The organism is Oceanobacillus halotolerans (assembly GCF_010993955.1).
Classification (GTDB): domain Bacteria; phylum Bacillota; class Bacilli; order Bacillales; family Amphibacillaceae; genus Oceanibacillus_A; species Oceanibacillus_A halotolerans.
The window spans coordinates 92,988-323,673 of sequence record NZ_WIXL01000001.1 but is presented as its reverse complement, the minus strand read 5'-3'; the positions used below and the strand labels follow the sequence as shown (position 1 = coordinate 323,673).

Below are 230,686 nucleotides of genomic sequence, written 5' to 3'. Positions count from 1 at the left end.
ATCCAGTACAATTTTCCATTTGGTACTTCATCTTTATTTGGTAAAAATTTTACACGACGTTCTACTTCACTTCTCGCATGCATCGCACCCATATCAACAAATGCTCTATCTTCATTGGGATCTACGATAACGGATGACATGTTCTCTAAACTAATTGCACCCGCTCCATAGCCACCATGGCCATCTGTTGCGTCATCTTTAATAATCGTAAATGAATTGTTCTTCTTTTTATTGGAAGATTGTTCTGCCATCCAATACCCCTCCTGATTGAGAATTTATATTGTCCTACATTGTAGCATACGTGGCTAAGCATTTTCACATGATTGACATACCATCCATTATCTCCATGATTATGCTGATGGTATACCTCGTAACGTTTGGATAAATTCCCAGGCTTCAGCAATCTCTTCCCCACTATAATTTTGTTTCGGCTTCACGGTATGTATTTTTTCCTCGACCGCCTGTTTTGGCAAATTCTCAAAATAGAGCATGGTTGAAACAAGTTCTAAAAAACGAGAGCTTTGTTGATTCAATAAATCAACCCGATCTGTTAAATCAGGCATGTCAGTTGAAAATTGATGTAGAAACGTCTTACCATCCTCTGTTAGTTGATAATGGTATTGATGAAAGCTCTTTTTCTCTTCTTTTTCTTCCTGAATAAATCCCAGATTACAAAGTTCCTCAACACGCAATGTCAGCTCTTCGGAATAAGGACCGTAAAAATGGAATTGATATTTTTCCTCAAATGGTACATTGCATTTTTGTAAAATATAAATCATTTTTTGTAGCTTTTTTCGCCCTGTCACACTTTTAGCTACCGAAAAAAACTGCATTAACTTCGCATGGTTGGTCATCATGTTACTTCTCTCCTCGTTTATACAGAATTGCTTCTATTTTCCGTTTAAGGTGTTGATCTGTAAGCTTGTCCAATCGATCTTTTGGAAAATATAATTTATGATCCGTTCGTTTTTTGCCAGAAATGGCTTCTACAATATCAGAGTTTCGAGAGAGCTCTTTTAACTCTCCAGATGGCATCAGTAGATGAATCGGTAATCGTTCTTCTTCTTCCCCTGGACGATAAAAATCATATGGTAAATCAGAAGAAGAATCTACTACTAAATAATAGTCTGGGTCTATTCCTGCTTCTTGAAAGAGCTGATAGAGATCCATCCATTCATTCATCTCTAGATTAGGGTTAAATTCAATATATTTAAATAAACGACGGTTCATAAACCGCTCACATAAGTCACTCAAAATAGGATCCTTTTCGTCTTGCCACAGTTGAAAGTAGTACGAAACAATACCCTCATCTAATTTCAAATATTCCTCTAATTGCACATCTTCTTTAAAGAAGGAAAGAAAATGAATTGGTTTTAACTCAAATGTATAACCTGATTCATACAAGTATTTCGCCCGATGGAGAATTTTCGATAAGATTACTTCTGCACTTCTTGTCACGGGATGAAAATACACTTGCCAGTACATTTGGTAGCGACTCATGATGTAGTCTTCTACAGCATGCATTCCAGTCGATTTGATGACCACTTGATCTTCTGTTGGTCGCATGACACGTAATATCCGTTCCATATCAAAATGGCCATAACTGACCCCTGTAAAATAGGCATCTCGCTGCAAGTAGTCCATTCGATCAGCATCAATTTGGCTCGAAATTAAGGATACCACTAATTTGTCTGGATACGTTTTCGCAATAACGTCTGCTACTTTTTGAGAAAAACCTTTTTCAACATGTTCTAAGATGCGATTAATCGCCGTATCTCCCAAAATTATTTCCCTAGTAAAATACTCATGATCTAGCTTAAATACTTTTTCAAACGAATGGGAAAAAGGACCATGGCCTAAATCATGTAAAAGCGCCGCACATAGACATAACAAGCGTTCATCTGGGTTCCAATGTTTGCGATTCTGGAAGTTAAAGATGATCCGCCGGACAATTTCATATACACCTAGTGAATGATTAAACCGGCTATGTTCGGCACCGTGGAAAGTTAAATACGATGTCCCCAATTGTTTAATACGTCGCAGTCGCTGGAACTCAGGTGTCGCAATGAGATCCCAAATAACTTGATCTTTTACGTGAATATACCGATGTACTGGGTCTTTAAAGACTTTTTCTTCGTCCAATTGTTTTAATTTATATTCCATCATTTTCCCCTATCCGTTTCTTTTCGACGATTTTAGTTTATTATATAATAGAAAAGCTAAGGAAAAAAGAGATCCACCAAAAGGATTTAAAGGAGATAACCATGAAAAACTGGAAAGAACTCGTCCATCACAACACATTTCGATATATTGACCACACCGAAGAAAAATTTTTCGACAAGGTTGCCTATAATGCACTACTTTCCTTTGCAATTGATGATGCATTAGCATTGTCGGTTAGTGATGGTAATTCCGATCCTGCAGTTCGTCTTTGGGTACACCCTAAGACCGTTGTACTCGGCATACCAGATGCACGATTACCTTATATTGAAGAAGGAGTAACATTTTTAAAAGCACATGGCTATCATGTCGTTGTTCGCAATTCAGGTGGGTTAGCAGTTGCCTTGGATAAAGGAGTATTAAATATTTCGCTAATTTTACCAGATGTGAAACAATTATCGATCCATGAGTCATATGAGGCAATGGTACGCTTTGTTCAATATATGTTACAAGATATAACTATGAACATTGAGGCCTATGAAATTGTCGGATCTTATTGTCCTGGCGATTATGATTTAAGTATTGGTGGAAAAAAATTTGCAGGCATTTCGCAACGTCGGGTAAAAGATGGGATGGCTGTACAAATCTATTTAGATGTAGAAGGAAATGGTTATGAACGTGCTTCTTTTATCCGTGACTTTTATGCGAAAAGCCGCAAACAAGAAGAAACGAAATTTACGTATCCGGATGTGAATCCATCTACTATGGCATCCTTGTCGGAATTACTTGGGGTGAAATTAACAGTCGAGGATATGATAAAGCGGGTTTATCGTACATTAGAGGCATTTAGTGACTCGATTGTTTCACCACCATTTTCTAAAAAGGAATTGGAACTATTTCATACACGCCTACAGCAAATGCAGAAGCGCAATGAACCAATCCGTAAAATAAATTGATTTAAATAGGTTTTTCTAAAAAATTGTTGCTTTATATATATACATTAATGAACAATAGATGTATGATGCGCAGTAACTGTTTAGCATTGCTTCCTTCGTTCTTTATAAAGTGGGTGCTAGACTTTCGCTGTGGAAAACACTCGCTTTCACCATGGGCACAAGGGCAACATCTGTTCAACAATAGTAATGATTAAATTGAGTGCAGCACAACTTAGCGGAGGAAAAACACGAAGACTCCTGCGGGAAGTAGGAGATCGGTGAGACCCCACAGGGCGCTAGCCCGAGGAGGCTCACCACTCCCCCGCGGAAAGCGTAGTGTTTTTCCGTAGCGAAGCTATGTGCATATCCTAACTACTGCACATAATATATATATATTATTATCAACAAACTGTGCGAAGAGTCTTCTTAGGAAAACTTGCATTCGCTCGTCCTTAGCGAATGTGTTAGTTTTTCTTATACTTGGGACGTTAAAATTTTAGCCACGTCGAGCCCACTTCCCAGCTAAAATTTTATGCTTTCCTAACGTGGAAAAAGAAGCTTGCAAACGGAGGATTCATCATAAACCCCTTTGCAAGCTTCTCTGACATTATAGTGATTGTGCTGCTGTAATTAATGCTAATTTATACACATCATCTGTACTGCAACCACGTGATAAGTCATTTACTGGACGATTCAATCCTTGTAAAATGGGGCCAACCGCCTCAAAGTTTCCGAGACGCTGCGCAATTTTGTAGCCTATGTTTCCTGCCTCTAAGCTTGGGAATATAAACACATTTGCATCCCCTTGAATCACTGCATCTGGTGCCTTTTTCTTGGCAACACTTGGTACAAATGCTGCATCAAACTGGAATTCACCATCAATGACAAGTGAGGAATTTTTCGCTTTGGCAATCTTTAATGCTTCTTCTATTTTTTCCGTTTCAACTGATTTGGCAGATCCCTTTGTTGAAAAGCTTAGCATTGCAACACGTGGGTTAACGCCAAACAATTCCCCTGTTTCTGCAGACTCCACAGCGATTTCTGCCAAGTCATTACTATCTGGTGCAATGTTGATGGCACAATCGGCAAATACATATTTCTCTTCATCACGAACCATGATAAAGACCCCGGATGTCTTCTTAATGCCCTCTTTTGTTTTAATAATTTGTAGTGCAGGACGAACTGTGTCTGCAGTAGAATGTGCTGCGCCGCTGACGAGCCCATCTGCTTGATTCATATAGACAAGCATCGTTCCAAAATAATTTTCGTCTAATAAAATCTTACGAGCATCCTCTTCTGTTGCTTTTCCTTTTCGACGCTCGACAAACACCTCCACCATTTGATCAAAAGCTTCATAATTAGTTGGATCAAGAATCATACAGCCATCTACATCGACATTATTTTCTTTAGCCTTCTCTGTAACCTCTTTTTCCTTCCCTATTAAAACTGGTTTTAGAACACCCTCTGATTGCAATTGACTAGCAGCCATTAGAATTCGCTCATCTAACCCTTCTGGAAATACAATTATTTTATTTTCAGTTTTAACCTTTTGTTTTAATTCATCAAATAAGTTATGACTCATGTTGGTACCTCCTCATATATCCATAATTCATCATAATAGATGCATTTTTAGATGAAAAGCAATTCCTCTCCAATCTATCGATCATTTTGACAGAATAATGACAAAACGTGGAACAACTCCGTTTAAAAGCCTTGTCTCATGATTATCGTACCCCAATTATGATATAGTAAAAACGAATAAGGATCTATTTTTGACAGAAAGCGATATATGTAGCGTGAAAATGTGAGAAACTAATGGATAAAGGAGAGATCACAATGGTAGAAGCAGTAGAAACGATGGATGGTTGGTATAGCCTACATGATATGCGTACTATTGATTGGACATCTTGGAAATTAGCAACTAGTGAAGAACGTGAGGCAGCGATCAAAGAGTTTGAACACTTGTTAACGAAGTGGGAAGCTGTTGAGGAAGCAAAAAACGGTAGTCATGCAATGTATAAAGTCGTTGGACAAAAAGCAGACCTACTATTTATGTTCCTTCGACCAACCATGGATGAATTGACCGATTTAGAAACAGAACTAAATAAGTCAAAATTAGCCGAGTTCTTAATTCCAGCACATTCCTATGTATCCGTTGTCGAACTAGGGAAGTATCGACCAGCAAAAGATGGTGTTGATCCAGAAACATTACCAGAAACACAAGCACGCTTAAAACCAATTTTACCGAAATGGGAGCATATTTGTTTCTACCCAATGGACAGACGTCGTCAAGGAGATGAGAACTGGTATACACTCGAAAAGAAAGACCGTGGTAAATTACTTTATGAACATAGCTTAACTGGGCGGAAATATGCTGGAAAGGTAAAACAAATCATTACAGGCTCCATCGGATTAGATGATTGGGAATGGGGCGTTACCTTGTTTGCGCATGACCCATTACAGTTCAAAAAAATTGTCTACGAGATGCGCTTTGATGAAGTAAGTTCTCGTTATGGCGAGTTTGGCTACTTCTATGTTGGAAATCACCTTGCAAAAGAAGATGTTGCTCGTTACTTACATGTATAATACTTTGTAATAAAAGTCCTTCTACTTTGTTAGAAGGACTTTTTGTTGCGATTAAAACCAAAGCGTTTCATACATAATTTTCTTAGGCGAATCATACACATGATGAAAAGACCTAGCATAAAGATATACTGAAATGAGGTGTAACTTTATGGCTGTCATTCCATACAAAGAAAAAGATATTGAAGTCTTAGCAAGATTACTGCGTGCTGAGGCGGAAGGTGACGGAGATCAAGGGATGTTAATGGTCGGCAATGTAGGAGTCAATCGAGTACGTGCAGATTGTTTAGATTTTACTGATATCCGAAGTATCAATGATATGGTGTACCAAAGTCCAGGAGGTTTTGAGGCAACACAGAAAGGCTACTTTTACCAACGTGCAAGAGAACAAGAGAAACGTTTAGCACGTAGAGTCGTTCGAGGAGAACGGTTTGACCCTGCTTCCAATTCCTTATGGTTCTATATGCCACAAGGGTCTTGCCCAGCACAGTGGTTTGGACAGTGGAATACTGGGAGATACAAATCACATTGCTTTTTCTCCCCAACACAAAGCGCTTGTCCAAGTGTGTTCTAGATGACAAGTAAATAAGCTTATTATTGGGGGTTCTACTTCTTTCCTAGTTGGTTAGAAAGCTACAATGGAACTATTTATTAGGAGGTTTTTTTAATGAGCGAAAAGCGTAACAACAACACGAATGGAACGTACACCAATCCGTATCCACAATACCCATACTTCTATTATCCACAAGCATCTCCAGCTTATTATCCAGCAACGAATATGGGACAACAACAAGTGCCTCAAATGCCAGTCCAACAGCAATCCCAACAACAACAGCAACAGCCAACAGCAGGAGCAAATCAAGGTATGCTACCTATTGAACAATCGTACATTGAGAATATTTTACGATTAAACAAAGGAAAAATCGCTACCGTTTACATGACATTTGAAAATAATGACCAATGGAATGCCAAAGTCTTTAAAGGGGTTATCGAGGCTGCTGGTAGGGACCATATCATCCTCAGTGATCCACAAACGCAAAGACGTTATGTATTACTAATGGTTTATCTAGACTATATTACATTTGACGAAGAAATTGAATACTCCTACCCATATAGTGGTGTAGCAACTACTCCACAACAAATGTCAACCTATCCACCAAGATAAAACAACAATATACAAAGGATGACACAAGGCGCTAGTTCCCTAGAGTGTCATCCTTTTTCTCAATGAAAGAACAGGAGTGATAGCTATGAGACACCCATTTGAAAAATACTTCCAAATTGAACTGGCAAGTCTTGCCCTACTAATTGTGAGCGGAATAATCGCACTCCTGCAAGGTATACCATCATTAATGTTAGCTGCTCTTTTGATGTTAGCCGTCAGCTTATTTAGTGAGGCTGCCATTTACTACTATACACATGACAATCAACAAGCAATTAAACAAATAGCAAAAGCAATAATGCTATTTCTAATTACTGCGGGTTTATTTTTTTATTTATAATCTCGTAACTGTATACGCTAGGAGGATCCAACCTATTAAAAACGCTACGCCTCCAAGTGGGGTAATCATTGCAAAGGCTTTAATGCTAGTGGTTGCATATACATAAAGACTACCAGAAAACAAAAGAATGCCGATAAGAAATAGCCAGCCTGCCCAATGGATACTACTTATTTCCAATCGCGCCATTAATAGTCCTGTTACTAGTAATGCCATGGTATGAAACATCTGGTAATTTACTGCTTTTTCCCATGTGTTTAATGCTTTTTCAGATAATCTTCCCTCTAATCCATGTGCTCCAAATGCTCCTAATGCTACCGCTAAAAATCCATTAATGGCACCTATAAGTAAGAATAATTTCATGTTCATTCACCTCTTATTTTCATATGTACATAGAAGAAGGTTTATTTATCCTTCCATTTCTCATCTAAGCTTTTCTAACAAAATGTTGCTTTCTTCCCGTATAAATCATCCTGAATAGTTAATGTAAATTGTGACGTAACTTGATATTATGATAGTGCTATCACTCGCTTCGGAAAAACACTACGCTGATTTGTGCATTCCAATTCGTATCATTTATGTTCCTAATAAAACAGTTGATTGGAGCGTAGGACAGTCGACTCCTGCGGAAAAAACAACAGCTGAAGCTCCCACAGGAAGCGGTTTTTGCTTCCGATGTCTAGCTACAGTGCCTACCCCCTCGAGGTCTTAAGTCAATCCTCATCACGGGCACAAAATGCCACGCCGAGGCTCGGCTTAAGCTTGGCAGATAAGAAAAAATTTCTTACTGCATAAGTGCAACTAAGGCTTTCGCCACTTGGCGAAAATCCAAGTTTTCTAATCGGGGGTAACCAAGGCACTTCCGCTTTTCTATAGAGGAAGCTAAAAGCGTCTGTTCGTGGTAAAGAAGACACTGTGAAAACTTAAAGTTTGAACAGATGTCGCACTTATGCCCGTGGTGAAAGCGACTGTCTGGAGCGGAAATAAACTACAATTCACTAAACTTACGTCGCAATCTATAGAAAATGCGACGTTATGAAAACAACAAAGTAGAAAAGAGCCTTTATCTAAAAGTCAAATATTGAATCTCCATTTGCATCTTCATCATCATCAATAACAGAATGACGAAATGATGTAGGTTGTGGCTTTGTATCCCCAATCATTGCTTTCATTTCCGAATCTGTAATCGTTTCCGATGTGTTGCCTTGTTCATCCGATTTATCCTCTAACATAACATCGCACAGTAAACGTACGTTCGATATATGGTCAGACACTTTTGACGGATTGCTTTCATTTGCTAAGGCTTCTTGTAATTCCGACATCATTTTTTTGATAATCGTTTTATTTGCTACCACCATAGTATGTACACTCCTTCCTTTGGATCTTTTAGTAAGGCTGTTTTCTGTAGGGATGTTGCTATCCACACCCTATAGCTAAAGTTATGTCGCATTTTCTAACAACTCCGATGGGAACAAACCATTTGAAGAAATAATCTTTCTTTATATCATGATAGTATAACAAATAGAAAAAGCCTTTGGTTGTTCCAAGGCTTTTTCTAACGAACGATATTAGCACGCCTGCCAAGAAATCCGATGATTAAGATGACGGTAAGCGCACCTATTATGATAGGAATAATATCATACCCACCTATGGTTGGTCCAATTCCAACTGCACCAAGAATCAAGCCACCAATCCATGCACCAAGAATGCCGGCGATGATTGCACCAATAATTCCACCTGGCACTTTGAAGCCAAGGATTGCTGCACCGACAATCCCAGTAACAATGGCAACAATCCCATAGATAACTATTTCCATCATAGCATTTTCCTCCTTCAGCTTGTCGTTCTAATCATCCACTTTTAATGGATCGATTCAAAAACGTTCTTGATCCGTAATCCCCACTGAGAGAAGTTCGTTTGCTATGTTCATATATTTAACTCTTTCCTATTATTTTCCTCTTTATAACGTTTATATACCCATTGTAGGAAATCTATTTCCTTTGTTCTAAACTTCTCCCAAGCTTCTTTTCGGTATCTTCACATACTTGTAAAAAGCTTACCATAGCGTTATGATTCCCCCCAAATTCCGTCACAATTATACATCTTTGACTATATTGTAACCTTAATTATGTATGTAATCAATATTAAATTGTTAATTTACAAAATATACAGATAATAGATACCCTTCATCAAATTTCGACATGGCTCCAACAAATATTAATTAACGGTTAACGAGTCAATTTTCATCAATGCTAAATGAACTCCAAAGACAGATAAGGTAACGAACGTGCCTATCATCCATATTTTATGTTTAATAATCCCCTTTTTATTACACATTATAATAATAGAAAAGAGTAGATTATCTTATTTCTATACCCAACTTATCCAACTTTCAAACATTGAAATCGATAAAACCTTCCATATTTTGGTCTTCATGGACATTTCGATAAGTTGTTATATATAATGTAAGAAAATAACCTTTAGTGAGGGATTCTTTATGAAAGTCACAGATCATTTGCGGTTTGTCATTCCATCCCTGCTTGGTGTGTTTTTATTTATGACACCCATTTCTACTGGGGATGGATTTACCATTCCAATTGCAATCTTAGCTAATAGGATTCAGGGTCTATTAGGTAATTTCCTATCCCTAATTATGCTTGTCATTATCCTGATTACCGCAATCATGACAGTAGTAGCAAAGTTAGGTGGGAGGAAGTTATTTTCCAGTACCCCTTTTTTTAAAAACTTATTTAATGTAAGCATATTTTGGACCATTACTCGTGTGGTAGCTGCTATTTTTGCGGTTATGGTGTACTTTCAAATTGGCCCAGAAGCTATCATTAGCCCAGATACTGGCCAGTTATTATTAGATGATTTGTTACACGTATTATTTGCCGTGTTTTTGTTTGCTGGATTATTTTTACCGTTACTCATGAATTTCGGTTTACTTGAATTATTTGGAACCATCATGACAAAGGTGATGCGTCCCTTGTTTAGACTTCCAGGACGCTCTTCCATTGATGCCTTAGCCTCTTGGATTGGAGATGGAACAATCGGTGTCCTCATGACAAGTAAACAGTATGAAGGTGGGTATTATACAAAACGAGAAGCAGCTGTTATTGGAACAACCTTTTCTGTTGTATCCATTACCTTTACGTTAGTTGTCATTTCGGAGATGGGTCTTGAACAAATGTTCCTCCCATTTTATGTAACCATACTTGTGGCTGGCTTTATAGCCGCATTAATTATGCCACGCATACCACCACTCTCTCGTAAACAAAATTCTTATATAACAGAAACAGCTGATGGGATTGATGAAACGTTACCAGAAGGCTATAACTATTTTACATTTGGCTACAAAAAGGCAATTGAACGGAGCCAAAAAGAAACAAGTGTCACTAAATTTGTGAAAGAAGGCGGCCAAAATGTTTTAGACATGTGGATGGGAGTGGCACCGGTTGTCATGGCGTTTGGCTTAGTTGCTCTAATAATTGCTGAATATACTCCTTTGTTCCAATGGTTAGGCATGCCGTTTGTACCATTGCTAGAACTCATGCAGGTTCCATATGCAACAGAAGCATCAGAAACCATACTAATTGGTTTTGCTGATATGTTTCTACCTACCATTATTGGTTCAGGTATTGAAGCAGAAATTACTCGTTTCATTATTGGTGCCTTATCAGTAACCCAATTAATTTACATGTCTGAAGTTGGTGGATTGTTATTAGGATCCAAAGTTCCTGTATCCTTCTTCGACTTGGTTATTATTTTCCTATTACGGACATTGATAACATTGCCTATCATTGTTGTTATGGCACATATTTTATTTTAACGCTTTCCTAACGTGTAATTAAAACCAGATGGATAAAAATCCATCTGGTTTTGTTTATTCAACAGCAAGCAGGGAGTCATGAATAATATTTGTCATTTCATCTATTTCTTGTTCATTGATGACAAATGGTGGAGCAAAAGCAAGTGTATCTTGACCATTATATAATACGGCACGACCAATTAGTCCTCGTTTTTCCGCTTCCTTCACTACTTTTGGTGCAAGTGGTTCATCACCTATTGTTTGTAATCCAATTGCACCTAATAAGCCTAGTCCTCTTACCTCAGCAACAGATTCATGTTCATTTTGTAACCACTTAAAGCCATCTAGCATTTTTTCGCCCATTTGTCGTACATGTTCCACTAGGTTCTCCTGTTCAATGATCTCGAGATTTTTTAATGCAACGGCACAGCTTACTGGATGGCCACTATACGTGTATCCATGCATATACATTTCATCCGATAATTCGATTAATTCGTTATGCAATCTCTCGGAGAGTACCATTCCCCCAAGTGGTGCATATCCACTTGTAATCCCTTTAGCAATACACATGATGTCTGGTGTTACACCAAAATGCTCTATCCCAAACATCTTACCAGTACGGCCAAAGCCTGTTATGACTTCATCCGTAATGAAGATGATATCATTCTCATCACATATCCGACGAATTTCTTTAAAGTAATTTTCTGGAGGTAGATTTACCCCACCAGAACCTTGAACAGGCTCTGCAATAAAGGCTGCAATCGTATCAGCACCTTCTTGTTCAATAAACGCCTCCAATGCTTCTGGTGTACTGTCTACATGATAAAAATCTGGTGCAATGGTGTTTGTGAAGTTATGGAATGGCTTTAAACCAGTGGCACTTGTCGATCCTAATGCAACACCATGATAAGCCTTTTTGCGGGAAACTATCTTCGTTTTTTCAGGCTTCCCTTTTAATTTCCAATAGTGTCTAACCGTTTTAAATGCCGTATCATTTGCTTCTGACCCACCCGAAGTGAAGAAGGTTGTTTTCAAATCACCTGGTGTTAATTCGGCTACTTTTTTCGCCAGACGGATAACAGGTTCATGACTCCATGTAGCGAATGTGGAGGCAAAGCCAAGCTTACCCATTTGTTTCTTCGCTACCTCACCTAATTCTTCCCGCCCATGGCCGATATTAACATTCCAAAGGGATGATAAACTATCGATTAATTTTCGTCCTTTAATATCGGTTAAATAAATCCCGTTCCCTTCCGCAAAGATATGTGCAGGTCCATTTTCTTGATGCTGCTTAATGGATGATGTCGGGTGTAAAAAGTGCTCCTTATCTAATTCTACCAGTTCCTCATACAATTTATACTGATCCTTCATTAATGCTGTTTCCATTAATCTCTCCTCCTCTTTCCTAATCATTGTTAACCTATAAAAGGTTATCCTTTTTTAGAAAAAAAGAATAAATTCAGGGGTGTCTAGCTCCAGGCGCCAGCGGCTAGTGTGACTTCCTTCACCTCCGTACGACGACGACCAGGACGGGTCTAGTATCGGCGCCCTTCACAGGATGTGAGGAGTATTTAGCCGATAAAGTCAACATCGACTTCAAGAATGAAGGAAGGCCGACTAAAGGCGGACTTTGCGTCCAACGTCGGCATACCCCTATGAAGGGGCATGTTTCCTTTATCTCCTTCGAGGGAATGTTCGATTAAGACCTTCGCTTTGCGCGACAACATCGAACCACCTGGCATGGCCAGGCGCAGTCCATACGCCGCTAATCAGTCGCCTTATGCTTTTCTTAAATTGAGTTGAATTACTTTAGGTTCTGTCATGTCTTCGATGGCGAACTTGACTCCTTCACGACCTAAACCAGACCCTTTTACACCACCAAATGGCATTCCATCGATCCGATAGTCGCTACTGTCATTAATCATTAATCCGCCTATTTCTAACCTCCTCGCTGCATTAAATGCAGCATCCACGTTTTTTGTGAAAATTCCTGCTTGTAAACCAAATTCGACATCATTTGCCTTTTCGATTGCTTCATCTAAATTTTCGACAGGTTCTAGCAATACGACAGGACCAAATATTTCCTCATGCGAAATAATGCAGTTTTCTGGTACATTCGATAAAATGGTTGGCAAGTAGTAGGCACCTTCTCGTCTTCCACCCGTTAAAACGTTAGCCCCTTTTTGTCTGGCTTCTTCGACGCATGCTTCAACCCGTTTTGCTTCTTTTTCATTGATTAGTGGTCCCATATCTGTTGTTACAAGCTGCTTATCTCCAACAGAGTAATCTTTGGCTTTTCCTATAATTCTTTCTTGAAACATTTGATATACCGGTTTTTCAACATAAATACGCTGAACTCCAATACAATTTTGACCTGCTGCGGAAAATGCACCAGATACACATGCACGAGCTGCCTCTTCTATATCAGCATCCTTTAATACGATAACAGGGGAATTGGATCCAAGCTCCATACTCATTTTCTTCAATCCAGCTTGATGTGCAATTTGTTTTCCTGTTTCCAACCCACCTGTAAACGTAACCATATTAATCGCAGGATGGGTGACCATTGTATTCCCGATGTCACTTCCACTTCCTGTAACAACTGTTAACACGTTATCTGGCAATCCAGCTTTCATAAATGCCTCTGCTAATAAAAGTGCACTGATCGGTGTTAATGATGATGGCTTAATAATAATGGCATTCCCAGATGCAACCGCTGGGCCGACTTTATGGGCAACAAGGTTCAACGGATCGTTAAATGGCGTTATTGCTCCAATAACGCCGATTGGAAACCGATAATAATACCCTATACGATTTTCATGACCTGGCATTTGATCAAAGGGAATTGTTTCACCATTAATCCGTCTAGCCTCCTCTGCCGATAATCGAAGTGTTTCGATACAGCGTGCAACTTCCCCTCTAGCTTCATTAATCGTCTTACTGCCTTCTCGTGCAATGGTGGTTACAAATGTTTCCTGATGCCAATCCACATAATTTGCTGTTTCATTTAGAATTCTCATCCGTTCATGAACAGGCATTGCAGCTGCTTTTTCCGCTCCTTCTTTTGCTTTCTCGATGGCAAATAGCATATCCTCTCTTGATGCTTTTGGAACGGTACTGATAACCGAGTTATCCTGTGGATCTCGGACTACAATTTCTTCATCACGATTGACCCACTTTCCACCAAGTAACATTTTCTTCCCCAATACTTTTGTTGGCATTGTTTCACACACCTTTCCTTTAGACGATGTTTAAATGTTGCTTCTACCACTTTTAAAAAATCGCTTATCCGCTTTTTCGTTGGGCTGTATACTATTGGCAACTGCATCTCCCCTAACCAATTTGTTAAGAAATAACTGGTTGGTCATAGCCAAGATCGCCTTTAACAATTAATTCTCTTGGAAAATCTGTTAGCACCTCACAGCCATTTTCTGTAACACGGAAGGATTCACTAATCTCAATACCGTAATGATCAAACCATAAACCTGGAATAATATGAAAGGTCATATTCGGTTGTAAAATCGTTTTATCCCCTTTTCGAATACTTGCTGTATGATCACCCCAATCAGGTGGATAACTTAATCCCATCGAATAGCCAAGCCTTGCTTCTTTTTCGATTCCATATTTCCCAGTCACCTTACTCCAAGCTGCTTCTATCTCTTCACAAGCGACACCTGGTTTCACCATTTCTAAGGCTTCATTTAATCCTTCCACCACTATTTTGGAAATATCACTTACTTCTTCATTCGGTTTGCCTAGTGAAACCGTTCTCGCCAGCGGTGCATGGTAACGTTTATAACAACCAGCTAATTCAATAATCACCATATCGCCATCTTTAAATGGCTGATCAGTCCATGTTAAGTGTGGTGCAGATGTGCGTTCGCCTGTTGGTAATAACGGTACAATGGCTGGATAATCTCCACCATACTCTGGGGTACCTGTGATCAACTCATAATAAATAGCTGCTACCGCATCACACTGTCTTGCTCCGACATGGATGGCATTTGTAGCCGTATGCATTGCTTTTTCCACAATCGTTGCTGCCTTTTTTATATTTTTAATCTCCGCATCCGACTTAATGATGCGAACATAGTTGACTAATAGACTAGCATCCTTCAGTGTGGCATCTGGAAGTCTTGCTTTTAATTTTTCATATGCTAATGCGGAGAAGTAATAGGATTCCTTTTCCACGCCAATATGGCTGTTCCCATGGCCAATTTGTGTTAAAAAATCCCCAATAAATTCCATAGGGTGTTTTGTGTCAGAATGAATATAATCATCTGGATATGGAATGATATTTGTTTGATCTAACCAGGTTGTTGCTCGTGCGCCGTTTGCATCCTGATACCTGCCAATCCATATAGGCTGATCTTCATCAATAATGACAATGAGCATTTGATCGACATAAAATGACCAGCCATCATATCCAGACAAATAATTCATATTAGACGGATTGGTAATGAGAAGCACTTCAATACCTTTTGCCTCCATCTTTTGCTTTGTTTTGACAATCCGCTCTTGATATTCTTGATACTCGTAATCACTAAACAACATGGCCACTTCCTCCTTTTCGTTCGTTCATCCCCCTTATCCATTGGCTTCCCTTTTTGTTGTAATGTTATTATAATATTTTGTTTTTTAAAAAAACAATCGCCATTCTGTATGAACTTTTGGGAAAGGTGTTTATACACATTGTATGAAAGCGTTGTCATGTTGTGTGAAATTGAACTTATATTGTTTAACTTTTACGGATGAATCATCATTCCGTTATTTGCCGAAAAACCCATTTTTTTAGCTAGGTTTGTAGTCCTCGTTCCGTTATTTGGGCTTTTTCCCTCATAATTCAACAATTTAACGCTATTAGCGGAACGAGGATTCCACTTGATCATAAAAATAGCGATTTTCTTATCAATAGCGGAAAGAGGAACCACCTTCTTTTGTATGTAAAGATTGATGGCAAATTAATTCCCATCGAAAATGAATTACTGCCCAAAGCGGAGATCAAAACACATCGAAATTTCCACCAACTACGAATTAAAATGTATTCGTAACAACCTGTAGGAAATAGCCTCTGTAAGAGTGTTTAGTGTGGATTGAACGTATTTTAACGCAGTTCATTGTATATGAAAAGGCAAACAAAAAAATGCTGAGATTAACTCCCAGCACATCCTGTCACTAAATTATTCTGTTTTAATAGCACCTGTTAGCCATACTTTTATACTAAAGTTTAGTAGGAATATATCATCTGGATTGACTAATGATAGATTCGTAAGGGATTCTATTTTCCGTAAGCGGTAAAGAAGTGACTGTCGGTGCAAGTTAAGAATTCGTGCTGCACGACTGACATTACTATTTTGATTCACATAAACCATAAACGTATTAATTAAATCTGCTTCACGTTCTTGATCATAAGTGATGAGTGGTTCTAGTGTTGATAAAATAATATCCTGTATATCTGAGTGATTTGCCATATGCAATAATAGGCGATTGAGACGTGTATCATCAAAATCAACTCGCTGACCAATTCCTTTTTGATTCCGTCCCATATCTAGGGCTGATTTTGCTTTCTTATAGCTTTCATGAAATTGCATGATGCCATCTTGGTGTTGACCAATCCCCCATGAAAAAATAACACCAGGTATTAACGCATTCAAGCGTTTTTCTACTAAGTCTAAAAAGTAATGGACAGACGCTTCATCTCCTGTTTCCAAGTAAATAATTAATAAATCATCATCCAACGTAAAGGCAACTTGCTGATCAACAACCTTTCCAGCATAGCGAATTTCCTCTTCCATGTAATACACCAGGCTCTTTAAACCATATTGTGTATGATCATAGCGGTCTTTTGTGAGTTCATCCATATTTTCCGAATACCCTACAATACAACAATATGGTAATGTTAAGTCATAGCCCATTAATTTAGCACGATTATGAATCTGATCGGTTAAATAGCCAGGCGTTTTTGCCAAATTCCAAATAAACTCATTACGCAGGCGTGTTTCCGTCTTGACAATCGCATCCTGGCGAGATATCCAAAGTGCTGCAGCTGCCGATAAATATTCCAATATGTGCAACACATTTCCCGTAATCTCTTCTCCTTCAGGCAGCAGAATAATAAAGCCTCCTCGATTTATCCCACCTGCTGATATTTTCTTTTTAACCATATGTTGTTTGCCATATTGTGCTTTTTCGATATGGCGATCTACGGGCTCTTCGATTGAGATGGACTCATCCTGCTTCACATTCCTCCAAAGCTCTAGTAGATCTTCTGTTTTTTTACCACCTGCGATGATATTTTCTGTCTGATCGGTAAAAACGATACCCCATCCAAGATGTCGCTCCACATATTTTGCTATACCTGACAGGTCTTCTCCTTGAACGACTAGATCGATTAGCTGTTTCTGAATAGTTCGTGACTGCTCGGAAACGGTCTCCTTCCATTCATTAATTTTATCCATTGTTTCCCGTTGAATATCAGCAAATCGAATCTCCCATGGTAATTCAATGAGAATAAAATCGTGTGCTTCAGTAAATTCAAGCACACGTTTCGGAAGGTCAAAAATATAACGTCCTGTTGCAATAGCTAATGCAGAGGCACCTGATGCATACACATCTCGGACAAAAGCTAATAATTGATCCGGATTGTTTTCATATCCCATTCCCATGGTTAAAATAAATTCATCTTTACGTACAAAATTTTCAACAGAACCCTCTATCGCAGAAACCCATTCCACTCGATAACGGGTTAGGGAGTTCTTTGCGGTTTTTACCTTTGCCGTTTGAAGAATTGGAAGTCGTAATACCTCCTGTACAGTAATGGCCAATGGTTACCCACTCCTTACTACCTTGCATGGTAGACTTTAATCCTTTCGTTATTCTTGGAGTATTGTTGTAATAACATTGGTATTGACATACAATCGTGGCGATTTTCTTAGGGCCGCAATCCCTGTTGCAGCAACACCTTCTGCGACCACACGATGCTGATCAATGATATACATGATTCCTTGTGCAATTTCTTATATTTGTAATGTATCCCATAAAAGAGGGGAGGAAATTAATGGTGTCGTTTTAAAGATGGAGCGAATGCGTTTCTACCTTCCCACAATTCGTTCCATGTACCCTGCTTTTATATACAAAATATTATCTGAATTATACCCCTTTTCTGTGAAAATTCAATAGCAATCTAATAAAGAGAAACTTCAATCAGTGGGGGTCTTACTGCCCGTTACATACGGGATAAACTTGCAACTAACTGTGGCCCCTTTTGATGTGGAAAAAGCCCCCTCACACTTAGGGGCTATTAGTCATCTATATTCGGTTAAACTGCCATTTATACGATTTTTTTTAATTTTGGTGTTTAGAGTGCTTATTTCCATAAGCACCTCGAATGATAGATAGGTTTGCTTCTACGAAAGGCTGCCAGGTTTGGATAATGAGTTTACTAGATAAGATCCACACAATCCCTAATGATAAGACTCCCAATCCAATAACATCCACGACATGATTTACTTCAAACAAACCATTTTCACGGAAGAATTGAATGAAAAAACCATGCAGCAAATATACATAAAGTGTTCGAGATCCAACACTTGTAAAACGTGTGCGTTCAATAGGTACCCACGCCATCACACTAATTGCCATTACAGTAGACGTGAGGTAGACCAAGAAACGTGCTATCCCGCCATATTCTGTTGCACCTAGCTCTCCATATGACTTAGAAGCTAATAGCCAGCCTGAATTAAACTCTGGAGCGATATAAATAGCAACGGCAATCACCAATAAGACGAGTGCAGATCCTACTTTAACAACTTTTTGTTTTAACCAAAATACATGTTCTTTCGTTAACCAATATCCCAACAAGAAAAACGGGAAAAAGACAATCGTTCGGGATAAACTAAAGGTGTGGCCAATTTCACCAATATAGCCAACAGCCAAACCTAATAGAATAGTAGAAATAACACCAATAGTTGGTGGGATTTTTTTAAAGAAAATCAGTAAAATATGCCAGCTAAACAAACTAAATAAAAACCATAGTGACCAATGTGGATAAAAAACTCCAGTTTGCCAAGCCTCTTTTCCAATTATAAAATAAAAAATCGAATATAAAACTTGGAAAATGATATATGGCACTAGAAGTTTTTTTGCTAGGCGCGTTATATATTTCAGGTTGCCTGATCCTTTTGCAAAAAAACCTGCTAGAAAAATAAATGCAGGCATATGAAACGTATAAATCCATAAATAAAGTGTATTCATCTCGTGCGATTCAGCTACAAATGGCTGTATAAGATGACCAAAAACAACTAGATAGATGAGAATGGCTTTTGCATTATCAAAGTAGGCATTCCTCTCCATGTATCTCCCCATCCTTTTACACATCATTTTCATAAGGGTGATTTTAAAAAAAGTGCCGTCCCCATATTCCCATTTTGATTGGCTAAATTTCATCTAACAGTTGATGTAAATTGCGACGTAACATAGTAGTCTTGATTTCCGCTTCGGACAGTCGCTTTCACCATGGGCATAAGTGCGACATCTGTTCAAACTTATTCGTGTTCACAGTGTCTTCTTTACCGCAGGCACGGCCTCAGCCTCCTCTTTAGAAAAGCTAAAAGCACCTTGGTTACCCCCGATTAGAAAACTTGGCTTGTCGCCAAGTGGCGAAAGCCTTAGTTGCACTTATGCAGTAAAAAAGTTTTTCTTATCTGCCAAGCTTAAGCCGAGCCTCGGCGTGGCGCTTTTTGCGCGTAATGGGGATTGACTTAAGACCTCGAGGGGGTAGGCGCTGACCGATGAAAACGCCACGTCCTTATGTCTATCGGCACTAGGACGTCCTGTCCGTCGTAGCTAGACATCGGAAGAAGACCACTTCCTGCTCAGGTCTAGACACATGTTGTTCCTGCAGGAGTCGACTGTCCTACACTCCAATCAACTAGTATATTAGCAATAGCAATGATTAGAAAGATGTCAGCCACATTAGTGAAGGAAATACACGGAGACTCCTGCGGGAAGTAGGAGATCGGTGAGACCCCACAGGGCGTTAGCCCGAGGAGGCTCACCACTCCCCCGCTAAAAAGCGAAGTGTATTTCCGGAACGGATAAACACTCTATACATCGCCTTAACTTACGTCGCAATCTATAGAAACTAGAAATGGTATATAAACAGTATGCGAAACGATGTTTTTGTAAAAATAGCATATTCCTTCCATACCCATTTATCAATTAAAAAACTCCATATTTAGAGTCATTTCACAGAATTGTTATATTGGTGTCAAGGATGCGTAAAATTGAGATTGGATTGTAATTTTTCGGTTTATTTCGAAGTGGGATTATATGGTTATTTTTGCTACAAAGCCAACGAAAAAAGCCTCCATTATAGGAGACCTTTTACGTATTTGCCGCTTTTTTCTTCTGTGCTGTTTTTGTTTTTCGTTTTGGTTGTTTTGGCTTCGGCTTTTCCTTTTTAGCGCGATCAAGTGATGCTTGTAATGCATCCATTAAATTCGTAACATTATCTGGGGTTTCTGACTTCTCTTTTGTGGGTGTTACATGATCTTCCCCATCTTTTTTCTCTTCAATTAAATCAAGTAGTGCTGTTCGATATTCATCTTTATATTTTTCTGGATCAAATTCAGTGGTTAATTGCTCAATTAACATTTTGGCTGTATCTAATTCCTTTTCAGCTGTTTCCACTTCTTCTGGAACATTTGGTACGTCTTGAACATTACGTACCTCATCTGGAAAATGAATAGTCTCAACAACTAATGTATTTTCGTAGATCCGAATAACAGCTAATTGCTCTTTTGACCTTATCATCATTTTGGCAATGCCAATTTTTCCTGTTTCCTTTAGTGCAGAGCGTAACAAGGCATAGGCCTTTCCACCGCCATCATTTGGGGATAAATAATAACTTTTCTCAAAGTAAATTGGGTCAATTTCTTCTAGGTTCACAAAATCAACAATTTCGACTGCTCGATCCGCTTGTTCTTTTTTCAATTCTTCTAAATCCTCATCATCTAACACAACATATTTATTTTTAGCGTATTCATAGGCTTTGACAATTTCATCATTTTCTACTTCACGATCACAATGAGGGCAAACTTTTTGGTATTTAATTGGGGACTGACATTCCTTATGTAGCTGCCTTAATTGAATGTCTTTATTTTCTGTGGCAGCATGCATCTTAACAGGAATATTCACCAAACCGAAGCTAATCGTCCCTTTCCACATCGTATGCATAAACAAATCCCTCCTTCTTCCATAGTTTGTGAAGTTCTAGTTTTGTTATCCACATGTTTTTGCGAATTTTAGCCACGTTAAGATGGAGGGGGTATGAATGTGGATATCATGAAACCAATCGCTACAGCAGAAATACCAAAGAAACCGGATGAATGGATGTATGAGGTTAAATATGATGGATTTCGTGGTGTTTTATATTGGGATAAAGCATCCATTCGTTTAATTAGTAAAAACGGACATGACTTAACAGCGAATTTTCCTGAAATCGTTACTTTTTGTCAGGAGATAGAGCATTCCGTAGAACCACACTTACCACTTGTTCTGGACGGGGAAATTGCTATCCTCAATAATCCTTATCAGGCTAATTTTGCTGTTCTCCAGCAACGTGGTCGTTTGAAAAATACCGACTCAATTAACAAAGCGGCAGAAAAGCGACCAGCCCATTTTTGTGTGTTTGATCTCTTACAGCAAAACGGAAACTCCTTACAGGCTACTCCATACATGGAACGAAAGGCGATGTTAGAAACCCTTTTAGTGCAAACTCTTCCAGAAACAGGGCGTTTACGATATGTACCTACTTTTTCAGACGCACAACATTTGTGGGGTAAAGTCTTCATCTATAAAGGAGAAGGCATGATTGCGAAACGAAAAAACAGTACATACCATGCTGGTAAAAAGCATCATGATTGGATGAAACTTAAAAATTGGCGTACGATACAAGGATTTATCACGTTTTATGATCCTAAAAATAACTATTTTACCATTAATGTGTTTGAGAATGAGACCATTAAACCAATTGGAAAATGCAAACACGGACTTTCTGATGAGGAGATGGGGACATTATCACAGCTTTTTCGTACCAAAGGGGAAAAACGAGAAAACGGTTTTTATTTGCCGCCAGCTATTTGTGCCTCTATTCATACCTTGGATTTATATAAAGGAGAATTACGAGAGCCTGAATTTGCACAATTAGTGCTAAAACAGGACCCCCAAACTTGTACAAAGCAACAATTGCAACTCGATATGGCAATGTTACCATCCACAGTAGAAGCTACGAATACAGATAAGGTATTTTGGCCAGAAAAGGGGCTAACCAAAGGAGACTTACTCACCTACATTAGAGAAATTGCTCCATATATGCTCCCATTTCTTGAAAACCGTGCCTTAACGGTTATCCGTTGTCCAGACGGCGTAACACGTGAACACTTTTTCCAAAAACACCTACCTGATTATGCACCTAACTTTATTAATCGGTTTGAGCGCAATGGAGAAACCTTTATCGTGTGTGACCGATTAGATACCCTCGTTTGGTTTGCCAATCATGGGGCAATTGAATATCATGTTCCATTTCAACAAATCAACTCCAGTATGCCAAATGAGATAGTATTTGATCTTGATCCACCTAGCCGCAATGAATTTTCACTGGCAATCAAAGCGGCAACCTTAATAAAACAGCTTCTTGATGATTTGGGTCTTACGTCATTTGTGAAACTATCTGGGAATAAAGGGTTACAAATTTATATTCCACTACCAAAAGAAAGCATGACATATGACGATACAGCCGTGTTCACACAAGCTATTGCTTGGACAGTTGAAAACGCGCACCCAACTTTATTTACAACAGAACGGTTTAAAGATAAGCGAAATGGCAGGCTCTATATTGATTATGTACAACATGGAAAAGACAAAACCATCATTGCACCATACTCCCCCCGTAAGACAAATGACGCAACCGTTGCTGCTCCATTGTTTTGGGAGGAAGTGAATAATAAATTAAGACCAGAACAATTTACCATCAAAAATGTGGTAGATCGTGTGCAAACAGATGGTTGTCCATTTAAAAAATACCGAGAAGCAGCCAACACCCAACCAATCAATGCGATATTACAGCTCATTAAAAAATAGCCGTCCTTAAACAGAACGGCTATTTCGTTTACTATAAAGACATTTTCTTCTCAATAGCTGTTTCATCGTTAAATGTTTTTAGATTTAAATTGTTTAATATTCGTGAGGTTAATGTTCCAGATAGCATCGATCCATTCACATTAAGTGCTGTGCGTCCCATATCAATAAAGGCCTCGATGGAGATTAACAAACCAGCTAATGCAACTGGCATATTCATCGATGATAAGACAATTAATGCTGCAAATGTCGCACCACCACCAACACCTGCTACACCAAAGGAGCTAACACCTATAATAATTAATAGTTGTGCAATAAAACCAGGTGAGAGTGGATCAATGCCTACTGTTGGTGCAATCATCACTGCTAGCATTGCGGGGTAGATACCTGCACAGCCGTTTTGCCCCATCGTCGCACCGAATGATGCAGACATATTGGCTATTCCTTGGTTAACTCCAAGTGAATTTTGCTGTGCTTGAATATTTAACGGGATTGTACCTGCACTAGATCGAGAAGTAAAAGCAAAACTTAAAACTGGTAAGACTTTACGTAAAAATAGGACTGGATTTAAGCCAAATACGCCGACCAATAATAAATGCACAATAAACATGAGGATTAACGCGATATACGATGCGACAACAAACTTACCTAGTTCTAGGATTCCTACAAAATCAGTACTTGCAACCGTATTTGCCATTAAGGCCAAGATACCAAATGGTGTTAGACGTAGGATTAAGGTTACAATACGCATGACCACGCCATAAAAGGCATTAACTATTTTCGTAAATGTTTCCGCTTGAGCTGGATTTTTCCGCCGTAATCCTAAGACGGCAACCCCAACAATAATGGAAAAAATGACCACAGCAATAACAGATGTTGCACGTTGTCCAGTCATGTCTAGGAAAATATTAGATGGAATAAAGTTTAATATCTTCTGTGGAGTTGATTCATTTTCCACGTCATCTAACCTTGACTCCAACATAGATCCACGTTCTTCTTCCGCTTGGCCTGCTTCAATTTCTTCTGCACTTAAATCAAATAGGGTTGCGGTTCCAATTCCAATGAAGGCAGCTACCATTGTGGTTGAAATTAAAATACCGATGATCCATGCAGACATTTTCCCTAGATCTTTTGTTTTTTCTAAATTAATGATGGATTGTATGATGGATACTAAAACGAGCGGGATTACAATCATCATAAGAAGATTAATATAGCCATTCCCAACAATACTATACCAATCCGTTGTTTGTGTCAGTACTTCAGAACCACTACCATAAATTCCTTGTAGCACAGCACCAAGCACTACCCCTAATCCTAAACCAGCAAACACGCGCTTAGAAAAGGATATGTGCTGTCGTTGCATGTAGATTAATAGACCTATAAGTGCGAGTAATATGGCAACATTTATCACAACAAGAAATAAGTCCATACTTGCTCCCTCCTATTGGTTTTACATAGTATATGCAAAAACATTCCATTTGCTTACTACATATTGTATAAAACCAATGGGAATAGTATGACTTGGAGTTAGTTTTTAACATGTGTGAGATTTCTATAGGTGTGGAATTTATGGATGAATTTTTCCAGTTTGAAGTGAACACAGCTAGTCCTGCTTACAAAGGGAATCCTCTTTCCGCTAATTGCACTAAATCATTAGATTACATAGGGGGAAATCACCAATAACAGAATGAGGATTACAGATCAGGCTCTAAACATGAGTTTTTCGGCAAATAACGGAATGACGGGATTCATCTCGTAGAAGAAAGTGGTTCTTTGCTCCGCTAGCCAAATAGGTAGATTTTTTATTTAGGTTCTTTTACTTAGGTACATTTTTTCTTGTTTTAGGAAAGTGTTGGTTCTAGTTCCATCTCTACATTTCCCTGAATGGCCCTGGAAATCATACAACTTGTTTCTGCTTTCTCCACTAAACGCCGCAATTTCTTTCGTTCTGAGTCAGTTGAAGTTTCTGCTAAAGCAACAACTGGCCGATGTATTATTTTTTTATACGTAAATACCCCATTTGTTACATCCACTATTCCTTCTGATGTTAGGGACATTTCTTTTAATGGAAGATTAGCTCGTTCAATCATCGCAGCTAGCGTGATCATATAACAGGTAGCTGCAGCACCTAATAACATCTCATCTGGATTAGTTCCTGCACCTGGTCCATCCATCTCTGGTGGTATGGACACTTTCGTTTTTAAATTTCCTGCATTTATGAACCCTTCACTGTTCCTGCCACCTGGCCAATCTGCTTTCAAGTGAAAATGATGTTCTGCCATTTTTATCACCTCTTCGTTATTGTAACGAAGTCCTGCTGGAAATGAAACTTTTGACGATATTATTCCGTATATAATCGTAACACGCATTAGAAAAACTCGCATTCGCTCGTCTTTTAGCGAAGGTGTTCGTTTTTCTTATACTTGGGACATTAAAATTTTAGCTACGTCGAGTCCACTTCTTGGCTAAAATTTTATACTTTCCTAACGTAAAATAAAGGAGATTATTCATGCATAACGAAAAAATAGCAACATACACCAAAACCTATCAGGTGCTGAAAGACGGGCTGAAGTGGAAGGTGATGGAAAAACAAGTCTTAATGAGCATCGCATCCATTTATACGATGCATCAAAAACAATTGGATGTTGGAAAATTAATTGCTATTGCTGATAAACTTAAACAGAAAGCCAGTTTATTTTCAGCCATGCGTTCACACTCTCGTTTTACTACTGCTGCATTTTTGGATGTTCATTTCGATCAGCCAGAGGAAGCAGTTGATTCCCTATTTGATATCTATCACGCTTTTAAACAAGTGAAATTCAAAAGTGGTACCTATACCTATATTGCTGCATCTATCGTCCTTACGAATAAACAAGTTAAGGACCCATCCAACATTATTGAAAAAGCCAAAACCATTTATGATGGCATGAAACAGGAACATGGCTTTTTAACATCCACAAATGATTATCCTCTTGCAGTATTGCTTGCATATGAGGACCGAGACGATTTAATGGAACATATTGAACGATTTTATGAGCGTCTAAGCCAAGATCAGTTTAAAAAAGGAAATGAATTACAATTTTTAAGTCACATTCTTTCTTTAAGCCAGGATGAATCACATGATACCTTAGTCAATCGTTCTATATCAATGTATGAGGAATTTAAGAAGGCTGGAATTAAACCAAAATCCATGTACTATCCAGTTTTTGGCATGCTTAGCCTATTGCCGCCTGATACTGTTGATATGCAAAAAATTCACAGCATGTATCAGGAACTGAATAAGCAAAAGGACTTGAAATGGCAAAAGGATATGAATGTGATGATGGCTGTTTGTTTATATGTTCAGGATCAAATGGACCATACTGGTTTGGCAGAGGCAAGTATATATACTACATTAGAAACGATGATGCAGGCTCAACAGGCTGTCATGATCGCGACCGTCGCAGGTGCAACTGCTGCAGCCTCATCCAGTAGCGGCAGCAACTAACAAAAGCTAGAAGCGCCCGGTTAGCGACGTACGGAGGTGAGGGAAGTCTCGCTACAGCTTTAGCGCTGGAGCTGGATGTGGCCTTTCTTATAAAAGACAATAATGAAAGCCAATTTTTCTTACCTTTTAAAAAAAAAAGAACGTGGCATACACGTTCTTTTTTAGTTAGAATCCAACTGTTCTTTTAATACCATTGCTTGATTATGTGTACGATCCTTTGCCGCATATAGAAGCGTTACCGTACTGTTTTCCAGCATAATCTTTTTTAACTGCTGAAATGCTTTATATTGCGGACCTGTCTGCAATTCTTCAAGATATGCCTTTTTAAACCAATCGAATCGTTCTGACTGATGATTAAATTCCTTTCTCAAAGCAGAGGATGGAGCGATATCCTTTAACCACTCATCTATATTGGCTTGTTGCTTAGAGACCCCTCTTGGCCAAAGTCGATCCACTAATATTCGAACCCCATCATCACTTGACACATCATCATATATCCGTTTTGTTTTAATACGCATATTCATCCCCCATTAATGTCCTTGGAGTTCTTGACGTTTGCGTCCTGACATAAACCAGCCGACTGCTGCTATACCAACTAAAATGGCATAGAATATAACTTTCCATAAGGTGGAGTGTGGAAAATCATGTGGAATCCATGCAATGTCTTCATGTGCAAATACAATTAAAGCAAGTTTCACACCTACCCAACCAACAATAACAAATGCAGCTATCTCTAAGCCTGGTCGCTTATGTAATAGTTCCACAAATACATTTGCGGCAAAGCGCATGATAATTAATCCAATCATTCCTCCTGCTAAAACAACCATAAATTGTCCAGCATCCAAACTTCCAATTTCCCCTAGTCCTGTCGGTGGAAGTGCTACAGCCAAAGCTACAGCCGCCAAGATCGAATCAACTGCAAAGGCTAAATCGGCAAACTCTACTTTCACGACCGTCATCCAAAAGCCACTTCCCGCTTTTTCTTTTGTTTTTTCTTCCTCCTGATGTCCATTCCTAAATTTATCGGACAGGTGTTTAATCGAGATAAACAGTAAATAGGCTGCACCTAATGCTTGAACCTGCCATACATCTACTAAAAAGGCAATAATAAACAAAGAACCAAAACGAAGGATAAACGCCCCAGCTAATCCATAGAATAATGCTTTTTTTCGTTCCTTCGGTGGTAAATGTTTAACCATGATAGCTAATACAAGTGCATTATCTGCAGCTAAAAGTCCTTCAAGCCCGATTAAGACGACTAATACCCATAAATACTCAATCAACAATTGTGCTTCCATATAACGCCTCTCCTTCATTTAAACTAAAACAGTATAATGACTGTTTTTAGTGTTACCCTTTTATAAAAAAACCTGCATTGCTCGTCTCGACTGTTCTCCGCTCCAATCAACTATTATTTTAAGAACAGAAATGATAAGAATAAAGATAGCACAAAACCAGCGGAGGAAAACACGAAGACTCCTGCGGAAAAACGAGCCTAAGAGACCCAGCGGGCGAGGGTACGAGTGAGGAGGCTCGTGGAGAGTCCGCGAAAGCGAAGTGTATTTCCATAGCGGTAATAAAAGCTAAAATTTACGTCGCAATTCACATCAATCATTCATCAAAACATTTTTTTATTGAATAGCTAAAAAAGAAATGAAAAAAGGCCTACCAATTGGTAAGACCCCATAAAAAAGACCCTTACCACAATTGGCAAAGGTCTCGCTAACAACATTCGTTTAGTTGCCAATCCAGCCGGAGATAGGTATATCTCGAAATGACGACTTAGATTGTACAGCTACTCCCCTTTAGAATAGTTTTTATCTTACTGTATTTACACTCAAATTTCCACTATTTTGCATTATTAGCATTACATATATTGTTTTAACACATGACCCATTGCTGTTTCAAGTTTTTTCAGCCGCTCCTTACTATCAACAGAAGTGTCGCCACAGACACCATAATAGCACTTAATCTTTGGCTCTGTACCTGATGGTCGCAAACATACCCAACTATCATCTTCTAGAATATATTTCACCACATTTTCTTGTGGTAATTCCATTTTTTCTACCGTGTTTTGTTGGATAAATATACGTTCACTAGCGGCATAATCCTCCACTTTTTCCACTTGAATACCCGCTATTGCTGATAACGGATTGCGACGTACCCCATCCATAATTTCCTTAATTTTTTCCGTTCCTTCTTTTCCTTTTAACGTGAAGGAACGTAATCCCTCTAAATAAAATCCATATTTTTCATACAAATCATGAAGTGCATCTAATAAGGTTTTCCCTTGTTTTTTCCAATAGTAGGCCATTTCCACTGCCATCACAGCTGCCTGAATGGCATCTTTATCCCGTGAAAAACTACTTATTAAATAACCATAGCTTTCTTCATAGCCAAAAATAAACGTTTCTCCTGTTTCATCAAATTGATGTATCTTTTCACCAATATACTTAAATCCCGTTAATGTATTAATGGTCTTAATTCCATAGTTATCCGCAACAGCTCGTCCTAATTCAGAGGTAACAATTGTTTTTAGCATCCGTCCGTTTGTTAACAAGGCTTTGTCACTAGTGGAAAGGATATAGTCTAATAATAGGGCACCTAATTGATTTCCAGTTAATACACGGTACTCCCCATTTTCTTCTGGAACGGCAACCCCTAGTCGATCTGCGTCAGGATCTGTCCCAATTAAAATTTCTGCATTATTCTGTTTACCCTTTTCAATCGCCATGGTAAACGCTTGATGTTCTTCTGGATTAGGAGACTCAACAGTTGAAAACTCAGGATCAGGTTTTGCTTGTTCTTCTACCACATCTACCTTTGTAAAATGCAACTGATTTAACCCTTCCATCACTAAATGATGTGCTGTTCCATGTAAGGGGGTAAACACAATTTGCATATCTTTCTCCTGTTGCAGTTCCTCACTCTCCAATTTCGTAATGTCTTTCAATCGATCTAAGTATGCATTATCAATTGCACTACCAATCCAGTTTAACAACTCTTTTTGTTCTAATTCATCTTGCTCCATATAAGGAACACGCAACTCATCATCCATTTCCTGAATAGCTGTAATGATGGCTTTTGCTTCTTTTGGAGTGATTTGACCACCGTCTTCGTTATATACTTTAAATCCATTATATTCTGGTGGGTTATGACTTGCTGTAATCATCACACCTGCAACCGTTCCTAAATAACGAACCGCAAAAGATAAGACTGGTGTAGGTCGCAATGCATCAAACACATATGTCTTAATTCCAAATGTGCCAAGTACCTTCGCTGTTTCTACTGCAAATTCTTTCGACATATAGCGCGAGTCATATGAAACGACTACCCCACGATCTCTTACATTTACACAATTTACTTTCAAATAATTTGCTAAGCCATAGACAGCTTTTCGGACGGTATAGATATTCATCCGATTTAAACCAGGACCTAACACGCCACGCATTCCACCAGTACCAAATGTTAATTCCTTATAAAATGCATCTTCCAATTCAGCTGGCTTCTCTTCCATTTTTTCTAGTTGTATTTTTAAGGATGAATCCAATTGTTTATAGGACTTCCATTTTTCATATATTTCTTGCCAATTCACCATACCGTAATCCCCCTAAATACCTAACCTATTACGAGCTTCAAACCTTTTAGATTGGTTAAATTCTAGCATACTTTTATATAATATTCTATTTAACTAGCATCTTACAGGTTTATAAAAGAGAAAAATCGGAAATAATTAGGAAAATAAACAAACTTTCCTTCCTATTCATATTCTTTATCGTTACAATAGGAATATACATAATCACTTGCTGGAACGAATCAAGTATCCGCCATCATGAAATGAGACAAAATGATTGAATCGGAGTTGTTATTTTACGAAAAACATCCGAATTTGCGAAAAGTGTCTAACAAACATATAGAGCATATCCCAAAAAAGAAGGTGTGTTTTTAAAGTGTATCAAAAGCGTTGGTTCCAAACATTAACCCTATTTATTTTAATTTTTCTATTAATCTTGCTAATATCTGTCACGGATTTTGTATTCACCCCCATTTTAAAATATATAGGTGCTGTCGCAGTACCTATTATTGGAGCAGGCATCCTTTTTTATTTAACAAAGCCAGTCATGCACTTTTTAGAACGATTCAAGATTAATCGGGTTGTTGCCATATTACTCGTTTTTTTACTGTTAATCTTGATTGCATTTTTCGTTATATTGTATTTGTCACCTATCCTTCAACGGCAATTTTCTAATCTGATGGCAAATGTACCAAGTATGATCCGTGGAGTCGAAAATTTTATTAATTATTGGCAAGCCAATCAAATCGTCATTCCAGAAGAAGTTAATAATGCTATTAGTGATTTTACAAATAACTTACAAACCTATCTTGAAAACTTTATAAGCCATCTATTTGGATTTATTGGTCAGCTTATTAGTATTATTGCATCCATTGTTTTAATCCCGTTCTTCTTATTCTTTATGTTAAAGGACGGCGAAAAGCTTGTACCATATATTACGCAAATTTTTGAAAAGAAAAAAGCTGATAATATACGTACCCTGCTACAAAAAATTGATGAAGTACTCACAGCGTTTATCCAAGGACAATTAATCGTCAGTTTTTGTGTTGGTGTTTTACTATTGATTGGTTATGCTATCATTGATTTAAACTATGCTTTAACTCTCGCATTATTTGGGCTCGTCATGAATGTGGTTCCCTTTATCGGACCCTTTATCGCAGTTGCACCAGCCATCATTGTGGGCGCATTTCAAGATCCAATGATGATCATATGGGTATCCTTAATTATGATTGCAGCACAACAAGTTGAAAGTAACTTTATCTCACCGAATGTGATGGGTAAGGTATTGGATATCCATCCGTTAACGATAATTACTGTCATTCTAGCAGGAGGCAGTATTGCAGGCTTTCTAGGAATCTTGTTTGCTGTTCCTTTCTATGCTGTTATTAAAACGATTATTGGACACTTTTATCAGACCTATATTGCATCAAAAGAACAGAAAAATGATGCATTAATCTGATCAAATTAAGGAGGAGAAACATGACAAAGCGTGAACTAGAAGCAAAACTAGACGAATTAAAATCAGATTATGTTCGAATTCAAAGTGATCTCGATAAATTAGAATATGTCGGTGGCCGTGTTAAATCGGCAGAGGGACAATTAATTCGCTTAGAAGGTGAAATAGCGGAAATCTACAAAAAATTAGAAGCACTAGAAGAAGGAGAAGCGTAAGCCATAATTGGCTTACGCTTTATTATTAGCTAATTCCGTTTGGCTACTTTGTTTTTTGTCTACACTTTTTCCTTGTGGTGCCAAACTCACAATTCTATCACCCGCTTCTGGTGCTACACGCATTTCCTCTGAAAAATACACTACTTTTCCAGATGATTTTACGATATACAATAAAACCGTTTCCTCATTTAAATCTTGTTTATATTGCTCATACTTATATTGTGCGGTGATTTGTGTATGTCGGAACACGTAGCCACGGTCGAGTTTATCTAATAAATCACCAATGGATATATCTTTACTAAAGATGACGCGGCCACCTACTTTATCGACAAGGTCATGCAGACGGTTTGGACTAACTTTAAAGACATTTGTTCGCCCATACTCTGGCAAGAATGTCGTACATACAAGTGCATTATACGAATTACGCTCTGTTGCAGCAATTAAATATTTGTATGGGATTGTATCTAAGTTATACTCTGTTTGCTCCGAAAGCATTTCTCCATGATAAAATGGGACCCCTGCATTCCGAGCATGCTTTAATCGATCCCATGAAGAATCCACAACGATAACAGGAATATTTTCTTTCATTAACGATTTTGCTAATTCAACTGTGAATCGATTACTTCCAACGATAGCAGACCCTGGTTTTCCCTCCATCGATAAATGTAGTTTCTTTGATAACCAACCAATCGAAAAACCATGTGCTACAACTGTAAAGAAAACCAGACCAAATGTTAAGGTTGTCAAAATGGATGCATCTTCATAACCAGCATCAGTTAGCACAGAAGCAAAATAACTTGCAACCGTTAGAGCAACAATTCCTCTAGGCGCAATCCACCCAACTAATAGTTTTTCATTAAACGACAAACCTGTGCCCATCGTTGAAAGGAAAATAGACAATGGCCGAACAATAAACATCATAAGTAATACATAGCCAATTATGTTCGGATTGAAAATGTGTAATAAGGTTTCGACTTGTAATGAAGCGGTTAGCATAATAAAAATAGATGAAATTAAAAGAATCGAGATGTTTTCTTTAAAGTGGCGCATATCTGCAACAGAACTAATACCCATATTCGCTAAGGTAATCCCCATTGCGGTTACCGATAACAACCCTGTCTCATGCATAATTTCATCGGCAAAGGTAAAGCAAAAAATAACAACTACAAATACAGCTGGTGATTTTAAAAATTCTGGTATATGACCTGTTTCAAACATCCAGCCAATCCCACGACCACAAAGCCACCCTAAAATTCCCGCAAAAATAGATGCAACAAAGAAGATAACAAGTGCTGTCCCATCTGGATCAGTTGCAGTTAAAAAAGAAATAACTTCAAATGCAAATACTGCTAATAGTGCTCCAATCGGATCAACAATAATTCCTTCCCACTTTAAGATCTTTGCTGGTCGTGGTTTTAATTTTGCTTGTCTTAATAAAGGCATAATTACGGTTGGACCTGTAACAATAAAAAGTCCACCTATAACAAAGGCAACTGCCCAGGAAAGACCAGCAATATAGTGTGCGGTTAAAGAACCTAGAATCCACGCAATAAAGGCACCTATCGTGGAAATCCGGAAAACAGGTTTCCCTAGTCCTCTCAATTCTTTGAAGCTTAAACTTAAACTACCTTCAAATAAAATAATTGCCACTGCTACCGAAATAATCGGATTATATAAATTCCCAAAGTCTTCTTGAGGATTAATAAAACCAAATATTGGTCCGACTAACAAACCAGTAATCGACATAATCACGATGGCAGGCATACGATAATGCCATGCCAACCATTGTGATCCAATCCCTAAAAGACCAATTACCATAATTTCAAATAATAACGATGGGACCATCCCAAACCTCCTTAATCAAATGTGGCTTACCTCGTAACTATATTCCACATCTTTTTAAACATAAAGACATTTTAAATGGGGATAACGATAATGTAAACTGTTTAATGTTATGTTTTTGTTTTACCATTTATAGAAAAGTTTTGATAGAATGCCTAGTTAACGCCCAACCAATTACTGGGTGCCTTTTTCTAAAAAGTCTAATAGTGCTGAAAATCACATCTGAATGATATTGACAGTATGTACATTCCTTGGTAATATTAGTTTGCTTTCGTTGAAAAAATATATGTAAACAATTTGGAAATAATTTTCTGATAATAATGAAAAGTATCGTTTTTTATACTGTTATATTTTTATTGAGAAGACCAGATTTACTTATTTAATTAGCGGGATTAAAATTCAGAACATTCACGATAATAAACCTTATAGCTGGAAGGAGCTATCATCATGAATAAAGACACTATTACAGTTGGGTTTATGCTTTTTGCTTTGTTTTTTGGTGCAGGTAACCTCATTTATCCACCTACATTAGGAATTGAAGCTGGATCTGCTTATTGGGGAGCGATTATTGGATTTATCCTAACGGGAGTCGGGCTACCAATTATTGCTGTTACGGCAATTGCGTTTGTTAATAATGATGCAAGGGAACTATCAAACCGAGTGCATCCTTTATTCGGACTTCTTTTTACTTCTATTATTTACCTTGCAATAGGACCCGTATTTGCCATCCCTCGTGCTGCAACCGTTGCCTTTGAAATGGGAGTTGAACCATTTTCTGCCAATCATTCAACACTTATCTTGTTTGGCTTTACAACTATTTTCTTCCTTATTGTCTATTTCGTCAGTTTAAATCCGTCAAAAATGGTTGATCGTATTGGTCAATATTTAACACCAATCCTGTTAATTGCCATTACCGCATTATGTGTTGGTGGATTCCTACTATTAGACCAACCACCTACAGCACCTACTGAAAAATATACAGCAGCGCCTTTTTTCACTGGTTTTGTTGAAGGATATTTAACAATGGATGCCATCGCAGCGCTGGCCTTTGGAATTATTGTCGTCAATGCTTTTAAGGAGCGAGGAATAAAAGATCGAAAGTCCCTTGTACAGTCTACATTAAAAGCAGGCATTATAACAGGAATTAGTTTAACCCTTGTATATGGAGCAATCGGTTGGATAGGAACAAAAATGGCAGCACAAGGGTCCTTTACCAATGGAGGAGATATCCTATCTAGTGCAGCAACACTTATTTTTGGACAATTTGGTACCCTATTACTAGGAACAATTGTAGCATTAGCATGTTTAACGACATCAATCGGTTTAGTCGTAGCTTGTGGCCAATTTTTCAGTAACATTACACCACTAGCCTATAAACATATTGTACTAATCGTAACCATTATAAGTTATGTGATTGCTAATCAAGGATTAAATACCATTATCTCGTATTCAGTTCCTGTTTTAGTATTTATTTATCCAATCGCGATTGTCTTGATTTTACTAACCCTAACCCAAAAACTATTTAATGGATCTGCGTTCGTGTATCGAGGTGCTATTTTATTAACTGCTATTATTAGCTTATATGACGGACTTGTAGCCTTTGGTATACAGATGCCTGTCATTACATCCTGGATGGGAAATCTTCCATTTTTCTCTATAGGGCTCGGGTGGCTCGTTCCAGCTATCATTGGTGGGGGAATTGGTTGGATTATATCAATTGGGTTCGGTAGGCGTGTCGTAAAGGTCGAATAGGTGGAAATGACAGAGGAGGTAGCGCTAAATATTCGGCGCTAACCTCCTTTCTCTATAACCTTTTATACTTAATTTCCTCAGATATACTCATAAAATCCACCTTCTATGTCTAATAACTCATTCTAGAAAGTAGTACTAAGGCAAGTTTATATGAAAATGTTGACGTAAAAAACCAATGAATATGAAATGAATTATTTAAAAAATATTTCCTACCTCCTAATCTAGTTCTTATGTTAGGATTAGATAGAAAGGAAGGAAGGAACATCATGCTGCAAAAAGAAGAAACTATCCTAAAAACCTACTTCGGCTATGACTCATTTCGCCCTGGTCAACAGGAAACCATAGCACATATCCTACAATTAAATAACACACTTGCTGTTATGCCTACTGGTGGAGGTAAATCATTATGTTACCAAATTCCAGGTTTATCCAGAAGTGGTACAGCAATAATTATATCCCCACTCATTTCACTCATGAAAGACCAAGTGGATGCACTTCAATCATTAGGAATTCCCGCTACCTATATTAATAGCTCCCTAACAAGTGCAACACAACAAAAACGACTGAATGGAATTCGTACAAACCAGTATAAATTTGTTTATGTAGCACCAGAACGTTTTGAGTCATCGTATTTTGTCCAGATCTTAAAAGAGATCGATATTGCCTTAGTTGCATTTGATGAAGCACATTGTATTTCCCAGTGGGGACATGATTTTCGTCCAAGCTATCGATCTATTGTAGATAAACTAGCAACCATCCCTAACATCCCAGTTTTTGCTGCGTTAACCGCTACCGCAACCAAGGAAGTCATACAGGACATTCAACGCTTACTGCATATTCAACCAGAATCCGTTATTAATACCGGATTTGAACGGGAAAATCTATCCTTTCACATTATAAAAGGACGAGATCGTACCACTTACATACGTTCGTTCATCGATGAGCATCCTGAAGAATCTGGTATTATTTATACAGCCACCCGAAAACAGACGGATGCACTATATGAATCTTTATCCAAGCATGGGATTAAGGTAGGAAAATATCATGCTGGTCTTTCAGAAGAGGAAAGGAAACAAGCACAAACAGCCTTTTTGCATGATGAAATAACCATTATGATTGCCACGAATGCGTTTGGCATGGGAATTGATAAATCTAATGTCCGCTATGTCATTCATTATGCGATGCCTATGAATATTGAATCATACTATCAAGAAGCTGGCCGTGCAGGTCGGGATGGGGAGCCTAGTGATTGTATTCTATTATTTTCACCACAAGATATACGCCTGCAGAAATTTTTAATAGAACAGTCCCTGATGGATGACCAAGCGAAACAAAATGAATACCGTAAACTACAGGCTATGATTAATTATTGTCATACACACAGCTGCCTTAATACCTTTATCCTAGATTATTTCCATGATGCGTCAACGGAGACATGTGGACGGTGCAGTAATTGTCAAAAGCGACAGGAAAAAACAGATATAACGGAAGAAGCACAGATGATATTATCCTGTGTGAAACGGATGGGAGAACGATTTGGTGTATCCATGACGGCTAAAGTTTTAAAGGGATCAAAAGATAAGAAAATACAAAACTTTAACTTACAATCCCTATCAACCTATGGCATTATGTCTCGTTATACTGAAAAAGAGCTAGCTGAGAGGATTCAATTTCTCATCGCCGAATCTATACTAGCAACAGAAGAAGGAAGGTACCCTACATTAAAATTAAATCGACATTCTGTTGATGTCTTAAAAGGGAAGCGTTCCGTAGAAATGTTTACAGCACCTATACCAATGGCTAGTGAGGCTGATTATCCAGAAGATCTATTTATCGCACTACGTTCCTTAAGAAAAACGTTAGCAGCTGAGCAAAATGTTCCACCATATATTTTATTTTCAGATGCTACCCTTAAGGAATTAAGTCGTTATTTTCCAACGACAAAAGAGGAAATGTTGCAGATAAAAGGGGTAGGAGAGAAAAAATTTGACCAATATGGTGAAGTGTTTTTAGCTGTCATTCAAGAGTGGCAAGCTGATCATCCAGATGTAAAACCGAAAATTCGCATTATGGATACGCCTGCACCAAAGCCAAAGAAAAAAGAAGATGATCGTCCAAGCCATACCGTAAGTTATCAGCTATTTCAAAATGGTAAGTCAATAAAGGATATTGCATTTATTCGGGATATTACAACACAAACTGTTGAAAATCATCTTTTTAAAGCATACAAAGAGGGCCGGCCAATTGCATGGAACATCTTTTTTACCGAAGAAGTTGAAGAACTTATTTTAACCGAACGGGAAAAACTGACAGAACCAACATTAAAAGAATTAAAGAAAGCTTTATCAGATGACTATGACTATACGACTATTAAAGCAGTATTAGTCAAAAATAAGTATATGTAGAACTTGTCCTTCAAAAAGCGGTTTTAACCAGTGTTGTCCTGCTAATTTTTTGTACTTACATTTTTAACTGATATTCCTAATACCTCATATCTTTCAGAATAGAAAAAAGTAGTAGGGGTAATATAAAGTGAAACTTCAATCAGTGGGGGTTTCCTTTCCTCCCCACTGATTGTTAGTTGAACGAATCGGACATTTACGGGCAGTTTGATCCCCCACTTATCTTTCTTGGATCTCCTAAGAATTCTTGAAGTGGGGGTCTTACTGCCCCGTTACATGCGGGATAAAAATCCCTACTACTTTTTATTAAAGGTGTTTTGTGTACTGTCTCGACTTCACCTTAATCTTTTACTTAATATCAAATGCCCATGTACCTTTACGAAACACCGCTTCTGTGGAACCATCTTCTTTGACCCCATCAATATCTAATTGATCTGATCCTATCATGAAATCGACATGTGTTAAACTATCATTTACACCATGTTTGTCCAATTCTTCATCACTCATGTTCGACCCACCTTCTACATTGGTAGGGTAAGCCTTCCCAAGCGCGATATGGCATGATGCATTTTCATCGAATAACGTATTATAGAAAATTAAACCAGATTTAGATACTGGGGACTCATCTGGTACAAGTGCAACTTCTCCAAGACGGCGTGCACCTTCGTCTGTATCCAGTAAGTGCTTTAATGTGTCTTCTCCTTGTTCTGCTTTGAAGTCAACTACTTTTCCATCCTTAAAGGTGAGGCTGAAATTATCGATTAAGCTACCACCATAGTTCAATGGTTTTGTACTAGATACGGTTCCATTAACACCATATTTATGTGGCATGGAGAATACTTCTTCTGTTGGCATATTTGGATTAAATGTGACACCACCCTCCGTTTGAGCTGATCCACCTTTCCAAATATGGCCTTTTGGTAATTCCATTTCTAGGTCCGTTCCAGGTGCTTTAAAAATAAGTTTTTGGTAATTTTTCTTGTTGAGTAATTCACGTGCGGTAATTAATGTTTCGTTATGGCTATCCCATGCTGCAATTGGATCTTCCTTGTCAACACGAACAATTTTCACAATTGCATCCCATAAGCTTTCGATTGCATCTTCTCTTGATTTATCTGGAAAAATCTTCTGTGCCCAATCTCCTGTAGGAATGCTAATAATGCTCCATGCAATTTTATCGTTCATCGTATACTTCTTAAAGTTCTTTAATGCCTGGGCAGCAGCTTTGTTAGCATCTGCTACCCGTTGTGGGTCAATATCCTTCAACAGGTCTGGGTTAGTGGATCGGATATTTAGGACAGCTGCTCCATCTTCTGCAAAAGATTCTTGTAGTTGAACCTTCCAATCTGGATAATTCTTGATGACCTCATCTGGTGCGTTTTGGTATTTTAGTAATGTTAACTCATCATCCACCCAATTAATATGTACATCTTTTGCACCCATTTCATATGCCTTTCGAACAACAACTTTCGTAAAATCTACCCCTTCAAGAGGCGCATTAATCATTAATGCTTGGTTTTGCTGTATATTCACACCAGTACGTAAAGCTAATTCTGCATACTTTTCCATTATTCGTTTATCTGCCATTTTAAATCCTCCTCTAAAGTGTTTATGTATTACCATTTTTATACTTTTCCCACAAAAAGCATATACTGATCATATTATTTCATAAATTTGTTAAATAGCCAACTATTACTACCTGCTAACCATTTATACCATGTTGCTGTGGGAATATTAAATTTACGAAGGCTTCAAATTGTGATATGATAGTAGTACTTACATTTCGTAACCCATGCTTCTCAGAGAGGGGGTATCCTCATGGAGGAATTATGTCCACGTTTTGAAAAAGCTATGCAATTAATAAGTAAACGCTGGGTTGGTCTCATTTTATTTGATTTGTTAAAAGGGACGAAGCGTTTCTCTGAAATGGAAGCTGAATTGCCGATTAGTGGTAGATTACTCTCTGACCGATTAAAGATGTTAGAAAAAGAGGGGATTGTTGAACGAAATATCTACTCCGAATTCCCAGTACGGATTGAATATTCATTATCTGAAAAAGGAAAAGCATTAGAACCCGTCATTCAGGCCATTGAACATTGGGCCAATGGCTGGGTAACGATAGAGGAAGAAACAAACAAACAAGTAAACCAATCGTAATAATGGTGCCTCCCATAAATGGAAAGCACCATTTTTTTTGGACTCAGGTAGGATGTCTTCAAAGGTTCGGTCTTTGTATACCCTGGTTCAGTATTTATGCGTGTGGGTTTGAGTCCTTTCATACGAAGGTTCAGTTTTTGAATGCTGATGTTCAGTATTTGCACCCCGAGGTTCAGTATTCATACGCGGGGGTTCAGTTTTCCCAAACAAAGGTTCAGTATTTGCAACCAAGGTGCTTCCTTACGCATCTATCTTGAGTCTTCGTACCCAGGGATTCAGTTCTTAATAATCTTATTCATTCCACGGAAAAGCTGTGCCGAATGTGGCCGCCAATTCTTTTGACTCACTGCGTCGTTTGTTACGCCGTTTTGCGCGGTTTTCTGCACCCTTATTTAACTTCTTCTCTTGTTCACTTTCAGGATACACACTTGGAATGGCAGTCGGTTGACCGTTTTCATCAACCGCTACAAAGGTTAAAAAGGCTGTTGTACATACTTGTCGCTCACCAGTAATTAAGTCTTCTGTAACCGCCTTGACAAACACTTCCATTGACGTTTTATGTGTCCAAGTTACAAAAGCTTCTAAACAGATGGAATCCCCTTCTTTGACAGGTGCTAAGAAATCCACCGAATCAGTAGAAGCTGTCACAACAGGCTTTCTAGCATGTCGTACTGCAGCAATTGCTGCTACATCATCGATATGTGCCATTAACTTTCCACCAAATAGCGTCCCATGTGTATTCGTATCTGGTGGCAAGACATGGGATGTTTTTACCGTTAAGGATGCTGCACATGGCTTTTGGTCCATTGAGATTCCTCCTATAAAAATGATATAGCTAGTTTGCCCTTAAAGTCTATATTTACTATAGGATCGGTGAAATTAGCCGCGAGATAGACTCTTTAAAGCGAATTCCTAATGAGCGTTTCGCATATAGCTTTTTCGTCATTTGGGTGGCAAGCTCTATATCGTTTTCAAAAGCCTCCACTAATCTTTGCGTAAGTTTCCTGTCGTATAAAAATGCATTAACCTCAAAGTTTAAGCGAAAACTTCGTACATCAATATTTGCCGTCCCTACAGATGAAATTTTACCGTCCACCACTAACGTTTTTGCATGTAAAAATCCATTTTGATAAATATAAACGGAAGCACCAGCATTCAATAAATCCCCGATATAAGATAAGGTTGCCCAATAGACAAATGGATGGTCTGGTTTATTGGGGATCATCAATTTTATGTTTACACCAGATAATGCCGCGATTCTTAGTGCATCTTTTAAACTTTCATCTGGTATAAAATATGGCGTTTGAATGTATATATACTTCTTTGCCATTAAAATCATCTTGATATAGCCATACTTGATTTGTTCCCAATCAGAATCAGGTCCACTCGATACAATTTGCACCCCCGTCTGCCCTTTAGGTTCTGCTTGATAATATCGATTTTCATATAAAATATCATTCCGAGATGCTTGGTTCCAATCTAAAATAAATCTTGTTTGCATTGTGCTTACCGCATCGCCATACACACGTAAATGGGTATCACGCCAATACCCAAACTTTTTATTCTTACCTAGGTATTCATCCCCTATATTAAAACCACCTATATATCCAACTTCGCCATCGATAATCGCTAGTTTACGGTGGTTACGATAATTTATTTTAAAATTGATATTAGGAATTTTCGGCGGAAAAAATGCCTCTAATTCAACCCCAGCACGTTGCAACCGTTTCACATATTTTCGACTTAACGATCTAGAGCCCATGTCATCATACAAAACACGTATGTCGACACCCTCATTTGCCTTTTTAATCAGCACATCCGCAATCCGTTTTCCTAAATGGTCATGGCGAATAATATAGTATAATAAATGAATATGATCGGTTGCCTGTTCTAAATCATAGATTAAATCAGCAAACTTTTCTGTTCCATCCGTGTAGATTTTTACTTCGTTATCCTGTGTTAAAATAGCATCATTGTTACGTAAATGTAATAAATATAAATCCTTATAAGCGACCAGGCTTTCATCCTTATAAACAAAGCGGCCTTCCTCAATCGCCTTTTCCTGGCTCATAACAGCATTTTTTACCCCTAGTTTGCTTTTGGTATCCCATGTGAATATACGTTGGTTGCTCAATTTTCTTCCGAAGATTAAATATAACAAAAAGCCTGCAATTGGAATGAAAAATAATACCATAAGCCAAGCCCATGTTGAACTAGCATCTTTTCGTTCTAAAAAAATGATGGTAAATGCCAAAAATATATTAAATAACAGAATAGAACCTAACAAGTAAGGCATAAATTCCAACGTCATCTTCCTTCCTATATCCGTAACCAAAGAAGTTGCATTATACATAATATAGCACAAATTTCCATTTATCGTTAATTTTTCCCATTAGTTGCAAGAAAACCAACAGCCTGTTGTTCATGATACAACACCTATATTATCCAAAGGCAAAAGTATTGACCCGTTCTAACTAGAAAGTGTTATTTAAATGGTATAAATGGAAGCAACAACTTTTTATGAAAGGATTTTTTCATATATTATGCTGCTATTAAACTAAATTGTGTATTAAGATGTATACTTGAAAAATCAACAATCTTTTGGAAAACAGCCAAAAATAAAAAGAACCTATACTTATTAGGATATAGGTTCTTAGTCAAACTATGCTTAGTACTTATAAACTATTTAATGCTTCATTTAAATCAAACCAGATATCCTCCCACTGTTCTAATCCGACTGACAAACGAATTAATTGATCTGTAATCCCCATTTTTAAACGGGAAGGTTCTGGTACAACAGAGTGTGTCATCGTAGCTGGATGCTGAATTAATGTCTCTGCATCCCCTAAACTAACCGCAATTTTAAGAAAGGATAGATGGTTTAGCATTCGTTGTGCATCCTCTTTCGTTCCTCCGATTTCAAAGGAGATGACCCCTCCGCCTTGTTTCATTTGCTTCATCATTATCGGGTGATCAGGATTTTTCTCATCACCTGGATAATATACAGTAGATACCTTTGGATGCTCACGCAACTTTTCAACTATTTTTTCAGCGTTATCACAATGGCGATCAAGTCGTATTGGCAATGTCTTTAGCCCTCTTAGCAGTAGCCATGCATCAAACGGAGAAATAATTCCTCCAATATCTTTTTGGGTAGTCATCGCAACATCATCTAAGAATTCTTTCTTACCTACCACAAGTCCAGCAATAACATCACCATGGCCTCCTATATATTTTGTAGCACTATGAACAACGACATCACAACCTAACTCAAGTGGCCGCTGTAAATAAGGTGAAGAAAACGTGTTATCGACGACAACAGGTATATTAAACTCTTTGGCAACTCTTGCAACCATCTGTAGATCAATGACCTTCATTGTTGGATTAATTGGTGTCTCCACATAGATACAAGCTGTCTCAGGCTTGATCATCGAACGAAGTGCTTCTTTAGATTCCATCGTTGAAAAATCATGATCAATGTTATATTTTTCTTTCATCATCGTTAACAGCCCGAATGTACAGCCATAGAGCCCACTTGAACAAACAATATGATCATTCGCCTTGGTTAAGGCAACTAAAACAGCAGAAACAGCAGCCATTCCAGATCCAAAGGCAAGACCTCTTTCCCCATTTTCCAGTGCAGCAATACGCTCTTCTAAGGCTGTTACTGTTGGATTACCCAACCGTGAGTAAATATAACCCTCCTCTTCTCCCCCGAAACGACGTTCCCCTTGTTCTGCTGAACCAAATGTAAACGTTGATGTTTGAAATAATGGTGTAGTAAGACTCCCTAACATATCTTTCGCATCGTAACCCTCATGAATAACAGCTGTTTCAAAATGTTTTGGAGTTCGTGACATCCTAAGCTCCCCCTTCTTTATTTTACCAACCTCTCTACTACTATCATATTCGAAATAGAGATATTATGAAAGCGCTTTCTATGAAAATTCACATTTCCCTATTGCTTTTTTACAAAATTATTCTTAAGATTAACTTATTTAGGTAAATAATTATCGAATGAAAGCGGCTATCCTTCTATATTTTAATTGGATGGGTTTCGCTTTCTTTATTTCATCACTTTACTTTATAGAAAAGAAGGGGATAACATGGGGGATACACAACAAAAAGCAGGTATTTTATATGCACTTGGTGCCTATTTACTTTGGGGGTTTCTACCTGCTTATTGGAAGTTAGTGGACTATGTCCCAGCTGGAGAAATTCTGGCACATCGAATTATATGGTCGTTTGTCTTTATGATCGGGGTAGTTGTAGCTTTACGTAAATGGCCTGGCTTTATCCAAGAATGTAAAGTCATTGCCAAAGATAAAAAGAAACTGATCGGAATTACAGTCGCATCTTTTGTCATTAGTTTGAACTGGCTTTCATACATATGGGCGGTAAATAGTGATCATGTCATCCAAGCAAGCTTAGGTTATTATATAAACCCATTAGTTAGCATTCTATTAGGCATGATTGTATTAAAAGAGAAGCTTTCCAAAAGACAGCTTATTTCGTTTGTATTAGCTGGTATTGGTGTTATCAACTTAACCGTTAGCTATGGTGTGTTTCCATGGGTATCGTTAGCGTTAGCTTTTACATTTGCCATTTATGGGCTATTGAAAAAAATGGTTGATGTTAGTGCGATGTTTGGGTTAACCATCGAAACAATGATTATCACACCAATCGCGCTCCTTTATGTCGTGGCATTACCGACAACTACCATAACAACTGGTTCGTTTTTCTCAACAACTGGAATTATCTTATTTGGTGCAGGTGTCGTTACAGCAATACCACTGTTACTGTTTGCAAGTGGTGCCAAGAAAATCCCACTTTCCATGGTCGGGTTTTTACAATATATCGCACCAACCATTATGCTAGTCCTTGGTATTTTTGCATATGGAGAGACCTTTTCTCAAGCACATCTAATTTCCTTTATGCTTATTTGGATCGCATTACTTATTTATATGAGTTCTTCTTATCACAACCCAAAACGGCGGCAAGTAAAAGCTAGTTAATTATTTTAAAATGCACTTTTCGTATACTTTGCTGTTTTCAATGTCGTATATTCTATATTATACGCAGTAAGTTAAGGCGATGTTTAGAGCGTTTACCCGTTCCGGAAATACACTTCGCTTTCCTCGGGGAACGCTTCAGCCTCCTCAACCCAAAAGCGTAAGCGCCTTGATCACACCTGACAAGCTTAAGACGAGCCTCGGCGTGGCGTTTTTTGCCCGTGATGAGGATTGACTTAAGACCTCGAGGGTGTAGGCGCTGTAGCTAGACATCGCAAGCAAAAAGGGCTCGCTGTGGGGTCTTCAGACTGTTCCTTTTCCCGTAGGAGTCTCGCATTTTCCGCTGCTTGGAAGTACCCAACAGAAGTAAGAAGAGTAAGAAGATATGATGAGAAACATATAATTATATTGGATATTTGGCTGGCCACAGCTGCGTAACAACGGATTACCATTAATAATCATATAGGACAAAATCACATCACTAGCGTAGGAAAAACACTGAGACTCCTGCGGGAAGTAGGAGATCGGTGAGACCCCACAGGGCGCTAGCCCGAGGAGGCTCACCACTCCCCCGCGGAAAGCGAAGTGTTTTTCCGAAGCGAAGCAATATGCATATTCTCGTTATTACGCATCATTTATCTTTTATGCAGGATGTTTCCTATCTAAGAGCAACCATATTTTAAAATCTATTGTTGACGAAGAAAGCCAAAACCATTATAATGTTAGTTAAATTCCGAAAAATCGGAAGCTAAAAATCTTATAGATCTCTTATCAAGAGTGGCGGAGGGAATAGGCCCTACGAAGCCCAGCAACCTAAGAGGCAATTCATATTGCTTCAAAAGGTGCTAAATCCTACAGGTCATTGATCTGGAAGATAAGAGGAGGACCACGTATATCATACACCCTCTTCTTAGGAAGAGGGTGTTTCTTATTTCTCCTCTTCCTCCAGACAGCATTTATAATCTAAGGAGGAATTTTTTTATGACATCATTTCACCAACCAAGCGAAGAAACCATTTTACTTCATGGAGGTCAAGAACCTGATCCAACAACTGGTTCACGAGCTGTTCCAATCTACCAAACCACTTCTTATGTATTCCAAGATACGGACCATGCGCAAAAACTATTCGGATTAGCAGAGCCTGGTAATATTTACACTCGAATTGGAAATCCAACTGTTGATGCGTTTGAGCAACGTGTTAGACAACTAGAGGATGGTGTTGCTGCAGTTGCAACTGCTTCTGGTATGGCAGCAATTACCCTATCCATTTTAAACATAGCAGGTGCAGGGGATGAAATTATTGCAGATAGTAACCTCTATGGGGGTACATATAATTTATTTGCAACCACCTTGCCACGTTATGGCATTGATGTAAAATTTGTTGATGGAACGAATCCAGCCAATATAGAAGCAGCTATTACAGATAAGACAAAAGCAGTTTTTGGTGAAATTATTACTAACCCTAGTTTAAATGTATTTGATGTAGAAGCTGTTGCTACAATTGCTCATCAATACAACATCCCACTCATTATTGATAATACCTTTGCAACTCCTTATGGAACTAAACCGTTAACATGGGGAGCTGATATTGTTGTTCATTCCGCTACAAAATGGATTGGTGGTCATGGAACAACGATTGGCGGCATTGTTGTAGATGGTGGACGGTTTAATTGGAACAATGATAAGTTCCCTGGCTTTATTAAACCTGACGAAAGTTATAATGGCCTTCGTTATGTAGATGTAGGACCTGCAGCGTTTGCAACAAAGCTACGTGTGCAACTACTACGTGACATTGGTGCAGCATTAAGTCCACATAGTGCCTTTTTGTTCCTTCAAGGTCTGGAAACGCTACATTTACGGATCGAACGGCACAATCAAAATGCAGCTAAAGTAGCAACATATTTAGCGAATCATCCAGCAGTTGAATGGGTTAATTACCCTGGGTTAGAAGACCACCCATCTTATGAGCTGGCAAACAAATACCTAGATCATGGCTATGGATCTATCATAACGTTTGGAATTAAAGGAGGCCGTGATGCAGGACGCAAGGTCATTGACCATGTTACCCTTTGGTCTCATGTTGCAAATGTTGGGGATGCGAAATCACTCATTATCCACCCAGCATCAACCACCCACCAGCAACTTAGTCCAGAAGATTTAGTCAAAAGCGGTGTATCTGAAGAATTAATTCGCTTATCCATTGGAATCGAAAATGTTGACGACATTATTCGTGATTTAGACCAAGCCATTGCAAAAGCGACTGACACAAAACCTACACTTGAAACAACAGATGAGGATGTCTTACACAGCTTGTTTGCTTCTCCTTTTGCTAGAGAGAATGGTGCTGTACGAAAAAAAGCAATAGCTGTTGTAATTGGAGATGAACCAAGTGATTTATTCCTTACTAGAATAAAACAATTGGAGCAATTTGGTTTTCAAGTTGTGCTAATTGGAAATGGTAAAGTATCAGATTCCATCGAAACGTATGATACATTAACAGTAGTTCCGTATCAAATAGATGCTGTATGGGTAAATGAACAGGTGTTACCACCAAAAACGATTGAAGAATTAATTAATAAAGAAGGAAAGGTCCTTATTATCGAAAATGAACAACCAGAAGATCAAACGTTGGAATATGCAAAAGCTGCTGGGATAAAGGTCATTACGGACAGAAATCCATATGAAGAAGCAGTTCGGCTTCGGTATAATAAAGAACAATCAATCCATGTATAATTAACCTAAAGGAGCGGATCCCATGAAACAGCCAATCACCATAACACAATCTACAGTTGAAGATATTTCAGTTGGTCCGCTCCAACTAACATCAGGGGAAACACTTCATCACGTGACCCTACGCTATGAACGGGTCGGACCCAGACAAGGACCCACTATTTTAGTATGTCATGCTTTAACAGGCAATCATTATACAGTAGGTAATGAATCAACTCCTGGTTGGTGGAGTGGATTGATTGGTCAGGGAAAACACATTGATACGACACAGTTCCAGGTACTAACCTTTAATGTATTAGGTGGTAGTGATGGATCAACAGGACCGTTATCCATTAACCCAAACACCAAAGAGTCCTATCGCATGAATTTTCCAGAAATCACTGTACAAGATATGGTTCATGCACAATTTAAGGCATTACAAAAGTTAGAGATAAAAGAACTTGCAGCCATTATTGGTGGCTCTCTTGGTGGCATGCAAGTCATGGAATGGGGTCTATTATACCCAAACATGACAGATAAACTAATTATTCTTGCAGCAACACCTTATTTTTCTGATTATGGCATTGCCTTTAATCATATTGCGGCTGAGGCTATTCGAAAGGATCCACAATGGAATGGTGGAAATTATGATAAGCATAAACCACTAAATGGACTGGAAATTGCACGAATGGTTGGCATGGTAACCTACCGAAGTCCACAGCTGTTTGCACAACGATTTGATCGGAATCATACAAACAATCAATATGATGTCATGTCTTATCTGAATTATCAAGGGGATAAACTAGCCAACCGTTTTGACCCCAACAGTTATTTGATCTTACTAAATGCTATGAACCATCATGATATTGGAAAAAACCGTGGTGGTTGGGAACATGCAGCTAAAAAAATAAGCCAATCGATCCTGTTACTGAGTTATGATAAGGATCTTGTTTATGAACCTCATGTGATACAACAATTTGCAAGCAATTTACCAAATACTTCTTATCACCATATTGCTACCGATTTTGGCCATGATGGATTTTTAACGGAGTTTTCCAAGTGGGGAGGTCTCGTGAAACAATTTCTTTAAGCAGCCACCCTATTAAAAAGTAGAAGTTTTAGAAAAACTCGCATTCGCTCGTCTTTTAGCGAAGGTGTTCGTTTTTCTTATACTTGGGACATTAAAATTTTAGCTACGTCGAGTCCACTTCTTGGCTAAAATTTTATACTTTCCTAACGTGTTAACCAATCATTATTGTGGAAAAACAATATGAGGAAAAGCTTGTTTTATTCGCCTTTTTTTAAGGCGAATTTTTAATTTTAAAAACATGTCCTTATGTAGTATGTCACACAGGGAAATGGTAAAATAAAGATACAGCTATACACGCTATGTTGTTTAACATCGTATATAGAAATACAGCTTAGGTGTGATGAACATGAAGAAATTAGTAACGTTCCTATCCATTTTTCTTGTTATTGGTGCAGGAGCTGTTTTTTTCATTATATGGGACCAACAATCCAATACTCCTACTATCCCAGCCACACAAATAGAGGAAACAACTGAAAATCAGGAACAAGATTCAGACGAAAATTCTGAAGAGGCCATTACCGAAGAAGAAGTTGAAAATGGTGAAAATATGACAAACCAGTTTGTCGATATCATATCAGAAGCAGTACAAAAGACGATTCGGTTCTTTTCTAAGGAAACACATATTGTCGCAATTGGGGATTCCCTAACTCAAGGAGTGGGAGATGAAACAAAGCAAGGTGGTTATGTCGGTATTTTAGATGAGTCGATCAATGAATCAGAACAACACGTGACATTTGAAAATTACGGAAAACGGGGGAATCGTTCAGACCAATTACTTAAGCGTTTAGATGAAGCGGAAATTACATCTTCTCTATCAGAAGCAGATATCATTTTGATTACGATCGGTGCAAATGATATTATGCAAGTATTTAAAGAAAATATTACAAACCTACAGTTAGATGACTTTATGAACGAACGGACAAAATATGAAGAGCGGCTAAATCAAATAGTTGCTAAGCTACATGATGTGAATGATCATGCACTTATTTATTTTATAGGATTTTATAACCCATTTAACTCCTATTTTCAAGATATTGAAGAACTAAGTTTAATTGTTGACGAGTGGAATCGAACCACAGAGATGGTATCGAACAACCATGATAATATTACGTTCATCCCAACAGTTGATTTATTCGAAGGTACCAGTGAGGACTTATTAGCAGAGGATAATTTCCATCCTAATTATAACGGCTATCAACGAATTGCAAAACGTGTGTTGGATTATGTGACGGATTAGAAAGGTGAGTTTCATGCCGAAGCAAGAACAAAAAAATAAATGGAAATTGCGCTTCTACCTATTAGTAGGTATAAATGCCGCAATCCTAGTAACCATATTACTATTGATTTTTTGGCCAGTTTCCGATACGACTGTTCCATCGAATGAATCCCAGGAAGAACTAGAAAGCTCAGAATTCACAGTCCGAACAACAAAGGAAAACTTAAATGAGTTAATCAATGCATATGTTGGTAAACTCCTCCAAAATACAAGCCATGAGTATGAAATCTCCTTAGAAGAGGATGTTCATTTAGTTGGAGAATTACCAGTATTTTCCACCACTGTCCCATTATCTGTTCACCTGGAGCCATTGGTACAGGAAAATGGGGATGTTGTCTTAAAGCAAAATTCAATTTCAGTTGGGCTACTAGAATTACCAAACCAAAAAATAATGGAATATATGCAGAAATACTTGCCAATGCCAGGTTGGGTAACCATTAATCCAAAAGAAGAGGAAATTTACATCGCGGTTACGGAAATGGATATTCGAAGTAATTTTCAAGTGGAAGTAGAGCATATTGATTTACCAGCAAATAACATTGCCATTAAATTGAAAGTTCCATATAAAACATTGGGAATTGATCTGCAAAAATATGAACAACAGGACTAGAAAAGTGTTTAAGGTACTAATCACAAGTTGATTAGTACCCTTTTTAAAATTGTATTTTCTTACTTTTCAATATATAAATGGAATGTTAAACTCTACTAAAAATGAATAAATAAAAGTAAGGTTTTTGTGAGCTAAAATGTTTAAATAACTCTAAGGAATGGCCATATGAAGAAAAGAATTAATTTTGTATCACAATCCTTAGCTGCTGGATTTTTTACTTTAGTCATTATAATTGATTTCTTCCCTAATTTAGGTATAAACATGTTGTTTGGTATAGCTGGTTTTATTATTTTTGTTCTATTAGCTGCTATTACTCACCAAAAGGGTGAGCCATTATATAGATCAAGTAAACAAGAATTTATATTTACTGTCCTTTCAGGAATATACCTCTTCTCTTTATTAATAATTTTAAACCTACTTGGAGGTAACTCACAGAGCGCTATTAGTTTAACTCACCCCATCCTCTTAGTATTATATTTTTCAGCACTTCTTTTTTCTTACATTAGATATAAAAAGAAGAATTAAAACAAACAAGTTACGATAATAATGATTATTACTAATCTAAAGATTGTTGCTTTTTTGAGTATAAATCTTAATGCGTTGATAGGTGATGGTTCGTATATTTCTGGAGCGGGTAAAAACGACATTTTAAGTTCCGCCGCATTTTATATCAGATACGACGCTTAAAAAAATACGAAAGTGCCAATCTAGAAATGGAGCCGGCAATTTCTATTCTTCCTCATATACTTCTTGCATTTGCTTAATTTTCGTTTTCACTTGGTCTACTAAGTAATCAGGTGATAAGACCTTTGCTTTATTTCCCCAAGTCAAAATCCAATTAATTAAACCGTCTGATAGTTTTGCTTTTGTTGTCAAAATGAAGTGATGATCTCCAACTTTTCGAATATCAGCACCTTGGCCAAACCGGTCTAGAACAACATTTACTAACTCCTGGTGGAAACGTATTTTAATCCAGATTTCTTTCCCAGCAAACATATGAAAACTTTGATTGACATATTCCTGCAGATTAAACTCTCGTGGTTCATACATCTCTTCAATAATTGCAATATTACGGATTCGGTCCAGCCGATAATGGCGTATTTCATCTGTATCCTGAAATCGACCGATTAAATAATAGTAATCATTCTGCCAAATCAGTGCATATGGTTCTACATGATAAGTTGCACCATCACGATGAAATTCAAATTCTTTATTAACGTTGTACTTCCCATATTGATAAGTTAATACTTTTCTTTCTGAAATTGCATGGTGTACTCGATCAATATTCAGCTTAACTAATTCATAGTCAATGTTACTAGATTGCCCGACAACAATTGGCTCTGGCAATGTTTTCGCAATATGCCGACTTGTTAGTTGTTTTATTTTTTTAATTAATTTTTTCTTTTCATTTATGGTGATAAATCTCGCTGACAATACAGCATCAATTAACAAACGCAATTGATATGTTTCAAATAGCCTAGACTGATGACTATAGAGGATTTTTCCGTACTTTCCTTTATTCTGAACAATCTCAAAGTCCATCTCATCTAAAGTTGCTAAGTCACGCTTGATTGTTCGGGTGTCAAATTTGGAATCTGTCAGTTGGTTGAGTTTGTTCATTAAAGTTGCTAGGTCTAATTCATGAAATTCATCTGTTTCATTAAATAACATTTCTCTTAATTTTAATAAACGATAATTACTAGATCTCTCCATTGTGACCCCCCGACTTTTTATTTGCTTTTTCAAGTATAAACCTTAATGAATACCTAATGGGCTTATATGCTAGCGAATCACAAACTGTTTAACTTTTTTTGGTATCGCGAGGACAAATGAGGGTTTTCGCGGAACGCTCAGCTCTTTTAGATAATGATCGTCTTTTTCAACGCTTAATGAGGCAATATATTCATGTAAGTTTCCCTGATAGAAGAACTGCATCCCTTCATGATTCCATATATCAGCTGGTGTTAGAAAACATGCTGGTTTTTGAAATTGAAACGAATCAATATCTCGTAAAATTGTCCCAATAAATTGAGAACAAAACATGGCATGATCCCGATTCCATTCAATTTGCAGTAATATCCCAAACAACCCAATAAAATTGTATTTATAATCATTTTTCATTGCTTCAAATTGATTAATTTTTGTGCGTATCTTCTTATATTCCACTTCTGTTACACGATAGGAATAGATAGCACATGTTGTTTGTTTGAAAAATTCGCTTCGAATATCTTCCTTTACAAATCCCCCACTAAAAGGGTTTCGTGGGTTTTTCCTTCCAAAACTATAGACCTCTGTTAACGCTTTATCAAACGCAATCGACACATGATTTAATTTTTCTTTTGTCCAAAAGTGAATTCCTTTGGATAAGTAAGTTCCTGTATCTGTAAAGAGAAAATAAATCTCTTTCATGGTTTTCCCCCTAAAATCACTTTTTAGTGATTGCATATTACTCCCTACTGAAAAAAGGGTTATATATCAAAACCTTACCGAAAATTAGACGATAACACAAGATGAATTATAAATATTTACAAAAATTAATATACCTGTACTGGTAATAATAGATTATTCTCCCTACCTTAACATTGACGAAATGTACTAAATCCCTTAAGCTTAGCTTTGTATACTTTTATTTATTGGAGGATTTCTAACGCATGTTAAATGTTTCAGATGTAAGTTTACGTTATGGTGATAAAAAATTATTTGAAGATGTTAATATAAAATTCACTCCTGGCAATTGTTATGGATTAATTGGTGCCAATGGCGCAGGAAAATCGACGTTCTTAAAGATTTTATCTGGTGAGGTGGAACCGCAAACTGGACATGTATCTCTATCTCCAGGTGAGCGCTTAGCTGTCCTAAAACAGGATCACTTTGCTTATGAAGAATACGATGTAATCGAAACCGTTTTAATGGGGCATGAACGATTATATGAAGTAAAACAAGAAAAAGATGCCATTTATATGAAACCTGACTTTTCAGAAGAAGATGGCATGCGTGCCGCTGAATTAGAAGGTGAGTTCGCCGAAATGAATGGATGGGAAGCTGAATCAGATGCTGCTGTTTTATTAAAAGGACTTGGTATCGAAGAAGAGCTTCATTCAATGAAAATGGCTGATTTATCAGGAGATCAAAAGGTTAAAGTATTGTTAGCACAAGCTCTATTTGGAAATCCTGATATTCTACTTTTAGACGAGCCAACAAACGGACTCGATATTCAAGCAATTCAATGGTTAGAAGAATTTCTCATTAACTTTGAAAATACCGTCATTGTTGTATCCCATGACCGCCACTTTTTAAATAAAGTGTGCACACACATTGCGGATGTAGACTATGGGAAAATTGAATTGTATATCGGGAACTATGACTTTTGGTATGAATCTAGTCAGCTAGCAACGAAAATGGCTCAAGAGCAAAATAAGAAAAAGGAAGAAAAGATTAAAGAACTACAAGCATTTATTGCACGCTTCAGTGCGAATGCTTCTAAATCAAAACAAGCTACATCTCGGAAAAAATTGCTGGATAGCATCACACTCGATGATATTAAACCATCTTCACGTAAATATCCTTATATTGCTTTTACACCTGAGCGAGAAATTGGAAATGACTTATTGCGTGTCGAAGGATTAACCAAAACAATTGGGGATACTAAAGTATTGGATAATGTAAGCTTTACCATGAATAAAGATGACAAGATTGCATTAGTTGGAAAAAATGATATCGCCAAAACAACGCTATTCAAAATTTTGATGGGTGAAATGGAACCAGACGCGGGAACATTTAAGTGGGGAGTCACTACTTCTCAATCGTACTTCCCGAAAGATAATAGCGCCTATTTCGAAAATAATGATTTGCCATTAGTAGATTGGTTGCGTCAATATTCCCCAGAAGACGAAACAGAAACCTTCTTACGTGGCTTTTTAGGAAGAATGTTATTCTCTGGTGAAGAAGCGTTGAAAAAAGCAAGTGTCTTATCTGGTGGGGAAAAGGTACGCTGTATGCTATCTAAAATGATGTTAAGCAATGCGAATGTATTGCTGTTTGATGAGCCGACAAACCACTTAGACTTAGAATCGATTACAGCATTAAACAATGGGCTTATTAAATTTAAAGGGTCCATTCTCTTTACTTCACATGACCATGAGTTTGTCAATAGTATTGCAAACCGTCTAATTGAAATCACACCAAACGGTATCATTGATAAAGAAATGACTTATGATGAGTATGTACAAGACCAAAGTCTACAACAGAAAATCAAAGAAATGTATGCAAGCTAATTGTTAAATTATGTACTTCTAGCATTGGGCTGTTGGGAAACCAGCAGTCTTTTTCAACTCTAGTCTTTTTCCACATACGTTTTGTTTTTTATGTCGTATAATCTATATTATGCGACGAAAAGTTGCGCATTGATTTCCGCTCTGGACAGTCGCTTTCACCATGGGCACAAGTGCGACATCTGTTAAAACTTATGCGTTTTCACAGTGTCTTCTTCGCCGCAGGCACGGCCTCAGCCTCCTCTATAGAAAAGCGTAAGCGCCTTGGTCACACCCGACAAGCTTAAGCCAAGCCTCGTGTGGCGGTTTTTGCCACAAAGAGGATTGACTTAAGACCTCGAGGGTGTAGGCGCTGTAGCTAGACATCGGAAGAAGACCGCTTCCTCCGGGGTCTTCGGACACGTGCTTTTCCTGCAGGAGTCGACTGTCCTACGCTCCAATCAACTATTGTATTAGCATTAATGATGATATTAATAAGAAATAGAACACGAGCTAGCGAAGGAAAAACACGAAGACTCCTGCGGGAAGTAGGAGATCGGTGAGACCCCACAGGGCGATAGCCCGAGGAGGCTCACCACTCCCCCGCGGAAAGCGTAGTGTTTTTCCGAAGCGGAGCAATGTGCAGTATTCTAGTTATTGCGTGTATTCCATCTTATATGGCATGATACTATTAAAATATAATTCAAAATACTACTCTTCAATCACTAAAACTATGCTTCTAAAAGCTACTTATCCTTATAGTAGTTAGGGTTCTACAGCAAACAGAAAAAGCCTTGAGTACTCAAGGCTTTTGAATAGATTACTTAATTCATTTCGCTGCTATTTTTTCTAGCATATCCTTTGTCATTTTATCAATATCATATTCCGCTTTAAAACCCCATTCTTCTGCTGCACATGTAGAGTCAATCCCATTTGGCCAGCTGTCTGCGATCTTCTGACGAGCAGGGTCCACATCATAGGACAGTTTAAATTCTGGAATATGTTTTTGTATTGCCTTTTCAAAATCTTCTGGTGCGGCCGAGATAGCTGAAATATTAAATGCGTTGTGGTGTTTCAATTTACTCCCATCTGCTTCCATCAAGGTAATAATAGCACGAATCGCATCTGGCATATACATCATATCCATATAAGTGCCTTTACCAATATAAGATGTGTATGCTTTGCTTTTCACCGCTTCATAGTAAATTTCTACAGCATAATCCGTTGTTCCGCCACCAGGAGGTGTTACATAGGAGATTAATCCTGGGAAACGAACACCTCTAGTATCCAGCCCAAAGCGATGGAAGTAGTAATCACACAATAGTTCTCCAGCTACTTTATTGACCCCATACATGGTAGTTGGTCGCTGGATTGTATCCTGTGGCGTATTATCTTTTGGCGTATCAGGGCCAAATGCACCAATGGAACTAGGTGTGAAAAATTGCAGGTTCAGTTCACGGGAAACTTCTAGTGCATTAACTAAACCACCCATGTTTAAATCCCAAGCTTTTTTAGGTGCTTTTTCGGCCGTAGCAGACAACAGTGCGGCTAAATGCATCATTGTATCTACATTATATTTTTTGGCAATGGCAAACATGGCATCTGCATCCGTAACATCTAACACCTCAAACGGGCCTTTTTCTTTTTCTGCTTCTGTTGATCGTATATCTGTTGCAATAACATTATCGGTACCATAAGTTTCTCGTAATGCCGTGACAAGCTCAGAACCTATTTGTCCTAAGGCACCTGTAACTAATATTTTTTTCATAGTAATCCCCCGTAACGATTTGTTAAATTAGATGAGCCCCATTTCTTTTCCTACTTTTTCATAAATAGCAATGGCATCATCTAACATTTCCTTTGTATGTGCAGCTGTAGGCATATTACGTACACGTCCTGTCCCTCTTGGTACAGTTGGGAACACAATTGCCTTAGCATAAACGCCTTCTTCATTTAATCGTTTACTAAACTGCTGTGCATCCTTTTCATCACCAATAATACATGGTGTAATTGGTGTTTCACTATCTCCTATATCAAAACCAAGATTTTTTAGTCCTTCTTTTAAGTAATTGCCATTTTCCCAAAGCTTGTCGTGTAATTCGGTACTTTCCATTAACAAATCAATCGCTTTTGTACTTGCTGCTGCATCTGCTGGAGATACTGCTGTGGAAAATAGGAATGGACGCGAACGCACTTTTAACCAATCAATTAAATTAGCCTTACCAGCTACATATCCACCAATCACTCCAATTGCTTTGGATAAGGTACCCATTTGGAAATCGATTTTATCCTGTAAGCCGAAATGCTTCACTGTTCCAGCACCTTTTCCTAATACACCAGACCCATGTGCATCATCTACATAGGTAATGAGGTCAAACTCTTCTGCAATTTCCACAATCTCAGGAAGTTTTGCAACATCTCCATCCATGGAGAACACACCATCTGTAATGACCATAATTTTATTGTAGTTTCCTGACTCCACTGCTTCTTTTGCCTTTTGACGTAAATCATCCATATTGGAGTGTTCAAATGGGATAATTTTTGCTTTTGATAGACGGCAACCGTCAATAATAGAAGCATGGTTTAAAGCATCGGAAAGAATTGCGTCATTTTTATCCATTACTGCAGATATCGCAGCCATATTACAATTAAATCCTGATTGATAAGAAATAACTGCTTCCGTTCCTTTGAATTGGGCAAGTTTTTTCTCTAATTCAATGTGTAAATCTAGTGTCCCATTGATAGTACGAACGGCTCCAGCTCCAACTCCATGTGTTTCGACTGCTTCTTTTGCTACCTTTTTCAATCGATCATCCGTTGCAAGACCTAAGTAATTGTTAGAAGAAAGATTAATTAACTTTTTACCGTCAATATTTATGACTGGACCATTCGCACCTTGTACTGGGTCAATCTCATTATAAAGTCCACGTTCCTTTAAGTCGGCAATATTTTCGTCTAGAAATCCTTGTAAAACCTTACTTGACATCCTTTATTCCTCCTTGTTATGTAAGCGTTTTATACACATTTGTCCACTTGATATGAACACTTTGTTTTACTTTCATGCTTGTTGCTTATAGTTTAACATAACACTCATAAAATGTTTACTTGAAAAGAACATAGAATTGTTAATTCTTTATCAATCTTATTGTTTATCAAAATACGATAATCATACAGTAAAAAATATAATTACGTTTGCAACATTTACCTATAAAAAAGGATGGCAGATTGAAAGAAATTTTATTATACTAGACTAGTGAACAGGAGATACACCTCTCCTAAACCATAGTTTTAAATGGGGGAACAATCATGAAAAAACTATTAATGGCTCTGTTTTTAGCTATGATTATTGGTTTTAGTGTAATCGGTATTACACAACTTGGACCAGAATCAAATGAAATAGTAGACCATAATGAAGATGAACATACCATCGATATACAATAATAATGATATTTACAAAATAAGTATGTTTTCCGTCGGAGTATATATTGTAACGTAAAATACCGCATTGGGAATACACTACGCTTTCCGCGGGCTTGCGATGAGCATCCTCGTTCACAAACAACACTCACTTTGGGGTCTCATCATCTTCGTGTATTTCTTACGCTAGTTTTGCGCTATTCCACCTCTTATCATTGTTACTGCTTATTTGGTCATTGGTTGTAGTGTAGGACAGTCGACTACTAAGGAAAAAACACGCAGTTAGATTTGAGCAGGAAGCGCAGTTTGCTTACGAGGAAGCTAAAAGCGTCTGTCCGAAGCGGAAATCACTACACTATGTTACGTAACAATTTAAGTAAATTTTGGTAAATTTACCTAAATTGATAAATAATTTTCGTTATTGGTGTGGAAAATAACCTAAAATAAAAAGGGTATCGAAAATGGCATAATCTCATTTCCGATACCCTTTTTGATTGCTGACGCTTCACGCTTATTCCACAATCGTTACGTCAACTGTACGAACACCCCATTCAAAGGCTTCTTTTTTAGTTGATACATGAAGGTCAATTTTATTTCCTTTAATAGCTCCGCCGACATCTGCTGCTGTAGCATAACCATACCCTTCAACATACACTTCAGATCCAAGTGGAATAACATTCGGATCTACTGCAATCACTTTTGCATTTGGGTTATTATTTAAATTTACACCAGTGGCTGTAATACCAGAGCATCCATCACAATCCGCTGTATAAGCAGTTGCCGACACGGTTATCGTTTTACCAGATGGATCTTCATTATTTGCTTTTGTGGATGTGGTATTCCTTCCATTCGTTGACGGCTCCTGATTAGATGCTCTTACTGCTTCTTTGACATCTTGATCAGTATCTTTGATCGTTAAAGCTTGTCCAATCACAATTAAGTCCGATTTTAAGTCATTCCATTCTTTTAGCTCCTCAACAGAAACATTAAAATCTTTTCCTATTTCAGATAACGTATCACCTTTTTGAACAATATATTCATAATATAATGCTAGTTTTTGCTTCGGGTGTATCACAGTTGATTTTAATTTATTGATTTCGACTAAGTCATCTACAGTAGTATTGTAATCTTGTGCAATATTCCAGAGGTTATCTCCTTTTTCCACCTCATATTTTTCTGCTGATGCACTTGTTACCGTTGCGCCAACAATCATTAAGCCAGTAGCAACCATCGCTACTATTTTCTTCATAGGTAGTCCCTCCTTAATTTTTACCATTGCATATCGTACCATAGGTAAATAGGCAATGCGTTTACAAGACATTTAAGAGTCTATTACAAGGGTTACCAGAAATAATAGATTTTATTACAAATATAATAGATTCATATCAAAAAATTTTTTTGCGTCTAATTTATGTCAAATAACGCGTTGGTGTCATATAGTAGAAATTTGTTTGAAAAAAATAAATGGTAGGTGATTTCTGTGAGAAAAAAGAAGATAAGTAAGCGGCGAGGTTCTCAATAAAAAAATTTTGCATTAATAAAGTTATTTGTGGATTGAGTTTATTTCTCATTACACAATCTTTCTAACAAAAGCGTAAGCGCCTTTATCATCCCCGATTGGAAAACTAGGCTTTTCGCCAAGTTCTTATGGCGAAAGCATTTTGTTGCACTTTCCCAATTAAGCTTCTATTATGGAGCACACAAAAATACACACGTTATTTTCAAATGTACAATAACGTGTGCTTAGAAATACATTATTCACCCATAGTCACCATTCCGTGGATAGAGAAATCCAATTAATGCTTTCATACTATTTTAACAAACTACTCACAAAGTCACTGATTGCATTTACTAAGTTACTAAAGAAGTTTTCTACACTATTCCAGAAACCTTCATCATTCACAAGCTCCTCTATTTTACCCGACACTTTAGAAGCAATATCACTTAATTGATTTTTCACTTTATCAAAATCAATATTTAAATTCCGCATCTTTTCGAATAAATCAGTTAAGCGTTGCATGTCTTCTTCACTTAGTGATATTTCAAGTTTATCGAGTTGTTCTTTTACGATCTGTTCTACTTCTTCTTTTGTAGCAGGATTCTGTTCAGCAATGGTTTGTTTTATGTCTGTAATTAGTTCACTTACTTTTTCTTGATTTAGCCCTTCCTTTTCGGCTAGATCAGTCGCAACTCCCAATTCTTCATTGGCTAATTCCATCCGCGCTTTATCAAGTTCTTCTCCTTCAACATCATATGCTTTATAAATACCTGTTAATGCAGAATGTCCACTAACCGCTACAGGTGAGGCAACATCAACCGTTGCATTTTCAACACCTGCTGTTAATAATGCGTTGGCATACATTTCATTAGTTACTTCAGTAATATTATCTGGGGTAACAATATTGATCGTTAGGCCTTCCCCTTCTTCTTCACGAACAATTTTGGCAGAAGAGAACATTCGTGAATTTGGGTCACCATTAATATAATTGGCAATATCTTCACCTGTCACGGAATATTCCTCTACTGTATCTGGGTCCCCTACATTTAACAATTCACGAGTTTCAGTCTTTTGTGCATCAGTCAGAGTATCCCCATATACAATAATTGGTACACCAAGTTTTTCATTAATACTCTCTGTTTCTTTTTCTCCACTATCGGCATATACGGGTAAAACGGCGCTCATTATTAAGGTTGTCATCATCAAAACCAAACCGATAAGTTTCATATAGTTTTTCATCATTAATGGCTCTCCTTTACTTTTATACTTAACATTACTTTATGCTTGTACCATTCCAAATGATGTTTGTGTTTCCATTATTATAACGTTAAATGTCTTTTATGGATAGATTTTTCTTTAATAAGGCTAGTCTTTAAACAATTGGTGTTTTTTAATTGATAGATGTCCCATATAAAAACCTATACCCATCCCGGATAGATCTTACGGTGATGATAATAACGGAATGACGGTTCATCTGTAAAACGTAGGTGGTTCCTCTTTCCGCTATTGGTAAGTAAAGCGCAATTTTTCAGGTCACGGGGAATCCTCGTTCCGCTATTGGCGGTAAATCATTGGATTATGAGGGGAAAAACTGCTTATAACGGAACGACGATTACATAACAGGCTTCAAACATGGTTTTTTTAGTAAATAACGGAATGAGCATTCATTTCATAAGAGAGGGCGGTTCCTCGTTCCGCTATTGAGGCGAAAAACGCATTTTTTCAGCTCAAAGAGAATCCTCGTTCCGCTAATAGCACAAACCATTGCATTATGAGGGAAAAAATGCTTATATCGGAACGACGATTACATAACAGGCTTCAAACATGGTTTTTTTAGTAAATAACGGAATGAGGATTCATCACTAGGGAGGTCCTCTTCCCGCTACTAATAAGAAATCTTCTCTAAAAACAAGGAACTTGCAATCAGGGTTGTTCTTTTTTTAAAATTTAACTTGATTTAAGCATTAAACTTTAGTATCTTCTTATTATGTAATATATTTAGAGTACCGAAATAAATTTTAAGAAAGAAGGTCTTAGTCATTAACGAGCATGATCCAAGTGTGAAACGAAATGTCACAATAATGTGGTTTGCCAACTTTTTCACAGCTGGAAGTATCACAATGGTACTCCCATTTTTATCCTTGTATATTGAAACACTCGGAGACTTCTCTGATTCCTATGTACAAAGTTGGTCTGGATGGATTTTTGGTATAACCTTTGTAACTGCTTTGCTTTTTTCTCCTATTTGGGGACGAATTGGGGATAAGTATGGTAGGAAGAAGATCTTGATTATGTCTGCCATTGGCCTAGGCCTATCTATTTTCTTAATGGGATTTGCTTCTTCTGTATGGGAGCTTTTTTTATTACGTCTGTTTATGGGGATCTTCACAGGCTTTATCCCAATGTCTCAGGCACTTATTTCTACCCAAACCCCAAAAGCTGTTGCTGGAAGAGTTTTAGGAACACTCCAAACAGGTAGTATTACGGGTACGTTAATGGGACCTATGCTTGGTGGAAGTCTTGCAGATGCATTTGGATTCGCATCAACATTTCAATGGGTTTCACTTACGGTATTTTTATCAGCATTTATCGTTCTATTTGGTGTAAAAGAAATGAAAGTGAAAATATCTGATGATCAAGACCATCGTTCTTATTCCAGCAAAGAAGTCATTTTACACATTGTAAAGCATCCTGTATTACTGATTGTCATGATTATTTCGACCCTTATTCAAGTTGCTCATTTTAGCGTACAACCAATACTATCATTATATGTGGCTGAATTACATGGCCCAGTCAATATTGCATTTTTCTCTGGGATGGCCTTTTCAGCAGCAGGCCTAGGTAACTTACTGATGACTCGCCGTTGGGGAAAATTAGGTGACAAGATTGGGTATATCAAAGTCCTTATTGTTTTATTATTTATAGCAGGAATCGTTTACTTCCCTGGTGGTTTTGTAACAAGTGTTTGGCAGTTAATGATTCTCCGCTTTTTACTTGGTGTATCAATTGGGGGAATTATTCCAGTCCGAATTGCTTATATACGACAAGAGGCACCATTATCCATGCAAGGAGAAGTGCTTGGCTATAACACAAGTCTTCGCTTTTTAGGGAATATTATTGGTCCCGCACTTGGCGGTATGATTGCAGGAGGCTTTGGAATCTCTTCTGTCTTCTTTGTAACAAGTGCCATTCTTCTCTTAAGTGGAGTAATCTTACTTGGTGCATGGTATAAACATGAATATAGTGGAAGAACCGCACGTACGTTAACACATTCTAGAAGCTCATAATCCATAACAGTAACCATTTTTGGTTACTGTTATATTTTGGCTAAATTCCGCTTCCATTGATTGATTTTTTTTGCTAAATATGCTAAAACTAACAGGGCCAAGAAAATACATTAGGAAAGAAAGTGATACACATTGGGTATCGTCATTGTAGAGGTTTGTGACGGAAATGCGATCACTACATTAGATATAGAAACAATTATTGAAAAGGAATTTCCAGAAGTGGCTGTATTAATGAATGATTGCTTGTCGTTTTGTGGTCTATGTCGTGTAAAGCCATATGCAATCGTCAATAATAAACGTGTGTTTGGCCATACACCAGAAGAATGCTTAGCTAAAATTAGGGAAGCAATAAAAGAAGAATTAGCTGTATATCACTAACAGCTAATTTTTCTTTTTTTGCCATTTTTTATTCCCCAGGAAATTTTTTGTCGTAAATTGTTTATAAGCTTGCCTTAAAAATATCAATCGAGTCTTGCTTCGTTAATGTTTTAAAGTTACCATACTCTGGACGAGCAACTACTGTTTTTTCTGCCATCTCTTCCACAGATGACTCGTCAATATCATAATCTGCTAACCGAGAAGGTGCACCAAGCTCATTCCAAAATGTACGTAAACGATCAATTCCTTCTTCAGCAATGGCAACATCAGATTTCCCATCTGTTTCTACATGAAATACACGTACAGCGAACTGCTTAAATCGTTCAACGTTTTCTTTATCCAGGACATGTCTCATCCAATGTGGGAATAAAATGGCTAATCCCCCACCATGTGGAATATCATGAACAGCGGATACAGCATGTTCTAAATTATGAGAGCCCCAGTCACCGCGGAATCCCATACTTAACATATCATTTAGCGCAAGTGTTCCACTTAGCATGATCGTTTCCCGATATTCGTAGTTTTCTGGGTCATCTAATAATTTTGGTGCTGTCTCCATGATTGTCTTTAGTAGTGATTCACAAAAACGATCTTGGATTGGTGTGTTAGACGTTTGATGAAAATAATGCTCTAGCACATGGGACATCATATCCACAATACCATATACCGTTTGATCCTTAGGTACAGAAAAAGTATGGGTTGGATCCAAGATAGAAAATTTAGGATACGTATACGGTGAACCCCATCCATGTTTTTCATTTGTTTCCCAGTTTGTAATAACACTACCACGATTCATTTCAGATCCTGTCGCAGCATGAGTCAGTATGGTTCCAAATGGTAAGGAGTCTGTTGGTTGCACCTTTTTCGTGACCACATCCCACATATCTGCTTCTAATGTGGCACCAGTGGCAACCGCCTTCGTACAGTCAATCGTACTTCCACCACCAACAGCTAGGACAAAGTCAATACCATTTTGTTTACATATTTCAACACCTTTTCGAACAGTGGAGATTTTTGGATTTGGCTCAACACCAGGCAATTCATAGATTTCAGCATCTATTTCCTTTAGTTTTCCGACAACGTTATCATAGATCCCATTTCGCTTAATACTTCCGCCACCATAAACGATTAAAACTTTTGTTCCGTATTGTTTCACTTCCTCTGGCAGTGCATCTAATTGGCCTTTTCCAAAAATTAGCTTCGTTGGATTCTGATATGTAAAGTTATCCATCGACTCATCCCCTCCATTATTTCGTATAGACTACGGCATCCATTTCTACTAATACATCTTTTGGCAAACGGCTTACTTCTACTGTTGCACGAGCTGGATATGGCTCTGTTAAATATCCTCCATAAATGTCATTTATAGTAGCGAAGTCATCCATTGAAGCAATATAAATGGTGAATTTCACAACTTGAGAAAAATCAGCACCTGCTTCTGTCAAAATAGCTTCTAAATTATGTAATACTTGTTTGGTCTGATTTTCAATTCCCTCAACTACTTCACTTGTTTCAGGATTAATGCCAATTTGACCAGAAATATAAATGAAATCTCCTGCTTGGATTGCTTGTGAGTATGGCCCAATAGCAGCAGGTGCCTTTTCTGTATGAATCGCTTTTACCATTTTCATCCTTCCCTTCCAATTTTCTTTTACCTTATCATAACACTTCATGAATCAATTGGACAAAAATTTAGTTATTCACTCGACTAGCAATTACATCTTTATATGCCATGACATCTCGAACATAATAGATATCTCCATAACAAGCATTATACTGCTTTGCTTCTTCGCGTAAGCATGTATAAATCGACTTATTTGGAGCATTTTGATACATTTGTTGTGAAAAATCAATTGCAATATCCTGTGAGTAAGAACCTGTTTCTTTCTTTACATAATCAATAAAGCCTTTCCCAAAGTTATAAGCTTGAACCGCTAACTCAATATCACCATCAGCCTCTTGTAAGTTTTGAGAAAAGTATTTCACCCCTTGTCTGATAGAAAGCTCTGGATCCTGAATACAGTGTCGCTCCCCACAATAACTCTCTGAAGCCTGCATTGGATCCTTTCCTCTACCGCTTGACTCTTGCATCATCATAGCTAATATCACATCCACATATTCACTTACACCATATTGTTTAGCATACTTTTCTACTGTCTGTTGATGATTCTCCACTTCTTCACTTAATAATATCGGTTCTGATCGTTCATTCGACTGATGCATTGCCAAAAATGACACGACCACAAATACTATACTTAACATAATTGGAATCAATAGAGCTTGTTTCATTGCTTTTTTGGTTTTTCGTTTCATCTTTGGCATAATTCCCCCAAATAATAGATTACTAATCTGCTATTAGGATTACCCTTTTTCTTGATCTGCAAACAGTTCTTTCTCTCGCCATTTTCCAAAACGATAATATAAATAAGCGAAAAGACTACTTAATAGAAAGCTCATTCCCATTCCAACTGCTATCCCTACATCCCCTAGCCAATTAGAGAAAATAGCTGCTAATGGATAGCGAAGCACCCATAGAGAAAGAATGTTTAATGCTAAGACTTGATACATTGCACCAGAAGCTCGCACAATACCATTTAAAATAAAGTTAATTCCTAAAAATGGATAACATAACGCGACAATTTGTAAATAAATGGTTCCAAATGCTACGGCTTCACTGTCTTGAATAAATAGACGTATTCCGTATTCAGCAAAAATTACAGCAATAATGCCGATCGTGAGCATTATTGAAAAATTATACAATACGCCATATTTAGCAATCTCTTTTACCCTTGACCAATTACGGATACCAATATTTTGGCCTGCCATGCTACTAACAGATGTACCTAGTGCATGTGCGGGTAACATTAATAAACTATCTAATCGCTGTGCAGCACCAAACCCCGCAACAACATCCTCCCCAAATGTGGTAACGACACTCATAATGGCTGCTACCCCAGCAGAAATAACTGCCATCTGTAATCCAGAGGGAATTCCTAAATTTAAAATCACCCCAACTACCTTTTTAGAAGGTAAAGTTGGTAGCGTAAATGGTGCTAATCGATGGCGTAACACATGAACAAGTCCGTAGACAAAGGCACTACCCTGTGCCGCAATGGTTGCCAATGCAGCTCCAGCTATCCCTAAGTTAAACCCTGCAATAAATAAAGGTGCAAACACAATATTTAAGATAACAGCCATTGTAACAAAAATAAGTGGTGTTTTACTATCTCCAAGTGCACGTAATACAGTACTGATAAAGTTATAACCAAATAAAAATAGAATTCCGAGGAAATTTAATTGAAGATAGGTTGTTGCTTCTTCTAAAATTCCATCTGGTGTTCCTAATAACCGCAAAAAGAAGCTTGCAAACACATAACCAATGATCATTAACACAATAGATATACCTGTTAGTATGACAACAAATGCGTTTAAATATCGTTTTAAGCCATCCTCATTTTGTTTTCCTTTTTGTTGGGATAATATAGCTAGTGCAGCATTATTTAACCCAAGTACAAAGGACAAGACGGTAAAAATGATCGTACTGGATATCGCAACAGCACCTAATGCATCTGCTCCTAATAAGTTCCCTACCCATAAACTATCCGCAAACTGATAAGACGTTTGCAGAAGATTGGTTAACATAATTGGTCCAGAAAAGACTATTAACTGTTTTAGTATGTTTCCTTCTGTGAAATCTCGTTGTTTCTTCACAGCCATTTCACCTTTCTTATTGTACATAGTCATATTTATTTTATCATGAATCACCTAAAAGAAAAGATAAGAAGATGTTTAGCACATGATTGTTGTCTAAAAAGATGGTTGCATTAAATATAAAACGTCATACACATAAGATGGATTATACGCAATAAAAAAGTGCTGTTGATTTCCGCTCCAGACAGTCGCTTTCCGCAGGCACGGCCTCAGCCTCCTCGGAAGAAAACCACTTCCTCCGGGGTCTTCGGACACGTGCTATTCCTGCAGGAGTCGACTGTCCTACGCTCCAATCAACTAGTGTATTAACAATAATAGGAAATGTTGATCATATCAGTGGAGGAAAAACACGTAGACTCCTGCAGGAAAAGAGGCCTAGGTGAGACCCCGCAGTGCGTAGCACGAGGAGGCTCAACAGCCGCCTGCGGAAAGCGAAGTGTATTTCCGGAACGGGTAAACACCCTAAACATCGCCTTAACTTTACTGCGCATAATATACATGATGTGCAGTAAGAGACATGAAAAAACAACATTGTATACGAAAAGCGCCTAGCACATTTCTCCCAAACAAAATAGGCTTCCAAATTTGGAAGCCTATTTTTTCTAAATGCTAATAAATGTATACTTTAACATAATGGATTATTCTTCAATATACACATCTTTTAATTGTAAAATTTGTGTCGGTAGTACAGAGAAGTTTTTCACTTCATCACGTACACCCATTAGATAATCTTGGTGATGTATATAAAGCATTGGTGCGATATCCACAAGCATTTCTTGTGCTTCACTATAAAGTGCTTGACGTGCTTCTGGGTCCTCTTCGCGACGTGCTTCATCTAAAATGGCATCTAATTCCTCATTTTCAGTAAATGTTCGGTTACCTGGTTGACCAACATTAGCAGAATGGAACAATGGATGCATTGCATAGTCTGCATCACCTGTTGCCGTCGACCATCCTAGTACAAACATGTCATGTTCCCCTTCAGCTGTTTGTTCTAGATAAGCACCCCACTCTACAACTTCTACTTCAACTTCAATTCCAATTTCACTCAATTGCTGCTGTACATTTGTCGCAGCATCGATACGTTCACGGTTATCATTTGTCCATAGTGTTGTAGAGAAGCCATCTTCATAACCAGCTTCAGCTAATAATTCTTGTGCTTGTTCTGGGTCATACTCTAAACCAGATACACTGTCATCAAATCCAAATACATCTGGTGGAATTGGACCAATTGCTGGTGTACCAATACCATCATAAATACCTTCTATAATTTGATTTTTATCGATAGCCATCGAAATCGCTTGACGGACTTGCTTATTATCAAATGGTTCTTTTGCCATGTTAAATCCAATATAGGATAAACTTACACTACCTTGTGTATGAACATGTGTATTTTCACCATTTTCAATTTGTGGAATGTCGTTTGGACTTAACGGATTAGATATATGAGAATCTCCTGTTTCTAACTCAGCTACGCGTGTTAAATCCTCTGAAACAACTTTAAATGTGACAGAGTCAAGTTTAGCTGATCCATCCCAATAATCTTCATTTTTTACTAAACGGATGTATTCGCCTGGTTCCCATTCATCAAATACGAAATATCCAGTACCAACAGGGTTTTCATTGACAACACTACCAGGATCTTCTCCTTCTTCCATTGCAGCATAGTCCTCTTCAATTACATCTAACGAAACCATTGCCCCACCACTATGTGCTAAGTGTGCAGGAAGTGGAGAGAATGGATATTCTGTTTCAAAGCGAACCGTATAGTCATCCACTACTTCTATATTAGTAACTGCTTCATATAAAAACGCACGCGGTGATGCCACTTCTGGATCTAAAATACGTTCAATATTCGCTTTTACAACCTCAGCGTTAAACTCAGATCCATCATGGAATGTTACACCTTCTTGTAATTTAAACTCCCAAACTGTGTCTTCAACCAATTCCCAGCTTTCTGCTAGACTTGGTTGTACTTCCATATTTTCATCTTGCTTTGTTAATGACTCATAAATATTTGCTTGGACATCACTAGAAGGAACGTCATTCGAACCAGCAGGATCTAAGGAAACTGCATCAGAAAGATTTGCAACAACTAAATCGCCACCTTCTCCACTACTTTCCTCTTCACTTGCTGCTTCATCCCCATTATCTGTTGTTTCCTCACTATCAGCATCATCGTCATTACTTCCTCCATCATCTGTTGGCTCACTTGCACAGGCCACTAATACCAAGCTTAGTAACAACATAAATGCGAATAGAATTAGAGATTTTCTAGATAGTTTCACTAACCTTACCCCCTATAGTTTTTATTCAGATCAGAATAGATCTATGTATCGTTATAAATATATCTTAATCTAAAGTAAAAATCAAGACAATTATTAATCTTTTATTAATAATGAATAGGGTTATTAACAGAATGCTTTATCAATTTAATACGCTACTATTTTAATACATTATATCGATATAAGAAAAACTCGCATTCGCTCGTCCTTTAGCGAATGTGTTAGTTTTTCTTATACTTGGAACATTAAAATTTTAGCAACGTCGAATCCACTTCTTAGTTTAAACTTTATCCTAACGTGTAAAAAAAGCTTGTAGAGAAACCATTTCCTCTACAAGCTTTACATGGATATTATTATATGGCTTTATTTGTTCAAGGATAGTGGCCGTATCCTTTCAACTACAATTTCACCATTAGATAGCGTTTGTTTCACAGTCTGATCATCCTTATTAATCCATTTAATTGCTCCCAAATCAAACATACGGTGTGCCTTTTTACACATTTCTAATACATCACCATATACCGTTTCGTCTGCAGCTTCCGAGATCAAATCTGCACTGACCCATTCTGGGAATCGATTAATCGAATTACGACTAGTTTCATCTGGTTCTGCTGCCCATTTATAAAAAATAAAATCATTCGTTAGTTCAATCGGGAACATATCTGGCATATAAGTATTTCCATATTTTTGATACCGTTTTAACCAATATTGATTCATCTCTTGAATTTCCGTGCCTACTACTGATGATTGAATTTCGTGTGTGATTTTGTCCAAAATTGCTGCATGTTGTGGAAATTCAGCTTCATCTAACTTTCGAGCAATACCATAGATAAATGCATTTGGAATCCAAAAGGACATAGGGAAGCTTGGCGGATTATGATACCCCGCAAACGGTTGTGTCCACTCATGACTCGGAATCCCATGATCATCAATAACAATATCTGGAGCCCAGCGATTCATAATTTTCGGGACTACATTCGCCTCACCAAACGGACTATCCTGATACCGAACATGCCCAAATTCTAGTCCAACTGCATTATAACGAGCAGCATGGTGTTTCCACTCAGGATTATCCTTAATCATTCGCTGATGTAATGCCGTTCCATCTGGATTTGCTCGTGGAATAATAGCAAAGTTCAAATGATCTAAAATATGTGGATGCATTTCTGTAATTTCATCCATTAATTCAGTAACTGCTGGCATACTAGATACTTCATTCGCATGGTGACCAGTTTCGATTAGTATGGTCGGTTTTTGTGTTGACATTTTTATCGCTGAATAATAGTCCTCTTTTGTATCCTTGAAAAATTCATAAACATAAATTGGATGTCCACGGTACGAATAATCACATAACCAAGTATACATATCAGCATATTGTGGTTTTGGTACATCATGTGGGATTTCTTCCCGTTCTTCCGTTTCAGTAATTATTTCTGTTCTTTGACCATCATCACTTCGATAGGTCACTTCTATAGGTTTTGACTGATCTTGTTGAAAGACTAATTGCTCTGTATATAAATTTGGCTGTATTTCATCTTTCCAATTGTATACTGTAATGGAGGCATTTGGACGCGCTTGCGATTTTACTTTCATAAATGGGTATACCCCACCTGGTGCTGTAAATCCTTTTCCTACTTTTTGCTCTCCTTTAACCTTAAAGAAGTCTAGTGTGTTAAAATAAAGGTCTTCATGCAAAGCTTCTAATGAAGAAATGCGCTCCTGGGCAACAGGGATTTTCATTTCTTCTTCACTCATTTCGACATTTATTTCAATACGGTCGAATAATGGTTTTTTAAATCCACTTTCTTTATCTACCACATCAACTGATTGCCAAAGTTTTGGTAATATGTCATTTATATAATACTGATAAAAACGCTCTCGATCTGTTACGATGGATGCTTCATGAAGTACAGCATCATCCGTCTTCATAGAAACATAGCTTGTTGTCGGATAGCTATATTTCTCACCGTCTATATAAGGAACCTTTGATACTGGTATGGACAACGCATTACGGTGAATTTCGTTGTTATCTGTATCTTTCACAACTATTTCATAAGTCGAACCAAGATCTTTACTCAATTCAAACGTGATATCTTCTACATTAAGTTGTAACTCATTGGCCATTATTTCGTCTACAGGATATATTTCTTGAATCCAGCGAACTGGTAATTCTAACCCATCTTCCTTCTCTTCCTGTAAACAATGAATCGTAATTGAACCAATCGTTTTATCTAACTGTTTAATAGAAGGAATAATTTCTTCCGTTAACCAAAAGTAACCTGGTTTAAATGCTGATCGAACCATAATAGTCGCATTCGTGTATAGTTGCTTCACTTTCTGTTGGATTATTTTACGAATTTTTTCTGATTCAGAAATATAGATGGTAATGTTAACTGGATCTGTTGAAGGAATGTCTTGCTTCCATTCCTCTAAGTGTTGATACAATTCCGTTACTTCCCCATCATCATCCCACTTCACATTAAAAAGTATCTCTTCTGGACGATCCTGTGGTTTTTGAAGCCCTCTATCCCATGAAGCAAAATGGCCACCAAAGGACCAATGTTTTTCAGAAAAGAAATAGGAAATAGCATTTGTTAACGATTCCGCTTCACCCTCAAAGGTAATTTCATTTTGATTTAATTGAATCGTAGCCTTTTCGAATTCTGTCGGTTGGAAACGAAATTGCAGCCCATTATTCAAGTTTTTCCCTGTCATTGGAAAAGCTAAAGCGGTTGATTCCATCCCTATTCGTGCTGCACCATAATAAATCGCATCCCATGCCTCATTTTTTAGTCCATCCTCAGGGTGAAAGGTTACCGCGTGCTTATTGGTTGGACTTGGCTCTTTGTCATGGAGGAACCCTAAATCACTCCACACATCTGTTAAACTATGTAACGTGTATTCCTTTTCTACTATAGCATTTCCTTTAAATCCAATATCTACTGAACGAACAATTTTATTTCTACCATATATAAAGAATTTATTTTGCTCCAACGCAATCTTTTCAACTACTTCTTCCTGAATGAAATCTTCATACCAATCACTGGCTAAGAAACGTAATAATACAGATAAATTTCCTTCATTTTCATAGTAGAACAATAGATCCTTATCTTGCCATTCAATTGCTGTTTCATTGCTTTTGTTAAAATGAATACCAAACTGATAACGCTTATTATTTTCTAGGAAATCAAATGATAAACTAGTTGTTTCAAATCCTAATCTTGCACAAAAATCAATTAATCCTTCTGGACGCATATCTTCTTCCAGATGTATTGATACATTTACCCGATCTGCTACACCATCCTTATTTTGATCTTCTACTAATCCGCCAATTTTCCAAAGCTGTCGTAAATCTCTCATTAATCTCACCTTCTATTTTTTATGTATGAATGAAAAAAACAGTCCCCTTATAAATAAGAGGACGTTTTTTAAAAACCATCATTTTATTCTTCAAGATAAACGTCTTTTAATTCTAGATATTGTGTAGGAAGTTGTACTAAGCCTTGTACTTTGTTACTTACACCCAATAATAGTTCATTATGATGGATAAAAATCCATGGGGAATGTTCTACAATTTTTTCTTGTACCTTCGTATATACTTCTTTACGTGCTTCTGGATCTGTTGTTTGACGCGCTTCTTCTAAGAGTGCATCTAATTCATCATTTTGTGTAAAGGTACGGTTACCTGGATCACCGACATTATCGGAATGGAATAATGGATAGGTGGTATAATCTGCATCACCTGTACCAGCTACCCAGCCAAGCACAAACATATCATGTTCACCATTAGCAGTTTGCTCTAAATATGCACCCCACTCTAGTACCTCTACTTCTACATCAATACCAATTTCTGATAGCTGCTGTTGAACATTTGTAGCAGTATCAATACGCGCACGATTATCATTTGTCCAAATAGTAGTAGAAAAGCCATCTTCATATCCAGCTTCAGCAAGCAACTCTTTCGCTTTCTCCACATCATATCCTAAACCAGAAATGTTTTCATCAAATCCAAATACATCTGGAGGAATAGGGCCAATTGCTGGAATTCCATAACCATCATAAATACCTTCTATAATCTGCTCTTTATCAATTGCCATTGAAATAGCTTGGCGAACACGAACATCATCGAATGGCTCTTTATTTTCGTTAAACCCTATATACGATGTAGTTACACTGCCTTGTTGATTAACACGTAAATTTTCATTTGCTTCAATTTGTGCAACATCAGACGGACTTAGTGGATTCGAGATATGTGAATCGCCAGTTTCTAATTCTGCCACACGTGTTAAATCCTCGGCTATTACCTTAAATGTTACAGAATCTAGTTTTGCTGAGCCATTCCAATAATCTTCATTTTTCACTAGACGGATATATTCTCCTGGTTGCCACTCATCAAATACAAAATAACCAGTTCCAATTGGATTTTCATTAATAACACTACCTGGTTCTTCCCCTTCTTCCATGGCAGCATAATCAGCTTCTATCTGCTCTAATGATACCATACCACTAACTGGGTGGGCAAGGTGTGCAGGTAAGGCAGCAAATGGATATTCAGTTGTAAAACGAATTGTATAATCATCTACTACTTCAATGTCTGTTACCATTTCTAATAGTGATGCTTGAGATGAAGCAACATCTGGATCAAGTATACGTTCAATGTTTGCTTTAACTACTTCAGCATTAAATTCTGATCCATCATGGAATGTAACACCTTCTTGTAGGTTGAATTCCCATACAGTATCTTCTACTGCTTCCCATTCTTTCGCAAGACCTGGAATTGTTTCCATATTCTCATTTTGTTTCACTAATGTTTCAAATATATTTCGTTGTACATCATAAGATGGGATGTCATTGGAACCGTTTGGATCTAATGCTACGGCATCTGATAGGTTCGCAATTACTAGATCCCCACCCTCTTCTGTATTTCCATCATCTGCTCCCTCATTGGAAGCGCCTTCATTATTTTCTTCACTTTCTTCGCTTTCTTCACCACCATCACTATCTGATGGTTCACTTGCACATGCTACCAAAATAAAACTTAGCAACAACATAAATACTAGTAGTAAAAGAGACTTTCTTGATAGTTTCACTAATGTTACCCCCTATTATTTTAGTTAGATCAAATAGATCTATGTTGGTATTCTAAATATACCTCAAACTATTTGAAAAATCAAGATAATTACTAAAATTGTTTTTAGTATTTTAATGGTGAAATATCTCACTTTTAATAATGACTATTCATTATGAGTGAATATTAGGCTGTTAAGGGGATAATATTTAGCTAGTGATAGATTAAAAGGCTCTTTTCACATCGTTTATTGCAGATAATGTATATAATACGCAATAAAATAGTGAGGTTGATTTCCGCTCCAGACAGTCGCTTTCACCAGGGGCATAAGTGCGACATCGTTCAAACTTTACGTTTTCACAGTGTCTTCTTTACCGCAGGCACGGCCTTAGCCTCCTTGGAAGAAGATCACTTCCTGCTCACGTCTGGACACGTGCTTTTCCTGCAGGAGTCGACTGTCCTACGCTCCAATCAAGCCTTGTATTAGTAATGCATTGATAAGAAGTGAAATAGTGCATAACTAGCGGAGGAAATACACGAAGACTCCTGCAGGAAAAGAGGCATAGGTGAGACCCCGCAGTGCGTAGCACGAGGAGGCTCAACAGCCGCCTGCGGAAAGCGAAGTGTATTTCCGTAGCGGTATTCATAGCTAAACTATTGCGCATAATACATCTACTATTCATGAAGGAAATAACAACAATATTTTTAGAGAACAAAAGCTAGAAGCGCCTTGTTCACCCCCGATTAGAAAACTAGGCTTTTCGACAAGTTTTTATGGCGTAAAAGCCTTAGTTGCACTTATGCAGTAAGATATTTATTTCTTATCTGCCAAGCATAAGCCAAGCCTCGACGTGGCGCTTTTTGCGCGTAATGTGGATTGGCTTATGACCTCGAGGGGGTAGGCGCTGGCCGATGAAAAATCGTGCGTCCTTATGTCTATCGGTACTAGGACGTCAATCGCTCGAAGCTGGACGTGGCTGTTACTGTATATGAACAAAATAAAGCCAACTTTTTATACATTCTTTTTTTAAAAAAACTCGCATTCGCTTGTCCTTAGCGAATGTGTTCGTTTTTCTTATACTTGGGACATTAAAATTTTAGCCACGTCGAATCCACTTCTTAGCTAAAAATTTATATTTTCCTAAGGAAAAACAACAAAAAAACAGCCCTCATTTTATTATGAGGACTGTTTTTCTATTTCTTTATTCTTCAATATAAACGTCTTTTAATTGTAGATATTGTGTTGGAAGTTGTTCTAAACCTTGAACTTTTTCACTAACACCCATTAAATATTCTTGGTGGTGAAGGAAAAGCATTGGTGAAACCTCTACAATTCTTTCTTGTACTTGACTATATACTTCACTACGTTCTTCAGGATCTGTTGTTTGACGCGCTTCTTCTAATAATGCATCTAGCTCATCATCTTCAGTAAATGTACGGTTACCTGGGTCCCCGACATTATCGGAATGGAATAATGGATAGGTTGCATAGTCTGCATCACCTGTACCAGTTACCCATCCAAGCACAAACATATCATGTTCCCCTTGAGCAGTTTGCTCTAAGTAAGCACCCCACTCTAATACTTCTACTTCTATATCAATGCCAATTTCTGATAACTGTTGTTGCACGTTTGTTGCAGCATCAATACGTTGGCGGTTATCGTTTGTCCAAATGGTAGTGGAGAAGCCATCTTCATATCCAGCCTCAGCTAGTAGTTCTTTTGCTTGTTCCACATCATAGTCTAAACCAGATACATTTTCATCATATCCGAATACATCTGGTGGGATTGGACCAATTGCTGGAATACCATAACCATCGTAAATACCATTAATAATTTGTTCTTTATCAATTGCCATTGAAACTGCTTGTCTTACAAGTTCATTATCAAATGGTTCTTTCGCCATATTAAATCCAATATAAGAAGTACTTACACTACCTTGTGTGTGAACACGTAGGCCATCTGTTGCTTCAATTTGTGCAACATCAGAAGGACTTAATGGGTTTGAAATATGTGAATCACCGGTTTCTAGTTCAGCTACACGTGTTAAATCTTCTGATACAACTTTAAAAGTTACGGTATCTAGTTTTGCACTACCATCCCAGTAATCTTCATTTTTTACTAAACGAATATATTCCCCTGGTTGCCATTCATCAAATACGAAGTAACCAGTACCAATTGGGTTTTCATTAATAACACTACCTGGATCTTCTCCTTCTTCCATTGCAGCGTAGTCAGCTTCGATTTGCTCTAATGAAACCATTCCACTTACTGGGTGTGCAAGGTGGGCAGGTAATGCAGCAAATGGATATTCAGTTGTAAAGCGAACTGTGTAATCATCAACTACTTCAATATCTGTCACCATTTCGAATAATGATGCTTGTGGTGATGCAACATCTGGATCAAGTACACGCTCGATATTTGCTTTTACTACCTCAGCAGTGAACTCTGTACCATCATGGAATGTTACGCCTTCTTGTAACGTAAATTCCCATACATTATCTTCTACTGCTTCCCAATCTTGTGCTAGACCAGGTTGTGTTTCCATATTAGTATCTTGTTTTACTAACGTTTCAATGATATTACGTTGTACATCATAAGATGGGATATCATTGGAACCGTTTGGATCTAAAGATACTGCATCAGATGTGGTGGCAATTACTAAGTCTCCGCCTTCTCCATCTGTTGTTTCACTTGACCCCTCGCTATCAGAGTCGCCTTCACTACTATCGTTGTCAGGTTCACTAGCACATGCTACGAGAACGACACTCAATAATAAAACGAAAGCTAATAAGAGAAAATTTTTTGAAAATTTCATAGATGTTACCTCCTATAGTTTTATTTAATTATAGACTACTAAACCAATTTGGTAAAGGTCCACAATCACTATACAACAGTGCAATTTCAAATTCAAGACAATTATAAATCTTTTTTTCATTGTCAAAACGAAGAAAAATGATATAATCGTAAAAGTAGTTACAAAAATCTACGAAAAATGATAAAATCTTATAAACTATTAGAAAGGGTGTAAACAACTATGGGTGAACCAAACGTAGACAATAACACTGTCACTCAAGAACAAAAGCCTCTAAATCCTCGGGTTGAAAGTTGGAAGAACTTTTTTAAGAAGCTTCGAAAGAATAAAGCTGCAATGGTTGGCGGAATTTTCATACTATTCTTTATCGTTGTAGCAATTGCTGGTCCTTTCCTTACCACTTATGAGCCAGATAAAGGAGAGATTGTCAATAAGCTAGCTCCTCCATCTGCAGATCATTGGTTTGGAACAGATCACCATGGACGAGATATTTTCACTCGTATCATTCACGGGATGCATCTTACCCTATATATTGGGTTCTTCTCCGTTATCTTAGGGGCAACTGTTGGTGTTCTACTTGGCATTATTGCTGGTTATTACGGTGGACGTACTGATACCATTATCATGCGATTAATGGATGTTTTACTAGCGTTCCCTGGTATCCTATTAGCACTAGCTATTGTAAGTGTGTTAGGTGCTAGCTTAAATAATGTTATTATAGCTGTCGCAATATTCTCAGTACCAGTATTTGCTAGGATTGTACGAGGGTCCACACTCTCTGTTAAAAAGTTAGAATATGTGGACGCAATTCGAGCACTTGGTGCATCAGATACTAGAATCATATTTAAGCATATTTTACCAAACGTAACCTCGCCTATTATTGTTCAAGCAACATTAAATATCGCTACTGCTGTTTTATCTGCTAGTGGTCTCTCCTTCTTAGGACTAGGTGCTCAACCACCAATGCCTGAATGGGGTGCTATGTTAAGTGATGGCCGTAACTACTTATATAATGCACCACACGTAGCATTCTTCCCAGGTATAGCAATTGTTGCAGTCGTTTTAGCGTTTAATATTCTTGGTGATGGATTAAGGGATGCACTTGATCCGAAAATGAAAAACTAGAAAGGGGTGCAGTTAAATGTTTAAATTTATCGTTAGACGAGTTTTACAGACAATTCCTGTATTAATCGGTGTTTCCATATTAGTATTTAGCTTAATGCACCTTGTTCCAGGTAATCCAGCACAGATCATGGCTGGTGAAAGTGCTCCTAAAGAACAAGTTGAAAACATCGAAGAACGATTAGGACTAAATGATCCGTTGCCTGTTCAGTATTGGAACTATATATCAAATGCTGTTCAAGGTGATTTAGGAAGTTCCATTCGTAGTGGACGTGACGTAACAACTGAAATCAGTGGAAGATTTTGGGTTACCGTTGAGCTTGCAGTTTATAGTACAATATTAAGTGTATTTATGGGATTAATTGCTGGTATAGTCTCAGCAACTAAACAATATACCTTTACAGATGTAATCATCATGATCATTGCACTATTTGGTTTAAGTATGCCGAACTTCTGGTTAGGATTAATGCTTATTCAGTGGTTTGCAATCGGTACAGACTTACCAAGTTGGGTGCCATTTTTCGATGACACCGCATGGTTCAAACCATCTGGTTGGGGTAGTTTTGAACAAATCGTATTACCTGTCATCACATTAGGAACTGCAGGTGCAGCAATTGTTGCACGTATGACACGTTCTAGTATGTTAGAAGTAGTTGGTCAAGACTATATTCGTACAGCTCGTGCTAAAGGTGTTAAAGAGCGTGTTGTTATTTATCGACATGCATTGAAAAATGCTTTAATTCCAGTTGTAACCGTTGTTGGTTTGCAATTTGGTACACTATTAGGTGGTACTGTATTAACCGAGACTGTATTTGCAATAAACGGGATGGGTAAATTAATTATCGACTCCATCCAAGCTCGTGATTTTCCAATTGTACAAGGTACGATTTTAGTGGTAGCATTATTATTCGTACTTGTTAACTTACTTGTAGATATCACTTATCGATTCTTAAATAAACGAATAGATTTAGATTAATAGACTTTTTTACCTATGAAAGGTGTGAAACCCATGTCAACCAAGACTAATTCTAATGAAAATATATTAGAAGTAAATGAGTTAAAAACTTCTTTCTTCACGGATGAAATGGAAGTTAAAGCGGTTGATGGCGTAACATTTGCCATCCCAAAAGGGAAGACAGTTGGGCTCGTAGGTGAGTCTGGATCTGGAAAGAGTATTTCTTCCCTTTCAACCCTTCGCTTGATTGAACGCCCTGGGAAAATTGTTGGCGGTGAAATTAAATTCAAGGGAGAAAATCTTCTTGAAAAAAGTGAAGCCCAAATGCGTAAAATCCGTGGTAATGAAATTTCGATGATTTTCCAGGAGCCAATGACTTCACTAAACCCTACCTATACGGTCGGTCAACAAATTAGTGAAGCTTATAAAATTCATGAAAATTTAGGGAAAAAGCAAGCGATTGAGCGTTCAATTGAAATGCTTAAATTAGTGGGTATCCCTTCACCAGAAAAACGTGTAAACCAATATCCACACGAACTATCTGGTGGAATGAGACAACGTGTCATGATTGCAATGGCACTTGCTTGTAACCCTGAATTATTAATTGCAGATGAACCAACAACAGCACTTGATGTAACCATTCAAGCGCAAATCTTAGAATTAATTAAAGACTTACAAGAACGTTTAAATATGTCAGTGCTATTAATTACTCACGACCTTGGTGTAGTAGCAGAAACTTGTGATTATGTCGCCGTTATGTATTGCGGTAAAATCGTTGAATTTGCTGATGTAAATACGATATTCTCAAATCCAAAACACCCTTATACAGTAGGCCTATTGGATTCATTACCACCACATGATCGCGATATTAAAGATGATTTACCTGTTATTAGAGGCTCAGTACCAAGTCCTGCAGAAATGCCTGAAGGATGTCGTTTTGCTCCTCGTTGTCCTTTTGCCAGTGAGGTTTGTAAAACACTTCCTACATTAGAAACGGATGAAAATGGTAACCAAATCCGTTGTTGGATTTATTCCGATAAATGGGATGGCGACCCGGAGGTGAAAGTACATGCAAAAAACACAGAAAGAACTTCTTAAAGTAGATAATTTAAAACAATATTTCCCAATTAAAGGTGGATTCTTCGGTCGGACCGTCAATCATGTTAAGGCAGTAGATGATGTATCCTTCACAGTTCATGAAGGGGAAACATTAAGTATTGTAGGGGAATCAGGCTGTGGTAAATCTACCACAGGACGTGCTATCCTTCGCCTAGATGAACCAACCTCTGGGGAAATTGAATTTGATGGTAAAAATTTATTAGAATTCAGTAAAAAAGAAATGCGTCAAAATCGTAAAAATATGCAAGTTATATTCCAAGATCCATATGCTTCCATTAACCCACGTCAAACAGTAAGACAAATATTGAATGAAGCAATGGAAATCCAAAATATAGGCACGAAAGAAGAACGTAATGACCGTATTATTGAATTGATGGAAACAGTTGGTCTAGGTGCTCACCAAGCAGACCGTTTCCCACATGAATTTAGTGGTGGACAACGTCAACGTATCGGGATTGCACGTGCACTTAGTGTAAATCCTCAGTTAATCGTTTGTGATGAGGCTGTATCAGCACTGGACGTTTCAATTCAGGCACAGGTTATTAACCTATTGAAAAAACTTCAACGTGATTTCGACTTAACATACCTATTCATTTCCCATGATTTAGGTGTTGTTCGTCACATTTCTGATCGCGTTATCGTAATGTATCTAGGAAAAATTGTCGAAATAGCTGATAAAAAGTCATTATTCACTAATGCACAACATCCATATACAAAATCATTACTATCCGCTATTCCTAGTACAAATACAGAGGGTAAAAAAGAGCGTATTATCCTAAAAGGAGATGTACCTTCTCCAATTGATCCACCAACTGGATGTCGCTTCCATACTCGTTGTCCTTTTGCAACAGAGAAATGTGCAAAAGAAGTACCAACTCTTCGAAGCGAAGATTATATGGAAGAAGGACATATGGCAGCATGTCACTATATTGAAGAAATCAAATCTGGTGAGCATCAGCCAACACGTTAATAGGGTGATTACACAAAACCTCCTAGCCATCCAGCTAGGAGGTTTTCTTATGTTCCTCTATTATCCAAAAGTAGTACCGATTTTCTGTTGATGATACTTTTGCTTACGCCATTGTATAAAGACGATAGATCCGAAGATCGTAATTCCAACCATATCTGTCCAGATAGCATGATTTAATAAAACAACTGCTGCTGCGACTGATAGTATGCGTTCAATCCATCCAAATTTCGTAAACAAGTAGCTTTGAATAAATGTCGCCCATGCAATAATCCCAATAAATGCTGTTACAATGCTCCATACAATCATCATCCATGTTGCGGTCTCATCTTGTAAAATGAGCATTGGATTCATCACAAATGCAAATGGTAGCAGTAATGCACCCATATCAAATTTAAACCCTTGTACCCCGGTTTTTACGGGGTCCGCTTTCGCAATTCCTGAAGTGGCATAAGCTGGTAGGTTAATTGGTGGTGTATCATCTGCTAAAATACCGTAATAAAATACAAATAAATGTGCAGCTAAAACTGGTACACCGATTTGAATTAATGCTGGTGCCATAACTGCTGCCAAGACAATATATGTTGCCGTAGTCGGTAGTCCCATCCCCATAATGATACAAGCAAACATTGTAAATAATAAAACTAACATTAATTGATTATTTGCAAGGTCTAATATTAAGCTTGATAAGATCGGTCCTAGGCCAGTCATTGTCACAACACCTGTTAAAATTCCAGCAGCAGCACAGGCAGCCACAACACTCAATGAGTTTTTAGCACCAACTTCCAGTGCGGTCAAAAACTCTTTGAATCCAAATTTGACTGGCTGCTCATTTTTGACCTTTTTTTCTAATGCATACCAAATCAAAGCAAAAATGAGACTACCTGCTGAAACAAGGGTTACATATTGGTTTAAACCAAATAATAAATGGCCTACGTATGCAGTTCCAATAAAAAGCAAGGAAACTAAAAAACCTGCACCGAAATGCTTTTGCATCCGATACGAAAATAGTGCTATCGTCAAAGCACCTACAATCGCCATAAAAGATGCAAGGATTGGCGTTAGACGCATAATTAATAATGCGATAAGTGCTAAAACTGGAAGTAATAAATATCCTCTACCAGCTATAATCTTCCATGGCGCAATAAGGTCTTTACGTGGAATTCCTTTTAAATTATATTTGCTAGCTTCTAAATGAACCATAAATAATATTGCCGTATAACTTAACAGAGCTGGTATTGCTGCAGCAGCCGCAATTTCTAAATAGGGAATACCCGTAAAATCAGCCATAATAAAGGCCGCAGCACCCATTACAGGAGGCAGCAATTGTCCACTAGAAGAAGCAGCCACTTCCACTCCTCCAGCTACTTTTGGTCTAAAACCTGTTTTTTTCATTAATGGAATGGTAAATGTCCCTGTTGTCACAGCATTGGCAACCGAACTACCAGAAATCGAGCCCATTAATCCAGACGAAACAACCGCAGCTTTTGCTGGTCCACCTTTGAACGAACCAACCACAGAAACAGCAAGGTCAATAAACATTCGACCAGCACCTGTTACCTCTAAAAATGCACCAAAAAGAATGAAAATAAATACGTATTGAGCAGATACCGTAATGGGTGTACCAAAAATACCCTCATTGGATAGATACATAAATTCAGCGATTTCATTTATCGTAAAACCGAAATGATTAATCGTATCAGGTAAAATAGCTCTAGCACCGAGAAAGTCTGGTAAGTATTGATCACCTAACCATGCATAGGCCATAAAGGCAAATGCTAATATCACAAGTGGCTTTCCTACCACTCGTCTTGTTGCTTCTAGTACCAGTAAAACAGCCATAATGGACATGGTTGTATCAAGTGTTGTTGGGTTTCCTACTTTTCCTAAAATCTCATCGGATATCATGACAATATAAATTCCTATTGAAGCACCGAGTCCAGCTAACATAAAATCATACCAAGGGATCTTCGTTTGACCGAGGCTCTTTTTATACGGAAATAGTAAGAACACTAATGTTAATGCAAATCCTAAATGAATGGCATTTTGTTGCATGCGAGGTAACATATCTATCCCTGCTGTATATAAATGAAACAAAGACATACTTACAGCAATGATTAGTGTTAACATTGCCATCCAACCAAATAAGGTACGATCACTACCCTCCAACTCATCTACTTTTTTGTTTAATTTCTGCATATCATATGGTTGATCAATATTTGTATTAGCCATACAGAGCCCCCTTTCCCTTCAACACCGTTACAGTTTCGATAACCAATAGGTTAGTTGTGCTTTTTCTTGAATTTGAACTGTAAATGTTTTCCCTACAAATGGATATCGTGAAACATTCCATGATTTTTCACCAATGGTTAAAACTTGATCAGTAATCGCTACTGGATGAAAGCGTATTTCATCGTGTACTTGCTGGATATTATCAATCACATAAAAGCCATCTTCCATGCGATCTGTCGCTCCTGGTGGCGGTTCTGTTTCAATTCCTGCACCAAAACTACAGTTCCAGCTTTCCATTAGAACCATTTTATATTGATCTGAAATCTCGAATTTCTCGATAATTGGGCATTTTGCAACCGAATGGATATATTGGGAAGAAAAAGTCATATCGGCATTCACTCGCTCTGCTATCAAAATGTTCCCATTATCATCAAGGGCGTATAAAACATGTACCTTTGATAAAAGCAAGAAAATGCCGATTATAACTAGTAACGTAGTCCCCACTATCCATCCAATGCTGCGTTTTGTCAGCCACTTCAGGATAGAAGGATAACCATTCATTATTCTACAGAAATACCTTCTTCTTCATAATATTTAGCCGCACCAGGGTGAAGATCAATGGACATACCATCTAATGCAGAATCCAATGTAATATCGGTTCCACGATCATGTGCAGCTTCTAACTCATCTTTATTTTCAAACATTGCTTTTGTCATATTGTAAACCGTATCTTCTGATAATCCACTGTCTACGACCATAATCGCCATCACGGCAACAGTTGTAATATCTTCCGTTTGTCCATAATCCCCATACGTATCAGCAGGAATGTTCCGTTCTGTATAATAGGAATACTCAGATGTTAGTGTAGAAATGACATCATCTGGAAGTGATAAAACATGCACATCTTTACTTGCACCTAGTTCTTGAATAGCACTTGTTGGTGCACCTGCCGTAATAAATGCTGCATCAATCGTTCCATTTTGCAATCCCTGTGCAGCATCACCAAACCCTAGAAATTCAGCCGTAATATCATCATACGTAATACCTGCTGCTTCTAATACTTGGCTAGCATTTGCTTCTGCTCCACTACCTTGATCACCAACAGCTACATTTTTTCCTTCTAAATCATCAAGTGATGTAATACCACTATCGGCAGTTGTCACAAGCTGAATGTCCTCTGGATAAAGAGATGCAAATCCTGCCATATTATCGACCGTATTTCCTTCAAAGTCTTCTAATGTTTCACCATTTACGGCATAGTAAGCGATATCATTTTGAATTAATGCTAATTGATATTTACCATCTGCCATTTCTTGCGCATTAGATACTGAAGCACCTGTTGAAACAGCATTTGCATTATCCACTCCATCAACACCACTAAATATTTGCTGTGCCATTGCTACTCCAAGTGGATAATACGTACCACTTGTTCCACCTGTACCAATTGTAATACGTTCACCACCTGATGATCCTTCACCATCTGATCCTCCACCGCCATCATCACTATCCTCTTGCGCACTTCCACACCCTGCAAGAGCTAATAATACGACAACTAATAATAACCCTACTAACTTTAGATTTTTCACAAATCTTCCCCCTTTTATCTTATAATTAGCTAAAATTCTGGCTACTTAATTGTTATGACAAGGCCTTAGTAAATATGATTTTTTATTTATAAGTAAGGATCTACATGCATAATTTAAGATTGCTGCTTTTTCAAGCATTAACCTTAATGCATAGTTGATGTATTATACGCAGTAGTTTTATCTATAATTACCGCTACGGAAATACACTTCGCTTTCCGCAGGCGGCTGTTGAGCCTCCTTGTGCTACTCGTCTTTAGGGGTCTCACCTATGCCTCTTTTCCTGCAGGAGTCTTCGTGTATTTCCTCCGCTAGCTCGTGTTCTATTTCTTATTAATATCATCATAAATGCTAATACAATAGTTGATTGGAGCTTAGGACAGTCGACTCCTGCAGGAAAAGCACGTGTCCGAAGCCCCCGGAGGAAGCGGTCTTCTTCCGATGTCTAGCTACAGCGCCTACACCCTCGAGGTCTTAAGTCAATCCTCTTTGTGGCAAAACCGCCACACGAGGCTTGGCTTAAGCTTGTCGGGTGTGACCAAGGCGCTTACGCTTTTCTATAGAGGAGGCTGAGGCCGTGCCTGCGGTAAAGAAGACACTGTGAAAACGTAAAGTTTGAACAGATGTCGCACTTATGCCCCTGGTGAAAGCGACTGTCCGTAGCGGAAATCAAGCGCAACTTTACTGCGCACAATATAGATTATGCGGCATAAAAAGCAGTAAAAAAGTGAGAATAGAACGTTTAGAAAACACCTATCAATAAAGACACTATGATTCGCATCGTATGATTTAATAGTTTAATAGTTTAATACATTAATTAGTTAAGCAACAATTTTTATCCTTGACAATATTAAGAAAATTCCGTATGATGTATTTATATAATAGAGGTCATAGTGGATATATATAGCGTCGTTGTTATATAGGGGAAATGGCTACTAAATTGGAAATGGAGGGGGAACATGAAGATAAAAGTCGCTACTTTTGGAAGAGAAGATATCATTGAAAGAATACAACGCTATGCAGAAGATATGAGAGATATCGAAATCGTACCATTTGTATACAAGAAGAAAGCTGAAACGACAATGCTAGTTGAAAAAGCAATCATGTGTGATATTTATTTATTTACTACTCCACTTGCCTACCTTTATGCAAAAGAAAAGATAGAGAAAAAACGATTACCAGCCATACAAATTTCCTTTGACGAGTATATGCTATTATCATCCTTTTATCGTATTAATAATGAACAAAATCAAAATTTAAATCGTTTCTCCATTGACATCCAAAACCGAAACCATGTACGAGAAGTCTTAAAAGAACTTAACTTAACACACCGTGATATTTATACATATGGATATGGTGATAATTCTTCTACCCAAATTTTACAGATTGTCAATTATCACAAAAATCTGTGGGAGACTGGGAAGGTTGATTATGTCCTTACCTCTATTGAAGAAGTGGAACACTCCCTAGCAAAAGCTGGTATCCCAGCCTATACAATGGAAATCCCAAAGATTAATATAGATCATGCACTTCAAGAAGCTAAATCCATTACAAAATTAAACCAAAGTAAAAGTGCACAAATTGTTGTTGGCTATGTTCGTGTGAAACAATTTCATGATCTTGTATCCGAAAAAGGCAAAATCGTTGCGCAAGAAACCTTATTAACGTTACACCGTGTTTTATTAAGGTTTGGAAAACTAACGTATTCATCTGTGTTAACTAGCGATAATCAATTTGTTGTATTTGGTACGAAAGGAATACTAGATCATATTACCAATCATTATCGTGATTTCCCACTAATTCAAGAGCTCGAACGTGCGTTACATACACCAGTTGAAATTGGATTTGGCTTAGGATTAACTGCAAAACAAGCGGAAGACAATGCAAAGTGCGCACTTGAGGTTTGTGCTAACGATGCAGATAGTAATTGCTATATTGTTAATGAACGTCAGGATACTATTGGACCTCTGGGTGTTGCGAAACCTTTCAAGACCTCAGAACTCTATCATGCACTGATTCACCAAGCAAAATTAAATAATGAGCTGTCCTATAATTTCATCGACTTTATTACCACCCGAAATAATGAACCGTTCTCATCAAATGATATTGCTTCTTTTTATAGTGTGACCAAACGTAGTGCAGAACGGACCGTAAATAAGCTATTATCAGGTAATGTCATTAAAGCGGTGGGAGAAGAAAAACCGTATTTGAAAGGAAGACCACGAAAACTATTTCAATTAGACCTATAATCATACTTTAAGCCAGACACTTACCAGGTCTGGCTTTTGTATTAAATCCAGCTTATATATTTAGTAATTGGCGAACATCCTCTTCACTTAAACTAGATAACATCGCTTCACCTGGCTGAATCACTTGATCTATAAGCTCTCGTTTTTTTTGCTGTAAATCATATATCTTTTGCTCAATGGTTCCTTCTGTCACAAGACGAATCACTTGCACGACATTCTTTTGCCCAAATCGGTGAGCACGTCCTGCCGCTTGATCCTCTACTGCTGGGTTCCACCATAAATCATACAATATTACCGTATCAGCACCAGTTAAGTTTAAACCTGTTCCACCAGCTTTTAGGGAAATAAGAAAGACATTTTTCTCTCCTTGATTAAAACGGTCACTCATCTCCACACGATCTTGTGACTTTGTTTGACCATGTAAATAGAAATAGTCAATTCCTAACTTTTCCAACTTCTGGATGATGATTTCATGCATACTGGTAAACTGCGAAAAGATCAACATCCGTTTTCCATTAGCTAATGCAGAGTTGATGGTATCCATTAACTGTTCTAGTTTACCAGACTGTCCTTCATAGTTTTCCATAAACATGGACGGGTGACAGCATATTTGACGAAGACGTGTTAATCCAGCCAGTATCTTCATACGGTTCTGCTGGAATCCACTCTCCTGTATTGATTGTGCAGCTTCTTGTTGTAATTGACGATGATACCCTACATATAATTCTTTTTGCTCCTTTGTTAACTCTGATATTTGAACCGACTCTATTTTGTCAGGAAGTTCTTTTAATACATCTTGCTTCAGACGACGTAAAATAAATGGTCTAGTCATCATCGCAACCTTTTCATAGGACAATTGTTTAAAGGCCCTTTGATTTGGCATTAACCCTGGTAGGATTACTTGGAAAATAGCCCACAATTCATCTATCGCATTCTCAATTGGTGTTCCACTTAGTGCAAAGCGGCGACTTGCTTGAATTTGTCGTATTGCTTGCGATGTTTTCGTGGCATAGTTTTTAATATATTGCGCTTCATCAAGAATAACAATTTCAAACAAAAGTTCACGGTAATAGGCAATATCTTGACGTAGTGTCGCATAAGATGTAATCCAAACATCAATATGCTGTGATTGGGAGATTTTTTCCCGTCGTTCCACTGGATTTCCCGTCATAACCGCTACACGTAAGTCTGGTGCAAACTTTTCAAATTCATTCTTCCAATTATAGACAACAGAAGAAGGAACAACGATTAAATGGGGATTTTGACTAGGTTCTGATAGAATATAGGCAATGCTTTGCAATGTTTTCCCTAAACCCATATCATCTGCTAGTATTCCTCCTAAATGGTATTCACTAAGCGATTTAAACCATTGATACCCTGTTAACTGATAGTCACGTAAGGTCGCATGAAGGTTTTCAGGAATTTCGTATACTTGTTCTTCTGGTGCCTCTAATTGGTGGAGTAACCTCCGAAATGCAGGATCATACTGTTTTTTTGTTCCGATTAATTCATCTACTTGTGTTCCTCGATATACAGGCATTTGAACCGATCCATCCTGTAATTGATCTTTTGTAATATCCATTTCATCAAAAAAGCTCTGCATCGAAGAAAATCCTTCACCTTCTAAAGAGAGTAATGCACCATCTTGTAAACGATAATATTTCTTTCTTTCAATAACCGCCTCTAAAATTTGGTTAATTTCTGCATCCTTAACACCAGAGATATCAAATCCAATATCTAGTAAATTGGATCCTGTCTCTAACTGGACACTTGTCTTCGGATTCGGTTCCTGCTCCACAATCATATGTCGAATCTCACTTGTTAGAAATACTTCAAGGTGTTTATCTAAAACAGGTAAGATTTCATATAAAAAGGTATAGAGTTCCTCTTCACTCGCCTCGATATATAATTCTTTTCCGTTATAATGAAAATTTGCCTGCTCAATAAGCTGCATAATCTGTTGTTCTTTTTCCACATCACGAATGATAATCTGATCACGCTGTTGTTGATCATGAAACGGATTAATCACTTCATCCCCATAATGGTAGGTTAAGTTCCCAACAATCCAATCCTCTTTCATATCTAAATAGAGTTTTGCTTGAAGCGGAACTTGAACCATCTCATTTTTGATCGTATCTGCAATATCTACTTCCCCAACTTTTTGAAGAGACGGCAATACCTCTGATAAAAATTGATCTGCTTGATCTTTTGATACAGGAAGCTGTGTGTCATAGTAAGCAAATCCACTAAGCTGGTTCACAATAGGGAGTTGGTCCTTGGATGGAAAATAAAAGGTTCCATCATAAAAAAGCATGTTATATTCTTTGAAAATTGTTCCAGTGGAAACATCATGCATCGTTAACATGAATTCTCCCTGTTCATTTTTTGTAAATTCAAAGTGATATGGTAGCTCATCCCGTACAAGTTGAATGGATGAAAATGATTTTTTTTCATCTTCTACTGTAAAATCCCGCTCCATCAGATCTTCTAATAAAGAGGGCAGTGCTAATGGAGGAATCAGGATATATCGCTTATCATGACTCATTCGCCCGATAGAATACAGACTTTCTTTATTGTATATTTGTTCATTTCTTAAAATGGCATACAGGGTTTCAAAGATTTCTAAATCTTGTTGTTGGAAATAATGGGTTTCTGGATTATAGGTAAATGTTTTCGTAAACTCATGTTCTTTTTCTTCCAATACATCCTTTAAAAATGCAAAAGCATCCTTTACCACAAAACAGCGCTGTGGTCCAACTTTTAAAGAAACGACGATTTTTTCGTCATAGGTCCATTTCATATAATATTCCACATGTAATGGTATCTTTTCTAGTAACCATTCCGTTTTATGTTGAGATGATGGAACGGTACGGAGCGCATCCATAAACCGATTAGTTACTCCATAATCTGCATATCGTGAAATGGTAGGTTTAGGCTGCTTTTTATTTTTGTACTGAATACTAATTAATGTCGCAACTATATGTTTACAGGAATCATACGTATCAAATGCAGGGCAGTCACAAAATGTATCAATTGAACCTTTTTCATAGTCTTGCATATTGATTTCCACAAAATAGTCTTGTGAACCATGCACGGTTGCGGTCCAAATTTGATTGTTAATATCATATAATAGGTCACTAACTAAACCATGTTGATAATATTCTAACCCCCGCCTATACACAATAGGTGGAAATAATCGTTTTATGTTCACATCACGTAAGTTTTTCAACAATTCTAGTACCTACCTTCTCCAATCTCGTTATCTCTATTGTAAACGAGAAATGCCTGTTTTTAAACTATACTCACTTCTACTAGGATTGGAAAACAATGGGGCGTTTAAACATACTATAGTAGACCTATCCAGCTATGAGACATGTGCTTTACGTGTTTTTAAATAAAGATAAATATAAATCAGAATGGAAGACATAACAGAACCTGCTGCTGTTGTATAAATAATCCCATACCCAAACACATAAGCAAGTTGACCAAATACAATAGCACCAATTCCAACCCCTAAATCAAAGAAAGAAAAAAACGTTGCATTAGCCATTCCTTTTCGATTTTCTGGTGCTTTTTGAACAGACCACGCTTGTAATGCTGGCTGAACACTACCAAACCCTAATCCATATAATGCTGCTGCAACTAACATAACGGCTGTATTTGGTAACCAGGATAATAGTAGCATTGCAAATAGAATAAGGGTTGCTCCTGGTGGAAACACGAAAATATGGCCTTTTTTATCATATAGTTTACCCGCAAATGTTCGAGATAGCATTAAAAAGATGGCATACACTAAAAAATAAAGTTCAATTCCAGTAATATCTTTTTCTGCTGCGTATAATGGTAGAAAAGAAGCGATTCCACCAAATGTTACCGTAATAAAAAATAATAGAATCGATGGTTGTATCGCTGTTTTCTCAAAAATATCAAATTTCACAGTTGCTGTCTGGTGTGCTAACGCTTCTACTTTTTTATAACGGATTTTGGATGACAATAATAATGCCATTAACCCAAGGGATGCACAAATTAAAAATAAGCCTGTAAACGACATATAACCTAAAAATGAGAGACCGAGGGAGGGGCCAAATGCGAGTGCCAAATTACCAGACAAACCAAAGTAGCCCATCCCCTCCCCACGCCGTTTAGGAGGAATTAAATCCGTTGCAATGGTACCTGTTGCTGTTGTCGAAAACCCCCACCCAACTCCCTGTACCATCCGCATGATAAATAAAAGAACAATACTCGCAACAAACGCATAGGACCCAACGGAAAGCACAAATACAGTCAGTCCAATCATATAAACAAACCGACGTCCTTTTGTTTCCAATGAATGACCTGCATATGGACGGAATAATAATGCTGAAAAAGTAAAAATCCCAACAACCACTCCAATTAACTGATCACTCCCACCTAACTCTTTCACAAATAATGGGATCGTTGGTAGCGTCATTTGAAATCCTAAAAAGATAAAAAAATTAGCCAGACAAATGAGCACAAAATCACGTGTCCAAATTTTATCTGGAGTAGCTGCAATTGCTTCTCTATTCGCTTGTGTATCCATCTTTACTTCGTCTCCCTCTTATTTCGTTAATCGAAATATATTATACAAGAGAATGAGGGGATTTGGAAATAGGTTTTTCGTCCATTTTCAAAAAGTCGGAAAAATACTTGATGTATCGTTTCTTTTCGATATAATAGTTTTAATATAATAAGAAAGGAAGTGGAAGATGACTCCTTATAAACGTCGGACAAAATCAACTGAACTGTTAATCTTAAGTTTACTTTACTCTAGGTTAATGTTGTCGACTAAGGACAAGCATTACTTTATAAACCTGCAGAAAGGATACGAAGGAGAAGTGGAATTTGATGCATGGACAAAACAGCTTCAATGTGATTGTTTAATCTTAAATGATTTGCTAATTCACTCAAATAATACTGTTTTTCAAGTGGACTCGCTCATCATTTCATCAGAAGTGATTTACCTCTTTGAAGTGAAAAATTATGAAGGTGATTATTATTACGAAGGAGAGAACTTTTACAAGAAACCCATGCATGAAATCCTTAATCCACTGCATCAGCTAGGAAGGTGCGAATCCCTGCTTCGTCAATTACTACGTAAACATGGATTTTCCATCCCCATTAAATCCTACGTTATCTTTATCAATCCCGAATTCACCTTATACCAGGCCCCTCTTGATAAACCAATTATTTATCCAACACAGATTCCGCAGTTTATGAAAAAACTTAATTCTATTTCTACTAAATTAACTGATAGACACAAACAATTAGCGAAACGTTTAGTTAAATTGCACATGAATGAATCTCCATATAATAAACTGCCATCCTATGATTATACCCAAATGACAAAAGGGATTATGTGCCTTGAATGCCAATCATTTGCTATTTCAATTGTAGGGAGGAAATGTGTATGTAATGACTGCGGAAACAAAGAAACCGCTGCTACTGCTGTTATGCGAGCAGTCAAGGAATTCCAGCTTTTATTTCCAGAAAAGAAAATTACATCAAGCATCATTCACGAATGGTGTAAGGTGGTGCCATTCCAAAAAATGATTAGAAACATATTAAATCAACATTTTGTGAAAGTAAGTGACAAGCGATGGACCTACTATAAATGATTGGAAGAATCCCTCGGAGCATCATTGGCAGTTTCGAGGGATTCTTCCTGCTCTCTCGGGTCTTTAGTCACTTTCTATCGGACTTTTTTCATGGATTTCCTACTCATTCAGGTCTTTAGACGCTCTCTATTGGACTTTTTTCATGGATCTCCAGCTCATTCGGGTCTTTAGACGATCGCTATCGGACTTTTTCATGGATCTCCAGCTCATTCGGGTCTTTAGACGATCGCTATCGGACTTTTTCGTGGATCTCCGGCTCATTCGGGTCTTTAGACGATCGTTATCGGACTTTTTTCATGGATCTCCAACTTATTCGGGTCTTTAGACGATCGCTATCGGACTTTTTTCGTGGATCTCCGGCTCATTCGGGACGTTAGACGATCGCTATCGGACTTTTTCGTGGATCTCCGGCTCATTCGGGACGTTAGACAGATTCTCCCTATTTGACTTTTGCTTCCACTTTCCTGCTCATTCGAAATGTTAGACCCGTGCTATCGAGGTGTGCAGCATAGAAAAGCCTAAACCACACTGTAATTTAGGCTTCTAATCGACAATTACTGTTAGGTATTAAATTAGTCAGGGGCTTCCATACTAATAACACCGCATGCGATTCTTTCTCCAGCATCACCCGATGGTTGGGATTTGTAATCATCTGGATCTGAGTGGATCATTAATGCAGTTCCACCATTATCTAATAGTGAAATTTCATCGTCTTCGATTAAAGTGACGCTCTCTGCCAAAATATCTACTTCAACAGATCCATCCTCTTCAACTTCAATATTTGGTAAATCGCCAGCATGTGGTCCTTCGCGATCATCAAATCCATGATTACGATCGGTAGGATTAAAGTGACCTCCTGCAGACTCAAAATTTGGTGCTTCACAAGATCCATTTTCATGAATATGGAAGCCATGCTCTCCTGGCGGTAAATTCGACCCAATCAGCTGAATATTAACACCAATAGTACCTTGTTCCAATCTTGCCGTCCCCACTTTTTCTCCATCTTGATCTTGCAAATCGACTAGTACTACTTTATTCATCTCATCTGGAACTCCATCATCATTCACTATTTCTTTACTTTGCACTTGTCGGTTTGGTTCCTCTACTTTGTCTTGAGCACAAGCACTGAGGAATAAAGGAACCATAATGATGAGAATACTATATGTAATCTGTTTCATGTTGCTCTCCTTTCTTGCAGGTAGTCTTATCATTCATTTTTGCAAGTAAAAGGATTTTTAAACCTATTTTCCCCTATGTCTAAATCATCAGGTAATTTTGTCAATATAAAGATCATTATTTGTTATACTAAATAGAGAAACTACTTAGGAGGTCTTATAGATGGGATTATTTGATGGAATGATGGGAAATGCTTCAGAGGCTGATCCAAAAGAAGTACAAGAGGAATTATCAGAACTACTAGGATCATCAGAACAAGTAGAACATGCATATAAGCTTATTCGCGATTTATTTGTTTTCACTAATAAGCGTTTGATTCTAGTTGACAAACAAGGGATGACAGGGAAAAAGATGGAATATCACTCCATTCCTTACAAAAGTATTACCCATTTCTCAGTTGAAACAGCTGGAACGTTTGATTTAGAAGCAGAATTAAAAATATGGGTATCTGGAAGCCAAACACCAATTGAAAAAACATTTAACAAACAACTAAACATTTATAAAGTACAAGCAGTATTAGCAGAATATGTAGGCTAAGGTAACAACCAAAAGCTGAGCACCATTATGCGCGCTCAGCTTTCTCATTTTTCACTATGCAGTAACAACTTCTTTTTTATTTGTTTTTTGACGAGTTGTATGGCTTTTTAAGAATGGGATAACCCAACGATCTAAACCATAACGTCCAGCATTAAAGCCAGCTACGATTAAGAAAAATGTAATGACAACCATTTGTGCGTTCGTGCTAACTGTTCCACTGAATAAGAAGGCAAAGTTCATGGTAATACCCATTAATGCTGCAAAGTTTGTAAATAAACCAAGGATGAGTGCTGCACCTACTAATACTTCACCCCACATAACGAGGAAGCTAAACAATCCTGCATTCGGTAATGCAACTGCTTCAAGAAACGTTGCCCACCAACCTTGTACAGCTGGGTGATCCCCGCCTGCACTGGCAATAGCGCCTTGCAAGAATCCACTTGCATCAAATCCCCCAGTCGTTATTTTTCCAAAACCTGATGTAAACCATTGATAACCAATATATATACGAAGGAATGCTAATACTCCAGCAACTACCTTATTGTTACGGATGAAATCTAAAAACATGGTAACCAGCTCCTTTATGATTTATAAATATAATTTCCTATTGCTCAATATTTCACAATATATTGTGTGTATATCCCTTAATTACAGTTACATCATATCATGGATTCATGAGTTACGGGTGGAATTGTTCATCATTTCACAAATTAGACAAAAATGTTTGACTTAATTATGAACAGAAGTGAAACGTCCTATCAATATAATCGTATGATAGACTATATATTAGTAGGATTTAGGAGGTGTAATTGTGACATTCTCCATTATAAATATCATTATCCAATTGCTTTTACCAAGTGTGTTTCTTATTGAATTGTACAAAACGAAATTTGATAATAAACTACACTGGGTGTTCCAGCTTTTATCTACCACAATGATTATTACATGGCTCTTTATCGCGGGTGCTTGGGATTGGTTTGGATATTACATACGCTACATATTTCCAATTGTACTCATCATCGTTGTCTATTTATCTTGGAGGAAAATAAAGAAACTACCATTTCGAACTCACCTATCAAAAAAAGAGAAGTTAAACGTAGGGATCAATGGGATTCTTGCGTTTATATTTGGCCTATATACTATAGTATCATTATCTGGTTTCACAACAGAGGATGAGCCTATTGAACTGCAGTTCCCATTACAAGATGGAGCCTACTACATCGGTCAAGGTGGCAATCATGAGCAAATCAATCATCACCAACAAGTCGAAGCCCAACAATATGCACTAGATATCATGAAACTAAATGCTTTTCAAACGAGAGCAAAAGGCATCTATCCAAAGGACCTAGAAAAGTATGAGATATATGGAGAACCTTTGTATAGTCCTTGTAGTGGAGAAGTCATGGAAACGAGAGGCCATCTAGAAGACCTAACACCACCAGAGAGAGATCAGGAGCGACTAGAAGGAAATTATGTCGCTGTAGCATGTGATGGAGATGAAGAGATAAAGGTCTATCTTGCACATATGCAGGAAAATAGTGTCCTTGTAGAGAATGGGGATATGATAGAGGAAGGACAGCAAATAGGCTCTGTTGGAAATTCCGGAAATACAACGGAACCACATTTACATATTCATGCCGAAAAAGATGGAGTAGGAGTTCCGATCCAATTTAACGGGGAATTCCTCACTAGAAATAGCATTGTAAAAAAAGATTAATAGGAGGAAGAATATGGAAACAATGTTAACTGTTAAAGACTTAGGAAAATCATTTAAAGATACACAAGTTCTCCACAACATCTCCTTTGAAGTAAGAAAAGGAGAAATCATGGCAATCTTAGGACCAAATGGTGCTGGTAAATCGACTACCATTCGTAATATTATGGGAATCATGTATCCAGATACAGGATCTATTTCCTTTCATGGTCACGACGATATTCCTCGTCACCGGATCGGTTATTTACCAGAGGAGCGTGGGTTGTACAAGAATGTAAAAGTAATGGATATCTTGCTGTATTTAGCAGAGTTAAAAGATTATCCGTTACAAAAAGCAAAAGAACGTGCGCTTAACTATTTAAAGAAATTTGACCTTGAAGGTAAAGAAAATGTATCTGTTGAAGAGTTGTCTAAAGGAATGGGGCAAAAGGTGCAATTTATCGCATCTATTATTCATGAACCAGAACTGCTCATATTAGATGAACCGTTCTCAGGACTTGATCCTGTAAGCCAAGAACTCTTTAAAGATGAAATTCGTAACCTAGCTGAAAAAGGGACTGCCATTCTACTATCCTCTCATCAGATGAATTTAGTAGAGGAAATGGCAGATCGTTTATTTATGATCCACCGTGGCCAAAAGGTTATTTATGGATCGATGGACGATGTTAAAAGAGAATATGCCAATTTCAAATGTACCATTCATGGAAAAAATGATCATACTGATTTCGAACATTTAGCAAATGTAGAACGCGTTGAACAAGATGGGAATACATCCATACTTTACCTTGACAAAGAGGTTCAACCTACTTCATGGCTTAAGGGGCTACCAGATGGACTCGACATTCAAGAATTACGGATTGATCGAATTACGCTCCATGAAATATTTATTGCCATTGCAACAGGGAAAAATTTAATGCAGGAAAGAGGGGAAGCCAATGCGTAACACGATGAAAGTAGCAAAATGGGAAATCAAACGGAACTTGAAGAATAAAACCTTTTTAATCGGCTTGTTCTTAACGCCTGCAATTATCATTGGCTTTATGGTTTTAGGTACTCTATTTGGAGATTCAGAGGAAGAGGAAACAGCAGTAACCACTATTTACATACAAGACCAATTAGACATCTTTCCGGTTATAGAAGAGACTGTCTCCCAAAGTGGATTAAATTGGGACTTGCAAATGACAGAAATAGAAGAATCAGAAGTACAGAACGCAATCGAGAACAGTGAAAATACAGCTTATCTATTTATAGACGAACGTGCTATAGATGAAGGAATAGTACCTGTTTATACAAGTGAAGAAATAGATCCATTTTTCACCAACCAACTGCAACTATTAGAAACACCACTTCAAACAATACAAATGCAACAGCTTGATTTATCAGAAGAAGAGATAGCTACCCTCTCACGCGGGGTTATGTTTCAAGAGGCAAGCAATGAAACGGATGAATCCTCTACTGAGACGACAACATCTGGATTTAATGAAGGCTTAATGGAGCGAATTATACCAGGTGCTTTTGCCGGATTTATTATGCTTTCCATCGTTTTCACAGGAATGGCGATCTTTCAAAGTGCTTCACAGGAAAAGAAAGATAAAATTGCCGAAATCATTTTATCATCCTTAACCCCAGCCGATTTGATGCAAGGGAAAATTGTTGGATACTTTGTGTTAGGTATCATTCAAGCTGTTGTGTCGATTGCGCTTGTTTTACCAGTTCTGTTATGGAGAATTGATATACCAATTGTGGATTATTTATTTGTTCCTGAGTTAGTGATTCTAATTGCTATTGCTATTCTCGGATTTTTACTATTTGCTTCTATCTTTGTTGGGATTGGTGCAACAATGACAGATATGACAACAGCCGGGAACTTCCAAGGGATGGTGATGATGCTGCCATTTTTACCATTTATCTTTATTGGACCAGTTACAAGTGATCCAAGTGGTTTAATGGCGCAAATTGGTACTTATATTCCGTTTACCACTCCAGGTGTTCTGCTGCTACGTTTATCGATGCTAGAAGAATGGCCATGGATCGAAATTATCATTGCAGTTGCTATTTTAATTGTAAGTGTTTGGATCTTTATGAAACTAGCAGGGAAAATATTTAAAGTCGGTATTTTAATGTACGGGAAGAATGCTACTCCTGGCGAGATTTGGAAGTGGCTTCGGGCTTAAAGCGAAATGAAACGCTTGATCACTAACGGGGTTACTCTTGAAGTGTAAAACGCTAAAGTGAATCTTCAATCAGTGAGGGTGATATTTATCCCCACTACATGAATACAAAGCATAAAAAACTCCTCCTTTATAATATGCAAAAAATTTAGCATATTATGAAGGGGAGTACAGAGGTCACACTGGAGCAATTTGAACAAAAGGGGCTTGTGGAGGGTGATGCCTTACAGAAGTAAGGAAGATGCTGAGTCTGTTAGCATAAACTTAACGAACTGGCTGCGCACGCTTTGTTTTCCCGAAGAACAAAAGAACATGCAAATTCAAACGATACGAACGAGGATTATTAAAGTCGCCAGTAAATTAGTAAAGTCAGGACGCTCCCTTTACTTAAAATTATCTTCCAGCTTCGTATATCAATCATTTTTCTAGAAAGTGCTTCAGCGAATTCAAACACTTAAGCTAGAGTGAATCACGTTTTCATTCCAAATTTTTAAAAGCCCATTATTTAAGACCAAGGGAGTAGTATGCCGAAAAACAGCTATTTTCTAGTGCTTGCAGTTTTGACTCGTCATAATTATAGAAATCAACGCCTTATCTTTGCAAAAGAAGTGAAAAAACTTGGCTTTGATTTCAACTCATGCTTTCACTTGGAAGTGTGAATAATTCAGGTTCAGTAATATAAATAGCCGAATTTCATTTTCTGCTTTTTGAATCCACTTAAAAAGGAAGTATATTATTAACATTCCGATATATCATCTTTTCTCCCAAAGTTAATTATTCACTTAAATACAGAACTATTTTCTCAGACTGCCTAGTTTTACCATCCAGCCAAGTAATTTTAAAAGAAATTTTATTATTAGGAGTTATTAAACCTAAAAAATATCTATTTATATACTCGCTTTCTAATATATTATCATCAGGCAATTTCTCGAAGGTTTCTGATACACTACCCCCTGAAGCCCCTAATGTTCTTACTGGAGAGTGCACAGTAATGGAATTAATGTCTACTGGATTATTACCAATAAACTCAAAGAATGTCGTTGCCTTTTCATTCTCTGTGTCTTCCAATGAAAGTTCTTCTAATATTAATTCCCCTTGCCAATGATCACTTTCTCCTTTTAAATTATAGGTTTTCAATTCATGATCACTACAACCGATAAGTGTTACAAAGGAAAATATTATAAGCAAATGTTGAAGCTTCATAAATACCTCCTTAATGTACTATAGCATTAAAGCCAATATTGGTTATTGACCTAACAACATCATCAAGAGTTTAGGTACCTAGCACGTTTAACTACGATACGTTTGATATGAAACGCTCATTAACCATGAAAGGATGCCCCTATGACAACGCAGTGGCTGAAGCAACCTTTAAAATTATTAAAACAGGGGTTGTAAAGGGCTGTCACTTTGATAGTTTAGAAGAATTAAAATTAGAAATATAAGATTATGTAAATTGGTTTAATTACTTCAGAATTCGTGGAACACTTGGGTATCTAAGTCCGATTGAGTATAAATTTTCACAACTTAAAAAATTGTCTAGTTTAGTGTTGACATACCAAATATCCTATATGTAAAATAAATTAATTTTACACACCATAATATAATTAAACATACTAATAGTCGAAAACAAATATACATCTTGCTCCTAACAAAAGTTGGGAACAAGATGTTTTAAGTTGTTAATAGGTTTCTTTAGCTATGTCAACAATTTCTTGTTCACTTAAAATGGAAACGATAGAGGTATAAATGTCATCCTTCTTATATTTAATAATTGACAATTCTTGTTCACTATAATTATTAAAAGAAGCGTATTCATAATGGAATTTCTCATCTTTTTTAGAAACGAAATCTTCTTCCTCTACGTTATTTACTTGAATAGGATCTTCCTGTTGAGTAACAATTACTAGATTACCATTTTCTATATCACTAAAATGACTTACCATTGTTGAGCCAGCAGTCATAGGTTCAGCAGCTTCTTGGTAGTCATTACTTAAAACAGCTAAGATTTCTTTTTTATTAGCTAAAACATTATTTGAAACTTCATTAACTGGACTATCATTAATAGTTGTAAGGCTTCTAGCACCAACGTGCCATGTTTGCCAAACTTCAGTCCCACAGGCATAAGAGCTTCCTGAACCAGAAATTGTCATAATACCTACTGATGCAGCTCTATTTAATGAACCTAAAGGGATAGTCCTATTCCAATTAGTAGTATAAGTTTGCCCAGCTTGTAGACGCACACCGTTATAAGTATAATCATTTACTACAGTTCCAGAAGATTCCATGTTATAGGAAAGTGATGCACCACCAGTGACGAAACCCTGACTAACTGAAGTGACATTAACACTATGAGAATTTAATCTAAAGTTATTTGAATTATATATGCCAAATGAAAATGGATATCTTATGTCATAAACACCATTACAATTTTCACACAACACCTGTCACGGAATTATATCTTACCACACTACCTCCTGAACCAGAATTACCTAATAATGTGTCCCAAGATTGTCCGTTCCCTGTTGCTTGTGTAAAATTTGTAGGGAATAGAGAAAATGCAAGAACTGAACACAAACTAGCTACAATAATTTTCTTGAAAATTTTTCGCAAGTTACTGAACTCCTTCCATTATTAGTTTCAGATTAATTATACAATATAATTTTTGAATTTTCAATATTTTCATTAATTTCAATAACACAAACCCGAATTATTCATAGAAATCCTTAGATAATTGACTAGCCCCTATGCAACAAGGAGTCCAGCTAAATTAACCATTCATCAAATAAATGAAAAAAGAACCCATTTCTGTTACAGTTAAAGTACCAACAAATAACCAACAGAAATGGTTCTTATAATGGCTACCTCACCGCAAATAACACTAGATTTCAATCGCCAGATTAAATTGGCTAATAATGAAGGTTTTCTTTCCTCTGATACAGGTAAATTTTTATTTAGAGAATTCAACGAAAAAAATTGGCTTCTCTCAAACACTGGCACAAGTTAGAGCTAAATGACGACAGGCGTTATTGCTCTAAATGTTGAGCCAGTGGATTAAGTGACAGTTTATTGGAGCGTATTGTCCCGGGTGCATTTGCTGGCTTCATCATGCTGTCGATCGTCTTTACCGGGATGGCGATTTTCCAAAGTGCTTCTCAGGAAAAGAAAGATAAGATTGCCGAAATCATTCTATCTTCGTTAACACCTGCTGATTTAATGCAAGGTAAAATTTTTGGATACTTTGTGCTAGGAATTATTCAATCAATCGTCTCCATCGCACTTGTACTGCCGGTATTATTATGGCGCATTGACTTTCCAATTATCGAATACTTACTCGTTCCGGAACTCATCCTGTTAATTGCCATTGCCATTTTAGGGTATTTGTTGTTTGCTTCCATTTTCGTCGGAATTGGTGCAACGATGACAGATATGACAACAGCCGGGAACTTCCAAGGCTTAGTCATGATGCTGCCATTTTTACCATTTATCTTTATCGGTCCTGTTGTCAGTGATCCAAGTGGTTTGATGGCTCAGATCGGTACCTATATTCCATTCACCTCACCAGGGGTTTTACTGCTTCGACTAGCTCTTTTAGAAGAATGGCCTTGGATCGAGATTATCATTGCCATTGCTATTTTAGTCGTCAGTGTGTGGATCTTTATGAAACTAGCAGGGAAAATCTTTCAAGTTGGTATATTAATGTACGGGAAGAATGCTACTCCTGGGGAAATTTGGATGTGGCTTCGAGCTTAAGAAAAAGTGGAGCATGTGCTGTGCTCCACTTTTTTATTGGCTTTTTCTAAGAGATTATTGCTTTTTTAAGTATAAATCTTAATACATGGTTGATAGATTGTTTCCGTAGCGGTTTTTATAGATAAAACTACTGCGCATTATATAAAAGATGCGACGTTAAAAAAACAACAAAGAATGCGAATAAGTAGTCCAGTTTTTGTGGAGAAAATGTTAAATAATATAGGAAGTTACATTGTAAATAGTAACTTAAATAACAATAAAAATAACATACAAAAACGCATGGGTAGTTATATACATCCATGCGTTTAAAATTTGCCTGTCTTCTATTTCATGTGTTTCTCCATGTTAACTGAACTACTTAGAATGCAAAAGAGCCTTTTTATTTATCACCAACTCCGTATCACCGAAAGAATTCCTCTAATGATAATTCGAATGAAAGCGATAATTAACTCTGGGACAGTAAATATAATGTCTAAAACCCAATCCCATTTCCCTTCTTTTTGCTTCTTTCGTTTTCTGCTCAATACCATTCTCCTCCCGGTCTTATCTGTTGACTCTTATTACGATATGCTACACAATTTTGTTTCATTTTACATGATTATTGGTTTTCATTAATATGCTACAGTGAGGAACAGTTTAAAAAGTATTATTTCACATCTGAATGACTGCCCCGTTTATGGTAAACTTTACCTAACACCACATATAAGGAGGAGAAATATGAACATAGCCGTTTTTCATGGATCTACTCGTGACAATGGAAATACAGAATACTTAACATACCAAGCGGTCCCAAAGGAGAAAGGTACCCATATCTATTTGAAGGAACATGACATTAAGCCAATTGTGGATGAACGACATGCACCAGATGGATTTAAAGAGGTTGTTGATGATCATACAAAACTAATTGATAAAATGCTTGAACATGATGTGTATGTGTTCTCCACACCAATTTACTGGTATAGCATGTCTGGTGTAATGAAAACGTTTATTGATCGTTGGTCGCAAGTTATGAAGGATCCGAATTATGCACATTTTAGGGGCGCTTTAAAGGATAAAAAAGTTTATGTTATTGCAGTAGGCGGGGATAAACCACATATTAAGGGGCTTCCGCTCATTCAGCAATTTGAATATATTTGTCAGTTCTTTGGAATGTCATTTGAAGGTTATGTGATTGGAAAGGCATCAAGGCCAGGGGACATTAAACAAAATGAAAAAGCATTGACAGAAGCAGGTTTGTTATTGAAGGGGTTGTAGGAAGTTTACCAGAATACACGGAACAAAAGCGCAAGCACCTTGAGCACCCCCGATTAGAAAACTTGGCTTATCGCCAAGTGGGAAAGCCTTAGTTGCACTTATGCAGTAAGAACGTTTTGTTTCTTATCTGCCAAGCATAAGCCAAGCTCGACGTGGCGCTTTTTGCGCGTAATGTGGATTGACTTATGACCTCGAGGGGGGTAGGCGCTGGCCGATGAAAACTCGGACGTCCTTATTTCTATCGGCACTAGGACGTCAATTGCTCGAAGCTGGACGTGGCCTTTCCTATATAAGACAGTAATGAGGCCAACTTTTTATACTTTCTTACCTTGTTAGAAAAACTCGCATTCGCTCGTCCTTTAGCGAATGTGTTCGTTTTTCTTATACTTGGGACATTAAGATTTTAGCAACGTCGAGTCTTCTTCTTAGCTAAAATGTTATACTTTCCTAACGTGTAAAAAACGGGCTTGGGGAAGTTCTCCAAGCTCTATAACTACTATTCCACTAACGCCTATTCGCTAGTTTTAAACGGATAATATCGTTGTAGCCAATCTAATCAACTTCAGTCATTCATATCAGGAAGTACTTCTGCCAAAACATCTAACCCTTTAAATCCTTAATATTCTCCGTAATAATATGTGGAGGCTTTATGGAACGGGCATGTGCAGCTATATAAGCATCTGTAAAATCAATTCCTTTGCTGGAATAATTATATAATGTTTCTTCTATCACGTTCTTTTCCTCTGCAACAACTCCTGGTATGTTAATAAAGGAAATCAGTGCTTTTTTAATTGTTTCTTTCTTTGCTCGAAACTGTTTTCCCATTAATACAAAAACACATTCACTTATAACAAGAGGAGAAATTTTAAAGCAATTATATTTTTTGGAAATTCTGTATTAAAATAGGATGCATAAACATTGGGAAGATGTTCTATATAATGAATATGAAAGAAGAAGATAAAGACATGGCGGGATCAAAATGGGATTTGTTTAAACAGATTGAAGAAATACCACATGAAAAATACCCTTTAAATAAAAAATTACTTAAACAGACTAATAGAAAATTAAACCATAAGAAAGTTGTATACTGGGTTTGCACTTTTGAGAATATCATTAAAAATGTTATATACTGAGTTTCTTTTGAGATCTTATAAGGTTGCTCTTTGTGAAGGAAAATAAAAGGCAGTCACCTCATTTCCTATGGATGACTGCCTTTTAAACTCCTAAAATAACAATCTAGTAGTACAACTATTTTTCGAAAAATAGAACCTTTTTATCAAGTATATAACTTTATTTTCATACTACGCCAACCTCCTGCAATTACAAAAATAGTTGGCAATCGTTTCTTTTCTTACAAATCATCAAACCCATTTAAATCACTTGTTTTTGTATATTGTCTGGATTTCTGCTCGAAAAAGTCTGTTTTTGTACCGTCCACATTATCGACATAGGCACGGATCCATTTCATCGGATTTCCCGTGTGGTCTGGGTAAATTTCGTTTAATCCCATCATCCGCAACATTTTGTTCGCTCTATATTTAATATATCCAGCCATTTCATCTAAATCGATCCCTTGAACGTCTGCTAACACATAAGTCGACCATTCGATTTCAAGATCAACAGATTTTTCAAAGTGTGTATAAACCCATTCAACAAAATCACTTGTATTGTATGACGGATTTTCTGCTAAAGTTGCCCGAAACAATTCTGCGATAAACCGGCCATGTTCTAGTTCATCACGGTTGATATAACTAATCATCGTGGATGTCCCTACCATCTTATTATTTCGTGCCAAGTGATAGAAAAATGCAAATCCTGAGTAAAAAAACATCCCTTCCAATAATGCAGTATACACCATCGTTTTTAAAATATTTTCCATCGATGGCTCGTTCACAAAAGCATTGTATTGCTCAATCAAGTTTTCATTTCTTTTTAACAGTACTGGATCCTTTCGTCCTAATTGAAAGGACTCGTTTTGTTCATCAAGTGAAACGACAGATGATAAAACATAGGAATAACTTTCATTATGTACTGCTTCCTGCTGTGCAATAACTGCCATAATCGATTGAACCGAAGCATCTGTTGCGTATAATGATAAAAGTAATGCTGTTCTCGTTTGTGGTGCATCCAATGTAGACAATAATCCAATTATTTTTAAATACGCATCCTTCTCTGGCTCGGTGAGAGAAGAAAATTGCCGTACATCACTCGACATATTTACTTCATCTGCTTGCCAATAATTTCCGATCAGCCGCTTATATATTTTATACCAGTGTGGATATGCAATATCGTTCCAATTTAAGATGCCACTTGACTTCCCACCGAACAAACCTGTTGATTTATTAGGATGTACTGGTTCCAACGTTTTTGCCTTCTCAAGTATACGTGTTGACATCATGTAACACCCTTTCCACCCAATTTTCTACTAATTGTTCCTGACTTCCACGTGGGGACTGTTCAATTTTTAACCCGTCCCACCTACTACCGTAAAATGTAACCAGTTTATCGACAGCCTTACAAAAAAGTGCATCCCCACCGAATTGTGTCTCTCCTGTTCCAAAAATGGCGATATTTGATGGCTTATAACCTACCTCCCAAACGAAATCCTTCACCTCATCTGGTGTTTTTCCTTTATCCCATGTAAATGTTCCAAGAAAAATAAACTGATATTTTTCGGCTTTAATCGGCTGTTCAATCCCAATTCGGTGCATCTCAACAGCTATGCCATTGGACTCCACCTGCTGTTGAATAAGCTCTGCTACTTCCTTTGTATTGCCACTATATGATAAGTAGGCTATTAAAACCGTCAACTTTCACACCACTCACATTCTTCAATATCACTCGCAGTTGATCGAACATAGTAGGTCGTTTTTAGTCCTTGGTGCCATGCTTGGAGGTGTAAATCAAGTAATACTGATGCTTTAATTGTGTTTGGTACGTAAAAGTTAAAGGAAATGCTTTGGTCGATATGTTTTTGTCGTGCAGCATTTTGTTTCACAGACCACCTTTGATCAACGATATATGCCGATCTGCGGTACACATCATATGTTTCATGATTTAAATCTGGTGCTGTTGTTGGTATTTTAAAATCCTTTTTTTCTTCATTATAAAAGGTTTTAAAGATTGGATCGATACTAGCAGTGGAACCTGCAATCATAGATGTTGATGAATTTGGTGCAACCGCCATTAAATACCCATTTCGCACACCATACTTCATGACATCGTTTTTCAATGTAAGCCATTTTTCATCTGTATATCCTTTATCCGTAAAATAAGTTCCTGTATGCCACTTGCTTCCTGTAAAACATGGATAGCTTCCTTTTTCCTTACTCAATTCCATGCTGTTCTTGATCGTTAAATAGGCAATTTTTTCATATAACTCATCGGCATAGCGAACCGCTTCATCCGATTCCCACTTTATTTTTTTCAATGCAAGTAGGTGGTGCCAACCAAATGTACCTAATCCAATTGCTCGGTATTTCTGATTGGTTAGCTTTGTTTGTTTAATCGGTAATGTGTTAATATCAATCACATTATCAAGCATACGTACTTGTATTTTAATGAGACGGTCAAGCACCTCGTCAGGCACTGCCTTTCCAAGATTAATAGAGCTTAAGTTACATACTACGTAATCACCAGCTTTATATTTCTTAACAATTGTATTATCTTGTTCCACATATTCTTCTATAAATTTGGTTGGTGATTGGTTTTGCGTTATTTCCGTACACAAATTGCTACAATAAATCATTCCATTATGCTCGTTGTTATTCTGTCTGTTCACTTCATCACGATAAAACATAAATGGTGTACCTGATTCCAGCTGTGCCTTCATAACCCGCTTCATAATTTCAATTGCTGGCACTCGCTTTTTCGTTAATTTGTCGGATTGAATACATTCTTCATAACGCTTACGCCAAGATCCATTCCCTTTTTCCTCATCATAAAATTCCTCGAGCGAGTATCCCATTACTTCTTGAACTTCATGTGGGTCAAATAAATACCAGTCGCCCCGCTTGTCTACTTGCTCCATAAAATAATCTGGTAAACATACCCCTGTGAAAATATCATGTGCACGCAGGCGGTCATCGCCATTATTTAATTTCAAATCAAGGAATGCTTCGATATCTTTATGCCAAACATCCAAGTAAATGGCGATTGCACCTTTTCTCGTACCTAATTGATCGACATTCACTGCTGTGTTATTTAGTTGCTTAATCCAAGGCACTACTCCACTAGACATCCCCTTGTAACCTTTGATGGAACTACCTCTACTTCTGATTTTCCCCATGTAAACCCCAATGCCACCACCATTTTTGGAAAGGTTCGCAATGTCTGTGTTACTGTCATAAATCGATTGTAAACTATCATCAACGGTATCAATAAAGCAGCTGGATAATTGTCCATGTGATTTTCCAGCGTTTGTTAGTGTTGGAGTTGCAACTGTCATATAAAGATTGCTCAAGGCCCAATAAGCTTCGATAACGAGTTCATTTCGTTTTATTAAAGGCTCATCTTGCATGAGGTACATCGCAATAACCATCCATCGCTCCTGTGGAAGTTCATATGTATTTTTTTCGAAGTCTGTCGCCAAATACCTTGTAGCTAAACTATATAGCCCTAAATAAGTAAAGAGCAAATCCCGATTTGGTTCAATTTGTTGCTCGAAATAATCAATTTCACCTTTCGAATACTTAGCGAGTAAACTTGATGCATAAACCCCTTTCTCGGTTAAGGTTCGAATAAGATGATAGAAACTACCGTACTGAATACTAGATTTATAGTTTCTGTTTTTTGCTGCTTTATTATATAGATCTTGTAAATAAATACGACTAGCGACATATGTCCAGTTAGGATCTGATTCATCAATATTTTCCAACGCGAGTTTAGATAACCTTTCATAAACATTATTCTGGTCTGTTATTCCTTTAAGTGCTTTTTGCTTGACTGCTTCTGTATCGATGTTTAGACCTTTAGATGCTTTATCGATTATGGAAAAAATCGCTTGCTTATCCACTAGATCTAGTGTAGTCATTGACATCGTTAGTCCCTCCTCTTTCTGTAATACAAAAACCGCTCACCCCACGGATGAACGGTAGAAAAGTCCTAGAATATCCCTACCGTCTCACCTTCCCTTACCCCGGAGAAATGAAACTGCAAATATTGGCAGGTCTCCTGACTTGTGCTTCTACCTACTTGAGTCCTTCCCATATCGACACCGTTAAGTTTTCGATACAGTGGATATCTCGTTCGTCCACACTTACAGTTGCGGGGACAGTTCCAGACTTTCACTGGATTCCCTTTTAAGACATATAGCATGTCACCAAACTTGCGAAACCACATATAGTATGCTGTTATTGTTTTCAATCAATATATTGCATGTAAAATGCTATCATACTAATTACAGGAATGCAATCTATTATATAAAACATACAATTGATATCCATCTATCAGGAACAAAAGCATCTATTGTCACTTTTGCCTTGGTTTTTAGCTCATTCCTGACATTAGAGGACTTCTAATGTCAGTTTGCCAGGGTTTTACATATCACTCCCGTCATTAGACCGTCCTCCTGTCACTTGCCAAAGTTTCCAAAGTCATTCCCATCATTAGAGGCGTCCTAATGTCATTTCGCCATGGTTTTCCTGCTCATTCTGGTCATTAGAAACATCCAAGTAACCCCCTTTCACATAAAAACCCCCACCTTATTGGAGCCGTTCTGGTGGAGGCTGCTGATGTTCATTATTTTCTACTTCTTTGAACATATTATCTTGATTCATTGTTGGCACTGGCTGATTATTTAATGCACTATATTGTTGCTGTTGCGGCTGATTTTGACTCATTTGTACATTGACAAGCTGGTTGATTGTTTCCTGCAGGTCATTGCGTAATAATTGAAGATCTTTTTTTGTAACAGTTTGCGCTTCTTCTTTTAAAATATAGCCTACTTGACCATTTGGTTCTAGAGTAGCATACTTCACATCATCTATTCGCTGTACATTTTGTTGTCGTAATGTCATTTCCAGCTGATCAACGGTTAACCGGAGTTTCTTTAAATTTTTCTCATTGATCGTACCATTTTCGATTAGTACCTTTGATTTGCCAGTAATCAACTTTTCAAAAGGATCTCCCTTAACTTGAACAAACTCCAAAAATATTAATGTCAGTACAAGAACTGCTCCAGCACCTAATGTTCGCCATATGTTATCACCAGCAACTGGCTGGATGAGCAAGGATCCAATCGCGATCATAATGACCGTTTGTGCTAAAGTCATTTGTGCGATTGACTTCCTGCCAGCAAATCGCAATAAAAATGTACCACCTATTACGACTACGACTGCTTTCCAAATCCAAGTCAAATCCATTAGTTATCAAGCCTTTCTTATGTCCTATCAATAGTTTAAAGGCATATCGTCAAATTATACAATTAACCTACAAAAATAGGCGTGCTTTGTAACCTTTTTGTGGGTTTTCTTACTTGTTTGCATTGACTCGATTCACTTTCCTCCTAATTTTCTACTCGCTTCTTCACCGAGCATCGCATCTATTCCGTTCAAATAACAAACAAGCTTAGAACAAAAGCTAGAAGCGCCTTGATCACCCCCGATGAGAAAACTTAGCTTGTCGCAAAGTGGCGAAAGCCTTAGTTGCACTTATGCAGTAAGAAAGTTTTTCTTATCTGCCAAGCATAAGCCAAGCCTCGTCGTGGCGTTTTTGCGCGTAATGTGGATTGTCTTATGACTTCGAGGGGTAGGCACTGGAGCTGGACGTGGCCTTTCCTATATAAGACAGTAATGAGGCCAACTTTTTATACTTTCTTACCTTTTTAGAAAAACTCGCATTCGCTCGCCCTTTAGCGAATGTGTTTAGTTTTTCTTATACTTAGGACATTAAAATTTTAGCCACGTCGACTCGTAGCTAAAATTTTATACTTTCCTAACGTGCCAAAAGTCTTTCCCACTTTTTTAGGAAAGGCCTCACTCCACTTACATGACATCCCGGTTCCAGTGTCGGTGCTCCCCAATGGCTTGGGTGAACTGTTCGACAAATGTTTTATCATTCTCTTGTACAAATACACCTACTGCACCTGTCATATTTAATTCATCTAGTAGCATCTTGCCATCAGCTGTGGCTCCGATTGGTTTATAGTGATTAAAGGCATCTGTTGTAAATTGGCTTGCATTTTTATGGAAAACTTTGCTTCCCACATTGCCGCCCACTACGTAAATGGCATCATATAAAACAGAGTCTGTTGTGGTAAACGTATCATCTACCATGATGGAGGTTCCGTCTGCTCCAGTAACAGTTCCGAGTTTTTCACTAATAATCATAGGATGGATGCCATAGGCTTTCAGTGCATCTAATGTAGCTTGAGTAGTAGCACCATCAAATCCATTGTTGACGAGAACACCTACTTTACGAGTGGCTGGCACTTTAAACGTATTCATCTGACTAAGTGCAGGAGAAGCCTTTGTTACAGGGGATCCCCCCTTGGCTGGCGGGTTTGCTCCAACATCTTTTGCGATCGATGTGGCGAGTTCCACATCCACATTGGCAAACATATCCACTACCTGCTGTTGCACAGATTTATTCTTCACCTTACCAACTTCAAATGCAAAAGCTTGTTTAATATGCATCTTCTCCGGACCCGTCATACTATTCCAAAATAGTTTTGCTTGGGAAAAATGATCCTTAAAGCTTTGGCTGCGTGCGCGAACCTTTTTGCCATCCACTTTCTCCTGGTAATGGGTATAGCCACCATCTTCCTTCATGGCTGGTGTAGGGGTGTTTGCTCCAATGGAATTATTATGATAGCTTACCTTTCCTTCATTAATCGTTTGTCGGTGATAACCACCCCGCTGATTATTATGGAATGGACAAACCGGACGATTAATTGGAATTTCGTGGAAGTTCGGACCACCAAGTCGAATTAATTGTGTATCGGTATAGGAAAACAAACGTCCTTGCAGCAGTGGGTCATTTGTAAAATCAATGCCTGGCACCACATGACCTGGGTGAAAGGCAACCTGCTCTGTTTCCGAGAAAAAGTTATCAATATTTTTATTTAACGTCATTTTTCCAACAATTTGAACAGGAACATCTTCTTCTGGCCAAATCTTCGTTGGATCCAATATGTCAAAGTCAAACGCAAATTCATCCTTTTCCGGAATGACTTGCACACCAAGTTCATATTCCGGATAATCCCCTTTTTCGATTGACTCATACAGATCACGACGATTATAGTCTGGGTCATTTCCAGCGATTTTTTGTGCTTCATCCCAAACAAGTGAATGTACGCCAAGCTTTGGAATCCAATGAAATTTAACAAAGTGGGAGTCCCCTGCATCATTCACAAATCGGAATGTATTAATCCCAAACCCTTGCATCATCCGATAGCTTCTCGGTACTGCACGGTCTGACATTAGCCACATCACGTTATGGGCAGATTCCTGATTATTGGCAACAAAATCCCAAAATGTATCATGTGCACCAGTTGCCTGTGGAATTCCGTTATGTGGTTCTGGTTTGAGAGCATGCACAACATCTGGAAATTTTATCGCATCCTGTATAAAAAAGACCGGCATATTGTTCGCAACTAAATCGTAATTGCCTTCTTCGGTATAAAATTTCGTTGAAAAGCCGCGGACATCTCGTACAGTATCTGCTGAACCACGCGATCCGACTACCGTCGAGAAGCGAACAAAGACAGGTGTTTTTTTACCTGGCTCCTGTAGGAATTTTGCCTTCGTATATTTTTTCATGGATTCATATACTTCAAATTCACCATGTGCTGCCGAACCACGCGCATGGACGACCCGTTCTGGTATCCGCTCATGGTCAAAGTGTGTCATTTTTTCGCGAAAATGAAAGTCCTCCATTAATGTTGGTCCTCGTTCTCCTGCCTTTAGCGAAAATTCATCCTCTGACACTCTGAGACCTTGATTGGTCGTCATTTTTTTACCAGAATCGTCTACTCGATATTGATCCAGCTGTTCCTGCTTTTGATTACGCTGATCTTCACTCATGACAACGTACGCCTCCCTTTTTACATGTACTAGTTTAGTTTGTCCAAAAGCTCCCAAAACATGAGATTGATTCCCAAAAGAGAGGAGGCAAAAAATCCTTGAAGCGAATCCAACGATTAGAAAAACTCGCATTCGCTCGTCCTTTAGCGAATGTGATAGTTTTTCTTATACTTGGGACATTAAAAATTTGGCAACGTCGAATCCACTTCTTAGCTAAAATTTTATACTTTCCTAACGTGTAAAAAAGACTGCCGAATTCTTCTCGACAGTCTTTGCAGTTAAAATCCTTGTAGGCTAGTAGATAATCTAATATTAACCTGTTTTTTTCTTAATTTGCTTACTACGCAGTTGACCACATGCTGCATCGATATCTGCTCCATTTTCCCAACGTACGCCACAGTTAATTCCATTTTCCTTCAACGTTTCAAAGAACTGTTGAATAGTTGCCGTATCACTACGTTGATATTGATTATGCTCATCTACAGAGTTATAAGGAATTAAATTAACATAGGTTAAATGGCGTTTGTCCTTCAATAATTTGACAAGTTGTAATGCCTCTTCTTTGTGGTCATTGACATCTTTCAACATAATATACTCATAGGTGATTCGTCTATTTACCTTTTCTAAATAGTAGTCAACTGACTTCATCAGTTTTTCGATTGGAAATGCTTTATTGATTTTCATGATCGATGTTCGTAACTCATTATTTGGTGCGTGTAAGGAAATTGCTAAATTCACTTGTAGTCCTGTATCAGCGAACTCATAGATTTTATGAGCCAAGCCACTTGTTGACACGGTTATATGTCTTGCACCAATATTTAAACCAGCATCATGATTTACAACTTCGATAAAGTCAACTAGGTTATTAAAGTTGTCAAATGGCTCTCCAATTCCCATGACAACTATATGGCTGACACGTTCGTCTTTTCCTTGTTGATCTAGATGTTTTTGTACGTTCATGATTTGCTCAACAATCTCTCCGCTATCTAAATCACGGCTTTTTTTCAATAATCCACTTGCACAAAACGTACAGCCGATATTACAGCCCACTTGTGTTGTAACACAAACAGATAAACCATAATTAAAACGCATTAGTACCGTTTCAATTAGATTTCCATCAGCTAATCTAAATAAAAATTTAATCGTACCATCTTTAGATTCTTGTTTGATTTCTTCTTGTAGCGTATCTAAGACAAAGTTTTCATCTAATAGCTCAATCGTCTCTTTATTAAGGTTTTTCATATCTGAAAAATGATTAATTCGCTTTTTATACAACCAATTCCATACCTGATCAGCACGGAAGCGTTTTTGACCATGATCCATCAACCATTCCGTTAATTGCTCATATGTTAGTCCATAAATGGATTGTTTATGCATTTTGTACCCTCATTTCAAAAAACATTCGTAGTTTTCCACGTTCTATCTTACTGCATGTGCTACAGTTAATCAAATGGTTTGTCATGGTGAGAATGGGTAATATTGTCATGACTATTTTCATAAACGTATTTTTCTAAAAGGCACTTTTCGCATTCTTTGTTATTTTTAACGTCATATCTTTTATAGAATGCGACGTAAGTTAAGGCGATGTATAGAGTGTTTATCCGTTCTGGAAATACACTTCGCTTTCGGCGGGTGGCTGTTGAGCCTCCTCGAGCTTTCGCTCTGCTGGTTCTCATCTAGGCCATTTTTCCCGCAGGAGTCTCCGCGTATTTCCTCCACTGATATGATCAATATTATCTATTCAGTATTGTGGTTATACGATAGTTGATTGGAGTGTAGGACAGTCGACTCCTGCAGGAACAGCACGTGTCTAGACCTGAGCAGGAAGTGGTCTTCTTCCGAGGAGGCTGAGGCCGTGCCTGCGGTAAAGTAGACACTATGAAAACGTAAAGTTTGAACAGATGTCGCACTTATGCCTGTGGTGAAAGCGACTGTCCGAAGCGGAAATCAACGACGCAATTTACGTAGCAATTTACATCAACTATGCATTAAGACTATTGTTTGGTAAAGCAACAGTCTAAACAGCCTTCTAAAATGTTCTAAAATTGCTATCTAACGTATTAACTTACAGGAAATTCAGTACCATCCATATACTTTTTTACTCGTTCTATACTCGGTAGTGAGGTCATCGCACCTTTTGATGAAGCTGATAAGACACTTGCAAATGATGCAAATCTTGTAATATGACTAGCCTCTCCAATTGTTAGGGATGTAATAACCTTTGGAATTTCATGGAGTTGATAGAGCACTGCTGCAACAAATGCATCATTCGCACTTGTAGAGTCAATTGCCTTCACATGGATTGGCGCAATAGTTGTATACTCATTTTCTATAGCAACCAAATACCCTCCCTTTTCTAAGTCAACCACTATAAATGGAATTTGGTATTCCTTTTGTAAAAAGTCAATACCAGAAGTTACGGCAGATGCACCAGACAACTGAAAGACTTCTTCTTTTGTAACCACTAATACATCAACATCAAACAAAACCGAGCTTACAGTTTCACATGCCTTTTCATGACTATCCCATAATGCCGTACATAAATTTGGTGCAAATGAAAGAAGCATATTTTGTTGTTTTGCTTGATTAATGGCGGAATATGTTGTTTGTCTGCAAGAGGGTTGTATCATGGAACGAGAACTGAAGTGAAAGATTTTATGCGTTGTAAAGAGAGGAGCTGTTTTTTCATCTGTTACGACAAATTGATCAGCATAGAGATGATGGTTAAGCGAAATAGATTGCTGTGTTCCTTTATCATTCTGGATAAACATAATTCCAGTTGGTGCATCTGTTGTCCATTGCATGTACGTTGTATCAACATTATAAGAAGTTAATGTTTGATCTAAATATTTACCAAATGTATCATTTCCTACTTTCCCTATAAATGTGGAGGGGAGACCTAATTTAGCTACACCTGCTGCAACATTAGCTACAGCACCACCTGGACTTTGCTGCCACCTATTCTCCCCTTCACCAAGTGGTAAGAAGTTAATCAGTGCTTCACCTAATGAAATTACGCCTTGTTTCGCCATCAGATTCCTCCTATTCTCTTAGAAAAACTCGCATTCGCTAGTCCTTTAGCGAATGTGTTAGTTTTTCTAATACTTGTGACATTAAAATTTTAGCAACATCGAGCCCACTTCTTAGCCAAAATTTTATACCCCTAACGTGTAAAAATAGCTTACAAGTTACGTGTCTTCTATTATACTATGCAATTGCCCGATAAACTTTTCTTATTAACCACTAAACTCCCCCTAGAAAGGGAGTACACTTTTTAAGGGGAGTTGCTTATCCCTCATGTAACTGGCAAGCCGACATAAAACTAGCACGTCCTTCCAGGTCGAACCCCACTGATTGAAGTTTGACTTTATAATAGCGTTTCAGTTATTAAATAGTGATTACATGCTTTGGCTCGCCTCTTCCTTCATTTATCCCTAGACATTAAACTTTGACCATCACTTCTTCATACATTGTCTCGGCTGATTGCTTCCTATATTGTGAGTGAATCAACCGATTGGGTCGCAAGTGCAATTAAGACATTCGCCATTAAAAGATTTGCGGATGCCAAGTTATCTTGTATTTTATGAGATTCAAAAAACATTTCGATAGGATGTTATTTCTATCCAAGCTTTTTTTATATGTTAATTCAAATGCTAAAATAGGTGGAAAATACACTGCAAAATTTTATGCTATTCGTTATACGATTTATCGTTTCCTCCACGGTAAGTAACTACATACTCTTATCGACCTTTCCCTTTTTCAATTCGTTCTTGGAATATATCTTTAATTGTTCTATTAGATTTTGCTGTTCTTCTTCATCTGTTAGCAAATCAATTCCATAATGGTTTAGCCTATCTTTCCATACGATAATGCCATGATAGTTTAGTTCCTCATCATTAAGTGTAAAACGAATCGATATTTCAATTGTTTTTTGGTCTGTATCAGGTATCGTCAACTGAGAATGGATTTTTAATCCACTTGGACTAATATCAATGATTTCTGCATTACCCTCCGCTGTGGTGACAAGATCATCATCGATTTTTGTAATTTTAAAAAAGGCTGGTAATGGCCTGCCAAATGTATAACGAAATGCTTCTTCTCGTTTTGATCGCATATACTTATCCCCCTAAAGCACTGATTACCTTTTTTTATCACCTAAATGTTATGAACGATCCTCTAGCATTTTCTTAAGTTCCTTTAACTCTTGTTGTACCTCGTCTAATTTAATATCTGTTGGTGATGGTGTTTCTTCTCTTGAAGCTTCTTCCACATTATTCACCACAACCCCGACAAATAGGTTAATAATGACAAATGCACCAATCACAATAAACGTTACAAAATACCACCATGAAGATGGATCTGCTACTAGGATTGGTCGCATGACACCACTAGCCCATGATTCCAATGTAATCACTTGGAAAAGGGTCAGTAACGAACTATGTAATGTTCCAAAGTATTCAGGTGCAATGTCCTGATACAACATCGTACCAATGACCGCATAAATATAGAAAAATATTCCTAGAAGCAACATTATAGTTCCCATAGATGGAATGGTAAGTAGTAATGCATTGACCATTTTCCGTAATGATGGAATGATGGATACCGCACGGAGCACACGAAGTACTCGTAAAATACGTAACACTGTCACATAATACGATCCTACTAAGAGGTGACCACTCGCGACAATAATAAAGTCAAATACATTCCATGGTTCTCGGAAAAAGGCTCCGATCGACTTACTCCCAATCAACCGAATAACTATTTCAATCGTAAAAGTCCAAAGTAGGAAACGATCAATGCGATACATCCATGTAGCATATTTTTCTAGGATGGCTGGATATGTTTCCAATCCCACTAAAATGGCATTTACAATAATTAAACCGATGATAATTGATGTAAAAAGAGAGTGTTGCGCTATTCTTGCACATGTATGTTTAAGTTGTTTCATGTAACCGTTACTCCTCCTCTCTCATTATTTTAATAGTTTCTTCTAAACCTGTCACTTCTCGATGCCTTGATCACCCCCGATTAGAAAACTAGGCTTTTCGCCAAGTGGCGAAAGCCTTAGTTGCACTTATGCAGTAAGTATTTTCTTATCTGCCAAGCATAAGCCAAGCCTCGACGTGGCGTTTTTTGCCACAAAGAGGATTATCTTATGACCTCGAGGGGGTAGGCGCTGGCCGATGAAAACGGAACGTCCTGTTGCTTCATCGGCACTAGGACATCAATCGCTCGAAGCTGGACGTGGCCTTTCCTATATAAGACAGTAATGAGGCCAATTTTTTATAACTTTCTTACCTTTTTAGAAAAACTCGCATTCGCTCGTCCTTAGCGAATGCGAGTTTTTCTTATACTTGGGACATTAAAATTTTAGCCACGTCGAGTCTTCTTCTTAGCTAAAAATTTCTACTTTCCTAACGTGTAAAAAAATCACGGCTGAAATGCCGTGATTTTCAAAAGGTTTTTATTAAAGGATTGTTGTAGGATTTTAAAGATCTTCTCGCTGATCAATATAAAGGGTGCCATCTGTTTGCAATTCCGCATAAAAGACTGATGAAAGTGATGGAATCCCAGCCTGTTCTAATTGTTCTGTAACCCATTCTTTACTTAAGTTTAAGTCAGCTAAATTCTGTTCGATGATCTCCCCATCATTTATAATGATGGTTGGTATTGGATAAACATCTGTTTTCACCTTCTGTAATCGCATATCACTTTTTGTGACTGTCTTCTTAGGATCTTTTTTCAATACGGAAATATTGCCGTCTGTCTCCATAATGGCATAGTTCACATCATTAATAGAGAAGATACTTTTTTGTCTTAATAGTGCGCGTAAATCGTTTACATCAAGCCGTAATCTCCGTAGTTCTTTATCCATTAATTTACCCTGTTTGATGAGAGTGGCAGGCTCACCATTTAATAAGGTTCTTATGTTTGTACCAGCTTTTATATCAATAAATCCCATAATAACGGTTAACAATGCCCAAAAAACAAGTGCCATGATACCTTGCCAAATACTTAGACTTTGATTTGTTGCTAGGGTGGCTGCGATTGAACCGATCGCTATTCCTGATACAAAATTAAAAAATGTAAGCTGTCGTACTTCTTTGCGCCCCATAATACGAGTCATCAGCAGTAATACGAAGAATGATATAAGAATACGGATTATAATCTCAGTGACTGACATAATATAACACTCCTATACTATTTTTGCTTAGTATTTGTATAGGAGCTTTTTTTATCCAAAGGCTTTATCGCATACTTTGCTGCTTTCTCCCCATCGGATTTTATATAAACTGCGGCATAACATTGTATCATTTTACTACCGTTCCAGAAATATACTTCGCTTTCACCACTTTGGTACAAGTTCGACATCTGTTCAAACTCTCGTTTATTGTTGTCACAGCGCCTCCTTTGTCGCCTAGTGTCCCGTGAAAATAGCCTATCCGAATTTCTACAATGCTGCTAATTTCACAGCCAATTTAGCACCTACTTCTGCATTATATTTCACTAATGCAATGTTAGCATCCAAACTCTTACCATCTGTTAGTTCTTTAACTTTTGCTAATAAAAATGGGGTTACTTCTTTACCAGAAATATTCTTTTCCTTTGCTTCAGACAATGCTGTTTCAATAACAGCGGTTATTTTATCCTCTGGCATTGCGTGGGCTTCAGGGATTGGGTTTGCCACAACAGCACCACCTGCTAGTTGCAAATCCCATTTTGTTTTTAATGTTTTAGCGATAGTCGCAGTGTCATCTGCTCGGAAATTAACTGGAAACTCACTTGTACGTGTGTAAAATGCTGGTAAAACATCCGTCTGATAGCCAATAACTGGTACACCTTTAGTTTCTAGATATTCCATTGTTAAGCCCAAATCAAGAATCGATTTTGCACCAGCACAGACAACAGCGACATTCGTTTTCGCCAGTTCTTCTAAGTCAGCTGAAATATCCATCGTTGTTTCTGCACCACGATGAACACCACCAATACCACCTGTTGCAAAAATAGAAATTCCTGCTAAATCTGCACAAATCATCGTTGCCGCAACCGTTGTCGCACCCTTTTGTTTCGTTGCGACTAAATAAGGTAAATCACGGCGAGATACTTTCGCTACATTATCGCTATTTCCCAGTTCCTCCAATTCGTCATCCGTTAAGCCAACTTTAATTTTCCCATCTAAAATAGCAATGGTTGCTGGTGTTGCTCCATTTTCTCGAATGATGTTTTCCACTTCTCGTGCGGTTTTTACATTCTGTGGATATGGCATTCCATGTGAAATTATGGTTGATTCTAGTGCTACGATCGGTTTATTAGCCTTTTGTGCTTCCTGAACTTCCTGTGATAATGCTATATACTCTTTCATGTTGATTCCTCCATGTCTTTTTGAAATTGTGTTGGGGATAAGTCTTGTCTTACCGTGTATGCGGATTTTAGGGTTTTGGAAGCATTAAGGACACCAGCTTTTCCAATCTCACGAAGCTCATACCCTTCTAGCCATGCATACAATACTGCTGCACTAAATGCATCTCCTGCTCCAGTTACATCCACAATGTCACCAGGATCTACAGCTTTTATATGATGAATCCCCTCAGACTCATTGCCAATCATGACCCCATGTTTCCCATTCGTGATAACAGCGTTTTTGGCACCTAATGCTAATAGCTTGTCTAGTGCTTGGTGCCAGGTTTCTTCTGTTTCAATTGTTACACCAAGGTATGTTTCTGCTTCCTCATGATTCATAATTAACCATGTGATACCTTGTAGGTCTTCTGGTATGCGTTTCATTTTCGGTGCAGACACTGCCACAAGAAAAACGGCTACTTCTTTATTTTTCCCGTATTGAGAAAGAAATTCTAATGTTTCTTTTGGACAATTTAAATCAGCCATAATACATCTTGCATGATGTAGTACATGCATTTGTTGTTTTACAAATGATGGTGTAATCGATTCGTACACATCCATGTCTGCCAATGCAACGATTAATTCACCAGTTCTATCTAATACAGCCGTATAGGAACCTGTTCTCGCATCAGGGAGTTGAGTACTATGATCGAGATTCATATAGTGTGCAGATGCTTCCTTTATAAATTGCCAATCACTATCATTCCCGCTTGCTGTGAGAAGGGATACATCTAAGCCAAAACGTCCTAAATTTTCCGCTATATTTCGAGCAACACCACCAATACTTTGGGTTACGTGAACTGGATTTGAAGTACCAAGTTGAATGGGCTCTTTCCCATAAAATTTACGGTCGACATTTGCACCACCAATACATACTACTTGCTCATTTTCATTTACAATATAAGCTTTCCCACGTATAAATCCCTTCTTCATCAACCCTGAGATTAAATTAGCTATCGATGGTCGGGAGAGGCCTACCTTTTCGGCTAATTCCTTTTGGGTGATGTAAGGATCCTGTTTAATATATTCAAAAAGTTGTTTCTCTTTTGCTGATAACATATTAAAGTTGTCTTGCACAACATTCACCACCCTTCAACAAACTATTGTTTAAAATATAAACTATTGTTTATATAATATCGTTAAATTAGAATAACGTCAATTAGAAAAACTAGCATTCGTTCGTCCTTTAGCGAATGTGTTCGTTTTTCTTATACTTGGGACATTAAAATTTTAGCCAACATTTTATACATCCTTATCTTGGAACAAAAGCTAGAAGCGCCTTAATTACCCCCGATTAGAAAACTTGGCTTGTCGCCAAGTCTTTATGGCGAAAAGCCTTAGTTGCACTTATGCAGTAAGAAAGTTTTCTTATCTGCCAAGCATAAGCCAAGCCTCCACGTGGCGCTTTTTGCGCGTAATGTGGATCGACTTATGACCTCGAGGGGGTAGGCGCTGGAGCTGGACGTGGCTGTTCCTATTACTCAGTTAACCACAGATCTGTTTTTTATAATTTCCTGGAAGATAAAAAACCCCCGATTTTCTCGGGGATTACAATTTAATGTGAGGATCTTTGTTATTTTTTAACGTTGTATCTTATATATGATGCATCGTTAAATACTCGATTTGGGCAATCAAGCAAGATTTTCAGCAGTCTCTTATTGGAAAATAAATTGTGCATGCACTGACATGCACCCTTGATTCACTTTCAACATATCTTCATAGTCATTTTTGCACTGACGAGCATCGGATTTATACTACAATCTTTTGGAAAACAACTTAATGCAAAAAGGATTTGTGTAAATTTCCCTTCTCTTCTTCAAATGGAAAAAGCTTTAGTTCTTTTGCTTTTTCAGCATGGTGTATAATAATCTCTTCTAAAATTTGTTGAGCCTCTTTATCTTTTGTATCAATTCCTAACTGTTCAGCAGACAAAAATAATTTATGGACATGAATCTCTTCCATGATCTCTTTATAATCTTTCCCTTCTGTCTCAACTCCAACCTTATCTGCTTCTAATTGGATCATTTCCTTCATCACGTCTTTTTTTAATTGCTTCAAATCTTTTCCTTTTGTTTCAATTCCTAGCTCTTCTGCTTTCTCATTTAGAATCCTTTTTTGTACTTCTTTAGCAAGGGTCTTAGGATCTTTTTCCTCTGTTTCAATTCCCAATTCTTCTGCTTTTTGTAACACAATTGCTTGGTGCATTTCTTTACCTAATTCTTTTGGATCTTTTCCCTCAGGATCAATACCGAGTTTTTTAGCAGCTTCCTCCATTTTTGCTCGTCGAATTTCTTTTGCAAGGGTGTCTACATCTTTGTCATCTGTATCAATGCCAAGCTCTGTTGCTTGATATTTCAGGAAAATTTCATTACGGTAAATGCTATTTTCCTCTTTCTTCTTGTCATTTTTTTCTTCTGCTGTCTGTATAATCTGTTCATTATCAAAGTGTGCCAAAACTGGAGAACTAGCAGTGTAGCCTAGTGTCATAAATAGCGCAATTACTAATGTCATATAATTTTTCATATACGTTTCTTCCCTTCTTGTCTTGGAATTTGCTATGTTTAATGTGCACATAAAATAGCCTTTCCCAAAAAAGGGATTCCATGAATGTAAAATAAATGATGGTTTTACCGTAATTTGGAACTCAATTGCTTTAATCATAACCATTTGTAATTAAACTAAGATAGTGAATGGCAAATGACTGAATTTACCTCTAATGACCAAGGACTAGTTGATATGTTTTTATCTTTACTTGACCCAAACAATTCCATGAATCAATATGCTGACTCGAAAACGGAGATGTAAATGTAAATTGTTGGAAACGAAACGATTAATAATGTAACAACAATTGGGATTTCCGTTTCCATGAATACAGATGAATTGCTGAGTGAAATGTCACCAATTTTAGAAGCTTTTAGTGGAGGAAGGATAGCAAGTAAACTTACAGGTGTATTAGTAAAGAATATGGATATAACCTATTGGGTAGGTGAGGATGATGATTTAGTTCATCACATTGATTTAAAAGTATCATGCATATATTTGGTTATAACGACCAAATAAGTGACCATTCTTAACAAAATAATTTAAATTTCGACATTCTTATAGAATCTCTAGTCTTCCTTATTTTTCTTTGGTATCCTTAGATAAGAGGATTCGGAAATGCTTTCGTTTGGTGTACTAACACCCATGTATTACACATTCACATGATTCAAAACAGAAAAAATGGGGGTATGTTTCTTATGAGGAAGGTAGTCATTTTAGGTGGGGGATATGGTGGATTAAAAATTTTATTGCAATTACTGGAAAATGATTTACCTGATGATGTACATATAACGGTAATGGATCGAAACCCATATCACTCCATGAAAACAGAGTTCTACACGATTGCAGCAGGAACAAGTGCTGATAAAGATGTTCGTGCTGCATTTCCAACAGATGATCGTGTGACATATGTTTATGGCGAAATTACGGAAATCGATACCGAAAACGAACTAATTCATATTCGTGAATCCAGTGAACCTGTCGAGTATGATTATTTAGTTATTGGTCTAGGGTGTGAGGATAACTATCATGGTGTAGAGGGTGCAGAGGAATTTACAGAAAGTGTCCAAACATTTGCTAAAGTAAGACATACTGGGCTTTCTGTTGGTAATTTAGGTGCTTATGGAAAGGTGACAATTGTTGGTGCTGGATTAAGCGGCATTGAAGTTGCTTCTGAGATACGAGAAAGTCGAGCTGATTTGAATATTCGATTACTGGACAGAGGTGGTTCTGTGCTAAAAGCATTTGACCCTAAAATTCAGGCACATGTCGCGGACTGGTTTACCAAAAACGATGTAGAAGTGCTACATCATGCTAATGTCGAATATGTAGAAAAAGATGGTGTGTGCAATAATGGGGTCTGCTATGTGAATGATGTCACGATTTGGACAGCAGGCGTAAGACCGTGCTACCTAGCACGTGCCCTGCCATTTGAAAAAGACAAACAGGAGAAATTAGTTGTCAATGACTTTTACCAAGTTCCAGAAGCTACTAATATTTATGTGGTTGGGGATTGTGCATCCTCTGAGCATTCTCCTAGTGGACAATTAGCGGGACAACAAGGGGAACAAATCGCTGATGTATTGCTAGCTATTTTTCGAGGTGAAGAACCAAGAAAACCGAAAGAGATTAAATTAAAAGGAACACTTGGTTCACTTGGTAAATCTGATGGATTTGGCAATATGATGCAACAACCAGTCACTGGTCTATTACCTCGGTTAGCCAAATCTGGAGTATTGTGGTTAAATAAACGACATTAATTATTGGGGATGGTAAGGAAGTGTTGCTTGTTAGGGGTTTTATCAAGTGCACTTTCTTTTACCTTTTCGTGAGATAGCCTATGGTTTTGGCACTGACAAGCACTCTCGATCCCCTTTTTACACCTGTAAGTAATGAGTTGAGCAATGATAAGCTCTTATAAAAGTACCGATCCGAATGTTGATAAGAGTGTAACCACTATCATTTTGGTTACGCTTTTTCTTTTGTCCAGTAATCATTTTACATGGTCCTTTCATTAATGGTACAGTTTATAAAGTGTATTACTCGAAAATAAGGGAATGAATACACATACATAAACTAATACCCGAAAGGAGGCAACTGTGTAATTCACAACGCAGATTATTATGACTGAAAGTAACTACAATTATACTACAAAGAAACCTGCAAAGGTATTTTATATTTCTGCTATTTTCGTAACTTTATTTGTCCTTTGGGGGGCAATTTCTCCACAATCTTTAAATACAACAGCAGGCCATGGATTAGATTGGATGATCACCAATTTTGGCTGGTTCTACATGCTAATTACTGCTTTTTTCGTTCTATTCGTTATTATTTTAGCTATTAGTCCATATGGAAAACTTCGCTTAGGCAAACCAGATGATAAACCGGAGTTTTCCTGGTTTTCTTGGGTTGGTATGCTATTTGCTGCAGGTATTGGTGTTGGGTTTGTATTCTGGGGTGTAGCAGAACCTGTTTTATATTATTTAGATACACCAGTTGGCTATGAACCCGAAACAAGAGAGGCAGCAATTGCTGGCCTTCGTTACGGTGCGTATCACTGGGCTTTACATCCATGGGCGATATTTTCCATCGTCGGATTAACGCTTGCCTATGTACAATTTCGTAAGGATCGCCCTGCATTGGTTAGTTCAGCCTTTTACCCATTATTGGGGGACCGTGTAGAAGGTTGGGCTGGAAGAACGATCGACATTTTAGCTGTATTAGCTACATGTACTGGTGTGGCAACTACGTTTGGTTTAAGTGCGATGCAAATTACAGGTGGACTTTCCTATATATCGCCTATTCCCAATAACATATGGACACAGATCATCATTATTGCCATCGTAACAGTGTTATTTATGTTCTCTGCTGCCAAAGGGGTCAATAAAGGGATTAAAACGTTAAGTAATATAAACTTGGTTGTTGCTGGTCTTTTACTCATTTTCGTTATCATTGTCGGTCCAACCATCTTTATTGCTGAAAGTTTTGTCACAACTCTTGGGGGATATATTTCAAATCTTATTCCTATGAGCCTAACCTTGACACCATTTTCTGAAAGCGCTTGGCTTGGGACAAACACAATCTTCTTCTGGGCATGGCATATTTCATGGGCTCCATTTATGGGACTATTTATTGCACGTATCTCACGTGGAAGGACTATCCGTGAGTTTATGGCAGGTGTGTTGATTGTTCCATCCCTACTGGCAATTATTTGGTTTACAGCGTTTGGTGGTACTGCATTGAATTTAGAAATGTTTGGACCTGGTGGCATTGCTGAACTCGTTACAGGTGATGTTGAACTTGCCTTGTTTACGACATTAGGTGAACTGCCCTTAAGTATGATCACAAACATTTTAGCAGTTATTTTAATTCTGATATTCTTTATAACGTCTGCTGATTCTGCATCTTATGTCTTAGGTGCGATGACTTCACGCGGTAGCCTTGAACCACAAATGTGGGTAAAATTAGTTTGGGGTTTCTTAATAGCTGGTGCCGCAAGTGTGTTACTACTAAGTGGTGGTGGCGGTCTTGACGCGCTGCAAACTGCATCCATTATTGCCGCATTGCCGTTTGGGATTATCATGATCTTAATGGTTGTGTCAATGCTGATGATGTTTAACAAAGATTGGCATACAGAGCAAACGAAAAAACAATCCAAACGAAAAGCAACTGCAAAAGCTGAATTTAAAGAGGAATTCTTAGATGATGTAAAAGCAGAAGTATACGATGATATGAAAGATGAAATTTATGAAGAGATAAAAGAAGAAGTGTATACAGATGTCAAAGAAGAAATTATCGAAGAACTTGATCAGAATGATAATAAGTCCCGCTAGAATAATGAAGTAAAATTTCAATAAGTGGGGGTCTTACTGCCCGTTACATGCGGGATAAAGTGAAATGTGAAATGACCACCAAATTTGGTGGTCATTTTTTAAACTTCATAAAATGTATGCTGTGCTAACTTTCCTTATCTTGTTGTTGGTCCCTTGACTAATGTAGGACCAGTTATTTTGTTCCCAAGCTTCCATCAATTGGATTTCCATCATATAATAATTTATAGTACAAATTGATCCTAATTGTAGTAAGTAAACGAACATAGTAGTTATGTCACACTATATCCACGGTGGAGGTACAAAAAGAGTTTTGGATGGAATAAAGGAATGAGCTTTGTATTCACCCCAACATCTCGCTTGTAAATCTTACTTATTTTTCATAAATTTAAGTACTTGTTTATCAATTTTCCCTTTTTCTAACTCTCTACCTTCAAAATTCTCGGTATGAAGAAACGAGGTAAGTGCATCATTAAATGTCGCATCATTAGCTTCCTTCGATTCTAAATAACCAAGACGAGCTAAATGATCTTCTATTTCGCTACGAACCTCCCCTTCAATCACCACTTCATCCTCTTTTTTTGGTTGGCCAAAATATAATTGATGAAGTTTATAGATGCGAATAAGCTCTTTAATTGGATCAGGGTGTTCATCTACTCGTAAATCAATATAGCGATCATTTACTCCTAAATAACCCGCTTTTTCTTTTACAACGTAAATGGCAGCAGCTTGTTTCCCACGGCTATCACCACCTGCGTCTTGTCCTGCATCCAATGCTGTTAAAAGTCTTTCCGCAAGCGTACCTTCTGTTTTTTCAAACGTATCCACTAGTGCATCAACTGTTTCCCCACTAACTAAAATATTTCCTTGTGCGGCACAGTATTTGCCTGTTCTTCCACCTGCCCAATCATAACAGTCCTTCCCTGTGAATGTAGCCGCATTTCCGTTTGCATCTACAATTCCAACTTGACGTTCATCTTTGCCCTCATCTTGATTCGTTAAAAGATCCACCGCTTCTTGTGCCGTTTTTCCTTCTTCTAATAATGCTAAACCATCTGGACCATACGCAGGATTAGCAAATGCCTGTGTGGCTACTGCTCCTACTCCAGCTTTTGCCCATGGTACAACTGATCCTACCCCAATAAACTTAGACTGTACCGCAACCCCAAGTTCTTCTGTTTCTGGATCATAACCAACAATGGAAAAAGTCATGTGTATACGCTCCTTTTTTATCGTTTTTTATGTATTGCTATACACATTACTTCGACATACGTAATGTAATATCCTTTATCCTACTAAAAGGATTTGGTATTAATATTACAAACATTAACAAAATGACGCTTTACGCATTCTTTGTTGTTTTTAACGTCACAGTTTATATAGATTGTGACGTAAGTTAGTGCTTTGATTTCCGCTCCGAACAGTCGCTTTCCGCAGGCACGGCCTCAGCCTCCTCGGAAGAAAACCACTTCCTGTGGGGTCTTCGGACACGTGCTATTCCTGCAGGAGTCGACTGTTCTCCGCTCCAATCAACTTTCATAAATGAGCTTTTAATTGAGAAGTATTGAAATGTAAATTTTTTATGGTTAAAATTACTAGCTAGCGAAGGAAATACACGGAGACTCCTGCGGTTTGTCGGCTAAGAACGGTCACGTCCTGTGGCAGGCGCCGACACTAGAACGTCATGTTCGTCGAAGAGGCATAGGTGAGACCCCTAAAGACGAGTAGCAAGAGGATGCTCAACAGCCACCCGCGGTAAAGTAGACACTGTGAAAACGAATAGTTTGAACAGGTGTCGCACTTATGCCCATGGTGAAAGCGACTGTCCGAAACGGAAATCAACCACGCAATACGTCACAATTTACATCAACTATGAATTAATTTTCATCTTGGAATAGCGACAATTTTTTATAAATAGCTAGCAGTATACATCTAGTAAGCGGAATATTGGACTTCTATGATAAAAAAGATTATCCTTTCTCATTAAGAAAAGTCATTAGGAGTGAAATGATGATGTCAGCTAAAACCTTTCATGATATACCATTATCCATATTAGACCTAGCACCAGTTGTGGAAGACGGGACACCTAGTGATTCCTTAAAAAATAGTGTCTCTCTAGCACAACATACAGAGAAGTTAGGATTTAATCGCTATTGGCTTGCGGAGCATCACAACATGCCTGGAATTGCTAGTTCCGCAACGTCTGTTTTAATTGGCCATATTGCTGGTTCAACAAGTCAAATGCGTGTTGGGTCTGGAGGAATTATGTTACCAAACCATGCCCCACTTGTTATTGCAGAACAATTTGGTACACTCGAAACATTATATCCAGGACGGATTGATTTAGGGCTTGGACGGGCTCCAGGTACAGATCAGGTAACAGCCTATGCGTTACGTCGAACCTTGAATAGTAGTCCGGAAGCATTCCCAGCTATGGTAGAAGAGCTTGAGGCTTACTTTAGTGGAACCGCTCGTGTTCATTCCGTGCCAGGAGAAGGCCTTGAGATTCCAATTTGGTTATTGGGATCGAGCGGGTTTAGTGCACAGCTTTCGGCACAGAAAGGATTGCCGTTTTCATTTGCAAGTCATTTTGCACCAGACAATACAATTGCAGCTTTGAATTTATACCGTGATCATTTTAAACCTTCTGACGTACTTGCTGAACCATATGCAATGGTTGGTGTTAATGTTATTGCAGCAGATACGGAGGAACAAGCAAAATATATTGCAACCTCTCAACAACAGCAGTTCTTAAGCATTCAAAGAGGCCAACCAACAAAATTACAACCGCCAATTGATGATATTGATGCAGTTTGGACACCATCAGAAAAAGCAGCAGTTCAACAGTCACTTGATTCTCGTTCAACGATTGTTGGAGACAAAGAAACAGTGAAACGTGGACTAGAGGTATTTTTAGAAGAAACACAGGCGAATGAAATGATTATTAACTCGCAAATTTACCACCATGAAGATCGATTACGTTCCTATGAGATTGTTGCTGAATTAATGGAATAGTGTATGAATGTGAAAGCCACATGTTTAAATAGGTGTGGCTTTTTAGTTGGTTAAAAAATTTAAGTAATTAAGCCACATTAAAAAAGAAATCTTATTACTTTACTACTTAAGATTTTGCCATTGTTACTATTATGGGAAAACGTACAATTGGACAACTAACCTATATTTGCATCAAGTTAGCTAATCAGGGTATACAGGATAAAAATGAAATCTTTTATGCCAGTATTAACAAGGTTCGTCAATTACCTGTATCGTTAAAAATCGAAAAAAGTATTTCTATTCCCAGCATGACATTAAATTGGAAAGTTGCCTGTATTGATCTCATTCTATAAAATAGAATTATCTTATGCGAAGCGGTGATTTTGTTGTTGAAAGATACAGGGGAAAGAATTATACCAAAGGAAATGAAACCGACAAACGGTATGCTGTTAGAACATATTTCACGCTATTATTTTGCAACGCCATATGCATATGGTCGTGTCCTTGATATTGCATGTGGAACAGGCTATGGCAGTCAAATGGTAGCGAAAACACGGAAGACTGAAGTTACAGATTTAATTGGTGTCGATATTGATCCAGAAACGATTAAGTATGCCAAACATCATTATTATCATCCAAAGGTAACCTATCAAACTGGTGATATTTTGGATGGAACATTAAAAGAGGAACTAGGACAATTTGATACAATCTTATCGTTTGAAACCATTGAACATGTACCAGATGATCGGGAATTCGTGGAGCAATTGAAGGAATTGTTAAGGCCAGGCGGAACCCTTGTGCTATCTACTCCTTTTGGACAAGGGCGGGGTAAGCCAAGTGGTTCACCCTTTCACTATCACCAGTTAACGGAAGAGGAATTTCGTAATTTATTTACATCATTTACAGATGTGGAATTCTACTATCAGCGTGGCGTAACGATCGAACCAAAACGGCCTGATATACATTATCCAATAGGTGTAGTCGTATGTCAGAAATAGGTGCCTGTCACCACCCGAATTTTGTCGGATATTGTCGAACAAACGTGTTAAAAGCTGAGTAGCTTTTAACACGTTTGTTCACTTTTTAAAGCTATCTGGCATTACTGCTGCCACCACCTCTCCTTTAGCACAGCACTGTCCTTCTGCAAACACTTCTGTATGTACTTTCCACTTCTTTGGATGGATTTCTTCTACTGTTCCAATCGCCTTTAATGGAACTCCGTGTGGGGTTGGTTTCATAAAGTCTACCTGTAATGACGCTGTGACAAATCGTGGCGGGTCCACTTCTTTATCCTCAGGTTCATACCCATTTTTCCGGTGTAATGCAAGTGATGCCGAACCTGTGCCATGACAATCGATAATCGAAGCTAAAAGACCACCATAAACAAATCCAGGTATTGCCGTATGTTCGGGTTGTGGCGTATAAATAGTAATGGTTTGATCACCATCCCATCCAGTTCGTAACTTTAACCCATCTTGATTTAGTCGCCCACAACCATAACACCAAGCATAATCATCTGGATAAACATCTTGAATAGCATGTTTCACTATCTCCATCGAATATTCCCCCTTTTTCTAACAAGTATAGCATGATTTCGGCTTTGTTTTCAGAAAAAAGGAAAAAATAGTCTCTTTAATAGACTCAATTTGTTTATAAGTGCGTGTTCAAAAAGGAGGATTTAAAGGACCGAGGACCGAGTCGGCTAAGGTCTCAGGTGTCCTGTTACAACACCGACACTAGTACGTCCTGTACGTCGGAAGTTCAAGGCAGCGTAGCTTTGAGTAGCGGACTTCCACAGGATGTGGTGACTTCTACGTTGGTCACAGGACGTGGGCGGTTTTAGTAGAAGTTCCTTAGTTCAGTTAATACATGAGTAACGGAAAAGCAAGCTAACAGAAACACAGATGCGTCATTTTCACCGGACTTTTTGAACAACCTCTATAACAGGTTTATGTTGTGTTGGTAGGTGTTTTTAGTTACTTTTTTTGAGCTTTCTAGCTAGGTTCGGTACTGATAGTTATACTCTGTTCCCCTTTTACCTCTTCACTAGCTGGGTTCGGCATTGACAAGCTCCCTCTGTTCCCCTTTTGCAACAGCACTAGCAATTTGACAATGATAAAGATTAATCAGTTTCATTCAACACATCGACAAAAAGACTTAGAGAAATCCTCTAAGTCTTTTTACTATCACAAGTAAATCTGCTATTTCAAACATTATCTATTCCGTTTACACATTAGGTCCAACTTTTTGACGCATTGTTCCATTTTCAGCAAAGTTTGTATGCCATGATAATGCTTTTTCTATAATATGTGGAGTTTGCCCACCACGATCTACTGCTTCTTGATAGTAAGCCCATAGTTGTTCGCGATACATTGGATGTGCGCAATTTTCAATAATCATTGGCACCCTTTCTCTTGGTGCAAGCCCGCGAAGATCTGCATAGCCTTGCTCGGTAACCACAACATCCACATCATGCTCGGTATGATCAATATGAGAAGCAAATGGAACAATACTTGAAATGTCACCATTCTTCGCAATCGATTTCGTTACAAATATAGCTAAACGAGCATTACGAGCGAAATCCCCCGATCCGCCAATACCGTTCATCATCTTCGTACCTGATACATGTGTAGAGTTAACGTTACCATATATATCAAATTCCAATGCTGTGTTGATGGAAATTAACCCCAATCTCCGGATAATTTCTGGATGATTCGAAATTTCCTGTGGACGCATAATTAATTTATCACGATATTTTTCAAAATTAGAGAATACTTGCTTCATCTTTTCCTCAGATAATGTAATGGAACAGCATGATGCCATGTTTACTTTTCCAGCATCAATTAAGTCAAATACAGCATCTTGTAATACTTCGGAATATACTTCAAGGTTTTCAAACTCCGAATCGATCATGCCATGAAGAACCGCATTCGCAACTGAACCAATACCAGATTGAAGTGGTGCTAACGTCTCCGTTAAACGACCAGCTTTAATTTCATCCCGCAAAAAGTCCATTAAATGATTAGCCATCAATTTCGTTTCTCCATCTGGCTGTACAATTGTTGATGGAGAATCCTGCTGTTCTGTAAAAACAATACCTTTTATTTTATCCGAATCAACTGGAATTCCAATTGTTCCAATGCGATCATCAACCTTTTCCAATGGAATTGGCGAACGCTCCCCTTGTTTTCCTGGACTATATAAATCATGCAACCCTTCAAAATCAGGTTGTGCTGTGTTAATTTCAACAATAATTCCTTTTGCATTCTCAGCGAAAGTAAGTGAGTTTCCGATAGAAGTTGTTGGAATGATCATGCCATCTTCTGTAATCGAAACCGCTTCCAATATTGCATAGTCCACTGTCTCTATTACATTTGCTCGTAGCAATTCTGAAGTATGTGATAGATGATGATCGACAAACATGTGACTGCCATCATTAATTTTCTTTCGCATCGTTGGATCAGCCTGAAATGGTAACCGTTTAAGAATCATATCATTTTCTGCAAACAATCTATCGATATCTGAACCAAGTGATGCACCAGTAAACACATTGACTTTGAGCGGTTCTTCTTTTGCACGTTCCACCAACGCCATTGGTACCGCTTTCACATCACCCGCACGTGTAAACCCGCTTAAACCAAGCGTCATTCCGTCTTGAATCCATGATGCCGCTTCCTCTGGTGAAACAACACGATCACGAAGTTGCTCATCTTTGATTCGATTGATCTCTCTCTCCATTCTCTCATCCCTCTTTCTCATAACTTTTAGAATCATTTTAACTTACAAATATACCCTATTGGAGAAATTGGATGAGAACAGCGAATTTTTGGTCAAAACAGGAAACGTAAATGTTTGAACCAGAAAATTATTGTTTTAGAAGCCTAAAAGCTTTCGAAAATAACTTGAGTAAGACTGACTAACGGGAATTCGTGAACCATTATTAAGCTTTAATAAAAAGGTCGAATGTGTATCTGGATAGATTTCCTCGATATGATTGACATTCACAATATAGGACCTGTGGCAACGAACGAATATTTCGCGAGGTAAAATATATTCAAATTTTTGCAGTGGATTTCGGTGTGTACCAACAAAATCATCTGCCACTACATAGGTTTTACGATCCTTCACTTCCATAAATTTAATCGACTGAAACGGAATAGGTTTCCAACCATCTTGTGTTTTTACCGTGATAACCGATTTCCCCTCCGTTAACGCAGGATAAATAGCGGTGACACATCCTTCCAATTTACCATCATAATGAAAGGGTGCTGCCATCCCATGATACGGGACACCAAATACATCTCGGTTAATAAACTCGGACACCTTTTGTCCAGAAGTGAGCGCCTTATAGGCAAGTGTGCCTTCTTTAATTGGATCACCAGGTTTAATCTTTAAATCAATCCGCATGCTTGGCTGGTAATAAATGTACTCTGTCGTGTTTGATACCGCAATGGATACTTCATCTGAAAATAACTCCCCAATCACATCTAGTAGCGAAACCTGTGAAAAATGCTCCATCTGTCATCCCCCCCCGTTGTCTAGTATATCAAATCATAGGTGCCTGTCACTCCCCGAATTTTGTCGAATATACTTATACTACAACTGACTTCACTCTTTCTATAATTTGTTATAATCAACTTATCATGATTGAGGTGACGTTATGTTTAAGATCCTTGTTTTAATTGCCTTTTTAATTGTTGTTTATAGCCTAGTGCACTCAGAAAGAAAAAGTATTAAACTAACTGCCTTATTCTACTTCATTTTACTTTCCATCGTGTTTATGGCTGGAAGTATTTCGATTTCCACCGAATATAATCTACACCATAACCCCGTAGACGGTGGATTTGGTAAACACTTTGACTGGGTAAGCACTTTTTCGTATTTCTACATCATTCCTTTCTTTTTTCTATTGGTGTACAAATTGCTTAAGTGGGCTCAACAATTGTTTGATAAGAACTGGCAAAAAGCTAGTTTTGTGGTATTCTCCATCATTCTCATACTCGGGATTGGCTTTATATCACCGTTTATCTTTGTGCTAATTTTTTATGGTTTTGCACCATAAAAAAGCAGGAGGGGGATAGCTAAATCCTCCTCCTTACCATTTGGCTCACATGTAACTGACACAGTAGCCGATTACCGAAAGTCACATTCCGCAAATTGCTTTGTTCCACATGGGCTACTGTCTTAGCTTTCCTTGTTCTGAGGTATCATTGCCACTAGTCGTCCTATCGATTCTCACTGGCTAGGACCGTCACGGCAGCAGTAATTGCACGTCCTCGCAAAAGAAATATCACTTTTGCTTCGTGCGATGTATCGCTGGCTTAGCTTTCCTTGTCCTGAGGCAACGTCAGCACTAACACGTCCTATGCGTCGAAATCCTTCTTAATGTTTATCGCTTTACAATCATATTTTCCATTTGACCGATTTTATCAATTTCTAGTGTTACTTTATCTCCGTCTTGTAAAAACTGTGGTGGGTCCATTGCAAATCCAACGCCATTCGGAGTACCTGTCATAATAATATCCCCTGGCTTTAACGTCATGAGATTGGAAATAAATTCGATTAAATAGCGGACATCAAAAATCAGTTTACTAGTATGAGAAGCCTGTCGCTTTTCCCCATTTACAAACGAACGTACAGATAAATCATTTGGATCTCCTACTTCATCTGATGTTACGACCCAAGGGCCAATTGGTGTACTATTATCTAAGGTTTTTCCTTGTAGCCATTGTGGGGTTCGTTTCTGTAAATCCCTTGCTGATGTGTCATTGCCTATTGTATATCCAGCAATATAGTTTAACGCATCTTTTCGGCTAACACGAGACGCTTCCTCCCCAATAACAATCGTCAATTCTACTTCATAATCTAACTTTTCAGTAGCTTCTGGTTTTACAATTGCATCCTCTGGTCCAATTAATGAATTAGTAAATTTTGCAAAGAGAACAGGATAATCTGGTACATTACTTTGCATTTCTGCTGCATGTTCCGCGTAATTTTTCCCAACACAAATGATTTTAGATGGGTTCGGGTTTGGTGTTTTTAATATGACATCCTTACGATGAAAGCTATTCGCTTCCTTCCCTTGTACTTGACTATGTGCATGCGCATCCCTTGCCCGATTAATTGCATCCATCCCTAATGTATAAAAAGAACTTGGATCAGCTGGGAGAAGTGTTTCTATTTCGTTTTGGGTTTTTTCTTCTCCCACTGTTTTTAAAAAGTGTTGGTAGGCCTTTTGTAGATCAACGACAACATCATCAACCATAAATCCCATTCTTACTTCTGGACTACCTTGTTTTTGGTAGCTTACTAGTCTCATGATAATCACCTCTACTGATAAAGATTTTCTAGTTCTTTGCAATATGTATCATAATCTTTTTCTGAAAATAGCACCATGACTACTTCATCAAATGAATAATCTTCTAAACTTTCGATGATCGTTTTCATTGCCACGTTTGCTGCAAGGTCGACTGGATACTGGTATATACCTGTTGAAATGGAAGGAAAAGCAATGCTCTGACAGTCATAGTTGTATGCAAGCTTTAAGGAATTACGATAACAATTGGCTAAACGCTTTGATTCATAACTTTCTCCACCATACCAAACAGGTCCTACTGTATGAATCACATACTCTGCAGGGAGATTAAATCCTTTTGTAATCACTGCTTCGCCAGTTGGCAAAAGCGCACCTTGAAGTTGGTTGTTACGGACCTGTTTACAAGCATTAAGGAGGCCTTTTCCAGCAGCCTGGTGGATAGCACCATCAACACCGCCACCGCCAAGTAATGTCCCATTTGCAGCATTGACAATCGCATCTACCTCTAGCTTTGTAATATCACCTTTTACTAACTTTACCGTACTACCCTTCACCTTTATTTGCACTCTTTCCCCTTCCTTCTATCGAAAATAAGTACTATAAGATTTCGAAAAGTAAAACTAATACTAAATATAACGAAAAATATTTAATAAAACAATAGATGTACGGAATTTGTAACAAAACATGAAAGGGATGACACGCTATTCCAAGAATACTTATATAAAAGCATCTATAAAGCTTAACTCACTCAGTGCGCACAGGAAGTGACTGTTTTAGCCAGTGAGACTCGACAGGACGTGATAGTACTGGCGTTGCGATTGATGTGGCGTTCTTAGTCAGCCTGCCAGTTAACTCGTGATAAAGGAGTTTCAATATGAGTAGATTTCATTAAACCGATCCTAATTTTAGTAATGGTTCTTGTCTATATATCACTCCAAAAGAACCGCTTGTGTTAGCTATCTTCTTTAAGTTAATCCCAATTAGTACGATTTTTGTCTATGCTCGTTCTCAAGTACTAGGAAAAGGGTATCTGGTAATGGAAAATAGAGGTACTGAATTGAAAAGGGAAATTTAATAGAAAAGAGGTTGTAAAAATTATTTGTGGAGTAGTCATTTGACTTTTCTCACATTCCTTTTACAACCTCAATTATCCTATTTCCACATTAACTTCTTGCTTGTTGAACCTTTTCAGTAAATTGTTTTGCTAAATCAGTTAGAGCGGCCCAGTCATTCGCTTTAATATATTGTTTGTTCATTAAGGAGCCACCAACACCAACTGCTATTGCACCAGCATGGATGTAATCTTGAGCATTATCTAAATGAATGCCACCTGTAGGTATAATTGGAATATGGCCAAGTGGACCTTTCACATCTTTAATAAACGTTGCACCGACAACAGAAGCAGGGAAAATCTTTACTGCATCTGCTCCCCATTCATAGGCCTGAAGCATTTCTGTCGGTGTCATGACACCTGGGATAACAATTTTTCCATAACGATTGCTTACCTGTATCGTTTCTTGGCTTAATGTTGGTGCAAAAATAAATTCTGCTCCTGCTGCAATTGCCTCACGTGCCGACACTCCGTCCAGTATGGTACCTGCTCCGACAACCGCTTCGGAACCAAATTCTTTTTTCGCTTCTTTGATTAGATCTAATGCACCCTCTGAATCAATCGTTATTTCCAGTCCTGTAACGCCTCCCTTTACCAGTGCCTCAATAGCGTGTAATGTTTTTGATGGTTCTAATTTATTGAACTACTGCAATAATTCCAGAACTCGTTAATCGTTCCATTGACATTATATCATTCTCCTTATTTCCTTCATGAACGAAGAATATTTCTGTAGAAAGTACGATATTGTCTTAATAGATATTTATACAACACAATAGCGCCTTTCACTGCACGTGCAATCTCATCAAAGTGTAAATACAAATTTTCTTCCGATAACTGCCAGTAGTATGGATTGATCACAACGACACCATCTGCTCCATGAGCAAAAGCATGATTACTAAGTTCAATTACTTCCCTGGTATTTGTACTTCCGGTTCCAATCAGTACTGGAAGCCGCTTGTCTACATATTGAATAACAAATTCAGCTATTTCTTTTCGTTCAGCGGTAGATAATTGGGTGAATTCCCCACCACTGCCAAGGAAAAATAATCCATCGACATTACGATCAAATAAGAAATCAATTACGCTTTTCATTCCATCTTTATCCAGATTCCCGTTCTCATCAAAAATAATAGATACTGGCGGAATAATTCCTTTAAATTTCATTGACATATTAATCCACCATCCATTCTAACGGTACAGTTATAATTTCTGGGAAGAAGACCAGTAATAATAGGACAAGAACTTCCACTAATAAGAATGGCCAAATCCCTTTCGTTACATCGATAATGCTTACTTTTGCTATTCCAGCACCAACATAGAGCGCTGTACCAACTGGTGGTGTAATTAACCCAATGGAGAGGTTAATAACCATCATAATTCCAAAGAAAACAGGATCAATTCCAACTGTCTCAACAATGGGAAGTAGTACAGGTGTGAATATTAGAATTGCTGGCGTCATATCCATTACCATACCAACAACAAGCAAGAACAACATGATAATCAATAACAGTAGGGTTGGATTATCGGTAATACCACCAAAACCAGAAGCTAACTCGGCTGGAATTTGTGCAACTGTTATAACATAAGCTGTCAACATTGCCGCTGCAGCTAGGAATAGGACAACCCCGGTTGTTTTTGCAGTGTTGATAAAGACATCTGGTAACTTTTTAAATGAAATTTCCCGGTAAATAAAGCTGATTACTAACGAATAGACTGCTGCAAACACACCAGCTTCTGTTGGTGTAAAAATACCACCGCGGAGTCCAATAATGATGAATAATGGTAGAAGTAATGCTAAGAAGGCACGTCTTGTTGCTACCCACCGTTCTTTCCATGTTGCTTTTTCAAACACTTTCGTATCATCTTTTCGTGAAACAAAAAACCACGCTATTACTAGACCGACTCCGATCAATAGGCCTGGTACAATACCTGCCATAAATAATTGCGTAATTGAGACACCACTGATAACACCAAATAAGATCAATGGAATACTTGGTGGGATAATTGTACCAATAATACCAGTTGAAACCAATAAACCAGTTGAACGATTCACATCGTATCCATTGGCAACCATCATTGGAATCAAGATTGCACCAAACTCAGTGTTGATACGCTTTATTTCCGAATTATTGAAAATAATGTTACTATTAAAATGATACTTTTACATGGGATCATGAGGAAGTCATTTATTGGCTTTACCTTCTATATTTTGCATTGACTGTTTATCAAAATGGCAGTCATGTATACTTATCCTCCTCCCTTAATCTGAAATGGGTTTTCCCCCCCCATTGTTTTTACCCCCCATTTAGGAAGATCCTATTTTCCTTACACACTTGTTTGACAAGATTAATTCTACAATTTAGATTCTACACAAAAAGGTGGTATACATGGACAATATTAAAGATACCATAATGGAAGTTGTTTTATCGATCTTACCATTAACCATTGTCATCACAATTTTACAATTCACCCTAATATGGCTGCCAACAGACATATTTTTGCAATTCCTAATTGGTGTGCTTATGGTTGGAATTGGACTTATTCTTTTTTTGCTAGGAGTGAATATCGGCTTGCTTCCAGTAGGAGAAATGATTGGGGCTGCTTTACCGAAAACCAAAAAACTATCCATCATTGTCTTCTTCGGGTTTTTACTAGGTTTTGTCGTAACATTGGCTGAGCCTGATGTACGTGTGCTATCGTCACAGGTTGACCAAGTATCGGGTGGCGGCATCCCTAAAAGTGTCCTTATCTTAGCAGTCGCATTAGGGGTAGGCATTTTCGTTGGATTAGCCATGCTACGAATTGTTTTTAATATTAATATTGCCTATTTGCTTGCAGGTGGTTATGGTTTAGTATTCTTACTAGCTGCATTCACTCCTGCAACATTTGTACCAATTTCATTTGATTCTGGTGGAGTCACAACAGGTCCCTTGACTGTTCCATTTATCCTTGCACTCGGAGTCGGGGTGGCTTCGGTTTTGCGTGGTAAATCTTCATCAGGGGACGGATTCGGACTTGTCGCACTTGCCTCCATCGGGCCAATCTTAGCAGTGCTACTATTAGGAGTGATATACGGATGAACTTACATGTATTTGAAGGCTTTGGAGATGTATTCCTTGAGGTTCTCATCGCCTTACTGCCACTCCTAATCTTATTTATTATTTTTCAATTTCTTTTTTTAAAACTAAAGATACGAAAACTAAAAGAGATCGCCATTGGATTTGTACTAACACTTTTCGGCCTTTCCTTTTTTCTACAAGGAGTTCATATTGGTTTTCTCCCTGTTGGCGAATTAATGGGGGAAGAACTCGGAAGCATCACATATAAATGGTTACTTTTACCGATTGGTTTTATCCTTGGCTTTTTTGCTACTTATGCAGAACCAGCAGTTCGCGTATTGATTGAGCAGGTGGAAAAAGAATCAGGAGGTTATATACCCGAAAAGGTATTATTATATACGGTATCAACCGGTGTGGGAGTTTCCATCGTTTTATCCATTATCCGAATATTATTAGGCATTTCCCTATGGTATTTTATCCTGCCAGGGTATATAATAGCCCTAATTATGATAAAGTTTTCCACGAAAAAGTTCACCTCCATTGCCTTTGACTCTGGTGGTGTCGCGACTGGACCGATGACAGCTACGTTTATTCTTGCGATGTTTGTTGGTATCGCTTCGGTAACAGATGGAGCTGATCCACTTCTGGATGGATTTGGTATGGTTGCATTAGTAGCACTTGCTCCTATATTATCTGTATTAACATTAGGCATTCTTTACAGTAGAAAGGAGAAGGGTCAAGATGACAAAGGAAAAAACAGGGCAAAAACTGATCATCACTATCGTGAAAAAAGACAAAGCTAAAAAGGCCATACAGGCATCTAAACATGCTGGCGCTCATGGTGGAACCACCCTTTTAGGGAAAGGATTTCGCATAAATGAAAAGAAGAGTGTTCTCGGTATCCCTGTTGAACGTGAACGAGAAATCATCTTAACTATTGTATCTGATACCATTTACCCGAATGTAATGAATGCCATTATTGATGCCGTTCATTTAAATAAGCCGAGACAAGGAATTGGATTTGTAATTGATACAAAGGAAATCAGAGGGGTAACATCCTTTATTAATACAGATGAAAGTAATAGCCAAGGTTTTGATAATGGAGGTGTGGAACGCAAAATGGATAACCACAAAGTAGATTACGATCTCATTGTTACCATTGTTAATAAGGGTGATGCAGAAGATGTCGTAGATGCATCCAAAAATGCAGGTGCAGAAGGTGGCACCATCCTTCATGGTCGTGGAACAGGAATACATGAAAAAGCTAAATTATTTAATATCCTAATTGAGCCTGAAAAAGAAGTCGTTCTAACATTGATTAGTAAAGATAAAACAGATCAAGTCCTCCAGGCTATTAATGAAGATGCAGAGTTAAAGAAACCAGGTAAAGGGATTGCATTTGTCTTAGATGTCGATGACACTGTAGGAATAAATCATGAACTAAACAGAAAAGTAAATAAGAAAATGGATGAATTAGACCTCAATTAAAGTGAAACTTCAATCAGTGGGGGTCGATTCGAGAGGACGGCTGTTACATGCGGATTAGAAAAACTCACATTCGCTTGTCTTTTAGCGAAGGTGTTCGTTTTTCTTATACTTGGGACGTAAAAATTTTAGCTATGTCAAGTCCACTTCTTGGCTAAAACTTTATACTTTCCTAACGTGTAAAATAGAAGCAGGTGCACAACCCGTTTTGACACCTGCTTCTGCTCTATAAATACGTTTTATTTCTTTTCATTTATATATTCATCAGGCTGACCCTCTCCATCATGTGCATTATGGTTCTTAAATTGACTTTTTCTTCCATTCCGATGTTCTCCATGGTTTCGATTCTCTTTAAATTGATTATTAAATTCCTTTTGTTTGTTGACCACCCAATATCCCTCCTTTAAACCAATCCATGATTACTTAGTTTTTGTTTGCAAACAATAATTATGTAAGATGTCACAAATTATGGATTGTCCTCTGTTCCTTCTTCAGTTTTTCTACATATACATATCAAGATACTGTTTAAACAATAAGGAGGAAACGAAATGCCAAATAAAATATGGGGAGTGGATTCTGCTGCTAGTGTAACGAGCGAATTATACACTTGTACTGTTCAGAATTTTGGCAAACCAAGTTATTGGGGGCGATACTTAACGACCGTTGAAAATGTTTCAGATGGACTTACAAAGGAAGAAGTTAACTTGCTACATGAAAATGGCGTTAAAATTTTACCGATTTATAATGCTTACACACGAGCGACTGGCTATCGAAATGGCAGAGTAGCCACAGCCAATGCTATTTTCCATGCAAGAAGGATTGGAATTCCAGAAGGTACATTTATTTTTGCCAACACAGAGAAGTCATTCGATATTGATGAAGGATGGATTCGTGGGTGGGTTGATGCCATGTACCCAAGTGGATATCGTCCTGGAATTTATGGATCACCAGACACGGACACATTTAATCAAGCCTATTGTACTGCTGTTGCCAATGACGAGCAAGTAAGTCAACAAGCTGTGATCTGGAGTGAAGAACCTACACCAGGTGTTACGAAAAAAAACAATGCACCCACATTTAACCCACTTGAACCGAATTGCACTTCAAATGTATGGGCATGGCAATATGGGGAAAACGCAGATGCATGTCCAATTGATACAAACCTAATGGATTCGAGACTATTTCAGGCACTTTGGTAAGACGATGATGGGGGTAACGCGGTCATATCGCTCGACTATACGTTTATTATTATTTTTAAAAGATCGATACCTTAGTTGGTTAAATTATAATTGAGTCATTCCCCTCCTTTTCTTAGGTTGATTACATTATTGCCAAAGAGGTTAAATGACTCTTTTCTTTTTACGTTGTTAGATGGCCGCATTCAGTGATACACCATTATCTGTGGCTACAATAGCTTTTATAAGTGTGAAATGAGTATTGAAATCGCTCCCCTGTTGTGTTTTCGCTTGGAAATCTTTTAAAGGGACACTGAGATAGCTTCTCTGTTCCTTTTCTGCTTTAAAACTCCCCGAAAGAGCACTGAGAATGTTTCTACGCTATCCATCAGAAAACCATCCCAGAAAAAGGAGGATTTTCTGTTTAATAACTGTAATCTAGTGAGTTGGTAATGGTATATTCATGTTCTTTATTTAGATCATAGTTATTAATATCCACTAATAAGTAATCTTCGGCATAACGAATGGACCACCACTTTGTAGATCCAGCTGGAATAGTACCTATATTGGATAAATCAAAGTAAGCCGAAGCAATTGGTGTTTCCACTTCGATTTCTTCTCCATTCTCATCAACTTCGGTTTCCGTTACAACAACATCAATATCACCATTAATGTTATAGATTGGAACGTCATATCCATTTCGGATAAATACTTGTAATACTAACTCCTGTTTTCCCTCTGAATCTAATTGAAAGCGTCCATTAATAGCAATGGCATCTTTCTCCACATCACCCAACTCATTCAACGAATATTGAACTTGTTTTAAATCGTCTTCTTCATTAATTTCTAATTGTTCCTCTGTCCACACAATTGGCTGCTCAGTTGCATAGGTTCTCTCATCATCAACTCGTGTAATGTCTTGCTCAGAAATTTTATACTTGCCAGCTTCTTCATCATAGTGAATGGTTAGTTCAACTTCATTCGTAAAGATATATGTTTTATCTGGATGATCATAGGTTTCTATCATAGTGCCATTATATGAAAATTCCTCTTCTTGTAGTTCCACACTTTCTTCTTCAAATTCTAAACTTATATCATAAGAATTTAAATCCGTATATTCTTCATAAGTGGAAAGCTCTGGATTTATTGTTGCATCCTGAATATAGAGTTCCTCTTCTAAACTAGCAAAGTCCACTTCTTCCTCTTGATCAAATAGCGTTGTAACAAGGGTTGTTTGTAAATCTTGGGCAATTTCAATCATTTCTTCATCTTTTAAATTCATTGGGTCTTTATTTTCCTTAGGTTCTGTTACCTCTTGATCGTTGCTACATGCTGCCAAAAATAATATAAATGAAATAAATATGATTCCTAGTACTTTCTTCATTCACGATTCCTTCTTCCTTTGTTATGTTCATTTAAGATGTCATTAATAGTTTCTTTGCTTTCTCAATATCAGCAGGGTTTACTTTTTTCCTTGGAACGTAACTTGTTAAATAACGATTTAATTCACTTGGTGTTGTGATAACAGGATTTCGATCGGTTATAACATCGACAAATGTCTTCGGATTCGAAAAGAATACTGCTCCTTCTACCCAAAGCCTAATATTATGCTGTTTTAAATAAGAAGATAACAGAAACACTTGTCTTCTAACTTGTTTGACAGGGTTGCCCATTTGCTTCGAATATTCCCCACCTTTTCGGCCAACTTTATGCTGTGTCCAAGATCCATCCTCTTCACTTCCTACTATGGTACCTTTGTGATTTTTTACTTCGACAATAAAAATTCCGTTATCACCAATAATCACATGATCCATTTCTGCATTCCCATCATAAGTACTTACACGGACGGAGGTAAATACCTCATACCCATCAGGTAATCCTCTTAATGCATTTCCAGTTTGCTTTTCACCTTGAATACCCGACTTTAATCGTGTATATTGTCGCCAAAATAATACACTCATCCATGCTGGAATAATTGGCAATAGGTGAAAAATTCCATCGAAAGAAAAACCTTGTATAAATGCATAAAAGTAAAGAATTGGAAACACCCAGCAAATGATGGATAGGGTTAAATACATATTTGCTTTTTCTTCTAATTGATTATGTCCTTTATGGATGACGGCCAATGTTTCTACCCCTTCTCATGTAATATGTTATATGGAGAGAGTAGTACCCTCCTTCTATTAAAGAGTCACAGCATTTAATCTGAAACTATCATGACACCTTTGTGACAAAGTCCATTATATACTAATTCGACAAAGTACGACATTACTATTTTAAAAATACAAGTGTTAATTTCTGTTACCTTTCTATTCCATTAGAAAAACTCGCATTCGCTCGTCTTTTAGCGATGGTGTTAGTTTTTCTTATACTTGGGACGTAAAAATTTTAGCTACGCCGAGTCCACTTCTTGTCTAAAATTTTATACTTTTGGGACAATAGGGTCACTTATTATTGCCATTGTGACAGGAATCTTCTTAATCAGTGTTTCGATATGGGCAAAGACTTGGGTAATTATTATTTTTATTTCCCTAATCACATTACCGACCTATCTCTTTGCCCAAACAACGCTCGCAGTTGAAACACAATTGTTACTTAGTACGTTTGTCACTTATGGAGGAATTGGACTTTATCTTATTTTCACATGGTGAAAAGGTAAGTTATGATTGGAAGGGGGAATCTCTGGCTCTTCCCTCCACTTAAAATATACAGAAAGACCTTCTACGCCTTAAATGCATAGAGGGTCTTTCTGTCCGACTTATCATCAAAAACATATACTTTGTTATCGCAACCAATTATGGTGTTACCTCACACACTCACTTACCATCCATATTATCAGGTGTTGGTTGGAGGTTTATCTGCATGAAAAAAATTGCCTTCTTCATGTGTGAAATCCTTCTTAATTTCCCAAAGTCTACAATCAGAAAATCAAGAAACACCGATTACATTCATTTTTCCAGACTCAAATTACTTATTTTCAAGAAACTACTTTTCACTTTTTCACCCTAAATTAACCTACTAAAACGATTACTTTCCAATCCTGATTTCGTTAATATCCCAACTGTCTTTTCCATGCAAGAAATTCCTCAAATACCGACTGGAGTGTATATTTTAAAAATAATTGGTTATCCTATTAATAGAAAATGAATCAAACCTAGGAGGGCGATTCCCAAAATGGACGACACCCATGATTATGTGGAAAGATTGCACGAGAACCAACGAAAAGCTTCCCGTAACAAACGTCGTCAAGCCAAAGGAAATCATGCTAGAAAACTCCCAAACAAAAGACATTAAGCGTAATTATTTCGCTTAATGTCTTTTGTTTAATATAATTCGACAAAATTCGGGTGGTGACAGGCACTAGCGAGTGGTGTCGATGTGGCGGACCATTTTTTCGATTTGGTCGCGTTTTGATTCTAAGAATGGTGGCAGGGACAATTTTTCGCCAAGTGTTTCATATGGTTCATCTCCCATGAATCCTGGGCCATCTGTGGCAAATTCAAATAAGATTTGTGGTGCTACTTGCGTATATAGCGATCCAAAGAAGAAACGATCCACAAATCCAGATGTTTGAAAACCGAATTGACGCATATATTTATCCCATTCATCTAATTCGGATCGGTCATTCACTCGAAATGCAGCATGATGAACCGTTCCATACCCTTGACGGGCGCGTGGTAATACTGGGTTATATTCTACAATGACTTGCGCACCATTGCCGCCTTCTCCAACTTCAAATAAATGGAACACACCATTTTCATCAATCTCTTTGAATCGCAATACTTTTTCCATCATTTCTTTAAAGTAATCAAAGTTAGATACCCGTACAAACAATGGCCCTAAACCAGTAATTGCGTACTCTAATGGAACTGGTCCTTTTTGCCAAGGTGTACCCGGTTCAACACCATCATTATGTTCATCTGAAATTAATTGATATTGTTGATCATCAAAATCAACAAACGGCAATACCTTCTTACCAAATTGCTCTTGAATGCCAGAGTGCTTCACAGACAATTCATCAAATCGTTTTACCCAATAGTCGATTGCTTCATCGGTCGGAACACGAAAGGAAGTCTTATAGATTTCATCCGTGCCGTGTGAACCTTTTGGAATCCCAGGAAAGTCAAAAAACGTCATATCAGTTCCCGGATTACCCACATCATCGGCAAAAAATAAATGATATGTCCTTATATCATCCTGATTAACTGTTTTTTTCACTAAACGCATTCCCAATACATCGGTAAAAAATGCATAGTTCTTTTCTGCACTACTTGTTATTGCAGTTACATGGTGTAATCCTTTTAGCTCACTCATTCATTATCCTCCATTCAATATTCCTTATATTTATATATAAAAGGCATATTATTACTAATCAATTTATCTCCAATTCGAGATAATTGTATCATGGGGATAGATACCTGTCAAAAATGGGGATATTAAATAGTGTGCTAAACGACCAGTAGATTATGTTAATTCGGTGTTTTGATCATTAAAAAAAGCCTTTGTCCAAAAGATTGTTGCTTTCTAGTATAAAACAACGTGTATATAAGATGTATTATACGCAATAGTTTAGCTTATGAATACCGCTACGAAAATACACTACGCTTTCACCAGGGGCATAAGTGCGACATCTGTTCAAACTTATGTTTTCACAGTTTCTTCTTTACCGCGGGGGAGTGGTGGCCTCCTCGGGCTAGCACCCTGTGGGATCTCACCGATCTCCTACTTCCCACAGGAGTCTTCGTGTTTTTCCTCCGCTAGTGATGTGTTTTTTGTTCTATATCATTATTAATGGTAATCCGTTGTTACGGAGCTGTGGCCAGCCAAATATTCAATATAATTATATGTTTCTCATCATATCTTCTTACTCTTCTTGCTTCTGTAGGGAAACTATTCCAAGCAGCGGAAAATGCGAGACTCCTACGGGAAAAGGAACAGTCTGAAGACCCCACAGCGAGGGCTTTTTGCTCGCGATGTCTAGCTACAGCGCCTACACCCTCGAGGTCTTAAGTCAATCCTCATCACGGGCACAAAACGCCACGCCGAGGCTCGTCTTAAGCTTGTCGGGTGTGATCAAGGCGCTTACGCTTTTGGATTGAGGAGGCTGAAGCGTTCCCCCGAGGGAAAGAAAACACTGTGAAAACAACAAAGTATACGAAAAGTGCCTTACAAAATGAATATTAAGTAAGAAAATTCCCATTTTATATTGACAGAAAATCTTTTTACGCGTATAGTAATTCACATAACTTAATATTTTAAAAATTCTCCTTATCAAGAGAGGTGGAGGGACTGGCCCTTTGAAGCCTCGGCAGCGGACTTTTTTAAAGTACTGTGCCAATTCCAGTAGCATGATGCTTGAAGATAAGAGGAGTAGGGAACCTAATATATTTACCCCTCTTCTTATTTTTAAGAAGAGGGGTTTTTGATTTCTATACTAATTTATGAGGTGATTGAATTGACAACCGTAAAAGTAGAAAATGAATTATTAAAGGCTATTGAAGTCCTGCAAAACAAACAATGGATTGATCTTACACATACGTTTGGACCAGATTCTCCACATTTTTCAGCGTTTGATGATGCCGAAACAAAAACACTTTTCACACATGATGATGGCTTTTTTGCACAACGTTTTAACTTTCCAGGACAATATGGAACACATATAGATGCACCAATCCATTTTGTTCGCAACCAGCGATACTTGGAGGAACTAGAGTTAAAGGAACTTGTTCTCCCACTCATTGTGATTGATAAGTCCAAGGAAGCACAAGAAAATAATGACTTTATCTTGTCTGTTGAGGATATCCTTGCATTTGAAGAAGAGCATGGAAAAATTGAACCAGGAACATTCGTGGCGTTACGCACTGACTGGAGTAAGCGTTGGCCAGACAAAGAGAAATTTGAAAATAAAGATGAAGAGGGAAATAGCCACAGTCCAGGCTGGGGAATCGACGCATTAAAGTTTTTATTTGAAGAAAGAAATATTAATGCTGTTGGACATGAAACATTTGATACAGATGCAGCAATAGATGTCCGTGAAAACGGATCCCTCATCGGTGAATATTATGTCCTTGAACAAGATACCTTTCAAGTGGAATTATTAACGAACTTGGATCAGGTTCCAGCAAAAGGAGCTGTCATTTTCAATATCAGTCCAAAACCAGAAAAGGCAACAGGATTTCCAGTACGTTCATTCGCTATTTTGCCATAATATCAACTGAGTGAACTGCCATGTGTAAAGTTTAGTTAACGAATAAAATTAAAGGAGAGTGTTCTTTCATGACAAAAACAATCGTTAAAGCTCCATTTAAAGCAGATCATGTAGGAAGTTTATTACGACCTGAGAGAATTCATAAAGCTAGGAAAGATTTCCAAGAAGGTACTATTACTGCACAAGAACTACGCGAAATCGAAACAGAGGAAATTAAAAAAGTCGTTGATAAGCAAATCGAAGTCGGATTACAAGCTGTTACTGACGGAGAATTTCGCCGCAGATTTTGGCATACCGATTTTCTAGAACATTTAAATGGTGTAGAGGGCTACATTCCTGAGCAAGGCTTCCAATTTAAAGGAGAAGAAACAGAACGATATGATGTACGGGTTACGGGGAAAATCTCATTTAACCCAGATCATCAACATGTAAAAGACTTTATCGAATTTAAAGAAATTGTCGGTGACCGTGCGATTGCAAAACAAACGATTCCAAGTCCAAATCAATTATTTAACGCTGGAATCCGTAACCTGGACATTTACCCAGACGTAGAAGAATATGCAAATGATATTATTAAAGCTTACCGCGATGCTATTAAAGCCTTTTATGATGCAGGCTGCCGTTACTTGCAGCTAGACGATGTGTACATAGCTGGCCTTAATGCACCAGAAATTCCATTTAATGATAGTGGCTATTCCCGAGAAGAATTAATTAGCTTAGCGCTACGTGTTGTGAATGGAGTATTAGAAGATAAACCAGAAGATTTAGTGGTAACGACTCACCTTTGCCGTGGAAATTACCGTTCTAAATGGGCATTTGAAGGAAGTTACGCTAAAATCGCACCAACCTTATTTGCAAAAGAAAAAGTAATCGGATTTTTCCTAGAATATGATGATGACCGTTCAGGCGATTTTAAACCATTGGAGCACATTCCAAATGATGGCCCTCAAGTAGTATTAGGTTTATTCACTTCAAAACACGGCGAATTAGAAGATAAAGAAACCATTAAAGCACGTGTGGAAGAAGCAACAAAATATGTACCACTAGAACAGTTATGTATCAGTCCACAATGTGGTTTTGCTTCTACACATCATGGAAATATTTTGACGGAAGAAGACCAATGGGCGAAATTGAAATATATTGTAGATATTTCTAAAGAGATTTGGAGATAAGACTTTAAGCGAACACCTTTAGAGGCTGTTCGCTTTTTTTATACGTTAGGAAAATATAAAATTTTAGCTAAGAAGTAGACTCAACGTTGCTAAAATTTTAATGTCCCAAGTATAAGAAAAAACTAACACATTCGCTAAAGGACGAGCGAATGCGAGTTTTTCTAATGGCTCTTTTTGCATAGTTTGTTGCTATTAATATATATTGCGTCATAGCTTTAATTTGACTTACTTCCATCCTTTTTAAGATGAGTGCTAATACAACGCTGTTTTACAATTTAGATTCCCCTTAACCAGTCTAGCTAAAAGATCTGTTTTATTCATTGTACTCCAAATGGCTTTTCAACAATTCTGTTGTCTCTTGCAAAACTTCTTCATCCAACTGCACATAATATATATCATCATCATTTGTTACTGTTTCTAAATTTTCACTTACATCAATCAAATCTATGGTGTATTCATGATCTAACAGGCCAAATTGATGATCTGATATATTCGTTTCACTTTGTGCAATCAGATCTGTCATAACAGTAGAATTTAGGTTTTCCTCCAATTTGTTAACGACATAACCATGGCGAATCGGTTCGTGAATTCCTAACACATCAAAAGCATCTTCAATATGTAGACTTGCATAATAGTCTACTGGAATTTTAAAATGTTCCGATATCGTTTCCTGAACAGCTTCTGAACCACCTCCGTAAGCTGCAGCATGAGTCAATTTATCATGTATGGTGTTTCCTTCTATACCTTGAATAGAAACATACAAATCCCGTGGAAGTGGCACTACTTTCATACTGTTTCGTCCTTCATTATACGTAACTAATAGATTTAATTCCGTTCGCTTGGTATAACCTTCCCCTATTAGTAATAAGGAAAACCTTTCATATTCATTATCAGATGCTAATTCCCGATCAGCTTCATTACTTTCTGATAAAATGAGTGGCAACAACACACCAGCAGCTATAATCAAGGCCATAACTGTTGCAATAGATGGACCTAGTCGAAATATCGATAAACGCTTGTCGGTTACCTTTTTCCTGTCAGCTTTAATCTTCGCCATCGTCTTATCCCGATCACCCTTTGTAAACTGTAAAGATTCATCATCTAAGTGCGAAAATAACTCCTTCCATTTATGATCATCCATCAATACCGACCTCCTCCAACCTGTTTTTCAATTTTACTTTCCCTCTACGTAATCTTGTTTTTACAGTACTCTCTTTGACTTCCGTTACACCCGCAATTTCATGTATTTTTAATGACTCGTAATAATATAGATAAAGCACTTCTCGATAGTGTTGTGGCAATGCTAATACGACATCTCTGATAACTCGATTTTTGGATTCTCTGATATATTTATCTTCTGTTGACGGAAATATGGTTTTTACTGCATCCTGTACAGATTGTTTCAATTGAACTTTTCGATGATGCCAGCTTTTAAGATAATCCTTACACCCATTAATGGTAATACGGTACAACCATGTTTTTAGAGAAGACTCATAGCGAAAACTGTCCAATTTTTCATAACATTTAATAAAGGTATTTTGTACAATATCCTTTGCGGTTTCTTGATCATTTACATAATGATTGGCCAATCTAACCAATTCATCACCATGCTTTATCATAATATCTTCTAGAATGATATCTTTTTGATTTTCGTCCATTACTCCCCCTCGTCTCCAATCATTTATTGAATTTATCTGTTTGACGATGATGAGTTGAATATAGTTTCAGTTTCAACGCTTAGTTTAAAAGTTTAAGTATTTTATTCTTTAATATCAATATCATCACCATCATGGAGCGATAGCATGGTTAAACCGGACTTCATCACAAATTTTTAATTATAACGATTGTCTACTACTTAATAAAAAAGTAACCGCTCCTTCGTGAAGGTTTGCGATCACTTTTAAACATTTCAGATGTTTTATTGTCAATTCTTTTCCTTTTGGGTGGGCATAAAAAAAGAAGCAAGAGCTCCTCTCCATTGCTTCCTTCAAACTATTTCCTTATTTAGAAAATCATTAAAGTCATCATTATTCTTTACTGCTTGCACCAAATTTTTGACATGTTCTATATCAATCCCTTTTTGATACAAGTTATCTGGATTGAGGTCTAATTCACCTGGCCAAGTTACGGTTCTTAATTCATCGTCAACAAATACCTTCTCAAAAAAAGTTTGATCCTTTAACTTCTCTAAAACACCATTCATAATCGGATTAATATTTGCTAATTTAATAGAACGATCGTCAAATTCGATTAATAACCACCCTTTTAAACCAGGTACTATTTTTGCTTTGTTAATGTAAGTCAACTCGAACACCTCCTAAGATAAAGGGGGAACTTTATTTGGTACTCTGTTCGCCATACAATCTTCCCACACTTTTATAATATCATCCTTTATTTATCTCAAGCCATTTAAGTATTTTCCTTTGCCTTTGGTAACTGTTCATTTCCCTTCATATAACTTCCATTATCAATTTCCATCCTCGTGTAAATTCCATTATATATAACATGAAAATGTGGTGGATTATGGTCATTATAATACATAACAATTTTTATTCCACTAAAGTAACTTATTTTTGGCAAATTACACACCGCCTCATTTTTTCATTTTAATTGTTGGTCTAAATCCTAAATTCACTCCTCCAATCCATGCAAAAAAATATTGAGAAAATTGGAATTTGAGGGGTATAACCAAATTAATACGATAGATAAAAGTTATACCATAAATAAGGTCAAATCAAAGTGCTAAAATTCCAAAATAACCATGTACGAGAAGTACTAATTCTATTTTTATATACAGAAATTCAAATTTAGTAACTATCATCTAAATCAAATCCCTATTTTGATAGTTTTTTCTGACAACTGTCATTTTACAGGAAAGGTAAGCTTATAATGCATTATTTTGCATCCATTCATATTTTTTTTAAAAATTTCCTGTTTAATGCCACTTTTTCCAAACTTTCTTCGATTATAAGAATGAAGAAGTCTATCTGTTGGAGAAAGGTTGATGAAAATGAATTATATTAAACAAATTAATGCATTTTATAGGGAAATGGAAATTAATCCACTATCAAGTGCAGCCATTTCCCTATGGTACAGTCTCATGCACATTAACAATCGAACAAGATGGAAAGAATCGTTTACCGTATCAATGTCTGTACTTACACTGAAATCAGGACTAAGCAACTCCGTATTAAAACGTGCACGTGAGGAATTAAAAATAAAAGGGTACATTCGTGTAGAATCACAGAGCGGAAATCAGTCAGCAATTTACAAAATAAATTCATTAACCGATTATACGGATTGCCAAACAGAAGAAGTCACAAATGAGGTGCAAGGTGTGGTCCATAATGAACCAGAAAAACAAGCCGAACACAAAACAGTCCACAATTCGGACCACAACATGAACCACAAATCAGACCACAATCCGAAACAACCAAACAACATGAGCCACAATGTGGACCACAAACGAGACCACAATCTGGCCCCATTAATTAAACATAAACAAATACATAAACAAAATAATATACAGCATCAGAAGCAACGTGAGATCGACGCGTTTGTCTTTTACCAGGAAAACATTGGGAACCTTACCCCTTATGTCACCAACAACTTAACCAATTGGGTAAAGGATCTTGGAGAAGCACTCGTTTTAGAGGCAATGAAACGTGCTCTAGACCGCAACAAAGCAAGCTGGGGCTACATACGAAGCATTTTACAAAACTGGATAAAAAAGGGGATCCAAACTGTAGATGAGGCACATGCTGAAATGGAGGCTTTTTTGAATAAGTCTCCCTCGCAAAAAACGTCCTATACGCATGTTCAATCATCACCACAAAAAGAAGTTGTTCCAGATTGGTTTATCAAACGCAAAAAGGAACAAGAAAAAAGGCTCGACAGTGCTCAAACATCACTTACACTTGATAAAGCTAAAGAGGAAAGAGAGCGTGCCGAGCTACAAAAATTAATAGATGAACTGTCTAATGAACAACAGTCCAATGTTGGCTGATTACTATGCTTTTTCTGGTTTCGTAGCTAGTAAAGCACATACAATCCCAATTACCGGAAAAGCGATACTAGCAATTAGAACTGGTCCATAGCTACCAAATGTGTCAAAGCCAAATCCAAAAGGAAGTGGTCCAAAGGCAGATCCTAAGACCATCATCGTAGAAGCAACACCATTAATACTGCCAATATGGGCTCTTCCAAAGTAATCTGGCCAAATGATATTTAACCCAATACGCTCAAAGCCATTGGCAACACCCCAGATCACACCAAAAACAATAGCCATGGCAAAATTGTTTGTGATGAGGAGAAGTAAGAGTAATATAATTTCAATGACGAAGATCCCAACTAATAAGTAATTGGTTTTGATTTTTTCTGTGACAAAACCAGAAACAAACGACATCGGAATTCCAACAAGTGCCATCAAACTAAGTACCATTGCTGCGATTTCCGGTGACAACTCATTAGACCCAAAAATAGATATGATATGAAAGGTAATACCCGTATTCACCATCGCTGGTATCCCAACACAAATCAAGATCGCCCAAAAAGCTCGGGTATGTACTGCTTCCTTTAAAGTCCAACTAACTTCTGCTTCAGGGAGAGTTGGCTGTAACCCTGGTTGGGTATGGGGATCTACTGGGGATTTTTCTCCATCTGGTTTTAACCCAATATCTTCTGGCTTATTACGGACACCGAAAAAGGCCATTGGGACAAATAAAAGAAGAATCAACACCGCCCAAAATCGCCAAGCAAACTCCCAACCCCATGTTTGGATTAGCCATGCATTAATGATGGGAAATAACATCGCACTAAGAAAACTGCCTAATGTCATAAAACTAAAGGCACGCCCTCTTTTTTTAATAAACCATTGTGCGACAAGTGTTTTCGGAATAAGTGTCATACTTCCTTGACCTAAAAGCCGAATTAAAAAGAAGCCAACAGCTAACATCCCAATCGAAGTGACCATGCTGTTATACAATAAAGCTAGGCCAAATAATAAACCGACTGAAACCATCATTGTTCGTTGACCAAAGCGATCAATAAAACGACCTACAAGCATCATCGTAAACCCTGCAATTAAAGTGGCAGTCGAATAGACACCAGATACTTGTGAACGTGACCAGCCAAATTCATTGATATACTCATCAATAAACATGGAATTGGAATACGTTTGGCCTGGTCCTGAGAAGAAAATACCCATTCCAGCCAAAAATACAATAAACCAACCATAGAATACTTTTGGCTGCTTTTTTGCCTTTTGTTGTTGTTCCAAACCGTGCACCTGCTTTCTAGGAATATAAAAAATATATATGATTAAATATAATAACAACGGTTAGCGTACTACTTTATCACAAACTAATCAAGGTCCAAACATAATAATTACAAAAATTTCTAAAAAAGATGTAGCGATAAGTTCAACTACATTCAGAAGATAAAGAGCCAACTGGACGTCCTGTTGCAACGTTGCCATAAATTCCGTAATGGCTAAAAATGAAACTAGAAGGTGTGTGATAACGACCTTCTAGCGAAATATCCCTATTTACTTATGAACTAATTTTAAATATACTTTCCATTTTCTCAACTAAGAAGCTTGCACGTTCATACAGAATAGAACGAATGTGATCGATTTGTCTTACCGTTTTTTGTAATAATGCTTCCTGATTATCCATACGATTCAACACATCATTCTGTTTTTCGTCCTGTGTCGATACCTTTTCAGCCATTTTTTCTTGTAACTTCACTAGTTCCGCTAGCTGGTCTTGAACGTGTTGTTGGTAATTTCCAATTTCGTAAAGTTGTGACTCAATTGTACCTTGAGAAACAGATATGTTTTCCATATCCTCTGCTACATCTTGTTTGACTTCAGCTAATTCTTGGCTCATGTTCGTCTCCAGGGTCTTTTGGTTTTCCTCAAGCAATGCTAACCCCTCCATCAATTGCTTTTCCACATGTTCTTGCTGCTCTTGTTGCTTTTGCAGCAGTTCTATTCGTTGGTTGATTGCTTGCCATTCATTTGCTTGCTTATGTTCTTGTTGTTGGTACAGTGTTTGCAAATCACGATAAGCTAAAGTTAGTGATTTGTTGATGCTTTTTTGCTCCTGTAAAAGCTCTGAAAAAGCATCATACCGATAATAGGCTTGATTTGGTTCTTTTAACTCTCCATTATTTTTAAATACGGCTGGGTGATCTTGCGTATTCATATATAGTCCCATTTCTTTCCTCACATCCTTTTCATGGATTTCGCCTATTGATAGCGTATGCGTCATTTTCTAAGCTGGGACATCCGAACAGGTACCTTCCTGCCCAGCATAAAAAAATAGGCGAATAAAATGGTTTTATGTACCTGTTATAACCCATTTTTTGAAACAAAAAATAACCAATGAAGAGAATGAGAAAGGAGGAACAGCTATGGAAGTAGATCGTCTACAGGAAATTGTCCAATCACCAGCAATGATTAATATAAATTACCACGGCATCCCCGTTTATATTCAGGAAGTCGATGATAAAAATGAAACAGCAAGAGTTTTTCCACTAGATGAGATGGATCATGAACAATTCGTTGATTTAAATGGACTTACAGAGGAAGGTCCTTCGATCTAAACTATATTAGGAGGAATAAAGCATGCATAAACAACGTGCAGAGGAAATTGCACAAGCTCCAGATATGAAATATGTCACGTATAATGGACAGCAAGTATATATCCAACATGTTGATCAACAAACAGCAAGAGTTTTTCCGTTAGATAACCCAGAGACAGAATTTGACGCACAATTAACGAAACTAATTGAAAAGTAATCTGCTGCTCCATTTAATCATCTCCTTTTGACTAATATTGCCACCGATATTTAGATGAGAGTGCGCAAAACTAAAAGTAAACAAGCAAAAGGAGAGACAACAAGATGAAACCAAAGCATCTCATGATTAGCTTTATTAGTATCCTTTTTATTACGCTTGTTGGATGTGGAAATGACGAAAGTGCACTGGATCCTAATTTAAGTCGAGAGGATAGAGAATTAAATATCTCATCCATCTCTACAGATAATTCCAGTAATGAGTATCCACATACGAGACCAGTAAAAATTCAAGAAACTAAATATGATTTTCGAATTATTCGTGGTGGAGATCAAAGACAACAGCAGCAAAAAGGTAATGGACAAGGCAACCAACAGCCAACTGAACCACCAGAACAGAACCAAGGACAAAATCATCAACAGCCACAAGCTGGTGAACAAAATAACCAACAAGAACAAGATCAGGATGTCCAACAACAAGCAGAAGCAGAACGTTCTAAAACACAGAATGATCAAAGTGTAAGTGACTTCGAGGCAGCTGTTGTGGAATTAACCAATGATGAAAGATCGAGAGTTGGTTTACCTGCGTTGGAACTCGATCCACAATTAAGTAATGTCGCACGTGAGAAATCACGTGATATGCGTGATAACGACTATTTTTCCCACACTAGTCCAACGTATGGTTCACCATTTGATATGATGCGCGACTTTGGAGTAAATTACCAAAGTGCGGGTGAAAATATTGCACAGGGACAACCATCCCCTGAAGAAGTCGTTAATGCTTGGATGAATAGCCAAGGCCATCGTGAAAACATCTTAAGTGACAACTTCACCCATATCGGTGTTGGTCATATTGAAAATGGCCACCACTGGACACAATTGTTTATTCAAAAATAAGAAAAAGGAGCACCCCCATTCACTTAAGTAGTTCCGATACCGTGGAGAAAATCTAAAATAACAGGCTAAATAGATACACTAAACGCACTATGTTTAGCACTGTAAATAACAGTACAAATAGCAAACAAAAACGCTTGGGTATTTTTATTACCCAAGCGTTCTATTTTATATTTTCTTGTTGAACTAAAGCTCCCGTTAGCACAATAATATTGTTTTTCTTTTACTATGGAAACCTTTAGTATGGTAAGAAAATTTGTATAGAAGTAAACCAAGTAAATGCAAAAATAGCAATACTTAAATATCCCCAAATTCCTTTTTTATCTTTCTTTAACTCATTTATTCCTATAACAAACATCAGTGCTCCTAGGGATAACAACATAAAGGGTTGTAATTCTTTGTCGTTAGTTATTAAACCATAACCTGATATTGCAATAACTATCACTGCTAATATAATCCTTAGTATGTTTAGCAAAATATCTCCCCCAATACCTATTATAAATTTTCTCTTTATTAGACAATCCTGCCACGTAGTTCAACAGTGGTAACAACAGCTTGTTAAGCTAAAGCACCCTTTAGTTTAAGTGTAAGAATTCACAATCTTAATATTAATTGCCATTTTTTTCACCTTTATTTTTTTCTATTTTCATTGCTATAAAAAAGTAAATACCAATGCATAGTGGAATAACAATTCCCGAAATTGTTAATTTTAGTTCCTCTTTTAAGTTAGTCAGGTTCATAATAAACTCTGGTAAAAATAAAATTAATGGGAGAATAATAGAAATCCAAGTTTTACTCCAGAATGATATACCTATAAACACTACTATCGCAACAATAATTGCAATAATATTACCAGTATCACTAAATACTAAACGTAGGGGTTTCATAGTATCTATCCAAATAAATTAATCCAAAAAACAAACTGATAGGGCTGAATCCCAGAATTGCAAATAATAAATATTCTTTTGTTTTAGATAACTTCTTACTTGCTACATATTTAAAAATAACTAACGTGAGTGATAAAAACAATAATAGGATAAATAAGTTTCCACCCAATTCCAACAATGAGTATTCTATTCCACCACGGAGGGCATTTCCTAATAAATCATAAGCAAAAAGACCAATAATAAGGATTGGGATGTATTTTAGCCAACTTTTTAAATCAAGTGACATTTCACCCGCAATTTGTTCCATATATTCTTTCGGAGTTCCACCAATAATATCTTCTACACTTTTGCCCTTTGCTTCTGCTACAGATAAATGGTCTTTCAATTCTCCGATAATTTCCTCAATTTCCTCTTCATTTTTTCCGCTTGAAAACAAGTACAATCTCAAATTCTCCAAAAATTCTTTGCTTTGTTTTGATATGTTCATTATCATTAACCTTCCTTCCCCAATAAATGTTCTACACTCTTCGAAATCTCAAACCATCGTTCTTTAAACGCTTCTAATTCTTCTATTCCTTTTTCCGTCAATGAATAATACTTTCGTTTCGGACCACCTGAAGGAAGTGCTTTTTGACTGGTTACAACTAATCCTTCTTTTTTCATACGAAGTAATAGAGGGTAGATACTTCCTTCGCTTACCATTGTAAATCCGTAGGAATATAGTCTTTCCATCATTTCATATCCATAGGTTTCTCCTTTAGCAATAATTGACAGAAGGCATCCTTCTAATATCCCTTTTAATATTTGACTTGAAGACACTAAATTCACTCCTTTTAAGGAACTCATAACTAACTTGTTATGCAATATAGTTGTGCAAAAATGAAGCACAACAACAACTAACTTGTTATGCAATATAGTTTATATATTATCAAATATCATAATATAGTCAATAGGTTTTTGCTAACTTTGTTAAACTCTTCTGCCTCTTTAGCACAATAGGAGTTATCAGATTGACAACTCCTTGTTAAATATTCGCTCCCAATTCTTTAATAAGGTATTATGTTAAACCTGTTAATTTTGTTTATTTGTTCTTCTTTGACCTCTGTATTGACCGTTGTAAACGCAAACCCTTTAAGTGAGGTTTGCTATTCAAATACACAAGTAAAAAGGATACTACAATAAAAAGTAAAAATTTCACATTATCCCTCCTCTTAATATCATTACGGATTTTTCACTACAAATTTTTCACTAACTGGTCCGATTGTAGATCACAAGTTAAACCCCGTTCTTAAACTAAACTGCCATTTACTTTAATAAATAAGGTGCTTAATCCTTCTTGAAGATAAGCACCCTTTTGTTGAAGACTAAACTTCATTGTGTTTTTTGCACCGTATCCATTGCCTTTTTTAATTCATTCGGTTTTTGACTGCCGATTATCACTGTATTATATTTCAACCTTAACTCTATACCTTCCTTCCCATTCAAGTTATAAGCTGTTTCTCCCTTAAGATTAAATCGAATTCCCCAACCTCCGAATCGTTTAAGTGGGCTGTTAGTAATGCTATCGTAGTAACGGATATCTTTGAAAAGGAACTGCTTATATTGAAAATGAAAAGGAACAAAACGAATATAAATCCCATCATTACGGACTTCAATTATCAGTTTTAATATTCCTAGCATAACCACAGGAAAAATAATTCCAAAAATCAACCAAAAAATAATTGTGACCACATCTGGGGCAGGTTTATCCCCCATTGGCACACCAAAAATAATTTGCTGAATGAACCAGTACCACATAAAGATAGCAACTAATAAAATTAACACCCACCATAAAATTTGTCGTGGTCTTTGGACTTCTCGGTACACAACTTTAGTGTGTTTCCCCATTTTCTCACCTCACCTTTATTCCATTAACCTGCCCTTTAGCACAATAGAAGCTGCCTTACTGACAACTTCTTGTTCAACTCTCGCACCCGTTCGTAATATAAGGTTAGCCAGATTTTACTGGTTGACCTTTTTTTTAATGGTCTTATTATTAACGGTAGTCGGGGTAGAACGTCGCACCCGTGGGACTTTGATCCCGTCAATTAAACTGTTCACCCCCTACTTGTATAAACATGTTTCAGGCTGGTTGGGACAAAGAGATCCCGTTTAACAAGCGAACCTATGACATTACAAGAAGCCTTAGGGGTTACCGACTAATTTAAAATACTAGGAGGAGATAGTCTATGAATCCAGTCATTGGTCTGGATGTTTCAAAAGGGGAAAGTCAGATTCAAGCCTTTTTAGATAAAGGTAAGCCTTATCGAAAGAGCTTTAGTATTAAGCATGACCTTAAAGGGTTGGGGAGTTTACTAGAATTCCTTCATGAAGTTGAAAAATCTGCTAATGGCAACCAACCTACGGTCGTATTGGAATCAACTGGTCACTATCATTTTCCGGTTATTCAATTTTTAGAGGAGCAAAAATACGTTTATATTATTGTTAATCCTCTTATCTCACATCGTGCCAAAAGTTCAAGTCTACGTAAAGTTAAAACAGATGCAATAGATGCCTATCACCTTTGTGAGCTGTTTTATAAAGAAGAGCTAGAACCTTATAAAAAGCGAGGTATACAACTGTTAAACCTTCGTAACCTTACTCGACAACAAGAAAGTATTGCAGAAATATCAGCCAAAACTAAGATACAGTTACACTCCTTGTTAGATCAAGTATTCCCTGAATATAGAGGTGTGTTTGGGGATTTATATTCTAGGGTATCTTTGCTCACTTTACTAGCATTCCCAACATCTGAGGCGGTATTAAATGTGAGTGAAAGAGAGTTGTCAGAAAGGATAAGATCTTTATGTAAAAGTCGTTCCGACCTTTGGGCACAAGAAAGAGCCAAAAAATTAAAAGAGGCAGCCCTTCGTAATCCGTTTCAAAGAAACCTGTATCATAGTAATATCTTTAGTCTTGAGATGTTAATTAATCTGGTTCTTCAATATCAAGAGCATCTATCAAAAATTGCGACTGAAATAGATGCCCTCGCTAAAGGTATTGAAGAATATCATATTCTCCAATCTATTCCTGGAATAGGAGAAAAAATCGCTGCAACGATTATTTCCGAGATTGGAGAGATAGATCGCTTTAATAATGCCAAAAAACTCGTTGCATTCGCTGGAGTGGATCCGAGTGTATATTCTTCTGGTAAGTTTACAGCATCAGTAAATCGAATCACCAAACGTGGATCTAGCAGGCTTCGTCACGCCTTGTATATGGCTGTTCAAAGTGGGATTCGTGATGCACGTAAAAAGAAAACGACTGATGAGACCATAGCACGCAATAAGAGACTAAGAGAGTTTTATGATAAGAAACGTGAAGAAGGTAAACCCTTTAGAGTAGCAGTTATTGCATGCGTTAATAAGCTTTTACATTGGATTTATGCCCTACTAAAAAGCAGAACAACTTTCCAAGATATAGCTTAAAAACTATATCTAACTAAATACAGCAAAACCTTCCAATTAAAGGAAAATGGAAGGTTATTTGGCATGCACATTTTTAGTATATCACGACTAACTTAAACTTTTTATTGAAAAATATTGACAAACTATTAGCTGGTTTAGCTTAATTATCTTCTCTCCATCCAATTTTCTGAATAATAACGGCTATAACTTTATTTTTATAAAACCCAAACTCTACATTTATCATATTATCTTTATCAAAATATCCAACCGTATCTAAGCCATCTTGAACTCTTTCATAATAGTTCTCACCATATTCTTTAATAACCTTTTCTTTCGTATCCCCAATTTTAATTTCTTTTGAAGTTTCATATATTTTGGAGTTTTTGTGTTCTCTTCGAATGAATAATCGAATAACCCTGTCTTCTATAAAACCAAACTCTATCCCATCGTAACTTAAATATTTTGACTTTGGATTTTCTATTACTTCGACATCAGTTGGATTTTCAAAAGCATTTATTACATCGTTCTTATTTGAATTTATTGATATAGAATTGATATTCTCACCAGAGAGGTCAATACTCTCTGTGCTTTCATAGAAATCCATCGTTCCCTTCGCTAAGGGTTCACATCCTATTAAAATTAAAAACATAATTATAGTTGAAATTATTGTTGAAATTTTTAAAATCCTCCTCAAAATAATCCCCCTATCTTTTATATAATTGGATATTTCACCATAAAAATCCATAATCCTTATTCAATAATCCTGCCCTTTAACACAATAAAGTCTAAATTTCTTATTCCAGATAAGCCACCCGTTAGCTTAATAACAATGTAAAGCTAGCTTGACTTATACTTAAATTCAGTGTAAAGTGTACTTAACGTCAAGTTAACTTAACATGAGTGTGGTGATATTGTGAAAAATAATATTAAGTCTATGCGGTCAAAACATAGTTTTACTCAAGATGAATTGGCAGAACGATTAGATGTATCAAGACAAACGATTATTTCACTAGAAAAAGGACGGTACAATCCTTCAATTACTTTAGCTTTTAAGCTAGCAAGAGTTTTTAACTGTAAAATTGAAGAAATTTTTATCTATGAGGAGGAATAACTATGGCAAGTAATAAGTCAAAAGAAAATCGAATCATCTATTTATGTACAGGAGTTTTATTGACTATAATGGGTGTCTATTTAAACTATGGAGACATAATAAAAGGTGAATTTCCTGATGCAATAATGTTACTTGCACTGGGAATTAGTCAGTTGCTTTTAGCATATTTATCACCTCACATCTTCCCTAAAGATGAACGAGCAAAAGAAATTATAGGGAAATCAATGACCATAAATTACTTTGTTCTTTTTGCCACAATATTAGTTTTATTTTTAGCAACAGGTTCTTTTGGATTCTTGGCATTAGATGCAACACAGGTACTAATTGTACTTTTTTGTATCATGATAATTACTATTCCAGGAACTATGGTCATCTACTCGAAAATCATCTAGTTCATTTAATTGTTAACACAGAACGGATTCTTTTATTAGGAAATCGTTCTGTGTTTTTTACAATCCTTCTTACACTAAACTGCTCCGTTAGCTTAATAACTTTACCTCAATACTAACATAATATTCCAAAAATAAAATTAGAATTTTAACCATAAGGAAAAGGTGATCAATTTGAAGGATCACCTTGTTTAACTCTTGCACCCTATTATTTAATTGTTTTGCTTCATTCGTTTTAATACATATACCCAACTCGGAACTATTAATAAAATCATTAAAATGCAAGTCAATACAATAATTAGTATCTCTGATAGTATTGTTTTGTCAGGGAATATATATACATCAAGGACAGCTAAAGACAAAAGCATTATTAAACAAATGGAAAAACTGCGGTATATACTCTTTATCCCAAAATTATTTGTCTTCATAAAAACACCTCCATTTTCTTAAACTATCCTGCCCCGTTAGTTTAAGTACGTTCTTTCACAAACTCTATATTTATTTTAACATAAAATAACAATTATCCTCTTGGTTTTAAAAAGTCAGCATCGAAAATAACATACAAATTCACATAGGAAAAAGTACATTGACAACAGCTATTGACATTATGCTATTCGGGGTGCGATTTTGTATGCTAATTCAAGCGTTTAAAACCAATAATCGTTGATACATAGGGAAAAAAGAAAAGACCAAATCATATGTGATTTGGTCTGCTAATTGATATGCTATTTCGTATGTTTCTCCACCGAAACGGAACTACTTACCATTCACTAGGGGTGCTCTCTTTATGTCATCCAATTAGGTGGCGTATTTTTATCCCAAAAAATCTCTCCAAGGACATGATGTTCGGAAAACCCATCATGTGATGTATGGTAGTGGAAGTTAAACCAATACCCCTCTAACGGGCGTTTATCACGACGTACGTGAAACATCGCAATATTATTTTCGGTACGTGTATCATATAGATGAAAAATCTTTTCCCCTGTGCCATTGGAGGGGTCTTCGGTAATGCCGTAATAAGCCATTTCCTCTTCATCTAATAGCAATTGAATCGCTTCTTCCATATTTTCATAAATAGTTGACATTAAATTATTATCTAATTGAGAAGTTATTCTTGGTCCTAATTTTAGAAACGTCTGTTCTTTTGCTTTTTCCGTAATGAAATAAAGATCCTGTCCTTCAGCACTCTCTTCATCCGTTGTGTGCGTTTCTACAAGCGTAGCTATTGCATCAGCCTCTACATTGGGATTCGATGAGGCTGCTTCTTTTTCTTCCTCGGCATTCGTGTTCATTGTAATGGGTGGTACATACATGCCTAGCGTTACAATCGCTACAAACATGACAAAAAGTTTTCTCATCCATTGTTTCATCGCCATCATCCTCTTACATAAATTTTATCATATACGCTAAAAATGTCTATAAGATTCTTAATTTTTTCTCTACCGTATGTAGGTGGAATGTGGCAAATGTCACTATTTTGTCATTTCATTTTGTGACATTCATCACATAATTTACAAGACTTTTTTCCTATACTATTACTAGACCATTATAATTAACGATGTTTAAGAAAAAAATTTCTTCATCCATGAATAGAGGTGCTTAACATGCGCTATGAAACAGAACTAAATCATGCATTGAAACGATTAAAAGAAATTGAATTCGCCCTAAACGAGTCATCCATGGTTGCTATTACAGATCATAGGGGTGTGATTCAATTTGCAAATGATCGATTTTGTGAAGTTTCCAAATATAGTAGGGAAGAGTTAATTGGTAATAAGCAGAATGTCGTAAATTCTGGTCATCATACGAAACAATTTTTCGCAAATTTGTGGAAAACCATTAGCTCAGGTAACGTCTGGAAAGGTGAAATTAAAAATAAAACAAAGGATGGCAAATATTATTGGGTGGACTCCACTATTGTACCTTTTTTAGATGAAAACGGAGAACCATACCAATATATTGCCATTCGCCATGATATTACAAAACGGAAACGCTATGCAGAAAAAATTGAACGAATGGCATATTTCGATGCATTAACTCAGTTGCCAAATCGTAATGGCCTACCTGCATGGCTAAAAGAGCATATGAATGGAAATCGTTTCACTGCCTTCTTTCTAGATATTGACCGATTTAAATCGATCAACGATACGTTTGGTCATCATATAGGAGATCTTATACTGCAAGAGGCTGCAAAACGATTAAAAGGCTGTCTCCGGAAAACCGATTTCATTGCACGACTTGGTGGCGATGAGTTTGTTATTTTATTAAACGAGGATCACTCAATGGATCATATGCACACCGTTGCAACCAAAATTCTACAAGCATTTTCGTTTCCATTTAAGTGTAATAGCAAACAAATCTACACTTCTACCAGTATTGGAATTAGTACAGGAGTCGTAACCAATCATGAGCCTTCTGAATTGGAGTCATTCGTTGGAACATTAATTAAACAAGCGGATACTGCCATGTACCATGCTAAAAAACAAGGTGGCAATTCTTATTGCTTTAATACTCTGGAACAAAATATGGAATTAGAACGATTCTACCAACTAGAACAAGAAATAAAACACGCATTAACGAAAGATGAATTTCGTATTGTATACCAACCACTTGTGAATTTAACAAGTAACCAAATTGTGGGTGCGGAAGCTTTACTAAGGTGGGATAATCCGAAACTAGGAACTGTTTCACCTACAGAATTCATTCCATTACTAGAAGACATTGGTCTGATTATTCCTGTTGGTCGATGGGTCATGCGTTCTGTTTGTCATCAAATGAAACAATGGGTTGATCTAGGAATGGGAATAGGTCGGATTGCAGTCAATGTATCACCCATTCAATTTCGACATGAACATTTCATTTCCGATGTACGCCAGATCCTAAACGAGACTGGGCTCGATCCACATTGTTTAGAGTTAGAGATTACGGAGAATGCGATCCTTCACATGGACAAATCAATTAAAACGATAGAAACACTAAAAGAATTAGGCGTGAAGATTTCCATTGATGATTTTGGAACAGGCTATTCTTCATTAAGTTATTTGAATCGTTTAGAAATCGATACGTTAAAAATAGACAAATCCTTTATTGATGACTTAAATATGGATGGAGAAATCATCATTGATACGATTATTCACATGGGGAAAAACTTAACATTTAATGTATTAGCAGAAGGAATTGAAAATAAAGAGCAGTTGGCGTACTTGAAGCAGCAAGATTGTCATGAAGGCCAAGGTTATTATTGGAGTAAACCAGTTGAAGCAGATGATATCCCAACCCTTTTTCTGCAAAAGGCAGCTGGTGTATAACGATGGACATGGCGAATAGTGGCACCACCGTTAATGTGGTGCTGTTAAAAGGGGTGGAAGTTAAAATTAGGACGATACGATAGAAGATGTGACGTTAAAAACCAACAAAGAATGGGAAAAGAGCCTATTATACCAATCTCATCTAAAAGATGTCCTAAATTGCTTTACTTCTTCTTTATCATTGAAACTAGTAATGACAAATGATAGTAAAGGTTAGATGCTACAAATCCGTATATGGAGAATGTAACAACATTAGATAAATAGAAGCTTTGGAAAAATAGGATAAGATAAATTAGGCCAACGAGTATACCAGCTAACGAGTACAAACCGAATCCGACAAAATAACGTACCCATCTGGATTTTCTATTAAAACTTCCAACTAATTTATCAATTAAGATGGAAACAGGTAAACCCGCAAGTAAATAAGCTGGACCAGTATAAATAACGACAAAAACAGCCGTTTCAAAAAACCCAAAATAATAAACATTCGGGTCACGTTGCGAACTAGGCACATAGGAAACCCAAGAGAATATTGCTGCAAATAATATAGTAGCTAGTACAGTGGTTAAAAATCTTTTCAACACTTTCTATCCTCCTAACAAATAATGCTTTACTTTTCCCTTATTAACCAATAACTATTCTCTAAATGGGAGGCGTGGACGTTCATCTTCGTAAATGGAGTAAATCCATCCTTCATTTTCTATCAAATATTATAAACTAAGTAAGATTTGTGAAAAAATGGACTTGACGTAACGGGTGCGTTGAAGAACGCTCAATTAAATTTAACACAAGGCATTGCTAAAAGTAGCAATGCCTTTTTCTTCACTTCTAATAATTACCTAATTAACACATGAATTAACAACGATTTTCGCACCATTTCAAACGTATGTCAATAAAAACTGTCACCCTGCTGTTTGTACTTCTAATAGTAATGCCATTTGCCTTGTTAAAGAATATTAAATTGCTTTATATCAACAAGCAGCAGGTACTAAAACAATCGCTAAAATGCCTGTTAATTTAATTGTTATTTCTTGTTTTCTCTGCGTTAACGGAACTACTTAGGAAATCTATTTACGTTTTCGCATCATATCATACGGTTTTACAGGGTGATCTACTTTCATTTTGACAGTCATCATTGCTCGTGGTGCGCGATCAATCTCGTTTCCTTCTTCATCCCACATTTGATGAATCGTTTGGGAAACATGATCAAACCCTGGTCCGTAAAATTCAATGTCATCACCAACTTCAAACAGATTACGCTGTTGAATGGTTGCGATTTTGGTTTCCTCATCATAAAGAAGAACTTGTCCAATAAAGGAATAAGCCGGAATTTTACGGCGCTTGCCAAATAGCTGTTCATTTTCTGTTGGCATACCATAGTAAAAGCCTGATGCTAATTCACGTGTTGCCACCTTCCATAACTCATCTTCCCATTCCTGTTTAAACTCGTAGTTTTCAGGGTCTTCACAATAAGCATCCACGGCTTTGCGATATACATTGGCAACCGTTGATACATAGTGAATGGACTTCATGCGCCCTTCAATTTTCAAGCTGTCTACACCATTTTCCACTAAATCAGGGATATGACGAATCATGGACATATCAACTGCACTCATCGAGAAATCTTCAACTGGGTCTCCAGCTAATACAGATTCGTGCTGTTCAGGCTGTGGCATTTCAAATAAATCGTATTTCCAGCGACAGGACTGTGAACACCCGCCGCGATTGGCGTCACGATTGGACATATGGTTACTCAAGGTACAGCGTCCTGAATACGAAATACACATCGCCCCATGTATAAAGGCCTCAATTTCCACGTCTGTCTTTTCCTGCATTTCTTTGATTTCGTCCATCCCAACTTCACGAGCCAACACAACACGTTCTAAGCCTTCTTTATGCCAGAAGTTAAGTGTCTCGTAGTTCGTTGCAGATGCTTGGGTGGAAAGATGGATTGGCAAACCAGGTGCATCCATGGCACAAATCTCGATTAAAGCTGGATCAGAAACGATAACGGCATCAATGCCAATATCACGCAACTTGCGGAAAAATTCCCCCGCACCTTCTTCATCTCCTTCATGGGTCACCATATTTGCTGTGACATATACTTTTGCATCATGTTTGTTGGCAAAAGCCACGCCTTCTTTCATTTCATCATAGCTAAAATTTCCAGCACGACTTCTTAAACCATATTGATTTCCACCAATATAGACAGCATCTGCACCATAACGAATTGCCGTTTTTAGTTTTTCTAGTGTACCAGCTGGTGCTAACACTTCTGGTTTTTTTAATTTTGTTTTCATCATTGTTTCATCCCCACCTATTGTACTTCGTCTGGATCTTTCACAAAGAATCCTGCATCCAGTGTTCGTTCTGCCGGATGTAAGGTTAGTAGTTGTTCATTTAACTGTTGAATTACGTCATCTGTTAGTTGATTTTCAGCAATTGCCTGTTTTGCTTTTACGAATAAACGTGCAATTTGCACAAAGTTATCACCAGGTGTGTAAATACCATCCAATTTCCAGTGGGTCAGATTTGCATCTCTTAATTGTCTGATGAATGGCATCAAGTTTATATCATCTGTGTTAAACACATGTGTCCCATTTATATCTTCGTAAATCGAGTAGTGTGTTTCTGGTTTTTTCGGTTCTGATACGTATAAATCATTTTCTTCTGGTTTAGCTGTTTGGGTGAAATTATAATAATTTTCTACTAGTGGCCGCTTAGAGTGATGGATGCACGTTGCTCCGTAAACTTGTACTTCAGCTGGTACGACTACATTTTCCCCAATAGATTTTAATTCTTCATGGGTGATTTCTCTGGCTAGGACAGCACCAGTCGCACCGCGTTTTGCCCAAAAATTAATATGTTTAGCACTTGTTACTAACGTTTGTGCATCATAAATGTATGGTATTTTTAAGTTGTTAGACTGGATTAAGTGAATAACACCAGGATCTCCAACGGTAATGGCATCTACCCCAATGTCTATTAAAGATTGGACATAGGGAACTACTTTATCGATTCGATCATTGTGCATGATCGCATTAACTGCTACGGTAACTTTTTTGCCATTTAGATGGGCAAACGTTGTTATTTCCTCCATTTCTTCACTAGAAAAAGAGGTTGGCAAACGTAATCCAAACTCATCATTTCCGATATAAAGCGTATCCACTCCAGATTCTACTAAAGCTTTCGCCTGATCAATTGATTCTGCTGTTGCTACTAATTCAACCATTCCTTCATACACCTTTCTTATCCCAATCTATACGCGATCATAGCATAAAAGCAGCAAATTAGATGTGCTAAACATCACAAGAGTGCCTGTCACTCCCCGAATTTTGTCGAATTCGGGGAGTGACAGGCACCACCCGGTTTTTCTTATACTTGGGACATTAAAATTTTGGCAACGTCGAATCCACTTCTTAGCTAAAATTTTATACTTTCCTAACATGGAATGAAAAAAGGGAAGTGGCCTAGTTTAGTAGGCTACTTCCCTTTCCCATTTTCCAAATGTTGTATATTTAGGCCATTACGATACCATCACTTTACACATATCACTCGTGAAGGCTACTGGATCGCTTACTGGTAGTCCTTCAATCAATAGAGCTTGGTTAAATAAAATTTTCGTATATAAATCAAGTTTTTCTTTGTCATTTTCAAATGCATCTCTCAAGGATTGGAAGACCTCATGATTCGTATTTATTTCTAATACTTTATCTGCTTGAATTTGTTGATTATCTGGCATTGAATTAATCACTTTTTCCATTTCAATCGAGATTTCGCCATCTGCTGATAAGCATACTGGATGTGTTTTCAAGCGATTTGATGCCTTCACATCCTTCACCTGTCCAGCTAATACACTCTTCATATGCTCAAAGAGATCTTTATTCTCTTCCTTATCTTCTTCACTCGCTTTTTCGTCGTCTTCTTCAATACCTAAGTCCCCACTGGATACGGAACGGAACTCTTTATCGTCATAGGACATTAGTATTTTGATCGCAAATTCATCGACTTCATCGGTGAAGTAAAGAATTTCATATCCTTTGTCAGCAACCACTTCAGTTTGCGGAAGCTTTTCAATCTTGTCATACGATTCACCAGCAGCATAGTAAATATATTTTTGATCCTCTGGCATTCTAGAAACATATTCGTCTAATGTAACTAGCTTTTTCTCAGTAGAGGAATAGAATAACAATAAATCTTTTAGCACATCTTTGTTTGCACCAAAATCATTGTACACACCAAACTTCAGCTGTTTACCAAAGGAATCATAGAATTTCTCATAGTCTTCCCGTTCATTTTTTAACATACTTTTTAATTGGCTTTTGATTTTCTTTTGAATGTTTTTCGCAATGACTTTTAGCTGGCGGTCATGCTGCAGCATTTCCCGTGAAATATTTAACGAAAGATCCTCAGAATCCACCATCCCTTTCACAAAGCCGAAGAAATCTGGTAAAAGATCTGAACATTTTTCCATAATTAATACACCATTTGAATATAGCTCTAAGCCTTTTTCATATTCCTTTGTGTAATAATCAAATGGCACATTTTCTGGAATATACAAAATCGCATTATAGCGCACAGTGCCATCCACATTTAAGTGTATATGTTTTAATGGCTTATCAAATCCATACCGTTTTTCCTTATAAAAATTCTCGTAATCTTCATCGGTTAGCTCACTTTTATTTTTACGCCAGATTGGCACCATGCTGTTAACAGTCTGTTCTTCCACATATTCGTCGTATTCTTCTTCATTATCCTCTTTTGGCTCTTTGACAGTAACATCCATCTTAATTGGATAGCGAATAAAGTCAGAATACTTTTTAATAATCTCTTGTAAACGATGTTCTTCTAAAAAATCATCAAATCGCTCATCTTCTGTGTTCGTCTTAATTTTTAGCGTTACTTCTGTCCCAACATCTTGCTTATCACAAGGTTCAATTGTATACCCATCTGTTCCTTCTGATTCCCATTTAAAAGCTTCATCACTATTTAGTGCTTTACTTTTTACCGTTACAACATCTGCTACCATAAACGCAGCATAAAAACCAACCCCAAATTGGCCAATAATATCATGTCCATCTTTTATTTCATTTTCATTTTTGAAGGCTAATGACCCACTTTTTGCAATAATACCAAGATTGTTTTCCATTTCGTCCTTGGTCATCCCAATTCCAGTATCCACTACTTTAAGGGTTCGTGTGTCTTTATCTGCAGAAATCTTTATGTAGTAGTTTTCTGGATCAAAGCTTAACGAATCGTCGGTTAATGCTTTGTAATAGATTTTATCAATCGCATCACTTGCATTAGAAATCAACTCACGTAAAAACACTTCCCGCTGTGAATAAATCGAATTGATCATCATTTCGAGTAGTCGTTTAGACTCTGCCTGAAAAGCATGCTTTGCCATTGTCATCTCTCCTTCATCTGATTTTTTATAGAACTATATGTTACCTTTCTAGTAGCATACAAGAATGTTTTCTCTATCATTACCGCTTCGGTAAAGCATTTCGTTGTCATAGTGTCTACTTTACCGTGGATTCGCCACAAAGCTCCTGGTGATACCCACACTGCGGGGTCTCCTAGGCTAGTTTCGACGGACAGGACGTCCTAGTGCCGATAGACATAAGGACGTGGCGCTTTCATCGGCTAGTACCTACCCCCTCGAGGTCTTAAATCAATCCTCTTTGAGGTGAAAGCGACTGTCTGAAGCGGAAATTAATTCGCCACCTTACGACGTATTATATGGATTATGTGACATAGAAAACAGCAAGAAAGAGCTTTTTATATAGAAAAAGTGACACTTCAATTAGTGGGGGTTTCCTTTCCTCCCCCACTAATGGTTAGTTGAACGAATCGGGCATTTACAGGCAGTTTGATCCTCCACTTATCTTCCTTAGATCTCCTAAGAAAGCTTGAAGTGGGGGGTCTTACTGCCCGTTATATGCGGGATAAATGTTTCTTTTTAGCACTCACCTTATGCAAGTGATAACACTCTTTTATTTTAATATCATATCCTATAGTTCGTGTCAATTACGATGCTAAAACAATATGAAAAAACAAACTAACTAGCAACCACAGCCGCACACTAAATAACTGCATAATCCGCAATAGAAAATCTCGCATTTGCTCGCCTTTTAGCGAAGGTGTTAGTTTTTCTTATACTTGGGTCATTAAAATTTTAGCTACATCGAGTCCACTTCTTGGCTAAAATTTTCCTAACGTAAAAAAAGCCTGACTTAAATCGTCCTTGACATTTCCATATAATGTCATCTTTAATACACACGTTCATAATTATTAAACAACCTTAGTAAAGCTATTTTAAGATAAAGTGAAACTTCCATCAGTGAGGGTTACCTTTCCTCCCCTACTGATGGTTAGTTGAATGAATCTGACATTTACAGGCAGTTTGATCCTCCACTTATCTTTCTTAGATCTCCTAAGAAAGCTTAAATTGGGGGGCTTACTGCTCGTTACACGCGGGATAAATTGTTAAACCTAATACAACTCCATAGAACAAGGACATCAACAATGAGTATGTTCCATAACTGAGGTCGAACAAGATATTACCACCAAATAATGGCGTGATGAATATTAGGTAAAAGGGATACTGTAATGAGGCTATCGAATCTAAAATAACATTATCAAACATAAGGTGTTCAAATGTTGTGATGAGGAATATAAGCACACCTGATGCGACTCCAACTATAGTAAATACCTTCAATTTCTTACTTCCATTTTTAGAGTAAATAAGAAATAAGAGCATAAACAATAATGTTACAAGTAAATTGAAAATGCCCACATTTAAATCTGGATACTTTAATGCAGGAAATAGATTTATTGAAAAAGCCAATAAATATGAGCCTATTAGCAATATTAAAAATTTATATTTCATATTAACCCCCACCTTGTTGATTTTCCTTATTAAACTTACTGGCAGTTGGGAAACAGAGTTCTCTTAATCATCTATATTTAGTTTAACACAAAATAACAAATACCAACTGTAGCAATTTAGGAAGAGCTAAAAAACGTGGTGATTAGCAGTATCATTAGCAACCTAATTCACAAGATGGATATTGTCACTCTGTTATTTGTTATATTATTTACTATGCTAATTCATACAAAACTTAATGAATATCATTGTTATTTTTAGAAAAACCCGCATCGATCGTCCTTAGCGAATGTATTCGTTTACTTATACTTAGGACATTAAAATTTTAGCCACGTCGACTCCACTTCCTAGCTAAAATTTTATACTTTCCTAACGTACAATGAAAAATAACATACCAATTGGGACCTAATTGATATGCTATTCCATATACTATTTATAATGCTTTTCCATCTTAAACGGAACTACTTAGCTTTTACTGGATCTACTCTTTCATGAGCCAACAACATTTTCATAAATATTATCTAGCTTTTCTTCATATAAATCCATATGAACAATACGTGCTTCTCGAACATATTCTTTCCCTTCCACAAATAGCAATAATACGGGTACGGTAAAGATAGAAAAGTAACCAGCTACCTCTTCCACTTCTAGTGTATCAATGGATCCTAACTGAATTTCAGGGTATTTCTCCATCAGTTGTAACACTTGTGGCTTTAGTCCATGACAGACACTACAGTTAGGCCGTGTGATATAAAGAAAAGCTAATGTATGTTTATTTATAAATGACTCGATATCATCTATACTTTTCATCTCTTTAAATTCACGCATAATAAACCCTCCTAATTGGCTTTGGCTATTTTCTAAAAGATTGATGCTTTTAGGTAAGGAATGTCATAAAGCGAAACTTCAATCAATGGGGGTTACCTTCCTTCCCACTGATGGTTAGTTGAACGAATCGGACATTTACGGGCAGTTTGATCCCCCACTTAGCTTTCTTAGATCTCCTAAGAAAGCTTGAAGTGGGGGGCTTACTGCCCGTTACATGCGGGATAAATATAAGATAGATTATTCGTTGTAAAAAAACAGTTTTATTTTATACCTAGGATTCCCATTATCTTCATACCTATTTTCCCAAACGAATCATCTTTTGTCATTCGCTTTTACTCCTTGTATAATGGGAGCGAATACAATACGGAGGTTGATAAACTTGATTCTTTCCAAATGGCTTCACGAATCGAATTATACCGTAGTATTTACTGGTGCTGGCATGTCAACAGAAAGTGGTCTGCCTGATTTCCGTTCAACCAATCAAGGATTATGGAACCAACAAGACCCCAGCAAGATTGCTAGTACAGATGCATTAAATAACAATGTGGAAGCATTTATGGATTTTTATCGTGAACGCGTACTTGGTGTTAAACAATATACCCCTCATAAAGGGCATTACATCTTAGCAGACTGGGAAAAAGAGGGGATAATCAAATCAATTATTACCCAAAATGTGGACGGGTTTCATCAAGAAGCTGGTAGTAGGCGGGTAGCTGAATTACATGGAACCTTACAACAAGTTCATTGTCAACAATGCGGCAAGGTCTACAAGAGTGAAGCATTTCTAAACAAGGACTATCACTGTACATGTGGAGGAGTACTTCGACCATCAGTTGTTTTGTTTGGAGAGGCGTTACCGCAAGAAGCTTTTCAATTTGCTTTGAATGAAGCAGAAAAAGCAGACCTATTTATCGTATTAGGTTCCTCCTTAAGTGTAACCCCTGCAAACCAGTTTCCACTAATTGCAAAAGATCATGGTGCAAAATTAGTTATTGTGAATCGGGATAAAACGGAATTAGATCATTTTGCCGATGAGGTAATTCACCATAAAGCAATTGGAGATGTTTTAGAAAGTCTCACCTAATACAAGTACCAAAGCAGCTTTCTTTAAGAAAGGTGCTTTTTTCTTTGGTTTTCGATAAGGCAAAAGTTTTATTTTTTGAAAATTTATAATAAAACGTTGACTTTCTAACATTATTGCATATAACTTGCACTAAGGAAAAACTTTACTATGAAGACAAGTTTTTAACTTATGCACAAATATCCAACCGTTTAATACAGTATCGATGATTCAACGCCAAACCTTTAAAAGATCCTTGCTCAACCATCTTTACAGAATATGGAAAAGAAGATAACAGACGAACAATTTCATCAATCATGTTATCTTCTTTGGAAAATCACCATTAAATGTTTGCGATAAGTAACAGAACCCCGTTATGGTAACATGCACTCCTTAAATATTTTCAAAGAATAATCGTACAACATCGGCTCCACCAACAAAGGTACCAATTCCACTTCCAATATTAGCTAATATAACGATGAGTAAAATCCTCGTTACTTTGTTGCGCCAAAAGCCTTTTACCGTATGGGAATCCTCTGAAAGCATTTCAAAATCACGGACATTTGGTTTCTTAACATAGGCTTGTACAATTCCTGCAAACCATCCTGCTGCTAGCAAGGGATTAAGTGAGGTCAGCGGTGCAGCAAAGAAGGCAGTTATTACTGCAAGTGGATGCCCAAATGCAAGTGCTGTTCCAAGTGCTGAGAATGATCCATTCCATAGTAACCAGCGAATGGTTTGATCTAAACCTGCTGAAGGATTTGCATAAAATGTATAGGCAATAATACTGATAATCAAAATTGGTATTGCCCATCCTATAATTTTCGGTGCCTTGGATTTTGGTGGGACCTTCGTTAACCGTTTTAGGTCATGATCTTTTTGAATTTCTTTTGTAATCCCTGGTACGTGTGCTGCTCCTAATACAGCCACCACTTTTTCACCTGGTGCATTTTTAATTTTTTGTGATAAGTATTGATCACGCTCGTCAATTAATGGACGTTTTAGTTCGGGAAAGTACTCTGTAAACTCCTGCAAGATTGAGTCAATCATATCTTTTGATTTCATTTTTTCCAGTTCTTCTTCGGATATTTTTTCGTTGGTAAAAATTCCACCAACCACTTGCATAAGCAGCATCATTTTCCCTTTTAAACCAAGGCCTCGCCAAATACGAGAAAACGTTGTTTGGATATTACGATCTGCTAAGACGAGCTCAGCATTAGTTTCCTTTGCCGATTCAATTCCCTGAATCATTTCCTGACCAGGATTAATGCCTAACTGCTTAGCCATTCGCTTTTGGAAAGAGGAGATTGCGATATTCATTAACAAAAGAGTTGATTTCTTTTCCTTAATAACTTTAAAAATATCCATATCTTGCCATTTGCTGCCTTCTTGAATGGATTGATACCGTTGCTCATCCAATTCTACACAGACAGCATCTGGGTTTTCCGTTTCTATCACTTCTTTAACTTGTTGTGTACTGTGTTTGGAGACATGTGCTGTTCCAATTAAGATATATTCTTTTCCATTTAAATGGATTCGTGTAATATTTTCCTCACTCATAGATTAACCTTCCTTTAATGAACGAATCATTACTTGTCCAATTATATTCATCTTATTACTATCTTAAACTAGAAATGCTTGAATGAGAATAGATTTCCCTTTGTTTTTTTGGGATAGTCGAGTGAGTTTGGGATGTTTGTTGTATGATTTTACGGTGGTGTTGCATGACTTCGCGGTGGTGTTGCACGACTTTGCGGTGCTGTTGCACGACTTTGCGGCGTTGTTGCACGACTTTGCACAGAACCTGCACGAATTTGTGGAGATGTCGCATGAATTCGTAGAGTGCTCACACGATAACCATATATCCCAAAATTTCCGTCTGTATGAAACACATTCCTAGTGGGTAATGTAAGTCTATAGGAGGGATTTTTGATGACACCACAGTACTTAAGCGTGGAAGAGTTTAATGAAATGCTACATCAATGGAACGGAGAAACCATTAAGATATCCAAAGAAGAACTAGATGATCATGATGAAACCATTTTAGACTTAGATAATATTTCCTATTCAAAAGATACAAGAAGAATTGATGACTATGAGCCAATGCATTCTCTTCATTTAAATGGGACTGGATTCACAGAAACAGATGATGTGCAAGAATACCAACCACTACCATCTTCGTTATATGAGATTCCGTTAGAGGATTCCACCATTTATCAGTTTGATGGGAATCAATTTCGCTTAATAACAGAACGAGGCACTTACACCATAGAACGAGTAAATCATTAAAATTGTTCTTTGCACCCTTTCTTATATCCGTTTAAATTGCTTGGAGTATTTTTTAAAATAAATGTAAAATTAATATACACATGGTAGATAACAGGCATATTAGAAAGGTTGTTTTATTTGGATGTATCAGTTGAAGCTTTAATTTTTTTACTATCAGCAATGCTACTTGTTGGTGTACTTGCCACTAAATTCTCATCTCGACTTGGATTACCTTCTCTCGTTTTATTCTTAGTTGTCGGAATGTTTCTGAACCGTATTATTTTCTTTGAAGATGTTCAACTTACACAATTCATTGGTATGCTAGCCTTAATTATTATTTTATTTGAAGGTGGTACCCAAACAAAATGGGACCACATCCGACCTGTGATTGGTGCTGCCGGTGTACTTGCTACCTTTGGAGTCTTAATTACATCCTTAGTGGTTGGGTTAGCCGCCGTATATATACTCGATTTTTCCATATTAGAAGGCATGTTATTTGGTGCGATTGTTGGTTCAACCGATGCTGCAGCAGTATTTTCTGTATTAGGTAATAAGAATATTAAAAAACGTCTAACTGCTACCTTAGAGGCTGAATCTGGTTCCAATGACCCGATGGCTGTTTTTTTAACGATTACCGTTATTGAATTAATCCAAATACCAGATAGTTCCATTTGGTCTGCAATCGGCGGATTTTTTATTCAAATGGGTCTAGGATTAATTGTTGGGCTTATCCTAGGAAAGGTAACTGTTGTTATCATTAATCATATAAAACTAGATATTTCTGGTTTGTATCCCGTTCTAGCAATGGGGAGTGCAGGATTGACATTTGCACTCACCGATGTAATGGGTGGTAGTGGACTACTTGCTGTTTATGTCATGGCAGTGTATTTAGGAAATCATGATCTGATGTACCGCTTCACGATTCTTCGATTTAGTGAAGGATTTGCATGGATGATGCAGATTGTTATGTTTATCTTATTAGGATTACTTGTGTTCCCTAATCAATTACTTGATGTGTTATGGCAAGGCATATTACTGGCGATCATTCTTATGTTTATTGCAAGGCCTGTTGCTGTCTTCATCTCTATGCTCTTTATGAAGTACAATATGAAAGAACAATTCTTTATTTCATGGGCTGGATTAAAAGGTGCTGTTCCAATCGTACTAGCAACCTATCCGATAGTAGCAGGAGTTGAAAATAGCCATATCATTTTTAATGCAGTTTTCTTCGTTGTCCTTATTTCGGCATTAATACAGGGAAGTACCTTATCATGGGTTGCCACAAAGTTAAAATTAACTGGTGGAACAGATCAACATGAGCTACCATTAATGGAGATTATCAACCTTGGGAATACGGATTCAGAAATTGTAGAAATGTTTATTTCAAAGTCATCTCCGGCTGTTGATACATCCTTAATAGACTTGGAACTTCCAGATGATACTTTAATTATTGGCATTGTTCGAGAGGAAAAGGTAATTACCCCAACTGGAACAACTATTATCCAAGACGGGGACAAATTATTTGTACTTAGCCATAAAAAAAGTAGAGAACATGCAAAAGAAGCTTTGTTAGGAAAGAAAATTGTTAAAAAAGACAAAGCCAAAAATGAGGCAAAAAAATTCAACTGGCGTTTTTGGGAAAAAAGAAAAGACAAAGGACACCACTAATGTATAAATGGGCTTAGAAATCTATCTAAGCTCATTTTATTTATTATAACTTAAGCTGCTTTTTGAAAATCTACCTTATGTCGAAGTTTAGAAAAGAATCAAATACAAGAACCATTACAATAATCGCAAAAAAGTGAGGAAAAATCATAAGATCTCTTCCTCACTACCCGTCAATAGTACTTTCTTCTTTTATTAGCTGCACTCGTTTAATCGTTCTACCCTCCGTCCCAAGGATCGTAAACGTAATATTACCTCGCTTTAAGGTGTCTCCCTCTTTTGGAAAGCCATTCATTTCTCGTAATAAGTACCCAACCAATACGTCCTCTTCTTCTGGGATTTCAGTATCAAAAATAGAGTTCAAGCGATTCAATGGAATTTTCCCGTTACAAATAAGTTCTGTATCCGTTAATTTTTCAATCAACTGGTCTCCATCTGTATCGGTTTCATCTTCAATTTCGAGGCCAATCATCGCTTCAATAATATCCTCTAGTGTAATAATACCCTCTGTTCCACCATACTCATCCAGTACAATTGCCATATGCTTTTTTTCTTGCGTCATTTTTCTAAAAATTAATTCAATCGAATGAAATTCATACACCATCAATGAATCTGTATCAATGTAAGTATCAAGCGGTTTTTCTGGCTCCATTGACCAAGATATTAGAAATTTAGAATGGAAGATTCCAATGATTTCATCCATATCCTCTTTAAAAACGGGATAACGCGTAAAAGGATTTCGCAAAACAATATCACGCACCTCTTCATACGTTGCGGTATATGGTAATGCAATCATATCCACACGAGGTGTCTTCAACGCATCATTCACATTTAAGTTATAAAAATCAAGCAACCCTTTTATACGATGGGATTCTTCCTTTTCAAAAGTACCCTCTGTATCGGCAATATCGACCATTGCACGGAATTCTTCTTTCGATATCGTCGTATTTTCCTTTTCCCCTTTAGAGAGAAAGCGAATAATGAAACCAGTTAATCCATTTAGTAGAAGTGTAAAGGGTTTTAGCACCCATACGATAAATCGAATAACGGGTAATACAATATAGGATATTCGGTCAGGAAACGTTGCTGCCACTGACTTCGGAATCACCTCCGATACGATAATAATCGTGATCGTTAAGATTGCAGATGCCAACGCAACATTAAACCCATACTCAATTGCCAGCATGGTGACAAGTGTTGGTAATAAAATGTTTGAGATGTTGTTTCCAATTAAAATTGCGGTGATAAACTCCTGTGGTTTCGATATAAGTGCTAATAACTTCTCCGATTTTCGGTCCCCATTCGTTGCTTTTGTTTGGACTCTCATTTTATTCGTTGCGGTTAATGCCGTTTCACTACCAGAAAAGAAAAATGAGACAAATATTAAAACAATAATAGCTAAAAGCAAAAAACTTTCCCTCCTTCACTTAAAAACCCATATGCCATAACCCATACAAACAATGACTCATCCAACTATCTTATTCTTCGCTTAATCGTACCGATAAATTCCTCGTTTTAAAATATCCAATTCCACCTTAAAATGATCATATGCTGCTTGGTTCGATAAGTCCTCCGCAAACTTTATAACGAAATTACGGAACATCACTGCCATCATAATTTGCATCATATGCGCTAATTCCTTTTCATTATTTATATTTAATTTGTCCTTATCAATCCATTCACTTATTTCTTGAAAGTCTTCCTCGTTTTGTGGATCGCTAAATATCTTTATAAAGGTATCTTCCATCTTATGTGTCATGTGTAAGAATACATTCCGCATAAAGGCAATATTTTCTTTCTCGCTTATCATTGATTGGAAAAAGGCTAATATCGATTCACATAAGTCACCATCATATTGCTGTAACAAGGAATTAAATTGGCTCTTCCGTTTTTTATTTTGTTCATGCAATAAAAAGAAAAAAGCATCTTCTTTGTCTGCAAAATATTGGTAAAAACTACCTCGTGGTATGCCAGCTTCATTCACGATATTGGAAATCGATGCTACATGCAATGGGACTCTAGAAAATTCATTTTCCAATGCGTGCATTAACGTGTCTTTTTTTTCACTTGGTAAGTTATAAAAAGTAGATTTTGGCACCTTTATTCCCCCTGTTAATGTAAAAGAAACACCAACTAATATGGTGTTTCCTACCTACACTTTCGATGCGTTTATGATCTAAATTGATTTTCTTCTTGTAAGAATGCAACAAATTGATTCATTGCTCTATCTGGATGCTGTTTTACCTGATTTATATAATTAGCTTTTACAGTTTCTGAAACAATATTACTTCGTTGGATACGTTCAACTATATAATTCACACTATGTTGCCTTACCTCTTTTTTCTGTAATTTTACTTCTTTTGATAAAGCAAAGCCAATTGCACCAATTACAGCATATATGATAATGGAAACAATGGAACGTTGATCTTGTGGAATCATAAACAATAAAACGAATAGATTCATGATGGAAATAACGATCAGTGGCAATGACCAAAAAGCATACCTTGACATTTTCTTCATGAATGGATGTAACTTATCTTCAATGGCTTCAATCTCTCGTTTAATAAATTGAGGCATGTTTGTCATGGGCACATTCATGCTAATTCCTCCTATATATAATTCAAATCATTTCGTACACAAAACGATATGATGTTAGCTGTTTTCTACCATTTTTAACCTTTACTCCCTAAGTAATACCTCAATTTGCATTATTTTGTATTCCCTTTGGTTTGGTACACAATTCCGCCTGTACCCCTTTTAGTTGTAATTCATCAACCAATTTCTTTAAATCTTTCACGTATAGACAATTTACTGACATTTCTTCACTCCTATATGACATACTGTCACTAATCTTACATGTCTAATTTTATATGACAAAGCGTCACTTGTCAATATGAGACAACATAAAATAATTAAGTGCTAAACCCTTTAAGTTACGTGTTCAAAAAGGAGGATAAAAAAGGGCTGAGTCGGCTAAAGTCTAAGGCGTACTGTTGCAACGCCTCACGCTAACGTCCTGTCGAGTCGAAAGTTCGAGGCGGCGAAGCTCCCAGCAGCGGAGCGTATGCAATTAATACGTGAGCGGCGGAAAAGTAAGCCAACGAAGAAACTAGATGTGTCATTTTTTCCGGACTTTTTGAACTTGCTCTTTACATAATATAATTCTTATCTCATCAAGTCTCTTTTCGTATGCCCAACCGTTTCATTTCTGCTACTTTTTCTTGGATGACAGGATTCCGATAATGAATAACTTGTGTTTCCACTAAATAGTCTTCTATTACATCCGACATAATGGTCATTTCCATCATCATCTCCCTAACAAATTTAATAATTCAATTATAGCGTTAGGTTTTTTACTATCCAGTGATTTCTGTCATCAACTATGTATACTTTCCATAAGCAGGTAAATCCCTGTTATCATTAAAATAGTATAGGTAAACCACTGAAAGAGACGTTGATTAACCCATTTAAAAAGAAATTGGCCAAGGATTAATCCAATAAATATAAGTGGTAAAGAAATGATACTAGAGATCCAAACCGTTTTACTGGTTCCGGCCATTATTACTTGGATTACTAAGCTAGAAAAATAGATAAAGAGATAGAAAGCTAATGTTGTTCCTCTTAAGGTTTCCTTTTTCGTGTCTGTTCCAGAAAAATATAATAATAATGGTGGTCCAGGCATCCCTATACTCGTAGTGAGAGAACCAGATACCCCGCCTACTAACAAATCACGTCGCTTATGCTGTGTAATACGAAAATGAAGAATCAATAATATTGTAAGTACTAGGATCACGATACTTACAACGAACTTTAATAGGCTAACATCGATTAGCAAAAATGTCATAATGCCAATTGGCAATCCTGCAACACTTCCTATCACAAAACGCTTTAACATTCCAATATTAACATCCTTCCTGATCTTAGAAATCAGTGCCAAGGATATACATAATGATAGTACTAAATTAATTTGAATTGCTTCCCTCGGTTCAAAAAGCAAAAGTAGAAACGGCGTTGCCATGATAGAAAAACCAAAACCCGTACTCGTTTGTAAAACAGCTGCTATAAGAATAATTAAGCCAAAAATGATAATTTCCACAAACACACCTACTTCTTTAGCTTCTTTTTTAAAGTTTATCATTTTACGATAAGGGAATACAGGGAGGGACATACAAATATGTTATTTGAAGAGGAGCAGATAACGAATAATAAGTAAATAAAATCGTTCAGTAGGTTTAAGTAGCTCACTTATGATGAAAATCTAAATTAACAATCGAAATAGTATATCAAATAGAATAGTTGGTATGCTATTTTTAGTTGATATGACAACATTTAATAATAAATAATCTCTCTCTTAACAATAAAAATAGGACTCGAATTAACATATTGCTAATAGGTGTTAGTAAGGTGAAAAATTTTAATTGCTGAAAAGCTTTTGTCCTTCATCGTATAGTGTGAGAGAATCTACCGATAAACAAGCTATCATTAAAATTTGTTTTATCATGTTAAGGTGCCCTATACCTAAATACTTTTGTTTAGTTTAGGCAAACATTATTTCATTATTCTTTAGTGTCATTAATATGTCACAGTATTTTCCAGTAAGAGGTGTTATAATAAAGATGAAAGGAAGATAGATAAAAAAGTTCTTTCTTTCAGGTTAACATGTTAGGAGACTCAACCATCCTAGTTAGTTTCGTTTAACGTAACATGAATGAAGTAACAACTAGGAACAATTCGAAATCTGAAATAAGGGAAATGGTGATCATTCACCAATCAATCGAATTTAACAGAAACATCTAGAAAGCAAAAGGATACAACCCCCTTTTAAAAAGCAATTTGGAGGAACGTGAAACCTTTAAAAAAGTACCATTTTTTTTAAGTGTGCAATGGAAATTCAATGCGCTTTAGAATGGGAAAAGTGATTGGACCAAAGCTTTTCGCAAGGATGTATATTCGAAATATCAAGATGAGTCTACTAAGATTCAGGATCGTAATCAACGAAACTAACACACATCCTGAAAAAAAAGAATAAAACAACACTTCCTTTATGTAAAACGAATCATGATGTAACTTGAAAAAAAGTAGCATTCCCAATTAAGGATGTGACATGGTTGGGTCCCCTATCATGTTAACGAAAACCCACTTGGCAGATTAATACCAAGTGGGTTTTGTATGGAGTAATCAATAGCTATTGGTGACTTTTTTAGTAAGGAAAAAATGCTAATAGAGAAGAGATGATTTCTCAGTAACTTTTTCTGTGCCATCAATAGCTAAATTAGAACAGAGACCGCTTCTCTGTGACCTTTTCAACAACACCAATCACTAAATAGGCATTGAGATCACCTCTCAGTGACTTTTCTCCCAACATAAATTACTAAAACGAAACCGAGATCACACACACGCTTTCCAATATAAACCGCCACTCCCATCCACTCTTTAGGATGAACACTTTTTATATTGGTCAAGTAATGCTTCATATTTTTTCTCTTTACGTGTTACGACCCGATATGCAGCATAAAATCCAACTAACGTAACGATTAGTACGGAAGGGACATAAAGATAGTCAGGCCACTCCGAAAAGAATGGTCTATACTTTAAATAAAAATAATTACCATCAATTAAGGGGTTTAGAAAGTATACAAAGAAAAAATAAGTAAGAAAGATTGTATAGGCCCTCACAAACCCTTTCCGATTAGGTCTCCAGCGATAAGCGATGTACCCATAGTATGGAAGTAAAATGGTTATGGCATGATTCACTAAGAAGGAAATACCAATGATATGTGTGATTGGATATACTCTTTGTGGATACAAAAATGACCCATATGCAAAAAGGCTGAAGTAAAAAATAATATCCAATACCTTTTCATTTCTTGTAAGGAGAAAATATATACCAAGTAAGGACGTGACACGAGAGATATGTAGTGGTAAGGATTCACCAATATCAAAGCCTGTCTCTAACCCATACCAGGAATACAGCATAATCTGCTGACTAAGTGAAACGATTAGAATTCCTATCCCAATTCTTCTTCCATTTTTACGTACATTGTCACGATTAGTGTGTAGTAACAAAAGTAATGCCACCACGATTGCTATATAGAATAAGTGTTGCAGATCAAAGGGACTAATAAACCCTACATCTTCACTCCAAAATTGGTTCATCATCCTTCCCCCTAGATTTTCACTTGAAGAAATTTTCCGTTCGCACTCTACTATTATATCATTCTATCATGTCATCTTTTATTAAGTCCCCTTCATTAACTATGCTTTCCCTAGGTAACCTAAGACAAGTCATACAGAAACTATTCACCCAAAATAACCATTTATAGCAAGTAGGACACCTTATTTAAACCAGCCATTATCCCTGAAACGGGAAACAGCTTCAATGCGATTACTAACATCCAATTTATCTAGAATAACGGAAACGTAATTACGGACCGTTCCAGTTGTAATAAAAAGTTCTTTTGCAATTTCATTCGTATTTTTCCCGTCTGCAATCAAGCTGATCACTTGCTCTTCTCGATCAGTCAAAGGACTTTTATTGCTATATGCCATATCTACTAACTCTGGAGCGTAAACTTTTCGATCCTTCATAATAATGCGAATGGAGTTCGCTAATTCTTCAATAGGGCTATCTTTTAGCAAATATCCACATACACCAGCATTTCTAGCACGTTCAAAATATCCTGATCGTGCAAAGGTTGTTAAAATAATTACTTTACAAGCATGATCCTTTAATTCTTCTGCTGCATCCAGTCCACTTTTTATTGGCATTTCAATATCCATAATACAAATATCTGGTTGCTGTTGTTTCACGAAATGTAATGCTTCTTCTCCATTTTTGGCTTTACCTACAACTTCCATGTCTTCTTCTAAATTAAGTAGTGAGCCAAGTGCACCAAGTAGCATCCCCTGATCCTCAGCTATTACAATGCGAATCAAAATAGCTCCTCCCATCCTCGTTTATTGAATAACATTTGGCACCCAAAATGTCATTGTCGTTCCATTAGAAGCTGCTATATCCAAACTTCCATTTACAAATTCAAGTCTTTCTCTCATCCCGACTAGTCCATGTCCTTTACTTGTCTCCTTTTTTCCAGATATACCTATTCCATTATCCTTGACCTGTATAAGCAGTTCGCTAGATGTCTGTTTAATTAAGACATGACAGGAGGTAGCTTGACTATGTTTAACAACATTTGTAACAGCCTCTTTTAAACACAAGCTCAGCATACTTTCGACTAATAAAGGTGTATGACTGACCTCTGGATTTCCTTCTATCTTAAAATCAATCTGTGCAGCTCCTAACATTTGCTCTACGTGATTAATTTCTTCTTTCAATTTAACACGCTTCATATCGTAAACCATCTCTCGTACTTCATTTAAAGCCGTTCTTGCTGTTTGGTGAATATCATTAATTTCCTTTTTTACTAACTCTGGGTCCATCTGGATTAACTTTTTAGCTAAGTCGCTTTTCATGCCTATTAGGGAAAGCTTTTGCCCCAAAGTATCATGCAGATCCCTTGCTATCCGTTGGCGTTCTTCAATAACCATTAATTGTGAGATCCTTTCATTTGCATCTTCCAATTGGCCTTCTAATTTTTCCCGTTTATTTCGATTATACATATTAAACGGGAGGAGAATGACACCAATGATACATATGATAATAAATGGAAGTTGTGTAAAAAAGGTTTGATTCTGTATAAAAAATCCAAATGAAATTGCAGTGATTGTGGTGAGTAGATGGACGATATATAACGTTATAAATCCAATTTTATTTTGTATGTTTCCAATAAAAAAGGCTAAAAAGAGCGAAAAATAAACATACCCAAAATATAATGTCATTCCGATGCTTATCGCCATTTCTATCCCTACGGACACATAAACCGTCCAGCCCTTTTTAATAAATGACAGGCGATATGTCGTGAAAAATAAGACGATTAATAAAATACCAATCACAATTTCGACAAAAGAGGAGGACCGAAATATAAAATAGAATGGAAGAATACAAAACACAATCCACGCAAAGGCGCTAAGGCCAGTGTTTTTTGGGAATATATGATACCAATTTTGCATGTGAATCCCCTCCTTCGTTCTTTTATGTAAGTATAACAGAACAAATGCCCTCCAATACACGATTGAAGAGCATTTTAGTTATGTCCGTTATTCTTCTTGCACTCTTGACTTTCCTGGATTCATTTGGATATTAAGCTTATTCTTTTTCAATAGCGATTTGACTTCTTTAAAACTTACAAATGACTTCGAAGCCTCATCATAAAGACGAAAACGAATCGATTTTAAACTGGAGGCTAATGTGATCGTAGTTGCCTTTTGTAATGGAGGTGTGGATTCATGTGCTTTTTCCAGGTTATAATTAGGTACTTTTGGACTTAGATGATGTACATGATGAAATCCAATACTACCTGTTATCCACTGCATTACTTTTGGAAGCTTGTAATAGGAACTACCATCTACAGCAGCTTTTACGAAATCCCACTCGTCTTCATTTTCAAAGTAGGAATCCTCGAATTGGTGCTGCACATAGAACAACCAAATGCCTAACGAACCTGATACAAATACAATTGGGAGTTGGACCAATAGAAATGCCTGCCAACCGACTGCCCATATTAAGATTGCATATATAACACCAATGGATAGGTTAATGACATACGTATTCATTCGTTCCTTTCGTTTTGCGCCTTTTCGGTTAAAACGATTGGATATTAAGAAAAGGTAAAGTGGGCCTAACCCAAACATAATAATGGGATTACGATAAAGTCGATAAGCTAATCTACCCCAAAATGATGCAGCAATATACTCGTCAACTGTCATTACCCATACATCACCTGTACCCCGCTTGTCTAAGTTACTGCTGGTAGCATGATGGATCGCGTGGCTTCGCTTCCATTTTTCAAAGGCAAACAATGTGATAATTCCAGTTATGGTACCAACTACCCGATTAGCCTTGCCACTTTTAAAAAAGGAGCCATGTGTGCAATCATGGAAAATAATAAAGATACGGATTACAAACCCTGCTGCGATAATCGAAAGTGCAAACGACAGCCAAATGGAAATAGATAGGCTCTGGTATGCAAGAAACCAAAGTAGGAAAAATGGTAAAATGGTATTGACTAACTGAATGATACTTGCTTTTCCATCTGAATTTGCAAAAGCTGCAACACTTTTTCTTAATTGTGCTTGTTTTTGTTTACTCATGTTATCCTCCTATATAGCTCTAGCTAATTTTATGGATACTTTTATATTAGACAAATTTTACGAACTATATAAGACATAAACGTCAGGGAAGATATATGACAAATGTCATGTGTCCCTAAACTAAACATTTTAGAAAACCGAATAACTTTCAAGGTGGAAGTGTTATGACTATTTTCGGCGTGTTCTCCCAAATTGATTTTAAACGTAAGGAGAGTGGACATGGTACATAAACCATTACAGCAATTTCTGCCAGCAATTCAAACATTACATGCTGATAAACCACTTACAAAAGAGGATTTATTAACAGAAACATTTTTGATGGAAAAAGACGGGGATATGGAAATATACTATGCTCCTCATAACGAATACATCAACAAGGAAGCGAGGGTTGTTATTGTTGGAATTACCCCAGGATGGAGCCAAATGAAAACTGCCTTTGAGCAATTCATAAAAAGTAACGAATCTGATGATACTCTGGAAATGTGTCTGAAAGAAGCAAAAAGGGCTGCTGGGTTTGCTGAGGTAATGAGAAAAAACCTCATTAACATGCTTGATCAATGTGACATCCACAAAATATTGGATATCCCTAACTCATCCTATTTGTTCGGTAAAGACAGACACTTCCTCCACACGACATCAATTATTAAATATCCAGTATTTATCAAGGGGAAAAACTATACCGGACATCAACCGCCTATAGATCGTTCACCTTTATTACAGCGTTATGCCTACAGAGAGTTCCCAAATGAGTTAGCACAAATTGCTCCACCTGCACTAGTAATCCCACTCGGAAAAACAGTTGAACAAACAATTATCAGGCTATCTCAAGAACGGAAACTGCCCAATCACGACTATCTAACTGGTTTTCCACATCCATCTGGGGCAAACGGACATCGCATAAAGCAATTTCAGCAACAAAAACAGCAACTTCGCGAAAAAGTGAAGGCATGGGCTGCTAGGATAGAGTGAAAAAGTGGGACGAGAGATCAAATGCTTTCGTCTTATGTTGTTATTTCATCTGAATTTTTAATGAATCACCGAAATCACTGTAAACACTCTTTTCGGAATGACCCTTACTCCTAAGGATTATTTGAGATTACAGAAACCACATCTGTTAATGGTATGGTTTACCATGGTATATCTAAATGAGTAATTAAAAGTTGAGTTCAAAAAGCCCGGTAAAATGAGTCGGTGTTTCAAGTTGGTTTGCTTTTTTAGGTCCTCACGTATCTAAAAGCATACGTTCCGGTCTCGGAAGCTGCGCCGTCTCGAACTTTTGACACAAAGAACGATCCCCCTTAGTAATATACAAAAAATCCAGTATATTACTAAGGAGGAGTGCAACGATAACTCCGGAGGAATTTGAACAAAATGTGCTTATTTTGCAGGGAATATTCTTTACACTATCTCCTGCATGTCAGTTATTCCACTTCACTATCCAACATCCAAACTCTTTTGATAGGAATCTCTTTTTTTATTTCATCACTCAGTTTTTCATAGTTTTCAAATATCTGTTGAATAATCGTTTTGGAATCCCAAAGACGAACCTTAAAGAATTGCTTAGGAATTTCTTTGGTGACAGATGATTTAAAACCGCTCCAGGAAACTAGCAATCCAAAGTCTGCACTATAATTGCTCATGGTACCTATTAATTGATCTAATGTCGGTCGATCAAGAGGTGTATCCGAAGTCTTTACTTGCACACAGATTTTTGGATCTCCAAAACCTAATGTGTTCGAAGCGGCCAGTATATCGACACCATGATCTGCACCTTCTGGACTTCGATACGTTGTAAATCCTTTTGCTTTCAGAATTTCCTCCACCAAATTTTCCATTTTATGACCTTTAAACCGTTGAATAATTCTTTCTGAGATTTGATCATAAATATATTCTTCTAAATCAATCGAAACGGTATCTTCCGTCTCCTCCACTAGTTCCTTCACATTTTTATTTTTTGGTACATACCAATTATTTTTACGCATTTCTCTGATACGTTCTTCCGCATTATTTCTATGTATTTTACAAACTGTCATAAACGCACCTAGTGAATATAAGATATCTTGATCAAACCGATCCCTTGGTATATCTTTTGCAATCCATTTTACATTACGATAATGATAATAAGGACTGCCAAGTGATTCATCATATACATAATCTCCGGTCACTTCACCTATATGAATGGTGCGATTAAACTTTGAAGGTAAGATCACCAAATCTCCTTGTACCATCGCATGGGCTATTGGCCAAATTTGTGAAGCCCAGTTTATTGCCGTTTTCTCTTTATCTAAATCATAATGCTCAACTAATCGTTTGTATAGACTTTCCTTTGATTCAATCTCTTTTAGGTCCATATTGAGGTCATCCCACGTAAGATAGACTCTTTCATCATCAAGATACTTATTTTCAAATTCTCCCTGTTTTCCTGCACGAAATAACCAAACAGTCATCATAAAACTCCTTTTTTATCTATTGGGGGCAGACACCAGTTCCCTCGTATCAGGTTGCAGTTTTTTGCACTATATCTATATGAGTTTTTATTTTTATTGGAATTACTTTATTAAGCATGACTGGGCATAAAAATTAAACTTATTCATAGCATCAGATAATGTGCCTAAAGCATAAAAGCCTTCTTTAGAACGTCCAACACAACCAACTAATGGTGAAGATAAAAATAGCAGCATTTCAGCTATCTCATCTAGTGATGGTGGGGTATCAAAGTCATCATTATGTCTTAATGTCCTATATATATCTTTTTCTTGTAATAGCCCCTCAGTTACCGGATCATTACTTTCAACTACAAGACAATCCATAACTACTTTTAATAGTTTACCTGATCTTTGAATTTCCTGCCTTTCAAATTCTAAACAACTAATATCAACTTTTCCTGCTTGCGAAAAAATTTTATTATAAGCATTTGCTTGCAGTGGAATTTGATGGTGGAATTTAATTATTGTTTCAAGCGAATCAACATCTATTAATACTACTCGTTGTATGTCCCATCCGCTTTGTTGGATGGCAAGTGTAATAAACTTGGTGTAAATATCACGTTTACTCAGGTTTTGTTTGTCTACTGCACTCATTTCACACCCCCTTCTTTCCAAACACGATATACTTAATAATGTCTTAAATAAATGATTTCTATAATTCTATTCTACCAGTAAACAGTATGCTTTTTCCATTTGACAATGCAATTAGTAGTGGAACATCCCGTAAAAGATGATTTTTCCTTACCAAGACTAGCCAGATTAATTGAAATAAACTTTTACTTAAATTAACATGGTATTAGCAATATTCAATATTTAACTACCTGGTATAGAGTAAAAACACAACAATTCTTAAAGAGATTTAGTACTATACACACATAAATATGAATCCTCAAAAGTCATGCATGGAGCAAGCAAACTCGTGCGGTGAAGCACAAATGTCATGCGAGAAGCTGACAAATTCGTGCGGAACACCACAATAGTCGTGCGAGAAGCTGACAAACTCGTGCGGAACACCTCAAATGTCGTGCGAGGAGCATGTATACTCCGATGATGCGAAAACAACAAATTATGGGAAATGAGCCTTTTATAAGGAAAATCCGTGTCATTAAGGGCATGCCCCCTTATAACTTACACTTAAAAAAGTAAAGGAGGTGAAAATTTAGGCTGAATAAGTGAGTAATTAAAAGAAAAATTAACATTATTGAGGGAGGAAAACATTTTGCAAACGAACCAAACTGTACCACATGCACCCGATCGCAATACTGGAAATGGACCTTATGAAAGGTTAATTATACGTGGGGTTACCATGATTGATGGAACTGGTGCACCACCTGATGGACCTGTAGATATCATCGTAGAAAAAAATAGAATTAAAGATATTAATCAAGGGGGACTTCCAGAATCTGCTTTGGAAAATGCCCATGTGATAGAAGCAGAAGGTATGTATATTATGCCTGGATTTGTTGATACGCACGCCCATATTGGTGGTGTGAATCAAGGTGTGCCTGCAGAATATGTACACAAACTTTGGCTGGCACATGGGGTAACAACCATCCGTGATCCTGGTTCTTTTAATGGAGCAGATTGGACGATATATGAAAAAGAGAGAAGTGCTAAAAATGAAATCGTCGCTCCTCGGATTTATGCGTATACTTGTCCACGAAATTGGGATAAAGGATTCTCTGCTTTAACGGTTGATTCAGCTCCTGAATTTGTAAACTGGGCACTAGAAAAAGGCTTTGATGGATTTAAATTCATCAATAGATGGGATCCTAATGTCGCCAAAGCAGTAATAGCGGAAGCAAATAACCAAAACCTTGGCACGATGGCACATTTATCGCAAACAACGGTTGCTCGCTTAGATGCGTTAGAGGCAGCTCGTGCTGGACTTGGTTCTATAGAGCATTGGTATGGACTACCAGAAGCACTATTTGCTACCAAAACGGTTCAGCATTACCCAGAACACTATAATTATTCCAATGAATACCACCGCTTTAGCCAGTCAGGCAGAATATGGAAGCAAGCGGCAGCTCCTTATAGCGACAAATGGAATAAAGTGATGGATGAATTAATTGAACTCGACTTTACGATGAATCCTACTTTTGCCATCTATGAGGCTACAAGAGATGCTGCTCGAGCACAAACGGCTGATTATCATGAGGAATATACGATGCCGTCACTTTGGGAATACTTCCAACCAAATTTAAATAACCATGGATCCTTTTTTGGTGATTGGACAACCAAAGATGAAATAGAATGGAAAGAAAATTATCGTTTATGGATGATGTTTGTAAATGAATTCAAAAACCGTGGCGGAAGAATTTGTACTGGTTCAGACTCTGGCTTTATCTACAAGACATATGGATTTGATTATATTAGAGAATTTGAACTCCTTCAAGAAGCTGGATTCCATCCACTAGAGGTGATACGTGCAGCTACCATGAAAGGCGCTGAAAGTTTATCGAAGGAAAATGGAAAACCATTAGAATTTGGCGTTATCCAGCAAGATATGTTAGCAGACCTTGTTCTTGTAGAGGAAAATCCACTTAAGAATTTCAAATCACTTTATGGCACCGGAACCTTGAAGTTTAATCCAGAAACTGGCCAAGCAGAAAAAACTGGCGGTGTGTCCTATACCATTAAAGATGGAATCGTATATGATGCGAAAGAACTCCTTAATGATGTGAGAGAAATGGTTAAAGAAGCTAAAATAACGAATTATTAACCCTACATTATTACGGTAAGGTAGCAAGAAGTACTCTCTATTTCTTGTTTATTCATTCAAAACGATATGGAGATGAAAATGGAGAGTTTTTCATGACCTATAGTCAATTAATGGAAGCGGGTGATTATTCAAAAACAACGGCAATTAATCATGTGAAATTATTAGAAGAAGCGGGGGCAGTTGAAGTAACTAGGTCACCAATATATCTAGAAGATAACAAACCCCGTAATTTGCCAAATAAATATAAACTTAATTTAGACATCGGATTAGTTGATAACGAACAAAATACATCAGTAATGAAATCGGTCAAATCTCCTTCAGAATATAATCGTGTTGGATAGAGTGTCCTACTTGAATTATTTCCTAATTTTGAATGGTTTAGAATGGATAAAATACTAAAAAATCTCCTTCTAAAACAAAGACAATAGTAAATATATTAAAAGCACTTAAAAGTAAATGAACGTCCACTTTTAATGGGGCAAAATTTTTACCTAATTCTTCTTATCAAATAATGTAAAAAGCACTAAGACTATTTCTCAGTGATTTTTGGAATCAAGTTAATTTTTCCATAAGGCTGATAATACTGGTAAATGTCACATTTCACACACTTCACATCACATAACCTAGATTTTTCATTTTTGGATTTATGAATCTTTTCAACTAAAAATACTCCTCCGCATTCACAAATCATTTTTACACTCCTACACTAGACTTCTCATTCAGTGACTTATCCTCTTTAAACTTATCTATATATTCTTTAATAACTTTAGCAATACCTCTCCCCATTAACGGAGGCACTGAATTACCTACTTGCATATAAGTCTTAGTATATGGTCCTTTAAAAAAATAAATATCTGGGAAGGACTGTACCCTTGCAGCCTCTCTTGGCGTTAATCCTCTTGCTTGGGTTGGATGAATATACATATTACAATCAAATTTCATATGTGCAGTAATAGTTTTGGAAAACTTATCATTTTGAAGTTTAAAGTATTTATCCTTAAATATGTGGTTTCTATTTTTATATGGCATTATATCTGCAATTTTGGGATCATCAGATTTATCCCCTTGATTCAGTCTACCAAAAATTTCAATATCTCTATCGTTATTATAACGGGCCTTATGATTGAAGACAAACTTCGATTTTTTACTATTATTAATTAGGTTAATATATTCATTTTCTTTTCCGTAGTAATTGTTCTTATCAATTTTACGTCCAGATTTCTCAGTATCAAGTTCAGTTGAATTCTTAATTGTTGATGCCTTAAGTTCTCTCAAACCATATAAGGCATCCTTTAAAACATGTGTATCTATTTCTTTAGCCTTTTGACGTATTTCTGAAAAAATCTGTTTACTATCTACTCCTATTAAATTGCCAATGAATATTATTCTCTCCCTATTTTGGGGAACTCCAAAGTCCGCAGCATTTAAAATTTCACAATGGACATTATAACCTAATTGTTCAAAGTCCTCTATAATCTGATCAGATATTGACTGCATGCCACGAACGTTTTCCATAACAAAAAAGTTAGGCTTTATTAAATTTACAAACTCTACAAAATGCTTGTAAAGTTTATTCCTTGGATCATCGATCAAACGTTGTCGATTAGCATTACTAAATCCTTGGCAAGGGGGGCCACCAATAATAAGATCAATTTCTTTATTCGGAAGTAACTGTTCAGCATAAGTTAATAGATTTTTTATATCATCTAGTACTACACTTTCTATAGGAACTTCTGGGTGGTTATGTGTATAAGTATCAATACAGCACTTTTCAACATCATTTGCTAAGGCAATATTGAATCCCGCATGTTTAAAACCTAACGACATACCCCCAGCCCCTGAAAATAAGTCAATTAACAAAGGATTATCACTGTTTTTTTGTTCCATAACCTTTTTTGTTCTGTACTGTTCACAATAATTACGTATTGGGCAATCTCCACATGTTGGAGAGTCCTCTACACAACAATTATTTGATAGTTCAATAATTAGGTTAAAGAAAGTCTCATAATCAAATTCCATATATTTATTAATCAATGCTTTTAGTTCTTCAACCTCATTTTTATTATTAGCATCTTGTATAATACCAATTCTTTCATATACATAATTATAGACTTCCTCTAACACTAATTGTTCTTTAGGTCTATTATTATCAAAAGCCAATGAAAGAAGTGTTTTTATTTCATTTAGGGATGTTTTATAATCCCTTCTTTCCTTACTCTCTATATCATAAAGTGGTTGCAATCTCCTGCACCTCATTATTTGTATTATTTTTGATTGCATTAATAATACTGTTAGCAACGTAATTTGCTACATTGACAGTAACTGCATTACCAAATTGCTTATATGCTTGTGAATCCGATACCTCTATTTTAAAGTCATCTGGAAACCCTTGGAGCCTTGCACATTCCCTAGGGGTTAACCTTCTAACCTTTCCATTATCAGTTACATAATTATCTTGACTAGCACGATGCATTTTTGCCATTGTGGCACATAGAGGTCTAGCAACCTTTAAGTCAATTTCGGGATTTGCTCTATAATTCTTAGTTCCATGTGAAAGAATAGTTTTTAAAATTCTATCAGATAAAAAGTACTTTTCTGGAACATTTTTTTCTAATAAATCTTGCATAGTATTATTTAAAGGAACTGGTTTAGGGAATTCATATTCTACTGAATGGTCCTTGAAACCAACTATAAAAGTTCTATTTCTTTTTTGAGGAACACCAAAATCAGCACTATTTAACACTTGATCAAAAACTTTGTATCCCAATTCATTCTCAAGTATATTCATAATTACTTTATAAGTTTTCCCACCATCATGGGTTCTAAGTGTCCTTACATTTTCCAAAACTACAATTTCTGGCTTCTTTTTGTCTATTATTTTTGCTATATGAAAAAACAATGTCCCTCTTACGTCATCAAATCCTAACTTACTCCCCATCATACTAAAAGGTTGACAAGGAAACCCGGCTAACAATAAATCTGGATTAGGAATTGAGTCAATATCAATATCCTGTATATCATCTAAAACTATGTGATCTCCAAAGTTTTCTTTATATGTTTGGACAGCAAACTTATCAGAATCATTTGCCCAAATAACATCAAAACCAGCCTTCATAAAACCATAATCCAATCCGCCACAACCACTAAACAAAGAAACTACTTTATTCATTTTTATTTCCCCCGTTAACACTTTTATATGTAATTTTTTCACGCTCTCTTATATAATCATTAATCCAATATCCAATTTCGGTTGATGCGCACTTTCCTTCTTCTTGTAGGCATCTCATAAATTTTTCTTTTGTAGCAGGTTCTAATAAAATCTCAATCTTACTAGTTTTCCTTCTCCCAGAGGGCCTCCCTACTTTTTTCACCATTTTCATCCCCTTATAGGATCATTTGTTTGCATAAATATTATATCATGTTTTTATCAGGGTATAAATGATTAGCACTTACATTTAATAGATTTTATTATTTGTGATATCCTTAAAATAAAATAAATTTTAAGGAGTGTACGTAATGTCGGCTTTTGATAACGCCTTAGAGCCCATTGAAACAATAATTAAAGATCAAAAATTATATAGCAGCGATCTTAATATCAACCATGAAGATTTAAGTGAAACTTTTGACGCAATACTGATCAAAAAGTTAGCAACCACGAATACAATTACACATAGTTCTTCAGCAAATCAAACTCATATTGCACTTACTTCTCGTGAAATGGATATATTCCCGTATTTACATAATTTTAATTATCTTGAAAATCAAGATAAAGATAACTCTTTTAAAAGAAGATTCATTCTTGAATTACCCATTACAATAACATCAAATAACATAAACTATCTAAAGGGAAACTCAATAGAAGAAAATGATACGGGTCTAGAATGCTTTACAACAACTGCAAGGAGTAGAAGAGGAGATAATTCTCAACAAGTGGAGATTTCTTATATTGAGGAGGATTCTAATAAATTCACTGATTTTAGAAAGCAATTATATACTGGTGACTATATTATCTTTCTAAAATACAGAAAACAACTAAAATACCTTGTATTAGGTATTAAAGAATCAGATGAACAAAAATACAATTTAACCGCTTATAAGGGGCTATCGGTAAGCAAAAAAGTAAATCCTACACATGTTAATGTTACTGATGGTTTATCACCAATAATAAAGGAAAAGCAGAGTTTGTACCAAAACCAAAAAATAACAAAAATAATAGAACTCCTTGATCACAACCCAAATTTAATACTCTATGGACCTCCGGGTACTGGGAAAACGTATTACACAAATCAATTAAAAGATGTTTTTGATTACAGTGAAATGATTACTTTCCACCAATCATATTCCTATGAACAATTTGTTGAAGGAATTACAGCGAAGGTAAATGATTCTACTGGGCAATTACAATATTTTGTTCAGGATGGCATATTTCTAAAATTATGTAATGAGGCAAAGAAAAATCCCGATCTTAAATACGGTTTGATTATAGACGAAATAAATCGTGGAAATATATCTAAAATTTTTGGGGAATTAATTACACTCATTGAAAAAACCAAAAGGCTTAATCAGCATGAAGAGACAGTAGTAAAGTTACCTTATTCAAATAACTCATTTGCGGTACCAAATAATTTATATATTATTGGAACAATGAATACCTCTGATAGATCTATTGCATTAATCGACATTGCACTAAGGAGAAGGTTCACTTTCTTTGAAATCACCCCTGATTTCTCATTATTAAACACTACAAATGAATTAATATTAACTGCCATTAATGCAGTACAGGTAATTAATAATAAGATTAAAAGTTCTATTGATAAAGAGCATATTATTGGCCATAGTTATTTCTTCAGTCTATTGGATACACCTGAGGACAAAATTACAAATGATTTAAAACATATATGGGTTTATCAAATACTTCCGTTACTCCAAGAATACTTTTATACAAACCCAGCCGAAATTACTTCTCTATTAGGTAACCTTACAATAGATGAAGGACAAAATTTGTCATTCTCTATTAATTACGATATCTCTGATGACCAATTAATAGAAACTCTTAAACAAATAGCAACTAAGGGTTGATGCAAATGAAAATTATAACAACTTTTGAATATTCATATCTCCCTTACAAAGAGATAATGAAAAAAGTAGAAACACCATTTAATTATGACAGCCTATACGAACTCAACCATTTAATTTCAAGTAATTACTCACATGTATTAAAGACTGACCTAGAAGGGATTCATATAAAGAATTTTGTTGGGGTAATCAAGTTAAGAGAAGATATCCTTATAGAAATATTACCTAAAATATATAATCATGCTAACGTAAAAATCAATGATGATACTAAAACAGAAATATATAGAAATTTATATTATATGATTAACAAAGCATTGAAGGTTCCCAATAATAACATTAACTTTAACAATTTTGATGTATCTAGAGGAATGATTCTGGATTTTTTTATTAATCTCTTTTTGCAAAACCTTTCACTAAAAATACTGCGGGGTTTATATAGAACATATGTCAGAGAGGAGGAAAACTCTAATTTTATAAAAGGAAAGATATTGGTTAGTAAAAATATAATAAAAAATCCATTAAATCTAAAAATGTATAGTGAATTTGATAATTATACTGAAGATAATATAGTCAACCAAATCTTTAAATTTGTCGTAAAAGATATGAGTAGAAATACAGTATGGCCACAAAACAAGATGATTGCAAAACAAATTTTATTAAAATTATCAGATGTCAGTGATATAAATATAAGCAGATCAACATTTACCCTAGTTAAGCATGACCGGCTTTTGGCTGATTATGAGAATTTATTGAACTTTGCAAGGTTCTATATACTAAACCAATCCATTGACTTCAGAGGTAATAACGAGAATGATGTGTTTATCTTTAATATAGATATGAATACTGTTTATCAAGACTATATATCAGAGTTAATCAAAGAATATTCTAATGAAATTTTAGTGCACAGTAAAGTTTATACACAAAAAAGCGGGAATCATCTTATTTATAATCAATTGAATAAAGGATGTTTTAACTTACAACCAGATATCTCGATTGAAAATGAAAACGGTGTGCAAGTAATTATCGATACAAAGTACAAAAAATTAGTACAAGATCAGCCAAGAAAAGGTGTCAGTGATAAGGATATTTACCAAATGTTTGGTTATTACCATAAATATCAAAAACCTAGAATTATTTTACTGTATCCTGAATATGAAGCGGCTGTCTCTGACGTTTACTCTTTTTATATAGAATCGGATACAAATCTAAATATATCTACTATTAACCTTAATGGAAGAATATACACCAAGGAAGAAGAATGGAATATAGTAAAAAAATTGAAGGAAATAATCTTTTAATATAATTGAGAATTGAGAGTGGTGAAACACCACTCTCAATTAATAACTTTATCTGTCTATCACACCTTTTTGATTATCGATAATTCGTTTTATGTAATTAAGTTCTTCTACATTACAATAATACTTATGTCCATCTTCCACGGAAATCTGCACTGGATACTGTTCTATGGATTCATCGACCTTCACTTCAATATGGCCATACACACTTGAACGAACAATTTCACATATATCCTCTACATAAAAGTTTCTTTGTATCATTATCAAATCTCTTTTACTTAGGATAAATAATTCTGTATCGCCATCTTCATTAAGTTCCAGTAGAACAGTATTACCTGTTGCATATGTGATCGTTATTTTTGAGGAGCCATTGTAAAAATCATTAATTTCAACCAATTCTTCTACACTTAATCTAATCAATTTTTCCACCCCCTTTACCGTTTTATTTCTATATTAAACAGCCTTTCACTGCATTTTTACAACTATCTTTTGTACCCTTCCATGTAATTTTTTAATTAATGGCAATAAAAAGACAAGGAATAATTATTCCTTGTCTACATAAATAGGATCTAGTTTAGTGTCCAACTCCTGCATTAACCTTCTGTTTAACTGGTATCATATTTACATTAAGATTAGTTAATTGTTTCTTCAAACTATCATCTATATCCTCCAAACAAGCAATACACAAAAACTTTTTCGCACGGCTAAATCCAACATAACCAATCCTACAAGTATCTTTTTTGTCCAATGCCCTTTTTTGTTCATCTTGTTCCAACCATTTTTTCAACTCATTTTGTGTCTTTGCGATTATTAAGACTGCATCAGCCTGTAATCCTTTTGCTTTATGAATAGTAAGACAAAAATCCTCACTCTCTTTATTATTGTTATAGTTCATTTCAAAATTAACTTTTTTAAGGAAATCCTCTGCAATTTCTTCTGGGCTATGTTTTACTTTGCTATGAACAAGACTATATGGGTCATACTTAAAAAGGAATTTAATGTTATTAATTAAATCCTTGCTGTTCATAAATGGATTTTCTCTTATACTATTAATTAACTTCAAACAAAGTTGTCTATATTTTAAGTTATCTATTTCCATTTCATCAATAATTGTATTTTTCCCTTTATTTAGCACCTCACAAATGAATTTGGAACTCTCTTGTAAAAAATTTATATCAACGGAGTCTTTATCCTCTTTTTTAATTAACCCAAATTCACTTTCGACGGGTTTATAAGTATTACCCTCGTATGCTAAGAAAAACCTTCGTTTAGGTCGACTTTCACAATAAGCCCTATCATTACAAAGCAAATTAAATTGTTCAATTATTTCACCTATATCTTTGGCTACTGAAATGAAGGTTACTTTAGTTTGAGCCCTATTTCTATCGTTGGAATATCTTTGATTAATAGAGGTATGAAAATTATTTATAAAATCTATAATTGGTTTACTTGAGCGGTGATTCCCATATAAGTACTCAGTATTTATCATACGACTATTAATTGCCTTTGAAATTGCTCTTTTATCCATTGTAGGTATTTTGCGCCCTTTGTTTTGAAATGACATTATACTCTGTTCTGGGTCCCCTACAAAATACATCTCCGTTGAACCCGCAATTCTAATTTGCTCAAAAATTTTATACTGCCCTGCATCAGCATCTTGAAACTCGTCTACAAACAAAAACTGTATTCTTTGAGAAATAAGGTTTCTTACCACTTTATTTTCAATTAGGTTATTCGAAAGTGAAACTATTTTGTCATAGGGTACTACTCCCTTACGAACTATATTACTCTTAATTTTATTTTCTTCGATTTTATCTTCAGCGACAATTTTAACACCTTTGTATATTACGTTTTCCGGTAAATAGCCATGCAGTTTCCCAAATGGCTTTAGGAAAAAGCGAACTAAAAAACTATGAATTGTTCCAATGAAAACGTTTGGCGGCACTTCAATTTTTTTAGATAGTCGTTCCTTAATCTCAAGAGCAGCCGCATTTGTGTATGTAATTACAGCAAGGAATCTTTTTGAATCCAGTAATGGTATTTTATCACTAATTCTCTTTATAATATGATGAGTTTTACCAGCACCGGGTCCCGCAAGAACCAAAGTAGGTTTTAATTTTTTTACCATTTACACCGCTCCTTATCTTTCCATTCATAGACTAGTGTCAACAGGATAGTCTATGAACTATCTCAATCTAAGATAAATTCAAAACCTTCCTTAATATATTTGGGAACTTGAAATGCATCTTTACTTACATTTTTAATTTCATCACCTAAGTTGAATGCGAATTCTGATTTATAATCTTCTATCATTCCAAAGAAAACATCGGTTTCAATTTCATTATTTTTTATTTCCTTCGCATATTCTGGCCCTTTATTTGGCCTTGTATTGTTAAGTGCTTTAAGTAGTATCTCCTTCCCAAAACCACTTTTGTTTACTTCAATAAGTTCTTTTTCAAAAGTTTCCTTGTTAACCTCAACTTTTATGGTGCTATAGGGTTTTTCATAGTCATTTTTTAAATTAACTGAACGATTTTCCGTTTTCTTACCCACGTCACCATCAGTTAATACAACGCATTTTATGAAGTACCCATTTTTTATAATTTCCAAAAAGTGTCTAAAAGCAACTCCATTCACGTTTAATATATTGCAGCCAATGCTATCTAGTGTTTTACCATAAGATAGATTAAATAATAACGGCACTAGAATCTGTTCCGCAATTCCTTCTACTAACAATATCCTTCGAGCATAAAACATACTAGATTTGGTGGCATCTAAATACTTTTCAAGATATCGTCTGTGTTCCTTCCCTTTTTTATTTTCTTCAAAACCATCAGTTATGTAATGCTTTTTAATATCCGACCCATCTCTAAATAAAACTGCCATATTTTCTGTATTAAGTGAACTTGTAATATGAGTGGAATGTGATGTTAAAATGATTTGTAAATCATCTCTTTTTGCATTTATCTGTTCTATGTTTGTGGCAAGATGCTTTTGTAAGTGAGGATGAAGATGTGCTTCCGGTTCCTCAATGCCTACAACCCTAAAACAAGTTTCTATGTTTTCTTCTGGCGCTAAACGAGATAGTATTAATGAAATGTATAAAAGATTATTCCTGCCCAGTCCATTTCTATCAATAGTTATCGGTTCTTGGCCATAAATCAAACTTAGTTTCTTTAAAATATCGCCCGTTTCAAGCGTTGAAAAGTGAAAGTCTATATTATTTTCTCCTGTACCTTGTAAAGAAATCTTATTCAATTGTTCAATTAATGTTTTTCTAATATCACTAAGTTGATCGTTTCCTCTAATCTTCTCATCTAAATCGCTTAGTACTTCCTTTATATCTTCATATGCATTCTCTTCACCTTGATTTAAAATTCGGTATAGCAACTTATAATCCCCATTAGCAATTAACTCCCGTTTTGCGTCTCGAATAGCATCTAATAGTTCTAACTTCAACATACTAAGGAAATATGGATCAACACGATTAGTACGGTCATTTCCTCCGTAAATTATGTAATGATAACTTTTAATTGGGAATTCAATAAATTTTAAAAGGTCTTCCTGTTTTATTCCCTTTCTTTCGCTCATAAGTTGTTTAATATTTTCCCTCTGTTTTGTAACCCATGCTTCTTTATCAAAGTTATTAGTTGGTTTGAATACATAGGTTAATTTAGCCTTATCCATTGCTTTAGTTGAAAACCAATCACCCACAACAGATAATTGCTTATTATCCATCCCTTCAAATGTTAACTGGACTTTTACCTCTGGGAATTCAAGTTTATCAAATGGTATTGATTGATTTAGTATATCTTGTTTAAATTTTAATCTAGTTGCATAATTAATATCTTCAACCTGCAATATTCTTTTCCTAAACATAGTTATATCTTGGCTTAATATCAATCCAATGGATTCTAGTAAATTTGTTTTACCAACATTATTCGAACCAATTATTGTTGTAAATTTCTTCAACTTCATTTCAAATGGTATATTGCCAAAATTACGATAATTTTTAATAGACATCTTCGAAATGTACATAATTACCCTCCAAATTATTTATACATTTACAATAACATAATTACAAAATATTGTTGATTTGCACTGGAAAATAGAAAAAGGTTGATATTGATAAAATTTATTATATATCTGCTAATGGATAATTTTGCTATAATGGTACTAAGGAATTACTAAAAGGAGGAGTATATATGAGCGATGAAAGAGTAAAATTATTAGAAGAAAAAGTTCAACATTTAGAGTTTAAGTTAGATTTGATGTTTCATGATTCCAACATCAACAGGGTCCTCTATGAATACAATATCACCAAAAGTCAGTATAACGAAATTATGAATCTAATGGACGAAATTAGAGACAGGATAGATCGAAACGAAGAAGTTAGTAATGTCGAATATGAAACTAGAATTTATGAGATTACTGGAAATGAAGGTGACTACCATTTAGCCGAGTATATAGTAAAAGCATTTTGGGAAGATGAAAGATGGGAAAATGTTTTTCCCGCACTATATGGTGATTTTCCAAAGTACAAGCATATTATCAGTGAAAAGGATGGTAACTAAATATTGGACTTAAGCACTTTAGGGAGTATCTCAAGTATAGTCTCTTTAGGTGGGGCTGTAATTTCATCTATATTTGCTAGTAAGACAGTGAAATATTTTAAAAATACAACAATGCAATATACATATACTGATATTCTTTCAAGAATAAAAAACATTGCAGAAGAAACACGCGAGAATAAGCGAAAATATATAAGAGGTAGTGAAAAATCTTATGAAAAAATTATTACCAAACTGAATAATGTACTATATGACTTACCTATTAACGAAGATGAAATTAAATCCTCTATAGAATCTATTATAAGTAGAATTGATAATTGCCTTAAAGAGCAGGTTTCCATTCAGCATATGGATGAAGAAATCGCAAACATAGAAGGTAGAGAAAACTTCAAGGATATCGATACAATATATAGGGAAATAGTAGAGATAATTAAAGGCAAGTTATTAATCATTCAAAATAAATCTACAAATTCCTTAATTAGTTGGTTTATAAATAGAATAAGGCAAAAAGGAAGGAAGCAAGATTGAGGGAAACCACCAATTTAAAATTGAAAAGACAGGGGATACCAGTACACCCCTGTCTTAACTCTTTAAATTAAAATAGTATCTATATATTTTAAAGATTTATCTTTTCTAACCATTCCTTTTTAATTAACAATTCAATTCTCTGTTTTACCACTATTTGTGATAAGGTTCACCCCGATTAATCCGAAACCCCCGATAAACCTGCTCTAACAAAACCAACCGCATAACTTGGTGTGGAAATGTCATTTTGGAAAAGGACAATGCCAGATTACTCCGCTTACGGACTTCTTCACTCAAACCTAATGAGCCACCAATCACAAACGCAATTTTACTTTTTCCATAGGTGGCTAACTCATCCATTTTAGCTGCAAATTGTTCTGATGTTAACATTCTTCCATTTATTTCCAAGGTAATGACATATGTATCTTGACTTATATTAGCGAGAATTCGTTCTCCTTCTTTGTTTTTTACTTCCTTCATTTCAGCTTGGCTCATATTTTCTGGTGCTTTTTCATCCGCTACTTCTTTTATATCGATCTTCGCATAGGCACCTAGCCGCTTCACATATTCCTGAATGCCTTGTTTCAAATATTTTTCTTTTAACTTACCAACTGCCACAACAGCTATTTTCAACGTCAACACACGTCCTTTAATTACGATTCATCGTTGTTAGTTTACCAAAAACCAACTATATCTCCTAAAACAAACTAATATTTCACCAAAAAATTGAATAAATATTATCGATAACATACAAAAGGGGATGACCATGATGGAGGAATTATTACGTAGTGCTACATTTGAACACAACTTTTGGTTACAAGTACTAGGTGACCATGCACGATTTATAAGAGATTCTCTTTTTCCATCTGAAGAAAAGGATGTACAAACAGCAAGAACATTCGTTGACACGTTTGATACATTATTAGAAGAATCCAAATCACTAAAAGAGGATAATGTAATTGCCTTTACAAAAAAAGCAGAATCAGCTGCAGATGACATGAAGTCTTTTAAGCTATCCATCATAAAGCGTCACTTAAAAGGGGGTATTGGAATTCACTTAACCCCAACGTTTCTAAATCATATGGTCAATGAACTCGAGGAATATGAACTTGTTATCAGCTACTTAAAACAAGGAGAAGCACCTCCAATCTTTCATGAATTACACCATCACTTAGTTTGGCTGCCCGCTGCCTCTGGTCACGCTGGAGCTATTAATGATGAATTGGATGGAGTTGAAAAAAGGCTAAAGGAAAAAAGCAAACAATTCGCTGATCATTTCGACCATTTTTATGTAAAAGCGATCGAACTAACCGGCTACCTCCGATCCAATATTACATCCTTTCCTGCACTCAACAAATTCAACAATGATGTGGAAGTTGAAATGAATTTATTTCGTTCCTTCCTCCATGAAGTAGAAGAAATGGAAGTGTCGTATACCGTTCTAAGTACCTTTTCTACCTTAATGGCAGATCATATGTATCGGGAGGAATGTTATTATTTAATAAAGCTAGCCGAATCCACCAATGTGTCTATACCAAATTGTGACCCAACAAAGCCAAGAAAGGAAAGTTAAAAGGTAATAGTTTTAGGGTAGGTAGCTCCGCTTCTGTGGAGAAACAAACGAAAAAGCATAGTAATTAGAAGACCAAATCGCATTTGGTCACTTATTATTCCTTGTTGTATCAACGATTGTCGGTTTCAACATATAAATTAGCATACGAATCGCAAGCTAAATAACATATTGACAATAGCTATTATATCAACGTGTTAATTACTATATTGATTTGATTACAGTGCTATTGGGTTATGTCTCCAAGTTTATAATACAGTTATTTCCATAATTAGACTTCCTAATATTTACAAAAGGTAATAGTGTATTTAAATAAAAGGAGGAAATCGCTTAGTTATGGAACATAATCCTAAATTAACTTCATCTGAAATAGCAAATTTATGGAGTTCTTACATGTCTGATAGTATGAATGTATGTGTGGTGAATCATTTCTTGAATATTGTAGAAGACAAAGAAATTGAAGAAATTCTTAAGCATTCAAAAATGCTTTCTGAAGGTCATTTGTCTAGTGTTTCAACGATTTTTCAGCAAGAAAAAATTCCAATTCCACAAGGTTATAATAATACCGATGTAGTTGAAAATGCACCAAGGATCTTTTCAGATATATTTTTTTTGCGTTATTTACAAATGATGGGTAGAGACGGATCAAATCTATATGGTATTGCATTAGGAACCTCATATCGGAAAGATGTTAAATCGTTTTATTTAGCTGCTTTAAATGAAAGTGCAAAACTATACGATAGGGTTACTAACTTAATGGTGGAAAAGGGGATTCTTGTCCGTACACCGATTATTTCTTATCCTGATAAAGTGGAATTTATTCAAGATGAAAATTTTATGGCTGGATATTTAACACCACACAAGAGACCTTTGTTGTCAGTGGAAATTACTCATATATCAAATAATATTGAATCAAATTTAATTGGTGGAGTACTTATTACAGGCTTTGCACAATTAGCTGAAAATGAGGAAGTTAAAAATTATTTTCAAAAGGGGATTAAGTTAAGCAGGAAAATCATATCATCTTTAAGCGAAATTCTTTCAGATGATAGCATCAATGCTCCATTTACTTGGGATTCAGATATAACGAATAGCACCATTTCTCCGTTCTCAGATAAATTGATGATGGGAATGATTTTGTCTTTAAATTCTCTATCAACTGGAAATATAAGTTTAGGTATTTCTACGAGTATGAGAAGTGATATAGTGGCGCATTACACAAGTTTAATGGCACAAATTGCAAAGTACACAAGCTCAGGAGCGAAACTGGCTATAAAAAACAGTTGGGTAGAAAAGCCACCTCATGCAGTGGATAGAAAAAAGGTTCAAGAAAAAGCATAAAAAACTATCGGGGGCTTTAAGTTAACAAGATAATATAAAAACAGACCGCTTGGATAAAAATCCAGGTGTTTTAGTATGTTATTTCACATTTCACCTACTTTTTTACATTTTCTCCACACACGGTACCGGAACTACTTATTTTTAGAAAGGCTTGGATATTGAATATGCAAGCCTTTTGTTATTTCTAAAATATTACGAGTAATCTATCGCTACCAAGCTCGACTTAATACCTAGTCCTACCTAAACCTACTTAATAACAACTTTAACTCCTTATAACCTTTTGTATCCATACCACCATAAAATGGGAGTCCGTTAACAAATTATTTGGAACACTTTGTCCGATGCCTTAAAAGATTTTTGCATGAAGAAATCCGTAAAAGGAAACCAATAAAGAGAGAAAGGGTAAAAGGAGTGTTTCCATTGACAGCAATACAGCGATTTGAATTAACAAAAAGTGGCAATGATTATACGCTCATTGTTTATATAGATCCACAAAGGACGGAATTTGCTCAAGAATTGGGTCAGCTAACCGATGAAAAGGAAGACCTAAGTCAGCGGATTGCAAAGATTGTTAAAAGTAAATTTCCTCACTTAAAAATTAATTATGTACGGGTTATGGCAGGTGCATTACTCGTATCCTCCTTATTTATCGGAAATGTAGTGACTACAGCCGCTGCAACGCCAACAAGTGAGGGGACGACGACTCAAGTACAAACCGAAAGCCAGCCCTATGACATCTATACTGTAAAAAAAGGGGATAGTTTGTCGCTTATAGCTAAAAACGCAAATATATCAGTTGATTCTATCAAAACATTAAATAACTTAACTTCCGATCGTATTGTTGTCGGCCAACAGCTGCAAATGCCATTTACGACACACACGGTCATTTCTGGTGATAATTTGTTTCGTCTTGCACAACGATATGATTCATCCGTAGATGCGATTAAGTCCATCAATAACTTAAAAACAAACACACTATCTATTGGACAGAGGCTTCAAATCCCTTTAAAAGTCAATGAACAAACAGCTATAACACAAAATACAACACCAGAAGTAACCAAAACAGAACCAATTGAAGAACCAAGTGTAGCTAATACGCCAGAAGTAGAGACGACCGCTTACACCGTTGTAGCAGGAGACTCCTTATCGGCGATTGCAAAAAAGTTTAATACATCCGTTACGGAAATAAAAGAATTAAATAACCTAACTTCGGATCGTATTGTGGTTGGACAAAATCTTAAACTTCCACAACAACAACAACTTGATCCTACTCTGACAGAAGAAGTTGCTGCAGAACCTGCTGCACCTGTTGAAACACCTATGGAAATAGCCACAAGTACATATACAGTTGTAGCAGGGGATTCTCTATCTGTGATTGCAAAGCGGTTTAACACTACCGTAACCGAATTAAAAGATTTAAATAATTTAACAACGGATCGTATTGTCATTGGTCAAACGTTAAACGTTCCTAAACAAGAGACAACACCAACCACAACGCCAGAACCTACTGAGGAAGAAGTAAACATAGAAACAGAACAACCTGCAGCTCCAGTTGAATCTGTTGAAGAAGTACCCATTACGTATACAGTCGTTGCTGGTGACTCCCTATCTGTCATCGCGAAAAAATTTCAAACAACGGTAACCGAGATCAAAGAGGTGAATAATTTACCGTCAGATCGTATTTTTGTAGGGCAAACGTTATTACTATCAACCCCTGTTCAAGAAACGGCAGAACCAATACAAGAGATCATTACTCCTGCCAAGCCAACTATTGGTTCCCTTCACCCTGTCAACCAGGATAACCAAGGGACCTATTCTGTTAGTGGAATGGCTGATCCAGCAACAACGATTACAATTTCTATTCGAGATGCTGGAAATGGCTTGGTAACCGAGAAAGTGGAAACAGATGAAACTGGTTTCTTTGAAGCAACGATGAGTCTGGCAACTTTACAGGACGGCAATCTTACCATTACAGCCAATGCGCTTCATAAAAGTGGCGGAGAAAGTGAAAGGACAGAAACTATCATTCAGAAGGATACCACTATCGATGTGCCAGAAGTACGTATTGCCGATATCGTGAACCAAGAAAATGAATCAGCCTTTTCCATTTCTGGAACAGCAAAAAAGAATGCCACTGTTTTCGTTACCGTGACCGATACAACTGGAATTGAAACAACAACAGAAGCCCTAGTGCAAGATGATGGTACGTATGAGGTGGTTTTAGATGTAAGTAATTTTGCAGATTCTACCTTAACCTTTCGTGTATTCCAACATGATACAGTTGGTAATAAAAGTTCTGTGAATATACGGTATATTGATAAAGATACAACAGCACCAGATACACCGACTATTGATCATGAAGCCTACATTACAACTGAAAATGAAACAGCCTATGTCATTAATGGAAATGGAGAGGCAAATGCGACGGTAAAATTACTTATTTTTGAACATGACGAGGTAATAAAAGAGCAATCAGGGACAACAGATGAAGACGGCAATTTTTCCATCCCGATTAATTTCTCTGATCTAAGAGACGGAGAGATAAGAGTTGCAGCAGTACTGTATGACAAAGCCAACAATAGTAGTGAGCAAACAGTAAGCACATTAATCAAAAATACAGAGATCCCTGAAATTGTCTCTACTGCTTCGTTTGAAACAATATCGACTAGTAATGAAACCGATTATATGATTGCTGGTACTGCTACACCCGACAGTATAATTCGTATCCAAGTTACTGACGGCAGTACAACGATCAATCGCACAGCCTCTACAGATGAACAAGGGAATTTCACACTGCCGATTAATGTCAGTTCTTTAAATGACGGAGATATCGAAATAAGTTTACAGGCTTCCTCTTCGTTTGGAAATAAAGGGGAAAATGACACCCATACTGTTGTAAAAGACACAACAGCTCCAGACAATATACAGCTAGACATGAATGATTATGTAAACCAGCATAATACCAATCATTTTCCTATATCTGGAATAACGGGGGAAGCGCGCATTCACGTATTATTACGAATAACAGATGGAGAAGAGACCATTACAAGTGATGCCATCGCAGAAAATGGGCACTTTCGTGTGACAGTTGACCTTTCCATGTTAAAGGATGGTCCATTAACCATGGAGGTTACCCAAGTCGATGAGGCAGGAAACCAAAGTGAAACCGAAACAATCTTATTTGAAAAAGACACACAAATTTCCAACCCAACGCTTAATCGCAGTGGCTATGCTATTGTCGGGGATACGATCGTTTATAATGTAGTAGGGGTAGCTGAAGCATTAGGAACCATTACAATTGACGTGATTAATGAAAATGGGGAAGTTGTCAAACAAATTCAGCATACTATGAATCCTACTGGTGTCTTTAACCTAGATATAGACCTGAAAGACCTTCCAGAAAATGAGGACTATTCCTTTATAGTGACTCAATCTGATCATGCCGGAAATTATAGTGAATCTATTGCGCCGACAGCACTAACCCATACGGTTCAATCAGGAGAGAATTTATCACTGATTGCTAAGCAATACAATACAACAGTTGAAGCGATTAAACGTGTCAATCGTTTAGAAGGGGACATTATTTACGTAAACCAACTATTACAGCTCCCCGTTACCGCAAACACAACACTAAATCTGGGATATATGTATTTTGGCGATGTAAAGACGTTTACGAATCAAGTATTGAGAACAGAACGAGCATTTAATGTAGTAGCACCAAGTTATTTTGACTTAAATAAAGATGGATCACTACAATTAACGTATCTTGTGGATGCTACCTTTGTAGAAAATATGCATCATCAAGGGATTCGTGTCGTTCCATTCTTAAGTAACCATTGGGATCGTGAAATAGGACGTGCTATGCTTGCCAATTATGAGCAAACAGCTCAACAAATAGCAGATGCTGTAATGAAGTATAATTTAGATGGGGTAAATGTTGATATTGAAAATATTACACACGAAGACCGGGATAAGTTTACAGCATTTGTAAAACTGTTGCGGGAATTGCTACCAGCATCAAAAGAGGTCTCCGTAGCTGTAGCTGCAAATCCTTATGGTTGGGAACAAGGCTGGCATGGAGCATATGATTATAATGCTCTCAGTCAACATGCTGATTATTTAATGATGATGACCTATGATGAAAGCTATCAAGGTTCAGACCCCGGACCAGTTGCAAGCTTACCTTGGGTAGAAAAATCCATTCAGTATGCCCTGTCACAAGGGGTAGAGGCGGATAAGATTGTTTTTGGACTTGCCCATTATGGACGCTATTGGGTGGAAGGTCAAGCAGTTGGAGGAAACGGTATTTCCAACTCACAAGTGAAAGACATGCTAGATAAATACGAACATACCATTACATTTGACGAAGAGAGCCAAAGTGCAAAAGCAGTCGTTACGATTAAGGAAGATGATCCACATATGTATATCCTGGGTAAAGCCTTACCAGAAGGGACCTACACCATTTGGTATGAAAATGAACAGTCCTATCAAGCTAAATTAGCACTAGTCGATCAGTATGGGATTAGAGGGGTTGGTCATTGGAGTATTGGACAAGAAGATACGTCGATTTGGAATGCGTATCCAACTTGGTATACCACAAAAGATAAAGTGATAGAAGTTTCTAATATAGGTGAAATGGAAGGTAATAACGAAGAAACTATCCAAGAAGAACAAGCAACCTATAATAACTATACCGTTGTTTCTGGAGATAGCTTGTATCGTATAGCATTGAAAAATAATGTTACCATTGACCAAATTCGTGAAGCCAATAATTTAACGAGTGATATGATTTACATTGGCCAGGTATTAAAAATTCCGATTGTATAAACAAAAAAGCTCCGTACTTTCCTAATGGGATACGGAGCTTTTCTCATTCCCTTACTCTGCTCTTGGTGCACTTTCAAAGCCAATTTTTTTATGTGTTCCATCACAGAATGGCTTATTGGCTGAATGTCCGCAACGGCATAGTGAGAAAGACTTTTTTGTTTCAAACACATTTCCTTCTTTATCCACTAATTCCACATCACCCGTTACACGATAAGATCCATTATCATTTACTTTGATTTGTACCTTTTCACTCATTATAAGTCCCCCTTATCGAAATAAGTCCTCTTAGCTATTCATTATAAACAGAATCCATTAAAAAGTAAAAATAATCTGTTCCATTTTACCTTCATGTTTTCATGGCAGTAGACCAATCATTGGATGTACCGTGTTCCTTAACTAATGAAATAAATGTCTCCACCAATTGGCCATCGAATTCTCTCCAAGCACACCGTCTCAGCTCTTCAAATGCTTCTTCATGAGACATTTTGTATGTACTATAATGTCTAACCTCGTATGTCATGGTATCAAACGTATCGCAAATCCGAATCATCCGGCCCTGAATCGATATATCTTCCCCTTTTAAGCCTCTTGGATATCCAGACCCATCCCAATTTTCATGGTGATCCCGCACAAATTGTGCAGCACGTGGCATATTTAATTCCTTTCGCACAATCAAATTACCAACATGACTATGACTTTCTATAATTCTTTTTTCTAAAGGGGTTAGCTTTTCAGGTTTAAATAGGATTGATTTCGATAATCCCATTTTTCCAATATCATGTAGCAATGCTGCTACTTTAAGTTCCTCATCATAGCAATTAATTGCTTTTCCTAGCATGGTCGTTAAGTACATGACTCGATTCGAATGGTTTTTAAATTCCCGTAATACATCATTATCTTGCGTGATTTCGTTAAATAATGATTGTGGAGTTTTATTCACTGATTACCACTCCTACCTTATTTAGAAAATTTACATTGTTTTAACTATGATAGCATATTAGTAAAAGAATAGAAACATTATAAAGATTCGCATTCCCACCTTAGCGAAAATGTTGTTTTTCTTGGCTTTTTCTAAAAGATGGATTATGCGCGGTAAAAAAAACAAAGTATGCAAAAAGAGCGTTTTCCTTATACTAGATATATTAAATTAGAGCCAGTCGGTTCCACTTCTTATCTGGTAAAAACATGTCGACATTTCCCAGGAAATGTCGACATGTTTTATTATGTTTGGTTTACTTTTTCATATAGCTCCTCAAAGTGTTGTACCATTTCAAAATCCAGATCTGTTAGTCCTTTTGCCTGCCAAGAAGAGATCTTTACTGTTACAACTTTATAATCAATCGACATAAAAGGGTGATGCTGCTTTTCCTCTGCATATGCTGCTAGTTGATCCACAAATTGAATGCCGGTTAAAAACTCCTTAAACCGGTACCTTCGTTGAATCCACTTTTCATCTAACCGTTCCCATTTCGGTACTTTTTCCAGAGCTTCTGATATTTCCGATTCTGTTAGCCTCCGCATACATATCCTCCTTTTTTAGCGTTTTGTTAGCTTCATTGTAACAAGAATACAACTTATCTACATGCAAACACTATGTAAATAACAGATAAAAACAACGGAGGAAATGTAAAATGGAAAACAATCAAGCAGTTCAGCTAACATCAGGGGAATTATCCCAATTATGGACGTCTTACCAAAATGATAGTGGTTCCATATGTATGGTAACGTATCTGTTGAAAATCGTGAAGGATCCAGATCTTAAGGCACTCCTAGAACATTCCTTACAATTATCGAAATCTCACATCCAAACATTAACAACACTATTTGAACAGGAAAATTTACCTGTTCCAAAGGGATTTTCTAAGGAGGAGGATCTAAATTTAGATGCACCACCACTATTTACAGATGTCTTTATCATGGAATTTATGAACCAATCTTCTCAACAATCACTTAATGCTTATACCATGGCAAAATCATTAGCTACTAGATCAGATATAGACGATTTTTATAGTAAGTGTCTTAATGAGTCCAATAAACTGAATACGATGACAAAAAGCCTTCTGTTAGAAAAGGGGGTATTCACAAGAGCACCAGTGATTCCGTATCCGGAGAAAGTTGACTTCGTAAAAAAACAGTCCTTTTTAACAGGCTGGTTTGGTAATAGACGACCATTAACAGCGCTGGAGATTGCTAACATATTCTCAAACCATCAGCGAAATGCCATAGGTGAAGCAATATTAATTGCTTTTCGCCAAGTAACAAACACAAAAGAAATATCGGAGTTTTTTGAGCGTGGTAAACAAATTGCTGCTAAACAAATGGAGGTACTTGAGTCTATTTTACGGGAAAATGATCTTCCTGTCCCAATGAATTCAGATAATTTTATTACCAAGTCCACCGTTGCACCTATTTCTGAACGGCTAATGCTATTTGCTATCACATCATTGATATCCCTGGGACTTGGATATTATGGTACAAGTATGTCGACAAACTTAAGACGTGATTTAACAGCACACTACCACCGTTTTATCGATGAAGTACTAAAATATTCAGAGGATGGAGCAAATCTCATGATTGATTTTGGATGGATGGAAGAACCACCTCATGCTAGTAACCGAGATAAACTAGCCGATCAGTAAAAAATATGATCAAATAAATGATCTACACTCTAAAAGATTAGTACCTTCCAAAATAAAGGAAAACTTCAATCCGTGGAGTTTTTTCCTTCCCAACTGATGGTTTGTTAAACGAATCCGATTTTTAGGAGCAGTTTAAACCCCACTTACCTTTCTTGGATCTCTTAAGAAAATCTTGAAGTGGGGATTTTACGCCCGTTACATGCGGGAATTTATTCTATATTAATAGTGCTAAGATTTAATACACAAAATAGTCACATTTTTGTAATAAAAATGTCAAAATAGTGACTGAAATCACAGGCAATTAGAAATATTATTCGTAAACTAAAAAAACCGCTCACTTTATGAAAGCGGTTTTTTCACGTTAGAACAATAAGTTCAACGTGACAAAAAAGCAAACATATTTTCTAAGGTGAGCAAATGTGATTTTTGAGGAAAATAATGAGAGGAGTGAACGGATGGATTATGTAAAACCAAATGATGTCATAAACGCTGTTGCGGATGCTGGCGGTAAAAAGTCAAAACTGCCAATTCATCAAATTCTTATTAAGGCGGGTTTATCTGGTGCCTTTTTAGGGTATGCTACCACGTTAGCCTACACGGCTGCAACGGAAACTGGACTGGATATTTTAGGTGCTCTCATTTTTCCAGTTGGATTTGTATTGATACTATTACTAAATTTAGAATTAGTTACAGGTTCTTTTGCAATGCTGCCAATTGCAAAAATGCGTCAACAAACAACCATTCCGCTAATGGCTCGAAATTTTTTATGGGCATTCATCGGAAATTTACTTGGTAGTTTGTTCTATGCGGTATTATTTAGTATCTATATAACCAAGTTTGGCCATGTAGAGGATTCATTACTGATGCAAAAAATTATTTCTGTAGCTGAGGGAAAAACATTAGATTATCAAGGGTATGGATCAGATGGTATGATTGTACTATTTGTAAAAGCCTTATTATGTAACTGGATGGTAACAATGGGGGCAATCATGGCCTTTACCTCTAATGCCACCATTGGAAAAATTGTTGCCATGTGGTTACCTGTTTTTATTTTCTTTGCTCAAGGGTTTGAGCATGCTGTCGTTAATATGTTTGTCATTCCAACTGCGATGATGATTGGTGCCGATATTAGTTTTGGTGATTGGTGGCTATGGAACCAGATTCCCGTCACGATCGGAAACTTTGTTAGTGGATTTTTATTTACTGGATTAGCACTACATATTGTTACAAAGAAGAACCAACCAGATGAAATGAATATACCAACAACTAAAAAAGCTTCTTAACAAGCTTTGTAAGATTTCTATCAGTAATTAATAAAATTGCGTCAGTGATATCTGCTTCGGACAATCACTTTCACGAAGGGCATAAGTTTTTAGAGAACGAACAGTTCATATTAAAATTCTTTTCGTATACTTTGTTGTTTTCTACGACGCATAATCTATATAATGTGCAATAACATTTAGCTAAAATTACCGCTACAGAAAAACATTTCGCTTTCCGCGGACTCCCCACGAGCCTCCTCGTGAAAACCCATACTGCGGGGTCTCTTAGGCTCGTTTTTCCGCAGGAGTCTCCATGTTTTTCCTCCGCTAGATTCAGCTATTGCAATATATAGGCTTTATTATTAGTGATTAGAGAAGGGAGCCAACTCCTATTCTGTAGGATTTTGCTATTTCCGTAACTCTTAAATGACATTTTGACTAGAAAATCTCTACAATGAAGGCAGAATACGGAGACTCCTATGGGAACAGCACGTGTCCAAAGACCCCAGAAGAAGCGTTCTGTTCTTCTGAGGAGGCTGAGGCCGTGTCCATGGCTAGGAAGACACTGTGAAAACGAATAGTTTGAACAGATGTCGCGCTTATGCCCCTGGTGAAAGCGAAGTGTTTTTCCGAGGCGGAGCAATGTGCATAATTTAGTTATTGCGCATCATCCATCTTATATGCATGACGTTTGATACCTAAAAGCAACCTTTATAAAACAGCGTATGAAAAAGATCTCCATGCTAGAGAAGCGAGGAGATCTTTTTCACTTAGCGAAGTTGTACTCGATGCAATTTCGCAAAAATGCCATTTTGATTTAATAGTTCCTCATGTGTTCCTTCTTCTGCAATTCCATCCTTCGTAATAACCATAATTCGATCTGCATTTCTAATGGTAGCGAGTCGATGTGCAATTACTAAGGTTGTGCGGTCTTTTGCAAGTTCTGTTAAGGCTTGTTGTATCATCATTTCCGTTTCCGTATCCAGTGCAGATGTTGCCTCATCCAATATTAAAATTGGCGGATTCTTTAAAAACATCCTTGCAATCGCAATCCGTTGCTTCTGACCACCTGATAACTTCAACCCGCGTTCTCCGACTTGGGTTTCATAGCCATCTGGTAGTTCTTTTATAAATCCTTCCATATGAGCTTGCCTTGCTGCTTCTTCAATTTCTTCGTTTGTTGCATCTAACCGGCCATAGGCAATGTTTTCCCTTAACGTACCCGTAAATAAAAATACATCCTGTTGCACAATACCAATCTGGCTTCGTAACGATTCCTTTGTCATGTCACAAACATCAATCCCATCAACCGTAATGGAACCACCATCCACATCATAAAATCTTGGGATTAAAGACGTAATTGTTGTTTTTCCAGCACCAGATGGGCCTACAAATGCAACTGTTTCCCCTTTATGAATAGTAAAACTTAAATCATCTAAAACTGGCTTTTGTGTCTTTTCATAATTAAAGGTGACATGATCAAAAGAGATATCACCTTTTAACTGATCCACTTCCATAGCATTTTCACGATTTTTCACTTCTGGTTCCACATCCAAAATATCAATAAAGCGCTTAAAGCCAGCCATCCCTTTCGGATAAATTTCTAATAATGCACTTATCTTTTGAATTGGATTAAATAATACATTTACATATAAGACAAAACCAACTAATTCCCCATAGGACAATTGATCATTAAAACTCATCCATGCACCAACTACTAGAACAAGCAATACAATCAGACGCATCATCATATAAATATTCGAATGGACAAAAGCCATTACCTTATAGGCGCCTACTTTCGCTTTACGAAAACTATAGTTATCATCTGTAAATCGTTCCATTTCATAGTTTTCATTTGTAAATGATTGAACAACCCTAACGCCTGAAACAGAATCTTCTACACGAGCATTGACTGCTGCAATATCTTTGTACATCTTCTGCCAAGCTTTTCCCATTTTAATATTGCTATACGTTATTAGGAAAATGAGAACTGGAACAGAAAACAAAATGATTAGTGCTAGCTGTATGTTAACTGTAAACATAATCAAAAATGCACCGACAAAGGTCATCATGGCAATAAAAAAGTCCTCTGGTCCATGGTGTGCAAGCTCTCCTATATCAAATAGGTCATTTGTAATACGGCTCATAATATGGCCTGTTTTTGTATTGTCAAAGAACCGAAATGACTGCCGTTGAACATGGTGAAATAAGTCTTGTCGCATATCCGTCTCAATATTAACACCAAGTTTGTGACCTAAATAGGTGACAATATATTGTAAAAATGTACTAAGTAAGTACACAAAAAGAAGTAGTACACTTACGGTTACAATTAAATCCCAATCCCCTGCTGGTAATAGTTCATCAATAAACCATTGTACTGCAATTGGAAACGCAAGCTCTAATAACGCAACAATAACAGCAGAAGTAAAGTCTATGATAAATAGTCGTTTATGTGGTTTATAATACGAGAAAAAACGCCTTAACACATGTGGCACTTCCTTTATTTTAGTCTATGAGAAATTATAAGCTTATTTTAAACTTCACGCAATCAAATGAGCTACAAAATGTTTCCCAGTTAAAATTGCTTGTCAACTTTGTCCACAACCATGCATAGGATAGAACAAGTGAATGGATTGGAGGGAATTAATTACATGAAGATGCATCTATCCACATGGATCTGTTATGCTGTGGGCTACGTATTTATTACATCTGGTATGCTCAAGCTGATTGTACCTGATTTTAAAGGAACGTTTATTAGCTTAGGATTACCTTTTCCAGAATCTACCTTATTCCTTGTTGCCATAGCTGAGCTTACTTGTGGAGCACTTATTATCAGTAGATTATATATTAAACTGGCCACTGCACCATTAATCCTCATTATGTTTGGAGCACTCTACTTAACGAAACTGCCAATTCTTTTACAACAAGGTTTGTTGGCATTTCTATTTGAAGCAAGACTGGATATTGTCATGGTCATTCTCTTATTACTTATCTGGCAACACGTACCAGGAAAAACAGGCTCAGGTTAATCATCCATAAACATATCCACAACTTTATCCACATATGCACAAATGTTCGTACTTAGTTTTGTGATAGAACAAATATTTCCTACTATATATAGCATTTCTTAACAGGTTATCCACTGAATGTGTATAACTTTGTGACTTATACACATTTTTTTGCAGAAAAAAGCTACTTTTCAGGTTGTGGAAAAGTAGCTTTCTCTACTTATTATTGCGTACCAAGCGTTATTGTTGTTTCCTGTCGCTCGCCATCTCGATAAAATGTAACGACAACATCTTCGCCAACTTCCTTCTCTTGGTACAAGATTTTACGTAAATCAATCATATTGTCCACTTCGGTACCATCCAATTCAGTAATCACATCTAATTGTTGTAGACCTGCTTCATCTGCTGGTGATAACGGTTCAACACTCCATACATAAACACCACCATCAACATCACGGGGGAGATTTAACGTATCCCGCCACTCAGCCTGTGGTACCTCCTCTAAAGAGTAAATTTCAACACCTAAATAAGCACGTGTCACTTCACCTGTTTCTTCCAATTCTTGAATAATTGGTCTAGCCGTATCGATTGGGATAGCAAAGCCAATTCCTTCAACAGCAGCCTGATTAATTTTCATAGAGTTAATTCCAATAAGTTGTCCATTTATATTAATGAGAGCACCACCACTATTCCCTGGGTTAATCGCAGCATCTGTTTGGATGACTTCAGCTTGCCAATCTGCACGTCCATCCAAATTAAAGTCTTGCGGAATAGTCCGTTTTTTCCCACTAATAACACCCTGTGTGACAGATCCAGAAAACATAAGTCCTAAGGGATTCCCAATTGCGACAGCTGGTTCTCCAACTTTTACATTATCAGAACTTCCCATTTCAATCACTTGCTGGACTTCCGTTGCATCCATTCGTAATACGGCTAAATCAGAGAACAAATCACTTCCTAGCAGTTCTGCTTCAATATGTGTTTCATTTGAAAGGACCACTTCAATCGTATCGGCACCTTCAATCACATGATGGTTCGTTACCACATAGGCATAACCATTATCCCGTTTATAAATGACACCAGAGCCAGTTCCTGCTTCACTACCCTCTTGTTGCTCCCAAAAGCTAGATTGTTGTTGAATATTGACAACCCCGACAACAGCTGGAGCCACCGCTTCAACTATATCTGTTATTTGTGATGTGACATCCACACTGACAGGATTTGTTGTTCCTCCAGTCTCATTTTGTCCGATCTGGTTCTCTTCAGACGAATTGCCTGTTTGGTTTATCCAATTATCTGGAAAAATACTTGAACCAATTAATAATGTAAATACAATTCCTATTACAACACCAGTTAAGGTTGGGACAATCCAGTTACGTTTTTTCTTGCGATGTGGATTTGGTGGATAATGCTGATTGTAATAACCCAACGAAACGCCCCCTTATTAATCCATTTCATCAACTTTATTATTGGTAAAAAGTACATATCTTAAACAGGTGATTTTACAATGGCTGTTTGCTACTTCCTAGTATGACATCTTAAAGAATAATACACCTAAAATGCGACATAACTTGAAATGGAGCTTTTATCCTCTCCGGAAATATACTTCGCTTTCACCAGGTGCATAAGTGCGACATCTGTTCAAACTTTTCGTTTTGACAGTGTCTACTTTACCGCGGACTCCCCACGAGCCTCCGTTGCGAAACCCACACTGCGGGGTCTCTTAGGCTCGTTTCGACGAATAGGACGTTCTAGTGTCGGCATTGGTCACAGGACGTGATCGTTTTTAGCCGACGACGTAGGAGTCTTCGTGTTTTTACTCCGCTTGTTTGTGCTATTCTAACTCGTGTCATTTAAATTGCTAACACGATAGTTGATTGAAGCGTAGGACAGTCGACTCCTGCAGGAACAGCACGTGTCCGAAGACCCTACAGGAAGTGGTTTTCTTCCGAGGAGGCTGAGGCCGTGCCTGCGGAAAGCGACTGTCCGAAGCGGTAATCAGGACTACTATGTTACGTCACAATTCACATCAATTCAGATGGTGAAAAAACTATAAAATAGCCTGTACGTTAAACCACTTCATATAAGGAGGTCGCTTTTTTAGGATCTGTATCAAAAAGATCCACCGAAATTCCTCGTTCGTTTAAAACATTTTCCACAGACATTCGTGCTAAATCCTTTATATTATTATCTAAACTTAAATGGGCTAAATAAATACGCTTCGTATCATTTCCAATAATTTCACTTAAAGCTAACCCACAGTCTTCATTTGATACATGACCAGAATCACCTAGAATACGCCGCTTCACATTCCAAGGATAGCGGCCCATTCGTAACATATCAACATCATGATTTGCTTCAAATATATAAGCATCAGCATTTTCAACTGTTTTCTTAATCCGTTCGGAAACATAGCCTAAATCTGTTACAAGTGCTACTTTTTTTCCATCATGATGGAATGTAAAAAACATTGGCTCAGCTGCATCGTGAGAAACACCAAATGACTCTATATCGATATCACCAAATGTTTTTACTTCGCCAAGGTCAAAATGGAATTTCTGATCTAATGATAGTTTCCCCAATGATCCTTCCATCGCATTCCATGTCTTCTCATTCGCATAGATTGGTAAATTATATTTTCGAGCCATAATTCCCAATCCTTTTATATGATCCGAATGTTCATGGGTGACAAGTATTCCTGTTAGCCTCGTAGGATTTACTTGTACCATTGTCATTAACTCATCCATTTTCTTGCCACTTAATCCTGCATCAACTAGAAGTCTTTCTTTATCTGATTCTATATAAAAAGCATTCCCCGTACTACCAGATGCTAAAACACTAAAGCGTAAAGTCATAATTGGTCACTCCGTTATTTGGTTTCTCCTAATTTTCTTCTAATCCTGAACTTAAGCGTAAGATCAATTCATTCTTTAAGGTCTCATCCATTTCGGATGTCCGCAATCTACTAATAATATTGGACACGGCTTCTTCTAAAAATATTGTTTCTTGGCTTGAAAAGGATAAGCCCTCAATCGCATTGACAAAATAATTACGTGTATCATTGACTGTTACCTTCCATGTTGGTGCAAAGACTTGTACACCATTTTCTAATGGAACCCTTGTATGGAAGCCAATATCGATAGTCGTAATCGTATCTCCACTATAAAATTCATTGGTATCGTATAATGTCTCTATTGCTTTGATTGGTTCTATTAACGTTTTGGCATCTCCTCTTGTATCTGCTTCTCCAAGCATGGTTTGTGTATAAGAAATCATTTCATTATCTTCATTAAAAAAGACAAGAATCATGCCATTTTGATTATAGTAGACTGGGCGGTCATTTTTTTCTTGAAAAAAAACATAGGCATTTAAATTGTCATTCTTTCCCCAATATACATACTCATCTGAATGTAAAACATAGGAGGAAATAATGTCTCTAATAAATACTTCCGATCCTTCAGGGGGTATGACAATTGTGTCCTCTAATTGTGCAGCAAGAATTGTTCCATCAATCGTTGTATAGGTTATATCATCCCGATCTTCTAGTTCACTTAAGTCTTCTTCTGTAAACGGTTTTGGTCTAGCAGATATATAATACTCCTCAATCGCTTCTTCTTCCATTGAAGCCTCAATCGTAATATCCTCGAGTTCTAGTTGTTCTTCAATGGTTGATTCTTCCCGTTCTAATACACCAATGTCTGCTTGTTCCTGTTTTTCCATATACTGAAGTAATAAATAGATATCTAATAGAAGGAAGCAGAGAATAAATAGTGTTTTAATTTGACCCCATTGCATCCTCAACCCCCTCCTTTCAATTCTTCTATATTAATTTCTTGCCAGCTCTCATTATATTTCATATACCATGATGGTATAAGTGTCAGCACGTTAGATGCACTATCTTGAAAGGTGAGTCGATAGCCTACTTGGATATCAGCGATATTTTCTAAATTATAATTTGCACTTGTATTTTCTAAAGCGTAAATAATGTCATGGCCACTTGGTAGGTCTATTGAATCTCCCCCTAACGAGTCATTTAACTGAAATAGGGGACGATTATATTGATATAATTCTTGCTCTCGCCATTGTTGTTCCATAATCGTTAAATCTCTTCGATTAAATATTGGATGGCCTTCAAAATACATTTGATATTTCAAGCTACTTGTTGCATGGTTCAAATCGACTAATTGATAATCATCTGTCCATCCATTATGTTCATTAATATTAGAAATACTAATATCTAACAAATTAACCGCATCAAGACGCTCGTATGTGGAGTCAAATGGATTAAAAAACTCCATATTGCGTTCATCGCGGAACACACGCATCTCTCGTTGTCCATCGGTAAAGTAAGCTTCCCCTGCATTCGATATATTACGGCTAACAATCGATGGATTATTAAATAATGTATTCACTAACAATGTTGGTTCAATGTTATTTACAGTTAACGACCAACGTATCATTGCATCTGGATTCTCTGGAATATAAATTGGATCCTCAGCATGTTCAAATACAATGAAATTGCCTAACGAATCATGCGCTGTCACATACTCCCACATTTGTTCATAACTTGCTGTATTATTCACAATAGCTTGCGCTTGGTGTTCTCCATCAATTCCAATAAAATGAAACATTAATGATGTAGAATCTTCATCAAACGTAATCATAATACGATCAAAAGACCATTGTGGTAATGTCTCATCTTCATGAACAGAGAATAGATTACTAATGATCTCCATTGGCAACGCATCTGGAAATCTTACTTCAACTTGAAAATTTTCCATCGGGACTTCCGCTTGATCAACTGTTTGTAAATCAAATAACACCCAAGACTGCATTTCCTCGTACAATTGCTGCTGTTTCATTGGGTCAGTAAATCCAAAATAATTATAGTTACTATGAAAAATGATTGAACTTGGCTGGATAATATCTTGTCTTTCTTGTTCTGTTCCACCAACATTAACTTCATTCACATATGTTTGGTCATATAGTAAATCATCATTTGGTTGAAAATTCCACAGTCCAAATGTCAGCACAAAACTAAATCCTACTAAAAGGGTTAATATAATTGTTTTTACCGTTTCCCACTTCATTTCGTACCCCTCCGCTTCTGTTTCATCAGCGGAAGTGTAAAGAGGATTGTTGTCCCTTTACCTTCTTTGCTATTGGCCCATATTTTTCCGTGATGGGCTTCTACTAACTCCTTGGATATGGCTAACCCTAGACCTGTACCACCCAGTTTACGAGATCTTGCTTTATCTGCCCGATAAAAGCGTTCAAATATTTTGTCTAACTTATCATAGTCAATTCCTAAGCCTTCATCTTGAACACTTACCATTAAATGATATTTCTGTTTCTCTACTTTAAATCGAATGGTCCCACCATCCGGAGAATACTTAATGGCATTAGAGATAATGTTATCCAATACTTGAGTCATCTTATCTTTGTCCATCCAGACATAATAGTTTCCTTTTGGCAAGTCTCTTTTTAACGATATATCTTCTTCTATATTCATTTCAAAGCGATCAATCACTTCGTGGAAATAGGAAATAAACTCTACTTTTTCCTTGTGTAATTGGTATTCTTTCGTATCCATTTTGGACAGTTGTAGTAAATCTTTGACCATGCGGATCATCCGCTCTGTTTCGTTCTGAGCTACCCCTAAAAACCGCGGTGCTAGTTCTTTATCTTTCCATGCACCATCAGTTAATGCTTCGATATAGCTATGCATCGTTGTTAGCGGCGTCCGTAACTCATGGGAAACGTTTGAAACAAACTCTCTTCGCTCTTGTTCTACTTTTTCCTGTTCTGTAACATCACTAATAACCGTAATAAACCCAGTAATATCATCATCTTCATCTGAGATAGTAGAGAAATTTGCACGGATTAGGAAATAATCGTCATCCTCACTAAAATCAATAATCATGGAACCACTATTTTGTAATTCACAGATATCAACAATTTTATCTTCCAATTGTAAAACATCTAATAGAAAACGGCCACGTGCTTCATCAGGACTTTGGCCTAATAATTTAGCAGCAGCATCATTCATTAACGTAACTGCGCCATTTTGATCTGTTGCAATAACCCCATCAGACATATTAGATAGGACAGAACTAAGTTTCCTTCTTTCTTCTTCTATTGTCGCATAGGAATGCTGCAATTGATCATTTAAATCATTAAATGTAATTGCAAGCTGACCAATTTCGTCTGTTCCATGGACATTCACCCTTTGGGAAAAGTCACCTTTAGCCATGGTTTGTGCCTGTTGTTTCATTTCCATAATAGGCTTAGTAATGGTTCGTGCAACTAAAATGCCTAATAATGCAGACACCGATATTGCCAAAAAAGATCCATTCAAAAAGATGTCATTCACATTTTGTAGCTGGTTATAAACACTTTCCAAAGAAGCTTCTAAGTAAATAGCTCCTACAACGGTATCAGAATCCCCATTAATCGGGACAGCCTTCACGAAGACTCGGTTCTCTGTCTCTGGATTTAACATGGTCGTTTCCAACGTGGAACCAAATCGTAAAACACGCTGTATCATATCTTCTGTTGTTTTTTTACCAATAATATCCTGGTTTAAATAATCATTTGTTCCAAGTACCCGACTTTGATTGTTAATTACCTGTAGGCTCGTTATATCATCTGTATCCACATCTGTTACAATATCTTGGACTTCTTGTTGTAGAGTTGGCTCATTTCCGTCCTCAGTTCGTTCTCTATTAAATGCCTGCTCTAAGTTATAACTGAGTAGTACCACTCGGTCATTAATGGATTCCTCAAAATTCTCCTGTAGTTCGATTTCTAATTCACGTGCAAAATAGGAACCGATTACTTGTATCGCAATTAAGATTAATAAAATATAAATAATGATAAATTTTAATTGAATGGAGCGGAAAAAACCTACCTTTTTCATACAACATTACTCCTGCTCAGGGTTACGTAAATAATACCCAACACCTCGTCTTGTGACGATCCAAGACGGATTACTTGGATTCTCCTCAATTTTTTCACGAAGGCGGCGGACCGTGACATCAACTGTTCGTACATCCCCAAAATAGTCATAGCCCCAAACCGTTTCTAATAAATGTTCTCTTGTCATCACTTGTCCAATATGACGCCCTAGGTAATGGACTAGCTCAAATTCACGATGTGTTAATTCAATCTGTTCGCCATCACGCGTAACAGTATAAGCCTCAGGATGAATGACCAACTTACCAATGGCAATATCTTTTGTTTTCTTTGTTGATTCTTCAGGCACTTGTTGTTGTCGTCGTAAATTTGCTTTCACTCTTGCAGTTAATTCCCGATTACTAAACGGCTTTGTTACATAGTCGTCTGCACCAAGCTCAAGGCCTAATACTTTATCTATTTCTGCATCCTTGGCCGTTAACATGATAATTGGCATTGTTTGTGTCTTTCGTATTTCCCGACAAACTTCATTCCCATCTTTATTAGGGAGCATAATATCCAGTAATACTAAGTCTGGTTTTTCTTCTTCAGCCAGTTTAATTGCTTCATCTCCATCATAGGCACATATAACATCATAGCCCTCTTTTTCTAGGTTGAATTTTAATATATCTGCAATTGGTTGCTCATCATCTACTACTAAAATTTTTTGACTCACAATCCTCACATCCTTTTAAACGATAAACTCTTCTACTCTCTTTATTTTATCGTACTTTCTAGCAAATGTCTGCACCTACAAATTACTCTTTGACCATTATCGGCTATTTCAACCCATGAGGTCTTTTCTAAAGCATAGTTGATTTTTTTAAGTTAACATTGATAACCTATCACTTAAAAATAGGATGTGAAAAATAACAATCTTTTATTTAAAATCTTTTCACATAGTGTGTTGGCTTTCTAATGCACATAATTCTTTTTATGCGTAACAAGCGATGCTTAGAGCATTTATCCGTTCCGGAAATATACTTCGCTTTCCACGGGTGGCTGCTGAGCCTCCTCAACTCGTTCCTCGTTTGTGGGGTCTCATCTAGGCCTTTCCGACGAACAGGACGTTCTAGTGTCAGTGTTGGTCACAGGACGTGACCGTTTTAGCCGACGAACCGTTGGAGTCTACGTATATTTCCTCCACTGATAGAATCAACATTTCCTATTATATATTGTGTTTATACGATAGTTGATTGGATCGTAGGACAGTCGACTTCTGCGAAAAAAACACACAGCTAGATCTGAAACAGGAAACGGTTTTCTTCCAAGGTAGGCTGAGGTCGTACGTGATAAAGTAGACACTGTGAAAACGAATAGTTTGAACAGATGTCGCACTTATGCCCCTGGTGAAAGCGAAGTGTTTTTCCGAAGCGAAGCAATATGCATATTCTCGTTATTGCGCATCATACATCTTATACGCAGGACGTTCCATATCTGGATGTAACCGTCTTTTAGAAAGGCTGTTTTCTAAAAGATTGTTGCTTTTAGGTATGAAACGTCATGCATATAAGATGGATTATGTGACGTGAATTGTAACATATGAATAACATTAATTATTACTGACAGAACAAACGGTAATAAACTCAAAGAAATAGTCCATTAGACCATCTCTATTGGACCGAAGTGAACGGAAAACCACTGAAATAGTCCATTAGATCGTCTCTATTGGACCGAAGTGAACGGAAAACCACTGAAATAGTCCATTAGACCGTCTTTAAATAGCGCTCACTATCAAAATACGAATAAAAGCTGACTCGTTTGGAGGAATTCCTCCTACTGAGCCAGCTTTATCTATAATAAGTTTGCGCTTAGAAATAATTCGTTGGATTTTCTAATGCTCCATTTTTATAAACTTCGAAATGCAAGTGAATTCCAGTTGAATTGCCTGTTGAACCCATTACACCGATTTTAGATCCTTTTTCTACCGTTTGGCCTACCTTTACATCAATAGACTGAAGATGAGCATATATGGTTTTCATCCCATTATTATGATTAATGACGATTTTATTCCCATAACCACCGCTATCATAACCAGCAGATTCTACAACACCATTATCAGCAGCTAAAATGTTTCGATTACTTGGGCGAGCAATGTCAATCCCCTTATGCGTTGATCCCCAACGCTCGCCAACATGACTAGAAATATAGCCACCGACCGCTGGCCAACTGAGAGACCCTGTACCACGCGAAGGTATTACCTTAGTTCCTTTGATAATCACTTCTTTAACGGGATCCTTGAGAATTGTTTCATCTAGCACTTCTTGATCAATAATAGTTCCATTTTGCTTTTTGATGGAATAAAGGACGTCACGTTTTCCTTTTTTTCCTTTTTGTTGAACTTCTTCTTCACCTTTATATAACTCATCAGACTCTATTACTTCTGTGTCATAAGGAATTGCTTCTTCTGTTCGTTTTTCTTCGATTAGGATAACTTCTGCAAATGGTTCAGTGTCTGTTACGTTAATTTCCTGATTGATTTGAAGAACGGATTCTTCGGTTACCGATGGGTTTAATTCTAGTAATTTTTTCGTAGACAAATCATATTGATCCGCAATCTCTCCTAATACTTCTCCTTCTGCGACATGGTGTACTTTCTCTTCTAACGTTCCTTTTTCTAGGATTTTAACACCTTGTTTAACAGAAAGAAGCTCCTCTTGGTTTACTTTTTCCGTCGAGAAGGAGACATCTTCTGATAATGTGACATCTTTGATTTGGCTTTCATCTATGTCGAGTATAGTATCTGTCTTTCTTCTAGATTCAACTTCCTCTAGCACTTCTTTATCAACATATTTTGCTTTATAGTTAAAAAGTACTTTTTCAGCTGTTTCTTGATCTTTAAAATAACCAACTATCTGGTTATCGACATGAAGTTCAACTGCTTCAATTCCAGTAGTTAATGTATCTTCTAAGACTTCTGTCACTTCTCTATTTTGAACTGTTGGGTGAAATGCTTTTTCAGAAACATAGGAAATGTCTTGTTGAATCGCTCGGGTAAGACCATCATCATTGGTGTTATTAGCTAATTTGTCCTCTATAACAGTTTGCACCGTTTCCTTCGTATCAACCTTTCCAATATGTTTACCATCTATGTATACGTGGTAAATAGTTTCTAAGTCACCATTCTCCGCAGCAACTACACTTGAAAAGGTAAAAGGCAATGCAAGGCAAAGCAAAATCATAAGTCTTTGTATAGATCCTGACACTTTAAGTTGTTTGTTCTTTCTAGTACTGTTGTAAAACACCGTTTCGTTCCCCCTATCAAGTAGATTGATAGATTTTCAAATTTACTTTATCAATCTACCACAGGAATGGGGGATAATGGAATAGTATTCATCATACTGTAAAGAAACTGTATCATAACTCGATGTTTTTTTACAAAATGATTACAAAAAGAACCAAATAATGCTGAAAAAAGGCACTTCCACTCTAAATATGGGAGTACCTTACAGTTGT

The 230,686-nt window shown here is 36.9% G+C and carries 197 protein-coding genes, 3 pseudogenes and 3 riboswitches (1 of these 203 running past the window's edge); of the genes and pseudogenes, 76 read left to right on the top strand and 124 right to left on the bottom strand.

The window, feature by feature from the left end:
* From GHC26_RS01475 to GHC26_RS01465, 3 genes are all read right to left on the bottom strand, one after another.
* Window positions 1–251: the beginning of a YwhD family protein gene (locus GHC26_RS01475; protein ID WP_163969465.1), read on the bottom strand. It extends 268 nt beyond the left edge of the window; the window shows 251 of its 519 coding nt (coding positions 1–251); the start codon lies at window positions 249–251; the stop codon falls past the left edge of the window.
* Window positions 252–350: 99 nt separating this feature from the next.
* Window positions 351–857 carry a YwgA family protein gene (locus tag GHC26_RS01470; RefSeq protein WP_163969464.1) on the bottom strand — a complete coding sequence of 169 codons (507 nt, stop codon included), beginning with the start codon at window positions 855–857 and terminating at the stop codon, window positions 351–353.
* A gap of 1 nt (window position 858) precedes the next feature.
* Window positions 859–2,163 (bottom strand): HD domain-containing protein, encoded by a 1,305-nt coding sequence (locus tag GHC26_RS01465; protein WP_163969769.1) that lies wholly within the window; start codon window positions 2,161–2,163, stop codon window positions 859–861.
* Window positions 2,164–2,264: 101 nt separating this feature from the next.
* Between GHC26_RS01465 and GHC26_RS01460 the strand changes: the two genes are divergently transcribed.
* Window positions 2,265–3,116, top strand: a complete 852-nt coding sequence (locus tag GHC26_RS01460) for a lipoate--protein ligase family protein (RefSeq protein WP_163969463.1) — start codon at window positions 2,265–2,267, stop codon at window positions 3,114–3,116.
* 586 nt (window positions 3,117–3,702) lie between these two features.
* Here GHC26_RS01460 and pta read toward each other — a convergent pair.
* Complete coding sequence (pta, locus tag GHC26_RS01455; RefSeq protein WP_163969462.1) at window positions 3,703–4,677, bottom strand: phosphate acetyltransferase; 975 nt, start codon at window positions 4,675–4,677, stop codon at window positions 3,703–3,705.
* Between the two features lie 254 nt (window positions 4,678–4,931).
* Between pta and hemQ the strand changes: the two genes are divergently transcribed.
* The 4 genes from hemQ to GHC26_RS01435 all read left to right on the top strand — a co-directional run bounded on the left by hemQ (window position 4,932) and on the right by GHC26_RS01435 (window position 7,180).
* Complete coding sequence (gene hemQ, locus GHC26_RS01450) at window positions 4,932–5,681, top strand: hydrogen peroxide-dependent heme synthase (RefSeq protein ID WP_163969461.1); 750 nt, start codon at window positions 4,932–4,934, stop codon at window positions 5,679–5,681.
* A gap of 148 nt (window positions 5,682–5,829) precedes the next feature.
* Complete coding sequence (locus GHC26_RS01445; protein WP_163969460.1) at window positions 5,830–6,252, top strand: cell wall hydrolase; 423 nt, start codon at window positions 5,830–5,832, stop codon at window positions 6,250–6,252.
* 93 nt (window positions 6,253–6,345) lie between these two features.
* A complete protein-coding gene (gerQ, locus tag GHC26_RS01440; RefSeq protein ID WP_163969459.1) occupies window positions 6,346–6,843 on the top strand; it encodes a spore coat protein GerQ in 498 nt (165 codons plus the stop codon).
* An 85-nt stretch (window positions 6,844–6,928) separates the two neighbouring features.
* Entirely contained in the window at window positions 6,929–7,180 is a 252-nt protein-coding gene (locus GHC26_RS01435; protein ID WP_163969458.1) for a hypothetical protein, read from the top strand.
* On the opposite strand, the gene GHC26_RS01430 is transcribed toward GHC26_RS01435, so the two are convergent.
* From GHC26_RS01430 to GHC26_RS01420, 3 genes are all read right to left on the bottom strand, one after another.
* Window positions 7,175–7,540 (bottom strand): DUF423 domain-containing protein, encoded by a 366-nt coding sequence (locus tag GHC26_RS01430; protein WP_163969457.1) that lies wholly within the window; start codon window positions 7,538–7,540, stop codon window positions 7,175–7,177. The two genes, GHC26_RS01435 and GHC26_RS01430, sit on opposite strands and share 6 nt — an antisense overlap.
* Before the next feature lie 704 nt (window positions 7,541–8,244).
* Window positions 8,245–8,535, bottom strand: a complete 291-nt coding sequence (locus tag GHC26_RS01425; protein WP_163969456.1) for a YwdI family protein — start codon at window positions 8,533–8,535, stop codon at window positions 8,245–8,247.
* 197 nt (window positions 8,536–8,732) lie between these two features.
* Window positions 8,733–8,996, bottom strand: a complete 264-nt coding sequence (locus GHC26_RS01420; RefSeq protein WP_163969455.1) for a GlsB/YeaQ/YmgE family stress response membrane protein — start codon at window positions 8,994–8,996, stop codon at window positions 8,733–8,735.
* A gap of 678 nt (window positions 8,997–9,674) precedes the next feature.
* Between GHC26_RS01420 and GHC26_RS01415 the strand changes: the two genes are divergently transcribed.
* Window positions 9,675–11,009 carry a YjiH family protein gene (locus GHC26_RS01415; protein ID WP_163969454.1) on the top strand — a complete coding sequence of 445 codons (1,335 nt, stop codon included), beginning with the start codon at window positions 9,675–9,677 and terminating at the stop codon, window positions 11,007–11,009.
* A 54-nt stretch (window positions 11,010–11,063) separates the two neighbouring features.
* Here the strand turns inward: GHC26_RS01415 and GHC26_RS01410 are convergent, their stop codons facing one another.
* The 7 genes from GHC26_RS01410 to ku all read right to left on the bottom strand — a co-directional run bounded on the left by GHC26_RS01410 (window position 11,064) and on the right by ku (window position 21,224).
* Window positions 11,064–12,374, bottom strand: coding sequence for an aminotransferase family protein (locus GHC26_RS01410; RefSeq protein ID WP_226376814.1), 1,311 nt, complete (start codon window positions 12,372–12,374; stop codon window positions 11,064–11,066).
* Window positions 12,375–12,766: 392 nt separating this feature from the next.
* The gene (locus GHC26_RS01405) at window positions 12,767–14,209 is read right to left on the bottom strand and encodes an aldehyde dehydrogenase family protein (RefSeq protein ID WP_163969453.1); all 1,443 of its coding nucleotides are present in this window, start codon (window positions 14,207–14,209) and stop codon (window positions 12,767–12,769) included.
* A 124-nt stretch (window positions 14,210–14,333) separates the two neighbouring features.
* The gene (locus GHC26_RS01400; RefSeq protein WP_163969452.1) at window positions 14,334–15,542 is read right to left on the bottom strand and encodes a M24 family metallopeptidase; all 1,209 of its coding nucleotides are present in this window, start codon (window positions 15,540–15,542) and stop codon (window positions 14,334–14,336) included.
* 626 nt (window positions 15,543–16,168) lie between these two features.
* The gene (locus GHC26_RS01395; protein WP_163969451.1) at window positions 16,169–17,812 is read right to left on the bottom strand and encodes a PucR family transcriptional regulator; all 1,644 of its coding nucleotides are present in this window, start codon (window positions 17,810–17,812) and stop codon (window positions 16,169–16,171) included.
* 48 nt (window positions 17,813–17,860) lie between these two features.
* Window positions 17,861–17,986 (bottom strand): hypothetical protein, encoded by a 126-nt coding sequence (locus GHC26_RS16020; protein WP_264175943.1) that lies wholly within the window; start codon window positions 17,984–17,986, stop codon window positions 17,861–17,863.
* A 346-nt stretch (window positions 17,987–18,332) separates the two neighbouring features.
* A complete protein-coding gene (locus GHC26_RS01390; RefSeq protein ID WP_163969450.1) occupies window positions 18,333–19,340 on the bottom strand; it encodes an acyltransferase family protein in 1,008 nt (335 codons plus the stop codon).
* 1,032 nt (window positions 19,341–20,372) lie between these two features.
* Entirely contained in the window at window positions 20,373–21,224 is an 852-nt protein-coding gene (ku, locus tag GHC26_RS01385; protein ID WP_163969449.1) for a non-homologous end joining protein Ku, read from the bottom strand.
* Between the two features lie 108 nt (window positions 21,225–21,332).
* Between ku and GHC26_RS01380 the strand changes: the two genes are divergently transcribed.
* Window positions 21,333–23,129 (top strand): DNA ligase D, encoded by a 1,797-nt coding sequence (locus GHC26_RS01380; RefSeq protein ID WP_318936968.1) that lies wholly within the window; start codon window positions 21,333–21,335, stop codon window positions 23,127–23,129.
* 31 nt (window positions 23,130–23,160) lie between these two features.
* Here the strand turns inward: GHC26_RS01380 and GHC26_RS01375 are convergent, their stop codons facing one another.
* Together GHC26_RS01375 and GHC26_RS01370 are read right to left on the bottom strand one after the other, a co-directional pair.
* Window positions 23,161–24,555 carry an L-cystine transporter gene (locus GHC26_RS01375; RefSeq protein WP_163969447.1) on the bottom strand — a complete coding sequence of 465 codons (1,395 nt, stop codon included), beginning with the start codon at window positions 24,553–24,555 and terminating at the stop codon, window positions 23,161–23,163.
* 412 nt (window positions 24,556–24,967) lie between these two features.
* Window positions 24,968–25,408, bottom strand: a complete 441-nt coding sequence (locus tag GHC26_RS01370) for an OsmC family protein (RefSeq protein ID WP_163969446.1) — start codon at window positions 25,406–25,408, stop codon at window positions 24,968–24,970.
* 227 nt (window positions 25,409–25,635) lie between these two features.
* Here GHC26_RS01370 and GHC26_RS01365 point away from each other — a divergent pair, with 227 nt between their 5' ends.
* Complete coding sequence (locus tag GHC26_RS01365) at window positions 25,636–26,613, top strand: DUF4003 family protein (RefSeq protein ID WP_163969445.1); 978 nt, start codon at window positions 25,636–25,638, stop codon at window positions 26,611–26,613.
* Window positions 26,614–26,774: 161 nt separating this feature from the next.
* Here GHC26_RS01365 and GHC26_RS01360 read toward each other — a convergent pair whose 3' ends face one another.
* The 3 genes from GHC26_RS01360 to GHC26_RS01350 all read right to left on the bottom strand — a co-directional run bounded on the left by GHC26_RS01360 (window position 26,775) and on the right by GHC26_RS01350 (window position 30,211).
* A complete protein-coding gene (locus GHC26_RS01360; RefSeq protein ID WP_163969444.1) occupies window positions 26,775–27,131 on the bottom strand; it encodes a DUF488 domain-containing protein in 357 nt (118 codons plus the stop codon).
* A 12-nt stretch (window positions 27,132–27,143) separates the two neighbouring features.
* Window positions 27,144–27,911 carry a TerC family protein gene (locus GHC26_RS01355; protein ID WP_163969443.1) on the bottom strand — a complete coding sequence of 256 codons (768 nt, stop codon included), beginning with the start codon at window positions 27,909–27,911 and terminating at the stop codon, window positions 27,144–27,146.
* A gap of 569 nt (window positions 27,912–28,480) precedes the next feature.
* Complete coding sequence (locus tag GHC26_RS01350; protein WP_163969442.1) at window positions 28,481–30,211, bottom strand: phospho-sugar mutase; 1,731 nt, start codon at window positions 30,209–30,211, stop codon at window positions 28,481–28,483.
* Window positions 30,212–30,563: 352 nt separating this feature from the next.
* On the opposite strand from GHC26_RS01350, the gene GHC26_RS01345 reads away from it, so the two are divergent.
* On the top strand, window positions 30,564–31,646 hold the full coding sequence (locus GHC26_RS01345) for an AI-2E family transporter (RefSeq protein ID WP_163969441.1): 1,083 nt from the start codon (window positions 30,564–30,566) through the stop codon (window positions 31,644–31,646).
* Between the two features lie 20 nt (window positions 31,647–31,666).
* Window positions 31,667–31,858, top strand: coding sequence for an SE1832 family protein (locus tag GHC26_RS01340; protein ID WP_163969440.1), 192 nt, complete (start codon window positions 31,667–31,669; stop codon window positions 31,856–31,858).
* A 12-nt stretch (window positions 31,859–31,870) separates the two neighbouring features.
* Here GHC26_RS01340 and GHC26_RS01335 read toward each other — a convergent pair whose 3' ends face one another.
* Window positions 31,871–33,703, bottom strand: a complete 1,833-nt coding sequence (locus GHC26_RS01335; RefSeq protein WP_163969439.1) for a cation:proton antiporter — start codon at window positions 33,701–33,703, stop codon at window positions 31,871–31,873.
* 444 nt (window positions 33,704–34,147) lie between these two features.
* Here GHC26_RS01335 and brnQ point away from each other — a divergent pair, with 444 nt between their 5' ends.
* Both brnQ and recQ read left to right on the top strand, forming a co-directional pair.
* Complete coding sequence (gene brnQ, locus GHC26_RS01330; RefSeq protein WP_163969438.1) at window positions 34,148–35,452, top strand: branched-chain amino acid transport system II carrier protein; 1,305 nt, start codon at window positions 34,148–34,150, stop codon at window positions 35,450–35,452.
* A gap of 266 nt (window positions 35,453–35,718) precedes the next feature.
* The gene (gene recQ, locus GHC26_RS01325; RefSeq protein WP_163969437.1) at window positions 35,719–37,857 is read left to right on the top strand and encodes a DNA helicase RecQ; all 2,139 of its coding nucleotides are present in this window, start codon (window positions 35,719–35,721) and stop codon (window positions 37,855–37,857) included.
* 345 nt (window positions 37,858–38,202) lie between these two features.
* On the opposite strand, the gene GHC26_RS01320 is transcribed toward recQ, so the two are convergent.
* A complete protein-coding gene (locus GHC26_RS01320; protein WP_163969436.1) occupies window positions 38,203–39,441 on the bottom strand; it encodes an aminopeptidase in 1,239 nt (412 codons plus the stop codon).
* Window positions 39,442–39,672: 231 nt separating this feature from the next.
* Between GHC26_RS01320 and GHC26_RS01315 the strand changes: the two genes are divergently transcribed.
* Window positions 39,673–40,011 (top strand): winged helix-turn-helix transcriptional regulator, encoded by a 339-nt coding sequence (locus tag GHC26_RS01315; RefSeq protein ID WP_163969435.1) that lies wholly within the window; start codon window positions 39,673–39,675, stop codon window positions 40,009–40,011.
* Between the two features lie 291 nt (window positions 40,012–40,302).
* Here the strand turns inward: GHC26_RS01315 and GHC26_RS01310 are convergent, their stop codons facing one another.
* The 3 genes from GHC26_RS01310 to megL form a co-directional block, all read right to left on the bottom strand.
* Window positions 40,303–40,818 carry an acyl-CoA thioesterase gene (locus GHC26_RS01310; RefSeq protein ID WP_163969434.1) on the bottom strand — a complete coding sequence of 172 codons (516 nt, stop codon included), beginning with the start codon at window positions 40,816–40,818 and terminating at the stop codon, window positions 40,303–40,305.
* A gap of 55 nt (window positions 40,819–40,873) precedes the next feature.
* A complete protein-coding gene (cls, locus tag GHC26_RS01305) occupies window positions 40,874–42,322 on the bottom strand; it encodes a cardiolipin synthase (RefSeq protein ID WP_404821756.1) in 1,449 nt (482 codons plus the stop codon).
* Window positions 42,323–42,686: 364 nt separating this feature from the next.
* Entirely contained in the window at window positions 42,687–43,871 is a 1,185-nt protein-coding gene (gene megL, locus GHC26_RS01300) for a methionine gamma-lyase (protein ID WP_163969433.1), read from the bottom strand.
* A 246-nt stretch (window positions 43,872–44,117) separates the two neighbouring features.
* On the opposite strand from megL, the gene rarD reads away from it, so the two are divergent.
* The 6 genes from rarD (at window position 44,118) to GHC26_RS01270 (ending at window position 51,233) form a co-directional block, all read left to right on the top strand.
* On the top strand, window positions 44,118–45,026 hold the full coding sequence (gene rarD / locus GHC26_RS01295) for an EamA family transporter RarD (protein WP_163969432.1): 909 nt from the start codon (window positions 44,118–44,120) through the stop codon (window positions 45,024–45,026).
* 762 nt (window positions 45,027–45,788) lie between these two features.
* Window positions 45,789–45,904: riboswitch (SAM riboswitch) on the top strand.
* A 100-nt stretch (window positions 45,905–46,004) separates the two neighbouring features.
* Entirely contained in the window at window positions 46,005–47,756 is a 1,752-nt protein-coding gene (locus GHC26_RS01290; RefSeq protein WP_163969431.1) for a PLP-dependent aspartate aminotransferase family protein, read from the top strand.
* 22 nt (window positions 47,757–47,778) lie between these two features.
* Complete coding sequence (gene metX, locus GHC26_RS01285) at window positions 47,779–48,822, top strand: homoserine O-acetyltransferase MetX (RefSeq protein WP_163969430.1); 1,044 nt, start codon at window positions 47,779–47,781, stop codon at window positions 48,820–48,822.
* A gap of 346 nt (window positions 48,823–49,168) precedes the next feature.
* Window positions 49,169–50,059 carry an SGNH/GDSL hydrolase family protein gene (locus GHC26_RS01280; protein WP_226376813.1) on the top strand — a complete coding sequence of 297 codons (891 nt, stop codon included), beginning with the start codon at window positions 49,169–49,171 and terminating at the stop codon, window positions 50,057–50,059.
* 13 nt (window positions 50,060–50,072) lie between these two features.
* Window positions 50,073–50,708 carry a YpmS family protein gene (locus tag GHC26_RS01275; protein WP_163969428.1) on the top strand — a complete coding sequence of 212 codons (636 nt, stop codon included), beginning with the start codon at window positions 50,073–50,075 and terminating at the stop codon, window positions 50,706–50,708.
* Window positions 50,709–50,873: 165 nt separating this feature from the next.
* Window positions 50,874–51,233, top strand: coding sequence for a hypothetical protein (locus GHC26_RS01270; RefSeq protein WP_163969427.1), 360 nt, complete (start codon window positions 50,874–50,876; stop codon window positions 51,231–51,233).
* Window positions 51,234–51,437: 204 nt separating this feature from the next.
* On the opposite strand, the gene GHC26_RS01265 is transcribed toward GHC26_RS01270, so the two are convergent.
* On the bottom strand, window positions 51,438–52,421 hold the full coding sequence (locus GHC26_RS01265) for a helix-turn-helix transcriptional regulator (protein ID WP_163969426.1): 984 nt from the start codon (window positions 52,419–52,421) through the stop codon (window positions 51,438–51,440).
* Between the two features lie 69 nt (window positions 52,422–52,490).
* Window positions 52,491–53,117 carry a hypothetical protein gene (locus GHC26_RS01260; RefSeq protein WP_163969425.1) on the bottom strand — a complete coding sequence of 209 codons (627 nt, stop codon included), beginning with the start codon at window positions 53,115–53,117 and terminating at the stop codon, window positions 52,491–52,493.
* A gap of 242 nt (window positions 53,118–53,359) precedes the next feature.
* Between GHC26_RS01260 and GHC26_RS01255 the strand changes: the two genes are divergently transcribed.
* Entirely contained in the window at window positions 53,360–54,982 is a 1,623-nt protein-coding gene (locus GHC26_RS01255) for an ABC-F family ATP-binding cassette domain-containing protein (RefSeq protein WP_163969424.1), read from the top strand.
* Window positions 54,983–55,787: 805 nt separating this feature from the next.
* On the opposite strand, the gene GHC26_RS01250 is transcribed toward GHC26_RS01255, so the two are convergent.
* A complete protein-coding gene (locus GHC26_RS01250; RefSeq protein ID WP_163969423.1) occupies window positions 55,788–56,726 on the bottom strand; it encodes an L-threonine 3-dehydrogenase in 939 nt (312 codons plus the stop codon).
* A gap of 27 nt (window positions 56,727–56,753) precedes the next feature.
* Entirely contained in the window at window positions 56,754–57,944 is a 1,191-nt protein-coding gene (locus GHC26_RS01245; RefSeq protein ID WP_163969422.1) for a glycine C-acetyltransferase, read from the bottom strand.
* 320 nt (window positions 57,945–58,264) lie between these two features.
* On the opposite strand from GHC26_RS01245, the gene GHC26_RS16015 reads away from it, so the two are divergent.
* Window positions 58,265–58,399 carry a hypothetical protein gene (locus GHC26_RS16015; RefSeq protein ID WP_264175942.1) on the top strand — a complete coding sequence of 45 codons (135 nt, stop codon included), beginning with the start codon at window positions 58,265–58,267 and terminating at the stop codon, window positions 58,397–58,399.
* Window positions 58,400–58,886: 487 nt separating this feature from the next.
* On the opposite strand, the gene GHC26_RS01240 is transcribed toward GHC26_RS16015, so the two are convergent.
* Together GHC26_RS01240 and GHC26_RS01235 are read right to left on the bottom strand one after the other, a co-directional pair.
* Window positions 58,887–59,624: a LysM peptidoglycan-binding and 3D domain-containing protein gene (locus tag GHC26_RS01240; protein WP_163969421.1), complete on the bottom strand. Its 738-nt coding sequence runs from the start codon at window positions 59,622–59,624 to the stop codon at window positions 58,887–58,889.
* Between the two features lie 561 nt (window positions 59,625–60,185).
* The gene (locus tag GHC26_RS01235; protein ID WP_163969766.1) at window positions 60,186–61,112 is read right to left on the bottom strand and encodes a DUF1002 domain-containing protein; all 927 of its coding nucleotides are present in this window, start codon (window positions 61,110–61,112) and stop codon (window positions 60,186–60,188) included.
* Window positions 61,113–61,954: 842 nt separating this feature from the next.
* Between GHC26_RS01235 and GHC26_RS01230 the strand changes: the two genes are divergently transcribed.
* Together GHC26_RS01230 and GHC26_RS01225 are read left to right on the top strand one after the other, a co-directional pair.
* Window positions 61,955–63,160 carry an MFS transporter gene (locus GHC26_RS01230; protein ID WP_163969765.1) on the top strand — a complete coding sequence of 402 codons (1,206 nt, stop codon included), beginning with the start codon at window positions 61,955–61,957 and terminating at the stop codon, window positions 63,158–63,160.
* A gap of 132 nt (window positions 63,161–63,292) precedes the next feature.
* The gene (locus tag GHC26_RS01225; protein WP_163969420.1) at window positions 63,293–63,538 is read left to right on the top strand and encodes a DUF1450 domain-containing protein; all 246 of its coding nucleotides are present in this window, start codon (window positions 63,293–63,295) and stop codon (window positions 63,536–63,538) included.
* A 61-nt stretch (window positions 63,539–63,599) separates the two neighbouring features.
* Here the strand turns inward: GHC26_RS01225 and GHC26_RS01220 are convergent, their stop codons facing one another.
* From GHC26_RS01220 to GHC26_RS01185, 8 genes are all read right to left on the bottom strand, one after another.
* The gene (locus GHC26_RS01220; protein ID WP_163969419.1) at window positions 63,600–64,769 is read right to left on the bottom strand and encodes an iron-containing alcohol dehydrogenase; all 1,170 of its coding nucleotides are present in this window, start codon (window positions 64,767–64,769) and stop codon (window positions 63,600–63,602) included.
* Window positions 64,770–64,785: 16 nt separating this feature from the next.
* Window positions 64,786–65,163, bottom strand: coding sequence for a RidA family protein (locus GHC26_RS01215; RefSeq protein ID WP_163969764.1), 378 nt, complete (start codon window positions 65,161–65,163; stop codon window positions 64,786–64,788).
* Between the two features lie 67 nt (window positions 65,164–65,230).
* Window positions 65,231–65,860 carry a lysozyme family protein gene (locus GHC26_RS01210; RefSeq protein WP_318936954.1) on the bottom strand — a complete coding sequence of 210 codons (630 nt, stop codon included), beginning with the start codon at window positions 65,858–65,860 and terminating at the stop codon, window positions 65,231–65,233.
* 39 nt (window positions 65,861–65,899) lie between these two features.
* A complete protein-coding gene (locus tag GHC26_RS01205) occupies window positions 65,900–67,249 on the bottom strand; it encodes an MATE family efflux transporter (protein WP_163969418.1) in 1,350 nt (449 codons plus the stop codon).
* A 638-nt stretch (window positions 67,250–67,887) separates the two neighbouring features.
* Window positions 67,888–69,537 (bottom strand): glutathione ABC transporter substrate-binding protein, encoded by a 1,650-nt coding sequence (locus GHC26_RS01200; protein WP_163969417.1) that lies wholly within the window; start codon window positions 69,535–69,537, stop codon window positions 67,888–67,890.
* A 360-nt stretch (window positions 69,538–69,897) separates the two neighbouring features.
* Window positions 69,898–72,894: a M14 family metallopeptidase gene (locus GHC26_RS01195; RefSeq protein ID WP_163969416.1), complete on the bottom strand. Its 2,997-nt coding sequence runs from the start codon at window positions 72,892–72,894 to the stop codon at window positions 69,898–69,900.
* Window positions 72,895–72,977: 83 nt separating this feature from the next.
* Complete coding sequence (locus GHC26_RS01190) at window positions 72,978–74,624, bottom strand: glutathione ABC transporter substrate-binding protein (RefSeq protein WP_163969415.1); 1,647 nt, start codon at window positions 74,622–74,624, stop codon at window positions 72,978–72,980.
* A 1,180-nt stretch (window positions 74,625–75,804) separates the two neighbouring features.
* The gene (locus GHC26_RS01185) at window positions 75,805–77,418 is read right to left on the bottom strand and encodes a glutathione ABC transporter substrate-binding protein (protein WP_163969414.1); all 1,614 of its coding nucleotides are present in this window, start codon (window positions 77,416–77,418) and stop codon (window positions 75,805–75,807) included.
* A gap of 219 nt (window positions 77,419–77,637) precedes the next feature.
* On the opposite strand from GHC26_RS01185, the gene nikC reads away from it, so the two are divergent.
* The 4 genes from nikC to GHC26_RS01165 are packed head-to-tail and all read left to right on the top strand — an operon-like array spanning window position 77,638 to window position 81,581.
* Window positions 77,638–78,540 (top strand): nickel transporter permease, encoded by a 903-nt coding sequence (nikC, locus tag GHC26_RS01180; protein WP_163969413.1) that lies wholly within the window; start codon window positions 77,638–77,640, stop codon window positions 78,538–78,540.
* A gap of 16 nt (window positions 78,541–78,556) precedes the next feature.
* Window positions 78,557–79,513, top strand: coding sequence for an ABC transporter permease (locus tag GHC26_RS01175; protein WP_163969412.1), 957 nt, complete (start codon window positions 78,557–78,559; stop codon window positions 79,511–79,513).
* A gap of 33 nt (window positions 79,514–79,546) precedes the next feature.
* Window positions 79,547–80,590, top strand: a complete 1,044-nt coding sequence (locus GHC26_RS01170) for an ABC transporter ATP-binding protein (RefSeq protein WP_163969411.1) — start codon at window positions 79,547–79,549, stop codon at window positions 80,588–80,590.
* The gene (locus GHC26_RS01165; protein WP_163969410.1) at window positions 80,562–81,581 is read left to right on the top strand and encodes an ABC transporter ATP-binding protein; all 1,020 of its coding nucleotides are present in this window, start codon (window positions 80,562–80,564) and stop codon (window positions 81,579–81,581) included. The genes GHC26_RS01170 and GHC26_RS01165 overlap by 29 nt, the downstream gene beginning before the upstream one ends.
* A gap of 60 nt (window positions 81,582–81,641) precedes the next feature.
* On the opposite strand, the gene GHC26_RS01160 is transcribed toward GHC26_RS01165, so the two are convergent.
* Genes GHC26_RS01160 through GHC26_RS01150 form a run of 3 tightly spaced genes read right to left on the bottom strand, consistent with a single transcriptional unit; the run spans window position 81,642 to window position 85,396 of the window.
* Window positions 81,642–83,810, bottom strand: coding sequence for a TRAP transporter permease (locus tag GHC26_RS01160; RefSeq protein ID WP_163969409.1), 2,169 nt, complete (start codon window positions 83,808–83,810; stop codon window positions 81,642–81,644).
* A 27-nt stretch (window positions 83,811–83,837) separates the two neighbouring features.
* Entirely contained in the window at window positions 83,838–84,314 is a 477-nt protein-coding gene (locus GHC26_RS01155; protein ID WP_163969408.1) for a DUF1850 domain-containing protein, read from the bottom strand.
* A 56-nt stretch (window positions 84,315–84,370) separates the two neighbouring features.
* The gene (locus tag GHC26_RS01150; protein WP_163969407.1) at window positions 84,371–85,396 is read right to left on the bottom strand and encodes a TAXI family TRAP transporter solute-binding subunit; all 1,026 of its coding nucleotides are present in this window, start codon (window positions 85,394–85,396) and stop codon (window positions 84,371–84,373) included.
* A 956-nt stretch (window positions 85,397–86,352) separates the two neighbouring features.
* On the opposite strand from GHC26_RS01150, the gene GHC26_RS01145 reads away from it, so the two are divergent.
* Window positions 86,353–87,642 carry a hypothetical protein gene (locus GHC26_RS01145; RefSeq protein WP_163969406.1) on the top strand — a complete coding sequence of 430 codons (1,290 nt, stop codon included), beginning with the start codon at window positions 86,353–86,355 and terminating at the stop codon, window positions 87,640–87,642.
* Window positions 87,643–87,694: 52 nt separating this feature from the next.
* On the opposite strand, the gene GHC26_RS01140 is transcribed toward GHC26_RS01145, so the two are convergent.
* Window positions 87,695–90,871 (bottom strand): DEAD/DEAH box helicase, encoded by a 3,177-nt coding sequence (locus GHC26_RS01140; protein WP_163969762.1) that lies wholly within the window; start codon window positions 90,869–90,871, stop codon window positions 87,695–87,697.
* 135 nt (window positions 90,872–91,006) lie between these two features.
* Window positions 91,007–92,203 carry an MFS transporter gene (locus GHC26_RS01135; protein WP_163969405.1) on the bottom strand — a complete coding sequence of 399 codons (1,197 nt, stop codon included), beginning with the start codon at window positions 92,201–92,203 and terminating at the stop codon, window positions 91,007–91,009.
* A gap of 166 nt (window positions 92,204–92,369) precedes the next feature.
* Between GHC26_RS01135 and GHC26_RS01130 the strand changes: the two genes are divergently transcribed.
* Window positions 92,370–93,278 (top strand): nuclease-related domain-containing protein, encoded by a 909-nt coding sequence (locus tag GHC26_RS01130; protein ID WP_163969404.1) that lies wholly within the window; start codon window positions 92,370–92,372, stop codon window positions 93,276–93,278.
* Between the two features lie 572 nt (window positions 93,279–93,850).
* Here the strand turns inward: GHC26_RS01130 and GHC26_RS01125 are convergent.
* A complete protein-coding gene (locus tag GHC26_RS01125) occupies window positions 93,851–94,456 on the bottom strand; it encodes a superoxide dismutase family protein (RefSeq protein WP_163969403.1) in 606 nt (201 codons plus the stop codon).
* 160 nt (window positions 94,457–94,616) lie between these two features.
* Between GHC26_RS01125 and GHC26_RS01120 the strand changes: the two genes are divergently transcribed.
* On the top strand, window positions 94,617–94,991 hold the full coding sequence (locus tag GHC26_RS01120) for a PH domain-containing protein (RefSeq protein ID WP_163969402.1): 375 nt from the start codon (window positions 94,617–94,619) through the stop codon (window positions 94,989–94,991).
* Between the two features lie 54 nt (window positions 94,992–95,045).
* On the opposite strand, the gene GHC26_RS01115 is transcribed toward GHC26_RS01120, so the two are convergent.
* Window positions 95,046–95,558, bottom strand: coding sequence for a DoxX family protein (locus GHC26_RS01115; RefSeq protein ID WP_163969401.1), 513 nt, complete (start codon window positions 95,556–95,558; stop codon window positions 95,046–95,048).
* A 244-nt stretch (window positions 95,559–95,802) separates the two neighbouring features.
* On the opposite strand from GHC26_RS01115, the gene GHC26_RS01110 reads away from it, so the two are divergent.
* The 4 genes and pseudogenes from GHC26_RS01110 to GHC26_RS01095 form a co-directional block, all read left to right on the top strand.
* Window positions 95,803–96,708: a M23 family metallopeptidase gene (locus tag GHC26_RS01110; RefSeq protein WP_163969400.1), complete on the top strand. Its 906-nt coding sequence runs from the start codon at window positions 95,803–95,805 to the stop codon at window positions 96,706–96,708.
* A gap of 13 nt (window positions 96,709–96,721) precedes the next feature.
* The gene (locus GHC26_RS01105) at window positions 96,722–97,648 is read left to right on the top strand and encodes an ABC transporter ATP-binding protein (RefSeq protein ID WP_163969399.1); all 927 of its coding nucleotides are present in this window, start codon (window positions 96,722–96,724) and stop codon (window positions 97,646–97,648) included.
* Window positions 97,641–98,879 carry an ABC transporter permease gene (locus tag GHC26_RS01100; RefSeq protein ID WP_163969398.1) on the top strand — a complete coding sequence of 413 codons (1,239 nt, stop codon included), beginning with the start codon at window positions 97,641–97,643 and terminating at the stop codon, window positions 98,877–98,879. The genes GHC26_RS01105 and GHC26_RS01100 overlap by 8 nt, the downstream gene beginning before the upstream one ends.
* 220 nt (window positions 98,880–99,099) lie before the next feature.
* Window positions 99,100–99,305: pseudogene (locus GHC26_RS01095) on the top strand (transposase); the annotation flags it as partial.
* Window positions 99,306–99,650: 345 nt separating this feature from the next.
* Here GHC26_RS01095 and GHC26_RS01090 read toward each other — a convergent pair.
* Window positions 99,651–100,079, bottom strand: a complete 429-nt coding sequence (locus GHC26_RS01090) for a hypothetical protein (RefSeq protein ID WP_163969397.1) — start codon at window positions 100,077–100,079, stop codon at window positions 99,651–99,653.
* Between the two features lie 101 nt (window positions 100,080–100,180).
* Between GHC26_RS01090 and GHC26_RS15815 the strand changes: the two are divergent.
* A pseudogene (locus tag GHC26_RS15815) lies at window positions 100,181–100,453 on the top strand (IS3 family transposase); the annotation flags it as partial.
* Between the two features lie 105 nt (window positions 100,454–100,558).
* Here the strand turns inward: GHC26_RS15815 and GHC26_RS01075 are convergent.
* Both GHC26_RS01075 and GHC26_RS01070 read right to left on the bottom strand, forming a co-directional pair.
* Window positions 100,559–101,164 (bottom strand): hypothetical protein, encoded by a 606-nt coding sequence (locus tag GHC26_RS01075; RefSeq protein ID WP_163969395.1) that lies wholly within the window; start codon window positions 101,162–101,164, stop codon window positions 100,559–100,561.
* 145 nt (window positions 101,165–101,309) lie between these two features.
* Window positions 101,310–101,489, bottom strand: coding sequence for a hypothetical protein (locus GHC26_RS01070; RefSeq protein ID WP_163969394.1), 180 nt, complete (start codon window positions 101,487–101,489; stop codon window positions 101,310–101,312).
* 244 nt (window positions 101,490–101,733) lie between these two features.
* Here GHC26_RS01070 and GHC26_RS01065 point away from each other — a divergent pair.
* Together GHC26_RS01065 and GHC26_RS01060 are read left to right on the top strand one after the other, a co-directional pair.
* Window positions 101,734–101,906: pseudogene (locus tag GHC26_RS01065) on the top strand (IS1380 family transposase); the annotation flags it as partial.
* Between the two features lie 39 nt (window positions 101,907–101,945).
* The gene (locus tag GHC26_RS01060) at window positions 101,946–102,629 is read left to right on the top strand and encodes an ABC transporter permease (RefSeq protein ID WP_318936948.1); all 684 of its coding nucleotides are present in this window, start codon (window positions 101,946–101,948) and stop codon (window positions 102,627–102,629) included.
* A gap of 386 nt (window positions 102,630–103,015) precedes the next feature.
* Here GHC26_RS01060 and GHC26_RS01055 read toward each other — a convergent pair whose 3' ends face one another.
* Window positions 103,016–103,153 (bottom strand): hypothetical protein, encoded by a 138-nt coding sequence (locus GHC26_RS01055; RefSeq protein WP_163969215.1) that lies wholly within the window; start codon window positions 103,151–103,153, stop codon window positions 103,016–103,018.
* 193 nt (window positions 103,154–103,346) lie between these two features.
* Between GHC26_RS01055 and GHC26_RS01050 the strand changes: the two genes are divergently transcribed.
* Window positions 103,347–103,883, top strand: coding sequence for a flavodoxin family protein (locus GHC26_RS01050; RefSeq protein WP_163969393.1), 537 nt, complete (start codon window positions 103,347–103,349; stop codon window positions 103,881–103,883).
* 600 nt (window positions 103,884–104,483) lie between these two features.
* Here the strand turns inward: GHC26_RS01050 and GHC26_RS01045 are convergent.
* The 14 genes from GHC26_RS01045 to GHC26_RS00980 all read right to left on the bottom strand — a co-directional run bounded on the left by GHC26_RS01045 (window position 104,484) and on the right by GHC26_RS00980 (window position 122,830).
* Complete coding sequence (locus GHC26_RS01045; protein WP_163969761.1) at window positions 104,484–104,708, bottom strand: type II toxin-antitoxin system VapC family toxin; 225 nt, start codon at window positions 104,706–104,708, stop codon at window positions 104,484–104,486.
* 526 nt (window positions 104,709–105,234) lie between these two features.
* A complete protein-coding gene (locus GHC26_RS01040) occupies window positions 105,235–106,278 on the bottom strand; it encodes a ribonucleotide-diphosphate reductase subunit beta (protein ID WP_163969392.1) in 1,044 nt (347 codons plus the stop codon).
* A complete protein-coding gene (locus GHC26_RS01035) occupies window positions 106,259–106,693 on the bottom strand; it encodes a flavodoxin (protein ID WP_163969391.1) in 435 nt (144 codons plus the stop codon). The genes GHC26_RS01040 and GHC26_RS01035 overlap by 20 nt, the downstream gene beginning before the upstream one ends.
* Window positions 106,690–108,915, bottom strand: coding sequence for a ribonucleoside-diphosphate reductase subunit alpha (locus GHC26_RS01030; protein WP_163969760.1), 2,226 nt, complete (start codon window positions 108,913–108,915; stop codon window positions 106,690–106,692). The genes GHC26_RS01035 and GHC26_RS01030 overlap by 4 nt, the downstream gene beginning before the upstream one ends.
* A gap of 113 nt (window positions 108,916–109,028) precedes the next feature.
* Window positions 109,029–109,223: riboswitch (cobalamin riboswitch) on the bottom strand.
* A gap of 362 nt (window positions 109,224–109,585) precedes the next feature.
* Window positions 109,586–110,245, bottom strand: a complete 660-nt coding sequence (locus GHC26_RS01025; protein ID WP_163969390.1) for a DUF421 domain-containing protein — start codon at window positions 110,243–110,245, stop codon at window positions 109,586–109,588.
* A gap of 621 nt (window positions 110,246–110,866) precedes the next feature.
* The gene (locus GHC26_RS01020) at window positions 110,867–112,906 is read right to left on the bottom strand and encodes a catalase (protein WP_163969389.1); all 2,040 of its coding nucleotides are present in this window, start codon (window positions 112,904–112,906) and stop codon (window positions 110,867–110,869) included.
* A 312-nt stretch (window positions 112,907–113,218) separates the two neighbouring features.
* A complete protein-coding gene (gene rlmN / locus GHC26_RS01015) occupies window positions 113,219–114,283 on the bottom strand; it encodes a 23S rRNA (adenine(2503)-C(2))-methyltransferase RlmN (RefSeq protein WP_163969388.1) in 1,065 nt (354 codons plus the stop codon).
* A gap of 683 nt (window positions 114,284–114,966) precedes the next feature.
* Complete coding sequence (locus GHC26_RS01010; protein WP_163969387.1) at window positions 114,967–115,938, bottom strand: PfkB family carbohydrate kinase; 972 nt, start codon at window positions 115,936–115,938, stop codon at window positions 114,967–114,969.
* A 698-nt stretch (window positions 115,939–116,636) separates the two neighbouring features.
* Window positions 116,637–117,020, bottom strand: a complete 384-nt coding sequence (locus GHC26_RS01005) for a PilZ domain-containing protein (protein ID WP_163969386.1) — start codon at window positions 117,018–117,020, stop codon at window positions 116,637–116,639.
* Window positions 117,021–117,068: 48 nt separating this feature from the next.
* Window positions 117,069–117,854: an ion transporter gene (locus GHC26_RS01000; protein WP_163969385.1), complete on the bottom strand. Its 786-nt coding sequence runs from the start codon at window positions 117,852–117,854 to the stop codon at window positions 117,069–117,071.
* A 540-nt stretch (window positions 117,855–118,394) separates the two neighbouring features.
* Window positions 118,395–119,090: a YetF domain-containing protein gene (locus tag GHC26_RS00995; protein WP_163969384.1), complete on the bottom strand. Its 696-nt coding sequence runs from the start codon at window positions 119,088–119,090 to the stop codon at window positions 118,395–118,397.
* A 267-nt stretch (window positions 119,091–119,357) separates the two neighbouring features.
* The gene (locus GHC26_RS00990; protein WP_163969383.1) at window positions 119,358–120,269 is read right to left on the bottom strand and encodes a pseudouridine-5'-phosphate glycosidase; all 912 of its coding nucleotides are present in this window, start codon (window positions 120,267–120,269) and stop codon (window positions 119,358–119,360) included.
* Complete coding sequence (locus tag GHC26_RS00985) at window positions 120,266–121,384, bottom strand: carbohydrate kinase (protein WP_226376812.1); 1,119 nt, start codon at window positions 121,382–121,384, stop codon at window positions 120,266–120,268. The genes GHC26_RS00990 and GHC26_RS00985 overlap by 4 nt, the downstream gene beginning before the upstream one ends.
* Window positions 121,385–122,083: 699 nt before the next feature.
* Window positions 122,084–122,830, bottom strand: a complete 747-nt coding sequence (locus GHC26_RS00980; RefSeq protein WP_163969382.1) for a hypothetical protein — start codon at window positions 122,828–122,830, stop codon at window positions 122,084–122,086.
* 342 nt (window positions 122,831–123,172) lie between these two features.
* Between GHC26_RS00980 and GHC26_RS00975 the strand changes: the two genes are divergently transcribed.
* The 3 genes from GHC26_RS00975 to GHC26_RS00965 all read left to right on the top strand — a co-directional run bounded on the left by GHC26_RS00975 (window position 123,173) and on the right by GHC26_RS00965 (window position 126,681).
* Window positions 123,173–123,367, top strand: coding sequence for a hypothetical protein (locus tag GHC26_RS00975; protein ID WP_163969381.1), 195 nt, complete (start codon window positions 123,173–123,175; stop codon window positions 123,365–123,367).
* A gap of 179 nt (window positions 123,368–123,546) precedes the next feature.
* On the top strand, window positions 123,547–124,608 hold the full coding sequence (locus GHC26_RS00970) for an NAD(P)/FAD-dependent oxidoreductase (protein WP_163969380.1): 1,062 nt from the start codon (window positions 123,547–123,549) through the stop codon (window positions 124,606–124,608).
* 363 nt (window positions 124,609–124,971) lie between these two features.
* Entirely contained in the window at window positions 124,972–126,681 is a 1,710-nt protein-coding gene (locus tag GHC26_RS00965; protein WP_163969379.1) for a BCCT family transporter, read from the top strand.
* A 366-nt stretch (window positions 126,682–127,047) separates the two neighbouring features.
* Here GHC26_RS00965 and GHC26_RS00960 read toward each other — a convergent pair whose 3' ends face one another.
* Window positions 127,048–127,890, bottom strand: coding sequence for a DUF1028 domain-containing protein (locus GHC26_RS00960; protein ID WP_163969378.1), 843 nt, complete (start codon window positions 127,888–127,890; stop codon window positions 127,048–127,050).
* A gap of 801 nt (window positions 127,891–128,691) precedes the next feature.
* Between GHC26_RS00960 and GHC26_RS00955 the strand changes: the two genes are divergently transcribed.
* The 3 genes from GHC26_RS00955 (at window position 128,692) to GHC26_RS00945 (ending at window position 130,670) form a co-directional block, all read left to right on the top strand.
* On the top strand, window positions 128,692–129,693 hold the full coding sequence (locus GHC26_RS00955) for an LLM class flavin-dependent oxidoreductase (RefSeq protein ID WP_404821760.1): 1,002 nt from the start codon (window positions 128,692–128,694) through the stop codon (window positions 129,691–129,693).
* 131 nt (window positions 129,694–129,824) lie between these two features.
* Complete coding sequence (locus GHC26_RS00950) at window positions 129,825–130,025, top strand: hypothetical protein (protein ID WP_163969376.1); 201 nt, start codon at window positions 129,825–129,827, stop codon at window positions 130,023–130,025.
* 33 nt (window positions 130,026–130,058) lie between these two features.
* Window positions 130,059–130,670 (top strand): class I SAM-dependent methyltransferase, encoded by a 612-nt coding sequence (locus tag GHC26_RS00945; protein ID WP_226376811.1) that lies wholly within the window; start codon window positions 130,059–130,061, stop codon window positions 130,668–130,670.
* Window positions 130,671–130,748: 78 nt separating this feature from the next.
* Here GHC26_RS00945 and GHC26_RS00940 read toward each other — a convergent pair whose 3' ends face one another.
* From GHC26_RS00940 to GHC26_RS00930, 3 genes are all read right to left on the bottom strand, one after another.
* A complete protein-coding gene (locus GHC26_RS00940) occupies window positions 130,749–131,228 on the bottom strand; it encodes a PaaI family thioesterase (RefSeq protein ID WP_163969375.1) in 480 nt (159 codons plus the stop codon).
* A 670-nt stretch (window positions 131,229–131,898) separates the two neighbouring features.
* Entirely contained in the window at window positions 131,899–133,410 is a 1,512-nt protein-coding gene (locus tag GHC26_RS00935) for an acetyl-CoA hydrolase/transferase family protein (protein ID WP_163969374.1), read from the bottom strand.
* 135 nt (window positions 133,411–133,545) lie between these two features.
* Window positions 133,546–134,190: a LytTR family DNA-binding domain-containing protein gene (locus GHC26_RS00930; protein WP_163969373.1), complete on the bottom strand. Its 645-nt coding sequence runs from the start codon at window positions 134,188–134,190 to the stop codon at window positions 133,546–133,548.
* A 142-nt stretch (window positions 134,191–134,332) separates the two neighbouring features.
* On the opposite strand from GHC26_RS00930, the gene GHC26_RS00925 reads away from it, so the two are divergent.
* The gene (locus tag GHC26_RS00925; RefSeq protein WP_163969372.1) at window positions 134,333–134,734 is read left to right on the top strand and encodes a hypothetical protein; all 402 of its coding nucleotides are present in this window, start codon (window positions 134,333–134,335) and stop codon (window positions 134,732–134,734) included.
* A gap of 327 nt (window positions 134,735–135,061) precedes the next feature.
* Here the strand turns inward: GHC26_RS00925 and GHC26_RS00920 are convergent, their stop codons facing one another.
* The 5 genes from GHC26_RS00920 to GHC26_RS00900 all read right to left on the bottom strand — a co-directional run bounded on the left by GHC26_RS00920 (window position 135,062) and on the right by GHC26_RS00900 (window position 139,185).
* The gene (locus tag GHC26_RS00920; protein WP_163969371.1) at window positions 135,062–135,991 is read right to left on the bottom strand and encodes a fumarylacetoacetate hydrolase family protein; all 930 of its coding nucleotides are present in this window, start codon (window positions 135,989–135,991) and stop codon (window positions 135,062–135,064) included.
* Between the two features lie 11 nt (window positions 135,992–136,002).
* Entirely contained in the window at window positions 136,003–136,554 is a 552-nt protein-coding gene (locus tag GHC26_RS00915) for an O-acetyl-ADP-ribose deacetylase (protein WP_163969370.1), read from the bottom strand.
* A 597-nt stretch (window positions 136,555–137,151) separates the two neighbouring features.
* On the bottom strand, window positions 137,152–137,661 hold the full coding sequence (locus GHC26_RS00910; RefSeq protein WP_318936967.1) for a bifunctional 4-hydroxy-2-oxoglutarate aldolase/2-dehydro-3-deoxy-phosphogluconate aldolase: 510 nt from the start codon (window positions 137,659–137,661) through the stop codon (window positions 137,152–137,154).
* Window positions 137,662–137,807: 146 nt separating this feature from the next.
* Entirely contained in the window at window positions 137,808–138,269 is a 462-nt protein-coding gene (locus GHC26_RS00905; RefSeq protein WP_318936932.1) for a dihydrodipicolinate synthase family protein, read from the bottom strand.
* A gap of 1 nt (window position 138,270) precedes the next feature.
* Window positions 138,271–139,185, bottom strand: coding sequence for a TRAP transporter large permease (locus tag GHC26_RS00900; protein ID WP_226376810.1), 915 nt, complete (start codon window positions 139,183–139,185; stop codon window positions 138,271–138,273).
* A 301-nt stretch (window positions 139,186–139,486) separates the two neighbouring features.
* Between GHC26_RS00900 and GHC26_RS00895 the strand changes: the two genes are divergently transcribed.
* From GHC26_RS00895 to GHC26_RS00885, 3 genes are read left to right on the top strand one after another with little or no spacing between them, the layout of a single operon-like run.
* Window positions 139,487–140,179, top strand: a complete 693-nt coding sequence (locus GHC26_RS00895) for a DUF1538 domain-containing protein (RefSeq protein ID WP_163969369.1) — start codon at window positions 139,487–139,489, stop codon at window positions 140,177–140,179.
* On the top strand, window positions 140,176–140,961 hold the full coding sequence (locus tag GHC26_RS00890; protein ID WP_163969368.1) for a DUF1538 domain-containing protein: 786 nt from the start codon (window positions 140,176–140,178) through the stop codon (window positions 140,959–140,961). Before GHC26_RS00895 ends, GHC26_RS00890 begins: the two co-directional genes overlap by 4 nt.
* A complete protein-coding gene (locus tag GHC26_RS00885; RefSeq protein WP_163969367.1) occupies window positions 140,900–141,646 on the top strand; it encodes a P-II family nitrogen regulator in 747 nt (248 codons plus the stop codon). Before GHC26_RS00890 ends, GHC26_RS00885 begins: the two co-directional genes overlap by 62 nt.
* A gap of 236 nt (window positions 141,647–141,882) precedes the next feature.
* On the opposite strand, the gene GHC26_RS00880 is transcribed toward GHC26_RS00885, so the two are convergent.
* The gene (locus tag GHC26_RS00880; protein WP_163969366.1) at window positions 141,883–142,032 is read right to left on the bottom strand and encodes a hypothetical protein; all 150 of its coding nucleotides are present in this window, start codon (window positions 142,030–142,032) and stop codon (window positions 141,883–141,885) included.
* A 159-nt stretch (window positions 142,033–142,191) separates the two neighbouring features.
* On the opposite strand from GHC26_RS00880, the gene GHC26_RS00875 reads away from it, so the two are divergent.
* Entirely contained in the window at window positions 142,192–142,842 is a 651-nt protein-coding gene (locus GHC26_RS00875) for a glycoside hydrolase domain-containing protein (RefSeq protein WP_205599184.1), read from the top strand.
* A 400-nt stretch (window positions 142,843–143,242) separates the two neighbouring features.
* Here the strand turns inward: GHC26_RS00875 and GHC26_RS00870 are convergent, their stop codons facing one another.
* Both GHC26_RS00870 and GHC26_RS00865 read right to left on the bottom strand, forming a co-directional pair.
* Complete coding sequence (locus tag GHC26_RS00870) at window positions 143,243–144,202, bottom strand: SLAP domain-containing protein (protein WP_163969365.1); 960 nt, start codon at window positions 144,200–144,202, stop codon at window positions 143,243–143,245.
* Between the two features lie 31 nt (window positions 144,203–144,233).
* Window positions 144,234–144,944 (bottom strand): nuclease-related domain-containing protein, encoded by a 711-nt coding sequence (locus tag GHC26_RS00865; RefSeq protein ID WP_163969364.1) that lies wholly within the window; start codon window positions 144,942–144,944, stop codon window positions 144,234–144,236.
* A 1,048-nt stretch (window positions 144,945–145,992) separates the two neighbouring features.
* Between GHC26_RS00865 and GHC26_RS00860 the strand changes: the two genes are divergently transcribed.
* The gene (locus GHC26_RS00860; protein WP_163969363.1) at window positions 145,993–146,112 is read left to right on the top strand and encodes a DUF4023 domain-containing protein; all 120 of its coding nucleotides are present in this window, start codon (window positions 145,993–145,995) and stop codon (window positions 146,110–146,112) included.
* 66 nt (window positions 146,113–146,178) lie between these two features.
* Here the strand turns inward: GHC26_RS00860 and GHC26_RS00855 are convergent, their stop codons facing one another.
* Window positions 146,179–147,132: a ring-cleaving dioxygenase gene (locus tag GHC26_RS00855; RefSeq protein WP_163969362.1), complete on the bottom strand. Its 954-nt coding sequence runs from the start codon at window positions 147,130–147,132 to the stop codon at window positions 146,179–146,181.
* A gap of 951 nt (window positions 147,133–148,083) precedes the next feature.
* Window positions 148,084–148,186: riboswitch (SAM riboswitch) on the top strand.
* 87 nt (window positions 148,187–148,273) lie between these two features.
* On the opposite strand from GHC26_RS00855, the gene GHC26_RS00850 reads away from it, so the two are divergent.
* Window positions 148,274–149,026: a cyclase family protein gene (locus GHC26_RS00850; protein ID WP_163969754.1), complete on the top strand. Its 753-nt coding sequence runs from the start codon at window positions 148,274–148,276 to the stop codon at window positions 149,024–149,026.
* Between the two features lie 68 nt (window positions 149,027–149,094).
* Window positions 149,095–150,198, top strand: coding sequence for a 5-methyltetrahydropteroyltriglutamate--homocysteine S-methyltransferase (locus tag GHC26_RS00845; RefSeq protein ID WP_163969361.1), 1,104 nt, complete (start codon window positions 149,095–149,097; stop codon window positions 150,196–150,198).
* 313 nt (window positions 150,199–150,511) lie between these two features.
* On the opposite strand, the gene GHC26_RS00840 is transcribed toward GHC26_RS00845, so the two are convergent.
* The 4 genes from GHC26_RS00840 to GHC26_RS00825 all read right to left on the bottom strand — a co-directional run bounded on the left by GHC26_RS00840 (window position 150,512) and on the right by GHC26_RS00825 (window position 152,778).
* Complete coding sequence (locus tag GHC26_RS00840; protein WP_163969360.1) at window positions 150,512–151,339, bottom strand: LCP family glycopolymer transferase; 828 nt, start codon at window positions 151,337–151,339, stop codon at window positions 150,512–150,514.
* The gene (locus tag GHC26_RS00835) at window positions 151,332–151,856 is read right to left on the bottom strand and encodes a sigma-70 family RNA polymerase sigma factor (protein ID WP_163969359.1); all 525 of its coding nucleotides are present in this window, start codon (window positions 151,854–151,856) and stop codon (window positions 151,332–151,334) included. The genes GHC26_RS00840 and GHC26_RS00835 overlap by 8 nt, the downstream gene beginning before the upstream one ends.
* A gap of 329 nt (window positions 151,857–152,185) precedes the next feature.
* Complete coding sequence (locus GHC26_RS00830) at window positions 152,186–152,503, bottom strand: DUF2442 domain-containing protein (protein ID WP_163969358.1); 318 nt, start codon at window positions 152,501–152,503, stop codon at window positions 152,186–152,188.
* A 104-nt stretch (window positions 152,504–152,607) separates the two neighbouring features.
* On the bottom strand, window positions 152,608–152,778 hold the full coding sequence (locus tag GHC26_RS00825; RefSeq protein WP_163969357.1) for a DUF4160 domain-containing protein: 171 nt from the start codon (window positions 152,776–152,778) through the stop codon (window positions 152,608–152,610).
* Window positions 152,779–153,202: 424 nt separating this feature from the next.
* On the opposite strand from GHC26_RS00825, the gene GHC26_RS00820 reads away from it, so the two are divergent.
* On the top strand, window positions 153,203–154,204 hold the full coding sequence (locus tag GHC26_RS00820; RefSeq protein ID WP_163969356.1) for a DnaD domain-containing protein: 1,002 nt from the start codon (window positions 153,203–153,205) through the stop codon (window positions 154,202–154,204).
* A gap of 3 nt (window positions 154,205–154,207) precedes the next feature.
* Here GHC26_RS00820 and GHC26_RS00815 read toward each other — a convergent pair whose 3' ends face one another.
* Window positions 154,208–155,404, bottom strand: a complete 1,197-nt coding sequence (locus GHC26_RS00815) for an MFS transporter (RefSeq protein WP_163969753.1) — start codon at window positions 155,402–155,404, stop codon at window positions 154,208–154,210.
* A gap of 343 nt (window positions 155,405–155,747) precedes the next feature.
* A complete protein-coding gene (locus GHC26_RS00810) occupies window positions 155,748–156,416 on the bottom strand; it encodes a hypothetical protein (RefSeq protein ID WP_163969355.1) in 669 nt (222 codons plus the stop codon).
* A gap of 196 nt (window positions 156,417–156,612) precedes the next feature.
* Between GHC26_RS00810 and GHC26_RS00805 the strand changes: the two genes are divergently transcribed.
* From GHC26_RS00805 to GHC26_RS00795, 3 genes are all read left to right on the top strand, one after another.
* Complete coding sequence (locus GHC26_RS00805; protein ID WP_163969354.1) at window positions 156,613–156,804, top strand: H-type small acid-soluble spore protein; 192 nt, start codon at window positions 156,613–156,615, stop codon at window positions 156,802–156,804.
* 22 nt (window positions 156,805–156,826) lie between these two features.
* Window positions 156,827–157,000: an H-type small acid-soluble spore protein gene (locus GHC26_RS00800; RefSeq protein ID WP_163969353.1), complete on the top strand. Its 174-nt coding sequence runs from the start codon at window positions 156,827–156,829 to the stop codon at window positions 156,998–157,000.
* Window positions 157,001–157,104: 104 nt separating this feature from the next.
* On the top strand, window positions 157,105–157,893 hold the full coding sequence (locus GHC26_RS00795; RefSeq protein ID WP_163969352.1) for a CAP domain-containing protein: 789 nt from the start codon (window positions 157,105–157,107) through the stop codon (window positions 157,891–157,893).
* 235 nt (window positions 157,894–158,128) lie between these two features.
* On the opposite strand, the gene GHC26_RS00790 is transcribed toward GHC26_RS00795, so the two are convergent.
* From GHC26_RS00790 to GHC26_RS00770, 5 genes are all read right to left on the bottom strand, one after another.
* A complete protein-coding gene (locus tag GHC26_RS00790) occupies window positions 158,129–158,365 on the bottom strand; it encodes a DUF3953 domain-containing protein (RefSeq protein ID WP_163969351.1) in 237 nt (78 codons plus the stop codon).
* Window positions 158,366–158,498: 133 nt separating this feature from the next.
* Complete coding sequence (locus tag GHC26_RS00785; protein ID WP_163969350.1) at window positions 158,499–158,777, bottom strand: hypothetical protein; 279 nt, start codon at window positions 158,775–158,777, stop codon at window positions 158,499–158,501.
* The gene (locus GHC26_RS00780) at window positions 158,752–159,264 is read right to left on the bottom strand and encodes an HAAS domain-containing protein (RefSeq protein ID WP_163969349.1); all 513 of its coding nucleotides are present in this window, start codon (window positions 159,262–159,264) and stop codon (window positions 158,752–158,754) included. Before GHC26_RS00780 ends, GHC26_RS00785 begins: the two co-directional genes overlap by 26 nt.
* A gap of 5 nt (window positions 159,265–159,269) precedes the next feature.
* Window positions 159,270–159,596 (bottom strand): PadR family transcriptional regulator, encoded by a 327-nt coding sequence (locus GHC26_RS00775; RefSeq protein ID WP_163969348.1) that lies wholly within the window; start codon window positions 159,594–159,596, stop codon window positions 159,270–159,272.
* 552 nt (window positions 159,597–160,148) lie between these two features.
* Window positions 160,149–160,664: a DUF6141 family protein gene (locus tag GHC26_RS00770; protein WP_163969347.1), complete on the bottom strand. Its 516-nt coding sequence runs from the start codon at window positions 160,662–160,664 to the stop codon at window positions 160,149–160,151.
* 341 nt (window positions 160,665–161,005) lie between these two features.
* Here GHC26_RS00770 and GHC26_RS00765 point away from each other — a divergent pair, with 341 nt between their 5' ends.
* Entirely contained in the window at window positions 161,006–162,244 is a 1,239-nt protein-coding gene (locus GHC26_RS00765) for an IS110 family RNA-guided transposase (protein WP_163969346.1), read from the top strand.
* A 139-nt stretch (window positions 162,245–162,383) separates the two neighbouring features.
* Here the strand turns inward: GHC26_RS00765 and GHC26_RS00760 are convergent, their stop codons facing one another.
* Complete coding sequence (locus GHC26_RS00760; RefSeq protein ID WP_163969345.1) at window positions 162,384–162,968, bottom strand: hypothetical protein; 585 nt, start codon at window positions 162,966–162,968, stop codon at window positions 162,384–162,386.
* Window positions 162,969–163,136: 168 nt separating this feature from the next.
* On the opposite strand from GHC26_RS00760, the gene GHC26_RS00755 reads away from it, so the two are divergent.
* Both GHC26_RS00755 and GHC26_RS00750 read left to right on the top strand, forming a co-directional pair.
* A complete protein-coding gene (locus tag GHC26_RS00755; protein ID WP_163969344.1) occupies window positions 163,137–163,334 on the top strand; it encodes a helix-turn-helix transcriptional regulator in 198 nt (65 codons plus the stop codon).
* A gap of 2 nt (window positions 163,335–163,336) precedes the next feature.
* The gene (locus GHC26_RS00750; RefSeq protein ID WP_163969343.1) at window positions 163,337–163,726 is read left to right on the top strand and encodes a hypothetical protein; all 390 of its coding nucleotides are present in this window, start codon (window positions 163,337–163,339) and stop codon (window positions 163,724–163,726) included.
* 782 nt (window positions 163,727–164,508) lie between these two features.
* On the opposite strand, the gene GHC26_RS00745 is transcribed toward GHC26_RS00750, so the two are convergent.
* Window positions 164,509–165,093, bottom strand: a complete 585-nt coding sequence (locus GHC26_RS00745; RefSeq protein ID WP_163969342.1) for a YpjP family protein — start codon at window positions 165,091–165,093, stop codon at window positions 164,509–164,511.
* A gap of 234 nt (window positions 165,094–165,327) precedes the next feature.
* On the opposite strand from GHC26_RS00745, the gene GHC26_RS00740 reads away from it, so the two are divergent.
* Window positions 165,328–167,031, top strand: coding sequence for a putative bifunctional diguanylate cyclase/phosphodiesterase (locus GHC26_RS00740; protein ID WP_163969341.1), 1,704 nt, complete (start codon window positions 165,328–165,330; stop codon window positions 167,029–167,031).
* Between the two features lie 164 nt (window positions 167,032–167,195).
* On the opposite strand, the gene GHC26_RS00735 is transcribed toward GHC26_RS00740, so the two are convergent.
* The 5 genes from GHC26_RS00735 to GHC26_RS00715 all read right to left on the bottom strand — a co-directional run bounded on the left by GHC26_RS00735 (window position 167,196) and on the right by GHC26_RS00715 (window position 174,748).
* Complete coding sequence (locus GHC26_RS00735; RefSeq protein WP_163969340.1) at window positions 167,196–167,615, bottom strand: hypothetical protein; 420 nt, start codon at window positions 167,613–167,615, stop codon at window positions 167,196–167,198.
* 483 nt (window positions 167,616–168,098) lie between these two features.
* Window positions 168,099–169,331, bottom strand: a complete 1,233-nt coding sequence (locus GHC26_RS00730; protein ID WP_163969752.1) for a peptidase U32 family protein — start codon at window positions 169,329–169,331, stop codon at window positions 168,099–168,101.
* 17 nt (window positions 169,332–169,348) lie between these two features.
* Window positions 169,349–170,263, bottom strand: coding sequence for a peptidase U32 family protein (locus GHC26_RS00725; RefSeq protein WP_163969339.1), 915 nt, complete (start codon window positions 170,261–170,263; stop codon window positions 169,349–169,351).
* Window positions 170,264–170,557: 294 nt separating this feature from the next.
* Entirely contained in the window at window positions 170,558–172,438 is a 1,881-nt protein-coding gene (gene htpG, locus GHC26_RS00720) for a molecular chaperone HtpG (RefSeq protein ID WP_163969338.1), read from the bottom strand.
* A 1,971-nt stretch (window positions 172,439–174,409) separates the two neighbouring features.
* Entirely contained in the window at window positions 174,410–174,748 is a 339-nt protein-coding gene (locus GHC26_RS00715) for a thioredoxin family protein (RefSeq protein WP_163969337.1), read from the bottom strand.
* Between the two features lie 382 nt (window positions 174,749–175,130).
* On the opposite strand from GHC26_RS00715, the gene GHC26_RS00710 reads away from it, so the two are divergent.
* A complete protein-coding gene (locus tag GHC26_RS00710; protein ID WP_163969751.1) occupies window positions 175,131–175,832 on the top strand; it encodes an NAD-dependent protein deacylase in 702 nt (233 codons plus the stop codon).
* 369 nt (window positions 175,833–176,201) lie between these two features.
* Here the strand turns inward: GHC26_RS00710 and GHC26_RS00705 are convergent, their stop codons facing one another.
* Window positions 176,202–177,368, bottom strand: a complete 1,167-nt coding sequence (locus GHC26_RS00705) for a TraB/GumN family protein (RefSeq protein WP_163969336.1) — start codon at window positions 177,366–177,368, stop codon at window positions 176,202–176,204.
* Window positions 177,369–177,740: 372 nt separating this feature from the next.
* On the opposite strand from GHC26_RS00705, the gene GHC26_RS00700 reads away from it, so the two are divergent.
* Together GHC26_RS00700 and GHC26_RS00695 are read left to right on the top strand one after the other, a co-directional pair.
* The gene (locus GHC26_RS00700; RefSeq protein WP_163969335.1) at window positions 177,741–178,097 is read left to right on the top strand and encodes a hypothetical protein; all 357 of its coding nucleotides are present in this window, start codon (window positions 177,741–177,743) and stop codon (window positions 178,095–178,097) included.
* Between the two features lie 117 nt (window positions 178,098–178,214).
* The gene (locus tag GHC26_RS00695; RefSeq protein ID WP_163969334.1) at window positions 178,215–179,744 is read left to right on the top strand and encodes a potassium/proton antiporter; all 1,530 of its coding nucleotides are present in this window, start codon (window positions 178,215–178,217) and stop codon (window positions 179,742–179,744) included.
* A gap of 163 nt (window positions 179,745–179,907) precedes the next feature.
* Here GHC26_RS00695 and GHC26_RS00690 read toward each other — a convergent pair whose 3' ends face one another.
* From GHC26_RS00690 to GHC26_RS00655, 9 genes are all read right to left on the bottom strand, one after another.
* A complete protein-coding gene (locus GHC26_RS00690; RefSeq protein WP_163969333.1) occupies window positions 179,908–181,149 on the bottom strand; it encodes a hemolysin family protein in 1,242 nt (413 codons plus the stop codon).
* Window positions 181,150–181,230: 81 nt separating this feature from the next.
* Window positions 181,231–181,839: a TetR/AcrR family transcriptional regulator gene (locus GHC26_RS00685; protein WP_163969332.1), complete on the bottom strand. Its 609-nt coding sequence runs from the start codon at window positions 181,837–181,839 to the stop codon at window positions 181,231–181,233.
* A 71-nt stretch (window positions 181,840–181,910) separates the two neighbouring features.
* Window positions 181,911–182,339, bottom strand: a complete 429-nt coding sequence (locus tag GHC26_RS00680; RefSeq protein WP_163969331.1) for a DUF5392 family protein — start codon at window positions 182,337–182,339, stop codon at window positions 181,911–181,913.
* Window positions 182,340–182,914: 575 nt separating this feature from the next.
* Window positions 182,915–183,046 (bottom strand): hypothetical protein, encoded by a 132-nt coding sequence (locus GHC26_RS16010; RefSeq protein WP_264175941.1) that lies wholly within the window; start codon window positions 183,044–183,046, stop codon window positions 182,915–182,917.
* 71 nt (window positions 183,047–183,117) lie between these two features.
* Window positions 183,118–183,837, bottom strand: coding sequence for a sulfite exporter TauE/SafE family protein (locus tag GHC26_RS00675; RefSeq protein ID WP_163969330.1), 720 nt, complete (start codon window positions 183,835–183,837; stop codon window positions 183,118–183,120).
* Between the two features lie 1,337 nt (window positions 183,838–185,174).
* Entirely contained in the window at window positions 185,175–185,897 is a 723-nt protein-coding gene (locus GHC26_RS00670; protein ID WP_163969329.1) for a YwaF family protein, read from the bottom strand.
* Between the two features lie 180 nt (window positions 185,898–186,077).
* Complete coding sequence (locus tag GHC26_RS00665) at window positions 186,078–186,677, bottom strand: response regulator transcription factor (protein WP_163969328.1); 600 nt, start codon at window positions 186,675–186,677, stop codon at window positions 186,078–186,080.
* 21 nt (window positions 186,678–186,698) lie between these two features.
* A complete protein-coding gene (locus GHC26_RS00660) occupies window positions 186,699–187,811 on the bottom strand; it encodes a sensor histidine kinase (RefSeq protein ID WP_163969327.1) in 1,113 nt (370 codons plus the stop codon).
* 87 nt (window positions 187,812–187,898) lie between these two features.
* Window positions 187,899–188,951 carry a fatty acid desaturase gene (locus GHC26_RS00655; protein WP_163969326.1) on the bottom strand — a complete coding sequence of 351 codons (1,053 nt, stop codon included), beginning with the start codon at window positions 188,949–188,951 and terminating at the stop codon, window positions 187,899–187,901.
* Window positions 188,952–189,170: 219 nt separating this feature from the next.
* Between GHC26_RS00655 and GHC26_RS00650 the strand changes: the two genes are divergently transcribed.
* Window positions 189,171–189,920, top strand: a complete 750-nt coding sequence (locus tag GHC26_RS00650; RefSeq protein WP_163969325.1) for a uracil-DNA glycosylase family protein — start codon at window positions 189,171–189,173, stop codon at window positions 189,918–189,920.
* A 452-nt stretch (window positions 189,921–190,372) separates the two neighbouring features.
* Here GHC26_RS00650 and GHC26_RS00645 read toward each other — a convergent pair whose 3' ends face one another.
* Window positions 190,373–191,398: a restriction endonuclease gene (locus GHC26_RS00645; RefSeq protein ID WP_163969324.1), complete on the bottom strand. Its 1,026-nt coding sequence runs from the start codon at window positions 191,396–191,398 to the stop codon at window positions 190,373–190,375.
* Between the two features lie 102 nt (window positions 191,399–191,500).
* Window positions 191,501–192,031, bottom strand: a complete 531-nt coding sequence (locus GHC26_RS00640) for a hypothetical protein (RefSeq protein WP_163969323.1) — start codon at window positions 192,029–192,031, stop codon at window positions 191,501–191,503.
* Window positions 192,032–192,656: 625 nt separating this feature from the next.
* Here GHC26_RS00640 and GHC26_RS00635 point away from each other — a divergent pair.
* Window positions 192,657–194,162 (top strand): amidohydrolase family protein, encoded by a 1,506-nt coding sequence (locus GHC26_RS00635; protein ID WP_205599183.1) that lies wholly within the window; start codon window positions 192,657–192,659, stop codon window positions 194,160–194,162.
* Window positions 194,163–194,254: 92 nt separating this feature from the next.
* Window positions 194,255–194,503, top strand: coding sequence for a winged helix-turn-helix domain-containing protein (locus GHC26_RS00630; protein ID WP_163969321.1), 249 nt, complete (start codon window positions 194,255–194,257; stop codon window positions 194,501–194,503).
* 352 nt (window positions 194,504–194,855) lie between these two features.
* Here the strand turns inward: GHC26_RS00630 and dcm are convergent, their stop codons facing one another.
* Genes dcm through GHC26_RS00615 form a run of 3 tightly spaced genes read right to left on the bottom strand, consistent with a single transcriptional unit; the run spans window position 194,856 to window position 197,533 of the window.
* Window positions 194,856–196,403 (bottom strand): DNA cytosine methyltransferase, encoded by a 1,548-nt coding sequence (gene dcm, locus GHC26_RS00625; protein ID WP_205599182.1) that lies wholly within the window; start codon window positions 196,401–196,403, stop codon window positions 194,856–194,858.
* A complete protein-coding gene (locus tag GHC26_RS00620) occupies window positions 196,387–197,331 on the bottom strand; it encodes a DNA cytosine methyltransferase (protein ID WP_163969320.1) in 945 nt (314 codons plus the stop codon). The genes dcm and GHC26_RS00620 overlap by 17 nt, the downstream gene beginning before the upstream one ends.
* A complete protein-coding gene (locus tag GHC26_RS00615; RefSeq protein WP_205599181.1) occupies window positions 197,324–197,533 on the bottom strand; it encodes a hypothetical protein in 210 nt (69 codons plus the stop codon). The genes GHC26_RS00620 and GHC26_RS00615 overlap by 8 nt, the downstream gene beginning before the upstream one ends.
* 145 nt (window positions 197,534–197,678) lie before the next feature.
* Between GHC26_RS00615 and GHC26_RS00610 the strand changes: the two genes are divergently transcribed.
* Entirely contained in the window at window positions 197,679–199,241 is a 1,563-nt protein-coding gene (locus tag GHC26_RS00610; RefSeq protein WP_163969318.1) for an McrB family protein, read from the top strand.
* 5 nt (window positions 199,242–199,246) lie between these two features.
* The gene (locus tag GHC26_RS00605; protein WP_163969317.1) at window positions 199,247–200,536 is read left to right on the top strand and encodes an McrC family protein; all 1,290 of its coding nucleotides are present in this window, start codon (window positions 199,247–199,249) and stop codon (window positions 200,534–200,536) included.
* 48 nt (window positions 200,537–200,584) lie between these two features.
* Here GHC26_RS00605 and GHC26_RS00600 read toward each other — a convergent pair whose 3' ends face one another.
* The 3 genes from GHC26_RS00600 to GHC26_RS00590 form a co-directional block, all read right to left on the bottom strand.
* Window positions 200,585–200,953, bottom strand: a complete 369-nt coding sequence (locus GHC26_RS00600; RefSeq protein ID WP_163969316.1) for a hypothetical protein — start codon at window positions 200,951–200,953, stop codon at window positions 200,585–200,587.
* 154 nt (window positions 200,954–201,107) lie between these two features.
* Complete coding sequence (locus tag GHC26_RS00595) at window positions 201,108–202,661, bottom strand: UvrD-helicase domain-containing protein (RefSeq protein ID WP_163969315.1); 1,554 nt, start codon at window positions 202,659–202,661, stop codon at window positions 201,108–201,110.
* Between the two features lie 62 nt (window positions 202,662–202,723).
* The gene (locus GHC26_RS00590) at window positions 202,724–204,571 is read right to left on the bottom strand and encodes an ATP-dependent nuclease (RefSeq protein ID WP_163969314.1); all 1,848 of its coding nucleotides are present in this window, start codon (window positions 204,569–204,571) and stop codon (window positions 202,724–202,726) included.
* Between the two features lie 167 nt (window positions 204,572–204,738).
* Here GHC26_RS00590 and GHC26_RS00585 point away from each other — a divergent pair, with 167 nt between their 5' ends.
* On the top strand, window positions 204,739–205,107 hold the full coding sequence (locus tag GHC26_RS00585; protein WP_163969313.1) for a DUF1878 domain-containing protein: 369 nt from the start codon (window positions 204,739–204,741) through the stop codon (window positions 205,105–205,107).
* Between the two features lie 3 nt (window positions 205,108–205,110).
* Window positions 205,111–205,632: a hypothetical protein gene (locus GHC26_RS00580; RefSeq protein ID WP_163969312.1), complete on the top strand. Its 522-nt coding sequence runs from the start codon at window positions 205,111–205,113 to the stop codon at window positions 205,630–205,632.
* A gap of 150 nt (window positions 205,633–205,782) precedes the next feature.
* On the opposite strand, the gene rlmH is transcribed toward GHC26_RS00580, so the two are convergent.
* The gene (gene rlmH / locus GHC26_RS00575) at window positions 205,783–206,262 is read right to left on the bottom strand and encodes a 23S rRNA (pseudouridine(1915)-N(3))-methyltransferase RlmH (RefSeq protein ID WP_163969749.1); all 480 of its coding nucleotides are present in this window, start codon (window positions 206,260–206,262) and stop codon (window positions 205,783–205,785) included.
* Between the two features lie 136 nt (window positions 206,263–206,398).
* On the opposite strand from rlmH, the gene GHC26_RS00570 reads away from it, so the two are divergent.
* The 3 genes from GHC26_RS00570 (at window position 206,399) to GHC26_RS15810 (ending at window position 213,367) form a co-directional block, all read left to right on the top strand.
* Complete coding sequence (locus GHC26_RS00570) at window positions 206,399–207,202, top strand: DUF2935 domain-containing protein (RefSeq protein WP_163969311.1); 804 nt, start codon at window positions 206,399–206,401, stop codon at window positions 207,200–207,202.
* Between the two features lie 333 nt (window positions 207,203–207,535).
* Window positions 207,536–208,540: a DUF3231 family protein gene (locus GHC26_RS00565; protein ID WP_163969310.1), complete on the top strand. Its 1,005-nt coding sequence runs from the start codon at window positions 207,536–207,538 to the stop codon at window positions 208,538–208,540.
* Window positions 208,541–208,960: 420 nt separating this feature from the next.
* Complete coding sequence (locus tag GHC26_RS15810; RefSeq protein ID WP_318936925.1) at window positions 208,961–213,367, top strand: LysM peptidoglycan-binding domain-containing protein; 4,407 nt, start codon at window positions 208,961–208,963, stop codon at window positions 213,365–213,367.
* Window positions 213,368–213,418: 51 nt separating this feature from the next.
* Here GHC26_RS15810 and GHC26_RS00525 read toward each other — a convergent pair whose 3' ends face one another.
* The 3 genes from GHC26_RS00525 to GHC26_RS00515 all read right to left on the bottom strand — a co-directional run bounded on the left by GHC26_RS00525 (window position 213,419) and on the right by GHC26_RS00515 (window position 214,888).
* Complete coding sequence (locus GHC26_RS00525) at window positions 213,419–213,622, bottom strand: CDGSH iron-sulfur domain-containing protein (protein WP_205599180.1); 204 nt, start codon at window positions 213,620–213,622, stop codon at window positions 213,419–213,421.
* Window positions 213,623–213,713: 91 nt separating this feature from the next.
* On the bottom strand, window positions 213,714–214,307 hold the full coding sequence (locus GHC26_RS00520) for an HD-GYP domain-containing protein (RefSeq protein ID WP_163969309.1): 594 nt from the start codon (window positions 214,305–214,307) through the stop codon (window positions 213,714–213,716).
* Between the two features lie 281 nt (window positions 214,308–214,588).
* On the bottom strand, window positions 214,589–214,888 hold the full coding sequence (locus GHC26_RS00515) for a 4a-hydroxytetrahydrobiopterin dehydratase (RefSeq protein WP_163969308.1): 300 nt from the start codon (window positions 214,886–214,888) through the stop codon (window positions 214,589–214,591).
* A gap of 110 nt (window positions 214,889–214,998) precedes the next feature.
* Between GHC26_RS00515 and GHC26_RS00510 the strand changes: the two genes are divergently transcribed.
* A complete protein-coding gene (locus tag GHC26_RS00510; RefSeq protein WP_163969307.1) occupies window positions 214,999–216,006 on the top strand; it encodes a DUF3231 family protein in 1,008 nt (335 codons plus the stop codon).
* 455 nt (window positions 216,007–216,461) lie between these two features.
* Window positions 216,462–217,289 (top strand): formate/nitrite transporter family protein, encoded by an 828-nt coding sequence (locus GHC26_RS00505; RefSeq protein ID WP_163969306.1) that lies wholly within the window; start codon window positions 216,462–216,464, stop codon window positions 217,287–217,289.
* Between the two features lie 749 nt (window positions 217,290–218,038).
* Here GHC26_RS00505 and GHC26_RS00500 read toward each other — a convergent pair.
* Window positions 218,039–219,754: an ABC transporter ATP-binding protein gene (locus GHC26_RS00500; protein ID WP_163969305.1), complete on the bottom strand. Its 1,716-nt coding sequence runs from the start codon at window positions 219,752–219,754 to the stop codon at window positions 218,039–218,041.
* A gap of 165 nt (window positions 219,755–219,919) precedes the next feature.
* Between GHC26_RS00500 and GHC26_RS00495 the strand changes: the two genes are divergently transcribed.
* Complete coding sequence (locus tag GHC26_RS00495) at window positions 219,920–220,297, top strand: DoxX family protein (protein WP_318936922.1); 378 nt, start codon at window positions 219,920–219,922, stop codon at window positions 220,295–220,297.
* Window positions 220,298–220,499: 202 nt separating this feature from the next.
* Here the strand turns inward: GHC26_RS00495 and GHC26_RS00490 are convergent, their stop codons facing one another.
* The 7 genes from GHC26_RS00490 to GHC26_RS00460 form a co-directional block, all read right to left on the bottom strand.
* The gene (locus tag GHC26_RS00490; protein WP_163969304.1) at window positions 220,500–221,705 is read right to left on the bottom strand and encodes a S1C family serine protease; all 1,206 of its coding nucleotides are present in this window, start codon (window positions 221,703–221,705) and stop codon (window positions 220,500–220,502) included.
* Between the two features lie 640 nt (window positions 221,706–222,345).
* A complete protein-coding gene (locus tag GHC26_RS00485; RefSeq protein WP_163969303.1) occupies window positions 222,346–223,131 on the bottom strand; it encodes an MBL fold metallo-hydrolase in 786 nt (261 codons plus the stop codon).
* A gap of 28 nt (window positions 223,132–223,159) precedes the next feature.
* Complete coding sequence (locus tag GHC26_RS00480) at window positions 223,160–224,071, bottom strand: two-component system regulatory protein YycI (RefSeq protein ID WP_163969302.1); 912 nt, start codon at window positions 224,069–224,071, stop codon at window positions 223,160–223,162.
* A 2-nt stretch (window positions 224,072–224,073) separates the two neighbouring features.
* A complete protein-coding gene (locus tag GHC26_RS00475; RefSeq protein ID WP_163969301.1) occupies window positions 224,074–225,366 on the bottom strand; it encodes a YycH family regulatory protein in 1,293 nt (430 codons plus the stop codon).
* The gene (gene walK / locus GHC26_RS00470) at window positions 225,363–227,195 is read right to left on the bottom strand and encodes a cell wall metabolism sensor histidine kinase WalK (RefSeq protein WP_163969300.1); all 1,833 of its coding nucleotides are present in this window, start codon (window positions 227,193–227,195) and stop codon (window positions 225,363–225,365) included. Before walK ends, GHC26_RS00475 begins: the two co-directional genes overlap by 4 nt.
* A 6-nt stretch (window positions 227,196–227,201) precedes the next feature.
* Window positions 227,202–227,906 (bottom strand): response regulator YycF, encoded by a 705-nt coding sequence (gene yycF / locus GHC26_RS00465; protein WP_163969299.1) that lies wholly within the window; start codon window positions 227,904–227,906, stop codon window positions 227,202–227,204.
* Window positions 227,907–229,041: 1,135 nt separating this feature from the next.
* Window positions 229,042–230,475 carry a M23 family metallopeptidase gene (locus GHC26_RS00460; RefSeq protein ID WP_226376808.1) on the bottom strand — a complete coding sequence of 478 codons (1,434 nt, stop codon included), beginning with the start codon at window positions 230,473–230,475 and terminating at the stop codon, window positions 229,042–229,044.
* Window positions 230,476–230,686: the final 211 nt, after the last annotated feature.

Coding starts and splice junctions, on each gene's coding strand:
- GHC26_RS01470 (WP_163969464.1), bottom strand. CDS start 857: ATGATGACCAACCATGCGAAGTTAATGCAGTTTTTTTCGGTAGCTAAA.
- GHC26_RS01465 (WP_163969769.1), bottom strand. CDS start 2,163: ATGGAATATAAATTAAAACAATTGGACGAAGAAAAAGTCTTTAAAGAC.
- GHC26_RS01460 (WP_163969463.1), top strand. CDS start 2,265: ATGAAAAACTGGAAAGAACTCGTCCATCACAACACATTTCGATATATT.
- pta (WP_163969462.1), bottom strand. CDS start 4,677: ATGAGTCATAACTTATTTGATGAATTAAAACAAAAGGTTAAAACTGAA.
- hemQ (WP_163969461.1), top strand. CDS start 4,932: ATGGTAGAAGCAGTAGAAACGATGGATGGTTGGTATAGCCTACATGAT.
- GHC26_RS01445 (WP_163969460.1), top strand. CDS start 5,830: ATGGCTGTCATTCCATACAAAGAAAAAGATATTGAAGTCTTAGCAAGA.
- gerQ (WP_163969459.1), top strand. CDS start 6,346: ATGAGCGAAAAGCGTAACAACAACACGAATGGAACGTACACCAATCCG.
- GHC26_RS01435 (WP_163969458.1), top strand. CDS start 6,929: ATGAGACACCCATTTGAAAAATACTTCCAAATTGAACTGGCAAGTCTT.
- GHC26_RS01430 (WP_163969457.1), bottom strand. CDS start 7,540: ATGAAATTATTCTTACTTATAGGTGCCATTAATGGATTTTTAGCGGTA.
- GHC26_RS01425 (WP_163969456.1), bottom strand. CDS start 8,535: ATGGTGGTAGCAAATAAAACGATTATCAAAAAAATGATGTCGGAATTA.
- GHC26_RS01420 (WP_163969455.1), bottom strand. CDS start 8,996: ATGATGGAAATAGTTATCTATGGGATTGTTGCCATTGTTACTGGGATT.
- GHC26_RS01415 (WP_163969454.1), top strand. CDS start 9,675: ATGAAAGTCACAGATCATTTGCGGTTTGTCATTCCATCCCTGCTTGGT.
- GHC26_RS01410 (WP_226376814.1), bottom strand. CDS start 12,374: ATGGAAACAGCATTAATGAAGGATCAGTATAAATTGTATGAGGAACTG.
- GHC26_RS01405 (WP_163969453.1), bottom strand. CDS start 14,209: ATGCCAACAAAAGTATTGGGGAAGAAAATGTTACTTGGTGGAAAGTGG.
- GHC26_RS01400 (WP_163969452.1), bottom strand. CDS start 15,542: ATGTTGTTTAGTGATTACGAGTATCAAGAATATCAAGAGCGGATTGTC.
- GHC26_RS16020 (WP_264175943.1), bottom strand. CDS start 17,986: ATGTATATCATTGATCAGCATCGTGTGGTCGCAGAAGGTGTTGCTGCA.
- GHC26_RS01390 (WP_163969450.1), bottom strand. CDS start 19,340: ATGGAGAGGAATGCCTACTTTGATAATGCAAAAGCCATTCTCATCTAT.
- ku (WP_163969449.1), bottom strand. CDS start 21,224: ATGCATACGATGTGGAAAGGGACGATTAGCTTCGGTTTGGTGAATATT.
- GHC26_RS01380 (WP_318936968.1), top strand. CDS start 21,333: ATGAAACCAATCGCTACAGCAGAAATACCAAAGAAACCGGATGAATGG.
- GHC26_RS01375 (WP_163969447.1), bottom strand. CDS start 24,555: ATGGACTTATTTCTTGTTGTGATAAATGTTGCCATATTACTCGCACTT.
- GHC26_RS01370 (WP_163969446.1), bottom strand. CDS start 25,408: ATGGCAGAACATCATTTTCACTTGAAAGCAGATTGGCCAGGTGGCAGG.
- GHC26_RS01365 (WP_163969445.1), top strand. CDS start 25,636: ATGCATAACGAAAAAATAGCAACATACACCAAAACCTATCAGGTGCTG.
- GHC26_RS01360 (WP_163969444.1), bottom strand. CDS start 27,131: ATGCGTATTAAAACAAAACGGATATATGATGATGTGTCAAGTGATGAT.
- GHC26_RS01355 (WP_163969443.1), bottom strand. CDS start 27,911: ATGGAAGCACAATTGTTGATTGAGTATTTATGGGTATTAGTCGTCTTA.
- GHC26_RS01350 (WP_163969442.1), bottom strand. CDS start 30,211: ATGGTGAATTGGCAAGAAATATATGAAAAATGGAAGTCCTATAAACAA.
- GHC26_RS01340 (WP_163969440.1), top strand. CDS start 31,667: ATGACAAAGCGTGAACTAGAAGCAAAACTAGACGAATTAAAATCAGAT.
- GHC26_RS01335 (WP_163969439.1), bottom strand. CDS start 33,703: ATGGTCCCATCGTTATTATTTGAAATTATGGTAATTGGTCTTTTAGGG.
- brnQ (WP_163969438.1), top strand. CDS start 34,148: ATGAATAAAGACACTATTACAGTTGGGTTTATGCTTTTTGCTTTGTTT.
- recQ (WP_163969437.1), top strand. CDS start 35,719: ATGCTGCAAAAAGAAGAAACTATCCTAAAAACCTACTTCGGCTATGAC.
- GHC26_RS01320 (WP_163969436.1), bottom strand. CDS start 39,441: ATGGCAGATAAACGAATAATGGAAAAGTATGCAGAATTAGCTTTACGT.
- GHC26_RS01315 (WP_163969435.1), top strand. CDS start 39,673: ATGGAGGAATTATGTCCACGTTTTGAAAAAGCTATGCAATTAATAAGT.
- GHC26_RS01310 (WP_163969434.1), bottom strand. CDS start 40,818: ATGGACCAAAAGCCATGTGCAGCATCCTTAACGGTAAAAACATCCCAT.
- cls (WP_404821756.1), bottom strand. CDS start 42,322: ATGACGTTGGAATTTATGCCTTACTTGTTAGGTTCTATTCTGTTATTT.
- megL (WP_163969433.1), bottom strand. CDS start 43,871: ATGTCACGAACTCCAAAACATTTTGAAACAGCTGTTATTCATGAGGGT.
- rarD (WP_163969432.1), top strand. CDS start 44,118: ATGGGGGATACACAACAAAAAGCAGGTATTTTATATGCACTTGGTGCC.
- GHC26_RS01290 (WP_163969431.1), top strand. CDS start 46,005: ATGACATCATTTCACCAACCAAGCGAAGAAACCATTTTACTTCATGGA.
- metX (WP_163969430.1), top strand. CDS start 47,779: ATGAAACAGCCAATCACCATAACACAATCTACAGTTGAAGATATTTCA.
- GHC26_RS01280 (WP_226376813.1), top strand. CDS start 49,169: ATGAAGAAATTAGTAACGTTCCTATCCATTTTTCTTGTTATTGGTGCA.
- GHC26_RS01275 (WP_163969428.1), top strand. CDS start 50,073: ATGCCGAAGCAAGAACAAAAAAATAAATGGAAATTGCGCTTCTACCTA.
- GHC26_RS01270 (WP_163969427.1), top strand. CDS start 50,874: ATGAAGAAAAGAATTAATTTTGTATCACAATCCTTAGCTGCTGGATTT.
- GHC26_RS01265 (WP_163969426.1), bottom strand. CDS start 52,421: ATGGAGAGATCTAGTAATTATCGTTTATTAAAATTAAGAGAAATGTTA.
- GHC26_RS01260 (WP_163969425.1), bottom strand. CDS start 53,117: ATGAAAGAGATTTATTTTCTCTTTACAGATACAGGAACTTACTTATCC.
- GHC26_RS01255 (WP_163969424.1), top strand. CDS start 53,360: ATGTTAAATGTTTCAGATGTAAGTTTACGTTATGGTGATAAAAAATTA.
- GHC26_RS01250 (WP_163969423.1), bottom strand. CDS start 56,726: ATGAAAAAAATATTAGTTACAGGTGCCTTAGGACAAATAGGTTCTGAG.
- GHC26_RS01245 (WP_163969422.1), bottom strand. CDS start 57,944: ATGTCAAGTAAGGTTTTACAAGGATTTCTAGACGAAAATATTGCCGAC.
- GHC26_RS16015 (WP_264175942.1), top strand. CDS start 58,265: ATGAAAAAACTATTAATGGCTCTGTTTTTAGCTATGATTATTGGTTTT.
- GHC26_RS01240 (WP_163969421.1), bottom strand. CDS start 59,624: ATGAAGAAAATAGTAGCGATGGTTGCTACTGGCTTAATGATTGTTGGC.
- GHC26_RS01235 (WP_163969766.1), bottom strand. CDS start 61,112: ATGAAAAACTATATGAAACTTATCGGTTTGGTTTTGATGATGACAACC.
- GHC26_RS01230 (WP_163969765.1), top strand. CDS start 61,955: ATGTGGTTTGCCAACTTTTTCACAGCTGGAAGTATCACAATGGTACTC.
- GHC26_RS01220 (WP_163969419.1), bottom strand. CDS start 64,769: ATGGATAACTTTACATATCAGAATCCAACGAAGCTAATTTTTGGAAAA.
- GHC26_RS01215 (WP_163969764.1), bottom strand. CDS start 65,163: ATGGTAAAAGCGATTCATACAGAAAAGGCACCTGCTGCTATTGGGCCA.
- GHC26_RS01210 (WP_318936954.1), bottom strand. CDS start 65,860: ATGCCAAAGATGAAACGAAAAACCAAAAAAGCAATGAAACAAGCTCTA.
- GHC26_RS01195 (WP_163969416.1), bottom strand. CDS start 72,894: ATGAGAGATTTACGACAGCTTTGGAAAATTGGCGGATTAGTAGAAGAT.
- GHC26_RS01185 (WP_163969414.1), bottom strand. CDS start 77,418: ATGAAATTTTCAAAAAATTTTCTCTTATTAGCTTTCGTTTTATTATTG.
- nikC (WP_163969413.1), top strand. CDS start 77,638: ATGGGTGAACCAAACGTAGACAATAACACTGTCACTCAAGAACAAAAG.
- GHC26_RS01175 (WP_163969412.1), top strand. CDS start 78,557: ATGTTTAAATTTATCGTTAGACGAGTTTTACAGACAATTCCTGTATTA.
- GHC26_RS01170 (WP_163969411.1), top strand. CDS start 79,547: ATGTCAACCAAGACTAATTCTAATGAAAATATATTAGAAGTAAATGAG.
- GHC26_RS01165 (WP_163969410.1), top strand. CDS start 80,562: ATGCAAAAAACACAGAAAGAACTTCTTAAAGTAGATAATTTAAAACAA.
- GHC26_RS01160 (WP_163969409.1), bottom strand. CDS start 83,810: ATGGCTAATACAAATATTGATCAACCATATGATATGCAGAAATTAAAC.
- GHC26_RS01145 (WP_163969406.1), top strand. CDS start 86,353: ATGAAGATAAAAGTCGCTACTTTTGGAAGAGAAGATATCATTGAAAGA.
- GHC26_RS01135 (WP_163969405.1), bottom strand. CDS start 92,203: ATGGATACACAAGCGAATAGAGAAGCAATTGCAGCTACTCCAGATAAA.
- GHC26_RS01130 (WP_163969404.1), top strand. CDS start 92,370: ATGACTCCTTATAAACGTCGGACAAAATCAACTGAACTGTTAATCTTA.
- GHC26_RS01125 (WP_163969403.1), bottom strand. CDS start 94,456: ATGAAACAGATTACATATAGTATTCTCATCATTATGGTTCCTTTATTC.
- GHC26_RS01120 (WP_163969402.1), top strand. CDS start 94,617: ATGGGATTATTTGATGGAATGATGGGAAATGCTTCAGAGGCTGATCCA.
- GHC26_RS01115 (WP_163969401.1), bottom strand. CDS start 95,558: ATGTTTTTAGATTTCATCCGTAACAATAAGGTAGTTGCTGGAGTATTA.
- GHC26_RS01105 (WP_163969399.1), top strand. CDS start 96,722: ATGGAAACAATGTTAACTGTTAAAGACTTAGGAAAATCATTTAAAGAT.
- GHC26_RS01100 (WP_163969398.1), top strand. CDS start 97,641: ATGCGTAACACGATGAAAGTAGCAAAATGGGAAATCAAACGGAACTTG.
- GHC26_RS01090 (WP_163969397.1), bottom strand. CDS start 100,079: ATGAAGCTTCAACATTTGCTTATAATATTTTCCTTTGTAACACTTATC.
- GHC26_RS01075 (WP_163969395.1), bottom strand. CDS start 101,164: ATGGAATCTTCTGGAACTGTAGTAAATGATTATACTTATAACGGTGTG.
- GHC26_RS01050 (WP_163969393.1), top strand. CDS start 103,347: ATGAACATAGCCGTTTTTCATGGATCTACTCGTGACAATGGAAATACA.
- GHC26_RS01045 (WP_163969761.1), bottom strand. CDS start 104,708: ATGGGAAAACAGTTTCGAGCAAAGAAAGAAACAATTAAAAAAGCACTG.
- GHC26_RS01040 (WP_163969392.1), bottom strand. CDS start 106,278: ATGTCAACACGTATACTTGAGAAGGCAAAAACGTTGGAACCAGTACAT.
- GHC26_RS01030 (WP_163969760.1), bottom strand. CDS start 108,915: ATGACTACACTAGATCTAGTGGATAAGCAAGCGATTTTTTCCATAATC.
- GHC26_RS01025 (WP_163969390.1), bottom strand. CDS start 110,245: ATGGATTTGACTTGGATTTGGAAAGCAGTCGTAGTCGTAATAGGTGGT.
- GHC26_RS01020 (WP_163969389.1), bottom strand. CDS start 112,906: ATGAGTGAAGATCAGCGTAATCAAAAGCAGGAACAGCTGGATCAATAT.
- rlmN (WP_163969388.1), bottom strand. CDS start 114,283: ATGCATAAACAATCCATTTATGGACTAACATATGAGCAATTAACGGAA.
- GHC26_RS01010 (WP_163969387.1), bottom strand. CDS start 115,938: ATGGCGAAACAAGGCGTAATTTCATTAGGTGAAGCACTGATTAACTTC.
- GHC26_RS01005 (WP_163969386.1), bottom strand. CDS start 117,020: ATGCGATCAAAACGAGAAGAAGCATTTCGTTATACATTTGGCAGGCCA.
- GHC26_RS01000 (WP_163969385.1), bottom strand. CDS start 117,854: ATGAAACAACTTAAACATACATGTGCAAGAATAGCGCAACACTCTCTT.
- GHC26_RS00995 (WP_163969384.1), bottom strand. CDS start 119,090: ATGTCAGTCACTGAGATTATAATCCGTATTCTTATATCATTCTTCGTA.
- GHC26_RS00990 (WP_163969383.1), bottom strand. CDS start 120,269: ATGAAAGAGTATATAGCATTATCACAGGAAGTTCAGGAAGCACAAAAG.
- GHC26_RS00980 (WP_163969382.1), bottom strand. CDS start 122,830: ATGAAAAATTATATGACATTAGTAATTGCGCTATTTATGACACTAGGC.
- GHC26_RS00975 (WP_163969381.1), top strand. CDS start 123,173: ATGAATACAGATGAATTGCTGAGTGAAATGTCACCAATTTTAGAAGCT.
- GHC26_RS00970 (WP_163969380.1), top strand. CDS start 123,547: ATGAGGAAGGTAGTCATTTTAGGTGGGGGATATGGTGGATTAAAAATT.
- GHC26_RS00965 (WP_163969379.1), top strand. CDS start 124,972: ATGACTGAAAGTAACTACAATTATACTACAAAGAAACCTGCAAAGGTA.
- GHC26_RS00960 (WP_163969378.1), bottom strand. CDS start 127,890: ATGACTTTTTCCATTGTTGGTTATGATCCAGAAACAGAAGAACTTGGG.
- GHC26_RS00955 (WP_404821760.1), top strand. CDS start 128,692: ATGTCAGCTAAAACCTTTCATGATATACCATTATCCATATTAGACCTA.
- GHC26_RS00950 (WP_163969376.1), top strand. CDS start 129,825: ATGGGAAAACGTACAATTGGACAACTAACCTATATTTGCATCAAGTTA.
- GHC26_RS00940 (WP_163969375.1), bottom strand. CDS start 131,228: ATGGAGATAGTGAAACATGCTATTCAAGATGTTTATCCAGATGATTAT.
- GHC26_RS00935 (WP_163969374.1), bottom strand. CDS start 133,410: ATGGAGAGAGAGATCAATCGAATCAAAGATGAGCAACTTCGTGATCGT.
- GHC26_RS00930 (WP_163969373.1), bottom strand. CDS start 134,190: ATGGAGCATTTTTCACAGGTTTCGCTACTAGATGTGATTGGGGAGTTA.
- GHC26_RS00925 (WP_163969372.1), top strand. CDS start 134,333: ATGTTTAAGATCCTTGTTTTAATTGCCTTTTTAATTGTTGTTTATAGC.
- GHC26_RS00920 (WP_163969371.1), bottom strand. CDS start 135,991: ATGAGACTAGTAAGCTACCAAAAACAAGGTAGTCCAGAAGTAAGAATG.
- GHC26_RS00905 (WP_318936932.1), bottom strand. CDS start 138,269: ATGTCAATGAAATTTAAAGGAATTATTCCGCCAGTATCTATTATTTTT.
- GHC26_RS00895 (WP_163969369.1), top strand. CDS start 139,487: ATGGACAATATTAAAGATACCATAATGGAAGTTGTTTTATCGATCTTA.
- GHC26_RS00890 (WP_163969368.1), top strand. CDS start 140,176: ATGAACTTACATGTATTTGAAGGCTTTGGAGATGTATTCCTTGAGGTT.
- GHC26_RS00885 (WP_163969367.1), top strand. CDS start 140,900: ATGACAAAGGAAAAAACAGGGCAAAAACTGATCATCACTATCGTGAAA.
- GHC26_RS00875 (WP_205599184.1), top strand. CDS start 142,192: ATGCCAAATAAAATATGGGGAGTGGATTCTGCTGCTAGTGTAACGAGC.
- GHC26_RS00870 (WP_163969365.1), bottom strand. CDS start 144,202: ATGAAGAAAGTACTAGGAATCATATTTATTTCATTTATATTATTTTTG.
- GHC26_RS00860 (WP_163969363.1), top strand. CDS start 145,993: ATGGACGACACCCATGATTATGTGGAAAGATTGCACGAGAACCAACGA.
- GHC26_RS00855 (WP_163969362.1), bottom strand. CDS start 147,132: ATGAGTGAGCTAAAAGGATTACACCATGTAACTGCAATAACAAGTAGT.
- GHC26_RS00845 (WP_163969361.1), top strand. CDS start 149,095: ATGACAAAAACAATCGTTAAAGCTCCATTTAAAGCAGATCATGTAGGA.
- GHC26_RS00840 (WP_163969360.1), bottom strand. CDS start 151,339: ATGGATGATCATAAATGGAAGGAGTTATTTTCGCACTTAGATGATGAA.
- GHC26_RS00835 (WP_163969359.1), bottom strand. CDS start 151,856: ATGGACGAAAATCAAAAAGATATCATTCTAGAAGATATTATGATAAAG.
- GHC26_RS00820 (WP_163969356.1), top strand. CDS start 153,203: ATGAAAATGAATTATATTAAACAAATTAATGCATTTTATAGGGAAATG.
- GHC26_RS00815 (WP_163969753.1), bottom strand. CDS start 155,404: ATGGGTATTTTCTTCTCAGGACCAGGCCAAACGTATTCCAATTCCATG.
- GHC26_RS00810 (WP_163969355.1), bottom strand. CDS start 156,416: ATGGGACTATATATGAATACGCAAGATCACCCAGCCGTATTTAAAAAT.
- GHC26_RS00805 (WP_163969354.1), top strand. CDS start 156,613: ATGGAAGTAGATCGTCTACAGGAAATTGTCCAATCACCAGCAATGATT.
- GHC26_RS00800 (WP_163969353.1), top strand. CDS start 156,827: ATGCATAAACAACGTGCAGAGGAAATTGCACAAGCTCCAGATATGAAA.
- GHC26_RS00795 (WP_163969352.1), top strand. CDS start 157,105: ATGAAACCAAAGCATCTCATGATTAGCTTTATTAGTATCCTTTTTATT.
- GHC26_RS00785 (WP_163969350.1), bottom strand. CDS start 158,777: ATGAAACCCCTACGTTTAGTATTTAGTGATACTGGTAATATTATTGCA.
- GHC26_RS00780 (WP_163969349.1), bottom strand. CDS start 159,264: ATGAACATATCAAAACAAAGCAAAGAATTTTTGGAGAATTTGAGATTG.
- GHC26_RS00770 (WP_163969347.1), bottom strand. CDS start 160,664: ATGGGGAAACACACTAAAGTTGTGTACCGAGAAGTCCAAAGACCACGA.
- GHC26_RS00765 (WP_163969346.1), top strand. CDS start 161,006: ATGAATCCAGTCATTGGTCTGGATGTTTCAAAAGGGGAAAGTCAGATT.
- GHC26_RS00760 (WP_163969345.1), bottom strand. CDS start 162,968: ATGGATTTTTATGGTGAAATATCCAATTATATAAAAGATAGGGGGATT.
- GHC26_RS00750 (WP_163969343.1), top strand. CDS start 163,337: ATGGCAAGTAATAAGTCAAAAGAAAATCGAATCATCTATTTATGTACA.
- GHC26_RS00745 (WP_163969342.1), bottom strand. CDS start 165,093: ATGAAACAATGGATGAGAAAACTTTTTGTCATGTTTGTAGCGATTGTA.
- GHC26_RS00740 (WP_163969341.1), top strand. CDS start 165,328: ATGCGCTATGAAACAGAACTAAATCATGCATTGAAACGATTAAAAGAA.
- GHC26_RS00730 (WP_163969752.1), bottom strand. CDS start 169,331: ATGAAAACAAAATTAAAAAAACCAGAAGTGTTAGCACCAGCTGGTACA.
- GHC26_RS00725 (WP_163969339.1), bottom strand. CDS start 170,263: ATGGTTGAATTAGTAGCAACAGCAGAATCAATTGATCAGGCGAAAGCT.
- htpG (WP_163969338.1), bottom strand. CDS start 172,438: ATGGCAAAGCATGCTTTTCAGGCAGAGTCTAAACGACTACTCGAAATG.
- GHC26_RS00715 (WP_163969337.1), bottom strand. CDS start 174,748: ATGCGTGAATTTAAAGAGATGAAAAGTATAGATGATATCGAGTCATTT.
- GHC26_RS00705 (WP_163969336.1), bottom strand. CDS start 177,368: ATGAGTGAGGAAAATATTACACGAATCCATTTAAATGGAAAAGAATAT.
- GHC26_RS00700 (WP_163969335.1), top strand. CDS start 177,741: ATGACACCACAGTACTTAAGCGTGGAAGAGTTTAATGAAATGCTACAT.
- GHC26_RS00680 (WP_163969331.1), bottom strand. CDS start 182,339: ATGAATGTGCCCATGACAAACATGCCTCAATTTATTAAACGAGAGATT.
- GHC26_RS16010 (WP_264175941.1), bottom strand. CDS start 183,046: ATGGAAATGACCATTATGTCGGATGTAATAGAAGACTATTTAGTGGAA.
- GHC26_RS00670 (WP_163969329.1), bottom strand. CDS start 185,897: ATGAACCAATTTTGGAGTGAAGATGTAGGGTTTATTAGTCCCTTTGAT.
- GHC26_RS00660 (WP_163969327.1), bottom strand. CDS start 187,811: ATGCAAAATTGGTATCATATATTCCCAAAAAACACTGGCCTTAGCGCC.
- GHC26_RS00655 (WP_163969326.1), bottom strand. CDS start 188,951: ATGAGTAAACAAAAACAAGCACAATTAAGAAAAAGTGTTGCAGCTTTT.
- GHC26_RS00650 (WP_163969325.1), top strand. CDS start 189,171: ATGGTACATAAACCATTACAGCAATTTCTGCCAGCAATTCAAACATTA.
- GHC26_RS00645 (WP_163969324.1), bottom strand. CDS start 191,398: ATGACTGTTTGGTTATTTCGTGCAGGAAAACAGGGAGAATTTGAAAAT.
- GHC26_RS00640 (WP_163969323.1), bottom strand. CDS start 192,031: ATGAGTGCAGTAGACAAACAAAACCTGAGTAAACGTGATATTTACACC.
- GHC26_RS00630 (WP_163969321.1), top strand. CDS start 194,255: ATGACCTATAGTCAATTAATGGAAGCGGGTGATTATTCAAAAACAACG.
- GHC26_RS00620 (WP_163969320.1), bottom strand. CDS start 197,331: ATGAATAAAGTAGTTTCTTTGTTTAGTGGTTGTGGCGGATTGGATTAT.
- GHC26_RS00610 (WP_163969318.1), top strand. CDS start 197,679: ATGTCGGCTTTTGATAACGCCTTAGAGCCCATTGAAACAATAATTAAA.
- GHC26_RS00605 (WP_163969317.1), top strand. CDS start 199,247: ATGAAAATTATAACAACTTTTGAATATTCATATCTCCCTTACAAAGAG.
- GHC26_RS00595 (WP_163969315.1), bottom strand. CDS start 202,661: ATGGTAAAAAAATTAAAACCTACTTTGGTTCTTGCGGGACCCGGTGCT.
- GHC26_RS00590 (WP_163969314.1), bottom strand. CDS start 204,571: ATGTACATTTCGAAGATGTCTATTAAAAATTATCGTAATTTTGGCAAT.
- GHC26_RS00585 (WP_163969313.1), top strand. CDS start 204,739: ATGAGCGATGAAAGAGTAAAATTATTAGAAGAAAAAGTTCAACATTTA.
- GHC26_RS00570 (WP_163969311.1), top strand. CDS start 206,399: ATGGAGGAATTATTACGTAGTGCTACATTTGAACACAACTTTTGGTTA.
- GHC26_RS00565 (WP_163969310.1), top strand. CDS start 207,536: ATGGAACATAATCCTAAATTAACTTCATCTGAAATAGCAAATTTATGG.
- GHC26_RS00525 (WP_205599180.1), bottom strand. CDS start 213,622: ATGAGTGAAAAGGTACAAATCAAAGTAAATGATAATGGATCTTATCGT.
- GHC26_RS00515 (WP_163969308.1), bottom strand. CDS start 214,888: ATGCGGAGGCTAACAGAATCGGAAATATCAGAAGCTCTGGAAAAAGTA.
- GHC26_RS00510 (WP_163969307.1), top strand. CDS start 214,999: ATGGAAAACAATCAAGCAGTTCAGCTAACATCAGGGGAATTATCCCAA.
- GHC26_RS00505 (WP_163969306.1), top strand. CDS start 216,462: ATGGATTATGTAAAACCAAATGATGTCATAAACGCTGTTGCGGATGCT.
- GHC26_RS00495 (WP_318936922.1), top strand. CDS start 219,920: ATGAAGATGCATCTATCCACATGGATCTGTTATGCTGTGGGCTACGTA.
- GHC26_RS00485 (WP_163969303.1), bottom strand. CDS start 223,131: ATGACTTTACGCTTTAGTGTTTTAGCATCTGGTAGTACGGGGAATGCT.
- GHC26_RS00480 (WP_163969302.1), bottom strand. CDS start 224,071: ATGCAATGGGGTCAAATTAAAACACTATTTATTCTCTGCTTCCTTCTA.
- GHC26_RS00475 (WP_163969301.1), bottom strand. CDS start 225,366: ATGAAGTGGGAAACGGTAAAAACAATTATATTAACCCTTTTAGTAGGA.
- walK (WP_163969300.1), bottom strand. CDS start 227,195: ATGAAAAAGGTAGGTTTTTTCCGCTCCATTCAATTAAAATTTATCATT.